The following is a 220,870-nucleotide window of genomic DNA, read 5'->3' as shown; positions in this document are numbered from 1 at the left end:
TATGCTCGTCCTTGATCTCCTGCTTCGTCATGCGCAGCTTGCCAAGCAGCTGCATGATCTGAACGGGGACGTCGAACAGGGCGATCGCGACCAGGCCCATCGCCATGGCGATCATGATCGCCTTGAACGTGCCACCCAGTTCGCCGAGTGCAACGCCGAGGTCGGACGAGGACAGGCCGAGCGTCGCGCGGCTCGATGTCCACAGCATGTAGCCGCCGATGCTGCCGAGCAGGATGACCTTGAGCAGCGACTTGCCGAGCTCGATCCAGCCCTGGCTACCGAACACGCGCTTCAGGCCCGAGGCGGGATTGACGCGGCTCGCCTTGGGCGCGAGCAATTTGCCGTTGAAGCGCAGCGAACCGAGACCGGCCGAACTGATCACCGTGGCGACGACACTGATCACGCCGAGCGCGCCGAGCGAGGGCAGCAGCTTCCACCCTGCCTCCGCCAGCGGCCGCCAGGGCGAGAAATCCTCGACATCGCCGCGATCGAACCGGAAGCTCGCCGCCATCACCGCTTTGCAGGCGGCGAGCAGCTGCGGGCCGAACAGGATAAGCCAGCCGACCCCGGCGAGTACGACCAGCGCGGTGGCGAAATCCTTGGAGCGCAGCAACTGGCCGTCGTCGGCCGCCTGTTGCTTGCGCTTCTGGGTTGGGGCCTCCGTCTTCTCGCCGAATTCCTCTGCCATCAGCCGGTCACCAAAGTCTGGGTGGCGGCAAGGCCTTCGCGGACGATGACCAGCATGTAATCACCCATCGCAGGGAAGGCGACGGCGAGCGCGATCACCCCGACCGCCAGGCTGGCGGGCAGGCCGACGGAGAACAGATTAAGCGAGGGCGCGGCGCGGCTGACCATGCCGACGACGAGATTGAGGCAGAGCAGCAGGAAACCGACCGGCAGCGCGAGCAGCAGCCCGGCGAGAAAGGCATAGCCGCCGAACAGGGCGATCTGCTTCAGCTGGTCGGGTGCCAGCCAGGTGCCGGGCGGCATCGTCTCATAGCTTTTGACGAGCAGCTCGACGAGCACGAGATGGCCGTTCACCGACAGGAACAGCAGCGTCAGCATCACCGAGAAGAACTGGCCGAGGGCGGGCGTGCTGTGGCCGTTCTGCGGGTCGATCGTGTTGGCGAAGCCCAGGCCCATCGACCCACCGATCAGCTCGGACGCGACCATCGGCGCCGAAAAGGCGATCTGCAGGATGAAGCCGATGGCGAGGCCGACCAGCGCCTCCGCCGCGACCGCCAGGAAGGTGGCGACCGCGAAGATCTGCGCCGGCGGGGTGACCGGATGGACGGCGAGCACGAAGATGCCGATCGCGCCGGACAGCGACACGCGCACCGGCAGCGGAATCGACACCGCCCCGAACACCGGCGCGACGACGAAGGCGGCGCCGATGCGGATCATCACGAACACCAGCGCCCATAGCTGGGGCTCGATGGCGAGGCCAAACCCTAGCATGGTGCAGCCTGCGAGAGCGCGCATGCTGCGCGCCACGCAGGCAAGCCCGCGTCGTCGATCCTCGGCCATGCCGAGGTCGGCCGCGTTTGCGCCCCGGCTGGCGCCGGCCGCGCGGGCGTGGCCGCGCTGGCGCTGCGCATCACTTCACCAGATCCGGGATGCGTTCGAACATCGCCACGGTGAAGTCGCTGAGCAGCCCTAGGATCAGGCTGCCGAAGATCACGATCGACAGGGCGACGACGAGCAGCTTGGGGACGAAGGTCAGCGTCTGTTCGTTGATCGACGTCGCCGCCTGGATCATGCCGAGGATCAGGCCGGCGAGCAGCGCCGGGATCAGGATCGGTGCGCTCGCCAGGGCGAGCACCCACATCGTCTGGTTGGCGAGCGTCAGGAAATAGTCCGCGTCCATGGCTCAGCTCGCGAAGGAATTGGCGAGGCTGCCCATCGTCAGCGCCCAGCCGTCGACCAGGACGAACAGCAGCAGCTTGAACGGCAGCGAGATGATCGTCGGCGACAGCATCGCCATGCCCAGCGCCATCAGCACGGTGGCGACGACCAGATCGATGACGATGAAGGGCAGGAAGACGAGGAAGCCGATCTGGAATGCGGTCTTCAGCTCGCTGGTGACGAAGGCCGGGAGCAGCACCGAGAAGGGGATGTCCTTGGGCGACGCATAAGGGCCGCTCTTCGCCATCTGGGCGAACAAGGTGACGTCCTTGATCCGCGTCTGCTTGGCCATGAAATCGTGCAACGGTGCGCCGGCGCGCTCGATCATCTGCGTGCCGGCGAGCTGGCCGGCAGCATAGGGCTGGATCGCCTGCGTGTTCATCTGGCTGATCGTCGGCGCCATCACGAACAGTGACAGGAAAAGGGCCAGGCCGATCAGCACCTGGTTGGGGGGCGTCTGCTGCAGGCCGAGCGCTTGGCGCAGCACCGCGAGCACGATGACGATCCGGGTGAAGCTGGTCATCATCAGCAGGATGCCCGGCAGGATCGTCAGCAGGCCCATGATGATCAGGACCTGGAGCGACAGCGACAGCGGCGCGGACTGGCTGCCACCGGCAGCGGCGCCGCCGCTTAGCTGGCCAAGCGCGCGGTCGACGGCGTCGCCCACGCCCGGTGCCGGGGCGGCGGGCGCGGCCTGCGCAAAGGCGGGGGCGGCGATCAGCAGCGCGACGATCAGTGCCAGCACGATCCACAGCCATTTGGCGCCGCCGGTGCGCGGCTTGCGCGCGGCGGCGGCGAATAGCGCGGGGCCGGTGCCGCGGCGGGTGACGGTGACGCTCACGCCAGCGGTCCTTCCGCCTTATCGACCAGGGTGACGCCGCCGCGACCGACCGAGACGAGCAGGCGCTTGCCCTCGAAATCGATCACCGCAAGGCGCAGGCCGGGCGAAATCATCATCGTCTCGCGCACCGCGATCGTCCGCGTCGCCGGCTTGCCCGGCATGCGCGATTCGAGCCGACGCCAGAGATACAGGCAGCCGACCATCAGGCCGCACACCAGGGGCAGCAGGATGACGAGCTTGAGGATGTAGGACCACAGCATCGGAAGACCGCCTCAGCCGCGCTTTTCGGGGGAGACGAGCTCGGTCATGCGCACGCCGAAGCGATCGCCGACCGTCACCACTTCGCCACGGCCGATCAACGTGCCGTTGACGAAGACGTCGAGCAGTTCGTTGGCCTGACGGTCGAGCTCGATGACGCTCGATTCGCCTAAAGCGAGCAGTTCGCGCAGGGTCAGCTGGGTGGAGCCGATCTCCACGGTCAGCTTGACATCGACGTCCTGCAGCAGCCGGAAATTGGCCGCCACCGCCGCGTCGACCGGGAAACCGCCGGTCATGTCGTTCATGGATTCTGTCCTTCGTCGAGGCCGACGCCCGCGGATGCGACGTCGAGATGCGCGATATGGGTGAGCCGGACGGCGGCATGGCCGTTGGCGGTGCCGACGGTGCCGCGGCCGAGCAGGTCGTTGCCGACCATGACCGGCACTTCCGGGCCGAAGCTGATCGGGATGATGTCGCCTTCCTTGAGGTTCATCAGCCGCGACAGCGACACGACGGGTTCGGCGAGGACCGAGCGGATCGGGAAGCGTACACCCATCGTCGCGCGGGTCAGCTGGGTCCGCCACGCCGGGTCGGCCTCCGCCTTGGCGAGCACCTTGCCGGTCAACGTCGCGCCGTGCGGCTTCAGCGTCGCCACCGGGTAGAGCAGATCGATGAAGACGGGCTTGTCGTCGCCCGCCGCCAGTCCGAAGCGGGTGACGATCATCGCGTCCTCGGTATCGACCGACAACATGGTCGGCGACACTTCGACCCGGCCGGGCGTGAAGTCGATCTTGGCGAGCGGCTCCCAGGCGGCGCGCAGCGGCACCGCAATCGAGGCGCCGAGCCGTGACACCATCGCCTCGCCGGCCGGCGAGAATTCGGTCGGGATGACCGGCGGCGCGACGCCGATGCCGCCGAAGAATAGGTCGAGCAATTCGAGCACGAAGACGCCGTCGAGCACGCACAGGGCATTGCCGCCCGGCGGGACCATCGCCATCGGTAGCCAAGCGGTCAGCGCCTCGGCGCGTTCCGCGCGATAGTCGCCGAACCGCTGCACGACGAGCGGTTCGGCCCAGGCGCGCACCTCGCGCCGCAGCATCGGCTCGAACAGGCCGCGGAAGCTGCGCGCGAGCCGGGCCGACAGATGCTGCAGGGTGTGCAGGTCGCCGAACGGATTGAGCTTGGCGGCGCCGAGCACCGACGCATGCGCGGCGGTCGCGCGGTCGCGCGTCCGTCGATCAGTCGTGGTTGTCTGGGCGTTAACCATGCCGTCACTGAACAACGAAACTGGTAAAGTAAACGTTACTGACCCCGCCGAATCCCTCCTTTTGCTCCAGGACCGCGTTGATCGCCTTGGCGAGGCGGACCTGCAGCTGCTGCTTGCCCTCGGAGGTGAAAATCTGCTCCTCCGGCGTGTCGCCCAGCGTCATCAGCACCGCCGAGCGGACGGCGATGTCGTTGGTCTTCAGGTTTTCGATGACGGTGTCGTCGTAGGGCGTGGAAATCGCCAGGCCGACCTGGGCGATATGCACCGAATCCTTCAGGTTCGAGGTGAAGGACGGGTCCATCGTGTAATAGTTGGACGCATAGCGGTCGCCGCCGCCGCCTGACGGAACGTGCTTGCCGCCGCTCGCGCTGCTCTCGCCGCCGCCATGGCCGCCCTCACCGCCCTCGCCGCCTGCTTTCGGGCGCTTCTGCTCGGCCTTCGGGACGAGCTTGGGGCCATTATCCTCTTCTTTAGCGGCACCGTGATGGCCAATCAGTCCGCTTGATCCGGCATAGACACCCGCGCCGACACCGCCGCCGAGCAGCACCAGCACGCCGAGGCCCATCACCAGTATCTTCTTCTTGCCCTTCTTCTTCTTCTGGGGCGTGTCGTCGTCGGGTTTGTCGCTCATGGTTCGTCCTTATCGGTGGGTCAGGCGAGGCGGCCGGTGTCGGCCGAGTCGCGCTCGTCGGTGGAAGGGTCGCGCGGCGCCGGCCGGGGCGGGGCGGGGCGCGTCGGTGTCTGGCGGGACTGCGGTTGCGGCTGCTGCGAACCCGCGCCGGTCTGGCCCGCGGGGGTGCCGCTGCCATTGCTATTGGTGCTGCCGCTTCCGGTGCCGGTGCCGCTGCCGTTGCCGGTCGAGCCGTTGCCGCCATGATCGACGCTGGTCTGGCCGAGCTTGACGCCACGCTCCTCCGCCGCCTGGGCGAGGCGGGGCTGGGCATCCTGCAGCAGGGTCCGCGTCGTCGCCTGTTCGGCGACGAAGTGGACGTGGACGGCGTCACCGTCGCGGCGCACCGCGACGTCGATCGCGCCGAGTGCGTCGGGCACGAGACGGATGCGCGTGTCACCGGCGTCGGCGGCATCGCGCAGCCGCTCGATATGGTCGATCATCGCATGCGGCCAACGCTCCTGGCGCAGGTCGAGCATCTGCCCGCCGGTGTCGGTGCTCGCCGCGATCGGGGCGGTGACGGCAGGCGCGGCGACGGCGATGCCGGGCGCGGCCGGCTCGGTCGACGCATCGTCGCGCGTCTGTGCAGCGTGGATCGCGGCGCCGAATACCTCTGCCGCCGAGGCGGTCACGCCCGCTGCGGGCAATGGGGCGGGCGCCAGCTGCGGCGCGAGCGCGACGGCCTGCGGCGGCGTGCCGGCGACTTCGCGGATAAAACTTGGGCGGCGTGGTTCGGCCGGTGCGGCGGTGTCGACAGGGCTGGCGTCGACACTGGGCAGGGCGGTTGCAGCCGGAAGCGACAGGGATGCCGTATCGCTCGGCGGGACCGGTGAGCCAGCCTTAGTGGCGGGCGGGGAAGATGCGGATGGCATAGGCGATCCGACCTGGGCCGGAGCCTCGGTGGCAAGACGCTCGGCACGGACCGGCGTGGTGGTGACGGGGTGCGGTGTCGTCGCGATCGCATCAGGCCGGGCCGTGACAGCCGGCGTTGATCGGGCGAGCGGCGCGCTGGTTGCGGCGGCCGTCGTCGTCGGAATGGCGGGCGCGGGCAGGGCGGCTGTCGATGTCACGGGCACTGCCGCACGTCGGCTGCGGGGATTCGTCGCGGACGCTGTCTGGGGCTGTGGCGTGGCGGCGGCGGCCGATACCTCCGGATCGCGCGTCGCTTGCGGCGCGACCGCCACGCGCACGGCCTTGGCAGCGGGTGGCTGGGTTGCCGGCTGCGACTCCGAAGGCGGGGCAGGGGGGGCGGACGCAGCCGCTGACGCGGCGGCCAGGGCCGCGGGGGTGATCGGCGTGGGAGGGGTGTGCGGCGACGCGGCGTTCGCGTCGATCGGAGCGCGATTGCCTATTGCCGGCGCCTCTGACGGAGCGGCGGTCGGAGCCTCGGCGATTGGGCGCGGCCCGACCGGGGCGGAGAGCGCGATAACGGGCCCCTCCTCGACGTGTGACGGCGCCGCCACGACGGCGGAGGTGTCCACAGATTGGACGGGATTCTGGATCGTCGCGGCGGGCGTCGATGCCACGCCATCGGGGTGGAAAGACGGCGCGTCCTTATCGCTTCCGTCGTCGGACGGCACGTCGGTGGACCCGCTGCCGTCGGTGTCGATCTTGACGGCCGCCTCCGCGACGATTGCCGGTCCATTCGGCGAAGGCGCGGAAGACACAGGCACATGGGTCCGTGCCTTCGGTTTCGCAGCGATCGGGGCGAAGTTCTCGACGCCGGTCTTGGCTTCGGTCGGCACGACGTTGACGGCGGGCGCAGCGGCGCTGGCGGTATCACCGGTGGGGGCGGCCACCCGCTCTGGAACCGAATCGGCAGCGGGTGCCATCGTCGCGACGGGCGGCAGCGTGGCGGTCAGCGCCGCTACCGACACCGTCGCACGGAAGGCGTCGAAGGGGGAACGGCGGTCGTTCGTTGACTGGCCCGTTACGACGCTGGACGTCACGGGGTGCGGCGTCACGGTGGCCGGCGTCACCGGGGCCGGCGTCACCGGGGCCGGCGTCACGGTGGCCGGCGCTAGGGGAGCCGGCGTTGCCGTCGATAACGGGGGCGCCACAGTATCGGGCGAGGTCGGCATGGCAGCGGCCGGATCAGGCTGATCCTGCAAAACCTGCGGCATGGCAGCGGGAGGAGTCGCAGGTCTTGGCGTTGGCGCTACCGCTACCGCTACCGATACCGCCACAGCGGTGACCGGCAGCATGGGTTTCGGCGGGGCCGACACCGGCAGAACCGGAACCGAGCTCGTCACTGTCGCAGCAATCCGGTCGTCCGCGTCTGCGGTCGCAGCGATATCGTCGCTCCGCATGCCAACAGGGTCCGCCACTACCGGTATTGATTTCGGCAGCGGTGTCGGCACCGGCAGATGTACCGCCGGCAACCAGGCGAGAGCAGGGTCAACCGTGTCGATCGCGGCATCGGCAGGCGGCGGTGTGGATGCGGCTGCATCCGCGATTGGCAGGACGGGCATCCCGCCGGTCACGGTCGCCGCCGTCTGCACAGCCGGAGCCGTCGGCACCGTCGGTACCGCCGCGGCCGGCAAGGTGATGCCGGGAACGGCAAGCGCTTGCCGGTCGGTATCCGGCGTCAGCGCCGCGTCGCCGCCAACCGCGAACAGCGACAGGGCGAAGGCCGCGCCGTCGCCCGCACTCGCCCCGGGCGCGGTGGCGCCGGTGGCGGTCGATCGAATGGCGGCGGCGGGGTTGATCATCGGGCTCTCTCGTCGCGGGTGGGCGCGGGCCGCCCACCATCGCTCAGAGCCTTAGCAAGGATCGTGCCGAATGCCCTGACGGCCGGTCGGCGGCGTCTCTTCGAGCGCCCTCACCTCACGGACCAAAGCCTCGCGGCGGGCACGTTCGAGCAGCTTTTCGACCGCGCTCTGGTCGCGCTTGGCGCTGCGCGTCGCCTCGGCGGCCTGGGCGGCGAACTGCTCCGCCATCGACACGCGCGCCTGCGCCGCCGCAGCGGATTGGTGCAGCCGCTCGCGGAAATGCGCCTGCGCCCCCAGCGAGGCGCCGCCGAACGTCGTGGCGGCGGCAGGCGCCACGGCATCGGCCAGCGCCTGGATACGACCGGCGAGCATCGTCTCGCTGGCGTGCTTTTCCTGCGCGCGCATCTCGTCGGCGCGGGTCAGATTGAGCTGGAGCGTGCGCACCCGATGGATGCGCGCGAGCTTCTTCGCGTCAGCCACCGAAGACGCCGGTCAGTTCGGCGATCGCATCGTCCAGCGACACGGTCTCGTCGGCGGCCTGCTTGATATATTCCATCACCACCGGGTGGCAGGCGATGGCGGCGTCGATCGCCGGGTCGGCGCCGTGGCGATAGGCGCCCATCAGCACCAGGTCACGGTTCTCCTCATAGGTCGCGAGATGCCGGCGCAGCACGCGCGCGGCGCGCAGATGATCGGCGCCGGCGATGTCGGTCATCACCCGGCTGACGGACGGGCCGATGTCGATCGCCGGATAGACGCCGCGTTCGGCGAGATGGCGGTTGAGCACGATATGGCCATCGAGGATCGAACGGGCCGAATCGACCACCGGGTCGTTCCCGTCGTCGCCATCGGCGAGCACGGTGTAGATCGCCGTGATCGAGCCGCCGCTGGCCACGTCGGTGCCGGCGCGTTCGATCAGATTGGGCAGCATCGCGATCGCCGAGGGGGGATAGCCACGGGCGCTGGCGGGCTCGCCCAAGGCGAGGCCGATCTCGCGTCCGGCGTGCGCGACGCGGGTGAGGCTGTCCATGATCAACAGCACCTTCTTGCCTTCGGCGCGGAACGCCTCGGCGATCGCCGTGGCGCGGAGCGCGCCGCGGATGCGCAGCACGGGCGAATGGTTGGCGGGCACCGCGACGACGACCGAACGGGCGCGGGCGGCACCGGCGACCTTGGTCTCCAGAAAGTCGGCGACCTCTCTGGAGCGCTCGCCGATCAGGCCGATGACGATCACGTCGGCCTTGGCCGCCTTGACCATCATGCCGAGCAACACCGACTTGCCGACGCCCGAGCCGGCCATGATGCCGACTCGCTGACCCTGTCCGATGGTCAACAGGCCGTTGATCGCGCGCACGCCGACGTCGAGCGGCTCGAGCACGCGGCCGCGATCGAGCGGCGACTGGATTTTGCCGGCGAGGGGCCAACTGCCGGCGCCGCGGATCGGCCCCAGCCCGTCGATCGGTCGGCCGGCACCGTCGACGACGCGGCCCAGCAGGGCCGCGCCGACCTCCGCTTCTCCGGGAGGGCCGATCGGGCGCACCGGCGCCTTGGGCAAGAGCGGCGCAGGACCGCCGAGATTCATGAGCAGGGTGCGACCGCCGCGGAAGCCGATCACCTCCGCCTCGACCTTGCTGTCGCCATGGCCGCCAATCTCGCACACCGTGCCGACCGGCAGCGACAGGCCGACCGCCTCCATCAGCAGGCCGTCATAGGAGGCGAGGCGGCCCGACACCTTGGGCTGGGCACGGAAGTCGGCGATCCCGAGCGTGTCGAGATAGTCGGCGGTGAAACGGTTGAGCATCACGCGGCGAGCGGCGGCACGGGGATGCGGTCGATCGCCTGGGCAAGCTGTTCGAGCCACAGATCGGGGCCGTCCTCGACGACCGTGGAGGCGCTTTCGAGCACGAAGCCGCCGCGCGGCACCGCGGCATCGCTTGCGGCGAAGATCGACTTGGGCAGCGAGCCTTCGACCAGCGCAACGTCGGCCGGGTTGAGTCGCAACAGCGCCGCCTCGGTCGCATCGGCGAGCAGTTCGGCCGCCGCGGCGATCCGCGCGTTGAGGATGTCCGGCGCGACGCCGGTTTCACCGACCAGGCGCGATACCAGCAGCAGCACGGTCTGACGCAGCTGGCGGGCGATCCGCTCGCGGTCGAGCTGGTGGCCGTTGGCGAGCGCCGCGGTCAGTTCGGTGAGCAGCGCACGATCGCGGTCGCCGCTTTCGCGCGCCGCCGCTGCCGCAGCGGCCAAGCCTTCGGCATAACCGGCGGCATGGGCGGTTTCGACCGGGTCGATGAAGCCGCTCGGTTCCGCTCCGCAATCGAGCGGATCCCAGCCTTCGGTCGGCTTGCTCGCCTGGCCGTCGGCGGGACTGAAATGCTTGGGCGCGACCGGCCCGTCGCTCGCCATCTCACGGGCGATCCGGTCCCACATGTCGCGCGGGGTGAAGCCGGTGCGGGGCGCGAGCGCCGCCGCCAGCATGTGCGCAGGCGTGTCGTGGCGGACCGCGAAACCGGCGACGAAGTCGGCCGATACCGCACCGCCGTTGGATGCAAAGGCATCAGACATAATCGTCGTCGCCCCCGCCCATCACGATCGTGCCGTCCTTGGCGAGATTGCGCGCGATGGTGATCATTGCCTTTTGCGCGTCGAGCACCTCGGCGAGCTTCATCGGCCCGCGCGCCTCCATCTCGTCGCGGATGCCATCGGCGGCGCGCGCCGACATGCAGCCGAGGAAACGGTTGCGGCCGTTCTCGTCGACCCCCTTCAGCGCCCGCGACAGGATGTCGCCGTCGACGTTGCGGATCAGCGTGCCCAGGCTCTTGTCGTCCATCTCCAGCAGATTGTCGAAGACGAACATCGCCTCTTCGATCGCACGGGCAACCTCCTTGTCGATCTTGAACAGCTTGGGCATGACACGCTGCTCGGTCGCCTTGCGCGCGCCCTGCAGGATCTTCGCCGCCTCGCGCGTGCCGCCCAGCACCACGCCCGCGGCGGAGGCGCCGCTGCGGCGGTTGGCGATCAGCGTTTTCAGCGTCTCGATCGCATCGGGATTGATCGGGCCGAGCTTGGCGATCCGGTGCAGGATGTCGGGCTGCACGCCCTCTGGCAGCAGCTCCAGCACCTTGCCGCCGACCGCGGGATCGAGGTTGGCGATCAGCACGGCGGCGATCTGCGGATGTTCCTTCTCGATCATCGCCGCGATCTCCGGCGCGTCGAGCCAGCCGAGCATGTCGAGTTCGACGGCGGCGTCGCCGGGATGGATGCGGGCGAGGATGCTTTCGGCCTTCTCGCTGCCGAGCGCCCGGGTCATCATCGCCTCGACCTTGCCACGGGGATCGAAGGTGATGCCGGTCCGCTCGCGCGCCTTGCCTGTGAAGTCGTCCAACACCGCCGCCATCTCGTCCTCGGAGACGTCGGCGACCGTGAACATCGCGGCGCCCAATTCGCGCACCTCGTCGGGATCGAGCTTCTGCAGCATCGCGGCGGCTTCTTCCTCGCCGACCAGCATCATCAGCACCGCGGCGCGCTCGACGCCGGTGAAGGTGCGGGGGGCGGCGACCTCGCTCACTTTTCGTCCGCCTTCATCATGTCACGCAGCGCCAGCGCGGCGCGTGCCGGATTGTCGCGGGTGAAGCCGCGCACCGCGTCGATGCGATTGTCGATGCCGCCCTGCTGTTCCAGCCGCTCCAGGCTGACCGGCTCATGGACGGTGATGCCGGTATTGCCGCCCAGCGCACCATCGGCCGCGCCGATCGGGAGCGCACCGGCGGTCGTCGCCTCCTCGCGCTTCTTCATCAGGCCCTTGGCGAGCGGACGAACGCCGAGCAGCAGCACCAGCAGCGCGATGACGATGGCGGTCGCGTTGCGGGCGAGCACCGGCAGCCAGGCATTGTCGTACCATTTCGGGCCGGCAGCAGCGTCGGTCGCATCGGCGAACTTGCGGCTGATCACCGTCACCTGATCGGTGCGCGCCTGGTCGTAGCCGACCGCGCTCTTCACCAGATCGGTCACCTGCTGGATCTCCGCCGCAGTCCGCTTGCCCGTCGCCGGGTCGCGCAGCAGCACGGCGACCGACAGGCGCTTGATCGAGCCGGGCGCGTTGCGCGTCACCGAGACTTCCTTGCCCAGGTCATAGGCGCGCTGGAAGCTGTCGGTCTGCTTGTTGGGATTGGGCGCCGGGCCGCCGGCGACCGGGGTCGGATCGGCGCTCGCCGGCTGGCCGCTGGCCCCGTTGGCGGGCTGCGGCGTCGACAACTGGCTGGCGGGCGGCGGCGTGTTGCTGAGCGCCCCCGGGATGCCGCCCGGCGTGGTCGGCGTGGTCGCCTGATTGCCGGTCCAATTGCCCGTCTCGGCGCGCAGCGCGCCCTGTTTGTCGAAGCTCTCGCGCGTCGCCTGCGTCTCGTCGAGGTTGATGTCGGCCTGCACCTCGGCGGTGAAATTACCGGCGCCGACCAGCGGGGTGAGCAGCTGGGTCAGCTGCTGGCGGACCTTGTCCTCGGTCTGGCGTTGCACCTGCAGCCGTTTGTCGCTGTCGCTACCCGCGCCGCCGCCGGCGCCGGGCTTGGAAAGCAGCGCGCCCATCTGGTCGACGATGGTGACGCTCTCGGGCTTCATCCCTGGCACCGACGAGGCGACGAGATTGACGATCGACTGGACCTGCGCGTCGCTGAGCGCGCGACCGCCCTGTAGCTTGATGACCACGGAGGCGGACGGGCTGGCATTGTCGCGGACGAACACCGATGCTTCCGGCATCGCAAGATGAACGCGCGCCTCGGCGACCGCGTCGATCTCCTCGATCGAGCGGGCGAGTTCGGTCTCGCGCGCCTGGCGCAAGCGTTCGCCCTCGACGGCACGGCTGACGCCCATCGGCAGCTGGTCGAGGATCGCATAGCCGCCCGGCGCCTGCTTGGGCAGGCCCTGGCCGGCGAGCAGCATCCGCGCCTTGCTGTATTTATCCTCGTCGACGGTCAGCGCACCCGTGCCGTCGTCGATATGGCTGGCGATCCCCGCCTGCGTCAGCGCGGAGGACACCGCCTGCTTGTCGGCGTCGGTCAGGCCGGTGAACAGCGTCTTCTGCGTCGGCGTGGAAAAGGTCATCCACGCCAGCGCCGCGGCGCCGATCAGCGACACGAGCAGCGCCATCGGCAGGCTGCGGCGGACCGCCGGCTGCGCGAGCACGCCCTTGATCTGGAGGAAGGGGTTGGCGAACTTCTCGGGAAGGGCCGCCGGGGTCGAATTGGTGGTGGCGAGGGCTGTGCTCATGGCGCGTTACACCGGCATGCTCATGATGTCCTTGTAAGCGGACAGCAGTTTGTTGCGGACTTGCAGCGTCGCCTCGAAGCCGACGGACGCCTGCTGGCGGGCGAGCATCACCTTGGCGATGTCGACGGTCTCGCCGCGCTCGTAGCTTTCGGACAGCGCACTGGCCTGGTTCTGGCCCTCGTTGACGCTCTTCAGCGCGTCCTGCAGCGTGTCGGCGAAGCTGGTCGGCTTGGCCGCACCTGTCGCCTCCGCGCCACCGGCCGGCGCGCCGGAGCGGGCGAGTGCCTGGTTGCGTTCGAGGATCTGCGCGCGCAGCGCCATCACCCGGTCGACGCTCATCGCGCCGCCGACGCCGGACACCCCGCTCATGCCGAGGCCGCCAGGCTAACCGGGCGCGCCAGGTCTTCGCCCTGTTCGCGCGCCTTGGCGAGCCGGTAGCGCAGTGTGCGCTCCGAGATGCCGAGGCGGCGTGCGGTCTCGATGCGGCTGCCGCCACAGGCGGCGAGCGTTTCGCGGATCGCCTGGAATTCGCTCATCTGCACGACGTTGCCCAACGTCGCGGGTTCCACCGGCGCGGCCGGGGCGACCGGCGCATGCAGCGGGATCACCGGCGCCGGCGCCGAACGCTGGAAGGTAAAGCTGATCGGCCGGTCGAAGACGATGTGGCTCGCCTCGATCGTGTCGCCGGCGGCGAACAGCAGTGCGCGCTGGATGACGTTCTCGAGTTCGCGGACGTTGCCCGGCCATTCGTGGCGCAGCAGCGTTTCGATCGCCTCCGCGGTCGGCCATGGCACGATCTGGCGGTGGCCGGCGTGACGCAGGATCATCGTCGCGGCGAGCGCGGGGATGTCCTGCGGCCGCTCGGCCAGCGGCTTGGTCGCCAGCGGGAAGACCGACAGGCGGTAGTAGAGGTCGGCGCGGAACCGGCCGGCCGCCACCTCGCCCTGCAGGTCGCGGTTGGCGCAGGCGATGACGCGCACGTCGACCGATTGCGGCGTGCTGGCGCCGATCGGCACGACTTCGCGCTCCTGCAGCACGCGCAGCAGCTTGGCCTGGAGCTGCAGCGGCATCTCGGCGATCTCGTCGAGCAGGATGGTGCCGCCGTCCGCAGCGCGGAAGAAGCCTTCGCCGCCCGACGAGGCGCCGGTGAACGCGCCCTTTTGGTGACCGAACAGCAGCGCCTCCAGCATCGTTTCGGGCAGGGCGGCGCAGTTGATCGCGACGAACGGGCCGTTGCGGCGGGGGGAATTGTTGTGGATGGCGCGCGCCAGCACTTCCTTGCCGGTGCCGGTCGGGCCGTTGATCAGCACGGTGATGTCGGCCTGGGCGACGCGCTCGGCCAGCGCGAGCAGCGCCAGGCTTTCGGGGTCCGCCGCGGTCGGCGTGTCGGGGCCGGCGAGCAGCGCGCGGGCGAAGCCGTTGCCGACCGCGGTGTCGTTGGGGCCGAAGGCGATACGTGCCGGATTGCCGTCGACCGACGGCACGACGTGGCGGCCGTCCTCACCCAGGATCACGGTGCGCGCCGGTGCCGGCGGCACCTCGCCGTCGGCGATCAGGAACATGTCGGCAGCAGTCGGCTGGACCGATTCGCACGAGCCGATGCCGAAGCCCTGCGCCCGCAGGCTCGACACGAGCGCGTAACGACGAGAGCAAACGGCGGCAGAAGGAAAAATCGAACGCATGGTTATCCCCCAAGGACAGGGGTTTATTGCGGCAAGGGTGGTAAACGCGCCGTTAAAGCGGCAGCCGCCCGGCAAAATATTTCCGGCCGCGCGCGTCCGAGCGCTCCCGCGCCGCTACGCGCGCGCACGTAGAGGGAGGATTCCGCGCGGCGATCCGGTCGCGAAAACGCGGCGGCGGCCGCCGCGCGATCTGCCGGAATGCCCTGACCGGATCGACCGCACGATTTTTCCCTAAAACCGTTCGCAGGCCGGCCGTTACCCCATTTGGCGGCTCGGCCCTCCGCTCTGGGGGCGGCGGGGATCGCCGCAGCAATTGGAGAAATCACATGAGTGTCATCGGAACCAACGTTGCCTCGCTGCGCGCAGCGAATGCGTCCACCTCCGCCAACCTGAGCCTGTCGACGGCGATGGAGCGCCTCTCGACCGGATCGCGCATCAATTCGGGCAAGGACGATGCCGCCGGCCTGGCGATCTCGACCACGATGACGGCGCAGATCCGCGGCATGAACCAGGGCATCCGCAACGCAAACGACGGCATCGCGATGGCCCAGACCGCCGACGGTGCTCTCGGCGAAGTGACCAACATGCTGCAGCGCATCCGCGAGCTGGCGGTCCAGTCGAAGTCGGGCACCTATCAGGACAGCGACCGCACCAACATGCAGACCGAAGTCAGCCAGCTGACCTCGCAGATCAGCGACATCCTGACCAATACCAAGTTCAACGGCACCGCGATGTTTAGCACCTCGGCGGACGTGTCGACCGTCATCCAGACCGGTGCCGACAGCGCCAACACGGTCACGCTGACCAGCAAGAAGATCACCGCGGCCAACATCGCCTCGTCGGCGCTCGACGTCAGCGACACGACCAAGGCCGGCACGACGATGGCGAACGTCGACCTCGCGCTGACCGACGTCAACACCGCCCGCGCCTCGCTCGGCGCCGGCCAGAGCCGCCTGCAGTCGGCGGTCAACAACCTGACCACCAACTCGACCAACCTGTCGGCCGCCAAGAGCCAGATCATGGACACCGACTTCTCGGCCGAGACGACCGCTCTCGCCAAGGCGCAGATCCTCAGCCAGGCGTCGACCGCGATGCTCGCCCAGGCGAACCAGTCGCAGCAGGGCGTGCTCAAGCTGCTCCAGTAATCCGGCAGCGGCGCCGGCACCGCCCCCCAAGGGTATCGGCGCCGACGGACGAGCTCTTCCCCCAAGGAGAGCGCGCGACGGGACCCCGGTTGGCCATGCGGCCACCCGGGGTCCTCCTGCGTCCAGCCGCGACGCGCTTGTGCATCGACCTGCGGATCGTATACCATCGTGCCGTGACGAGCGGGAGAGCGATGTGGAGACTAAGCACAGGGCCTGGCCGATCCGAATGATCCGCCCGGTGATCGCGCTGATGCTGCTGATGCTGGTGGCGCCGCCAGGCGCCTATGCCTCTGCGGCTGCGCCTGATCCGCTGCTCGGCAGCTGGGTGTTCGATGACCCGCCCTCCTATCCCGGCGTGACGATGATGCAGGTGGAGCGCATCGACGGGGCGATCCGCGGCACGCTGACCACCCGGTGGTATGGCGCGATTGCGATGCGCGACGCGACCAGCGACGGCCGCACGCTGAGCTTCACGATCCGCAACCTCAACGACCGCGGCCACCCGACGCGTCGCTGGACCGCCAGCGTCGACGGCGGGGTGCTGCATCTGACCGGCGACATCTGGTATGCGCATACGGCGCAGGCCGGCCGCCGCGGCAGCGCCGCCGAAGTGCGCGCGCGCACCTTCCACCCGGCCGGTCCGTTGCCAGCCCTGCGGGCCCCGGCCGACGACGGCCTCGCCCGCACGCCGCCGATGGGCTGGTCGAGCTGGAACAAGTTCGGCGAGCATATCGACGATGCGACGATCCGCGCCATGGCCGACGCGCTGGTGACAACCGGCCTGCGCGACGCCGGCTATATATATGTGAACATCGACGACGGCTGGCAGGGGGAGCGGGATGCCGCCGGCCGCCTGCAACCCAATGCACGCTTTCCCGACATGAAGGCGCTGGCCGATTACGTCCACGCCCGAGGACTGAAGCTCGGCCTATACACCTCGCCCGGCCCGCGCACCTGCGCCGGCTACGTCGGCAGCTACGGCCACGTCCACCAGGATGCGGCGACCTTCGCCGCATGGGGCGTCGACTATCTCAAATACGATCTATGCTCTGGCGAATGGTTCTACGACGATGCCGACAGCGTCCGGCGCGTCTACCAGGAGATGGGCGCGGCGCTGCGCGCCAGCGGCCGTCCGATCGTCTATTCGCTGTGCGAATATGGCCGTTTCGACGTCGCCGATTGGGGACGCGCCGTGGGCGGCCATCTGTGGCGGACGACCGGCGACATCACCGACGATTACAAGACGATGAGCGACATCGGCTTCGTCCGCAATCCGCGCTTCCCGCACGCGGGGCCCGGCGGCTGGAACGATCCCGACATGCTGGAGGTGGGCAATGGCGGGATGAGCGAGGACGAATATCGCACGCATCTCACCCTGTGGGCGATCCAGGCCGCGCCGCTGATGATGGGCCACGATCTGCGGCAGACGAGCCGGACGGCACTGGCGATGCTGGCCAATCGCGAGGTGGTAGCGGTGGATCAGGACGCGCTCGGCGCGCAGGGCGGGCCGCTGCTGCGGAGCGACGGCCTGGAGATATGGACCAAGCCGCTCAGCGGGGCCGGCCAGGCGGTGGCCCTGTTCAATCGCACCGACGCTGCCGCGACGATCAGCGTGCCGGAGTCGATCGCCGCCGGCCGCCTGCGCGATCTGTGGCGCGGCATCGACGTGCCGGCAACGACGCGGCACTTCGCGGTGCCGGCTCACGGCGCCGTGCTGCTGCGCACCGTCGCGGGCTAGCGGACGTCACACCTTGCGGGCGAGCGCCTTCTTCAACTTGGCGTGCGCGGCGGCCTTGATCTGGCAGACGCGCGCCGAGCCGACGCCGATCACCTGGCCGATCTCCTCGAGGTTGAGCTCCTCGACATAATAGAGCTGGATGACCAAGGCCTCGCGCTCGGGCAGCCGTTCGATGGCGGCGATCAGCGTGTCGCGCAGGTCGCTTTCGGCCAGCTGCTCGAAGGCATCGGGCGTATCGTCTGCAAACCAGGGCAGATCGTCCTGATAGACCTCGTCGATCGTCTCGAAACGGATCGCGTCCGCGGTCTGATAGTCGGCCCGCAGTTTCTCGATCGTGATGCCGAGATGCGCAGCGACCACGGCCTCGTCCGGCGCATGGCCGGTCGCCTGGGTCAGCGTCGCGATCGCGTCTTGGTAACGGCGGCGGCGGCGCATCGCGCCGCGCGTCGTCGTCGCCTGGCGGCGCAGCTCGTCGATCATCGCGCCGCGCAGCCGGGTCTGCAGATAGGCGCGGAACTGCGCGCCCTGCTCGGCGGCCTGGCCGACCGCCTCGACCAGCGCGACCAGACCGATCTGCACCAGATCCTCGACGTCGACGATCGTGCTCATCGATCCATGCACATGCCAGGCGATGCGTCGGACCAGCGGCAGATACTGGCGGACCAGCGCCTCCTTGTCCGCCTCCGGCCGGCGGCGCGGCGCATAGGTCAGCGGCTGCGCGCCGGCGAACGCCTGTTTCATCGGTTCGGCGCTCATGCCGCCAGCGCCTGATGCGGCTGGGGCGCGCCGATCACGGCGACGACTTCCACGGCTTTCTCCTCGGGCACTTCGAAGAACGACAGCACCGGCGTGTCGGGCAGGACGGTGCGCACCAGCTTGCGGATCGCCAGGCGGATCGCCGGCTGCACGACCAGCGCGAACGGCTTGGCCTCGGCGATCATCGGCTGCGCCGCCTGCTGCAGCGCATCGACGATGCGGCGGCCGAGATCGGGTTCGATGACGTGGCGACGCGACTGGTCGGCACGCGCCGCCTGGCCGAGCAGCCCTTCCAGTTGGCCCTCGAGCGTCATCACGCGCAGCGGCTCGCGCACGCCGCACAGTTTCTGGATGATCAGCGGGCCGAGCTCGGGGCGGATCAGCTCGATGATGTCCTCCGGATCGGCGGCGCGCGTCGCCGCGACCGAAATCGCCTGGGCGATGCGGCGGAACTCCTTGAGCGGGATGTTCTCCGCGAGCAGGCCCTTGAGCACCTGGGTCAGCGTGGTCAGCGGCAGCGGATTGGGGGTCAGCGACGCGACGAGCTGCGCGGCGCGGTCCTTCAGCCCGTCGAGCAGCGATTGCACCTCGTCCGGCCCCAGCAATTGTGCGGCATTCTGGCCAAGCAGATGATTGAGGTGGGTCGCCATCACCGTGCCGGCATCGACGACCAGATAGCCTGCACCGGTTGCGGCATCGGCGTCGCTGGTCGGGATCCAGGTCGCGTCGAGGCCGAAGGTCGGGTCCTTGGCCTTCTTGCCGGAGAGGTCGCCATAGGCCTGGCCGGTGTCAAGCGCGAGCATCTCGTCGGGCGACACCTGATCCTCGCCGACGACGACGCCGTTGATCAGGATGCGATAGGTGAAGGGGGCAAGGTTGATGTCGTCGCGGACGCGGCATTGCGGCACGACGAAGCCCAGCTCCTTCGACAGCTGGCGGCGCACGCCGGTGATGCGGCCCATCAGCGGGGCGCCGCGGCGCTCGTCGACCAGCGGCACCAGGCCATAGCCGACGTCGAGGTTGACCTGCATCGCGTCGGTGACTTCTTCCCAGCCGATCTTCGACGGATCGGCGGGGGCGGCGGCTTCCTCGACCGGCGCGGGCTTCGGCCGCGTTTCGATCTGGCGGAGCTTCCAGGCGGTGAAGCCGGCGATCATGGCGGCGGGCAGGATCACCAGATGCGGCATGCCGGGCAGGATGCCGAGCAATGCCAGGATCGCGGCGACCGGGGTCCAGGTGCGCGACGAGCCGAACTGGCTGCCGATCTGACCGGCGAGATCGTGTTCGGAATTGACGCGCGTCACGATCGCGGCGGCGGCGATCGACAGCATCAGGCTGGGCAGCTGCGCGACCAGCGCGTCGCCGATCGCCAGCAGGATATAGGTCTTGGCGGCGTCGGCTATGCCCATGCCGTGGCTGACCGGCCCCAGGATCAGGCCGCCGACGATGTTGGCGGCGAGGATCAGCATCGCGGCGACCGCGTCGCCCTTCACGAATTTGGACGAACCGTCCATCGAACCGTAGAAATCGGCCTCGGTCGCGACCTCGACGCGGCGCGCCTTCGCCTGGTCTGGGGTGATCAGGCCGGCATTGAGATCGGCGTCGATCGCCATCTGCTTGCCGGGCAAGGCGTCGAGGGTGAAGCGGGCGGACACTTCCGACACGCGGCCCGCACCCTTGGTGACGACGATCAGATTGATGATCATTAGGATCGCGAAGACGAAGATGCCGACGACATAGTCGCCGCCGATCAGGAAGGTGCCGAACGCCTCGATGACATGGCCCGCCGCGCTTTCGCCCTCATGCCCGTGGACCAGCACGATGCGGGTCGAGGCGACGTTGAGGCCGAGGCGGAACAGCGTGGCGAACAGCAGCACGGTCGGGAAAGCGCTGAAGTCGAGCGGCTTCTGCGCGTTAAGCGCGACCATCAGCACGGCGAGGCTGATCGCGATGTTGGCAACGAAGAAGACGTCGAGCAGTTGCTTGGGGATGGGGACGACCATCACCAGCACGAGCAGCAGGATGGCGAGCGGCAGGGCAGCGCCGCGGCCGCCGGCGAGAAGCTTGTTCATCGGCTCAGCCCCCCATGCTCGCCAGCATCATGTACGCGAGCCGCGCCGTGTCCGGCGTCGGTCGCAGCAGGCTGGCCCCCGCCGTGGTGCTGCCGGTTCCGAACCGCGCCATCGCCTGCTTCGCCCAATCGAGCGCGTCGGTCGCGCTCTGGCCGTTGCCGGTAACGACGGTGGCGTCGTCGCCCATGCCCAGCGCCTGCGAGGCGAAGGCGAGATTGGCGGCGCGCGTCTCGTTGGCGCTGTCGGTCGCGGCGCCGAGCTTGTCGGCGAACCGCTGGTAGATCGCCGACAGCGAGCGCGGCTGGCCGTTGGACGCATAGAAGATGCCGCGATTGCTCGCGGCGGCGGCGGGAAACAGCGCGGCGGCGGACGTGTCGGGATTGGCCGCCATCGTGGCGAGAAACTTCTTGGCGCCGCCGATGCCGAGGAAATGCGCCATGTAGAGGTCGGTGCCGTTCGCGGTGCGGCCGAGCGAGGCTTCGAGCTCGCCCTTGTTGTCGGAGGCATGTTCGGCCGCCATCAGCGAGGCGGCGGTGGGGTCGTTGCGTAGGCCGAGGATCGCCTGGCGGGTCGCGCCGTCGCCGACGGTGTAGCGGCCGCCCGCGCCCTGGCTGATGCTGTCCGCCGCCCAGCCGAGCCCATGCTCCGCGCCGTGCTTCTTGACCACGGCGAGCCAGCTTTGCTCGACGAATTGGTACAGGCCGCTGGCGGACGATGTGCCCGCGCGCGCGCTGGCGTTCAGCCCGCTTTCGATCTTGGCCTGGCCGAGCAGATAGTCGAAATCCACCCCCGTCTTGCTGCTCGCAAGCGCGATGGCGGACTGGACTCGTCCGGCAGTAATCGGATTGACGGTCATCGCGTCGAAACACACCCCTGTTGTCGGGACATGTCACAGCAAGGACCGTGCCAGATTGGGATACACCTCCCCCGCCGTCGGGCAGGGGGAACGGATGACGTCAGGCGTAGGCTTGGAACACGCGTTGCCGGCCACCGTTGCCGGCATCGCCGGACAGGATTTGCAGGCGCCGGCGAACATTTGCCGCCATCAGATTGACGTAGATCCGGCACGTTTCGTTGAGCCGGTTGGCCTCGTCGGCGAGCTCGCGGATCTCGGGGCCGGCGGGGCCGGTGCCGAGCGCGGCGATCTCGTCGATGCCGGCGAGCTTGTCGGCGGTGGCGCGTTCCAGCGCGACCACGTCATTGGCCTTGAGCGCGGCGATCTCCGCATGCAGCGCGTCGATCACGCGGATCAGGGCGTCACGCCTTTTCATAGCCGTCCCAGTTCAGCTTGAGCGCCAGGAGCCGGTCGGCGATCGTCGCCGGCAGGATGGGGAAGGAGCCATTCTGGATGGCCTTCTTGATCTCGGACACGCGATCCGCATCGACCGGCGGTTCGGCCGCCAGCGTCTTGGCCAGCCCGCTCAGCTGTGCCGCGGGCGCCGCAGTCTGCGCCTCGGAGCCGGACTGTTGCAGTGCGGGCTGTGGCGCCGGCGCGGCCGCTGGCGCGGTGACGCGGGTAACGCTTCCACTTCCTTGCAGCGGCGATGAGCCGATCGATTCCACCATGTCCGCACCTATCTGGATTGCCTGACATGGGCATAAACGGCCGCCGCGGAATCAAGTTTAGCAAAAAATCATTCGCCCCATCCGGGCAAGGTCGCGCGCCCGCCGGCGACCGCGATCGCCTGGACGGGGGTCTTGGCATCGTCGACCTTGACCATGAACCGGCCGCCGGGCGGCGCGTCGGCCATGGCGACGCCTTCGCGGCTGATCGAGAAGCCGTCGGAGCCGGCCTCGATCACCACTGGGTCGCCGCGCTTGATCACCGCTTCCGCCTTGACCGGCACGACCGCGGCAGCGGCGGTCGGCGGCGGCGCGGCGGCCGGGCGGATGACGGGAACGAAGATCCGCCAGTCGGGGCCGGCGCACGACACCACCACTGCGTCATGCGCCTCGGTCCGCCAGGACAGCGATACGGTGGAACAGGCGGCGAGGCGTAAGCGCGGGTCGATGCCGGTGCGCGCGCCGCCCTCCGCACCGATCGGACGGCTGGTGAAGGCGGCGACCGCGCGGTCGAGCCCGGCGACGTCCTGGAAGCTGGTGACGGTGCCGGCGGCGAGGAGGAGCGAAAGGATCATGGCTGTTTCCCAGGCTCGCCGGCAAAGGCGAGCGTGACGATGGCGGCGCGGCGTCCGGGCCGCGCGGCGGTGGTGACGGTGATGCGGGGCGAGACACGGGCGAGCGCGCCGGCCAGCGCCCGTGCCCGATCGGCGGCAAGGATCGCGCCACTGCCGGTGACAGGGTCGACATCGATCGTGCTGCCATCGACCGAGCCGGTGACGGTCAGCGCGACGCGCGGGTCGCGCACCGCCTCCTCGGCCCAGGCGATGACGGCGGCCGGGTCCTGCGGCAGCGTCGCGCTGCCCGTGGCGAAATCGGTGATCCCCGATGCCATCACCGGCGCCGCGACGGGCGTATCGTTGCCGCCGAAGCTGGCGCGGAGTGCGGCGGCGACCGCCCGCGGTTGCTGGCTCGCCTGCAGCAGGACGAAGAAGCCGACGAGCAGCAGCGCGAGATCGGCCAGCGTCACCAGCCACAGCGGCTTGGCGGGCGCCGGTTCCGGCCATTCGTCGGTCGCGCTCGGGGTCATGCGGCGCTCTGCATCTGGTGACGCGGCGTCTCGCGCAGCGCCAGCGCCACCAAGGGCGCTTCCAGCCGCGCCCGCTCGAACGCCTCGACCCGGCCGGCGGCGCGAAGCCGCTGGCACAAGGGCATGAACAGCAGATTGGCGAACAGCGCGCCATAAAGGGTAGCGAGCAGCGCGATCGCCATCGCGCCGCCGATCGCATGCGGGTCGGACAGGCGCGCGAACATGCCGGCCAGTCCGATCAGCGTGCCGACCATGCCCATCGCCGGGGCTGCCTCCGCTGCGGTCGACCAGACGTCGGCGGCGGCGACATGGCGGGCGATGCGGGCCTGGCGGCGGTGGCGGAGCAGCGCCTCGACCTCGCGCGGGATGGCACCGTCGACGATCGCGGCGACGGCGGCGGCGACATCGCGGTCGGCGATCACCGAGCGATCGAGCGCCATCACGCCGTGGCGGCGCGCGATCCGATCCTGGGCGGCGATCTGCTCGAGCAGCGGTTCCGCGTCGAAGTCGCGGCGGAGCAGCGTGCGCAACGCACCGACGGCACGGCCGATGTCGGCGAACGGCACGCGCAGCGCCGTCGCCACGACGGTGCCACCGCCGACGATGGCCAGCGCGACCGGGTCGAGGAATTGGGCGATCATCATGACGCGTCACATGATGCAAGGGGCGGGCCAATTAACCACGGGACCGGGTCAGACGGCACCGCAGGGCGGCACCGGCAAGCGATCGATCGATCGACCGGCAAGGCTTGCCGCCGACCGGCAAGGCTTTGCCGTCTGCCTTGCCGGTCGCCTGCCGGCCTGCCGTCCGCGCCGGTTCGGCTGCAAAAATTAAAGCGATTCCCGTGGTTCCTGCGAAATTGGCACGACGGTTGCTTAGTCACTGGCAGCGCAATGGTGCGCCGGAGATCAAGGGCCGATGGCCGCAGATACGCTGTTCGGAGTTCACGGGGCCGCGCTGGAGGTGCGTTCGCAGCGCATGGGCGTGCTCGCGTCGAACATCGCCAACGCGTCGACGCCCGGGTTCAAGGCGCGCGACATCGATTTCAAGGCGGCGCTCGCGTCGGCCGAGAGCGACAATGACGCGCAGGGCATCGGCGCCGCGACCAAATATCGCGTGCCGCTGCAGACCTCGATGGACGGCAACACCGTCGAACTGTCGCAGGAGCAGACCGCCTTCGCCGAGAACGCCGTCCAATATCAGACGACGCTGTCCTTCCTGAACGGGCGGATCGGCCAGATCACCCGCGCGCTGAAGGGGGAATAGGCCATGGCCGACAATCCGATGAGCGTGTTCCAGGTCGCCGGCCGCGCGATGAGCGCGCAGCTGCTGCGGATGAACACCACCGCGTCGAACCTCGCCAATGTCGGTGGCATCGCCGGCTCGGCGGACGCCGCCTACAAGACGATGAAGCCGGTGTTCCGCACCAGCTTCGACGCGGCCAACGGTCTTGCCACGGTCGACGTCGAGAAGATCGTCACCGCCGGCGAAACGCCGACCAAGCGCTACGACCCGGCCAATCCCTTGGCCGACAAGGACGGCAATATCTACGAGGCCGCCGTCGATGAGACCCGCGAGCTGGTCGACATGATGGAGACCGCGCGCTCGTACCAGAACAACGTCGAAGTGATGAACACTGCCAAGCAGCTCACGCTCGACACCCTCAAGCTAGGCCGCTGACCATGGTAGACTCCACCACCACCGACTATGCCTCGATGGGCATCGCCACCACCGCATCGCTGACCACCCCCAAGGTTTCGACCACGGGCAACAAGACGACGCTCGACCAGTCCGACTTCCTCGCGCTGATGACGGCGCAGCTGAAGAACCAGGATCCGTTCAATCCGGTCGACAACACGCAGATGGTTGCGCAGATGGCGCAATTCTCGTCGGTCGCCGGCATCAGCCAGATGAACACGACGTTGACCGGGCTGGCGACCAAGCTCGGCGGGTCCACCGCCGCCGACGCGATGAGCTACGTCGGCAAGACCGTGCTGGTCCAGGGCACCACCGCTTATGCGCGGTCCGACGGCTCGCTCGACGGTGCGGTCGAGCTCGACAAGGACGCGACGCAGGTCACCGTCTCGATCGCCGATGCCAATGGCGGCACCGTCCGCCAGCTGCAGCTCGGTGCGACCAAGGCAGGCAGCGCCAACTGGCAGTGGGACGGCAAGGACGAGGACGGCAATGCCGTCACCAACGGCCCGTTCACGATCAGCGTCGCCGCCGCCAACGCCAATACCGACATCGCCGCGAACAGCCTGGTCTGGGCGCCGGTCGAATCGGTGTCGCTGCCCTCCAGCGGCTCGCCCGTGCTCAAGGTCGTTGGGGTCGGCGACGTGAAGCCGGCCGACGTCCGCTCCGCCACCTGAACCACCCTCTCTCCCTGCCAGCCTTCTCTCAGGAGTAAACCCGATGTCCTTCTTCACCTCTTTGTCCGGCCTGCAGGCCTCGCAGACCGACATGGCCACCATCTCGCACAACCTCGCCAACGTCTCGACCACTGGCTTCAAGAAGAGCCGTACCGAATTCGCCGACATCATCGCGTCGAGCGTGTCGACCGACCCGCGCAAGATGGTCGGCTCGGGCGTCGTGGTGAAGGGCTCGGCGCAGCAGTTCAAGGAAGGCAACCTCACCACCACGTCGAACGCGCTCGACCTGGCGCTGGTCGGCGAGGGCTTCTTCACGCTGCGCACCACCGGCGTCAGCGACGCGCTCGCCTATACCCGCAACGGCAGCTTCTCGGTCGATTCGAACAACAACGTCGTCGATGCGCAGGGTTCGTACCTGCTCGTCTACCCGGTCGACAGCGACGGCAACGTCACCTCGACCAGCCAGTCGGGCCTGACCCAGCTGCAGATCCAGCAGACCAGCGGCACGCCCAAGGGCACGTCGAACGTGTCGACCGCGGTGCAGCTGTCGGCGACCTCGACGGTCAAGGCGCCGACCGCGGCCAAGCCGTTCGTCCGCACCGATCCGACCACCTACAACAACTCGGTCGCGACGCGCATCTATGACGCCAACGGCAATCCGCAGACGATGACCAGCTATTACGTCCGCACCGCCGACGCCGATGCGAACGCCAACCCGCCGACGCTCGGCACCTGGTCGGTGTACAGCTTCGTCGGCGACCAGCAGCTGTCGGTGAACAATCAGATGGACGCGAACGGCAAGCCCGCGCCGGTCACGCTGACCTTCGACAGCAAGGGGGCGCTCGCCTCGGTCAACGGCACCGCCGGCGCAAAGTCGATCGCCTACGATCAGTTCGTGCCGAATTCGGGCGCCGCGGCGCAGGGCGTGACGCTTAACCTCGCCAATTCGACGCAGCTGCCCTCGGCCTTCTCGGTCAATTCCAAGACGCAGGACGGCGTGCCGGTCGGCCAGCTGTCGGGCGTCACCGTCACCGACGCCGGCCTGATCCAGGCGAGCTTCTCGAACGGCGACATCGTCCCGCTCGGTAAGGTCGCGTTGTCGAGCTTCTCGACCCCGACCGGCCTGCGCCAGATCGGCAACAGCTATTGGGCGGCGACCGGCGTGTCCGGCGCGGCCAAGCTCGGTTCGGCTTCGGCCGACGGCTTCGGTTCGCTGATGTCGGGCACGATCGAGGGCTCGAACGTCGACATCACCGAAGAGCTGGTCAATCTGATCGCGGCGCAGCGCAACTTCCAGGCGAATGCCAAGGCGCTCGATACCGCCAGCCAGGTGTCGCAGACCATCTTCAACATCCGCAGCTGATCGATCGCGACGGCGCAGGGAGCAGGTAAGTGGACAAGCTGGTCTATACCGCGGCGACGGGCCTCAAGGCGCACATGGCGGCGCAGGCGGCCATCGCCAACAATATGGCGAACGCGTCCACCACCGGCTTCCGCGCCGATCGCGTCGTTTTCGACCGCATCCTGCTCAAGGGCGGCGGGTCGACGCTGGAGGCGCGCATGCCGACCAGCGAAGAGGTCACCGACGCGGATCGCACTCCGGGTGCGATCCAGTCGACCGGCCGCGCGCTCGACGTCGCGATATCGGGCAACAGCGACTGGCTGGCGGTGCAGGCCGCCGACGGCAGCGAAGCCTATACCCGCCGCGGTGATCTGGAGGTCGCGCCGACCGGCGTGCTGCAGACCGGCGGCGGTTATATCGTGCAAGGGCAGGGCGGGCCGATCACCATCCCGCCGCACGACAGCCTGACGATCGCCCCGGACGGCACGATCTCGATCGTGCCCCAGGGTGGCGATCCCAAGAATCCGCAGATCGTCGATCGGCTGAAACTCGCCAGTACCAAGGGCGCGGATACGGTCAAGGGGCTCGACAATCTGCTGCGCGTGCGCGGCGGCGGCACCCTGCCGGCCAATCTCGACGCCAAGGTGCAGGGCGGCGCGCTGGAAGGCTCCAACGTCAACATGACGCAGGCGCTGGTCGACATGATCGAGAATCAGCGCAGCTACGAGGTTCAGGCCAACCTCATGAAATCGGCCAAGGACATGGACGAGAGCAGCACCTCCGTGATGCGTCTGCCGAGCTAAGGGAAGAAGAGCATGTCATCCGCAGCCATGCATATCGCGCGTACCGGGCTCGACGCCCAGGACACGCGCATGCGCGTCATCTCGAACAACCTCGCCAACGTCTCGACGACGGGGTTCAAGAAGGACCGCGCCGCGTTCGAAACGCTCGCCTATCAGACGATCACCGCGCCCGGCGCGTCGTCGACCGCCGACACCAAATATGCCACCGGTCTCAACCTCGGCACCGGCGTGCGCATCCAGGGCACGGCGCGGATCGACACGCAGGGGTCGCTGCAGCAGACCGGCAACAGCTTCGACCTCGCGCTCGACGGCGACGGCTATTTCCAGATCCAACTGCCCGGCGGCAATCTCGGCTACACCCGCGCCGGCAATTTCGCGCGCAGCCCCGAAGGCCAGCTGATCACGTCCGAAGGCTATCAGGTGATGCCCGGCATCACGATTCCGGCCAATGCCACATCGGTGTCGATCGGCACCGACGGCACGGTCACCGCCCAGGTGCCGGGTCAGACCGATGCGACCAACCTCGGCCAGATCCAGATCGCCAGCTTCCCCAATCCCACCGGCCTGCAGTCGGTCGGCGACAATTACCTGCGCGAAACCGCCTCGTCCGGCGCGGCCAACATGGGGATCGCCGGCCAGGACGGCCGCGGCAACATCCGCCAAGGCAATCTTGAGGCGTCCAACGTCAACGTCGTCGAGGAACTCGTCGACATGATCGAGACGCAGCGCGCCTATGAGGTCAACTCGAAGATGATCTCGGCGACCGACGACATGCTCAAATACGTCAACCAGAACCTCTGATCGGTATCCGACCCATGGCTTCCCGCGCTCCCACCCCGTTCCGCCTCGGCGCCTATTGGGCCGAACTCGCGCTCGCCGCGGCGTCCGGGCTGCTCGTCCTTGCCGCGCTTGCCCCCGGTGACGCGCAGGCTGGCATCTTCGGCAAGAAGACGCCGCCGGAGGATTTCAGCGTCACCCGCGCGCCGGTGGCGCAGCCGGTCGCCGCACCCGCCAACGGCGCCATCTTCCAGGCCGGCGACGGCTATGCCGCCCTTTACGAGGGCTGGCGCGCGCGCAAGGTCGGCGACCCGCTGACCATCGTGCTGGTCGAGCGCACCGCCGCGTCGAAGTCGGCGAGTTCGAAGCTCGATTCGTCCGGCTCGGGCAGCGTCACGCCGCCCGCCACCGGTCCGCTCAGCCTGTTCAAGAACAGCGACGTGTCGGCCAGCGGAGCGCGCAGTTTCGACGGCAAGGGGGCCGCCGATCAGGCCAATTCGCTGTCGGGCGAGATTTCGGTGACGGTGGCGCAGGTCTATCCGAACGGCACGATGCTGGTGCAGGGGCAGAAGCGCGTCACGCTCAACCGCGGCGACGAATTCGTCCGCATCAAGGGCATCGTCCGCGCTGCCGACGTCGATGCGGAAAACCGCGTGCCCTCGACCCGCGTCGCCGATGCGCAGATCGCCTACACCGGCAAGGGCGATGTCGCCCGCGCCAGCCGGCAGGGCTGGCTGAGCCGCTTCTTCTCCGTGATCAGCCCGTTCTAACCCTCTCCGCGCCATGGTTAGCGGTTCGGTAACCATGGCGGTGGCAGGATCTTCGACATGACCTTGCGTGCGCTCTTCCTCGGCCTGCTGTCGCTGTTCGTCGCGACCGCGCCTGCCCATGCCGACCGGATCAAGGATCTCGGCGGCTTCCAGGGCATCCGTTCCAACCAGCTGACCGGCTATGGCGTGGTCGTCGGCCTGCCCGGCACGGGCGACGACAATCTCGAATATACCGTTCAGTCGCTGAAGGCGGTCGCCTCGCGCTTCGGGCTGCAGCTGCCGCCGGGCGCCAATCCGGGGATGAAGAACGCCGCGGTGGTGATGATCACCGCCGAACTGCCGCCGTTCGCCAAGCCCGGCCAGCGCCTCGACATCACCGTCGCCTCGATGGGCAAGGCCAAGTCGCTGCGCGGCGGCAGCCTGGTGCTCACCCCGCTGCTCGGCGCCGACAATCAGATCTATGCGATGGCGCAGGGTAATCTTGCCGTCGGCGGCCTCGGGGCGGAGGGGGCGGACGGATCGCGGATCGTCGTCAACGTGCCCTCGACCGGTCGTATTCCGGAGGGCGCCACCGTCGAACGCGCGGTGCAGACCGGCTTCGACACCGCGCCGACGCTGACCTTCAACCTCCAGCGCGCCGATTTCACCACCGCGCAGAACGTCGCCGCCGCGATCAACAAGACGCTCGGCTTCGGCACGGCCCAGGCGGTCGACGCGGTGTCGGTGGCGGTGCGCGCGCCGCAGGGGGCGGACGTGCGCGCGACATTGATGTCGACGATCGAGAACCTCGACGTCGTCTCCGCCGAGCCGCCCGCAAAAGTAATTGTAAATGCGCGCACCGGAACGGTCGTTATATCCTCTGCGGTCAGGGTGGGTCCGGCCGCGGTGACGCACGGCAAGCTGACCGTGCGCATCGACGAGAACCAACGGATCAGCCAGCCGGCGCCGTTCAGCCAGGGCCAGACCGCGGTGCAGCAACGCTCCAACGTCGCCGTCGAGGAGGAGAAGAAGCCGATGTTCCTTCTGAATCCCGGGCCCAAGCTGGCCGATGTCGTCAAGGCGGTGAACGCGATCGGCGCCTCGCCGGCGGACCTGGTCGCGATCCTCGAGGCGCTCAAGGAGGCGGGCAGCCTCAAGGCGGAGCTCGTCGTCCTGTGACGACGCCGCTCGCTGCAGCGCCGCAGGCGCTCCAGTCGACCGCCGGTGGCCTGTCGACCGACACGTCGCGGCTGAAGAACGCCGACAATCTCAAAAAGGCGGGCGAGAAGTTCGAGGCGGTGTTCACCGGCATGATGCTGAAGAGCATGCGCCAGACCCATCTCGCCGAACCGTTGTTCGATTCGAAAGCGATCGACACCTTTACCGACATGCAGGATCAGCGTCTGGCGCAGACGATGGCCGAGCATACGCCGATCGGTATCGGCAAGGCGATGACCTCTTTCCTCGCCAAGTCGCAATCGGATCTTAACGGTTCGGCGGCAGACCCGCCGACATCATGAGCGACCTGCTCGCCATCGGCGCCTCGGGCGTCCGCGCGTACCAGACCGCGCTAGCCACCGTCGGCGAGAATATCGCCAACGTGGGAACGACGGGCTATACCCGTCGCGCCGTGCAGGTTGCCGAGGTTCCGGGCGGCAGTGGCTCGGTCAATCAATATGGCGCGGGCAACGGCGTCACGCTGACCGGCATCGCGCGGTCCAGCGATACCTATTCCACCGCCGCACTGCGGGCCTCGACGTCCGATCTCAGCCGCACCACCAAGGGCGCGACCTGGCTCGACCGGATCGACGGCGCGTTGACCGGCAACGCGCTGACGTCGCGCATGACCTCCTTCTTCGCGGCATCGCAGTCGCTGGCCGCGGAACCCGATTCGAGCGCGCTACGCACCAGCATGTACAGCGCCGCCAACACGCTGGCGGTGTCGTTCAGCGCGACCGGCCAGGCCTTCGACCAGATCGATACCGATCTCGACACCGCGGGCCGCCAGGCCGCGACCGACCTGTCGTCGCTCGGTACCTCGCTGGCCGGGATCAACGACGGTCTTGGGCGCGCCGCGCCGGGCAGCACCGCCGCCGCGCAGCTGATGGATCAGCGCGACCAGATCCTGACCAAGATGAGCGAACAAGTCGACCTGTCGGTCAGCTTCGATTCCCTTGGCCGCTCCACCGTCACGCTGGCGCAATCGAGCGGCGCGCCGTTCGTGAAGGGCAATAGCTCCGGCATCGTCAGCTACGAACGCGACGACAATGGCCAGGCGACCTTCTCGCAGATCGTCGACGGCATTGCGACCCAGCTGACGCCGAACGGCGGCACGATCGCCGGCATCACCGACGGCGCGCAGCGCGTCGCCGCCAACCGCGACGCGCTCAACGGCCTGACCAGCAGCTTCGTCAAGACGGTCAACGACAATCAGGCCGCGGGCGAGGATCAGAACGGCGTCCAGGGCACCGCGATCTTCGCGGTCGGCAGCACGCCGACCGATATCACGCTCGCGGCGGGCTTCACCGATGGCAGCAAGATCGCGGCGGCGGCGCCCGGCGGCGGCAAGCGCGATTCGAGCAACCTCAGCATTCTGGAACAATCGCGTCAGGGCAAGGCGTTCGAATCGACGCTGTCCGGCATGATCACCGACAACGGCACGGCCTATAAGCAGAAATCCACGATCGCCGATGCGCAGACCGCGATCCGCGACGGGGCGGCGACCGCGCTGTCCACCTCGACCGGCGTCAACCTCGACTCGGAGGCGGTCGACCTGATGCGCTTCCAGCAGGCTTACGCCGCATCCAGCCGTGTGATCCAGGTCGCGCGCGAAACCATGCAGTCCATCCTCGACATCCGGTAGGCCGCGCCATGCAGATCTCCACCAGCATGTTCTACGACAATGCGGCGAGCCGCCTGTCGAAAATGAACGATCGCGCCGCGGTGCTGCAGACGCAGATCGCGACCGGCAAGAAGATTCAGCGTGCCTCGGACGACCCCAATGCGTCCGCACAGCTCGCCGAACTCGACCGCAAGGATGCGGATGCGACGGTCTACGGCAACAACATGACCATGGCGAGTTCGCTGCTCGACCAGGCGGACAGCGTGCTCAAGCAGATCAACGATCAGCTGACCCGCGCCACCGAACTTGCCACTCAGGCCGCCAATGGCACGCAGACCGATGCGACGCGCAAGATAATCGGCACCGAACTGCAATCGATCATCGGTGCGATCACCGGCCTCGCCAACAGCACCAACGTCCGTGGCCAGCCGCTATTCGGTACGCCGGAAGGGACGCCGGCGGTCAAGGACAACGGCGACGGCACCTTCACCTATGCCACGACCAACGTGTCGGAGGTGCCGATCGCCGATGGTCAGACGGTACAGGCGACGGAAAGTGCGTCCCGCATCTTCAATATCGGCAATGGCAAGGACGCGCTGACCGCGCTTAGTCAGCTTGCCACGGCGCTCAACGCCGGTGGCGACGTCTCGACGGCGGTCTCGCAAGGGCTCGACGACATCAAGGCGTCGATCGATCAGGTCGCCAACGTTCAGGCGTCGGTCGGCGCGCGCGGCGCCCGCATCGATCTGCAACAGCAACTGCAGACCACCGCCAACACCGATCGCGCCGATCTGCGCTCCAAGTTGCAGGACGTCGACGTCACCGACGCGATCGTCCAGCTGCAGCAGATGATGACGCAGCTGTCCGCGACGCAGGCGAGCTTCAGCAAGCTCTCCAGCCTGTCGCTGTTCGATTACATCAAGTAACGCACTGTAATCACGGCGTGCACGCTGCGGTTCGGCGGAGCGCGGCCGCTCTGCGCCGCCATCCGTGTCGCCGCGTACCGATCTCCGGCGGCCACTAAACGCCTTCGTGGTAACCGTTTGTCTAGGAAATCCGGTTAACCCGACATGACAGGTGCCGGAACGGACCGGCCATTGGGGGGTAGCCCGTGTTTCCTGCAATTGGTCTTGTTGTCCTTCTCGGCATGGTGTTTGGCGGCTTCGCCATCACCGGCGGTGCGCTCGGCCCGGTGTTCGAGGCGATTCCGCACGAAATGCTGATCATCGGCGGCGCCGCTGCCGGCGCGCTGATCATCGGCAACTCGGGTGCCGAACTGAAGGCGATGGGCGGCGGCCTCGGCAAGGTGTTCAAGGGGCCGAAGTACAAGAAGCAGGACTATCTCGACGTCATCTTCCTGGTCAGCAAGCTGATGAAGATGCTGCGCATGGATGGCCCGATCGCGCTCGAACCGCATGTCGAGGATCCGAAATCCTCGGCGGTTTTCGCCGAATACCCCCGCCTTCTCGCTGACCATACCTTGGTCAATCTGATCGCCGATACCTTGCGCCTCGTCGTCGTTTCCAGCGGCACGCTCGATGTGCATGCGGTCGAAGAGGTGATGGACCATGCGATCAAGACGCATCACCATGAGGTCGAGGGGCCGGAGCATACGCTGACCAGCCTTGCCGACTCGCTTCCCGCGCTCGGCATCGTCGCCGCGGTGCTCGGCATCGTGAAGACGATGGGTTCGATCGACAAGCCGCCGTCGGTGCTCGGCGGCATGATCGGCTCGGCGCTGGTCGGCACGTTCATGGGCGTGCTGCTCGCCTACGGCATCGTCAATCCGCTCGCCGGTCGGCTCAAGCAGGTGATTCATGCCGACGCCGCAATCTATCACGTCGTCAAGCAGATCATCATCGCCTCGCTGCACGGCCATCCGCAGCCGCTCGTCATCGAGGCGGCACGGAGCGGCATCGCGCACAAGAACCAGCCCGGCTTCGCCGAGGTGTTCGACGGCCTGCGCGGCAAGTAAGCGGGAAGGACGCATCCGATGGCCCGCGCTGCGCCGCACGGCAACAACCAGCCGCCCAAGATCATCATCGTCAAGAAGATCATCGGCGAAGGCGGCGGCGGCCATCACGGTGGCGCGTGGAAGGTCGCCTATGCCGACTTCGTGACGGCGATGATGGCCTTCTTCCTGCTGCTCTGGCTGCTCGGCGCGACCACCGAGAAGCAGCGCAAGGGTATCGCCGACTATTTCGCGCCGACGATCATCGACAAGAAGGTGCTGGGCCTCGGCGGCAGCGGCGTGCTCGGCGGCGAATCGATCGTCAGCAACAACAAGCTCGGACCGAAGGCGGCGGCGGCGCCGATCGCGTCGATCGGCATTCCCGTCTCCAATGCGGGCGGCGAGCGCAGCGGTACCGGCGAAAAGGGGTCGCTGCGCAATCCCAACGCGCGCGCCGAGGATCAAAAGGCGTTCGAGGCGATCAAGCGCCAGATTGAATCGGCGATCAAGAGTTCGGCGAGCCTCGCCAAGCTCGCCAGTCATATCCGGTTCGTACCGACGCAGGACGGTCTGCGCATCGACCTGGTCGACGACGCTGATTATTCCATGTTCGCGCTCGGCACGACGATGCTCGACGGCAAGGCGTCCGACCTGATCGGGATGATCGCCAAGACGATCGCCGGTACCCCCAACACGATCATGATCCGTGGCCACACCGACAGCGTACCCTACGGCGATCCGCGTGCGATGAACAACTGGATGCTGTCATCCGGCCGGGCCGAGGCGACGCGCCGCCGCTTGGCCTTGGGGGGAATCCCCGAACAGCGGTTCGAACGGATCGAGGGCGTCGCCGATCGCGAGCCGATCATTCCCAACGATCCTTATGACGCGCGCAACCGCCGCGTCGCTATCACCCTGCTGTATCGCAAGGGCGTATTCGGGCAATAAACGCAGGTTCCGCCCGGTATGTGCACCGATTTCGTGCGGCTAGAGTGTGCGAAGCGATCGACACCGCCCGATCTCGTTGCACCCGCCTAGCAACGAAACGCCCCAGCTTGCGCTGAGGCGGCACGGTGACATGGCACGGGCGGGAGGGGCCCGCAGGCCCCTTCCGGGTTACGCCTCGGCGTCGGCGGTCTTGCGACCACGGCGGGCGGCGTTTTCGCTCGGGCGCTCGCCGGGCTTGCGGCCCAGGCCGATCTTCTTCGCCATGGCGCGTCGGCTTTCGGAATAATTCTCCGACACCATCGGATAATCCGCCTTCAGGCCATAGCGCTCGCGATATTCATCGGGGCTGAGGCCATGCGTAGCGAGATGGCGACGCAAGGTCTTGTACGGCTTACCGTCGATCATCGAGATGATGTAGTCCTTCGACGCCAAGGATTTCCGCACCGACACCGCCGGGGTATACTCGGTCTGTGCCGGGGTTTCCGTAGCGGTATCGACCGCTCCAAGCAGACCGCGGACGGTGTCGTGCATCTTACCGAGGAACGCCGGCACCTCGTCGGCGCTGGTGCGAGTGTTGGGATTGCCGAGCCAAGCAATCGTCAACTCGGTTGCTAACTCAACAGCGTTCAGACCAGAAGTTTCATCAGTCATAGCTTGCTCCTTTGACTAAGGAGCAGCCGTACGGCCGCCTTTGGGGGCGTCAAGCCTATAAACGATCAGTTTGATCGCGATGAATGGAAAATGGTGCCCAGAAGAGGACTCGAACCTCCACGACCTTGCGATCGCCAGCACCTGAAGCTGGTGCGTCTACCAATTCCGCCATCTGGGCACGGGGTAGGCGGCGGCCTTTAGGGGTGGGTCATGTGCCTTGTCAACACGCCTTTCGCACGGCAAGGGCGGCACGGCGATTTAGCCAGGTGCGAGAAGGGCCGATCATGAGGGACAAACTGGTTACGGTGTTCGGCGGCGGCGGCTTCGTCGGCCGTTACGTGGTGCAGGCGCTGCTGCGCACGGGCGCGCGCGTTCGCGTCGCCGAGCGCGATCCCCGCCATGCCTGGTTCCTCAAGCCGCTTGGCGGCCTTGGCCAGATGCAGTTTGTCGCTGCCGACGTGACCCGGTCCGACACGGTGCATCGGGCGGTGGTCGGCTCCGACATGGTCGTCAACCTCGTCGGCGTGCTCGAGGGCAAGTTCGATGCGGTCCACGTGGTGGGCGCACGCAACGTCGCCGAGGCGGCGGCCGGCGCCGGGGTCGAGGCGATGGTGCATATGTCGGCGATCGGCGCCGATCCCGCCGCCGCCTCCGCCTACGGCAGCAGCAAGGGGCGTGGCGAGGAGGCGGTGCGTGCCGCCTTCCCGGGGGCGGTGATTATGCGTCCCTCGATCGTCTTCGGTCGCGAGGACCAGTTTCTCAATCGCTTTGCCGGCATGATCGAGAAGTTCCCGGTCGTCCCGGTGTTGCGGGCACCGGTCAAGTTCCAGCCGGTGTTCGCGGCAGATGTTGGCGACGCCTTCGCGGCTGCGCTGGCGGCGGACCATGCCGGCCGCACCTTCGAACTCGGCGGCCCCGACGTGATGACGATGGGCGAGATCATCCGCTGGCTTGCCGCGACGCTCGGCCGGTCGCCGTCGATCGTCGAATTGCCTGATGCCGCCGGCGCGCTGCTCGCCCGGCTGCCGCTGGCGCCGATCACCGTCGACCAGTGGCAGATGCTCCAGCGCGACAATGTCGTCGCACCGGGGGCCGATGGCCTCGCCGCATTGGGCGTGACCCCGACGCCGCTCGCCTCCGTCGCTCCCGAATGGCTGGTGCGCTTCCGCCGTCTCGGCCGCTTCGGCCGTCGCGCCGCCACCAAGCTTCACGTCTGAAGGATCGAGCATGGATCTCCTGACCGCCATCCTCCTCGGCATCGTCGAGGGGGTGACCGAATTCCTGCCCGTCTCGTCGACCGGCCATTTGATCCTCGCCGGCACGCTGCTCGGCGTGCAGGACAAGGGCACCGCGACCTTCGACATCGTCATCCAGCTCGGCGCCATCCTGGCGGTAATCGTCCTCTACTGGCGGCGCTTCTGGGGCGTCGCGATCGGCCTGTTCGCAGGCGAGCGGCGCGCAATCGCCTTCGTCCGCAATGTCGTGCTCGGCTTTCTGCCGGCGATGGCGATCGGCCTCGTCGTCTACAAGGCGGTGAAGGCGCTGCTGGAAAAGCCGACCGTGGTGGCGGTCGCCTTGATCGTCGGCGGCGTCGCGATCCTCGTCATCGAGCGGCTGGTACGCCGCGTCCGCATCGATTCGGTCGAGGCGATGCCCGCCACCACCGCACTCGGGATCGGCGTCCTTCAGTGTCTGGCGATGGTTCCCGGCGTCAGCCGGTCGGGCGCGACGATCATGGGGGCGCTGACCCTCGGCGTCGATCGCCAAGCGGCGGCCGAATTCTCCTTCTTCCTCGCCATTCCGACGATGCTGGCGGCAAGCGGCTACGACCTGCTCAAGTCGGGCGCGACGCTTGGCCAGGGCGACTGGCTCGCGATCGCGGTTGGCTTCGTCGTGTCCTTCATCGTCGCGCTCCTAGTGATCCGCTGGTTCATCACGGTGATCAGCCGGCACGGTTTTGCGCCCTTCGCCTGGTATCGCATCGTCGTCGGCGCGATTGCCCTGATCGCCCTGCAGATGAGGTAGGTCCGGTTACTTACCTATTAAATGAGCCGTTACTGTTCGCCGCCGCGTCCAACAGCCGGCCTACCGAAAACTAGGTAAGTATAGGTTCCATAACGCCTGATTTGTGCGTGACAAAGGCTTCGATCGTGCGTAGCGGCACGATCAGGAGGCCCCATGGCGCACGATTCCATGCTCAAGTTTGTTGGTCGTTCGCAGGCCTATCCGGCCAAGCGCACTGCCGATGATCGCGCGGACGATTTCCGGGAGATTGCGGCGCGCTACGCCCCACCCGCGGCGGAGGAGCAGGCGGGCCGCTGCTCGCAATGTGGCGTGCCCTATTGCTCGGTCCATTGTCCGTTGCACAATCATATCCCCGATTGGCTGCGCCTGACCGCGGAGGGGCGGCTGCGCGAAGCCTATGATCTGAGCAACGCCACCTCGACGATGCCAGAGATCTGCGGCCGTATCTGCCCGCAGGATCGGTTGTGCGAGGGCAATTGTGTCATCGAATTCAGCGGCCATGGCGCGGTGACGATCGGCTCGGTCGAGAAGTTCATCACCGATACCGCCTGGGAGGAAGGCTGGGTCGAGCCGCTGGTGCCCGGGCCGGCGCGCGGCCAGTCGGTGGCGGTGATCGGCGCCGGTCCGGCGGGCCTGTCGGCGGCGGAATATCTGCGCGGTCATGGCTATGACGTCCACGTCTACGACCGTCACGATCGCGCCGGCGGGCTGCTGACCTACGGCATCCCGGGCTTCAAGCTGGAAAAGCCGGTGGTGATGCGGCGCGTCGACCGGCTGCGCGACGGCGGCATCGTCTTCCACAGCGGCTTTTCGGTCGGCGAACAGGCCAGCCTCGACGAACTGCGGCAGCGTCATGATGCGGTGCTGATCGCGACCGGCGTCTATCGCGCCCGCAACCTTGATCTCGGCACGCCCGACAACCGCGTCGTCGCCGCGCTCGATTATCTGATCGCCTCCAATCGCAAGGGGTTCGGCGACGCCGTCCCCGCGTTCGACAGTGGCGCGCTCGACGCCGCCGGCAAGCATGTCGTGGTGATCGGCGGCGGCGACACGGCGATGGATTGCGTCCGCACCGCGATCCGCCAGGGCGCGGCGTCGGTGAAGTGTCTCTACCGCCGTGACCGCGCCAATATGCCCGGCAGCCAGCGCGAAGTCGCCAATGCCGAGGAAGAGGGGGCGGAGTTCGTGTGGCTGTCCGCCCCCGCGGCGTTCGACCCGGATGGCACCGTCCGCGCGCGGAAAATGCGGCTCGGTGCCCCCGATGCCAGCGGTCGACGCGCACCTGAGTCCGATCCGGCAGGCGACTTCACGCTGCAGGCCGATCTGGTGATCAAGGCACTTGGCTTCGATGCGGAGGATCTGCCCGGCCTGTTCGGCGCACCGGAACTCGGCGTGTCGCGCTGGGGCACGGTGCTGGTCGACGGCAAGACGCTGATGACCAGTCTCGACGGTGTCTTCGCGGCGGGCGACATCGTGCGCGGCGCGAGTCTGGTCGTCTGGGCGATCCGCGATGGCCGCGATGTCGCCGGGGCGATGCACAAATGGCTGAAGGCCAAGGCAAAGCGCGAGAGGGTGGCGGCATGATGCGGAACGGTCTTCTGTTGGCGGCGGCCTTGGTCAGCGCGCCGGTGGCGGCGCAGGGCACGGGGGCCGGTACGATCACGACTGCCCGGAGCATCGTCGCGGCGATGCATATCGAACAGACGCTCGATCCCGTCTTCGCGCAGATCATGCCGCTGGTGTCGACCAATGTAATCACCGCGATGCAGCGCGATCCTGCCATTCCCGCCACCCTGAAGGCGCGACTGTCGACCGCCGACGGACAGGCGCAGGTGTCGAAGATCGTCGCCGAGGAAATCGGCGCGGCCTATCGGGCGCGCTACGACAGTATCGCCGCCGCCCTGTCGGAGGAATACAGCCGCTCGTTCAGCGAGACGGAACTGCAGGCGATCCTGAGCTTCTATCGATCGCCGGCGGGGGCGAAGCTGATCCAGACCCAGCCCGCGATCCAGAAGGTGATGTCCGAACAGGGCCGGGCGATCGGCCGCGAGGCCGGTATGGACGCCTTCCCGAAGATCATCCAGCGCGTCAACGCGCTCGGCGCGCCTGCCGGAAAGTAGGATCACGACGATGACCGACCAGCGCCAGTATCTCGCCGAGCACGGCATGTACCGCCCGGACTATGAGGGCGACGCCTGCGGCGTCGGCCTCGTCGCCGCGACGGACGGGCGTGCGTCGCGCCGCGTCGTCCAGTCGGCAATCGACGCGCTGAAGGCGGTGTGGCACCGCGGTGCGGTTGATGCCGACGGCAAGACGGGCGACGGTGCCGGGTTGCACATCGACCTGCCGCACCGCTTCTTCGACGATGCGGTCGTCGCGTCTGGCCACAAGGTGCTGCCCAACCGGCTTGCGGTCGGCATGATCTTCCTGCCGCGTACCGATCTCGGCGCGCAGGAAAGCTGTCGCACGATCGTCGAGAGCGTGATCATCGAGGCGGGCTACACGATCTACGGCTGGCGGCAGGTGCCCGTCGACGTCTCCGTCATCGGCATGAAGGCGCAGGCGACCCGGCCCGAGATCGAGCAGATCATGATCGCCGGCCCGATGCCGGACGAGGTCAGCGCCGCAGAGTTCGAGAAGAACCTCTATCTGATCCGGCGGCGCATCGAGAAGCGGGTCATCGCCGCGCAGATTCAGGGCTTCTACATCTGCTCGCTGAGCTGCCGCTCGATCGTCTACAAGGGCCTGTTCCTCGCCGAGAGCCTGTCGGTCTTCTACCCCGACCTGCAGGACCAGCGGTTCGAAAGCCGCGTCGCGATCTTCCACCAGCGCTATTCCACCAACACCTTCCCGCAATGGTGGCTGGCGCAGCCGTTCCGCTGCCTCGCGCACAATGGCGAGATCAACACGATCCGCGGCAACAAGAACTGGATGCTCAGCCACGAGATCCGGATGGCGGCGACCGCGTTCGGCGACAATTCGGAGGACATCAAGCCGGTGATCCCGGCTGGCGCCAGCGACACCGCCGCGCTCGACGCGGTATTCGAGACGATCTGCCGGTCGGGGCGCGACGCGCCGACCGCCAAGATCATGCTGGTGCCGGAAGCGTGGCAGAAGGACCTCGACACGCCGGCGGATCACGCCGCCATGTACCAGTATCTCGCCTCGGTGATGGAGCCGTGGGACGGACCCGCCGCGCTGGCGATGACGGATGGACGTTGGGCGGTCGGCGGCGTCGACCGCAACGCGCTGCGCCCGCTGCGCTATACGCAGACCGCCGACGGGCTGCTGATCGTCGGCTCGGAAAGCGGCATGGTGGTGGTGCCCGAATCGACGATCGTCGCCAAGGGGCGGCTCGGGCCGGGCCAGATGATTGCCGTTGATCTCGACGAGGGCCGCGTGTTCAACGATCGCGAGGTCAAGGATCGGATCGCCGCCGAGCATGATTATGCCGCGATGATCGGCGAATTCCACGCGATGCGCGACCTGCCCGAGGTGGCGGACGCGACCGTGCGCTTCGATCGCGCCGAGTTGACCCGGCGCCAGGTCGCCGCTGGGCAGACGCTGGAGGATATGGAGCTGATTCTGTCGCCGATGGTCGATGGCGCGAAGGAAGCGGTCGGATCGATGGGCGACGACACGCCGCTCGCGGTGATCAGCGACAAGCCGCGGCTGATCAGCCAGTTCTTCCGCCAGAATTTCAGCCAGGTGACCAACCCGCCGATCGACAGTCTGCGCGAACGCTACGTCATGTCGCTCAAGACCCGGTTCGGCAATCTCGCCAACATCCTCGATACCGAGGACCGGCGCGAGCGCGTGCTGGTGCTCGATTCGCCGGTGCTGACGGGGCAGGACTGGGCGCGGCTGCGCACCCATTTCGGCAGTAGCGCGAGCGAGATCGACTGCACCTTCGACGCCGATGGCGGGCCGGAGAAATTGCGCGCGGCGATCCAGCGCATCCGCAACGAGGCCGAGCAGGCGGTGCGCCAGGGCAAGAGCGAACTGTTCCTGACCGACGAGCATGTTTCCGAGGATCGCGTCGCGATCGCCGGCGTCCTCGCCGCCGCCGCGGTACACACGCATCTCGTCCGCAAGGGGCTGCGCTCCTACGCCTCGATCAACGTGCGGTCGGCGGAATGCCTCGACACGCATTATTATGCGGTGCTGATCGGCGTCGGCGCGACGACGGTGAACGCCTATCTGGCCGAGGCGGCAATCGTCGACCGGCAGGCGCGCGGCCTGTTCGGCGACCTCAGCCTCGACGCCTGCCTCGCCCGTCATCGCGTCGCGATTGAGGAGGGTCTGCTCAAGATCATGAGCAAGATGGGGATCGCGGTGATCTCCTCCTATCGCGGCGGCTATAATTTCGAAGCGGTCGGCCTGTCACGCGCGCTGGTCAACGACCTGTTCCCCGGCATGCCGGCGAAGATTTCCGGCGAGGGCTATGCCTCGCTTCACCACAGCGCGATGATGCGGCATGAATTGGCGTGGGACGCGGGCGTCGCCAAATTGCCGATCGGCGGCTTCTACCGCCAGCGTCATACCGGGGAGACCCATGCCTATTCCGCGCAGCTGATGCACCTGCTGCAGACCGCGGTCGCGACCGACAGCTACACCAGCTACATGCAGTTCAGCCGCGGCGTCGCCGACCTGCCGCCGGTCTATCTGCGCGACCTGCTGCAATTCAACTTTCCAGCCGAGGGCGTGCCGGTCGACCAGGTCGAGGCGATCACCGAAATCCGCAAGCGTTTCGTCACCCCGGGCATGTCGCTCGGCGCGCTGTCGCCGGAGGCGCACGAGACGCTGGCGATCGCCATGAACCGCATCGGCGCCAAGGCGGTGTCGGGCGAGGGCGGCGAGGACAAGGCGCGCTACACGCCCTACGCCAATGGCGACAACGCCAATTCGACGATCAAGCAGGTGGCGTCCGGCCGGTTCGGCGTCACGGCGGAATATCTCAACGCCTGCGAGGAGATCGAGATCAAGGTCGCGCAGGGCGCCAAGCCCGGCGAGGGCGGCCAGCTGCCCGGCTTCAAGGTCACCGAATTCATCGCCAAGTTGCGCCACGCAACCCCGGGCGTGACGCTGATCAGCCCGCCGCCGCACCACGACATCTATTCGATCGAGGATCTGGCGCAGTTGATCTACGATCTGAAGCAGATCAACCCGCGCGCACGCGTCTGCGTCAAGCTGGTCAGCTCGGCGGGCATCGGCACGGTCGCGGCCGGCGTCGCGAAGGCGCATGCCGACGTCATCCTCGTCTCCGGCCATGTCGGCGGCACCGGCGCGTCGCCGCAGACGAGCATCAAATATGCCGGCACGCCGTGGGAAATGGGCCTGTCCGAGGTCAATCAGGTGCTGACCCTCAACGGTCTGCGCGGTCGGGTGCGGCTGCGCGCCGATGGCGGGCTGAAGACCGGCCGCGATATCGTCGTCGCCGCGATCCTCGGCGCAGAGGAATTCGGCATCGGCACGCTCAGCCTCGTCGCCATGGGCTGTATCATGGTCCGCCAGTGCCACTCGAACACCTGTCCGGTCGGCGTCTGCGTGCAGGACGAGCGGCTGCGCGCCAAATTCACCGGCACGCCGGAAAAGGTCATCAACCTGATGACCTTCATCGCCGAGGAGGTGCGCGACATCCTCGCCAGGCTCGGCTGCCGCAGCCTCGACGAGGTGATCGGGCGCACCGAATTGCTGCGCCAAGTGAGCCGCGGTGCCGAGCATCTCGACGACCTCGACCTCAACCCGATCCTCGCCAAGGTCGACGCGACCGACGCGGAGCGACGCTTCAGCCTGTCGACCTTCCGCAACGACGTGCCCGACAGCCTCGACGCGCAGATCATCAAGGATGCCGCCCCCGTCTTCGCGCGCGGCGAGAAGATGCAGCTGACCTATTCGGTGCGCAACACGCACCGCGCGGTCGGCACCCGCCTGTCGAGCGAGATCACCCGCCGCTTCGGCATGGCCAAGCTTGCCGACGGCCATGTCACCGTCCGGCTGCGCGGCAGCGCCGGCCAGTCGCTCGGCGCCTTCCTGTGCAAGGGCATCACGCTCGAGGTGTTCGGCGACGCCAACGATTATGTCGGCAAGGGCCTGTCGGGTGGCACGATCATCGTGCGGCCGGCGGTGTCGTCGCCGCTCGCCAGCCAGGACAATACGATCGTCGGCAACACCGTGCTCTACGGTGCGACCTCGGGCACGCTGCTCGCCGCGGGGCAGGCGGGCGAGCGGTTCGCGGTGCGCAATTCGGGCGCGTCGGTGGTGGTCGAGGGCTGCGGCGCCAACGGCTGCGAATATATGACCGGCGGCATCGCCGTCGTGCTCGGCCGCACCGGCGCCAATTTCGGTGCCGGCATGACCGGCGGCATGGCCTTCGTCTACGATGGCGACGACGCGTTCGAACGCCGCGCCAATCCGGAGAACATCGTCTGGCAGCGGATCGCCTCGGCGCATTGGGAGGGCGTGCTGCGCGACCTCGTCGAGCGGCATGCCGCGGCGACGGACAGCCGCTGGTCGAAGGGCCTGCTCGCCGACTGGGATCAGGCGCTCGGCCGGTTCTGGCAGGTGGTGCCAAAGGAAATGCTCTCGCGTCAGACGCACGCCCTCGACGACACGGTCGAGCTGGTCGCGGCGGAGTAACCGTTATTCCCCTCCCGCTTGCGGGAGGGGAGCCCGTTGCGCTTTGCCTGCAATGGCGCTCTATTCCTCCGGCACCGATCAGGGGGACTTATGACGCGCACGATGACCGGCCTTGCCACCGCGGCGATCGCGCTCTGCACTGCCGGGGCGGCGTCCGCGCAGCAGCGCCCCGACGAGCGCGCCTTCTTCGATCTCTATAAGCAGCTCGTCGAGACCAACACCGTGGTCGGCGTCGGCAGCTGCACCCAGGCATCGGCGCAGATCGCCGAGCGGTTGAAGGCGGCGGGGTTCACCGCTGGCGACGTCACGCTCTTCTCCACGCCCGATCATCCGCAGGACGGTGGCCTGGTCGCCGAGCTCAGGGGTTCCGATTCGCAGGCCAAGCCGATGCTGCTGCTCGGTCACCTCGACGTCGTTGCCGCCAAGCGCGAGGATTGGGTTCGCGATCCGTTCAAACTGACGGAGGAGGGTGGCTATTATTACGGCCGCGGCACCGTCGACGACAAGGCGATGAGCGCGATCTGGGCGGACACGATGATCCGCCTGAAACGTGCCGGTCAGCCGCCGCGGCGCACCATCAAGCTCGCGCTGACCTGCGGCGAGGAGACGACCTATGCTTTCAATGGCGCTCAATGGCTCGCCGCCAACAGGCCGGACCTGATCGCCGCGGAGTTCGCGCTGAACGAGGGTGGCGGCGGGCGGCTCACCGCAGACGGCAAGCGCGAGTTGCTCGCCGTGCAGGTCGGCGAGAAGGCGGCACAGAATTACACCTTCCTCGCCACCAACCCCGGCGGCCATAGTTCGCAGCCGGTGCCCGACAATGCGATCTACCGATTGGTCGACGCGGTGAAGGCCGTGCAGGGTTATGAATTCCCGATCCGCTTCACCGACACGACGCGCGCCTATTTCACCGCCACCGCGAAACAGGCGGGCGGCGCGATGGGACAGGCGATCACGCGGCTGCTCGCCAACCCCAACGACACCGCCGCCGACGCGATCGTCAGCCGCGACAAGGCGTTCCATTCGACGCTGCGCACCACCTGCGTCGCGACGCTGCTCAACGCCGGCCATGCCGAAAATGCGCTGCCGCAGCGCGCCACCGCCAACATCAACTGCCGCATCTTCCCCGGCGAGACGGTCGACGGCACACTCGCGACGCTGCAGCGGCTGGCCGGTGCCAAAGTCAAGGTCACTGCCAACCAGCCGGTCCGCCCGACCGCGATCCCGCCGACGCTCGATCCCAAGATCGTCGGTCCGGCGACCCGCGTCGCGGCACGGTACTTTCCCGGCACGCCTGTGGTGCCGCTGATGTCGACCGGCGCCACCGACGGCATCTTCTTCGAGGCGATCGGCATCCCGGTCTACGGCATGCCCGGCCTGTTCGTCGAGAAGGACGGCGGCGGCATCCACGGCCTCAACGAACGGATCAGGGTGAAGTCGCTCTACGAAGGGCGCGACTATCTGTACGATCTGGTGAAGGCCTACGCCGGCTGACGATCTTCCCCGCCGACGGGGAAGATCCTACACCGTGACCTGCTCGCCCAGTTCCAGCACCTTGCCCGGCGGGATGCGGAGGAATTCGGTCGGGTCGCTGGCGTTGCGCTGCAGGAACATAAACACGCGGTCCTGCCATAGCGGCATGCCCTGTTCCGCCTCCGGCTTCAGCGTGTTGCGGCCGATGAAGAAGCTCGTCTTCATCGCGTCCAGCCCCTGCACCTCGGTGCGCGCGCCGACGCCCAGATCGGCGGGCACGTCGGGGCTTTCCATGAAGCCGTAGGTCAGCACCACCGTTTCGAAATTGTCGTCCAGCCGTTCGATCTTGGCGCGCTTTTCGGCATCGATCACCGGTCGGTCGGCGGTGCGGATGCTGACCACCAGATTGCGCTCGTGCAGCACCTTGTTGTGCTTCAGATTGTGCAGCAGCGCGCCCGGCGCGGCTTCCGGATTGCCGGTCAGGAAGACGGCGGTGCCCGGCACCCGTTCGGGCGGTCGCTTGGCGAGCGCGGCGGCGAGGTCGGCGAGCGGAATGCTCTGCCGCGCCTCGAACGCGCGCACGATCGTCTTGCCGCGCACCCAGGTGTAGATGAGAAAGCCGATCGCCGCGGCAATCACCAGCGGCACCCACCCGCCTTCGATCACCCGCAGGATGTTGGCGCCGAAGAACACGCTGTCGAGCATCAGGAAGGGCAAAATCGCCGCCGCCGCGACCGGGCGCCGCCAGCCCCAGACGTGGCGCGCGACCAGATAGCCGAGCAGCGTCGTCACCACCATCGTGCCGGTCACCGCGATGCCATAGGCGGCGGCCATCGCCGACGAGGTCTTGAACTGGATGATCAGCACCAGCACGCCGGCCAGCAGCATCCAATTGATCGCCGGCAGGTAGATCTGGCCGGCGAAGCTGGCCGACGTCTGGCGCAGCCGCATCCGCGGCAACAGCCCGAGCTGCACCGCCTGCTGGGTGAGCGAGAAGGCGCCGGTGATCACCGCCTGGCTGGCGATCACCGTGGCCAGGCCGGCGAGCACGACCAACGGCCCGCGCACGCTTTCCGGCGCCATCAGATAGAACCAGTCCTGATTCTTGAATTCGGTCCCGGCCGCCTGCGCCGCTTCCAGCCTGGCCAGCGCGAATGCGCCCTGACCGAGATAGTTGAGCATCAGCGCCGGGAAGACAAGGAACAGCCAGGCGAGGCGGATCGGCCGCTTGCCGAAATGCCCCATGTCCGCGGTCAGCGCCTCCGCGCCCGTCACGGTCAGGAAGACGGCGCCGAGCACGAACAGCCCGACCGTGCCGTGCGTCGCGAGGAAATGGATGCCGTAGCTCGGCCACAACACGCGGAAGATCGAGGGTTCGTCGGCGATGTGCCATATGCCAAGCCCACCGATGACGACGAACCAGACGACGCAGATCGGGCCGAACAGCGTCGCGACCATCGCGGTGCCACGCGACTGGATGAAGAACAGCGCGATCAGGATCACGATGGTCAGCGCGCGGATCGTGCCTTCGTCGAAGAATTTCGCGGCGCTGGGAATGGTGTGCAGTCCTTCCATCGCCGACAGCACCGACAGCGACGGCGTGATGATCGCGTCGCCGTAGAACAGCGAGGCACCGATCGCGCCGAGCACGATCGCCAGGCGCGCGCGCACGCCGACCGCCTTGCGCGCCAGTGCGGCGAGCGCCAGCACGCCGCCCTCGCCGTGATTATCGGCGCGCATCAGGAACAGCACGTATTTGACGGTGACGATCAGCGTCAGCGTCCACAGCGCCAGGCTGAGCACGCCCAGTATCTCGGATGGATCGATGCCGTCAGCCGCCGACTGGCCGAGCGCCTCGCGGAAGGCGTAGAGCGGGCTGGTACCGATATCGCCGAACACGACGCCGATTGCGCCGAGCACCAGGCCGGGCAGGGCGGGATGTGCGGCGCCATGGGTGGACGCGGATGCGGACGAACTCTCGGTGGTCGACATGACGCGCAACGGCCCCTGTGAAGCGCCCCTGACGAAGGACGGCGCGCTTTACGCTTAATCCATGACAGCGCAAGCGCTATTCGGGCCCTCGGTTCCATCGCGGGACGTCGTCGGTCGACGAACGGCAGTTTCGGGCCCGCCGTGGTGGTGACGTCGCGTCACGGCAACACCCTCAACGGACGCCGCGTTCATGGCGGGCCTTCTGGGGCACTGGCCGCCACCCGCCACCGGCTGGTCGCGCGGCCCCGGTACAAATGCTTGATCGCCGTGCCTTTCCTCGGCATGGCGCGGCGATGGTTCCCTTTTCGTTCGGCGGTCACGATCTGGCGGCGCTGGCCGACGGCGCGCTCTGGTGGCCGGCGCGGCGGGCGCTGCTCGTCGCCGATCTGCATCTCGAGAAGGCGAGCTGGTTTGCCGGTCGAGGCCAGATGCTGCCGCCTTACGATTCGATCGCCACGCTCACCGAACTGACACGTCTGGTCGAGGCGACCGGGGCGGCGGAATTGTGGTGTTTGGGCGACAGCTTCCACGATGTCGGCGGATGCGATCGTCTGCCGGAGGCGGCACAGGCGGCGCTGCGCGCGCTGACCGGCCGGCTCGCCTGGACCTGGATCACCGGCAACCACGATCCGGTCATCACCGATCGCTGTGGCGGCGAGGCGGTCGCGGAGGCCCTCGTCGACGGGCTGATGCTGCGCCACGAGGCCGATCCGGACGAGCCGCGGCCCGAGCTGTCGGGGCATTTCCATCCCAAGCTGCGGCTGCGCGTGCGCGGCAAGCAGATCGCCCGCCGCTGTTTCGTCGCGACGCCGGCGAAGATCGTGCTACCGGCTTTCGGTTCACTGACCGGGGGACTCGACGTCGACCATCCGGCACTGACCCGCGCGGTCGGGCGCGGCGCCGAGGCGCTGGTGCCGGTCGAGGCGCGCCTGCTCCGGTTCCCGATCGCAGCCTGAACCGGCGCCCTGCGACCGCCTGCGCAGCCTAGCGCGCGACTTCGCCGGGTCGCAGCGTCAGCACTTCGACCCCGGTCGCGGTCACCGCGACGGTGTGCTCGAACTGCGCCGACAGCTTGCCGTCGGCGGTTTCCACCGTCCAGCCGTCGCCGCGGGTCACCACCTTGCGGCTGCCCTGATTGAGCATCGGCTCGATCGTGAAGGTCATGCCCTCGCGCAGCACCGGCCCGGTGCCGGGCCGGCCGAAGTGCAGCACCTCCGGCCCCTCGTGCATCTCGCGGCCGATGCCGTGGCCGCAGAAGTCGCGAACGACGCTGTAGCCGTTGATCTTGGCATGCCGCTCGATCGCCGCGCCGATGTCACCCAGCCGCGCGCCGGGACGGACCTGGCGGATGCCCTTCCACATCGCCTGTTCGGTGATCGCGACCAGCCGCCGTGCGGCGGGCGGCACCGCCCCGACCAGATAGGTCTTGCTGGAGTCGGCGATGAAGCCGTCCTTCTCCAGCGTGATGTCGAGGTTGATGATGTCGCCGTCGCGGATCGTCGTGTCGGCATCGGGCACGCCATGGCAGACGACCTGGTTGATCGAACAATTGAGCACATAGGCAAAGCCATATTGGCCCTTGCTCGCCGGACGCGCGGCCAGATCGTCGGTGATGAAGCGTTCGACCAGGTCGTTGACCGCCAGCGTCGTCATCCCGGCGAGCGGCTGCGCGTCGAGCATCGTGAACACCGACGCCAGCAAGCGACCGGCATTGCGCATCAACGCCAGTTCGTCCGCGGTCTTGATCGTGACAACGCTCACCGGATCGCGATCACCGGGCGAGCGAGGGGAAGCCGGCGCGGAAGGCCGCGACCTTGGGCTTGTCCCAGGCGACGATATAGGGGTGGTTCGGATTGCGATCGAAGAAATTCTGGTGGTACGCCTCCGCCGGATAGAAGGCACCGTTTTCGATCTTCGTCACGATCGGTTGACCGAAGCTCTTCGCCGCGTTCAGCTGCGCGATATAGGCGCGCGCGACCTGGGCCTGGCGGGCATCCTGCGGAAAGATCGCGGATCGATAGCTCGGACCGCTGTCCGGGCCTTGGCGGTTCAGCTCGGTCGGATCGTGCGCGATCGAGAAATAGACGCGCAGCAGCGTCGCATAACTGACCTGGCGCGGGTCGAAGACGATCCGCACCGCCTCGGCATGGCGCGTCGTTTCCGTCGACACCTGCGGATAGGTGGCGGTATCGCGGCTGCCGCCGGCATAGCCCGCGGTGACGCTCTTCACGCCCTTCACATGTTCGAACACCGCCTCCATGCCCCAGAAGCAGCCGCCGGCGAGCACCGCGGTCTGCGTCGCTCCGGTCGCGGGCACATCGGCGCGTGCCGCGGGAATCGGCACCGCGCGCTCGGCATGGGCGAGACCGGTGAAGGAGAGCGCCAGGACACCCAGCGCGGCAGCGGGAAGGAGGGCTTTCAGCATCATGCCAAGATGGGCGGTCGGTACCGCCCGGCAAGGGGCGTTACCGCACCGACTGCGTGACGGCGGCGGGGGCGACATGATGCTGCGCATGGGCGGGCTGCAGCGTCACCACGCCGACCGCACCGATCGCGAATCCACCCACGAACCGCAGGAAGAAGTGGGACGTCACCAGCTTGCGCATTGTCTTCGGCCTCATGTTGCACCGGCCGCGCGCCCATGGCGGCGTGGCCGGTTTTCGCGATGCGACATCGTCGCACCACGCGTTGATCTCAATCGTGTTTATGGAAACGCTGCGATGAACGCCGCGTGGGCGCGTCGTTCATCGGACAGCGATGTAGGTTAAGCGTTGCCCGTCAGCGAAGCGCCGCGCACGCCGCCTGGATGCGGCTGCACGCCTCGCGCAGCAGGTCGTCCGACGTCGCATAGCTGATCCGCATCGCCGGCGACAGGCCGAACGCCGCACCCTGCACCGCCGCCACCTTGGCGTCGTCGAGCAGATAGCCGACGAAATCCTCGTCATTCTCGATGCGGCGGCCGTTCGGGGTCGTCTTGCCGATCAGCGGCGCGAACGACGGATAGACGTAGAAGGCGCCTTCCGGCGTCGGACAGGTCATGCCGGGGATCGCGTTCAGCATGCCGACGACCAGGTCGCGGCGCGCCTGGAACGCCTTTGCCCGTTCCTGCAGGAAATCCTGCGGCCCGGTCAGCGCCGCCACGGCGGCGGCCTGCGCGATCGAACAGGGGTTGCTGGTCGATTGCGACTGCAGCTTGGCTATCGCCTTGATCAGCCACGGCGCGCCGGCGGCGAAACCGATCCGCCAGCCGGTCATCGCATAGGCCTTGGAACAGCCGTTGACGGTCAGCGTCCGCTCGTAGAGTTCCGGGCAGACCTCCGCGATCGTCGCGAAACGGAAGCCGTCATAGATGATATGCTCGTACATATCGTCGGCGAAGATCCAGACGTGCGGGTGCCGCGCCAGCACCGCGCCCAGCGCCTTGAGCTCGTCGACCGTATAGGCCGCGCCGGTCGGGTTCGACGGCGAATTCAGGATCACCCATTTGGTTCGTTCGGTGATCGCCGCGTCGAGCATCTCGGGCGACAGCTTGTAATCCTGTTCCGGTCCGGCCGCGACGAACACCGGCGTACCGCCGGCGAACTGCACAACGTCCGGGTAGCTGACCCAATAAGGAGCGGGCACCACCACCTCGTCGCCGGGGTTCACCGTCGCGACAATCGCGTTGAACAAAGTGTGCTTGCCGCCGACGTTCACCGTCACCTGGTCGATGCCGTAGGTCAGCTGATTGTCGCGCGCGAACTTGGCGACGATCGCTTCCTTCAACTCGATCGTGCCGTCGACGTTGGTATATTTGGTCTTGCCGTCGCGGATCGCCTGGATCGCCGCGTCCTTGACGAAATCGGGCGTGTCGAAGTCCGGCTCGCCTGCACCCAGGCCGATCACGTCGACGCCGGCGCGCTTCAGCTCGAGCACGCGGCTGGTGATGGCGAGCGTGGGCGAGGGGCTGATGCGGCCGAGCGCGGCGGAGGGCTTCATGGCTGGGGCTTTCGTGCTGGAAAGAGCGCGGCGCCGCCTATAGCCGCGGCGGACGGTTTTCCGCAACTGCGAGACGCGCCGGCAGCAGGCCGCGGACCGCATTGCCGACCAGGAAGCCGTCCGCCAGATCCGCTGGGGTCAATCGCGCCTCCACCGCCTGCCCGTTCTTCAGCAAGGTATCCCGCAAGACACCGGGCAACAGCCCCTGCGCCAGCGGTGGCGTCGCCAGCAGGCCGCCGCCACGCGGCACGAACAGCGAGGTGAAGCTTCCCTCGGTCAGCGCGCCGTCGGGGGTCACGAACACCACTTCGTCGGTCCCCGCCGCCCGCCGCGCCGCATCGTAGAAGCCGCGGTCGCTGGTCTTGTGACGCAGGCGATAGTCGTGCGTCGCCACCGGCAACGGCACCACCGCAACCGACAGGGGCGCGTCGCCGGCAACCGGCATCGGCTCGACCTCGATCGCCACCGCGCCGCCGGGGCTGAGCAGCAACCGTATCCGGCGCGCGTCCCGGAGCCGGAAGGTTGCCGCCTGCAGCTCGTTGCGCGTGTCATGCCGGTCGAACCGATAGCCGAGCGCCGCCGCACTGGCGGTCAGCCGCGCCAGATGCGCTTCGAGCAGCCGTATGCCGTCGTCGGGATCGAAGGCCATGGTCTCGATCAGATCGGGGGGGCGCCGCCCGGCGGTGACGAACGCGCCCTTGGCCAGGCACTCCGCCCATTCGCCATCGGCCTGGCTGTCCGCGACGATTCCCGATCCCAGGCCCAGTGTGGCGGTGGCGGCGCCGGACGGTATGTCGAGCGTGCGGATCGCCACGTTGAAGGCGGCATCGGCAGCGCCGGCGTCGATCCGGCCGATGCTGCCGGTGTAGATGCCGCGCGGTCCATCCTCCACCGCGGCGACCACCTCCATCGCGCGTAGCTTCGGCGCGCCGGTGATCGATCCGCAGGGGAACAGCGCGGCGAGAACGTCGATCGCATCGCGCCCCGCTGCCAGATCGGCGGTGACCGTGGAGGTCATCTGATGCACGGTCGGATAGGTTTCAACCGCGAACAGCGTCGGCACCGCGACGCTGCCCGGTCGGGCGACCTGGGTCAGATCGTTGCGCATCAGGTCGACAATCATCAGATTCTCCGCGCGCTGCTTGGCGTCGTGCGCCAGCGCTGCGGCCGCCGCCTCGTCCTCCGCCGCGGTGTCGCCGCGTGCCGCCGTGCCCTTCATCGGCCGGCAAGTCAGCCGGCCGCCCTCGAGCGCGAAGAACAGTTCCGGGGACAGCGACACGATCGTCCGCTCGCCCGTCGCCACCACGGCGCCATGGCCGGCCCGCGATCCGTCACGCAGCCGCGCATAGAGTGCCAGCGGATCGCCCGCGACCGGCACCGTCGCGCGAAAGGTCAGATTCGCCTGATAGATGTCGCCCGCCGCGATCCAGTCGAGCACCCGCGCCAGCGCGGCATCATAGTCGCCGCGGTCGATCACCGGCACCGGCCTGCCGGCCTGGGCGCCCGCCGGATCGGGCAACCACGCCGCCAGCGCCGCCGCATCAAGCGGCTGCCAATCGTTAAACAGTCCAAACCACAGCAGCGGTGCGCCGTCGTCGAACACGAACCCAGTCGGCACGCGCGGCATCAGCGCGGCACCCGCTTCATAGGCAAGATAGCCCGCCGCATGCAGGCCGTCGCGCGTCGCCGTGCGCAGCGCGTCCAGCGCCGGGTGCACCTCGTCCGGGCGGTGCGCGACGATCACCGCGACCGGATCGCGGTACAGCCGCGCCGGCGCTCCGCCCGGGCGGGCATCGTCGAGAAGGACGAACGGAGACGTCATCGCGACCAGATGCACCTGCCCGACGCGCCGGCGCAACCCGCGAGTCGCGCCAAATTGCCGAATTGCCACAGGCCGATGCCCCGCCTACCTCAGCCGGCATGACCCAGACCGAGCTTCCGCCGCTGCGCGCCGCCATCGTCCCCGTCACGCCGCTCCAGCAGAATTGCACGCTGATCTGGTGCACCGCGACGATGCGGGCGGCGGTGATCGATCCGGGCGGCGATCTGCCACGCATCAAGGCGGCGATCGCGCAGACCGGCGTGACGGTGGACAAGATCCTGCTGACCCATGGTCACATCGACCATGCCGGCGAGGCCAAGGCGCTGGCCGACGATCTGGGCGTGCCGATCGAAGGCCCGCACGAGGCGGACCGGTTCTGGCTGGCGCGGCTCGACGAGGATGGCCGCACCTACGGCATCCGCGGGCAGGTGTTCGAACCCGATCGCTGGCTGGTCGAAGGCGACACGGTCACGGTCGGCGACCTGACGCTCGACGTCTACGAAACGCCCGGCCACACCTTGGGCCATGTCATCTTCCATCACGCGCCGTCGAAGTTCGCGCAGGTCGGTGACGTGCTGTTCCAGGGCTCGGTCGGTCGCAGCGATCTGGCCGGCGGCAACCACAAGCAGCTGATCGAGACGATCGTCACCAAGCTGTGGCCGCTCGGCGACGACACCAGCTTCATTCCCGGTCACGGCAATCCCAGCACCTTCGCCCACGAACGCGCCCACAACATGTTCGTCAGCGACCGCGCGCTGGCGGCGGAATAACGGCGCTCAACCGGCGGGTGCGAGCCGTACCACCTGCCGCCGGCCGTCGTAGCGGATGTCGATGCCGCGGCCCTGCGACAGGCCCGCGCCATTGCCGGGGGTGACGGTGACGATGCGGAATTGCCGGTTCGCCGCCATGCCGGGATAGCGGCCGTCGCGCGGCCCCAGTGTCAGCGTTCCGGCCGCGTCGTCCAGCGTCAGCGCAATCGTCGCCCGCGCACCGCGACGCCAGCCCTGACCGTCGCCGGCATCGTCGTACAGCGTGAAGCGACCGTCGGCGCCACGATAGACCCGCAGTTCGACCGGCTGGCCCGGCGACTGGTCGGCATATTGCACCTCGGCACCGAGCGGCAGGATCGTCCCGGCCGCGACGTGCAGCGGCATGTGGTCGATCGGCGCCGCGACGGTGATCGTGCGATCCCCGTCGAACCGATCGCCGGTCCAGAAATCATACCAGACGCGCGCTGCCGGCAGCCGCACCGGCCGTGTCGTCACGCCCTTTTCCACCACGGGACTGACCAGCAGGTTGCGCCCAAACATATATTCGTCGCCGACCCGCCGCACCGCGGGATCGTCCGGGAATGCCATGCCGAGCGGATAGAGGAACGAGCCTCCTTGCGTGACGCGCCAGGACATGGCGTAGAGAAACGGCAGCAGCCGGTAGCGCAGCGCCACCGCGCCGAGCAGCGGCGCACGGGCGCCGCCGGGGAAGCTGTACACTTCCTTGCCGGCGCCGGTGCCGTGGATACGGAACATCGGCGTGAATACCGCGAACTGCAGCCAGCGCGTGAACAGTTCCTGATAGGCCGGATCGGTCGGCTTGCCGCCGAAAAAGCCGCCGATGTCCGCCGACCAATAGGGAATGCCGCTCATCGAGAAATTGACGCCCGCCGGCACCTGCCGCCGAAAGGCGTCCCAGCTGCCGCTGACGTCGCCCGACCAGGTGATCGCCGCATTGCGCTGCTGCCCGGCCCAGGCCGACCGGGTCAGGATGATCGGCCGCTTGTCGGAAAAGTCCGCGGCCATGCCGTCGTGCACGGCCGTGGTGTGGAGCAGGGGGTAGGCGTTGTAGACCGCCGCGCCAGGACCCGCGCCGGTGGTGACCTCGCGCATCTCACCCCAACGGCCGCCCAGTTCCGCCTCGCTGCCGTCGAGCCAATAGCCGTCGAAACCGACCGCCCCCAGCCGCTGCGAGATCGTCCGCCAATAGGTGCCGCGCGCCTTTGCCGAAAAGGCGTCGTACCAGTGGCCCTCGCCCGCCGGATAGACGTTGGGATAGGTGCGGGCATAGAGGCCGCCGACCGCCTCCAGCGCCTTGGTCGTGTCCAGGCCCAGATCGAAGCGCGGCCAGACCGAGACGATGCTGTGCACGTGCTGCTGGTGCAGCGTCGCCAGCATCGCCTTGGGGTCGGGGTAGCGCACCGGATCGAACCGGTGGCTGCCCCATTCGCCGGGACGCCAATATTGCCAGTCCTGCACGATTGCATCGAGCGGAATGCGGAGCGCGCGATAACGATCGGCGACGGCGAGCAGTTCGGCCTGCGAAGCGTAGCGTTCCTTCGATTGCCAGAGGCCCCAGGTCCACCGTGCCATCAGCGGCGCCGCGCCGCTGAGCTGGCGATAAGCGCCGATGATCGAGTCGACGTCATGCCCGGCGAACAGGAAATAGTCCACGCCCGTTCCGGCCTGCGAACGGAAGACGATCCGGCTGGTCGCCTGCGGCACATCGACCGCGACATCGGTGACCGCCGGGTTGTTCCAGAAGATGCCGTAACCCGCGGACGAGACCAGCATCGGGACGCCGACATCGGTGTTGGCCTGCTGCAGGCGAACGGTCGTGCCGCGATAGTCCATTACGCCGGCCTGATGCTGGCCCAGGCCGTAGATCGCCTGGTCACCGACCAGTTCGAAACGTTGTTGCACCGATCCGTCGGGATCGGGTGTCTGCCCCAGGCGCCGCGTTCCGGCATCCGCCTCGGCGACGATCGGCTTGCCGTCCCCACCGAGCATCGCGACGGTGCCGGTCGCCTTGTCGACCGCGATCCGCATCGCCGGCGTGGTCAGCAGATAGCGGCCGGAGTCCTCCGCCATGGTCCAGCCGGCGGCTTGCGGCGCGCCGACGACGGCGAAGCCGGGCGCGGGATGCGGCGCGGTGGTGCCGGGCAGCACGGTCACGCGCAGCGCGCGCTCGCCCCAGATGTCGATGCGCATCATGCCCTCTGGCACACGCAGGGTGACCCCCGCGTCGTCCTTCGAAACGAGCGATGCGCCGAGGGCGGTGACCGGCTGGCCGGCGATCTGCGCGCGGCTTGGCGTCACCGTTCCCAGCATCAACGCGGCCGTGGCGAGCAGAAGGGGCGAGGCGCGCATCATCGTTCTCCCGAACAGCTCTTGTCGGCCGTCGGGCCTGTCATGTCAGACAAGATCCGTACAAACAAGCCGCGGGAGCGACGTCTCCTTCGGTGGTAGAGCCATCCTGGGGCTCGCCGGTACCGGGGCCGGCGCCGCTGGTGCGACGGCGCTGTCCTACAAGATTGCGATCGTCTACGACCGACGGACTACGCTCTTTCTCATCGTCGGATCACCCGCCGCCTGGATCAGGCGAACGCCCGCCACCGCTGCGGAGGAAGCCGAGATAGCCCGTTCAGGCGTCAGTTCTGTCAAGACTCGCGGGGAATCGCGTCGCCGGCATCCCCCTCGATCGAAAAATCGCGCGTGCCGTCGGATAAGGATCGTGTGGCGCGAAGGAGCTCGGCGCCCGGGTCGCCGGCGCAAGCACCATCGCCCGGCCCGCGCGGATGGCGGTCCTCCTATCGCGGTGGCGCGACGATGCCGCCCGCCACAAAGCTTGCAACAATCGTCGAAATCGCTATAGGCCCGCGCTTCGCGATGCGCCCGGCTGTACGGTGGCGCCCAGCGGCTCGCCGATCCGGCGAACCGTGCGGGCGGCGCCGGCTGTGCGTTTCGGTTACTCTTTTGATCAAGAACAAGGTGCCGCAATGGCCGTCCCCAAGCGAAAGACCTCTCCCTCGAAGCGCGGCATGCGCCGTGGCCACGATTCGCTGTCGATCGAATCGTTCCAGGAATGCCCGAACTGTGGCGAGCTGAAGCGTCCGCACAATCTGTGCACCGCCTGCGGACACTATAACGGTCGCGAGATCGTCTCGGTCGAGGGCTAAGCCCTCTCCGATCCCACTGGATAAGCGCGCGAACATCATGCCCGACCATTCCTGGATCGCCGTCGATGCGATGGGCGGCGATGAAGGGCTGGCGGTCATGCTGGCCGGCGTCGCCCATGCGCGTCGCCGTCACGAGGGCATGCGCTTCCTGCTCGTCGGCGACGAGGCGGCGATTGCGGAGGGGCTGAAGAGCCACCCGAATCTCAGCCAGGCGAGCGAGATCGTTCACGCCGCCGACCAGATCGGCTCGAGCGAGAAGCCGAGTCAGGCGATCCGCCGCGCCAAGACGACGTCGATGGGCGTCGCGATCGACCTGGTGAAAAAGGGCCGGGCCGGCGCCGCCGTGTCCGCGGGCAACACCGGCGCGCTGATGGCGATGGCCAAGCTCGCGCTACGCACGCTGCCGGGCATCGATCGTCCCGCGCTTGCCGCGCCGCTGCCGACGCTCGGCGACAATGACGTCATCATGCTCGATCTCGGTGCCAATACCGAATGCGATGCGCGCAACCTCGTCCAGTTCGCGGTGATGGGCGCGGCCTATGCCCGCACCATCCTCGATCTCGACAGCCCGCGCGTCGCGCTGCTCAACATCGGCAGCGAGGATCAGAAGGGCACCGACGAGATCCGCGACGCCGCCGCGATCCTGCGTGGGGCCAAGCATCTGCCGCTGAGCTTCACCGGCTTCGTCGAGGGCGACCGGCTGGCGCGCGGTGACCACGACGTCGTCGTCTGCGACGGCTTTGCCGGCAACATCGCGCTCAAGACCGCCGAAGGGACGGCGCGGTTCGTCGCCGATTTGCTCAAGCGCGCGTTCCGCAGCTCGACCCGTTCGAAGATCGGCTTCCTGATCTCGCGCCCGGCGACGCAATTGCTGCGCGATCACCTTGATCCCAACAACCACAACGGCGCCGTTTTCCTCGGTCTCAACGGCATCGTCGTGAAGAGTCACGGCGGCGCCAACGAGGTCGGGGTCGCCACCGCGATCGGCAACGCCGCCAAGATGGTCCGCGCCGATCTCACCCGCCGCATCGCCGACGATCTCGGCAATTTCGAGAAGGCGGCGTAAGGACGCTCTATGATCCGTTCGGTCCTCCTCGGCACCGGCTCCGCGCTTCCCGCCCGCCGCGTCTCCAACCATGAACTGGCGGAGCAGCTCGACACCAGCGACGAATGGATCGTCGAGCGGACCGGCATTCGCTTCCGCCATATCGCCGCGCCGGGCGAAACCACCGCGACGCTCGCCGCCGATGCGGCGCGTGGCGCGCTCGCCGCGGCGGGGCTGACCGCGCAGGATATCGACCTGATCGTGCTCGCCACCGCGACGCCCGACCAGACCTTTCCGGCGACGGCCACCAAGGTGCAGGCGATGCTCGGCATCGACGACTGCGTTGCCTTCGACGTCGCCGCGGTCTGTTCCGGCTTCCTCTATGCGGTGCAGGTCGCCGATGCCATGCTGCGCTCGGGCGTTCAGCGGCGCGCGCTGGTGATCGGCGCGGAAACGTTCAGCCGCATCCTCGACTGGGAGGATCGCACCACGGCGGTGCTGTTCGGCGACGGTGCCGGCGCGATCGTGCTCGAGGCGCAGGACAGCGCCGTTGGCGACGGCCGCGGCATCCTGGCGACTCGCCTGCACGCCGACGGCCGCCACAACGAGCTACTTTATGTCGACGGCGGCCCGTCGACCACCGGTACCGTCGGCAAGCTGCGGATGAAGGGGCGCGAGGTATTCCGCCATGCCGTGGTCAATCTCGCGGCGGTCATGGCGGAATCGCTCGACATCGCCGGCCTGACGCCCGCGGATGTCGACTGGGTCGTGCCCCATCAGGCGAATGCCCGCATCCTCGATGCGACCAGTCGCAAGCTGGGCCTGCCGGCGGAAAAGGTGGTGGTGACGGTCGACCGCCATGCCAACACCTCTGCTGCCTCGGTGCCGCTGGCGCTGGACACGGCGGTGCGCGACGGCCGTATCGTGACCGGCCAGATCGTCGTGTTGGAAGCGATGGGCGGCGGTTTCACTTGGGGAGCGGCGGTCCTGCGCGTCTGAATTTAGGTCCATCCTGAGTTGATGTCGCTCAATAAAGTCACTTTCGGACGCGATCTTGATGGTGTAACCCGAGGTGGGGTCGGATAGTGCGGATAGAGTGGGGGCAGACGTGTTGATGAGCACCGCCGGAACGCTGACGCGGGCCGATCTGGCAGAAGCGTTGCATCGCCAGATTGGATTGTCACGAGCCGACTCGGCGAAAATCGTCGAGCAGATCCTAGCTGAAATGTGCGAAGCCTTGTCTCGTGGCGAGAACGTCAAGATCTCGGGCTTCGGCACCTTCGTGCTGCGTGACAAGGGCGCACGCGTTGGGCGCAATCCCAAGACCAAGGAAGAAGTGCCGATTGCGCCGCGGCGGGTCCTGACCTTCCGCGCCAGCCAGATGATGCGCGACCGCATCGTCAACGCCGGCTGAGGCGGGTGGCGTCCGGCGCCTCCAAGGATCTGGGAGCGTTCCGGACGATCGGCGAGGTGTCGCAGGACACCGGCGTCCCGCATCACATCTTGCGCTATTGGGAGGGGCGTTTCCCGCAACTCCGGCCGGTGACACGTGCGGGTAACCGCCGTTACTACCGGCCGGAGGATGTGGCGCTGATCCGGCGGATCGACCGGTTGCTGAACAGCGAGGGCTATACGGTTCGTGGCGTTCAGCAATTGTTCGCGGCGGACGGCGCGGCCGCTGGCGGAGACCGGCTGACGGCGTTGCGGTCGATTCGCGACGTCCTGGCACAGGCGCTCGCCGCCGACGCGCGCTAGCTCAGCGTCGCGCCAAGCCCCGCAACAGAATGGCAGCGGCGGCGGCGACCTCCTCGCTTGACCGATCCTCTCTCCAGACGCCGTAGCGCAGGCCCAGAAAGACGTTCATCCCCATGATCGCCCAGGCGTGGACGTCCGACACGTCGTCGCGCAATTCGCCCCGGGCGGCGGCGGCGCGGAGGCGCTGTTCGATACGTTCGGCAGTGGTGGCATAATGCCGGCGGAAGCTGTCCGGATCGACGAACTCCGACTCGTCAATGATGCGATAAATCTCCTTGTGCGCCCGGACGAAGCCGATGAACGCGATCAGGCCGTCTCGTTCGGCCGTCAGGCCATCTGGCGCTGTGCGCACCGCCGGGGCGACATGGCTGCGAACCTGATCCGACATGTCGCGGACGAGGGCGCGGAAGATCGCGTCCTTGGAGTCGAAGTAGGTGTAGAAACTGCCCAGCGCGACACCAGCGCGGCGAGTGATCGCGCTGATCGATGCATCATGGAATCCGCGCTCGCCGAATTCCGCCGCCGCCGCATCGAGCAGGCTGCGTAGCGTTCGACGACCACGTTCGGTCCGAGGTGTCTTGTCGCCAGCGGCGGGCGTTGCCGTGTCCGTCATCGTGATGCCTTGCGGCCCCTCTCCACCCGGCCGATCGGTGTTGCGACGATCAAGTTGAATCCCGGTTCAGGTTTCAGTATAGACGTTGGTTACGGCGTACAACCCGGATCAACCGGGTGCGGCAAGGGCCGCGGGCGTCGACAGGAGGGGTTGGTTATGAAGGCGCTGCGCACGTCGACGACACTCAAGCTGGGCGTGGCGTTTGCCGCGCTGTCAGCGGCACCGGCGATGGCACAGGTCGCGCCGACCGACTCCGCGACGACGAGCCAGGACGACGCCGCCGCAGCCCAGAGCGCGCCGGACACGACCAACGTCGCCGCGCAGGACACCGCCGACATCGTCGTCACCGCGCGCCGCCGTGCCGAGACGTTGCTGTCGGTGCCGATCGCCGTCACCGCCTTTACCGCCGACAAATTGGAAAAGTCGGGGGCGATCGACCTGACCGACATCCAGAACACCACGCCCAATACGACGTTGAAGACCGCGCGTGGTTCGAATTCGACGCTCGCCGCCTTTATCCGTGGCGTTGGCCAGCAGGATCCGGTGCCGGGGTTCGAGGCCGGGATCGGCATCTATCTCGACGACGTCTATCTCAACCGCCCGCAGGCGGCGGTGCTGGACATTTACGATGTGGACCGGATCGAAGTGCTGCGCGGACCGCAGGGGACGCTGTACGGGCGCAACACGATCGGCGGCGCGGTCAAATACGTCACCAAGCGATTGCCCGACACGCCCGAGGTGCGGGTCAAAGCAAGCTACGGCAGCTACAATCAGGCCGATGCGGTGGTCGCGCTGTCGACGCCGATCGGCGACATGCTCAAGGTCGGCGTCGCCGGCGCGCGGCTCAGCCGGGACGGGTTCGGGCGCAACACCAATCTCAACATCGACAATTACAACAAGGACATCTGGGCCGCGCGCGGCACCGTCGAGTTCGAGAGCTCGGACACGCGCTTGTTCGTCCGGATCACCGGTGATTACACCCACGACACCAGCAACCCGCGCAACGGCCACCGCCTGATCCCCGGCCTCGCCAGCGGCGCACCAGTGCTGGCCAACGTCTTCGACACGCAGGCCGGGCTGAATATTCCGCGTCAGAACATCGAGGCAGGCGGCCTGTCGATGACGGTCAACGCCAAGCTGACCGACGCGCTGACGCTGCGCAGCATCAGCGCCTATCGCGAGGACACGTCCTTCACCCCGATCGACTTCGACGCCTTGCCGGCGGTCGACGTCGACGTGCCGGCGGTCTACCGCAACAAGCAGACCAGCCAGGAATTCCAGCTGCTCTATAGCTCCGACAAGCTGAATGGCCTGATCGGCTATTATTATCTCGGCGCCAAGGCGACGACCGGCTTTGGCGTATTGCTGTCGACCACCGTGCCCGGCCTCGACGCCTATACCGCCGGCGACGTGCGGACGGAGACGTCGTCGGTCTATGGCGACTTCACCTTCGACTTCACCCCGCAGATCAGTCTGTCGCTGGGTGGCCGCTATACGTGGGACGAGCGCCAGTCGTACATCTTTAAGGCCAATTACATCGGCCTGACGCCGGAGTTCGGCGGCACGCCGGTGCCGTTCCTCGGCACGCCCCCTTCGACCAATTTCCGTGGTACGGCCAATTTCCGGCGCTTCACGCCGCGCGCCTCGCTGAGCTTCAAGCCGGGCGAGGACCATCTCCTCTATGCCTCCTATTCGGAAGGCTTCAAGGGTGGCGGTTTCGACCCGCGCGGGTCGGGCACGTCGGCGCCGATCAGCAATCCCGCGGCAGGCCGGAGCTATCAGGACATCTACAACTTCTTGCTGTTCCGGCCCGAAAGGGTGACCAGCTATGAGATCGGCTGGAAGGGCGCCGCGCTTGACAGGCGGCTGACCTGGGCGCTGGACGGTTTCTATTCCGACTATACCGACGTCCAGGTGCCCGGCTCGGTCGGCTGTTTAGTCGGCGGCGTGCAGACCTTCTGCGGCATCACCACCAACGCCGCGAAGGCGCGGATCAAGGGTATCGAGTTGGAGACCAATGCGATCCTCGCCCGCGATTTCGCCGGCGTCGGATCCTCGTTCAGCCTGGCCGGGACGATGGGCTATATCGACGCCAGATATCGCCGCTTCATCGGCCCGACCGGGGTCGACGTCGCCAATGTCCGGGTCTTCCAGAACACGCCGGACTGGACCGCATCGGGCACCGCGACCGCGGCGCTGCCGGTCGGGCCGGGGCTGGTCACCGCCAATACCACCGTCTCCTATCGCAGCCTGACCCACCAGTTCGAGACGGCGAGCCCGTTCCTCGACCAGCCGGGCTATACCTTGTGGGATGCCGGCCTCACCTATGCCTTTGGCGAGGGGCGGCGCTATTCGATTGGCGTCTACGGCCGCAATCTGACCGACAAGCGCTACAAGACCAGCGGCTATCAATATATCAAGACCGACATCGCGGGCACGCCGCTCAACGCCGCCAACCAGCCGATCACCAACGGCACCGGCTATGTGCCGACGCTCGGCAAGGAAGGCGTCGCCACCGCCTTCTACGGCGCCCCGCGGCAGGTGTTCGGCACGTTCACAGCGCGGTTTTGATTTGACGGGGGGCGACAAGTCCGGCTGACTTGTCGCCCTCACCCCGCCTGCATCGGATGGGCGGGGGAGGCAGGAGACCCGCGATGACCAGCACGACCCGACCCCGCTATCCGGCGCTGGTGCTGGCGATGTTATTGCTCGTCTACACGTTCAACTTCCTCGATCGGCAGATCCTCGGCATCCTCGCCCAGCCGATCAAGCAGGACCTGGGTCTGAGCGATGCGCAGTTCGGGGCGATCGGCGGGCTCGCCTTCGCGCTGCTCTACGCGGGATTGGGCGTGCCGCTCGCCTATCTCGCCGATCGCACCAGCCGCAGCCGCGTGATCGCCGGCGCGCTGACGGTGTGGAGCGTGTTCACCGCCCTGTGCGGGCTGGCGACGGGATACTGGCAGCTATTCCTGTGCCGATTGGGCGTCGGCGTCGGCGAGGCGGGGGGCGTGGCGCCGTCCTATGCGCTGATCGCGGACTATTATCCGCCCGAGCGGCGCGCACGGGCGCTCGCGATCTATTCGCTCGGCATTCCGGTCGGGCTGGCGGCGGGGACACTGCTCGGCGCCTATATCGCCGCGCTGGTCGAATGGCGCACGGCGTTCCTCGCCGTCGGCATCGCAGGCGTGATCCTTGCTCCCATCTTTCTGTGGATCGTACGCGATGCGCCGCGCGAAGCGGGCACCGCCGCCGCGCCGCAACCGGTGGGCGCGGTCTTCGCGATCCTGGCGGGGAAGCCGACCTTCTGGCTGCTCGCCTTCGCCGCGTCGTTCAGTTCGCTGTGCGGTTATGGCCTGGCGCTGTGGACGCCGTCGATCCTGATGCGCAGCTTCGACTTCGGCCTGATCCAGACCGGGCAGTTCATGGGATCGCTACTGTTGATCGGCGGCACGATCGGCGTGTTCGCGGGCGGCTGGCTGGCGGACCGGCTGGGGACGGGGAACCGCGGCTGGTACGCCAGGCTGCCGGCGATCGCCTGGCTGATCTCCGCGCCGACCTTCGCTGCGGGGTTCCTCAGCCCGTCGCCATGGGTGGCGTGGCCGCTGTTGCTGATCCCCAACGCGCTCAACATCCTGTGGCTGGGACCGATCACCACCGCGGTCCAGCATCTGGTTCCGCGGTCGATGCGCGCGACCGCGTCGGCGAGCTTCCTGCTGATCAACAACCTGATCGGCATGGGCGTCGGGCCATTGTTGATGGGCCGACTGTCCGATGCGCTGAAGGCGACGCACGGCGTCGACGCGCTGCGCTATGCGGCGACGCTGTGCCTCGGCTTCTACGTGCTCGCCGCGCTGCTGGGGCTGCTGGCGGTGCGCTTCCTGCGTCGCGACTGGGTGGATGAGGCGTAAGTCTCGACACACGTACCGTCGCGCCGAAGGATCGCACCGGGCAAGATGCTGACGTGTTGCGCGATTTCCGCGAGTCTTGACAGAATTGACGCCTGAACGGGCAAAGGCGCCTTCTGCCCCCGACACGGTGTTTTGCGAACAATGAGAAAGAGCGGGCGGACGCGCGATCCTACACCACCGCCGTCTTGTAGGACAGCGTCAGCGCTCGCGCGTCGCGAGGAAGCGGACCTTGGGGTAGCGGTCGGCGACATAGCCGACTTCCCAGGCGCTTTTCGCAAGGAACACCGGATTGCCGTCGCGATCCTTGGCCATCGCCGCACGGTTCAGGTCCATGAACGTCTTGAGATCGGCGGGATCGTCCGCCGCGATCCAGCGCGCCGTGTCATAGGGGGCGGGCTCCAGTCCGGCGGCGACCTTATACTCCGCATCGAGCCGCGACAGCAGCACGTCGAGCTGTAGCTGGCCGACGACGCCGATGATCCAGTTGCTGCCGATCTCCGGGTAGAAGACCTGGGTCACGCCCTCCTCGGCCATGTCGTCCAGTGCCTTGCGCAGCTGCTTGGTCTTGGTCGGGTCCTTGAGCGCGACACGGCGCAGGATCTCCGGCGCGAAATTGGGCAGGCCGGTGAAGCGGACATCGGCCTTCTCGCTCAGCGTGTCGCCGACGCGCAGCGTGCCGTGGTTGGGGATGCCGATGATGTCGCCCGGAAAGGCCTCGTCCGCCACCTCGCGGTTCTGCGCGAAGAACAGGATCGGGGAGTGGACGGCGATCGGCTTGCCGTGACCGGTGGGGGTCAGCTTCATGCCGCGCTTGAAGGTGCCCGAGCACAGTCGCATGAAGGCGATGCGGTCGCGGTGATTGGGGTCCATGTTGGCCTGGACCTTGAACACGAAGCCGGTGACCTCGCCATTGTCGGGGCTGACCGGCGCCGGCTCGGCAGGCTGGGCGCGCGGCGGCGGGGCGTGTTCGGCCAGCGCGGCGATCAGTTCGGCCGGGCCGAAATCCTTGAGCGCGGAGCCGAAGAAGACGGGCGTCAAATCGCCGTGGCGATAGGCGGCGGGATCGAAGGCGGCATAGCCGACCTGCGCCAGCTCGATCTCCTCGGCGACGTCGTCGGGCAGGGTCGGGTCCTGCTCCACCTTGCCCTGGAAGGTGCGGCTGTCGCCCTCCGGCCGGGTAATGCGGTTGGTGGTGAGGTCGAGGATGCCCTGGAACGTGCCGCCCATGCCGACCGGCCAGGTCATCGGGCAGACGTCGAGTGCGAGCATGTCGGCGATCTCGTCGAGCAGCTCGAACACCGGCCGGCCCTCGCGGTCGACCTTGTTGACGAAGGTGATGATCGGCACCGAGCGCAGGCGGCAGACCTCGAACAATTTGCGCGTCTGCGGTTCGATGCCCTTGGCGGCGTCGATCACCATGATCGCCGAATCGACCGCGGTCAGCGTGCGGTAGGTGTCTTCCGAGAAATCCTCGTGGCCCGGCGTGTCGAGCAAATTGAAGGTGATGCCGTCATGCTCGAACGTCATCACCGACGAGGTGACGGAGATGCCGCGCTGTTGCTCGATCTTCATCCAGTCCGACCGCGCTCGGCGGTTCGCCCCGCGCGCCTTGACCTCGCCGGCGAGATGGATCGCGCCACCGAAATAGAGCAGCTTTTCGGTCAGCGTCGTCTTGCCGGCGTCGGGGTGGGAAATGATCGCGAAGGTGCGGCGGGGGGAGGTCATTCGTGCGTCTTTCGTCATGCCGGACTGGTTCCGGCATCCACGGTGCCGCCATCGTCACTGGGGCGGCATATGCGGGACGGTGGATCCCGGAACAAGTCCGGGGTGACGGCCTGTGGCTAGGGCACCAACGTCACGCTCATCCGGATGTGCTTGGTGTCGCCGGGTGCGACCTCGAACACGCCGGGCTTGGCGCGGAACTCGCCGTCATAGCCTTCGGGATCGGCGATGCCGTGCCACGGCTCGACGCAGACATAGGCCGCGCCGGGCTTGGTCCAGATGCCGAGCTTGGGCGTATCGGGGAAGGCGATGTCGAGTACCGGGCCCTGCGCCGCGCCATAGGTGACGGCTTGCGAGCGGATATGATCCCAGACCAAAGCATCGTCGGTGAACAAATCGTCGCGCAACAACAGCTCGCGGCCATCGAGCGGCGACGGGCACGTCGTCGCGGCGATCAGGCCGTCGGGGGCGATTTCGCGCAGCGCGTCGGGCTCGTCGGCCTCGAAGGTGATGCGGTGCGCGGCGCGCTCCTCGCCATAGGGCAAAGGCCAGGCGAAGGCGGGGTGGAAGCCGAAGCTGGCGGGCAGGGCGACATCGCCGGTGTTGATCACGCGAGCCTCGACCGCCAGCGTCGCGCCCTCGACCGCGAAGGCGATCTCCAGCCGGAAGGCGAAGGGGTAGTTGGCGCGCGTTTGCTCGCTGTCGGTCAGCGCGAAGACGGCGCGATCCTCGCTCGCCTCGACGACGTCGAACAGCGAATGCCGGGCGAAGCCATGCTTGGGCATCGGATAGCTCTGGCCGTCGAGCCGGATCTGCAGGCCGTTGGTGACGCCGATCACCGGGAAGAGGATCGGCGCGCGGCCGGTCCAGAAGGCGGGGTCGGCGTTGGTCATCAGCTCGCGACCCTCGCTGTCCTCGAGGTGCGACAGCTCGGCGCCGAAGGGATTGATCGCCGCGGTGAGCGCGGCGGAGCGGATGCGGATCATCTGGCGGTCGGTCATGCGCTAATCCTGTCAGTTGCGACGGCCCTCACCCTTCCGGCGCTTCGCGCCTCCCTCCCTCTCCCGCTGGGAGAGGGAAGGGGCCCGCCCGGCGCAGCCGGGTGGGAAGGGTGAGGGCCGTCGTTCTCTTCGCTCAACCCCTGAGCACCGCACCCTGTTTCGCGGCCGCTGCCACCACCTTGTCGGCGATGCCCTTCAGCGCCTCGTCGGTGAAGCTCTTGTCGGTCGGCTGCAGCACCACCTCGACCGCAACCGACTTCATGCCCGGTTCGACCCCGGTGCCGGTGAAGACGTCGAACACGCGCGCCGCGGTGATCGCCGCCTTGTCGGCGCCGCGGACGCTGCGCACCAGGGCGTCGGCGCTGAGCGCCTCGGGAACCAGGAAGGCGAAGTCGCGGCGGACCGACTGGAGCGCCGGCGGGGCGAAGGCCGGCCGCATGAAGCCGGTAGCCCCGCGCCTGGCCGGCAGCGCGTCGAGGTACAGCTCGACCGCGGCGATGCCGCCGTCGAGGTCGAACGCCTTGAGCAGGCTGGGATGCAGCATGCCGAAGCGCGCCAGGATCTTCTTCGGCCCGAGGCGCAGCGTCCCCGACTGGCCGGGATGCCAGGCGTCGCCGGCCTCGCCCATGACTTGCAGATTGTCGACCGGCGCCCCGGCGGCGGCGAGCAGCGCCAGCGCCTCCGCCTTGGCGTCAAAGGCGTCGAAACCCGCCGCCTTGCCGGCCCGCCAGCCGCGATCGCGGGCGTTGCCGGCGAGGACGAGCCCGAGCGTCGGATGCTCGCCATCGGCGAGATAGCGGCGGCCGATCTCGAACAGGCGCACCGCGGTGGCGCCGCGGGCGAGGTTGCGGCGGGTGGCGGAGAGCAGGCCTGGCAGCAGCGACGGGCGCATGACCTTGAGGTCCTCGCTGATCGGATTGGCGAGGCTCCAGACGCCGCCGCCGAACGGTGCGGCTTCGGCATCGGAGACGAAGCTCCAGGTCACCGCCTCGTCGAGCCCGCGCGCGGCGGCGGCGCGACGGACGCGGCGCTCCAGCTTCTGCTGCGGTGTCGCGGTCGGCTTGGCGACGCCGGGGACGCGGGGCAGCGGCACGGGTGCGACCTTGTCGATCCCCTCGATGCGGATCACCTCCTCGACCAGATCGGCGGGGCCGTCGATGTCGCGCCGCCACGTCGGCGGCGTCACCTGCCAGTCGTCGGTGACCGTGAAGCCGAGCGATTCGAGGATCGCACGCTGCCGTTCCGGCGCGATGGCGAGGCCGCCCAGCGTCTCCGCACGGGCGGGGTCGTAGGCGTAGCTGCGCATCGCCAGCGGCGGCTGGCCGACGCGCGTGACAGTGCTGGCGCTGCCGCCGCAATATTCGAGCACGAGGAAGGTGGCGATGGCGAGACCATCGTCGAGGAAGGCGGGATCGACGCCGCGCTCGAACCGCTGGCGCGCGTCGCTGGTCAGGCTGAGCGCCTGACCGGTGCGCGCGATCGCATCGGGGGCGAAATAGGCGCATTCGATGACGACGTCGGTGGTCGCCTCCGATACGCCCGAATGCGCGCCGCCCATGATGCCGCCGATATCGTGCACGGCGACGTCGTCGGCGATGACGGTCATGCCCTCTGCCAGGGTATAGGTCTTGCCGTTGAGTGCCTCGACGCTCTCGCCCGCGCGCGCGTGGCGGGCGACGAGGCCGCCCGACAGCTTCGCCTTGTCATAGACATGGAGGGGGCGGCCGAGATCGACGGTGAGATAGTTGGTGATGTCGACCAGGGTCGAGATCGGCTTCTGGCCGATCGCGGCCAGGCGGCTGCGCATCCATTCGGGCGAGGTGCCGTTGCGGAGGCCGCGCACACCTTGCGCATAAAAGGCGGGGCAGCCCGCCGCATCCTCGATCCGCACGTCGGGGCCCGGGCCCTCGCCCGGCATCTCGGGCACGATCAGCGGCACCAACGTGCCGAGCCCGGCGGCGGCGAGGTCGCGGGCGATGCCGCGCACGCCCATGCAATCCTGACGATTGGGGGTGATGGCGACGTCGATGACGGGTTCGTCGAGCCCGGCATAGTCGGGATAGGGGGTGCCGACCGGGGCGTCGTCGGGCAGTTCGATGATGCCGTCATGGCCTTCGCCGACCTGCAGCTCGCGCGCCGAGCACATCATGCCGTTCGATTCGACGCCGCGGATCGCCGCGACCTTCAGCGTCACGTCGAGGCCGGGGACATAGGCACCGGGCGCGCCGAACACGCCGACCAGGCCGGCGCGGGCATTGGGGGCGCCGCACACCACCTGCATCGGCCCGTCGCCGGCGTCGACGGAGAGGACCTGCAGCTTGTCCGCCTGCGGATGGCGTGTCGCGGACAGGATGCGCGCGACGCGAAAGGCCTTCAGCGCCGCGCCGGGATTATCGACGCCCTCGACCTCCAGCCCGATGCGGGTCAGCGCGTCGAGGATCTCCTCGAGGCTCGCATCGGTGGTCAGGTGATCCTTGAGCCAGGAAAGGGTGAACTTCATTGGAACGTTCCGTTCTTGTCGTCATCCCGGCGAACGCCGGGACCCATGGATGCGACCGGCCCGGAGGCTGGCGATCCCGTGTCATCGTGCGCCGCGCCCTGTCCATGGGTCCCGGCTTGCTCCGGGATGACGGACGGGGCGTGGTGCAGGCTCAGGGGGCGACGCCGACGCCGCCCGACAGGGTCGGCACGTCGAGCGCGGCGAAGCCGTAATGCTTCAGCCAGCGGATATCGCCGTCGAAGAAGGGCCGGAGGTCGTCCATGCCGTATTTGAGCATGGCGAGCCGGTCGATGCCGCAGCCGAAGGCGAAGCCCTGCCATTCGTCGGGATCAAGGCCGCAGGCGGCGATCACCTTGGGGTGGACCATGCCGCTGCCGAGCACCTCCATCCAGCCTCCGCCAGAACCCCCGATCACCCGCTTGCCCTTCTCGACCGTATAGCCGACGTCGACCTCGGCCGAGGGTTCGGTGAAGGGGAAATAGCTCGGCCGCAGGCGCAGGACGATGTCGTCGCGCTCGAAGAACGCCTTGAGGAAGGTCTCCAGCGTCCATTTGAGGTGACCGAGCGTGATCCCCTTGTCGATCACCAGCCCCTCGACCTGATGGAACATCGGCGTGTGCGTCGCATCCGAGTCCGAGCGATAGGTGCGGCCCGGCGCGATGATGCGGATCGGCGGCTGCTGCTCCAGCATCGTGCGGATCTGCACCGGACTGGTGTGGGTGCGCAGCAGCGAGAAGGTGGCGCGCTCGTCGAACGTCCCCGCCGCCTTCGCCTGCTGGCCCTGCTGCAGGTAGAAGGTGTCGTGCATCGCACGCGCCGGATGGGTGTCCGGAATGTTGAGCGCGCTGAAATTGTGCCAGTCGGTCTCGATCTCCGGACCGGTGGCGACTGCGAAGCCGAGGTCGGCGAAGATCTCGGCGAGCTCGTCCATCACCTGGCTGACCGGGTGGACGGTGCCGGCGAGCGGCGCGTCGACCGGCAGCGTCATGTCGAGCGTCTCGGCGGCGAGGCGCGCGTCGAGCGCGGCGCGTTCCAGCGCGGCCTTACGGGACTGAATCGCCTCGGTGACGGATGCGCGCAAGGCGTGGATGCGCGGGCCTTCGGACTGGCGCTCCTCGGGACTCATCTTGCCGAGCGTCTTCAGCAATTGGGTGATGCTGCCCTGCTTGCCGAGCGCCTCGACGCGCAAGGATTCGAGGGCGTCGAGCGTCTCGCTCTGCCGGATGCGGTCGAGCAGTTGGTTCGGGTCGAGATCGGCCACGTCACACTCCGTCATTCCCGCGCAGGCGGGAATCCAGATGTCCTGCCGGTCGGGGCTTAAGCGTCCCGCTCGCCACGGGACTTGATCGTCAGCGGCTCAAAGCCGAGGCCGATGGCAAGGTCAACCCAATCGGGGTTGGAGCCCTCGATCAGCCGCGTCTTCCAGTCGCGGTTCCACTTCTTCAACTGCTTTTCGCGGCGGATGGCAGAGCCCATGCCGGATGCCATCTCGAACCAGACGAGGCGTTTAATGTCGTAGCGTTTGGTGAAGCCTTCGATCAGGCCTTCGCGATGTTGGTGGATCCGCGCGAGCAAATCCGAGGTAACACCGATGTAGAGCGTGCCGTGGCGTCCGCTGGCGAGCATGTAAACGCACGGTTGCTTTTCTTCCATGCCGCTCCCCCCCCGTCATTCCCGCGAAGGCGGGAATCCAGACTGGCTGGCCTTTGTGACTTCCACAAGAACCTGCGCGTCTGGATCCCCGCCTGCGCGGGGATGACGATTGGAGGGGTGAGGCGTTCGCCGGGATGACGAAGAGGGAAGCGGTGCCCCCAAACGAAAAGGGCGCCGGTGTTGCCACCAGCGCCCCTTCGTGTCGGGCGTAACCGCTACAGGCGCGCTCAGGCGGCCTGGGGCAGGGCCGCCTTCGCCTGGGCGATGATCGCGGTAAAGGCTTCACCCTCGTGCATCGCGATGTCGGCCAGCACCTTCCGGTCGAGTTCGATGCCGGCGAGCTTCAGCCCGTGCATGAACTGCGAATAGGTCAGACCCTCGGCGCGCACGCCGGCGTTGATGCGCTGGATCCACAGGCCGCGGAACGTGCGCTTCTTCACCTTGCGGTCGCGATAGGCGTACTGGCCGGCCTTCTCCACCGCCTGGCGGGCGATGCGGATCGTGTTCTTGCGACGGCCGTAATAGCCCTTCGCCTGATCCAAAATCCTCTTGTGCTTGGCCTTGGTCGTCGTGCCGCGCTTCACTCGTGCCATTGTTCAGCTCCTCAGTTCAGGCCGTACGGCGCCCAGGCCTTCACCGTCGCGGTGTCGGCCTTCGACAGCACCGTGGTGCCGCGGTTCTGGCGGATGTACTTGCCGTTGTGGCTGATCAGGCGGTGGCGCTTGCCGGCGACGCCGTGCTTCAGCTTGCCGGTGGCGGTGAGCTTGAAGCGCTTCTTGACGCCGCTCTTCGTCTTGAGCTTGGGCATTTTGGTCCTTTCGATGTGAGCGTCGCTTGAACAGCCGCGGCAGCCCTTGATGGCCGGGCCGTTCGTCCACGCGTCGCTCGGGAAGCTGCGCCCCTTAGCCATGTCGATCGGCAAAAGCAACCGATGCGGAACCGGAACGAGCCGCAGACGCTTGGATGCCTTGCGATGGATCAATCCGCCCCCACCGCCCCGTCGGCCGACATGGCCCCCGTCACGCCTGTCGTCACGCCGGTTGGCCCGGCGCCGCGTCGCGCGCGCGGGTGGCGGATCGCCCGCAATGTCGCGCTCGGCCTGTTCGCCGCCGTCTTCGCAGTCTGGCTGATCCTGTTCGTCACCAAGGGGCGCTTCCTCAAGCATACGTTCGAGTCGATCGTCGGCCGGCTAACCCACCGCGAGGTCAAGGTCGCGGGCGATTTCCAGCTCTATTTCGCGCCGCTGCAGATCAAGTTCGCCGCGCAGGGGCTGAGCATCAGCAACCTTGGCTGGGCCAGCCAGCCCTATCTGTTCCGCGCCGAGTCGCTCGATTCGCGGATCGCGCCGCTGTCGCTGCTGTTCGGCACGCGGCGCTTCTATTGGTTGACCCTGACCAACGGCGCGATCGACCTGGAATGGCTGCCCGATCACAGCGCCAACACCTGGACGTTCAGCGACAAGAAGGGCGGCAAGCCCTTCCCCTTCCCGCGCATCGACCGTGCCACCGTCACCGGGACGACGGTGCGCTATCGCGACCCGCGGTTGCGCCTGCTCGCCGACATGCGGATCGATCCGATCCGATCGACCGATGCGCGGATCGGCGATGCGGTCGGCGTGACCGGGCGTGGGCTGATCCGCGGCACCCCCTTTGCGATGGCCGCCAAGCTGCTGTCGCCCAACCAGACGGTGGCGCGCGGGCAGAACCAGCTGGTGCTGACCGCACGGACGAACGGCAATGTCGTCGACGTGACCGGCACCTTGCCCAGCCTCGCGGCTTTCGAGGGCGTGCCGTTGCAGACGCGCGCGCGCGGGCGCGACCTGTCGACGCTGCTCGCCGTCATCGGCGTCGTCATCCCGCGCACCCGCGATTACCATCTGAAGGCGCAGCTGGTGCAGCAGGGGCCGCAATATCGCTTCACGCACCTGTCCGGCACCTTTGGCGACAGCGACGTCGCCGGCGTGCTGACGATCACCAACGGGACGCGGCTGCATCTCGATTCGACGCTGACCACGCGGCGGCTCGACATCGTCGATGCGGCGCCGTTCATCGGCTACAATCCCGACATCGTCGCCACGCAGGGCGCGCAGGCGGCCGCCGCCGCCACCGGTGCGGCGCCGCAGCGGCTGCTGCCCGATGCAGCGCTGCCGGTGGCGACGATGCGGCGCTTCGACGCCGACCTGAAATGGCGGATCGCCGCCGTGCGGTCGCGCCGGGTGCCGATCAGCGACGTCGACCTGACGCTGGCGCTGAAGGAGGGGCGGCTGGCATTGTCGCCGATGTCCTTCGCGATGGCGCGTGGCAACGTCGCCGCCGACGTGGTGTTCGACACGCGCCAGCGACCGGCCGCCGACCGCTACGACATCCGCCTGGCGCCGACGCCGATGGGGCGGCTGCTCGCCGGCTGGGGCGTCGCGGAGGCGGGGACCACCGGCATCGTCAAGGGACGCATCCAGCTGAGCGGGCGCGGCGATTCCGTGCATGACTCGCTCGCCAGCACGCACGGCCGGATCGCCTTCGTGCTGCCGGCGGGATCGATGTGGACACGCAACGCGCAACTGTCCGAGCTCGACATTGGCGTCTTCGTGCAGAAGATGTTCGAAAAGGAATTGAAGGAGCCGGTCCAGATCAATTGCGGGCTGATCGGCTTCACCGTGCGGAGCGGCGTCGCGGCGGCGGACCCGATCCTGATCGATACCAGCAAGAACGTCATCACCGGTCGTGGCGGCTTCAGCTTCCGCAACGAGACGGTCGATCTGGCGGTGCGCGCCGACGGCAAGCAGTTCAGCCTGTTCTCCGGTCAGTCGCCGGTGGGGATCGGCGGCACCTTCGCGCATCCGTCGCTGGCGGTGATCAGCCCGCAGCTGCTGGCGCGCGCCGGCGCCGGCCTGGGCCTGGCGGTGGTGGCGACGCCGCTGGCGGGCATTCTCGCCTTCGTCGACGTCGGCGACGCCAAGGCGGCGGCGTGCGGTCCGGTGCTGGCGGGTGCGGACGCGCGGGCACAGCGCACCACCAAGGGCAAGCCGCGCACCGATGTCGGCAACGGCACCCCCGCCAAGAGCGGTGACGGCGGCGAGACCAAGGCGCAGCGCAAGAAGTTTCTGGGGATCTTTTGAGGCTGCCCCGTGAATTTGGGGAGGGGGTTTGGTTTTGGCGCGCCCATCCCCCCATGGCCGTCATCCCCGCGCAGGCGGGGATCCAGACGCGCAGATCCCCGATAGGGCCGCGGCGCCAGCGTGTCTGGATTCCCGCCTGCGCGGGAATGACGACTTGGGTGGGCGGCAGTGCCGCAGATTAGGCCGTGTCAGTGATCGTGCGCGGTGGCGCGCAGCGCCTCCAGCACGTCGTCGGTGCGCGCCGGATCGCCGATCGCCAGGACATGGCCGTCGCTGGCGGCGGTGAGCGGTTCGCCGTTCCAGTCGCACATCCGCCCGCCCGCGCCCTCGACCACCGGCACCAGCGCGGCGAAATCGTAGAGCTGCAGGCCGCTTTCCGCGACCACGTCGAGGTGGCCGCTCGCCAGCAGGCCGTAATTGTAGCAGTCGCCGCCATAGACCGGGCCCTGCCGCGCATGCCCGCCGGACGCGGCGGCGACCAGCGCCATGTAATGCGGCACGTCGCCGTCGGCGAACAAATGCGGGCTGGTGGTGGCGACGATCGCCCCCTCAAGGCCTGCGCAGGCGCGGGTGCGCGCGGGGCGGCCGTTGAAGCTGGTCGGTCGGCCGGCGACGCCGAGCCAGCGTTCACGCTGCACCGGCTGGTCGATGATGCCGAGCACCGGCCAGCCGTCCTCGACCAGCGCGATCAGCGTGCCGAAGATCGCGCGGCCGACGGTGAAGCTGCGCGTGCCGTCGATCGGGTCGAGCACCCATTGCCGGCCGGTGACGCCGTCCTTGTTGCCATATTCCTCGCCGATCACGCCGTCGCCGGGCGCCTCCGCATCGAGCAGGCGGCGCATCGCCGCCTCCGCCTCGCGATCGGCGCGGGTCACGGGGCTATGGTCGGCCTTGACCTCGCCGCCGAAATCGGACCGGAAATAGGGGCGGATGACGGCGCCGGCGGCATCGGCGAGACGCTGGGCGAGGGCGAGATCGGCGGGGGTGACCGGCATCCGACCATGCCTAGTGCGGCGCGTCGCATCGCGCTAGATTGCGCGACCGTATATCCGTGGAAGGATCGACCATGCGCCTGTTTCCCGCCGCCGCCGCGCTCGCGCTGATCGCCGCGCCCGCCTTTGCCGCACTGACCACCGGCGCCAAGGCGCCCGATTTCGAGACGCGCGGTGCGATCGCGGGCAAGGTGGTGCCGATCCACCTCGCCGAGGCGCTGAAGAAGGGGCCGGTGGTGCTGTACTTCTTCCCGGCGGCGTTCACCGGCGGCTGCAATGCCGAGGCGCATGCCTTCGCCGAGGCGATCCCCGCGTTCAAGAAGGCGGGCGCGACGGTGATCGGCATGTCGGCGGACGACGTGCCGACGCTGCAGCGCTTCTCGTCGGAGAAATGCGCCGGCCAGTTCGCGGTGGCGAGCGCGGGGCCCAAGGTCGTGCAGGGCTATGACGTCGCGATGCAGGGTGGCCCGGCCGGGCGCCAGCTGACGACGCGGACGAGCTATGTGATCGGCAAGGACGGTCGCGTTGCCTTCGTCCACGACGATCGCGATCCGGCCCAGCATGTCGCGCTGACGCTGGCCGCGGTGCAAAAAATGGTTCGCACGCGCTGACCTATCTCAACGCATTACTAACCTATGGCCGCTAGGCATCGGCGGCGAATATCGGGGGGGAACGGCATGCGCGGTCCGGCGGCGGCGAGGAAGGGCGGTGAGGGTGACGTGTTCACCCGCATCGGCGCTTTCCTGGCGCAGCACGGCCTGAGCCCCGAACCGGCGCATTACATGTTCGCCTATACGATCGTCACCGAACCCGACGGCGTCATCGCCCAGGCGGTGGCGCGGCTGACCGACGGCGGCTTCCGGTTGAGCCGGCGCGACATTGAGACGCTGGGCGGTACCGTCGTGGCCGGGGCGCCGATCGCGGCGGAACCCGTCGCTCCACCATCCACCGAGCCGAGCCACGCCGACCTGCTCGAGGACGCGGCGGTGCGACTCGTTGCCGAAACGCAGGCGCAGGTCGACGATTTCGCGACGATGATGCGTGCGATGCAGGACGAGACGCGCGGCTTTGGCCGCGACCTGGCACAGAGTGCGGCGACGCTGGAGCGGCCGCGCGGCAGCGTGGCGGATGGGCTGGGCGAGATCGCCCGGATCACCGGCACGATGCTGGCGCGCGTGCGCGAGGCGGAGGCGCGGCTGGCCAGCGCGACGCACGAGGCGGATGCGTTGCGCGCCAAATTGGCGGAAGCCAACGACACGGCGCGCCGCGATGCGCTGACCGGCCTGCCCAATCGGCGCGCCTTCGAAGAGGCGTTCGCGGTGCGCGACGAGCGCGACGCGCCCTATTGCCTGGCGGTGTGCGACATCGACCGGTTCAAGCGGATCAACGACGTCCATGGCCATCCGGTCGGCGATCGCGTGCTGAGCGCCGTCGGGCGGGCGCTGGCCGAGGAATGCCGCGGGCAATTGGTGGTGCGCCACGGCGGCGAGGAATTCGCCATCCTGCTGCACGGCATCACGCTGGCCGATGCGGCGAGCCACCTCGACTTCGTGCGTAGCGTCGTCGCCGGCAAGCGTTTCCGCGTGCGTGAGAGCGACTCCGCCATCGGCCAGGTGACGCTGTCGATCGGCATCACCGCGGTGCAGGCGGGCGAATCAAGCGCCGCGGCATTCGATCGGGCCGACCGGTTGCTCTATACCGCTAAGGCCGAGGGCCGCGACCGGGTGTGCGCCGCCTGATCCTGGCGTGAATTGCCGACATCGCTAGCGAAGAATCCCAACTGTCGGCGACTGTTTTTGAGAAAGCCGGCAAAAACAAGCATTTATAGAAGTTGGCACGGCTCATGCGATGACCTTTGCATCGGGCGCCGGATGGTCCGGCCGCGATACAAAAGGGATCACCGTCATGTTTCTCCGCTTCGAAACCGCTCAGCGCGCCGCCGTCTCGATGATCGTCGCGCTCGCCTTCGCCGCCGTCGCCGTCAGCGCCGCCGTCCCCGTCCTGCCGATCGCCTGATCGCCATGTTGATCCGGAGACTTGCCATGTACCGCAGCCTGTTTCTCGGCCTCGCGTCCTTCGCCACCACCGTCCTCGTCATCGCTAGTCAGGGTGGTCTCCACACCGTCTGAACCGGCCGACCGGCCCGGCGCCACCGCCGGGCCAGGGCCCCGCGCGATGCGCGATCAGGCGGTCGCCGCCGCCCCCGCCGGTCCGATCGGCGCTTCCTCCTCCCGACCATAGGTGCCGACCAGCACCCCCGCGGCGAGCACATGGCCCGCCATCGCCTTGACCACCGCGCCGCGCCCCGGCGTCGCGCCGGGATCGCCCGCGGCCGCGTCGAGCGCGAACAATTGGAAGGCATAGCGATGGCTGCCGTGCCCGGTCGGCGGATCGGGCGGCAACCAGCCTTCGGCGAAATAGCTGTTGCGGCCGACGTCGCGCGCGGCCGTGCCGTCGCCGTCGGCGACGATCGCGCCTTCCTCCAGCCGTCCGGCATCCGCGGGCAGGCCCCAGACGATGGCATGGACCAGCGGCTGCGGCGCCGGCGCGTCGGCGTCCTCGACGATCAGCACCAGCGACGCCGTGCCCTCCGGCGGCGTGCCCCAGGTCAGCGGCGGGGACACGCCCGCACCGTCCGCGGTGAAGCGCGGCGGCAACCGGCCGCCATCGGCAAAGGCGGGGCTGGTCAGTTCCAGCGCGCTGATGCCGTGGCCGATGTCCCGGCGCGCAATAACGAGTTTCTCACTGCCGGCACGTACCGCGGCGAGCGCCTTGCCAAGCCAGGCGGGGATATGTTCCAGCATCGCGTCAGGCCTGCGGACAGTCGCCGGGGCGACGCTTCGGCATCGATCCAGCATACCAGGCGCTGGCGGTGCCCATCGTCGCGGCATCGTGCCAGCATGCCTCGCCCTTCGACCCGTCGGCCGCCACCAGGAACGTCCAATTCTGGTCGGCGCAATCGTGCGGCGTGCAACCATGGGCGGCAAGGCGGCCGTCCGCCATGCGGACGATCGGCACCGACACCGCGTCGCGGCTGGTGATGCGGTGGCGCAATTGCTGGTCGGCGACCGCATCGACCAGCGCCTGGGCGACCTCCGTCCGGTCGTAGAAGGCGACGCCGGCGACCGCATCGTTCGGATATTTGCCGACATAGTTGGTCAGTGGCGCGACTTGCGCCTGACCGGGCAGCGGCTTCGCTTTCTGCATCGGCGGCGGGACGAAGGCGGCGGCCGCGGCATCGTTGTTCGCCACCGCGGCCTGGCGATGACCGCAGCCGGTGGCGAGAAGGGCCAGCGTCAGCAGGCCGGCGGCGCGCAGGGGAATCGGCATCATCGAGCGGGAACGCAGCAGCCCGCCGGACAGTTGCGCGGCCGTGATGACCGATCTGACCCGATTCGTGACGGCCCAGGCCAGCCTCTACGCCCAGGCGCTCGGCGAATTGCGACGCGGGCGCAAGACCAGCCACTGGATGTGGTTCGTCTTCCCGCAGATCGCCGGACTGGGGCGGAGCGAGACGGCACGCTTCTACGCGATCCGCTCGGCGGACGAGGCGCGCGCCTATCTGGCGCACCCCGTGCTCGGGGCGAGGCTGGTCGAAGCGACTGCGGCGGTCACGGCGGCACCGGGCAGCGCGGAGGCGGTGCTGGGCGCGATCGATGCGGTCAAGCTGCGCTCGTCGATGACGTTGTTCGCCGCGGTGGCGGACGATCCCGCGCCGTTCCGCGCGGCGTTGGATCGGTTCTTCGACGGTCGGGACGATCCCGCGACGCTCGCCCTGCTGGCGCAGGGCTGAGCGCGGTCGATCAGAACAGCCGGCCGCCGTTGGGCACGGGCAGGCTGGGGCCGATCAGCACGACCTTGCCATCGGCATCGGGGAAGCCGAGCGTCAGCACCTCCGACATGAACGGCCCGATCTGGCGCGGCGGGAAATTGACCACCGCGGCGACCTGTCGGCCGACCAGCGTCTCCGGCGCATAATGATCGGTGATCTGGGCGGAGGATTTCCTGATCCCGATCTCGTCGCCGAAATCGATGCGCAGCTTGATCGCCGGCTTGCGCGCCTCGGGAAACGGTTCGGCCGCGACGATCGTGCCGACGCGGATGTCGACCCGCTCGAAGTCGGCAAAGGCGATGGGATCAGAAGTCGACATTGTCGTAATGCGCCGGTGGACCGATCAACTCCATGCGCTCGGACAGCAGCGGGCGGAAACTCGGCCGGCTCTTCAGCCCACGATACCAGCGCGCGGTCTGCTCATGCCCCTTCCAGTCGATGCCGCCGAGATAATCGGCGACCGAAATCTGCGCCGCGGCGGCAAGATCAGCGAGGCTCATCGTCGCGCCGCCCAGCCAATTGCGATGGTCGAGCAGATAATCGGTGTAATCGAGGTGGCTGACCGCCGCCTTCATCGCCTCGCGCAGGCCCTTGGCATCGGGCGCGGCGCGGTGGGCGAGCCGCTTGACGACGCGCTCGTGCAGCAGCGGGCCGGTGACATCGCGATAGAAATGCGTGTCGAACCAGCTGACCAGCCGGCGGATCTCCGCCCGATTGGCGGCGGTGCCGTTGATCGTCGCCGCTTTGTCGACCGTTTCCTCGAAATATTCGCAGATCGCCATCGAATCGATCAGCGGCGCGCCGGGGCGACTGGCGTCGACCATCACCGGCGTCTCGCCGGCGGGGTTCATGTCCATGAACTCGTCGCGCCGGTCCCACGGCGATTCGCGCACCAGCTCATAGCCGACGCCCTTCTCGCCGAGCAGCAGCCGCACCTTGCGGCTGAACGGGCACAGGGGGAATTGGTAGAGCTGCCACATGACGGAGTCCCTTAAGCCATGCGGGCGGGGGAGGTGAAGGGTCTGTGTGCCCTCTGACATTCGTCATCCCCGCCTTCGCGGGAATGACAAAGAACGGTTTGGCCCCCTCTCAATCCAGCCGCATCGCCTCCGCGGCCAGCGCCTCGGCCTCGACCAGCAGGGCGTCGTCGGCGCTGTTGGTGGCGACCCGCTCGCGACCGATCAGGGTCAGCACCGGCACCGCCAGCGGCGTCACCCGGTCGCGATCGACGTGCAGCATCGTCTCGGCGGCGCGGTCGAGCAGATCGGCGAGCCGACCGACATCGGTCATCCGCGCCCGCGCATCGTCCCATGCCGCCTGCAGCAGCAGATGCGTCGGTTCGTATTTGCGCAGCACGTCGTAGATCAGGTCGGTGGAGAAGGTGACCTGGCGTCCCGTCTTGCGCTTGCCGGGATGCTGACGCTCGACCAGTCCGCCGATCACCGCCACCTCGCGAAAGGCGCGCTTGAGCAGGTGGCTGCGCTCGACCCAGTCGACGAATTCGTGCTCGAGGATGTCGGGGCTGAACAGCGCGGCGGGATCGGTGACCGGCTCCAGCCCGTAGGTCGCGATCGCATAGTCATTGGCGACGAACCCCAGTGGTTGGAGACCCTGCGCCTCCATCCGCCGTGTCACCAGCATGCCGAGCGACTGGTGCGCGTTCCAGCCTTCGAAACTGTAGGCGACCATGTAATGCCGCCCTTCGCGCGGGAAGGTCTCGATCAGCAGCTGGCCGGGACGGGGCAAGGCGGAGCGGCGCCCCTGCATCTCCAGCCATTCGCGGACATCGTCGGGGAAACGAACCCATTCGTCCGGCTCGGCGAGGAAACGGCGAACCCGATCCGCAAGATTGGTCGACAGCGGCATGCGTGCGCCGCCGTAGGTCGGAATGCGCGCCGGCTTGGACGAGGCGCGGACGATCAGATCCTCGGTGTCGATCCGTTCCACCTCGCAGCTGAGACCGGCGAAGAAGAAGGTGTCGCCGGGGGTCAGGGTCGCGGCGAAGCCCTCCTCGACCTTGCCGAGGCTACGGCCGTTCTTGAACCTAACCGTCAGCATCGTCGCCTCGACGATGATCCCGGCGTTGAGGCGATGCTGTTGCACGAAGCGCGGATGGCTGACCCGCCACAGGCCGTCCGCCTCTTCGGTCAGCCGCTTGAACCGGTCATAGGCCTTGAGCGAATAGCCGCCGTCGCGGATGAAGCCGAGCACGCGGTCGAACGTCTCGTCGGGCAGCGCCGAATAGGGGGTCGCGCTGCGGATCTCGTCGAGCAGGTCGTCGCGGCGGAAGGGCGCGGCGCAGGCGCAGGCCATGACGTGCTGGGCGAGCACGTCGAGTGCGCCGGCGCGGAACGGATCGGCGTCGAGCGCGCCTTCCTCCACCGCGTCGAGCGCGGCGCGCGCCTCGAGATATTCGAAGCGGTTGCCGGGGACGAGGATCGCTTCCGAGGATTCGTCGAGCCGGTGATTGGCGCGGCCGATCCGCTGCAGCAGACGGCTCGAGCCCTTGGGCGCCCCCATCTGGATGACGCAGTCGACGTCGCCCCAGTCGACGCCGAGGTCGAGGCTGGCGGTGGCGACCAATGCGCGCAGCCTTCCTGACGCCATGGCGCCTTCGACCTTGCGCCGCGCCTCCAGCGCGAGGCTGCCGTGGTGGACGCCGATCGGCAGGCTCATGCTGTTCGCCTTCCACAGATCCTGGAAGATCAGTTCGGCGAGACTGCGCGTGTTGCAGAAGACGATGGTGGTGCGATGCGTCTCGATCTCCGCCATCACCTGCTCGGCCGCATAGCGGCCCGAATGACCGCTCCACGGCACGCGGCCCTCGGGCAGCAGGATGGCGATGTCGGGATCGGCGCCGGGTTCGCCGTGCACCAGCGAGACCTGGTCGATGTCGCCATCCGGCGCCAGCCAGGCACGATAGGCGTCGGGATCGGCGACCGTCGCCGACAGCGCGACGCGGCGACAGGCGGGGGCAAGCCGCTGCAACCGCGCCATGCACAGCGACAGCAGGTCGCCGCGCTTGCCGGTGGCGAAGGCATGGACCTCGTCGACGACGATCGTCTTCAATCCGGCGAACATGGTGACGCTGTCGGGATAGCTGAGCAGCAGCGACAGCGATTCGGGCGTGGTCAGCAGGATCTGCGGCGGCTTGATGCGCTGGCGCGCCTTGCGATCGGAGGGGGTGTCGCCGGTGCGGGTTTCGACGCGGATGTCGAGCCCCATGTCGTCGATCGGGGTGACGAGGTTGCGCTGGATGTCGACCGCCAGCGCCTTGAGCGGCGAGACGTAGAGCGTGTGCAGGCCCTCGCCGGGACTTTCGATCAGCTCGGCCAGCGTCGGCAGGAATCCGGCTAGCGTCTTGCCCGCGCCGGTGGTGGCGACGAGCAGCGCATGCCGCCCTGCGCGCCCTTCGCGCAGCATGTCGAGCTGGTGCCGCCGCGGCTGCCAGCCGCGCGATGCGAACCAGCCGGCGAGCGGCGCGGGGAGGGCGGGATCGAGCATCACCGCATCATGTAGGAAGCCGGATCGTCGCCGTCATGCCACGCCGGCCCGAACGCCCCGTCAGGATCGGCGCCGTTCGGCCTCTTCCCGGGCATAGAGATCGGCCGTCGCGTCTTCCGTGCGCCGCTTGGCTTCCGGGCTGCTGCGGTTCCTCAGTTTGGCGAAGGCGATGGCGAGGCCCAGGATGATGAAGCCGCCGATGACGACGAAGGCCCAGAGCCCGTCCGAAAATGTGTCCGCCACGCGTGCTCTCCCACGATCTATCGTGCCTCAACGAGGCGATGCGGCGAATCGATCCGCTCGCGCGTAGAAGCGGGCATGGCACGGCTCGGAGACTGGCTCGAACCTCATCCGCACGGGATCTACGTCAGGCCGGCGGACGCCTGGATCGATCCGTCGGAAGCTAGCCCGCGCGCGCTGGTGACGCACGGCCATGCCGACCATGCGCGCGGCGGCCACGGCACCGTCTGGGCGACACCGGAGACGCTCGACATCATGGCGACCCGCTACGGACCGCAGTCCGGCGTGCCGGTCGCCTATGGCGAGACGATCCGGCTGGGTGAGGTCGATGTCGGTTTCGTGCCTGCAGGCCATGTGCTGGGATCGGCGCAGATCGTGCTCGACCATCGCGGCGAGCGCGTCGTCGTGTCGGGCGACTACAAGCGCCGGCCCGACCCGACCTGCATGCCGTTCGAGCCGGTGGCCTGCGACGTCTTCGTCACGGAGGCGACCTTCGCCCTACCGGTGTTCCGCCATCCCGACACCGGCGACGAGATCGACAAGCTGATCGCGCGGCTCCATGCCAATCCCGATCGCTGCATCCTGGTCGGGGCCTATGCGCTGGGCAAGGCGCAGCGGGTGATCGCCGAGCTGCGCGAGCGCGGACACGAAGCGCCGATCTACATCCACGGCGCGCTGCAGCGATTGTGCGACCTCTATGCGGAGCATGGCGTGCGCCTCGGCGAGCTGATCCCGGTCGCCGACACCAAGAAGGCGGACATGGCGGGCCATGTCGTGATGTGCCCGCCGGGCGCGCTCAACGACCGCTGGTCGCGCCGGCTGCCCGACCCGATCACCGCCATGGCAAGCGGCTGGATGCGGGTGCGCCAGCGCGCGCGGCAGAAGAACGTCGAGCTGCCGCTGATCCTGTCCGATCATGCCGATTGGGACGAGCTGACCGATACGCTGACCGAGATCGCGCCCAAGGAGGTGTGGGTGACGCATGGTCGCGAGGAAGCCTTGGTCCATTGGTGCATGACCCGCCAGATCAAGGCGCGCGCGCTCGCCCTGGTCGGTTTCGAGGATGAGGACGATTGAGCCTGAACCACGTGCGGGAATGGATCGGGCACGTCATCGCCTGGCTGATCGCTAGGCGGCGCTGACGGCGGCGGCGCCGGACGATCGGGACTGGACGATGCCGGTTGAAGCTCCGGCCAGGCATGTCGATCGAGAACGGACTTGTCAGCGCAGCGTCTAACCCACAAAGCGGCGGCAATGCGTCGCCGTACCCTAATCGCCATGGTGCGGCTGCCGAGTGCGATCGGCCTTGCCCTGCTGGCGGCGTTGCCGATCCTGTTGACCCGCATTCCGCCGCTCACCGACGTGCCGGGTCATATCGGGCGGCTGTCGGTGCAGACGGCCGCTGCGGGCGACCCGCTGTTGCGCTATTTCGGCTTTCATTGGGCGCTGACCCTGAACCTCGCGTCCGATCTGATCGTCCAGCTCGTCCATCCGGTGATTGGCGTGATCCCGACGATATGGCTGCTCAGCGCGGCTACTCCGGCGCTGACCGTGATCGGCATAGTAGCCATTGCGCGCGTCACCAATCGGAGCGGCGCCTGGGCTTTGCCCTGGTCGCTGCTGTTCGTGTTCAACCTGCCCTTCCTGTGGGGCTTCCTGAATTTCGCGCTGGCATTGTCCGTCGTGCTGATCGCCTTTGCCGGCTGGCTGGCGCTGGAGGATCGGCGCGGCTGGCGCGCATTGCTGTTTATGGCCATCGTGCCGCCGCTGTTCGTCGGCCACGGTGTCGCCGGGGCGGTGCTTCTGGTGCTGATCGTGGGATACCGGGTGGGCGAGGGGCTGGCATCGCCGGAGCGCGGCCGGGGACGTGAGACCCTCGCGGCGCTGCTGCCGCTCTGGCCACCGTTGTTGGCGGCGGCCGTCACGCTGCTCGTCTGGAAGGCGGTGGGAGCCGGCGGCGGCGGCGCGACCCTGTGGCTGGCCCAGCGGAAGACCGGCGCGATCGTCCATATGCTGCAGGACCAGTCGATGGCATTCGACATCGCCAGCGTGATCGCCTGTGTGCTGATCTGGGTGGCGGGGCATCGCGCCGGGGCGCGTCTGCGCGGCGGCGCCGCCGGAGCGGTGATCGCGCTGATCCTGCTGTTCATCGCGACCCCCAGCCAGATCAGCGGCAGCGACGAGATCGACCTGCGGCTGGCGCCGCTGATCCCCATGCTCGCCTTCGCGATGCAGGATTGGTCGGCAGTGCACGCATCGCGGCGGCGGCTGGTGTTGGCGCTCGGCCTGGCACTGCTGGGCGCGCGATATGTCGTCACCACGGTCAGCTTCGTGCGCTATGACCGGCGCTATGCCGAAGAACTTGCCGCCCTCGATCGGGTCAGGCCCGGCAGCCGCGTGTTCAATCTGGTCGGCAGCACCTGCGACCGGTGGCGTTCCGAACGACTCGACCATCTCGGCAACCTCGCGACGACATTGCGCGGTGCCTGGGTCAATGCGCATTGGAGCATCGGCGGTTTGCATCTGCTCGACGTCCGCTACCGTCCGTCGCCCCTCTTCTACGACGACCCGTCACAATTCATCTACCCGGCGGCCTGTGCGTGGCCGCGTCTCAAGCCTTATGCGCATTACCGCCGCAGGCTGACGCTCGGCGGGGCGATACGGGCCCTGCCGCTCACCGCCGCGGATTATCTCTGGCTGATCGATGCCAAGCTGCCGTCCGACTATCGTGATCGACGGCTGCGGCGTATCTGGGCAAACGAGGACAGCGAACTCTACGCGATCGTGCGCTAGCGTCTGATTAAGCAAAAGCTGGACCAGGGCCGGTGCCGCTTCCACGTCAGTGGGCAGACCCTGGCGGATCAGCCCGCGCCCTCCAGCGCCTTGGCGCGGCGGCGCTGGACCGAGCTGCCGATGCCCATCGACTCGCGGTATTTCGCCACCGTGCGGCGCGCGATATCGAAGCCCTTGGCCTGGAGCAGCTCGACCAACGTGTCGTCGGACAGGATCTTGGCGCCCTCGCCGGCGATCAGCTGGCGGATCGCGCTCTTCACGGCCTCCGCCGACACCGCATCGCCGCCGTCCGCCGCCTGGATCGCCGAGGTGAAGAAATATTTGAGCTCGAAGACGCCGCGCGCGCAGCTGAGATATTTGTTGCTCGTCACCCGGCTAACCGTCGATTCGTGCATCTCGATCGCCTCGGCGACCTTGGCCAGGGTCAGCGGCCTGAGGTGCGCGACGCCGTTCAGGAAGAACGCCTCCTGCTGCTTCACGATTTCGCTGGCGACCTTGATGATCGTGCGCTGGCGCTGGTCGAGCGCTTTCACCAGCCAGTTGGCGGATGCGAGGGCATCGGTCAGCCACGCCTTCGACGCCTTGTCCTGCGGGCCGTGGCTGAGCTCGTGATAATAGCGGCGGTTGACCAGCACCTTGGGCAGGGTCGCCGCATTGAGTTCGATTCCCCAGCCGCTCTTGGTGCGGGCGACGAACAGGTCGGGCGTCACCGCCGGCGCAGGCTCGCCGCCGTAGCGGCAGCCGGGCTTGGGGTCGTAACCGCGCAGCTCGCGGATCATGTCCGCCATATCCTCGTCGTCGACGCCGCACATCCGCTTCAGCCGCGGCAGCTCGCCCCGCGCGAGCAGGTCGAGATTGTCGATCAGCCGCGCCATGCACGGGTCGTAACGGTCCGCCTCCTTCGCCTGCAGCGCCAGGCATTCAGCGAGATTGCGCGCGCCGACGCCGGTCGGGTCGAGCGTCTGGATCTGCGTCAGCACCCGCTCGACGCGGGCGAGCGGCGTGCCCAGCCGGTTGGCGATGTCGAGCAGCGGCACGGTCAGATAGCCGGCTTCGTCGAGCTGATCGATCAGATGCTGGGCGATGAACCAGTCGGCGCCGTCGACCACCGCTCCCGCCTGGGCGAGGAGATGATCGGCGAGGCCGATGTCGGCGGCGGCGAAGCTGTCGAGGTCAGGCGCATCCTCGCCCGCGCCGCCGCCGCTGCCGGTCATCGACAGGGCACCGTCGAAGCCGCCGCCGCCGTCGGCGACGCTGTCCTGCTGGTGGCTTTCGGTCGCATAGTCGACGTCGAGCGGATCGGCCGCGGCGGCGCCGGTGACCAAAGCGTCGGCGCCGGCCGGTTCCTCCGCCTCGGCGCGTTCGGGGCGGACGATCTCGTCGGTCTGCGGCGCCTCAAGCAGCGGATTCTTCTCGATCTCCTCGGCGATGAACGCCTCGATCTCGAGGTTGGACAGCGCGAGCAGCTTGATCGCCTGCTGCAGTTGCGGCGTCATCACCAGCGATTGCGACTGGCGCAGGTCGAGGCGCGGCGCGAGACTCAAGATTCCCTCTCCCATTGGGAGAGGGAAGGAGCCGCCGCAGGCGGCGGGAGGGTGAGGGCAGTCGGCACGTCGGTTCCGCGTCTGCCCTCACCCCGCGCCGCTTCGCGGCTTGCCCCTCTCCCGGCGGGAGAGGGGAAAGGGGCGAGCCCTTCTCGCATCGTTACAACGAGAAGCCCTCGCCCAGATACAGGCGGCGGACGTTGGCGTCGGCGACGAGTTCCTCAGGGGATCCGGTGAACAGCACCCGACCGTCGTAAATGATGTAGGCGCGGTCGACGATGTCGAGCGTCTCGCGCACATTGTGGTCGGTGATCAGCACGCCGATGTCCCGGCGCTTCAGATCCTTCACCAGGTCGCGGATATCGGCGATCGAGATCGGGTCGATGCCGGCGAAGGGCTCGTCGAGCAGCATGATCGACGGTTCCGCCGCCAGCGCGCGCGCGATCTCCGCGCGGCGGCGCTCGCCGCCCGACAGCGCCATCGCGGGCGCGGCGCGCAGCCGGGTCAGGCCGAATTCCTCGAGCAGCCGGTCGAGCTTGCGCGTCCGTTCCGCCGGATCGGGCTCGGCCAGTTCGAGCACCGAGGAGATGTTCTTCTCGATCGACATGCCGCGGAAGATGCTCGTCTCCTGCGGCAGATAGCCGAGGCCGAGGATCGCGCGGCGGTACATCGGCAGGCGGGTGATATCCTCCCCATCGAGCATGATGCGGCCCGAATCGGGCTTCACCAGCCCCATCACCGAATAGAAGCAGGTGGTCTTGCCGGCGCCATTGGGGCCGAGCAGGCCGATCACCTCGCCGCGATCGACGCTGACCGACACGTCGGTGAGGACGGTGCGCTTGTCGTAGGATTTGGCGATCGACACCACTTGCAGACCGCGCGCGGCGGGCGCTTCGTGGATCGCTTCGGCGGTGTGCAGATCGGTTACAGCGTCCATGGCCCTCGTGCCCTTTTCATGCCGACCGCGGCCATCCCCGATGCACGCCCATCTGGCAAGGTTCGTGCATGCCGCCTGTCATGACCGGTTCGCGCGCCGGAGAAAAGCCCCCGAAGCGACGTGAACCGACGAAACGCATGCGCGTGCCGGTCAGTCGCGTTTGGGGACCGAGAAGACGCCGGTCACGCGGCCGCCGCTCTGCGTCACGTTGCCGGCGCCGCCGTTGCCGGTCGCGCCGCTGCTGCCGGCTACCGACGAACCGTCGATCACGGCGCGTCCGGTGTCGAGGTTGATCGTCAGCCGCCCGCCGTTGACGGTGTTGCCGCCTTGGGTCAGCGTCACCGCGCCGAGCATGGTGATGATGCGCCGCTTGAGATCGTAGATCGCATATTGGCTGCGCGCCGTCTGATCCGGCCGGCGCACGGTGACGCCGCCGGCGGCGTCCATCCGCGTGATCTGCGGGGCGCCGCCGATCACCTCGCCCGAATAGGCGACCGTCACGCGCGCGGCATTGATCGTCATCTCCGCCTGGCGGATGATGACGTTGCCGCTCAGCGAGCCGCGTCCCGACTTGTCCGCCAGCTGCGCGTGCGCCGCGTCGAACGAGATCGGCGCATTCGAATCGTGGCGCTGCTGCGCGGCGAGCGGCGTCGCGGCTGCAACGATCAGAACGGCAAGGGTAAAGGGCGCGCGCATGCCGGCTATCTCGCGCGTCGCGGGTCGAACCGCAAGTGCACATTGCCGTCGAGGTTGAGCACCCGGTCGTCCAGCGTCGCGCGCATCTTGTCGGCGCTGAACGTGCCGCCGCGCACCGTGCCCTTGACCCCGTCGCCGCTCTCCAGCGTCTTTGCCTTGAGGTCGACGGTCGCGTCGTTGGTGTCGAGGCTGTAGCCGTCGGGCGCGCGCACCTGGATCGGGCCTTCGGCTTTCAGCTTCTCGGTGTTGAGGTCGTAGGCGCCGCGATCGGCGCGCAGCGTCGCCGGGCCGTCGGTCAGCTGCAGGTCGGCGGCCATGCGATTGATCTGCACCACCGGCACCGCCGAGGATTGCTGGACCGCCGAGCCGGCGTTGAGCCGGAAGGCCTGACCCTTGTCATCCTGGCCGCGATAGGTCGCCGCCTGCAGCCGCATCCGCTCCTTCGACACCTCGACCTTGTTCTTGTCGAGCACGAACGACACCTCGCTGCCCGCGGTCAGCGGCGCCATCACCAGGAACGCCGCGAGCACGCCGATACCGATCGGCAGGCTGGTGCCGAGGATGCGGATCAGCCGGTCGTGGCGGCTGCCGGGGGCGGCCCAGCGCTGGCGGGCGGTGCGGGTGCGGATCGCGACGTCAGACATGCGGGCTATTACGCATGAGCGAAGATATCGATCTCCGGCCAGCCGGCGAGATCGAGCGCGGCGCGCGTCGGCAGGAAGTCGAAACAGGCCTGCGCGAGGTCCAGGCGGTTCTCGCGCACCAGCCGCCGCTCCAGCTCGTCCTTGAGCCGGTGGAGGAAGCGGACGTCGCTGGCGGCGTAATCCTTCTGTGCGTCGCTGAGTTCGGGCGAGCCCCAGTCGGATGACTGCTGCTGCTTGGACAATTCCTGGCCGAGCAGTTCGCGGACCAGTTCCTTGAGGCCGTGGCGGTCGGTGTAGGTGCGCACCAGCCGCGAGGCGATCTTGGTGTCCCACACCGGCGCGGCGACGATGCCGAGGTAATGCTGAAGCGCGGCGACGTCGAAGCGGCCATAGTGGAACAGCTTGAGCCGGGCCGGATCGGCAAGCACGCGCTTGAGATTGGGCGCGGCATAGTCGCTGCCGGCGTGGAAGCGGACGAGATGCTCGTCGGGGCCGCCATCGGACAGCTGCACGACGCACAGTCGGTCGCGCGGGGTGATCAAGCCCATGGTTTCGGTATCCACCGCGATCGCGGCGCCAGGGGCGAAGACGTCGGCGGGGAGGTCTTCCTCGTGAAAGTGAACGGTCATGCGACTCGCCCTACGCCGCGGCGGCAGGACGCTCAATGGCGATGGCACAGGAAAGCGGCAAAAGCGCGGCGGATTATCCTAAGCTGTGCCGTTATGGCCACGCGGACGAAAGTATTGATGCGAAATGGCCTTCCCGTGCGACGAATTCATTCGCAGGGCCTTGCGATGTGCGCTATGGCATCACCCAAGGCGCAAAAGGTTTCGCGCCCGAAGGCTCGCGTTCGTCGTCCGGCGCACGGGTTCTTCGACAGGATCGGATGCGGGCGAACCGGGAAGACGAACAGGTTTATGGGTTACGACAAAGGTGGCCGCGGCAATCGTGGCGGACGTGGTCGCGACAAGCGCGATGGCTTCGGTGGCGGTGACGACTTCGGCGGCGGCAGCAGCTTCGGTGGCGGCGGTTTCGGTGGTGGTGACCGTGGCTTCGGCGGCGGCGGCTTCGGTGGCGGCGACCGCGGCTTCGGTGGCGGCGACCGCGGCTTCGGTGGCGGCGGCTTCGGCGGCGGCGGTGGCGGTGGTTACCGCGGCGGCGGCGGCGGTGGTTTCGGCGGCGGTGGTGGCGGCGGCTTCGGCGGCGGCCGCGGCATGCCCCCGCAGGTCGTCGGCGAAGGCACCGGCGTGGTCAAGTTCTTCAACGCGCAGAAGGGCTTCGGCTTCGTGGTCCGCGACGATGGCGGCGAGGACGTGTTCGTCCACATCTCGGCCGTCGAGCAGGCCGGCCTGACCGGTCTGGCCGAGGGTCAGCCGCTCGGCTTCACCCTCGTCGACCGCGGTGGCCGTATCTCGGCGACCGAGCTGAAGATCGACGGTGAGCCGATGCCGGTGCAAGACCGCGCGCCGCGCGAGCCGCGCGAGGGTGGCTTCGGCGGCAACGACCGCGGCCCGCGCGCCGGCGGTGCGCCGCAGCGCCAGCTGACCGGCGAGAAGGCGACCGGTACGGTCAAGTTCTTCAACGCGATGAAGGGCTTTGGCTTCATTCAGCGCGACGACGGCCAGCCGGACGCCTTTGTCCACATTTCGGCCGTCGAGCGTGCCGGCATGCCGACGCTGAACGAGGGCGACCGCCTGCAGTTCGAGATCGAGGTCGATCGTCGCGGCAAATATGCCGCGGTGAACCTGTCCTCGGCGAGCTGATCGTTCCGATCCCGATGTGAGTGACGGCGGCCCGTCCGGAAGTTCCGGGCGGGCCGTTCGTTTGTGGAGCCCGTTGCGATGCGTCCCTTGCCCCTCCTGCTGCTCCTGCCCGCGCTGCTCGGCGCCGCTCCCGTCCAGGTCGTCGCCCCTGCCGCACCGACGGCCGCCACCGCCGCCGACGCGCGCCCGCAGCTGCTCGTGCCGCGCATCGTCGCGCGCTTTCCGCATGACCGTAGCGCCTTCACCGAGGGGCTGATCTTCACCGACAATGCCCTGTTCGAAAGCGTCGGGCGGGAAGGCGTGTCGGAAGTGCGGCGCGTCCGGCTGGAGGACGGCCGCATCATGGCGCGGGCCGCGATCCCGGCGGCGCAGTTCGGCGAGGGGCTGGCGCGCTGGGGCGATCAGCTGATCAGCCTGACCTGGCACGACGGCGTCGCGCACCGCTGGGCGCTGCCGAACCTGAAGAAGGCGGGCGAGGGACGGTTCCCGGGCGAGGGCTGGGGATTGGCGAGCGAGACGGGCGGCCTGATCGAATCGGACGGCAGCGCGACGCTCAAGCGATTCGACCCCAGGACGCTGCGCGTCACCGGCAAGCTGGCGGTGACGATCGACGGCCGGCCACTCGATCAGCTCAACGAGTTGGAAGTGGTCGACGGCCAGATCCTCGCCAACGTCTGGCGGACGCCATGGCTGGTACGGATCGACCCGGTGTCGGGCAAGGTGACGGCGGTGGTCGACCTGCGTGCGATCGTCGCGGAGGTGAATGCGACCGACCCGGAAGCGGTCGCCAACGGCATCGCCTGGGACGCCAAGGGGCGGCGGCTGTTCATCACCGGCAAGCTCTGGCCGACGGTGTTCGAGGTCAAGCTGGAGCCGGGCGCCTGACGGTGGCGGCGGTACGGAGAAGGGACCGTGCCTCCCGCTCCTAGCCGACCCGCAAGAGGTCTCCCCGGTTGTGGCCGGGGAGACGGTGGGATCAGACCCGCATCGGCATCAGCACGTACAGGGCCGGCGACTTGTCGTTTTCGCGGATCAGCGTCGGCGCCGCGGCATCGGCGAGGTGCACTTCGACCAGATCGCTGTCGATCTGGCCCAGGATGTCGAGCAGATAGCGGCTGTTGAAGCCGATCTCGAACGGCAGGGCGGTATAGTCGCCGGGCACTTCCTCGGCGGCCGTGCCGTTTTCCGGGCTGGTCACCGACAGCGTGATCCGGTCGCGGTCGAGCGCCATCTTGACGGCGCGCGTCTTCTCCGTGGCGATCGTCGAGACGCGGTCGACGCCTTCCATGAAGCTTTTCGGATCGAGCTTGAGGATCTTGTCGTTGGCGGTCGGGATGACCCGGCTGTAATCGGGGAAGGTGCCGTCGATCAGCTTCGAGGTCAGGATCGCCTGGCCAAGGTCGAAGCGGATCTTGGTCCCAGACAGCGACACGCCGACCGAGCCGTCGACCTCGTCGAGCAGCTTGCGCAGTTCGGCGACACACTTCCGCGGCACGATCACGTCGGGCATGCCGGCGGCGCCTTCCGGCCGCGGCAGCGTGACGCGGGCGAGGCGGTGGCCATCGGTCGCCGCGGCCTTGAGCACCGGCTCGCTGCCGTCGTCGGCGACGTGCAGGAAGATGCCGTTGAGATAATAGCGCGTCTCTTCGGTCGAGATGGCGAAGCGCGTCTTGTCGATGATCTGCTTCAGCGTGTCGGCGGGAATCTCGAACTGCGTCGGCAGCTCGCCCTCGGCGATCACCGGGAAATCGTCGCGCGGCAGCGTGCCGAGGCTGAAGCGCGCGCGGCCGGCGACGATCGTCATCCGCCCTTCCGCGGCGGTCAGCTGCACCTGGCTGCCTTCCGGCAGCTTGCGGGCGATGTCGAACAGCGTGTGCGCCGACACCGTGGTTGCGCCCGGCTGGTCGACCGCCGCCTGGACCGATTCGTTGATCTGCAGGTCGAGGTCGGTCGCCATCAGGCGCAGCGCACCCTCGGCCGTCGCCTCGAGCAGCACGTTGGACAGGATCGGAATGGTGTTGCGGCGCTCCACCACCGACTGGACATGGCTCAGCCCCTTGAGGAGCGTCGCACGTTCGATCGTCGCCTTCATGATCTCAAACCCCCGTCCCCCGAGTCCGGGGCGTGTTCATCCTTAGCTCTACCCACGAAAAAGGGGTCGGAGCAAGCGCTCCGACCCCTCGGCCGATTCCGGTTAACGCGGCGTTAGCGCGGGCGGCGGTCGCTGCCGCCCCGGCACCGTCCCGGCACGGATCAGAAGCGCATGCCGACGCCGGCGACCAGCTGGTGCCGGTCCGCGTCGATGTCATAGCGATCGGCGCGGCTGTAGTTCGAATAGCGATACTCGCCCTTGATATAGGTGTTGGCGCCGATCTGATGCTCCAGCCCCGCGCCGAGGCGGAAGCCGTCCATATCGAAATGGTCGCGCACCTCGGTCGAGCCGGTGGTGTAGCGGGTGTTGATCCGCGCATTGGTATAGCCGCCCTTGGCATAGGCCATCAGCGACGGCGTCACCAGGAAGCCGACGCGCGCCCCGGCGAAGATGTCGCGGCCGGCGTCGACGCGCAGCCGGTCGTTGGTGACGAGCAGCCCGTCGGTCCGCGTGTCGGTGGTCGATCCGGTCAGCTCGCCTTCGGCGCCGATGATCAGATTGTTGACCTGCAGGTCGTAACCGACCGCGCCGCCGTAGACGAAGCCGTCGCTGCTGCTCGCGGCCTGATCGTGGCCGTCCTTCAGCGCGTCATAGCCGGCGACGCCTTCGATGCGCAGGCCGGTGAAGGGCGCGGCGGCGGTCTGGGCCGCGGCGGGCAGGGCGGCGAAGGCGGTGCCGGCGACGGCGGCGGCGAGAATGAGCTGACGCATGAGTTACTCCATTGCGATACTTCCACCCTCCAAGCGGGTGGGCGGCTCCAATGGTCGATCGCGCCGGGCGTTGCATGAACCTCAGCTAAACACGGAAATCCGTTGCTTTTGCGCCACAGGGGCTTGAAACCGCCGCCATGACGCAAGCGCCGCCGCGACCGGGTCGCGACTTTCCTTCGGCACGACAGGGCCGCGACTATATCGCCCGCCATGGCGAAACCGTGTTCAACGCCGCGGCGCGGTTGCAGGGCGACCATCCGCACACGCCGCTGACCCGCGCCGGCTTCGCCCAGGCGGAGGAGATGGGGCGGGCGCTGCGCGAGGAACTGGGCGAGCGGCCGGCGCTGACGCTCTGGGCCTCGCCGACCGGGCGGGCGCTGCAGACGCTGGCGGTGATCGCCGAGCATCTCGGGCTCGACTGGCACGCGGCGCACACCGACGCGCGGCTCGGCGAGATCGGCATGGGCAGCTGGGGCGGGCGCTATTATGCGGAGGTGATCGGCACCGTCGGCCCGATCATCACCGCCGAAGGCCTGTTGCAGCCGGCGCCGGACGGCGAGGATTATCCCGCCATCGCGGCGCGGGTCGGCGGCTGGCTGGCCGATACCGCCGCCGATGCGGGCGATCGGCTGGTGATCATGCACGGCATCTCCAGCCGGGTGCTGCGCGGGGTGATGACCGGCGCGCCGCCGCATCCGGTGTTCGGCGCGCCGATCGTCGATGGCCTGCCGCAGGGATCGCTGACCTGCATCGCCAACGGTGTCGAGCGGATCGTCCACCGCGGCACGGGCCGCGCTCCGGCGTGATCTTGGCGCTTTCCCTGCTGCTGGCGGTCGCGGCGCCGGCCGGCGGGCGCGAGACGATCGGCGTCTACCAGGGCTGGGGCGCGTTCCGCGATGCCGCGCCGGCGCGCTGCTACGCCATCGCGCGACCGGTGCGCGCGGGCGGCCGCACCGGCGGCTGGGCGAGCGTCGCGACCTGGCCGGGGCGGCCGCTGCGCGCCTCGTTGCATGTCCGCCTGTCGCGTGCGCGCGACCGGTCGGCGCCGGTGACGCTGACCGTCGGCGAGCGGCGCTTCGCCCTGGTCGCGGGCACGACCGATGCCTGGGCGGCGGATTCGCCGAGTGATCACGCGATCGTCGCCGCGCTGCGTTCGGCGCGCAGCATGAGCGTCGAGGCGGTCGCGCCGGGTGGGCGGCCGTTCGCGGACGTCTATCTGCTCGCCGGCGCCGCCACCGCGATCGATGCCGCCGGCCTGGCCTGCGTCGGGCGCTAGCCGCAGCAATCCGGCCGGGAGTGGAAATCGCGGCCGTTTTCGCCTATGTGCGGGCGCATGCTGACAGTGTCGTCCCCGCCCATGCCCATTCCGGGCCATATCGATCCTGTGCCCGTGCCGCGCGCGCCGTCGCTGCGCGAGGACGGCCGCGTCGACCTGATCGGCCTGTCCAAGGAGCAATTGCGCGCCACGCTGGCGGAGGCAGGCATGGACGCGCGGCAGGCGAAGCTGCGCGGCAAGCAGATCTGGCACTGGCTGTACAATCGCGGCGCGACCGAATTCGCGCAGATGACCGATATCGCCAAGGCGCAGCATCCGTGGCTGACCGAACGGTTCGTGATCGGCCGGCCCGACGTCGTCGAGGCGCAGGTGTCGAACGACGGCACGCGCAAATGGCTGCTGCGCTCGCCCGACGGCCAGGATTACGAGATGGTGTTCATCCCGGACGCCGATCGCGGCACTTTGTGTGTGTCGAGCCAGGTGGGTTGCACGCTCAACTGCCGCTTTTGCCATACCGGTACGATGCGGCTGGTGCGCAACCTGACGCCGGGCGAGATCGTCGGCCAGGTCATGCTCGCCCGCGATGCCTTGGGCGAATGGCCGAGCCAGCCGGAAGGCCGCCTGCTGACCAACATCGTGATGATGGGTATGGGCGAGCCGTTGTATAATTTCGATGCGGTGCGCGATGCGCTTCGCCTCGTGATGGACGGCGACGGCCTGGCGCTGTCGAAGCGGCGGATCACGCTGTCGACCAGCGGCGTCGTGCCGATGATGGCGCGCGCCGGCGAGGAGATCGGCGTCAATCTCGCCGTGTCGCTGCACGCGGTGACCAAGGACGTGCGCGACGAGATCGTCCCGCTCAACAAGAAATACGGCATTGAGGAATTGCTGCAGGCTTGCGCCGACTATCCCGGCGCCAACAACGCCCGGCGCATCACGTTCGAATATGTGATGCTGAAGGACAAGAACGATTCGGACGCCGACGCGCACGAGCTGGTCCGGCTGCTGCGCCAGTACAAGCTGCCCGCCAAGGTCAATCTGATCCCGTTCAACCCGTGGCCGGGCGCTCCTTACGAATGCTCGACGCCGGAGCGGATCCGCGCTTTCTCGAACATCGTCTTCGAAGCGGGCATTTCCGCCCCCGTCCGCACCCCGCGCGGTCGCGACATCGACGCGGCCTGCGGCCAGCTGAAGACCGCGGCGGAGAAGAAGAGCCGCGCGCAGATGGATCGCGAGGCCGCCGAGAAGATGATCGCGCTTGGCTGATTGGCCGGGGCTGGCGCTGGCAGGCGGCGCCGGCGTGCTGGGCGGGGCGATGAACGCGCTCGCCGGCGGCGGGTCATTCGCGACCATGCCGACGCTGATCGCGCTCGGCCTGCCGTCGACCGTCGCCAATGCGACCAGCAACGTCGCGGTCCAGCCGGGGGCGATGGCGAGCGCCTGGGCCTATCGCGCCGGGCTGGCGCCGATCGGCGGGGTCGGCATCCGTCCCCTGGCGGCGGTCACCTTCGGTGGCGGCCTGATCGGCAGCCTGTTGCTGGTGTGGACGCCGGCCCGCGCCTTCGACGTGATCGTGCCGTGGCTGCTGCTCGCCGCGACGGTGGCGATCGCGTTGGGACGTCATGCCGCCGATTGGGTGGCGAGCCGCTTCCGCGCCGGACCGCGGGCGGTGGTGGCGGGACAGGCGCTGCTCGGCATCTACGGCGGCTATTTCGGCGGCGGTGTCGGCATGATGCTGACCGCGATGTGGGGCGTGCTGACCGGTGCGCATCCGGCGACGCTCGCCGCGCCGCGGACGTTGATGCTGGCGGTGGCGAACACCGCCGCCACCGCGATCTTCGTCCTGTCCGGCATCATCGCCTGGAGCCTGTGCCTGCCGATGATGATCGGATCGATCGCCGGGGGCTATTTCGGCGCCCGGCTCGGCCGCGTGCTGCCACCGGCGGTGATCCGCGGCTGGACGCTGCTGATCACCGCGACGACCACGGCGGTCTTCTTCTGGCGCGCCTATCACTGAACCCCGGCGTCCCGGCGTTCGCGGGGATCGGCTCGAAGATCCGCCTCAGCCGGGCCGGCGCATCCGGAACAGCGCGTCCTCGGTGATCGCGAAATAGTCGGCCGGCCCGCCGCCGCGCAGGATCGGCCGGGCGCGGGCGGTCTGATAGACGCCGTCCTCCAGCATGCTCGAGTCGATGTGGATGCCGACCGCCTCGCCGATCACCAGCCACTGGTCGAGTTCGCGCCCCTCCTGGGTCGTGAGCCGGATCAACTGGGTCAGCCGGCATTCGAACGACACCGGGCTGGCCGCGACACGGGGCGGTGCGATTAGCCGCGACGGCGCGGTGGCAAGCCCGGCGAGGGTGAATTCGTCCACCTCCGGCGGCACGCCCGCCGAACTGGCGTTCATCGCCTCGGCCAAGTCGCGGGTGGCGAGATTCCAGGTGAATTCGCGCGTCGCGTCGATATTGGCGACGCTGTCCTTCCATCCCTGCGAGGCGAAAGCGATCAGCGGCGGGGCGTAATTGACCAGATTGAAGAAGCTGTAGGGGGCCAGGTTGGCGACGCCGTCCGCCGACCGGCTGCCGATCCAGCCGATCGGCCGCGGCGCGACGATCGCGTTGAGGGGATCGTGCGCCAGGCCGTGGCCGTCGCGGGGCTGATAGAAATGCCATTCGGTCATGGGGCTTAAGCTGCTACACATGGATCATGGTTCCGCCACCCCCCGGCACGGTGATCCGCCGCCACACGCTCGCAACGCGGCTGTGGCATTGGCTCAACGCCGTCGCCTTCTTCATCCTGCTCGGCTCCGGCCTCGGCATCTCCAATGCGCATCCGCGCCTCTATTGGGGACGCTATGGCGCCAATTTCGATCATGCCTGGGCGCAGCTGCCGCATTTCCCCGCCTGGCTCACCATTCCGGCGAGCTACAATCTCGCCATCTCGCGCCGCTGGCATCTGCTGTTCGCCCTGGTGCTCGCCTTCGGCCTGCTCGGCTATATGATCGTCAGCCTCGTCGACCGCCATTTCCGCCGGCTGGCGCTGACCCGGCGCGACGTCAGTGCCGCGCATCTTGCCGCCGACGTGCGCGACCACTGGAACTTCCGCTTCCATGACCGCGACGATCCCGGGGCGTACAACAGCCTGCAGAAGTGGAGCTATATCCTCGTCCTGTTCGTCGCGCTGCCGGTGATGATCCTGACCGGGCTGGCGCTGTCGCCCGGCATGGACGCCGCCTGGCCGTGGCTGCTCGACCTGTTCGGCGGGCGCCAGTCGGCGCGGTCGATCCATTTCGTCGCGGCCAGCCTGCTCGGCGGTTTCGCGGTGATCCATCTGGTGCTCGTCATCCTGGCCGGGGCGGGCAACGAGCTGCGTTCGATGCTGACCGGCCGCTGGAAGGTGCCGGAATGATCGTTGCGCGGCGCAACTTGCTGGTCGGCGCGACCGGCCTGCTCCTCGCCGGCTGCGACAAGGTCGCGCAGGTGCCGGCCGCCCGCCGCATCCTGTTCGCGGGCGAGGACATGCACAAAGGGCTGCAGCGCGCGCTGCTCGACCGCGGCGCCCTGGCGCCGGAGTTCCGGCCGGACCAGATGTCGCCGATCTTCCGCGCCAACGGCACGCGCGATCCCGGCACGCCCGCCTATGCGGCGATGGCCGCGGACGGCTTCGCCAGCTATCGGCTGCGCATCGGCGGGCTGGTCGACCGGCCGTTGTCGCTCAGCCTCGCGCAGCTCGCGTCGATGCCGTCGCGTGAGCAAATCACCCGCCACGATTGCGTCGAGGGGTGGAGCGCGATCGGCCAATGGCAGGGGCCGATGCTCGGCACGGTACTGAAGGCGGCCGGGATGCGGCGATCGGCGCGCTATGTCGTCTTCACCTGCGCCGATCTCTACAACGGCCAGCCCTATTATGAGTCGATCGACACGGTCGACGCCTTCCATCCGCAGACGATCCTGGCGCTGAAGATGAACGGGCGACGGCTGGAGGTCGCGCACGGCGCACCGGTGCGGCTGCGCGTCGAGCGGCAGCTCGGCTACAAACATGCCAAATACGTCACCGGCATCGACGCGGTCGCCAGCCTCGATCGCATCGGCAAGGGGCGCGGCGGCTATTGGGAGGATAATGTCGACTACGACTGGTATGCGGGCATCTGATTATCCTCCCCGGCACGGGGAGGTGGCAGCGCGCCAGCGCTGACGGAGGGGGGGCTCGACGCCGTGCAGCGCTCGCGGCCATCCCCCTCCACCGCCTGCGGGGAGAAAAGATGAAATAGACGTAACCCTTACCGATGTTGGTTGCGCTGTGGCCCTGCGCATCGTTACGGACCCCGAATGGCGCTGATCGACGCATTCCTACGCAAGGCCGTGACCCGCGGCGAACTTACCCTCCACCGACCCGGCAGCCCGCCCGTCACCTTCGGCACCCCCGATGCGGAACTCGGCCATGTCGTGCTCCGCTTCCACGACGGCGGCGTCACCCGCCGCATCCTCGCCAATCCCTCGCTGGGCGCGGGCGAATTGTACATGGACGGCCGAATCAGCGTCGACGGCGACGACATCATGAGCCTCGTCCGGCTGATGACCGCCAACGACCCGTGGGAAGCGGGGCAGGACCATCTCGGCGCCTCCGCCCCGGCGCGCGCGGCGGCGGCGGTCAAGCACCGCATCGACCGCGTCAACATGGAGCGCCGCTCGAAGCGCAACGTCGCGCACCATTACGACCTGTCGGCGCGGCTCTACGACCTCTTCCTCGACCGCGACAAGCAGTACAGCTGCGCCTATTATACCGACCCGGCCAACAGCCTGGAACAGGCGCAGGAGGACAAGCTCGCGCATATCGCCGCCAAGCTGGCGCTGAAGCCGGGCATGAAGGTGCTCGACATCGGTTGCGGCTGGGGCGGCATGGCGCTCTATCTCAACCGCAAGTTCGGCGTCGAGGTGCTCGGCGTCACATTGTCGGAAGAGCAGATCAAGATCGCGCGCGAACGCGCCGCGGCGGCCGGCGTCGCCGACCAGGTGCGCTTCGAGCTGATCGATTACCGGCGCGTCGAAGGGCGATTCGACCGTATCGTCTCGGTCGGCATGTTCGAACATGTCGGGCCGCCGCAATATCGCACCTTCTTCAGCAAGTGCCGCGACCTGCTGACCGAGGACGGCGTGATGCTGCTCCACACGATCGGCCGGCTCGGCAAGCCGGGCGTCACCGACGACTGGACCGCGAAATACATCTTCCCCGGCGGCTACAATCCCGCGCTGTCGGAGATCATGACCGCGTTCGAGGGACTGCGCATGTTCCTCACCGACGTCGAGGTGCTGCGGCTCCATTATGCGTTCACGCTGCACGAATGGTATCGCCGCACCGTCGCGGCGCGCGACGCGATCGTCGCGCTGTACGACGAGCGCTTCTACCGCATGTGGACCTTCTATCTCGCCGGTGCCGCCATGGCGTTCGAAAATGGCGGCATGTGCAATTACCAGATCCAATTCTCGCGCAGCCGCACCGAATTGCCGCTGACCCGCGATTACATGATCGAGGGCGAGCGGGCGCTGCGGGGATGATATCCTCCCCGCTCGCGGGGAGGCGGCAGCGCGCAGCGCTGACGGAGGGGGGCCGCCACACAGCGCGTTGCTTGCGGAAAGCCCCCCACCCCTCTGCGGGTGGTCCCCTCCCCGCGCGCGGGGAGGAACTGGTGTTACCGGCCTTTCGGGCCCTGCTGCGGGCTGTCGCCGCCCAGGATCGCGGCGCGGGCGGCGGCGCGTTCGTCGAGGCTGACGACGCCGTCGTGGTTAGTGTCGTATCGCGAGGCGATCGCGCGGAAGAGGCCCTGCATCTCCGCCGGCGACACCTTGCCGTCGTGATTGGCGTCGGCGGTGTTGAACCAGGCATTGGCCATCGCCTTGGCCTTGGCCTCCGGCATCGGCGCCTTGCCGACGTTCATCCGCTCGACCCGCGCATCGATCTCGGCGCGGCTGAGGAAGCCGTCGTGGTTGGTGTCGGTGCGGTTGAACTCGCCGCGGATCTTGGGGTCGACCTTGTCGGCGGCGGGGGAGGTCGCGGCGACGAGCAGCAGCGGCAGGGTGGCGAGCGGAAGACGCGTCATGATCGGCTTTCGAAAGGGGAAGGGACGGATCGGCCTAACCGCTAGCCGCCGCCGGTTAAACCCGAACTGAACACGCGGACCGTTGCGCCCGCCCGTCCTTCGCCCTAGGGGCGCGGCCATCATCCGCAGTCGAAGGGTTTCGCCGTGACCGATCCGATCAACCGTGTCGTCCTCGCCTATTCGGGCGGCCTCGATACGAGCGTGATCCTGAAATGGCTGCAGCAGACGTATCAGTGCGAGGTCGTCACCTTCACCGCCGACCTCGGCCAGGGCGAGGAGCTGGAGCCGGCGCGCAAGAAGGCGGAGATGGCCGGGGTGAAGCCCGAACACATCTTCATCGACGATCTGCGCGAGGAATTCGTCCGCGACTACGTCTTCCCGATGATGCGCGGCAACGCGCTCTACGAGGGGCTGTACCTGCTCGGCACGTCGATCGCGCGGCCGCTGATCGCCAAGCGCCAGATCGAGATCGCCAAAATGGTCGGCGCCGATGCGGTCAGCCACGGCGCGACCGGCAAGGGCAACGATCAGGTCCGCTTCGAGCTCGGCTATTACGCGCTCAACCCCGACATCAAGGTGATCGCGCCGTGGCGCGAATGGGATCTGACCAGCCGCACCAAGCTGATCGAATTCGCCGAGGCGCATCAGATCCCGGTCGCCAAAGACAAGCGCGGCGAATCGCCCTTCTCGACCGACGCCAACCTTCTCCACACCTCGTCCGAGGGCAAGGTGCTCGAGGATCCGTGGCAGGAGGTGCCGGACTATGTCTACAGCCGCACCGTCAATCCGGAGGATGCGCCCGACGCGCCCGAGTACATCACCATCGACTTCGAACGCGGCGACGGCGTCGCGCTGAACGGCGAGGCGACCAGCCCCGCGGAACTGCTCACCAAGCTCAACGAACTCGGTCGCAAGCATGGCATCGGCCGGCTCGACCTGGTCGAGAACCGCTTCGTCGGCATGAAGAGCCGCGGCATGTACGAGACGCCGGGCGGCACCATCTATCATCTCGCCCATCGCGGCATCGAGCAGATCACGCTCGACCGCGGTGCCGCGCACCTCAAGGACGAGCTGGCGCCGCGCTATGCGGAACTGGTCTACAACGGCTTCTGGTTTTCGCCGGAGCGCGAGATGCTGCAGGCGGCGATCGACCACAGCCAGCTCAAGGTGTCGGGCACGGTGCGGCTCAAGCTGTACAAGGGCGGCGTCTATGTCGTCGGGCGCAGGTCGCCCAATTCGCTCTATTCCGAGAAGGTGGTGACCTTCGAGGACGATCAGGGCGCCTATGACCAGCGCGACGCGGCGGGCTTCATCAAGCTCAACGCGCTGCGCCTGCGCCTGCTCGGCCGGCGGGACCGCTGATCCGCGGCCCCTCCCGCCGGGGAGGGGTTTAGGGGCCCCTTAACCACATCGCCCTAGACCCGCCGGCATGGCCCGGCGGCTCCGTTCCGATGCGCTGATCGCGCTCGCCCTCGCCCTGTTGCTGGGCGTGGTGTGGACGATCCGCGCCTGGGGCGATCTGGCGCAGCTGCGCCTGCCCGATACCGACGATGTCATGCGGCTGGCGCAGGTGCGCGACTGGCTGGCGGGGCAGGCGTGGGACGACCTGCATCAATATCGGCTCGCCGGCGGCCTGGCGATGCACTGGACGCGGCTCGCCGACCTCGGGCCGGCGGCGCTGATCGTCGTGCTGCGGCCGGTGCTGGGCCTGCACGGTGCCGAGGTGGCGGCGGTGGCGGCCTGGCCGATCCTGCTGTTCGCCGCCGCTCTGTGTCTCGTCATCCGCATCGCCCGCCGGCTCGGCGGCGGCGCGATCGCGGCGACCGCCGGCGTGGTCGCGGCGCTCGCCTATCCGGCGACGACGATCTTCGTGCCCGGCCGCATCGACCATCATGGCCTGCAGATGGTGCTGCTGCTCGGCGCGGTTCTCGGCCTGCTCGACGGCCGCGCGCGCGGCGCGGCGGCGGCCGGGCTGTGCGCGGGCGCCGGCCTGGTCGTCGGGCTGGAGACGGCGCCGCTGATCGCGCTGCTGGGCCTGTGGCTGTTGATCCGCTGGACGAACGCGGCCGTGCAGGAGGCGGCCGGGCGCTGTCCTACAAGCGGCGGCGGTGATAGGATGCGGTCGTCGCCACACGCTCTTTCTCATCGTCGGTTCGTCTTAGCCGGGGAGGAAGGGGGAGATGGCCCGTCCAGGCGTCAATTGTGTCAAGACTCGTCGGAATTGCCCGGCATGACAGGGGCCTGCCAACAGGCTGACGATGCGATCGGCGCCTTCGCCGTCGGCGCCCTGGTCGCGCTGCTGGTCGGGCGGGCCGTCTTTGCCGGCGATGGCTTCGACTATGCCGCATGCGACGGCTTTACGCGGGTCGCGTGGCAGGCGGCGCTGACGATGCTCGCCGCGCCGATCCTGCTCGCGGGCCTCGGTCCTTCGCTGACCTCGACGCGCGCGCGCGCGTCCGCCGCGGTCGCAATCGGCACGGTGATGGCGGCGGCGGCGCTGTGGCGCTCGCCGTCGTGCCTCAACCCCTACGGCGCGGTCGACCCGCGCCTCGCCCGGCTGTGGCTGACCCAGGTCGGCGAGGCGCAGTCGATCGCGACGGCGCCCCTCGCCACCACGCTCGGCTATGCCGGCGTCGCGCTCGCCGGCCTTGTCGCGACGCTGTGGCAGTGGCGGCGCAGCCGCAGCGCCGGCTGGGGGCTGATCGCCGGCCTGCTCGCCATGGCGCTGGCCGTCACCGCGGTGCAGCTGCGGGGCGCCTATCCCGCCGCCCTGCTCGCCGCGCCGGCACTGGCGGCGGTGGTCGCCACGGCGCGGACGCGCGGCAGCCTCGCGCTGGTCGCCAGCTGGCTCGCCTCCGCCGGCCTGCTCTACCCGCTCGCCGCCGAGGCGCTGACCCGGCCGCCCGTGCCGGCGGGAGCGCCGGCTGGGCAGGGCGATTGCGCCAGCCCGGCGACGATCGCGACGCTCGCCCGCCTGCCCGCCGGGACGGTGATCGCACCGGTCGACGCGGGCGCGTGGATCGTCGGCGGGACGGCGCACCGGGTGCTCGCCGCCCCCTATCATCGCGACGGCCGGGGCATGCTGGCGACCTATGCCTTCTACGCCGCCCCCGCGTCGCAGGCGGCGGTCCGCGCGGACTGGCTCGGTGCCCGCTATCTGCTCGCCTGCGCCGGCCTGCCGGGCGCCGATCGGCCCGGCACCGTCGCCGCGGCGCTCGGCCATGGCGCGGCGGCGGGTTTCGTCCCGGTCGCGCAATCGCCCGACGGCGCCGTCATACTGGTGCGTAAGCGCTTGTCGGAGGGCGCCCCGCCCGCGTAAGGCGGTGCGATGCAGGGGCAACAGCTGCACTGGTGGCAGACGCGCGCGTTCGTGGTGGCGATGGTGATCGTGGCGACGATCCCCTTGCTTTGGCCGGATATTCCGCCGCTCGTCGACCTTCCCGGCCATATGGGCCGCTATGCCGTCCAGCTCGACGGCGGCCGACATCCCTGGCTGGCCGACTGGTATAATTTCCAATGGTCGCTGATCGGCAACCTCGGCATCGACCTCGCCATCATCCCGCTCGCGCCGATCTTCGGGCTGGAGCTGGCGGTTAAACTGATCGTCATCGCCATCCCCGCGCTGACCGTGTCCGGCCTGCTGTGGATCGCCCGCGAGGTGCACGGGCGCATCCCGGCAACCGCGCTGTTCGCGCTGCCGCTCGCCTACAGCTACCCCTTCCAGTTCGGCTTCGTGAATTTCGCGCTGTCGATGGCGCTGGCGCTCAACCTGTTCGCGCTGTGGCTGCGCATGGCCCGGCTCGGCCGCCTGTCGCTGCGCGCGATCGTCTTCGTGCCGCTGTCCTGCGCCCTGTGGGTCTGCCACACCTTCGGCTGGGGCGTGCTCGGCGTGCTCGCCTTTTCGGCGGAGATGATCCGCCAGCACGACCTGATGACCGATCGCGGCCCGCGCCACTGGCTGCGCGCCTGGGTGCGCGCGGGCCTGGGCTGTCTGCCGCTCGCCTTGCCCTTCTTGCTGATGGTCTTCTGGCGCTCGGGCGACCACGTCACCGGCAAGACGATGGACTGGTTCAACTGGCAGGCCAAGATGAATTGGGTGACGATGGTGCTGCGCGACCGCTGGATGGCGTTCGACATCGTCTCGGTGACGATCCTGTTCGCCATCCTGCTGAAGGGGGTGCGCGATTCGCGCGTCGAATATTCGCGCAACCTCGGCCTGTCGGCGCTGTTCCTGCTCGGCGTCTATCTGGTGCTGCCGCGCATCGTGTTCGGCTCGGCCTATGCCGACATGCGCCTCGCCCCCTTCGTCTTCGCCATCGCGGTGATTGCGCTGCGGCCGAAACGCGGCCTCTCGATGCGCAGCGCGGCGACGCTGGCGGCGCTCGGCCTCGGCTTCTTCGGCGTCCGCATCGCCGCGCAGACGGTCAGCTACGCAATCTACGACCGCGATTATGACCGCACGCTCGCCGCGCTCGACCATGTGCCGGAGGGCGCGCGGCTGGTGACGATGATCGGCCGGCATTGCTACGACGACTGGACCTATTCGCGCTTCGAGCACATCCCCGGCATCGCGCTGGTCCGCCGCCACGCCTTCGCCAACGACCAATGGTCGATGGCCGGCGCGCAATTGCTGACTGTCCGCTATGCCGCCGCCGGCCCCTTTGCGCACGATCCGTCGGAGATCGTCACCGACCGGCGTTGCCGTGGCGAATGGTGGCGGCCGCTCAAGCTGTCGCTGGCGATGCTGCCGCGCGATGCGTTCGATTACGTCTGGCTGATCAACCCGCCGGCCTATGGTCCGGAGTTCGTCGCCGGCCTGACCCCGATCTGGCGTAACGGTCGTTCGGTCCTTTACCGCATCGACGACCGGCGGACGCCGAACATCCGGCTCGACCCGGAACTGATCCCGCCGCGGGCGCGGGCGGCCTGGTTCAGCCGCCACCCCGCCTGAACGGCGTCAATTCCTCCAGCACCGCCTGCTCGCCCTCCACCGCGGCGCGTTCGCGGACGAGGAAGTCGGCGACGGCGCGGCGGAAGTTCGGGTCGGGCAGATAATGCGCAGACCAGGTCGGCACCGGCACATAGCCGCGCGCCAATTTGTGCTCGCCCTGCGCGCCCGCCTCGACCGTCTTCAGGCCACGCGCGATCGCCGCGTCGATCGCCTGGTAATAGCATAGCTCGAAATGAAGGAACGGCACGTCTTCCGTGCAGCCCCAATAGCGGCCGTAGAGCGTGTCGGCACCGATCAGGTTGAGCGCACCCGCAATCGGCGTGCCGTCGCGCTCGGCGAGGATCAGCAGCACCTTATCGCCCATCGCCTCGCCCAGCAGTGGAAAGAAGCGGCGGGTCAGATAGGGTCGCCCCCATTTGCGACTGCCGGTGTCCTGATAGAAGGTCCAGAAGGCGTCCCAATGCTGAGGCTGGATCTCCGCCCCAGTCAGATGGCGGATGGTCAGCCCCTCGACCGCGGCGGCGCGTTCCTTGCGGATCGCCTTGCGCTTGCGGCTGGCGAGATCGGCGAGAAAGTCGTCGAAGGCGGCATAGCCGCGATTGGCCCAGTGAAACTGCGTCCCCTCCCGCAACAGCCAGCCGGCATCGTCGAATGCGGCGACCTGATCGGGTGCGACGAAGGTGACATGGGCGGAGGACAAGTCGTTCTGATCGGTGACCGCCTCGATCGCCGCGATCAGCGCCGACGCGGCGGCGGGATCGCGCAGCAGCAGGCGCGGGCCGGGGACCGGGCTGAACGGCGCCGCGATCTGCAGCTTGGGATAATAAGCGCCGCCGGCGCGCTCCCAGGCATCGGCCCAGGCATGGTCGAAGACATATTCGCCCTGGCTGTGGGCCTTGGCATAAGCAGGGGCGATCGCCGCCGGCAGGCCGTCATCGCCGTCGACGACGATCGGCAGGGGTTGCCAGCCCGAGCGGCCACCGACGCTGCCCGATTCTTCGAGAGCGGATAGGAATGCATGGCTGACGAAGGGGTTGGCAGTGCCGGCGCAGGCATCCCAGGCATCGGCGGGGATGGACCGGACGCCGTCGGCAAGGCGCGCGACGAGGCTGGTCATGCGGCGATCGGGCTCGGCATCATCGCCGCCGATATAGGGGCGGCGGCGGCCGCTTCCAGCCGCGCCCGTCCGTCATTCCCTGGCAGGCGGGAATGACGGGGGGCTATACCGCTCAATCGACCTGGATGATCGCGTCGACCTCGACCGCCGCGCCGAGCGGCAGCACCGGCACGCCGACCGCGCTGCGGGCGTGGCGGCCGTCGTCGCCGAACAGCGCGACCATCAGTTCCGACGCGCCGTTGGCGACCTTCGGCTGATCGGTGAAATCGGCGTGGCTGTTGACGAACACGCCCAGCTTCACGACGCGCCGCACCCGCGACAGGTCGCCGCCGAGATATTTCTTGATCTGCGCGACGATCATCAGGCCGCAGGCGCGCGCCGCCGCCTGGCCGTCCTCGAGCGAGACGCCGTCGCCGAGCCGGCCGGTCACCAGCTGACCGTCGACAAAGGGCAATTGCCCCGACAGGTGGAGCAGGCCGCCGGCCTCGACCACAGGCACATAGGCCGCGACCGGCGCGGCGGCTTCGGGCAGGGTCAGGCCGAGTTCTTCGAGCTTGCGGTCGATACGGTCGGTCATGCAGAGTCCTTTCGTGTTGGCAGCCGCGGTAGCGGGCTCAGGCCTCGGCGGGCAAGGCCGACGCGGCAGGCCGGCCGGCGGCGAAGCGCGCGGCGATCCAGTCCGCCGCCTCGCGCCAGTCGTCGATCCGCGCATGCGCGAACGGCGCGGGGGCGACATTGGGTGCCAGCGTCGGCTCGGACACCATGTGCAGCCGGTGGACACCGGGGGCATGCCGCGCGACCGATTCGTGGTGGACCGGCAAATCGTCGACAAAGACGGTGACCGGATCGCCGTGTTCGGCGACCAGGCGCGCGACCGGATCGCCCTTGCCGCCCTGGTTGCACTCAACGCGATGCACGATTCCGAAGCGCGCAAGCTGTTCGATCCGCGCCGTCCGGCATGCGTCGGTCAGATTGGTGAGGATGACGATCTCCGCCATCTCGGCGAGCCGCGCCAGCGCCTCGGCGGCATGCGGCACCAGCGTCTGGCGATGCATCTCATCGGGGAAGAAGCCGCCGAGCAGCGCCCACATCTCGTCGCGGCTCGGCACGCTACCGTCGGCGCGGCGCATCGAATTGGCGAAATCGGCGCCGTCGGGGGTGAAGGCGATGTCGTGCGACTCGCGCAGCCACACGCCGAAATGCTTGACCATATGGAGCAGCACCTCGTCGCAATCGCAGATCAGCAGCGGCTTCACTCAATTCTCCAGTCGTTCACGGGCGCGGACCAACGCCTGGGGTGGCACGTCCAGCGCCGCGGCGCAGGCGACGAGATCGGGCTCGTGCGATTCGAGGAACATCAGGGTCGCGGCGAGCACCGCCGGATCGCCCGCCCGCGCGCGCAGATCGGCCGGATCGAGCCCGGTGACGCCAAGCAGTCGCGTGGCACGATCGCCGTCGCCCAGCGTCCAGACCAGCGCCTGCAGCGCGAGCGTGGCGCTATCCGAGGTATTTGAATCAGGCTCGCGCATTGCCTATCACGCTGTGGACGAAAGGGTGGTGCGGGGCGTGGCAAAAAGGATTCTCGTTGTCGAGGATAACGAGCTCAACCTGAAGCTGTTCTGCGACCTGTTGCGGGCGCATCAATTCGTCGCCGAACCAGTGCGCGACGGTCGCGAGGCCGTGGAGCGCGCGCGCGAGGTGAAGCCCGAGCTGATCATCATGGACATCCAGATGCCGCACGTCACCGGCTATGAGCTAATCCTGGCGCTGAAGGCGGACGAGGAGTTGCGCACGATCCCGGTGATGGCGGTCACCGCTTATGCCGGGCGCGAGGACGAGGAGCGGATCCGCACCGCCGGCGCCGCCGCCTATGTCTCCAAGCCGATCAGCCTGATGCGCTTCATGGACGCGGTCAACGCGCTCATCTGACCAGCATCCACACCGCCATCGCGACCATCATCAGGTTTTCGGTCAGCGACAACGCGCCGAGCGGCACGTTGCTGTCGCCGCCGACGCAGGCGCATTTCAGGTCACGCTTGTCGATATAGACCGCCTTGATCACGGACACCGCGCCGATACCGCCGATGACCAGCGCCACCGGCACCGACAGCCAGCGCGCGACGCCTGCGATCATCAGCACGCCGGCGCCGGCTTCCAGATAGGGATAGGCATAAGCGTAGGGGACCCAGCGGCGCGCCAGCAGGTCGTAGTTGAGGAACATGGTCGAGAAGCTCTCGACATCCTGCAGCTTCAGCATCGCCAGCACCGTCATGCTGAACGCGATGAACCACTCGCCGGCGCGCATCGTCCATGGCGTGCCATAAGCGGCCAGGCTGGCGGCGAGCGCCATCAGTGCGGTGATCGCGAATACCGCCAGCACCGGGCGGTAGCGGGTCGCCTTCGGATCGGCGACCGGCTTGCCGAAGAAGCGGCGCAAATCGTCGTAGCCGCCGACGCGTTCGTCGTCGATGAACGTCTGCGGTGTGGTGCGGACGTCATGCGCCGCCTTGAACGCATCCGTCTCCGCCCGCGTCGTCAGCCAGTGATCCTCGACCGCGAAACCCTGCCGCTGCAACAGGTCGCGCGCCTTGAGGCCGAAGGGGCAGATATGATCGGGCATCACCATCCGGTAGAGGACGGCGCGGCGCGAGGAGGATGGGGGCATCAGCAGGAACCTTCCGATGGCGCGATGCCGACGATATGGGCTGCGCGCGGATGATCCCAAGAGCGAAACCGGGAGCGGCGGCTTGCAACAAGCCACCGCCCCAGGCCCGTAGTGACGCGATTACACGGCGAGCGGAGGGCCCGTTCGCCGCAGCCCCCTTCGCGCCTGCAACATGAACCCAGCCTGTCTGATCGGGCGGCGGAGCGATGCGGCAGCCCCGGTTCAGGTCAGCGGAACGGGCGGTCGCGCGGGCACAACGAGAGCCGCCGGCGCGGCATCCCGCACCGGCGGCTCTGGTCGCACCGGATCGGCAAGCGGCGGGCGGAAAGCCGCCCCGGCCGGCTTACTTGATCTTGGCTTCCTTGAACTCGACGTGCTTGCGCACGACGGGATCGTACTTGTTGAAGCTCAGCTTCTCGGTCTTGGTGCGCGGGTTCTTCTTGGTGACGTAGAAGAAGCCGGTGTCGGCGGAGCTGACGAGCTTGATCTTGACGGTGGTCGGCTTGGCCATGAGCCCTGAATCCTGAAAAACGCATAAGAGCGGCGACACAGGCGCCGCCGCTCGATCAGCCGCGGCGCATGGCGCAGGCGGCGCGGAAAGTCAACCGAGTGCGGCGGATCGGCTGGGCGTGCCCACCGTCTTAACCACGCCGTTACTCTCGTCATGCGAGGGTGTGCGCCTAGAATAGACGATCGGGGGCGGATCGGAAGGGGGCGGATGATGGGGATGGAGACGGACCTGGGCGCGATCCGCGCGGAACTGACGGCGCGAATCGCCGCGATCGACGTGCGGGCGCCCTATACGCCCGCGAAGACGCTGGCGCGCGACATCGATGCGATCCGGCTGATCGCGCATCGCAACGGTCTCGCACCGGCGGTGACGGTGGCGCATTTCGTCGATTCGGCTCTGTCACGCGGCGAGCATGGCGCGCTGGTCCACGGCTGGCTGGCGATGCTGCGCGACGCGGTCGCCTGCGAGCGGCAGGATCTCGCCGCCTGCGACGCCTTCGCCGCGGCCTGTTCGGTGCGGCTGGCGCATTGAGCCGCTCGCGCGCGATGGATTCCTGATGGACGCGCTGATGGCGGCACTGCTCGCGGCGGCGCTGGGGCAGATCGGCGATCGGCCGGCGTGGTTGACGGCGATCCTGGCGGATCGCTTCGCCCGGCCGGTGACGGTGATCCTTGCCGCCGCCATCGCACTCGCGGCGGCGACGACGATCGCGGCGGTCGCCGGCGCCTGGATCGCGCCGCATCTGACGCCGGAGGCGCGGCAACTGTTCGTTGCCCTGGCGCTGGTGTTGCAGGGCGGCGGGATGCTGGTCGCCGCCAAGCCGCCGGAACGCCTCGCCGGCTGGCGGATCGGCGCATTTGCGACCAGCCTGCTCGGCCTGTTCATCCTCGCCTTCGGCGACGGCGTGCAATTCGTCGTGCTGGCATTGGCGGCGCGCGCCGGGCAGGCGGGGTTCGCCGCCGCCGGTGCCACGATCGGCGGGCTGGTGCCGCTCGCGGTCGCCGCCGTTTTGGGCGAGGCGGGATGGACTGCGCTGCCCCAGCCGACCTTGCGGCGGGCGGCGGGCACGGTGTTCCTGCTCGTCGGCCTGTGGTTGGGACTCGGGGCGCTGCGGCTGATCTGAGCCGTCGATCAGACAGACCGGCAATTCGGATTCTCCCGGTGGGAGCATTTCGGCTATCGGATCGTTGCCGCAACGATTTCACTGACCGCCACGGGAGACCATCGATGGCCGATACCAACCCGGCGCTGCGCACGCCTACCGATCTCGCCAACACGCGTTCGGTCGCCGACGCGCTCAATGCGGCGCTCGCCGATTGCTTCGCGCTCTATATCAAGACCAAGAATTTCCACTGGCACGTCTCGGGCCCGCATTTCCGCGACTATCACCTGCTGCTTGACGATCAGGCGGCGCAGATCCTCGGCGTTACCGATGCGATCGCGGAGCGGGTGCGCAAGATCGGCAACACGACGCTGCGGTCGATCGGCGACATCAGCCGCCGCCAGACGATCGCCGACAACGATCTGGAGTTCGTCGAGGCGGGTGCGATGCTCGCCGAACTGCGCGAGGACAATCTCAAATTGGTCGAGGCCTTCCGCGCGGTGAAGGACGCCGCCGAGGAGGCGAGGGACAATGCGACCAGCGGCATCGTCGACGAATGGACCGACCAGGCCGAGGAGCGCGCCTGGTTCCTGTTCGAGGCGAGCCGCAAGGGCTGAGGCCGCGGCGCCCGAGTTGCGGAACATGTCAGGCCTGCTGCCTGTTCTTCGCCGAGGTTCAGGAGGCCGTCATGCTCAAGCTCGCTTTCACCTTTCTCGTCATCGGGCTCGTACTCGCGCTGCTCGGCTTCGGCGGGGTCGGCGGTGCCTTTATCGGCATCGCCAAGATCCTCTTCTTCATCGCGATCGCGCTGTTCCTGATCTTCCTCGTGCTGGGCCTGATGGCGGGCAAGGCGGTCAAGGACGCGGTCGACTGAGCGGGCCGCCGACGGTGATCAGCCACCAATCGGGTGGCGCGTTCAGCCGGATCGGCGCGCTGCCGCCGCCGACGCCGGCGGTGACGATCACCGTGCGGCCGGGATCGTCGATCCGCCCGCATCGATAGCGCGGATTATACAGCGGGCGGTCGGACAACAGGCCCAGTTCGGTGACGCCACGCCCGTTCGGCAGGACGACCTGACCGCAATGGGTATGGCCGGCGAGCAGCAGCGGGGCCTCGCCGGGCGACAGCCAGGCGACGACATCGGGCGCATGGGTCAGCGCGATCAGCGGACCCGGAGCGGCCCCGGCAAAGGCGCGCGCGACGTCGTTATGGCCGCTATAGGCATCGTCGATCCCGACCAGCGTCAGCGGGCCGGCCCGGACGCTGCGGTTGGACAGGGTCGTTATGCCCGCGGCTTGCAGCGCGCGCACGACGCGGGCCGCGCCCGTCCAATGATCGTGATTGCCGAGCACGGCATAAAGGCCGCGCGGCGCCCGCAGGCGCGACAGGGGCGCGACCAGTTGCTCGGCGGCGCCGGCGCCGCTTGCCGCATCGTGTCCGATCACGAAGTCGCCGGCGAGCAGCACCAGGTCCGGCCGGTGCGCGTTGATGGCGCCGACGATGCGGTCGAGCCGCGCCGCATCCATCGCGCGATTGCCGATATGGATGTCGCTGACCAGCGCGACCGTCAGCGGCGGCGTTCGCACCGGCCAGCCGGGCAGGGCGACATAGGTGGTGCGGACGATCGGGTCGGCGACGATCTCGCGCAGTCCGACGACCAGCAGCACGGCAACCGCCAGCACCCCGGCGGCGAGCAGGATCAGGATCGAACGGACGGCGCGGGTCATCGCCGGCTGCGGTAGCGGGAGCGGTTCGGCCCCGCCAGACGTTGCATCGTCATGCACGCCTTCGCCGCGCTTCTCGACTCGCTGATCTACACCCGCGGCCGCAACGCCAAGCTGAAGCTGATCGTCGATTATCTGCTGGCGACCCCTGATCCGGATCGCGGCTGGGCGATGGCGGCGCTGACCGGCGATCTCGACATTCCCGGCATCAAACCCGCGGTGGTACGCGCGCTGATCGAGGCCCGCATCGATCCGGTGCTGTTCCGGATGAGCCGCGACTATGTCGGCGATACCGCGGAGACGGTGGCGCTGCTGTGGCCGGCGCCGGTGCCGGCCCCGGCCGGCGAGCCGCTGTCGGTCAGCGCCGTCGTCGACCGGCTGCTCCACCTGTCGCGCTCGGACGCGCCCGCCGCGCTGGCGGCGATGCTCGACCGGCTCGACGCCGAGGAACGCTTCGCCTTGCTCAAAATGGCAACCGGATCATTGCGTATCGGCGTATCGGCGCGGCTGGCCAAGACGGCGTTGGCGCAAGCCTTCGGGCTCGACGTCGATGTCGTCGAGGAGGTGTGGCACGGCCTGTCGCCGCCTTATGCATCGCTGTTCGCCTGGGCGGAGGGGCATGGTCCGCAGCCCACGGCGGCGGACGTGCCGGTGTTTCGGCCGTTCATGCTCGCCCATGGTCTGGAGGATGCGCAGGTCGACCTCGCCGATTACGCCGCCGAATGGAAATGGGACGGCATCCGCGTCCAGATCGTTCACACCGCCGGCCAGACGCGGCTCTACAGCCGCACCGGTGACGACGTCACCGGCAGCTTTCCCGATGTTGCCGCGGCCTTTGCCACCCCCGGTGCGGTCGACGGCGAATTGCTGGTCAAGGGCGAGGTGCAGGGCGGCACGCTGGAGGACGGCGGCGGCGCGGCGAGCTTCAACGCGCTGCAGCAGCGGCTCGGCCGCAAGCAGGTGTCCGCCAAGATGCTCGCCGACTATCCCGCCTTCGTCCGCCTCTACGACATCTTGATCGACGGCGACGAGGATCTGCGCAATCTGCCGTGGACGGAGCGGCGGGCGCGGCTGGAGGCCTTCGTCCCCCGGCTCGATCCGGAGCGGTTCGACATCAGTCAGGTGATCGCCGCGGACAGTTTCACCGAACTGGAGGCGATCCGCGCCGGCGCCCGTGATGCCGCGATCGAGGGCGTGATGCTGAAGCGGCGCGATTCCCCCTATGTCGGCGGCCGTCGCGCCGGTCTATGGTACAAATGGAAGCGCGATCCACTGACCGCCGATTGCGTGATGATGTACGCGCAGCGTGGCAACGGTCGCCGCTCGTCCTATTACAGCGACTATACCTTCGGCTGCTGGACCGAGGACGGCGAGCTGCTGCCGGTCGGCAAGGCCTATTCGGGGATCACCGACGAAGAGCTGAAGATGCTCGATCGGTTCGTGCGCGGCAATACGCTGAACCGCTTCGGCCCGGTGCGCGAGGTCGAAAAGTCGCTGGTGCTGGAGATCGCCTTCGACTCGATCCACGCTTCCAGCCGGCACAAGTCCGGCGTCGCGATGCGCTTTCCGCGGATCGCGCGGATCCGCACCGACAAGCCGGCGGCAGAGGCGGATCGCGTCGAGGCGCTGCGCCGGCTGGTGACCTGACGCCGCAGGTGTGACGGTCCGCCGCAGATCATCTTGCCCCTCCACCCTCGACGCGCTATACTGACATCATTGTAAGTATGGAGCCGATGACGATGGCCAAGCTTCCCCCCTTTCCAGGTACCACCGGCCGCCGAGACTGGCGCACCGCCTTCGCCGCGCTGCGCGCGTTGCTCGCCAATGGCGACGACACACCGCAGGTGTTCCGCATCATGCGCGCCCTCAACGTCGGCGACACGGCGCAGGCTTACGGGCGGCTGCTCGCGACGCGCGTGGGCGGGCGGATGGCGACGGCGCAGGTCGAGCTGGCGCAACGCTTCTCCGATCGCGATTGGGTGGCGGGCTTCAAGCCTGGCACGGTCGGCGCGGCCTATCGCGACTTCCTCGAATCGACCGGCTATTCCGCCGACGGCCTCGTCGAGGTCAGCCGCGCCGCACCCAGCGAGGTCGATGCCGAACATCCCTATGCCTGGATGGGCCGCCGCACCCGCGACGTTCACGACATCTGGCACGTGCTGACCGGCTACAAGGCCGACGAGACGATGGGCGAGGCCTGCCTCGTCGCCTTCTCCTATGCGCAGACCCGCGGCCTTGGCTGGGCGTTCATCGCCGCCGGCGCGGCGCTCAAGTCGGTCGCGGTGTCGAAGGGCCTGCTGTTCGCCAAAGCGGTGCGGGAGGGCTATCGCAACGGCAAGCGCGCGGTTTGGCTGCTCGGCGAGGATTACGAGGCGCTGATGGACGAGCCGCTCGACGCGGCGCGGACGCGGCTGCGGATCGCGGATCCCGTCGCCTATCGCCGGGCCCAGGCGGAACTCGGCGACGCGCTGTCCTCCTACGCCAGCGCGATGAAGGCACGGGCGGCGGGCGCGCTCGCCTAACCGCCTGAAATGCTGCTAGGCGGGCCGGCGATGCTGTCCCGCCTCGCCCTGACCGATTTCCGCAACCATGCGGAGCTGGTGCTGGCGCCCGGACCGGGCTTCGTCGTGCTGACCGGCGAGAATGGCGCCGGCAAGACCAATGTGCTGGAGGCGGTGTCGCTGCTCGCACCGGGACGCGGCCTGCGTCGCGCTGCTTTGTCCGACATGGCGCGGCAGGACGGGCCGGGCGGCTTCGGCATCGCCGCCAGGCTCGGCGACGAGGATGTCGAACTCGCCACCGGCACGCTGGCGAGCGCGCCGGAGCGGCGCCAGGTCCGCGTCCAGGGGGCGAGCGCGACTGCCAACACGCTCGCCGAATGGCTCACCGTGCTGTGGCTGACCCCGGCGATGGACCGGCTGTTCGTCGAGCCCGCGGGCGAGCGCCGGCGGTTCCTCGATCGGCTGACGCTGGCGCTGTTCGCCGGCCATGCGCAGGCGACGACGCGCTACGAGGCGGCAATGCGCGCGCGCAACCGGCTGCTCGCCGACGATGGGCCGCCCGATCCGTCCTGGCTCGCCGCGCTGGAGGCGCAGATGGCGGAGCATGGCGCGGCGGTCGATGTTGCGCGGCGCAACACCGTCGATCTGCTCGGGGCGGCGCTCGCCGCGCAGCCAGAGGGGGCGTTCGCGCGCGCCGGTCTGGCACTCGACGGCTGGCAGGGCGATGCCGACGGGTTGCTCGCCGAGCTGCGCAACGGCCGCCAGCGCGATGCCGCGGCAGGACGGACGCTGGTCGGCCCGCATCGCAGCGACCTGCTGGTCACGCATCTCGGCAAGTCCCAGCCGGCGGCGCTCGCCTCGACCGGCGAGCAGAAGGCGCTGCTGCTCGGCATCGTCCTCGCCCATGCCGAGCTCGTCTCGGCGCGGGTCGGGCGGCGGCCGGTGCTGTTGCTGGACGAGGTCGCCGCGCATCTCGACCCGCGCCGTCGCGAAGCGCTGTTCGACCGGCTCGCGGGGCGCGGCCAGGTGTGGATGACCGGAACGGAGCCGGCCTTGTTCACGGAGCTGCGCGGCGAGGCGACGCGGGTGACGCTGGGCTGAGGGCGCAGCGACCTCCACCCGACGCGGCGGTAAAAAATCGAACCGAACCGATCCTTAATTGCGGTTTTCAGTGCGGCTCATCGCGGGTTCAAGGCGTTCGGTCCAGATCCGCCGCCGCCAGAGCGGGGACAGACAGGAGACATCAGTATGCGCACCATGATCATCGCCGCCATCGCCGCCGCGACGCTCGCCGCCGGGCTTGCCGCGCCCGCCAGCGCGCAGGACCGTTGGGATTGGGGTCCCGGCGACCGCCCCTACCGTCTGGCCGGGCCCGGCGTCCGCGTCCTGTTCCCCGAGCTGCGCGACAATCCGCGCGGTCGCGCCTTCGTGATGCGCAACTTCGACTGGAATCACGACGGCATCCTGTCGCCGCGCGAGGCGGATGCCGCCAACCGCGCCTTCGCCCAGGCGGCGGGGCCGCGGCGCGATCGGTTCGACTGGGACGGGCGCGGTCGCGGCACGGTGGTCGAGGAGCGGACCACGGTGATCGAGCGCGGCGCGCCTGGCGGCAACTGGGATCGCCGCGCGATGCACGATTACGGCTTCCGCCAGACGCCGCGCGGCGCGACCCTGACCCTGTCGGAGGACGTGCTGTTCGCGACCGACAGCGACGTGCTCCGCCCCGGGGCGGTCGAGAAGCTGCGCCCGCTCGGCGCCTATCTGCGCGCCAATCCGGGGGTTCGCGTCGCGATCGACGGCTATACCGACAGCCGCGGCACCGATGCGCACAACCAGGACCTGTCCGAACGCCGCGCCGCCAGCGTCCGCGCCGCCTTCGACGCGATGGGCGTGACGCGCGCCCGCTTCAGCGTCGCCGGCCATGGCGAGCGCGATCCGGTCGCCAGCAACGCGACCGCCGCCGGCATGCGCCAGAACCGCCGCGTCGAGGTGACGCTGCTCGGCCGCCGCGCGACGGAATTCGCGCGCTATTGAGGGTAATCGGAAGCTCGGGCGCGGGACGGCATTTTCCTTCCGTTTCGCGCCCGAAATCCCTATATCCTCGCTATGGCAGAACCCCAGAATAGCGAATACGGCGCCTCGTCGATCAAGGTGCTGAAGGGCCTCGACGCGGTACGCAAGCGGCCGGGCATGTACATCGGCGACACCGACGACGGCTCGGGCCTCCACCATATGGTGTTCGAGGTCAGCGACAATGCGATCGACGAGGCGCTCGCCGGCCATTGCGACCGGATCGACATCCAGCTCAACGCCGACGGGTCGGTCAGCGTCACCGACAACGGCCGCGGCATCCCGACCGGCATCCACCCCGAAGAGGGCGTGTCGGCGGCCGAGGTCATCATGACCCAGCTGCACGCCGGCGGTAAGTTCGAAAACACCAGCGACGACAATGCCTATAAGGTGTCGGGCGGCCTGCACGGCGTCGGCGTCTCGGTGGTTAATGCGCTCAGCGAATGGCTCGACCTGACGATCTGGCGCGACGGCGAGGAGCATTACATGCGCTTTGCCCATGGCGACGCGGTCGATCCGCTGCGCGTCGTCGGCAAGGCGGACGGCAAGAAGGGGACGCGCGTCACCTTCCTGCCCAGCCCGGCGACGTTCAAGATCACCGAATTCGACTTCGACAAGCTGGAGCATCGCTACCGCGAGCTCGCCTTCCTCAATTCCGGCGTCCGCCTGTTCCTGACCGACGCGCGGCACGACGAGCCGAAGACGATCGAGCTCTATTACGAGGGCGGGATCGCCGCCTTCGTCAAATGGCTCGACCGGTCGAAGACCTCGCTGATGCCCGAACCGATCGCGATCACCGGCCAGCGCGATTCGATCGGCATGGACGTCGCGCTGGAGTGGAACGACAGCTATTATGAGAACGTCCTCGCCTTCACCAACAACATCCCGCAGCGCGACGGCGGCACGCATATCGCGGCGTTCCGCGCTGCGCTGACCCGCACGCTCAACAATTACGCCGAAAAGTCGGGGCTCCTCAAAAAGGAGAAGGTGACGCTGACCGGCGACGACATGCGCGAAGGGTTGACCGCGATCGTCTCGGTCAAGCTGCCCGACCCCAAGTTCAGCAGCCAGACCAAGGACAAGCTCGTCTCGTCTGAGGTGCGGGCGCCGCTGGAAAGCCTGATGGCCGACAAGCTGGCCGAATATCTCGAGGAAAATCCAGCCTATGCGCGCGCGATCATCGCCAAGGTGATCGATGCGGCGGCGGCGCGCGAGGCGGCGAAGAAGGCACGCGAACTGACCCGGCGTAAAGGCGTGATGGATATCGCCTCCCTGCCCGGCAAGCTGGCGGACTGTCAGGAGAAGGATCCGGCCAAGTCCGAGCTGTTCCTGGTCGAGGGTGACTCGGCCGGCGGCTCGGCCAAGCAGGGACGCGACCGCCATTTCCAGGCGATCCTGCCCTTGCGCGGCAAGATCCTCAACACCGAGCGCGCGCGCTTCGACCGGATGATCTCGTCCAAAGAGATCGGCACGCTGATCCAGGCAATGGGCACCGGCATCGGCCGCGACGACTTCAACGCCGACAAATTGCGCTACCACAAGATCGTTATCATGACCGACGCCGACGTCGACGGCGCGCACATCCGCACGCTGCTGCTGACCTTCTTCTACCGGCAGATGCCCGAGCTGATCGAGCGCGGCCACCTCTTCATCGCGCAGCCGCCGCTGTACAAGGCGACGCGCGGCCGGTCGGAAGTGTATCTGAAGGACGATGCCGCGCTCGACGATTATCTGGTCGAGGCGGGCGTCGGCTCGATGGTGTTCGAGACGGGAGGAGGCACGCGCTCGGGCAAGGACCTGAGGGCGCTGGTCGACCATGCCCGCCGCATGCGGACGCTGATGCGCTACGTGCCGCGGCGCTACGATCCGGTGATCATCGAGGCGCTGGCGCTCGGCGGCGCGCTCGACCCGACCTTCACCCGCGACCAGCGCGCCGCGACCGTCGCCGAGGTCACGCGCCGGCTCGATGCGGGCGACGACGAGGCGGCGTGGACCGCGCGGCTGACCGAGGACGGCGGCATCCATTTCGAGCGGCTGTGGCGCGGCGTCACCGACCATCACATCGTCGAGGCGACCTTCCTGGCCAGTGCCGAGGCGCGCAAGCTGCACGGCCTCGCGTCGGAAGAGGCGGACAGCTTCGTCCAGGCCGGCAAGCTGGTGCCGATGAAGGGGCAGGCGGACGTGTCCGACGACCCGACCGACGAGGATGCGCAGGTACCGACCGCGCTTGCCCGCGGTGAATCGCGCGTGGCGCGGCCGTCGCAGCTGCTCGACGCGATCCTGGCGTCGGGGCGCAAGGGCCTGTCGATCCAGCGCTACAAGGGGCTGGGTGAGATGAACGCGGAGCAATTGTGGGAGACCACGCTCGATCCCGCCAATCGCACCATGTTGCGCGTCACCAGCGACGACGTGTCGGCCGCCGACATGATCTTCACCCAGCTGATGGGCGAGGTGGTCGAGCCGCGGCGCGAGTTCATCCAGGACAATGCGCTGAACGTCGCCAACCTCGACGTGTGACCTCTTTCGTCATGCCGGGCTTGTTCCGGCATCCACCGTGCCGCACATGCACCGGCGGATGGACTTGCCCCCCGGTGGAAGCCGGAACAAGTTCGGCATGACGTGGAGGACACAGACATGAAGACCGCACTCGTCACCGGCGCCACGTCCGGCATCGGCGCCGCCACCGTTCGCGCGCTGGCCGGCATCGGCTGGCAGGTCGTCGCCACCGGGCGCCGCGCCGACCGGCTGGAAGCGCTGGCGGCGGAGTTCGGCGGCCGCGTCCACGCCGCCGCCTTCGACATCCGCGATGCCGACGCCATGGCGGCGGCGATCGATGCCCTGCCGGACGCGTTCCGGGGCATCGACCTGCTGGTCAACAATGCCGGCCTCGCGCTCGGCACCAAGCCGGCGCAGGATTCGGACCTCGACGACTGGCGGACGATGATCGACACCAACGTCACCGCCCTGGTCGCCATCACCCATCGGCTGCTGCCGACGCTGATCGAACGCAAGGGCGGCATCATCAATCTGTCGTCCGTCGCCGCGACCTATCCGTATACCGGCGGCAACGTCTATGGCGGGACCAAGGCGTTCGTGAAGCAGTTCACGCTCGGCCTGCGTTCCGACCTGCACGGCACCGGCGTGCGCGTCGCCTCGATCGAGCCGGGCATGGTCGAGACCGAGTTCACCCTGGTGCGCACCGGCGGCAATCAGCAGGCCTCGGACACGCTGTACGGCGGTGCCGACCCGATGACGGCGGAGGACATCGCCGCCACCGTGCTGTGGATCGCGACGCTGCCGCCGCACCTCAACATCAACAGACTGGAGCTGATGCCGGTCAGCCAGTCGTTCGCCGGCTTCCAGGTCGCCCGCAAGGGGTGACCGGCAAGTCCTCCCCGCTTGCGGGGGGGGGGCCGCCGCAGGCGGTGGAGGGGGCTCGCCACGCCGCGTGCCGCTTGGGGAGAGCCCCCTCCGTCAGCGCTGGCGCGCTGCCACCTCCCCGTGCCGGGGAGGAATTGCCCTGCCTTACTGCGCCCGCGCGCGCTTGGCCGATCCGTCGCGCAGCGCCCAGCGCAGCACGCTGCCGACTCCCGCCACCCCGGCGCGCACGGCGGGGCGGTGAATCGGCGACCGGTCGAGCCCGTGCATCGTCCGCGCCCAATCGGGCAGCAGCGCGATCCCGCCCTCCATCAGCAGCGCCTGCGCCGGCGCCATCGCCAAGCTGGCCGGCTGCTGGCGGAGCAGGGCGCGCGCCACCTTGCGGGTGCGGTGATCGACGCGCAGCTGCGGGCGGACGGCGCGCAGATAAGCGTCCACCTCGGCCCGACTCCGCGGCACGGCGACCGCGCCGAGCCGCTCGGCGATGGTCGCGACCTCGCCGAGATAGCGGTCCTGCTCGCTGCCGGGGAAATCGGCCTCGCGATAGCGGCGGTAGGCGGCGAGGAACATCGCCACCTCGGCGACGTGTACCCAGGTCAGCAGCGCCGGGTCGTTGGCGCTGTACGGCGTCCCGTCGGGCAAGGTACCGGCGACGCGGTCGTGGATCGAGCGCACCCGCGCGATCAGGCGCTCCGCGGTCTCGGTGGCGCCATAGGTCGTGCCGGAGATGAACTGCGCGGTGCGCTTCAGCCGTCCCTGCATGTCGCGGCGGAAGTTGGAATGGTCCCACACACCCGCCAGCGCGCCGGGATGCAGCATCTGCAGCAGCAGCGCCGCGACGCCGCCGGCCATCATCGCGGTGAAATCGCCGTGGACGCGCCAGGCCGCGGACTCGGGGCCGAACAGGCCGTGGTCGCCGGGCGGCCGGGTCAGGTCGACGCCGCCGTCGCCGAAGCCGACCAACCGGTGCACCTGTGCCTGGATCGTATCGCGGATGTCGCCCATCGCCTCCATTTAGTGTAGCACGCGGGCCAAACCAGCGATGGAGTCGGATGATGCGGTGGATCGGTGCGGTGGCGGTTGTGGCGCTCGCAGGGGCGGCGACAGCGCAGAGTTCGACACCGAAGGCTCCTGCGGCCAATGCGGTGGTGGCGCGGGCGCTCGCCGATCCGGCGCGTGCCGACCAGCAGGGCGACGACGAGCGGCGGCAGGCGGCGGCGGTGGTCGCCTTCTCCGGCGCCAAGCCCGGCGATACGGTGATCGATTACTTGCCGGGCAGCGGATACTGGACGCGCATCTTCAGCGGCGTCGTCGGGCCGAAGGGCAAGGTCCTGGCCTATTGGCCCGCCGCCGCGGCGGCACGTGCGGAAAAAAGCGTGACCGCGTTGAAGGCGCGCGGCCTTGCCAACGTCACCGTCGAGGTGCAGCCGACCAATCTGCCGACCGCGTCGCAGCCGGTCGACCTGTTCTGGACGGTGCAGAACTATCATGACATCCCCAACGCCGGCGCCGGCGAACCGGTACTGCGCGCGTTCGACACCGCGGTGTTCAAGCTGCTCAAGAAGGGTGGCACCTATGTGATCATCGATCACGCCGACGCGGCCGGCACCGGCCTGGCCGACACCCGCACCAAGCATCGCATCGAGCCGGCGCTGGTCCGCCGCCAGGTCGAATCGGTCGGCTTCCGCTTCGTCGGCGAGAGCAAGGTGCTGGCCAATCCGGCGGACGACCACAGCAAGCCGGTGTTCGACCCCAGCATCCGCGGCCACACCGACCAATTCGTCTACAAGTTCCGGAAGCCCTGAGCCGACTTCAGGAACTCGTCATCCCCGCGCAGGCGGGGATCCAGACGCGCAACGCCCCTAAGGAATCGCCACCTCGGCGTTTCTGGATTCCCGCCTGCGCGGGAATGACAACGATGGCGCAGGCATGGCCCCCTCCGGTCGATCGACCTAGCGCCGGTCGAACGCCGCCAGCTCGTACGCGATCGACGCCTCGACCAGCGTCTCCCACAGATCGCCGACCGCATCCTCGGGCACGCCGAGCCGCACCGCCTCGACGCGCGCGTTGGCGATCACCTGCGCCTTCCTCGCCTCGTCGCGGACATGGCCCCGCGCCGGCTTGATCCGCGCCGCCGCGTCCATATAGGCGAAGCGGCGCGCCAGCAGCGCGACCAGTTCGCGGTCGAGCGCGTCGACGCCGGCGCGGACCTCGGTCATGGTGGTGCAATCGGGGCCGGCGAGGATCGTCGTCATGCGCTGCGCTGTGCCGGGCCAGCCTGCGCCTGTCCAGCTTGACTTGCGCGCCCCCGCCCGCTAGGCGGCCGCCTTCGCAACCGCCCCCGCATCCCGGTGAAGCGGCGGGCCTGCCCTCTCCAGAGACCAGCAGAGCGATACCGGGACCACCCCCATGCCCGTGCGGCGTGGGATACGTCATTGTTGTTGCAAGGAATATCTATGTCGAAGCGTGCAAGCGCCAAGTACAAGCTCGACCGGCGCATGGGCGAGAACATCTGGGGCCGCCCGAAGAGCCCGGTCAACAAGCGCGAATACGGCCCCGGTCAGCATGGCCAGCGCCGCAAGGGCAAGGTGTCGGACTTCGGCATCCAGCTGCGCGCCAAGCAGAAGCTCAAGGGCTATTACGGCGACGTCACCGAGAAGCAGTTCAAGGCGTCGTACATCGAGGCCGCCCGCATGAAGGGCGACACCGGTCAGAACCTGATCGGCCTGCTCGAGCAGCGCCTCGACATGATCGTCTATCGCGCCAAGTTCGCGCCGACGATCTTCGCCGCGCGGCAGCTGGTCAGCCATGGCCACATCCGCGTCAACGGCGTGAAGTGCAACGTCGCGTCGCGCCGCTGCTACGTCGGCGACGAGATCACGCTGGGCAAGAAGGCGCAGGAAATGGCGCTGGTGCTCGAGGCGCAGGGCCTCGCCGAGCGTGACGTGCCCGATTACGTCGCCGCCGACGGCACGGCCAAGGTCACCTTCGTGCGTGTGCCGACGCTCGACGAAGTGCCCTATCCGGTGAAGATGGAGCCGAACCTGGTCGTCGAGTTCTACTCGCGCTAAGTCGAGCGGAGCGAGACCGGCCGGCGGGCTTTGCCCGTGCGACGTCGCGGCTTTGCCGTGACGCCAGCCGAACCGAACACAAGAGGGCGGTCCCGCGGGGCCGCCCTGTTTCGTTGCGACGCCGCCGCATCCACCCTGCACGGTGACGGCGCTCTCGCCACCGTGGACAAGCCGTCCTCCCCGCGCCAAAAGGCAGCGCATACTGCCCCAAACCGGAGCCCATGATGCGTCGCCTGCTTCTCGCCGCTCTTCTCTCTGCTGCGGCCGCGCCCGCCGTCGCGCAGACCGCCCCCCAGATCTCCGTCGATACGATGAAGGAGGTCACCAAGACCCTGTCGTCCGACGCCTTCGAAGGGCGCGCGCCGGGCAGCGCCGGCGAGACCAAGACGCTCGCCTATCTGCAGGAACAGTTCCAGAAGGCGGGGCTGAAGCCCGGCAACAAGGGCCGCTGGCTGCAGGACGTGCCGCTGGTCGAGATCACCGCCAAGAACGTCTCGGCCCTGACCTTCACCGGCGGCAAGACCCCGCTGAGCCTCGCTTATGGTCCCGACATGGTGGTCGGCACCTATCGCGTCACGCCGCATATCGACGTGAAGGACAGCGACGTCGTCTTCGCCGGCTATGGCATCGTCGCGCCCGAAAAGGGCTGGAACGATTATGCCGGCCTCGACGTGAAGGGGAAGACGGTGATCGTCCTGATCAACGATCCCGACTGGCAGACCAAGGATCTGAACGGTCCGTTCAACGGCCGCGCGATGACCTATTACGGGCGGTGGACCTACAAATATGAGGAAGCGGCGCGGCAGGGCGCGGCGGCGGTGATCATCGTCCACCAGACCGAACCCGCCGCCTATGGCTGGAACGTCGTCCGGTCGAGCAACACCGGCGCCGCGCACGTCGCCGATGCCACCGATGGCCATATGCACGACACGGCGGCGCACGGCTGGATGCAACTCGACAAGGCGCGCGCGCTGTTCGCCAGCGCCGGCAAGGATTTCGACCAGCTCGCCGCCGCCGCCAGGGTCAAGGGGTTCCGCCCGGTGCCGCTCGGCGTGAAGGCGTCGGTGTCGTTCGACAACACGATCAGCAAGCAGATCTCGCACAACGTCGTCGGCATCCTGCCGGGGCGCGAGGCGCCGAACGAATATGTGCTGCTGTCGGCGCATTGGGATCACCTCGGCCATTGCACGCCGGTTAACGGCGACGGCATCTGCAACGGCGCGGTCGATAATGCCGACGGCACTGCGGCGCTGGTCGCACTGGCGCAGGCCAACGCCAAGGCGGGCCCGGCGCGGCGATCGATGGTGTTCGTCGCGCTGACCGCGGAGGAATCGGGGCTGCTCGGCTCGGCCTATTATGGCGACAATCCGATCTACCCGCTCAGCCAGACGGTCGGCGGTGCCAATATGGATGCGCTCGGCATGTACGGCCCGGCCAAGGACGTGATCGTCGTCGGCGGCGGCAAGTCGGAATTGGACGGCTACCTCAACGCCGCGCTGAAGCGGCAGGGCCGCTATGCGACGCCGGAGCCGACGCCGGAAAAGGGCTTCTACTATCGCTCCGACCATTTCAGCCTGGCCAAGCACGGCGTGCCGATGGTCTATTTCGAGACCGGCCAGGACTTGGTCACCGGCGGCCGCGCCGCGGGCGAGGCGGCGGCCAAGGATTATGAGGAGCATCGCTACCACGCGCCGCAGGACGAATATGATCCCAAATGGGATTGGCGCGGGGTCGAGCAGGACGTGCAGCTCTATTACATGATCGCCCGCGATCTGGCGGACGGCACGGCTTGGCCGAACTGGGTGCCGGGTGACGAATTCCGCGCCATCCGCGACAAGAGCCGCGCCGGGGCCGCCCGATGAGCCTGCCGACCCCGCCCGCCGAATGGGCGCCGCACCGGGCGGTGTGGATCGGCTTCCCCTCGCACCCGGAACTGTGGGTCGAGGATCTGGAGCCGGCGCGTCGTGAGGTCGTCGCCTTCGCCCGCGCCGTCCATGCCGATGGCCGCGGCGAGCAGGTGATCCTGGTCGCCGCCGATGCCGAGGCCGGCGCGGCGGCGGAGGCGATGGCGTCCTTCGCCCAGGTCGTCGTCGAGCCGTTCGGCGACATCTGGCTGCGCGACACCGCGCCGATCCTGCTCGACAATGGCGAGGCGGCGGACTTCGACTTCAACGGCTGGGGCGGCAAATACGACCTGCCCGGCGACGACACGATCGGGCTGCGGCTCGGCCAGTCGATCGGCGCCAAGGTCGGCTATTGCAATTGGGTGCTCGAAGGCGGCGCGATCGACGGCGACGGCACCGGTACGGTGGTGACCACCGAGCAATGCCTGCTCAATGCCAACCGCAACCCGACGATGACCAAGGCCGATATCGAGGCGCGGCTGCGCGACGATCTGGGCTTCACCAAGGTGGTGTGGCTCGGCGACGGGCTGCTCGGCGACCATACCGACGGCCATGTCGACAATCTCGCCCGCTTCGTCGGCGAGAATCGCGTGGCGCTGCCGCGGGCGGCGGAGAACGACCCGAACTGGCAGGTCTATCAGCATGCCGAGCGCGACCTGCGCAACGCGGGGCTGGACGTCGTGCTGATCCCCTCGCCGGGCCGCATCCTGCGCGACGAGGAGGTCGTGCCGGCGAGCTACATGAACTTCTACATCGGCAATGCCGCGGTGGTCGTGCCGCTCTACGGCAGCGACAATGACCAGGCGGCGGTGCGGGCGATCCAGGCGATCTTCCCCGACCGCGAGGTGGTGGGCCTCCGCGCCGACCATATCCTGACCGGCGGCGGCAGCTTCCATTGCATCAGCCAGCAGATCCCGGCGTGATGGACCTGCATCCACATCGGCCATAACAATCGGGGAGCGTCAGGAGGACGGGCGATGGTGGCGACGACGGCGAGGCTCGGAGGGGACGATCGGCGTAGCCGGATAGCCGGCAGCGTGCTGCCGATTGCGGCGATCTTGGCGATGGCGCTGGCGGTGCGGACTGCACCGGCGCTCGCCTATCCACGGGTCGCGGCGTTGTTGTTCGTCTGGATCGCCTGCGATGCGCTGACGCTGGGGCTGCTGGCGCAGCGCCGGCGGCCCTTGCCGCGTCAGGTCGTCGCCACGCTCGCCGGCGGCGCCGTCGCGGCGTGGCTGCTCTCCCCCGCACCCTTGCGCGCTGCGGTCGTGGCGATGCCGTGGCTCGCCGCTGCGATGGTGCTGGTCGTGGTGCTGCATGCCGGCGTCCGCCTGGCGCGGGTGGGCGCGCAAGTGCCGCACGCCGATCTGCGCCGGGCGGCGGGCTGGCGCCTGCTGCTGGGCGAGGTCCTGCCGCCGCCGGTCGTTCGCCTGCTGGTGGCGGAGGTGGGGCTGTTGCACCTCGCGGTGTTCCGCTGGCGATCGCCCGCCGACGTGCCGCCGGACGCGCGCGGCTTTGCCTATCACCGACAGCTCGCGCCGATGATGATCGTGATGGCGACGCTGTCCGTGATCGAGATCGGCGTGACCCATCTGGTCGTGTCACATTTTAGCGCGCGGGCGGCGATGATCCTGGCGGTGATCGGCGGGCTGTCGTTGCTCTATCTTGTCGGCGTCATCAGATCGCTGCGCCTGCGCCCGGTGCTGCTGACACCAACCGGCATCCACCTGCGCGTCGGCACTTTGGCCGACCGCGTGATCGCGATCGAGGAGATTGCGGCGATCGAGGCGGAGCCCGCCGGCGACCGCGTCCGTGCGCGCGACACGCTCAACGTTGGCCTCCTCGCCTGGCCAAACCTGTTGCTGCGGCTGCGCGAGCCGGTGCCGCGCCGTGGCCTGTTCGGACCGAAGCCGCCGATCGCCGCCATCGCGTTTCGCCTCGACGATCCCGCGCCGTTCGTTCGCCTGATCCGCTGGCGGCTGAGCGCCGTGGGATGACACGGTCCCGCCCGATCCGGTGCTGGCGCTGATCGTCCGCGCCATGCTGTCCGGCGTGATCGTCGCGCTGGTCGCGTTGATCGCGCGGCGCAGCCCGGCGGCGGGGGCGCTGGTCGCCTCGCTGCCGCTGGTGTCGGTCCTCGGCATGATCTGGCTGTGGCACGACACGCGCGATCCGGTCCGCCTCGCCGATCATGCGCAGGCGACTGTGTGGTACGTGCTGCCGTCGCTGCCGATGTTTCTGCTGATTCCGGCGCTGCTGCGCCACGGTGTCGGCTTCTGGAGCGCGCTGGGCGCGGGTTGCGCCGTCACATTCCTGCTCTATCTCGCCACGGTTGCGATCGCCGCGCGATTCGGCGTCACTCTCTAGGATCGGCCATGACTGCAATCACCGTCGCCGCGCTGCAGCTCGGCTTCTCGAACGATATCGACGCGAACATCGCCAATGTGTCGCGCCTCGTCCGCGAGGCGCATGCGCAGGGCGCGCAGGTCATCCTGCCGCCGGAATTGTTCGAGGGCGAATATTTCTGCCGGGTCGAGGACGAGGGCCTGTTCGCCAATGCCGCCCCGACGCAAGAGCACAAGGCGGTGCTGGCGATGCAGGCGCTGGCCCAGGAACTCGGCGTCACCATCCCGACCAGCTTCTTCGAGGCGGACGGGCCGCATTATTACAACAGCCTGGCGATGATTGGCCCCGACGGCGGCGTGCAGGGCGTCTATCGCAAGAGCCACATCCCCGATGGTCCGGGCTATGAGGAGAAATTCTACTTCCGCCCCGGCAACACCGGCTTCAAGGTCTGGCCGGCGCCCCAGGATGCGCCGGGCTGGAAGCTGGGCGTCGGCGTCTGCTGGGACCAATGGTATCCGGAAACCGCGCGCGCGCTGATGCTGATGGGGGCCGAACTGCTGTTCTACCCGACCGCGATCGGCAGCGAGCCGCACGACACCAGCCTCGACACCGCGCGGCTATGGCGGCGGGCGATGATCGGCCATGCGGTCAGCAACGTCGTGCCGGTCGTCGCCGCCAATCGGGTCGGCACCGAACACGACCAGACTTTCTACGGCACCAGCTTTATCGTCGACGAACGCGGCGACGTTCTGGCCGAACTGGACCGGGAGGAGGAAGGTGTCATCGTCGCCACGCTTGATCTCGCTAGAATAAAGCGGCATCGTGCCGCCTTTGGTTTCTTTCGGGATCGGCGTCCTGAACTGTACGGGCGGCTGGTGGAGGATATATGATCGTTGCGGGACTAATATTCGCGCTGGCGATACAGGCGGTCCCGCAGCAGACGACATCGTCCCCCGCCACTTCAGCGACCCAGCAGAACGCTCCGAAATCCGACGACATCGTCGTTACGGGCTTGCCCGACCTCGACGATCCCAAGTCCGCGGTGACGCATCGTACGCTGAGCAGCGGTAAAATCGGCGGCGGCCCGCAACAGAGTGCCGCCGTCTTCGCGCTGGCCGAGCGCTTTACGAAATGCGCGATCACGCCCGGCATGCGCGACATGTCCGATCTCAGGGCCGCGATCGATGGCGTCATCAACAGCCCGCGCCAGTCGTTCGGCCAGACCCAATTCGTCAAAAAGCACTCGACCTGCGCGCAGGACGTGTTTGCGGCCCAACATTTCGGGAATGCGGCAGCTGCCGGCGGCTATGATTCGAGCTATTACGATCGTGGCGCGATGACCTTGCGTATTGTGCAATTGTTCAGCCCCGATCTGACACTGACCAAGGATCAGACCGCGGACGCCGATGTTCAGGCGCGCTTCAATCTGCGTGAAATCCCTCTAGCCAAGTTTCGCCTGCCAACCGACCGGCGCTTCTTTGAAATGGCGATCTGCCAGGTTCGGCAGGCCCCCGAACTGTCGGTGCGGTTGATCAAGGCCAACGGCTATGACGAGATCACCCGCACCGAGGCGGCGATCGTCAACGCGACGCCGGACTGCACCGGCCACGCGAAAAAGGTGTTCTTCGATTTCGCGCAATTCCGCTTCTACATCGCCGACGCGGTCTATCGATGGGCAGTGGCGGCCAAGGGGGTCGACACGCTGATCCCAACCGCTTGAGGGTGATCGACGATGCTGACCCTGACCCTGTTGATGCTCGCGCAGGCCGGCTCGCCCGCCACCTCGGCCGCGCAGGTCAAATCGCCGGGCGCCACGGCAAAGCCGTCGGACGATATCGTCGTGACCGGCGTGACCGACATCGACGATCCCAAATCCATGGTGACCCAACGAACGCTTGGTAGCATGCGGACGGGCAAGGGTGCGCCCAGCAGCGGTGCCGTCTTCGCTATTGCGGAGCGCTTCACGCACTGCGCGATGCGAGCGGGAAGGGACGATTACGGCGATCTGCGCGCCGCTCTGGACGGGGTCATCAACAGTACGCGCCAGTCCTTTGGCCAGAGCCAATACATCCAGAAGCACGCCACCTGCGCCCAGGACAGCTTCGGGGCACTGCATTTCGGTCGAGCATCCAACAGCTTTTTCTACGACACCAGCTATTATGATCGCGGCGCGATGTTTCTTCGGGCGATTGCGGTGTTCGCACCCGGTTTGACCCTCACCACAGCGCAAACCGCGGATGCGGATGTGCAGGCGCGTTTCAATCTCCGCGAAAACGAACTCGCTAAATTCCGGCTTCCAGCCGACCGCCGATATTTCGAGATGGCCGTGTGCCAGGTGCGCTTGCAGCCAGTCTTGGCACTGCAACTCATCCGGTCGGGAGCCTACAAGGAGATCAGGCGGCTGGAGGCGAATATCGTCAACGCCACGCCGATTTGTACGAGCAACGCCAAGCACGTCTATTTCGATGGTTTCCAGTTCCGCTTCTACATCGCCGACGCGGTCTATCGATGGGCGGTGGCGGCCAAGGGGGTCGATTCACTGATCCCTAAGTCCTAAGCCCTGAGCGCCAGCGCCCGCGCGAAGATCGCTTCGAACATCGCCGGCGTCAGCCGGCCGGTGTTCTGGTTGTAGCGCGAGCAATGATAGCTATCGATCACGATCCGTCCGTCGGGCAGGCGATGCTCGGCGCCATGGGCGAAACGGGCCTTGGGCAGCTTGCCGCCCAGCGCCTTGATCACCGATTGATGCGCGATCTGGCCGAGCGCCACCACCACCCGCACCGCGGGCAGGGCGGCGAGTTCCGCCTCCAGGAAGGGGCGGCAGGTGCGGATCTCGTCGGGCGTCGGCTTGTTCTCGGGCGGCAGGCATTTGACCGCGTTGAGGATGATCGCGCCGTTCAGCGCCAGCGCTTCGTCCGCCTTGCCGGTATAGCTGCCCTCCGCCAGGCCCGCCGCAATCAGCGTATCGTAGAGCAACGGGCCGGACCGGTCGCCGGTGAACGGGCGGCCGGTGCGGTTGGCCCCCTGCCGCCCCGGTGCGAGGCCGACGATCGCCAGCCAGGCGGCCGGGTCGCCGAAGGCGGGGACGGGCGCATTCCACCATTGCGGCAGTTCGGCACGCAGTTCCTCGCGGACCGCGACCAAGCGTGGGCAGAGCGGGCAGTCGCGCGGCGGCTCGATCGCGAGCAGGGGCGCGCCAGGCAGCGTCGGCGGCATGATTTCCAAAGACATGGCAACCGCGTTAGGGCGAGCGCGTGGCGACGACAATCTATGCGATCGGCCTCGGCTCCAATCGGCGCGGCCGGCACGGCGATCCGGCGGCGGAGGTGCGCGCGGCGCTGGCGGCGATCGGCGGCGTGGTCGCCGCCTCGCCGGTGATCGCGACGCCGCCGCTCGGCCCGTCGATCCGCCGCTTCGCCAATGCGGCCGCGCTGATCGCGAGCGCCGAGACACCGCCGCAATTGCTGGCGCGGCTGAAGCGGATCGAGGCGGCGTTCGGCCGCCGCCGCGGCCGGCGCTGGGGCGCGCGGGTGATCGACCTCGACATCCTGCTCTGGTCGGGCGGGCGCTGGCACGCCCGCGACCTGACGGTGCCGCACGCCGCGATGCGCGAGCGGGCCTTCGTGCTGCGCCCCCTGCTGCATATCGCGCCGTCTTGGCGCGATCCGGTCAGCGGCCGAACGCTGCGTCAACTTGCCGCGAGGATTGACCGGCGGCGTCCGCGCGCCTAGGCCGCCCACTCGCCGATGGCAGGGGTCCGTAGCTCAGTTGGTAGAGCAAGCGACTTTTAATCGAGAGGTCCCGGGTTCGAGTCCCGGCGGACCCACCATCGGTGCCGAACCGCCCGCGCCGCGGCGGCTGCCGTCCCTGCTCGCCGGCTTCGCGGCGATCGCCGCCGGTCTCGCCCTGATGCTCGCCGGCGCCTATGCCACCGGCCGCTGGCCTTTCGCCTTCGATCGCGCGATCCTGGTCGGCATGCGCGCCTGGCATGGCCCCGCCTGGCTGCCGAAGGTCGCGGGGGACGTCACCGCGCTCGGCGGCGGGGTGGTGCTGACCATCGTCGTCGTCGCCGTCACCGGCCTGCTGCTCGTGCAGCGGCTGTGGCTGACCGCTCTGGCGGTGGCGGCGGCCAGCCTGTCGGCAGGGGTAATGGTCGACCTGATCAAGGGCTTCGCGGTGCGGGCGCGCCCCGAGCTGGTGCCGCACTTGGTTGACGTCACCGGTTACAGCTTCCCGAGCGGCCATGCCGCGTCGAGCGCCTGCATCTACCTGACGCTCGCCGCGCTGGGCGGCCAGGTGACGCCGTCGCGCGCCACCCGCCGTTACCTGCTCATCGTCGCGGTCATCCTGGTCGGCGCGATCGGCACCAGCCGCGTCTATCTTGGCGTGCACTGGCCCAGCGACGTGATCGCCGGCTGGAGTTTCGGCACCCTATGGGCGCTGGGCTGGTGGCTCGCCACTGCCGGCGCGCGGCGCGCGATGCGCGACTAGCCGCGCTCCGCCAGCTTGCGCTCCCAGGCGAGCGCGTCCTGCACGATCGTGTCGAGATCATCACGCTGCGGTCGCCACGGCAGCGTCGCGAGGATCGCGGCATTGTCGGCGACCAGTTCCGCCGGATCGCCGGCGCGACGCCCCTCCAGCCGGCGCTCGATCGTGCGGTTGGTGACCCGGTCGATCGCGTCGAGCACCTCGAGCACCGAGAAACCGCGGCCATAGCCGCAGTTCAGCACATGGCTTTCGTCCGGCCGCTCGACCAGCAATTCCAGCGCCGCGACATGCGCGGCGGCTAGATCGCTGACGTGGATGTAATCGCGCACGCCGGTGCCGTCGCGGGTCGGAAAGTCGGTGCCGTAGACGCCGACATGGCCACGCTTGCCGGTCGCCGCCTCGACTGCGATCTTGATCAGATGCGTGGCGCCGACGGTCGACTGGCCGGTCCGGCCCTGCGGATCGGCGCCCGCGACGTTGAAATAGCGCAGCGCGCAATAGTTGATGGGATGGGCGGCGGCGACGTCGCGGAGCATGAACTCCGTCATCAGCTTCGACATGCCATAGGGATTGATCGGCGCCTTCGGATCGCCCTCTGCGACGGGGACCTTCTCGGGCGTACCATAGGTCGCGGCGGTCGAGGAGAAGATGAAGTGCGGCACGCCGCATGCCACCGCGCTCTCCAGCAAGTCGCGCGTCGCCGCGGTGTTGTTGCGATAATATTTGAGCGGGTCGCTGACCGATTCCGGCACCACCACCGAGCCGGCGAAATGCATGATCGCACGGACCCGGTGGTCGCGGATGACGTCGCGCAGCGCCGGGTCGGCGACGTTCATCGTCACCAGCGTGGCCCGCGGATCGACGGCCCAATCGAAGCCGGTGACCAGATTGTCGACCACGACCACGTCATAGCCTGCATCGCACAGCGCCAGCACGGCATGGCTGCCGATATAGCCGGCACCGCCCGTCACCATCACCTTGCCGTCGATCGCCATCTGGTCGGTCCCCTGTCGTACGTTGCGCCGCGGTAGCGGCATCCTATCTTGGACGCAAAGGAGACTATCATGACGGACTATGCGACGCTGGCCGGCGGCTGCTTCTGGTGCACCGAGGCGGTGTTCAGGGACGTGATCGGCGTCGAGAGCGTCGAGAGCGGCTACATCGGCGGTTCGGTGCCCAATCCGACCTATAAGCAGGTCTGCGGCGGTGATACCGGCCATGCGGAGGCGATCCGCGTCGGCTTCGATCCGGCGCAGATCAGCTATGCCGAACTGCTCGACATCTTCTTCGCGACGCACGATCCGACGCAGCTCAACCGCCAGGGCAATGACGTGGGCACGCAATATCGCTCGGCGATCTTCCCGGCCGACGAGGCCCAGGCGGCCGAAGCGCGCGCCGCGATCGAGCGGGCTGGCGAGACGACGGGGCGGATCGTCACCACCATCGAACCGATGGCGGAATGGTATCCCGCCGAAGGCTATCACCAGGATTATTGGGAAACCTCGGGGCGATCCAACCCCTATTGCATGGCGGTGATCCCGCCCAAGCTGCAGAAGCTCCGCAAGAGCTTCCAGGCGCGGTCCAAGGCGGCCACCGTCGGCGCGTGATGATCGAGAGGCCGTCCTTCGGGGCGGCCTTTTTCACGCGGAGGCGCGGAGATGTGGCGCTGGCGGCGCCACCGGCTCGCAACACCCCGCGCCTTCCGCGCCCTCCGCGTGAGACAATTCGCGCGAAGCCGCGAAGCCGCGAAGATGTGGTGGCCGCGGACGGGTGGCTCATCCTCGCGATGATCGAAGGCGGCTGTGCCGCGGGTGACATCTTCGCGGCTTCGCGTCTTCGCGTGAACCAAATCTACCGATGCGCGGCGCGCGTCAGCCGGTCGTTGATCGCCTCGCCCAGACCGTCCGCGGGGATCGGTGCCACTGCGATGCTGCGGGCGTCGCTGGCGTCCGCGCGATGCAGCGCGTCGAACAACCGCGCAGCGGCCTCCACCACGTCGCCGCGCGCCGACAGCGTTTCATCCCCCGGAATCGCGCCGAAGCCGATCAGCCACTCGTCGCCCTCCGGCGCGAGCGCGTTCAGGCGCAGTGGCTTGGCCGGGGCGTAATGCGTCTTGAGCTGGCCCGGCGCGATCACCGCGCCGTCTTCGGCCCGCCGCTCCACCGCGAAGGGCAGGTCGGCGATGGCGATCGGACCGGGGCGCAGCAGCGTACGACCCGCGATGATCGTCGATTCCAGCCCCGCCTCGGTCGGCCCGTCGTCGAGGATCAGGCCGATCCGGTCGCCCAGGCTGGCGGCGACATGCGCGGCGCGGGTCGGGCTGATGCCGTTGCTGGCATTGGCGGATGGCGCGGCCAGCGGCCGTCCGCTCGTCGCCAGCACCGCCTGCATCGCACGGTGGCGCGGCACGCGCAGCCCGATCGTCGGCAGTCCGGCGGTGACCAGCCCGGCGATCGCCGCGCCGTCGCGCAGCGGCAGCACCAGCGTCAGCGGCCCCGGCCAGAACATCGCCGCCAGCATCCGCGCGTCGGCGTCGAACACCGCCAGCGCCTCCGCCGCCGCCAGATCCGCAACATGGACGATCAGCGGGTTGAAGCTCGGCCGGCCCTTGGCGGCATAGATGCGCGCCACCGCCTGCGCATCGGTGGCATCGGCCGCGAGGCCATAGACCGTCTCGGTCGGCAGGGCGACCGGCTCGCCGGCGGTGATTCGCGCAGCTACCTCGGCGACCGCGGCCATGCCGTAGCGTAAGATGCGCGGTTTTGAATCGGCCATGTTCCAGGCCTATAAACGGCGGGTCCAAGGAGAGAAACATGACCTTCCGCCCCGCCGTCGCCGACCAGCGTTTCGTGCTGGAGCACGTCGTCCAGATCGATCAGCTCGCTGCGACCGAGCGGTTCGCCGCGGCGAGCCCCGACGTCGTCGATGCGGTGCTGGAGGGCGTCGGCCAGTTCGCCGCGGGCGAATGGGCGCCGCTCAACCGCGAAGGCGACACGGTCGGCGCGACCTGGACGCCCGACGGTGTCCACATGCCGGCGAGCTTCATCAAGGCGTACCACGATTATGTCGAGGGTGGCTGGGGCACGATCGGCGTGCCGGAGGAATGGGGCGGGCAGGGGCTGCCCTTCGCGATCCAGACCGCGGTGCTCGACACGCTGGGCTCCGCCAACATGGGCTTCGCCCTCTGCCCGACGCTGACCGTCGGCGCGATCGAGGCGCTGATCCATCACGGCACGCCGGAACAGCAGGCGACCTATCTGCCGCATCTCGCCACCGGCGCCTGGACGGGCACGATGAACCTGACGGAGCCACAGGCGGGCAGCGACGTCGGCGCGCTGCGCGCCACCGCAACGCCGCTGGGGGACGGCAAATGGTCGATCAAGGGTACGAAGATCTTCATCTCGTTCGGCGACCACGACATGGCTGACAATATCGTCCACCTCGTCCTCGCCCGTACACCGGATTCACCCGCCGGTACGCGCGGCATCAGCCTGTTCCTGGTCCCCAAGTTCCGGCTGAACGACGACGGCACGCCGGGCGCGTTCAACGACGTCCGCGTCGTGTCGATCGAGCACAAGATGGGCCTGCACGCCTCGCCGACCTGCGTGCTGTCGTTCGGCGACCATGACGAGTGCGTCGGCGAGCTGATCGGGCCGGAGCATGGCGGCATGCGGGCGATGTTCACGATGATGAACAACGCCCGCCTCAACGTCGGCCTGCAGGGCGTGCAGGTCGCCGAGGGCGCGACGCAGAAGGCGGTCGGCTATGCGCTGGAGCGCGTCCAGGGTGCACGCGCCGGCGCGCCGTCGCGGATCGCCGAACATCCCGACGTGCGCCGCATGCTGCTGCGCATGACCGCGCAGACCCAGGCGGCGCGCGCCCTGGTCTATTATGCCGCCGGTCAGGTCGACCGCGCCGCGCTCGGCGATGCGGCGGCCCGCAACCGGCTGGAGATCGTCACCCCCCTCGCCAAGGCGCACGGCACCGACATCGGCAACGAGGTCGCCAGCATCGGCGTACAGGTGCATGGCGGCATGGGCTTCGTCGAGGAGACCGGCGCCGCGCAATATTTCCGCGATGCGCGGATCACACCGATCTACGAGGGCACCAACGGCATCCAGGCCGCCGATCTCGTCGGACGCAAGCTCGCCCTAGACAACGGCGGCGCCTTCGCGGCGCTCGTCGCCGACATCCGGGCGGAGGCGCAGCACGACGATCTGATCGCGCTGGTCGATGCCTGCGAGCAGATCGGCCGCCGCCTCGCCACCGCCGACGCCGACGACAAACTGGCGGCGAGCTATCCCTTCCTCACCATGCTGTCGGTTGCGACCTGCGGCTGGCTGATGGAACGGCAGGGCCGGCTGGCGACGGGCGACGACCAGACGCAGGCGGTCAAGCGTGCCGCAGTGCGCTTCTACCTCGACCAGATCGTACCCGAAGCGCTGGGCCTGCGCGCCGCCGCGACGGCCAGCGCCGAGGTGCTCTACGCGGTGCCGGCCGAGGCGTTCGCGGCCTGACCGCGTCGACCCGGACGGGACTCCTCCTAGTCAACCGTCATCCCCCCGCAGGCGGGAATCCAGACCCGCGACGCTGCGGATGGAGCCGCGAGGCTCGCCAGTCTGGACCCCCGACCGCGTGGGGATGACGGTATGACGCGGATGCTCCCCGACCGCAGCAGGGCCCTCACCCTTGCCATCGACGGAAATCCCCTCGAATAGCCGGTCATGTTCGATCTCGACGCCTATCTCGCCCGCATCAACCTGCCCGCCCGCGTCACCCCCGATGCGGAGGGTCTCGGCCGCCTGCAGCGCGAGCATCGGCTCGCCATCCCGTTCGAGAATCTCGACGTCCGTCTCGGCCGCGGCATCGCGATCGACAGCGACGCGGTATTCGCCAAATTGGTGACCGGCAAGCGCGGCGGCTATTGCTTCGAACAGAACCGGCTGTTCCTCGACGCGCTGGCCGCGCTCGGCTTTGCGGCGCGGCCGTTGCTCGCCCGCGTCTGGCTGGGCATCGACGTGCAGCAGGGGCCGACGCCGCCGCGGACCCATACGCTCAGCCTGGTGTCGATCGACGGCCGCGACTGGATCGCCGACCCCGGCTTCGGCGGCAGCTATGCGCCGGTGATGCCGGTCGAGCCCGGCGCCGAAGTCGTCGCGCCCGACGGCGCCCGCTTCCGGCTCGATACCGATGAAGAACACGGTTGGATGCTGTACCGGGCCGGTGCGGCGGGGTCGACCGACGGGCGTGGCGCAGGGCCGGGCTGGCAGCCGCAATACAGCTTCACCACCGATTCGGTGGCGGCGGCCGATCTCGCTTTGTCGAACCACTGGACGTCGACCGCCCCGGACAGCCGCTTCACCCAGCTGACCATCGCCAGCATCGTGTTGCCGCACGGTCTCGCCGGCCTGACCGACCGCCGCTACCATCGCCGCGCCGGCGACGACGAGACCGCGGCGGAGATCACCGACCCGCGCGTCTATCGCATGCGGATGAGCCTGATGTTCGGCATCGACCTGACCAAGGATGAGGTGGAACGCCTCGGGCTGTTCTGAAGCCGGGCCATTCGTCCACCTGCGTCATTCCCGCGCAGGCGGGAATCCAGACGCGCAGTTCATCGCAAGGGCCGCAGTGTCAGCGTCTCTGGATCCCCGCCTTCGCGGGGATGACGGAACGGGGACCGAAGTGGGTTGGTGATGGCCTGGCGGAGGACGGAATACCGAACCGTCACAGACCGCAGCCGTCAACACAGCCGTCATTCCCGCGCAGGCGGGAATCCAGACGCGCAGGTCATCGCAAGGGCCGCAGCGTCAGCGTCTCTGGATCCCCGCCTACGCGGGGATGACGAAGGTGGAGGAGACGACGGCGCGGGGACGACGGCGTCAGGAAATCCGCACTGTCCGAGAAGAGCGTCCTCAGACCCGCTCGCGCTCCAGCAGGTCCTGCGCGTCGAGGCCGAGCAGATCGATATAGTCGCGGATGCGCGGCCATTGGTTGCGGACGAAATTGTCGCATTCCGCGCGCCGCAGCTTCTCCGCCGCGCCGGGCAGCACGAACATGCCGACGCCGCGCCGCACCTCGACATAGCCGTCGTCCTGGAAGCTCTGATAGGCCTTGGCGACGGTCAACGGATTGGCCCCATGTTCGGCGGCGAACGCCCGCACCGAGGGCAATTGGTCGCCGGTGCCATAGTCGCCGCGTAGGATTCCCGCCGCGATAGTGCCGCGTAGCCGGATATAGACCGGGCTGTCCTCGTTGCTGAGAGCTGTCATGCTGCTTTAATACAGCAAAAGCGGGAAAGGTCCAAGCTCAACCCGGCGATCAAATCACCCGTCCCAGCGTGAGACGATCTGCGCCAGCTCGGGGCGCGGCCGTTCGTCGAGCGGTCGCCGCGGCGTGCCGAGGAAAACGAAGCCGGCGATCTTTTCCGGCCCCGCGCCGAAGGCGTCGCGGACCCGCGGCGAGAAGGCCGCCCAGCCGGTCAGCCAGCCGCCCGCGAAGCCCATCGCATGGGCCGCGTGCAGCAGGTTCATCGTCGCCGCTCCGGCGGACAATTCCTGCTCCCATAGCGGGATCGGGCTGTCCGGCTTGGGCGAGGACAGGACGACGACCAGGGCGGGCGCCTGGCGCGCGAACTGATCGAGGCCGTCCAGCTCCTTCTGCGACGCCTCCGGCCGTTCGGCGCGGCAGGCATCGACCAGCAGCCGGGCGAACGCGTCACGCCGGTCGTCGCCGACGATGACGAAGCGCCAGGGCGCCAGCTTGCCATGGTCCGGCGTGCGCGCGGCGATGGCGAGGATGCGGTCGAGCTGCGCCGCATCCGGCCCGGGCGCGACGAGATCGCGTGGCTTGCCCGAACGGCGGGTGGCGAGGAGCGACAGCGGGGTGGAGGCGTCGTTGAACATGGGATTGCCATAGGACCGCTGCGTGCGGCAGACCACCCTCACCCTGTCGGTCGCTGCGCGACCTCTTCCCTCTCCCGTCGGGAGAGGGAGGGAGGCGCGTAGCGCCGGAAGGGTGAGGGTAAGCGCGGCACAGCCGTTTACACCTGCTCCCAAGCCGCTACGTTGCCGGCCCGAGAGGACGCCCGGACGGGCGCACACGGCACGGGAGCAGCTTCACCACATGGCAAGTACAGCAACGGCGGGAGGCGGCGTACCGGCCACCGCCAAGACCTTCCTGGGGCATCCGCGCGGGCTGTTCATGCTCTTCTTCGCAGAGCTGTGGGAGCGGTTTTCCTATTACGGGATGCGCGCCATCCTGGTCTTCTATCTGACCAAGCACTTCCTGTTCGGCGAACAACCGGCCTATGCGATCTATGGCGCCTATACGTCGCTGGTCTACATCACGCCGATCATCGGCGGCTATATCGCCGACAAGTACCTTGGACCGCGCAAGGCGGTGCTCGCCGGCGGCATCTTCATCACGCTCGGCCATCTGATGATCGCGCTGGTCGAGGGACCGGTGGGGCAGCAGGGCAGCGCGCTCAACGGCTTCTACCTCGCGCTGGCGCTGATCATCGTCGGCACCGGCTTCCTGAAGGCGAATATCTCGGTGCTGGTCGGCGCGCTCTACCGGCGTGACGACACGCGGCGCGACGGCGCCTTCTCGATCTTCTACATGGGCATCAACACCGGTGCCTTCGTCGGGCCGCTGCTCGTCGGCTATCTCGGCGAGCGGGTCGGCTGGTCGTGGGGCTTCGGCGCGGCGGGCATCGGCATGGCGCTGGGCCTGGTCGTCTTCGTGCTGTGCCGCGGCGCACTCTACGACGTCGGCGAGCCGCCGGTGCCGGCGGCGCTGAAGCAGCGTTCGCCGGTCGGCCTGTCGATCGAATGGGCGATCTATGCCGGCGCATTGGTGATGATCGCGCTGTGTTGGTGGCTGGTGCGCAGCCAGGGGGCGGTCGGCACGCTGCTGCTCGCCGCGGCGGCGCTGACCGTCGTCTACATCCTGCTGACCAGCTTCCGCCGCCTGCCGCCGGTCGAGCGGCACCGTATCTTCGCGGCGCTGTTCCTGATCGCGCTGTCGCCGCTGTTCTGGGCCCTGTTTGAACAGGCCGGCTCGTCGCTCAGCGTCTACACCGACCAGCAGGTCAACCGCACCGTCCTCGGCTTCGACATGCCAGCGTCGTGGTTCCAGTCGGTCAATTCCTTCTTCATCATCACGCTGGCGCCGCTGTTCGGCCTGTTGTGGACGGCGATGGGCAAGCGCGGCATCGAGCCCAGCGCGCCGTTCAAGTTCGGCGTCGGCCTGATCCTGGTCGGCGCGGGCTTCTTCGCGCTGATCCTCGGCGCGCCGGCGGCGGGGCTGACCCCGGCGATCTTCGTCATCCTGCTCTACATGCTGCACTCGATGGGCGAGCTGTGCTTCTCGCCGATCGGCCTGTCGTCGATGACGCGCCTGTCGGTGCCGAGCATGACCGGGCTGATGATGGGGACGTGGTTCCTCGCCACCGCGGCGGGCAATTTCATCGCCAGCCTGATCGCGCAGGCGACCGGCGGCGAGGGCGCCGGGCCGGACCGGGTGCTGGAGGTCTATGGCCGGATCGGCTGGTTCGCGATGGGCGTCGGCGTGGTGGTGCTGGTGCTCGCGCCGTTCGTGACCAAGCTGATGCACCTGGAACAGCTCGGCGAGCGGCCGGACCATGTCCTCGCCGGCGAGCCGCTCAACGCCGAGGCCGCCGCCTCGGGCATCGACACCCGCGGCGAACAGCGGGCGCATTGATCCTGCAATAGCCCCTCCCTTGAGGGGGAGGGGCTCCAAGTCTCGTTACAACCGCACCATCGCCATGGCGCGCTCACCGTAGCGCGGGCCCGCGGTGCCGCCGCGCGGCGCCGCCTCGTCCAATCGGCGAAGATCGTCCGCCGACAGCGTGACCTCGGCCGCCGCCATGCTGTCCTCCAGCGTCGCGCGGCGCTTCGATCCGGGGATCGGCACGATGTCGTCGCCCTGTGCCAGCAGCCACGCCAGCGCCACCTGCGCACCGCTGACGCCATGGTCCGCCGCGATCGCCTTGACCACCTCGACCATCTTCATGTTGGTGGCGAAATTCTCTTCCGAATAGCGCGGATCGTTGCGGCGATAGTCGCCCTCCGGCAGGTCGTCGCGGCTGGTGATCTGCCCGGTCAGGAAGCCACGGCCGAGCGGGCTGTACGGCACGAAGCCGATGCCGAGCTCGCGCGCCAGCGGCAGGATCTCGTCCTCCACCGTCCGCTCCCACAACGAATATTCCGATTGCAGCGCGGCGATCGGATGGACCTTGGCGGCGCGGCGCAGCGTCTCCGCCCCCGCCTCCGACAGGCCGAGGTGGCGGACCTTGCCCTCCTTCACCAGCTCGGCCATCGCGCCGACCGTCTCCTCGATCGGCACGTTGGAATCGACGCGATGCTGGTAGAACAGGTCGATCGTCTCGATGCCCAGCCGCTTGAGCGAGCCTTCGCAGGCGCGCCGCACGTTCGCCGGCGACGAATCCGTCCCCTCCATGCCATTGGCGCCGATCCGGAAGCCGAACTTAGTCGCGATCACCAGCGATTTGCGTTTGCCCGCGATCGCCCGGCCGAGCAGTTCCTCGTTGCGGTACGGGCCATAGACCTCGGCCGTGTCGAAGAAGGTCACGCCGAGGTCGATGGCGCGGTGGATCGTCGCGATGCTTTCGGCATCGTCGGCCTGGCCGTACATGCCGGCGCCGATCCCGGCCATCGGCATACAGCCGAGGCCCAGCGCCGACACCGTCAATCCGTCACCCAGCGTCCGTTGTTTCATGGGATATCTCCTTGTCCCGGCGCGCAACGCAACTGGTCACCGCGATATCCATGGTGACGTTGCCGACGGTGCGAAACAGGTCGGGTACGGTCTCCACTGCGACGAGCAGCCCCAGCGCCTCGATCGGCACGCCCATCGCGAAGGCGACGGGGGCGACGCTGGCGAAATAGCTGATCGTGCCGGGCAGCGAGACCGAGCCCATCGTCGTGATCGCCGCGGTGGCGATGCCGGCGGCGAGCTGGCCGGGGCCGATCGGCACGTCGAGCCAGCGGGCGACGTACAGCGCCACCGCCAGGTTCATCGCCGGGCTGGTCGCGCGGAAGATCGCCACCGCGATCGGCAGCACGATGCCCGCGGTGGCGGGGGCGACGCCGATCTCGCCGCTGCCCTTCAGCATCGCTGGCAGCGAGGCGAGCGAGGATTGGGTGCTGACCGCCACCGCCTGCGCCGGCGCGGCGGCGCGCGCGAACCGCCCGAACGGCACGCCGCCGCCGAGCCGGGCGAGCGGATAGCCGGCGAGCAGGACGAGCAATCCGATCGCCGAGACGCAGACGATGTAATGGATCAGCGCTCCGAATGCCGCGGCGCCGGTGCGCGCGCCGACGCCATAGGCGAGCGCGAACACGCCGATCGGGGCGAGCCGCAGCACCCAGCCGATGATCACCAGCATCGCGTCGGTGATCGCGCGGAAGAAGGACACGAGCAGCGCGCGCGGTTCCGGCTCCAGCCGGGTGATCGCGAAGGCGAAGGCGAGGGCGAAGACGGTGAGCGGCAGGAAGGCATCGGCCGCCGCCGCCGCGACGACGTTGGTCGGCACGATCGTGTCGAAGAAGTCGGCCAGTCCCGGCACCTTGCCGGGTGCGGCCGCGCCGGTCAGCGCCGCCCGCAGCGCTGCCGACCAGGCGTCGGGCAATGGCCAGGCGTCGAGGATCAGCGGCTCGATCACCGCCGCCATCAGCGTCGTCGACCACAGCACGACGACGAACAGCGCGACGCTGCGCCCCGCGATCCGCCCGGCGCGGGCGGCTTGCGCGGTGGCGGCGATGCCGGTGACGAGCAGCCCGACGATCAGCGGCACGATCACCATCTGCAGCGCGTGCAGCCATGCCGCGCCGAGCGGCTGCGTCACCTTGGTCGCGCTCAGCGCCGCGTCGCGATCGACGGCGACCGCGGCGATGCCGATCAGAATGCCCGCGAGCAGTGCCAGAAGGATACGGGTGGCTTGCGACATCTTTGTCCTTCGCGCAGACGGAGCGGCGTAAACGCCGCATAGCGAACGGGAAGGCTGCGCATGGCAAGGAAATATTTCGGCACCGACGGCATTCGCGGTGCGACCAACGCCGGTGCGATGACCGCGGCGATGGCGATGAAGGTGGGCATGGCGGCGGGCGCCTATTTCCAGCGTGGCGACCACAAGCATCGCGTGCTGATCGGCAAGGACACGCGCCTGTCGGGCTATATGCTCGAATCGGCGCTGGTCGCCGGCTTCACCAGCGTCGGCATGGACGTGGTGATGGTCGGCCCGCTGCCGACCCCGGCGGTGGCGCTGCTGACCCAGTCGATGCGCGCCGACATCGGCGTGATGATCTCCGCCAGCCACAATCCCTTCGCCGACAACGGCATCAAATTGTTCGGGCCGGACGGCTACAAATTGTCCGACGAGGCGGAGCTGACGATCGAAGGGTTGATCGACGGCGACGACATCCCGCTCGCCCCCTCGGCGCAGATCGGCCGCGCGCGGCGCATCGACGACGCGCAGGGCCGCTACATCCACTTCGCCAAATCGACCTTCCCGCGCGATCTCACGCTCGACGGCCTGCGCATCGTCATCGATTGCGCCAATGGTGCCGCCTACAAGGTCGCGCCGACGACGCTGTGGGAATTGGGGGCGGACATCGTCGCGATCGGCGTCACGCCCAACGGCACCAACATCAACGACGGCGTCGGCTCGACCGCGCCGCAGACGCTGTCCGAAACCGTGGTGGCGTCGGGCGCCGACATCGGCATCGCACTGGACGGCGATGCCGATCGACTGATCGTCGTCGACGAAAAGGGCCGGGTGGTCGACGGCGACCAGCTGATGGCGACGATCGCCGCCGGCTGGGCACGGGCGGGCCGCCTCGCCGGCGGCGGCCTCGTCGCGACGGTGATGTCGAACCTTGGCCTCGAACGGCATCTGAAAGCCCAGGGCCTGGGGCTGGTCCGCACCGCGGTCGGCGACCGCTACGTGCTCGAGAAGATGCGGAGCAGCGGCTACAATGTCGGCGGCGAGCAATCGGGCCACATCATCCTGTCCGACTATGCCACCACCGGTGACGGGTTGGTCGCCGCGCTGCAGGTACTGGCCGAGATCAAGCGCGCCGGCGCGCCGGCCAGCGAGGTGCTGCACCGCTTCGCGCCGCTGCCGCAATTGCTCAAGAACGTGCGGTTCGCCGGCGGCAAGCCGTTGGAGCATGACGACGTCAAGGCGGTGATCGCCGCGGCGGAGGCGGAACTCGCCGGCACCGGCCGCCTCGTCATCCGGCCGTCCGGCACCGAACCGGTGATCCGCGTCATGGCCGAGGGCGACGACGCGCGCCAGGTCGAGGCGGTGGTCGATCGCATCTGCGACGCGGTGCGCAAGGTGGCCGCCTGATGCTGGAGATGCGGCCCGACTGCGAACGCTGCGGCACCGACCTGCCGGCGGCGGCGCCCGGCGCGTTCATCTGTTCGATGGAATGCACCTTCTGCACCGAATGCGCCGATGCGATGGATGAGCTCTGCCCCAATTGCGGCGGCGAACTGCTCGATCGGCCGACGCGGACGGGCAAGACGCTGAAGGCCTATCCGGCCAGCACGGAGCGGCGTTTCGCGGGGTAAGGGCGGCATGGCCCTGGACTGTCATCCCCGCGTAGGCGGGGATCCAGACGCGCAGGCCTTACGGCTCTTTCACTAACGTCAGCGTCTCTGGATTCCCGCCTCCGCGGGAATGACGGGTGGGGGTGCCGCATACTTGTAACGCTGTCCTACACGCCCGCTTTCTGCCACTCTTGCCGCCATGCCCGATCGTTCCGTCCAGACCTTGCCGCCTCGTCGAGCCGCCAATCCTCCCCGGCACGGAGTATCGGGTCGGATCGTCCCCCGGACGATCCTTGAACATGCGGGGCATGTTCAACCCGATGCTGGGGACCAGCGAAGCTGGTGGAGGGGGCTTTCCGCAAGCGCTGTGCTGCGGGGCGGCCCCCCTCCGTCAGCGCGGGCGCGCTGCCACCTCCCCGCGAGCGGGGAGGATTTGCTCACCCACCCCGCACGAGTGCGACCTTTGCGACTTTCCGCGTCCCGGGCGGAGCGCGTAGAGGTGCGACCTTTGCGACCTTTGGGACCTTTCGCGGTATGATCCCCCGCGTTCTGATCATCGCCGGCTCCGATTCGGGCGGCGGCGCCGGCATCCAAGCCGACATCAAGACCGTCACGATGCTCGGCGGCCACGCCACCACCGCGATCACCGCGATCACCGCGCAGAACACCCTGGGGGTGCAGGCCGTGCAGGCCGTCCCGCCCGACATGGTGGTCGCGCAGATCGACAGCGTGCTGGCCGATCTCGGCACCGATGCGGTCAAGATCGGCATGATCGGCAGCGCCGAGACGGCCCATGCCGTCGCCGGCCGGCTCGAGCGGGTCGACGTGCCGATCGTCTTCGACCCGGTGATGATCGCCACCTCCGGCTCGGTGCTCGCCGACGCCGCAACGATCGCGGCCTTCGCCCGGCTGATGCGGATGGCGGCGGTCGTCACGCCCAATCTGCCCGAACTCGCCGCGCTGGGTGGCGAGGCGGCGGTCCGCGCACTCGGCCCGGCGCTGCTGGTGAAGGGCGGCCACGGCGACGGCGCGATCGTTGAGGACCGATTGGTCGACGCCGGCGGCGGCGAGACGGTCTGGACGCACCCACGCCGTGAGACGCGGCACAGCCACGGTACCGGCTGCACGCTGGCCAGCGGCATCGCCGCCGGGCTGGCCGCCGGCCTGGCACTCGCCGACGCGGTCGGGCGGGCCATCGCGTATACGCAGGCGGCGCTTGCCGCCGCGCCCGGCCTTGGGGCAGGGCACGGGCCGATGGGACATGCGCTGGGCGTCACGCCCTTTGCCCTGTGGGGAGCCGAATGCCGGGCCTGAAGCACGAGAAACTCTGCCTGCCGCCGGTGGCGGGGGTCGACGAGGCGGGGCGCGGGCCGCTCGCCGGACCGGTGGTCGCGGCCGCGGTGATCCTGCCGGCGCGCGGCGTGCCCCGCGGGCTCGACGATTCGAAGAAGCTGGCGCCAGCGGAGCGTGAGCGGCTCGCCGGGCTGATCCGCCAGCGTGCAGGCGTCGGCGTCGGCATCGTCGAGGCGGACGAGATCGACCGGCTCAACATCTATTGGGCGACGATGAAGGCGATGACGCTGGCGGTCGAGGCGCTCGGCTGCGAGCCCGGCCATGTGCTGGTCGACGGCAACCGCCTGCCGCGCTGGCGCTATGCGGCGACGGCGCTGGTCGGCGGCGACGCGCTGTCCGCCTCGATCGCCGCCGCCTCGATCGTCGCCAAGACGCTGCGCGATTCGATCATGTGCGACCATGCCGCCGCCCACCCGCATTATCATTGGCACAGCAACAAGGGCTATGGCTGCCCCAAGCATCTCGCCGCGCTGCGCGAACACGGCCCGTCGCCGCTCCACCGTCACAGTTTCGCGCCGGTCGCCCGCGCCGCGGACCTGTTTGCGCCGCGCGATGCGGCGTGAGGGGTGCGAAGTTGCGCCGCGCAACCGCATCGCTGGTGCGCTGAGTCTTTTGCGCCACACCCCATCCGATGGGGCATCGGATCGGCGCGGCGGCGCAAAATCTGGGACGCAAGAGGCTTTGTGGCAGGCCGTTAACGGCATCGCAGGAAATATCGTTAACCAATGATCACTTGACGGGAGTCGCCGGATTCGCGCTTCTGGAGCTTCGAGAAGGGGGCGTAGATGGGGGTAATCGAGAAGGTCCGGCAGCCGCGCGTCGCGGCGCGATCGCAGGTGGAGGTCGAACTTCCCCTCGATCAGATCGTCATGGGCGATTGCATCGCCGCGATGAAGGCGCTGCCCGACAAGTCGGTCGACATGGTCTTCGCCGACCCGCCCTACAATCTGCAGCTCGGCGGCGAGCTGTTCCGCCCCGACGGCAGCCATGTCGATGCGGTCACCGACGATTGGGACAAGTTCGACACCTTCGCCGCCTATGACGCCTTCACTCGCGCCTGGCTGGCGGAGGCGCACCGGATCCTCAAGGACGACGGCACGATCTGGGTGATCGGCAGCTATCACAACATCTTCCGGGTCGGCACCGCGGTGCAGGACCTGGGCTATTGGATTCTCAACGACATCGTCTGGCGCAAGGCCAATCCGATGCCGAACTTCCGCGGCACGCGCTTCACCAATGCGCACGAGACGCTGATCTGGGCGTCGAAGGGCGAGAAGGCGAAATACACCTTCAACTACCGCAGCATGAAGACCCTGAACGACGAGCTGCAGATGCGCTCCGACTGGGAATTCCCGATCTGCGGCGGGCAGGAGCGGCTGAAGAAGGGCGGTCACAAGGTCCACCCGACGCAGAAGCCCGAGGCGCTGCTCTATCGCGTCATGCTCGCCTGCACCAAGCCGGGTGACGTCGTGCTCGACCCGTTCTTCGGCACCGGCACCACCGGCGCGGTCGCCAAGCGGCTCGGCCGCCGCTGGATCGGCATCGAGCGCGAACTGTCCTATATCGACGCGGCGGCGGAGCGGATCGCGGCGGCGCTGCCGCTCGACGAATCGGCGCTGGCGACGATGCAGAGCCCGCGCGCCCAGCCCAAGGTGGCGTTCGGCGTGCTGGTCGAGAACGGCTATCTCGCCCCCGGCGCGATGCTGACCGACGCCAAGCGCCGTTTCCGGGCGATGGTCCGCGCCGACGGCAGCCTGGCGAGCGTGTGCGGCGCCAGCGGCTCGATCCACAAGCTCGGCGCCAGCCTGCAAGGTGCGCCGGCCTGCAACGGCTGGACCTTCTGGCACCACGAGAGCGACGGCACGCTCCAGCCGATCGACACGCTGCGCCAGACCTATCTGCTCGCGACCCAGCCGTGACGCGTTGAGCCTGGGCGGGCGGGATCGGCCCGCCCGCACCGAGGGGGATGGAGAGTCCGATGCACCTGCGCCCGGTCCAGTTCGTCGACACGCCGATCGGCCTGCCCGACGGGTCGGTCGCGCGGCTGGCCGGCGGGATGCAGTGGTTCGCCGCCTATGAGGTGATCGAGTCCGCCGGTCGCCGCATCGTCCCGGTCGCGGAGATCGCCGCGTTGGGCGAGGCGGCGGCGGCGATCCACGCGCGGGTCGTCGCGCCGCGTGCGCCGCTGGTGCTCGGCGCGCGCACCTTGCGCCTCGACCAGCCGCTGGTCGCCGGCATCCTCAACGTTACGCCCGACAGCTTCTCTGACGGCGGCGCCCATGCCGGCGATCCGGCCGCGGCGGCGGCGGCGGGGGTCGATATGGCGGCGGCGGGGGCGGCGCTGATCGACCTCGGTGGCGAGTCGACCCGGCCGGGGGCGGCGCAGGTCTGGGAGGGTGACGAGATCGGCCGGGTCGTGCCGGTCGCCGAACGGCTGGCGGCGAGTGGTACGCCGGTGTCGATCGACACGCGCAAGGCGGGGGTGATGGCGGCGGCGCTCGCCGTCGGGGCGGGCATCGTCAACGACGTCTCCGCGCTGCTGTGGGACGATCGCGCGCTGGACGTGGTGGTCGGCGCCGGCTGTCCGGTGATCCTGATGCATTCGCCCGATCCCAAGGATGGCGGCCACGGCCGCCCGACCTATCGCAACGTCGCGACCGAGGTGTTCGACTGGCTGGCGGCGCGAATCGCAGCGGTCGAGGCGGCGGGCGTGCCGCGCTCGCACATCCTGGTCGATCCCGGCATCGGTTTCGGCAAGTCGCTCGCCGACAATCTGGCGCTGATCAACAATCTCAGCCTGTTCCACGGTCTGGGCTGCGCGATCATGCTCGGCGCGAGCCGCAAGCGGATGATCGGCGCGCTCGACAATGAGGCGCCGGTCGAACGGCGGCTCGGCGGCAGCCTGGCACTGGCGATCAAGGGTGCGGATGCCGGCGTGCAGCTGATCCGCGTCCACGACGTCGCCGAAACGGTGCAGGCGCTCAAGGTCTGGCGCGGCCTGCGCGACCGGGCGCTCGCCGGCGGCTGAGCGGAACACGACCGGATCGGAAACATTTCGCAACGCAGCAATCGAGCATCGGATACGTTGGGCGGCTAATCGGACTGGCAAAGAGGACCCATGATCGTCAGTGCTACCCCCCGCCTCCGCCAGATCGTCAGCGAAGTCTGGCGCCCGCTCACCGTCCTGTTCGTCTGGGACGTCGCGGTCACCGTCACCTATTACGTGCTGCCGTTCCGCGCGCCGTCGCTGCCGCTGACGCTGTTCGGCTCGGTGCTCGCCCTGTTTCTCGGCTTTCGCAGCAACTCGGCCTACGAACGCTGGTGGGAGGGGCGCTCGCTGTGGGGGCTGATGATCAACGCCTCGCGCAATCTCAGCCGCGAGGCACGCAACTTCCTGCCGGCCGACGAGGCGCACGATCTGCGCCGGACGATCGTGCTGCGCCAGATCGCCTATGTGAACGCCCTGCGCTGCCAGTTGCGCCGCCAGCCGGTCGATGACGAGGTGCTGCGCTTCCTGTCGCACGGCGAGGCGACGCCGTCGCTGGCGCGCACCAACATCGCCAACGGCCTGCTCGACGGCACCGGCCGGCGCATCGACGACGCGCGCCGTGCGGGCTGGATCGATACGATCCAGCAGACGCAGATGGAATCGGTGCTGGTCAACATCGCCAATGCGCAGGGCGGCATGGAGCGGCTCAAGAACACGCCGCTGCCCAACCAATATCGCTTCTTCCCGACGCTGTTCGTGCAGCTGTTCTGCATCCTGCTGCCGATCGGGTTGGTCGAGACCCTGGGCTTCGCGACGCCGCTCGGCTCGACCGTTGCGGGGCTGATGTTCCTCGCGGTGCTGGCGATCGGCGACGATCTGGTCGATCCCTTCGCCAATACGGTGCACGACCTGCCGCTGTCGGCGATGTGCCGGACCATCGAGATCGACCTGCTGCAATCGATCGGCGACGAGGCGCCGGCGCCGTTACAGCCGGTCAACGGTGTCCTGTGGTAGGCCGGACGGCTCAGGCCGCGTTGTCGATGCCGAGCTCGCCGAGCTTGCGATACAGCGTCGACCGGCCGATACCCAGCCGCCGTGCCACCTCGGTCATGCGGCCACGGTAATGGCCGATGGCGAGCCGGATGACGTCCGCCTCGATGTCTTCCAGCGGCCGCAAATTGCCGTCGGGTCGGAACAGGGTGACGCCCGCGCCCGAAGCGGGGGCGGTATGAAGGTTGCGCCGTTGGCCGAGTGCCGCGATCTGCGGAAAGTCGCTGCGGGTCAGCGCGTCGCCTTCGCAGAGCACGGCGGCGCGGAACAGCGCGTTCTGCAACTGGCGGACGTTGCCCGGCCAGTCGTAGCCGACGAGCAAGGCCAGGGCTTCGTCGGTGATGCCGAGCGGGCGCAAGCCCGGTTGCTGGGCGATCCGCGCGAGCAGATGGCGGGCGAGCGAGGGAATGTCGCCCGATCGCTCGCGCAGCGGCGGTATCGTCACCTGTACGACGTTGAGGCGGTAGTAAAGGTCCTCGCGGAACCGGCCTGCCTCGACCTCCTCGATCAGCTTCTTGTTGGTCGCGGCGATGACGCGGACGTCGACTTGGCGGGCATGACGGGCGCCGATCGGCTGCACCTCGCCCGACTGCAATACGCGCAGCAGCTTGACCTGGGCGTCGAGCGGCATCTCGCCGATCTCGTCGAGCAGCAGGGTACCGCCATCGGCGTCGACGAACTTGCCGATCTTGCGTTCGAAGGCGCCGGTGAAGGCGCCCTTCTCGTGGCCGAACAGCTCCGATTCGACCAGGTTGGCCGGGATTGCGCCGCAATTGACCGTGACGATCGGCTTTTTCGCGCGCGGGCTGGCGGCATGGATCGCGTCAGCGACAACCTCCTTGCCGACCCCGCTCTCCCCCTCGACCAGTACCGGCACGCGGGCGCGGGCCGCCTTGGCCGCGATCGCCAGCGCGGCGCGGAATTCGGGGGCGGAGCCGACGATCTCGTCGAAGGCGAGCAGTGCCGGGATCTTCTCGGTCAGCGGCCGCAGCTCGCCCGCCGCGGTGCCGGCGACCGCCGCTTCGAGCGCGGCGAGCAAACGCTCCGGCGCGAGCGGCTTGACCAGGAAATCGGTGGCACCGGCGCGCATCGCCGCGACCGCATGCGCGACCGAGCCGTTGGCGGTCAGCATCAGGATCGGCAGCGCCGGCCGCTGGCCACGCAGATCGGCGATCAGTCGGGCGGTGTCGGCATCCGGCGCGCGATGATCGAGCAGGATCGCGTCGAGCTGCATGCCGTCCTGCGTGCCGAGCTGCGCCAGCGCCATTTCGCCGTCATTGGCGAAGATCGAGCGCCAGCCGGCTCGGGCGGCGAGGGCGGCGACCAGCCGACGCTGCGCCGGCTCGTCGTCGATCAGCAAAAGCAACCGCTGTCCATTGCGCGTCATGGTCTATCCCGTCCCGATTCGGGGCAGGATGTACACAAGCCACGGTAAAGGCCGGCTTAAGCGCCGCTGCCTTGACGCGGATGGAGATTTGCGGGCAGGTTTCAAGAAACAGCCGCTGGCATCGGCGGCCAGACAGGGATGACGAGGATGGCCGGCAACGGGAACATGCAGCCGCACGAGGCGACCTATGCCAGCGTGATCGGCATGCTGAAATGGGGCGCCGTCGGCTGCGCGATCGTCGCGGCGCTGGTGATCTGGCTGATCGCGTAAGGCGCGCGACGATGAAGATCGCCGTCGTGCGGGAACAGGCCGATGGCGAGCGGCGGGTCGCCGCGACCCCCGAAACCGTCCGCAAGTTCGTCGCGCTGGGCGCGACGGTCGCCGTCGAGGCGGGAGCCGGCGTCGCCGCGTCCTTCGCCGACGCCGCCTATACCGAGGCGGGAGCGGCGGTCGGCGATCGCGCCGCGACGCTGGCCGGGGCGGACATCGTTCTCGGCGTGCAGGGGCCGGATCCTGCCAGCCTCGGCGGGATCGCGCCGGGTGCCTGGCTGGTCGCGGGGCTCAATCCGTTCGGCGAACGGGCGCGGGTCGATGCCTATGCGGCGGCTGGGGTCGAGGCGCTGGCGATGGAGTTGATGCCGCGCATCACCCGCGCCCAGTCGATGGACATCCTATCGTCCCAATCGAACCTCAGCGGCTACAAGGCGGTGCTCGACGCGGCGGCGGAATATGGCCGCGCCTTTCCGATGATGATGACGGCGGCCGGCACGGTCAGTGCGGCCAAGGTGTTCGTGATGGGCGTCGGTGTCGCCGGGCTGCAGGCGATCGCCACCGCCCGGCGGCTAGGCGCTCAGGTGTCGGCGACCGATGTCCGTTCGGCGACGCGCGAACAGATCCTCAGCCTCGGCGCCAAGCCGATCTTTGTCGAAGGCGTCGTCGGTATCGAGGGCGAGGGCAGCGGCGGCTATGCGGGCGAGATGAGCCCGGAATATCAGGCGGCGCAGGCCGAGTTGGTGTCGAACCATCTCGCCAAGCAGGACATCGTCATCACGACCGCGCTGATCCCCGGCCGTCCGGCGCCACGGCTGATCAGCGATGCGCAGCTGCAGACGATGCGCCCGGGTAGCGTCGTCGTCGACCTTGCCGTCGAACAGGGCGGCAACGTCGAAGGAGCCATCGCCGGCGAGGTGGTGGAGCGCCATGGCGTTCGGATCGTCGGCCACCGCAACGTGCCGTCGCGGCTGGCCGCCGATGCGTCGGCGCTGTTCGCGCGTAACCTCTACAATTTCCTGTCGACCTTCTGGGACAAGCAGGCCGGGCGCCCCGTCCTCGACGAGGAGATCGGTGACGCGATCAGGCTGACGAAGGACGGCGAGGTGGTCAATCCAAGGTTGGTTGCGGGATGACCGTCGTCGATGCGTCAGAAGAGCGGGTGCGATGACACCGGCGGAACGCGGCGCGGATGTCCGGTCTCTGCTCCGGACCGGACGGTTCCGGGGGCGGTGGGTTCCCATCGCATCTGTCGCGTGGCGTATCCGATGCCGACGAGGCGCCCGAGCGCTAGGGACGGCCGATAACCCAGACCGGGCGGCCCGGCGCCTTGTGCGACCTTTGAGACTTTTGGAGGACTGACGTGGACTTCATCGCGATCCTGTCGATCTTCGTCCTGGCCTGTTTCGTCGGCTATTATGTCGTCTGGTCGGTGACGCCGGCGCTGCACACGCCGCTGATGGCGGTGACCAACGCGATCTCGTCGGTGATCATCGTCGGCGCGCTGATCGCCGGAGCGGCGGCGGGCAGCACGGCGTCGAAATGGCTGGGGCTGCTGGGCGTCGTGCTGGCCAGCATCAACATCTTCGGCGGCTTTGCCGTCACCCAGCGCATGCTGGCGATGTACAAGAAGAAGGACCGGCCAACGGCGGCCAACAAATAGAACGTCGCCCCGGCGACGGCCGGGGTCTACTCATCCACTTGCGCTGGTGGCGCGGTGGATCCCGGCCCTCGCCGGGATGACGACAGGGGGATAGGATGGAACACGCGACTGCCGGCAGTTCGTTCGCGGCACTGGCTTATCTGATCGCCGGCGTGTGCTTCATCCTCGCGCTGCGCGGGCTGTCGTCGCCGACCTCGAGCCAGCGCGGTAATCGCCTCGGCATGATCGGCATGGCGATTGCCGTCGTGACGACATTGGTCACGCATGTGCCGATCACCATCACGCAGGCGGCGCTTGCCGATCCGACAGGCCGCGTGCTGGCTGTCACCCATCCGTTGCCGCAACTCGACTGGATCACCGCGCTCGAAATCCTCGCCGCAATCGGCATCGGCGCGATCATCGGCATCACCACCGCGCGCCGCATCGCGATGACCGCGATGCCGCAGCTCGTCGCCGCCTTCCACAGCCTCGTCGGCCTCGCCGCGGTGCTGGTCGCCGCCGCCGCCTATCTCAACCCGGCGGCATTCGGCATCGCCGATCTCGTCGTCCCGCTGCTCGGCAAGCCGTTCGCCGTGATCCATCCGGTCAGCCGGATCGAGATGGGGTTGGGCGTCGCGATCGGCGCGATCACCTTCTCCGGGTCGGTCATCGCCTTCCTCAAGCTCAACGGCAACATGGGCGGCAAGCCGATCCTGCTGCCCGGTCGCCATGGGCTCAACCTCGGCGTCATCGCCGCCATCCTGCTGCTCGTCGCCTATTTCACCCAGGATCAGGGTCCCTGGGTGTTCTGGACGATCGCCATCCTGTCCTTCGCGATCGGTTTCCTGCTGATCATCCCGATCGGCGGCGCGGACATGCCGGTCGTCGTCTCGATGCTCAACAGCTATTCGGGCTGGGCGGCGGCGGCCATGGGCTTCACGTTGCACAACAGCGCGATGATCATCACCGGCGCGCTGGTCGGATCGTCGGGCGCGATCCTCAGCTACATCATGTGCCGCGCGATGAACCGCAGCTTCCTCAGCGTCATCGCCGGCGGCTTCGGCGCCGAGGCGAGCGCGGGCGGCGGTGCGGCGCAGGTCGATCGGCCGTGGAAGCGCGGTTCGGCCGAAGATGCCGCCTTTCTGATGAGCCAGGCGGAACAGGTGATCATCGTCCCGGGCTACGGCATGGCGGTGGCGCAGGCACAGCATGTCCTGCGGGAAATGGCCGACAAGCTGAAGGCACACGGCGTGCGCGTCAAATATGCGATCCATCCCGTCGCCGGACGCATGCCGGGTCATATGAACGTGCTGCTCGCAGAGGCGAACGTGCCCTATGACGAGGTGTTCGAGCTGGAGGACATCAACGGCGAATTCGCCCAGACCGACGTCGCATTCGTCATCGGTGCGAACGACGTGACCAATCCCGCGGCCAAAACCGACAAGAGCTCACCGATCTATGGCATGCCCGTACTTGATGTCGAAAAGGCGAAGACCGTCCTCTTCATCAAACGGTCGATGGGTGGTGTTGGCTATGCCGGCGTCGATAACGACGTCTTCTATCGCGACAACACGATGATGCTGCTCGCCGACGCCAAGAAGATGGTCGAGGAGATCGTCAAGTCCCTGGACTAGTAGGAACGCATCCAAAACGGATATAACCGTTCGCGTCGACGGGATTGTCGGCGCAGGCACGGTGCGGAACGGAGGCAATACGGCACCGGCCGGTCTGCCCATGCTCTATCGTGCGCCGATGGGGAGCATGATGACGATCGGGGCCGGCACAGGCTATGCGATGGAAGGCCAGCCGGTGGTGCTGGTCGCAGCGTCGGATGGCGGCGGCGATGCCGAACGTGCGGTCGCGGACCTGCGCTGCCGGATATTGCGCCGGCTCGACTGGATGCAACTGGCCGATCGCCTGGACGAGCGCATCGGTCGCGTCGTGATCGTAGCGGACGCCGGGGGCATATCGCCGGAGATGCTCGACCAGGGCCTGCCGCACCTCGACGATCTCGCCAGCGCGCGTGGTTTGCCGATCGTGATCAGCTTTGCGGCGCCGCAGCTCGATCAGGTCGCCGCGGCGCTCGGCGGCCCCCATGTCACGCTCCTCTGCGAACCGACCGCAATCGATTGGGCCATCGCGCTCACCATCGCGACGCAGATCGGCGTCCCGGTCCGCCTCAACGACAGCTGGCGGGAAAGCGCCGCCGCGCGGCTTCAGCGTCTGAACGGCGAAGTCGCGCGTATCGCCGACATCCTGGCGCGGCTTGCGCGATCCGAAGAGGCGAGCGGCGATGTCGCCGATCGCCGCAGCGGCTATGATCCGGGACCGATCGCGGTCACGCAGGAGCCGGTGACGGCGCAGGAGGTACGCCGCGCGATCCAGCTGCGCCGGTTGCGCGACAAACATTTCGAGATGTTCGGGGAGGGCCTGTTCGAGGACCCGGCTTGGGACATGCTGCTCGATCTTTACGCTGCCGAGCTGGAAGAGCAGCAGGTCAGCGTCTCCAGCCTGTGTATCGCCGCGGCCGTCGCGCCGACCACTGCCCTGCGCTGGATCGCCAAGATGACGCAGATCGGCCTGTTCGTCCGCCATCCCGATCCCTTGGATCGCCGTCGCGCCTTCATGGGCCTGTCGCGCCCGGCGGCGGAGGCGATGCGCAGCTATATGATCGCGGCGCGGCGCAACGAGGATCTCGGATGATCGATGCGAGGTCATCGCCGGGCTTGCGCGCCGCGCGCGGGTTTGGCATCGGCATCCCACCCCATGGGGGCGCTTAGCTCAGCTGGTAGAGCGGCTCGTTTACACCGAGTAGGTCGGCGGTTCGAACCCGTCAGCGCCCACCATCTACCGTTCGCCAGTCGGCCAGCGGTCGAACATCGGGCGCTGGATCGGGCAGTGTTTGCCGCGCCGTTCCCAGGCCTTTTGCTGACGCTCCTCGTCGTCGTTGCTACGGATCGCGACGGACACCGCCTGTTCGGGCGCTGCGACCGCGAGCAGCGCGACGATCTCCGCCCGCAGTGATCGCAACGCGGCGGCGCGGCGATTGGCGGGGCCGCGGCGCGTCGCGATCCGCCAAACCGCATCGAACGGAGCACGTCGGCCGTCGCCGGGTACGGCATCGTGGAGAACGGCCAGCAGGAGGCGCAGCTGCGCGGTCGGCGCGAGCACGGCGCCCGCGGCGACCGCGGCGGTGACGTCGTCGAGTGCGCGTAACGCTATCAGGACAAGCCGCTCCTCTCCGATTCGCATCGGCGATCTGGAACATAGGAAGAACGTTGTGGCAAGCCTCAGGCGGCGGGCGGGGCCTCGTCGCCGCGGTATTTCACTTCCAGATAACGGCCCCGCGTCGCCAGACTGTCGAGATCGTCCTGCGCCAGCCGCCGGGTCATGTCAGCGATCTCCTGCTCGATCAGCTTGAGACCGGAGACCAGCTCCGCATCGGGAGTGCGCCCGTTGCGCTCGACCTTGCGCAACGGCTCCGGCACCCGCGCATAATCATTGACGAAGGCGGGCAGCTGTTCGCCGATCAGGCGGCGCACCTCATAGGCTTCCTCGTCGCGCCCCTCCAGTCGGCCGAGCTGCGGCGACAGCGTTTCCAGTCGCAGGCCGATCTGATCGACGAGGGCGCGGGCGGGCGGTGGCAGCGCGGGACGCTGCGCATCGAGCCAGCGCTCGGTCTTGGCCGGCAGTGCCTTGATGTCGACCTCGCGCAGGCTCTTCTCGCTGGGCGCGCGGGCGGCGGGCGCCATGGCGATCAGCAGCGTCGCCGCGACCATCAGCAGCAGCACGCCGAGCGCGCCGAAGATGCCGAGCGGGAAGACCATGCCGGCCGCTCCCGCCGCGATCAGGATGATCGCGTTGACGATGGCGATGAAGGCGAGCCGCTGGCCGGCGCCGATCGCCTTGCGCTTCAACCGCTTGCCGTGGACCCGATATTGCTCACGGAGCTGGTCACGCGCCGGCCCGCCATAATCCTGGCTGATCCGCGCCATCGTGGCGCGGGCACGGGCGATCTGTTCGTCGACTTCGGTCATCGCGGTGTTACAACGATTCCAGGCGATATTGGTCGCTTGGTCCCTTCAACGCGCCCTGCGTCGCGCCCTCGGCGCGGGCGATATAGCCCTTCGACTTCTCCACCTCATTGCCGAGCGCGTTGACCGTGGTCTTCATCGAATCGAGCGCCTTGACCTTGAACGTGTCGATCGCGTCCATCGTGTCGTAGATGTTCTGGAAGGCGCGCTGCAGCGTTTCGAGCGGGATGGTCGAGGCCGCGGCCTGTTCGTGGATCGCCGCGGTGTTCGACCGCAACAACTTGCCGGTCGAATCGATGATGTTGGCGGTCGTTGTGTTGAGCTGCGTGATGCTTTCCAGCACCAGCTTCTGGTTGGTCAGCGCCTGCGCCACCGTCACCGCGGTGCGTAGCGCGGAAACCGTGGTGGTCGAGGCGCGGTCGACGCCCTTGATCAGCTCGACGTTGTTCTTCTTGACCAGGTCGAGCGCCAGATAGCCCTGCACCGTTACCGCCATCTGGGTCAGAAGGTCCTGCGTGCGTTGGCGCGTGTAGAACAAGGCGGTCTCACGGATCGCCTTGGCCTTGGCGGGATCGGTGTGGTCGAGGTCGTTGGCAGTCTCTTCCAACTTGGCGTCCATCGCCTTGGACAGATGGATCATCTGTTCCAGCCGGCCCATCGCGCCCCACAGATTGGCACGCTCGGTATCGATGGCGGCATTGTCCATCAGCAGCTCGTCCTTGCCCGACGCCAGGCTCTTCAGGATCGAACTGATATGCGTCTGCGACGATTTGTAGCTGTCGAAATAGTCGCGCATCTTGGAGCCGAAGGGGATCACGCCGAAGATCTTCTTCGGCCCGGACAGCGCGCCCTTCTTGCCTGGATCGAGATCCTCGATCACGCGACGCAACTGCGCCAGGTCGGCGCCGACGCCGGTGTCCTTGTCCATCGCGCGGATCGGGCGGTCGAGGAAGCGGTTGGACTGGCCCGCCGCCTCGCGAATTTCCTTGGCGCCCATGGCGGTAATCGCATCGACGCGCTTCCCGAATTCGGGACTGTTGACGTCTTCGGCGACGAGATCGCGGACGAAGGTGTCGACGCGTTGCTCGAGCTGCGTCTTCTTGGTGTCGTCGATCGGCACCAGCCCGGCGGCGCGCTCTGCCTGCACCGTCGGTACCGGATCGGGCGGCGTCAGCACCAAATCCTTCTCGGCGGTCAGCGTATCGGCGGTAGTGGCCATCGTCGTTCCTCGTAGAAGCGCGCCGCCAATGTGCCGGTGTTGGCGGCGGTGTTCAAGTGTATCATGTAAATAACACGCCTGCTGGTTCCAAGCGGAAATCCCGCCGCCCTTCCCGCGGCGCAACATTTCGGCTATGGGCGCGCGAACTTCCCTCTTCCCGATCAGGATTTCCCATGAGCCTCCGCAACGTGGCGATCATCGCGCACGTCGATCACGGCAAGACCACGCTCGTCGACCAGCTGTTCCGCCAGTCCGGCACCTTCCGCGACAACCAGCGCGTCGAGGAACGCGCGATGGATTCGAACGACCTCGAAAAAGAGCGCGGTATCACCATCCTCGCCAAGCCGACCTCGGTCGAATGGCAGGGCACGCGCATCAACATCGTCGACACGCCCGGCCACGCCGACTTCGGCGGCGAGGTGGAGCGCATCTTGTCGATGGTCGACGGCGTCATCCTGCTGGTCGACTCGTCGGAAGGCGCGATGCCGCAGACCAAGTTCGTCACCGGCAAGGCGCTGGCGCTGGGCCTGAAGCCGATCGTCGTCGTCAACAAGGTCGACCGTGCCGACGCCCGCATCCAGGAGGTGCTGGACGAGGTGTTCGACCTGTTCGTGTCGCTCGACGCCAATGACGAGCAGCTCGACTTCCCGGTGCTCTACGCCTCGGGCCGCAACGGCTATGCCTCGACCGACATGGACGCGCGCGAAGGCACGCTGACGCCGATGTTCGAACTGATCGTCAGCCACGTGCCGGCGCCGAAGGTCGATCTGGACGCGCCGTTCAGCTTCCTCGTCACCCTGCTCGACCGCGACAATTTCGTTGGCCGCATCCTGACCGGCCGCGTCAACACCGGTACGCTGAAGCTCAACCAGGCGATCCACGCGCTCGACGCCGACGGCAACGTCATCGAGACCGGCCGCGCGTCGAAGATCATGTCGTTCCGCGGCCTGGAGCGCGTGCCGGTCGAGGAAGCGCAGGCGGGCGACATCATCAGCCTCGCCGGCCTGACCGTCGCGACCGTCGCCAACACGATCGCCGACGTCAGCGTCTCGACCCCGATCAAGGCGCAGCCGATCGATCCGCCGACGCTGTCGATGCGCTTCGCCGTCAACGATTCGCCGATGGCGGGCCGCGAAGGCAGCAAGGTGACCAGCCGCATGATCCGCGACCGCCTGATGCGCGAGGCGGAATCGAACGTCGCGATCAAGGTGACCGAAAGCGACGACCGCGACAGCTTCGAAGTCGCGGGCCGCGGCGAGCTTCAGCTCGGTGTGCTGATCGAGACGATGCGTCGCGAGGGCTTCGAGCTCGGCATCAGCCGGCCGCGCGTGCTGTTCGGCGAAGACGAGAACGGCAAGAAGACCGAGCCGTACGAAACCGTCGTGATCGACGTCGACGAGGAGTTCTCCGGCACGGTCGTCGACAAGATGAACCAGCGCAAGGCCGAGATGACCGATATGCGGCCCAGCGGTGGCGGCAAGACGCGCATCACCTTCTCCGCGCCGAGCCGTGGCCTGATCGGCTATCACGGCGAGTTCCTGTCCGACACGCGCGGCACCGGCATCATGAACCGGCTGTTCGAGAAGTACGGCCCGCACAAGGGCAATATCGAGGGCCGCAAGAACGGCGTCCTCATTTCGAACGGTGCCGGTGAGGCGCAGGGCTATGCGCTCGGGCCGCTCGAAGAGCGTGGCATCCTGTTCGTCGGTCACGGCGAGGCGCTCTACGAGGGCATGATCATCGGCGAGAACGCCAAGACGGACGACCTTGAGGTCAATCCGATGAAGGCGAAGCAGCTGACGAACTTCCGTGCGAGCGGCGGCAAGGACGATGCGATCCGCCTGACCCCGCCGAAGAAGATGACGCTGGAGCAGGCGATCGCCTATATCGACGACGACGAGATGGTCGAAGTCACGCCCAAGTCGATCCGGCTGCGCAAGCGCCACCTCGACCCGCATGAGCGCAAGCGTGCCAGCCGGGCCAAGCAGGCGGCCTGAGCCGTCGTCTTCGGGTTAATGGAAAGGGCCGGTGGATTGCTCCACCGGCCCTTTTTCTTTGGGTCTCGGCTGCTCCTGCGGCAGCGGGAACCCAGAGCCGCCAGCCTTGTCGCTTCGGACCCTGGGCTCCTGCGTGCGTAGAAGCCTTGAGGATTACTTGAACCGGCCGCTGACCGAGACGCCGATGACGCGCGGCTCGTTGAACACGGCGGCCATATAGTTTTCGATCACGCCCTTGAGGTTCTTCTCGTTCGTGATGTTGCGGGCGAAGGCCGCCACCTCGTACTTGTCGTCGGCGCTGGTGACACCGAGGCGCAAACCGCCCTCAAAATTGCCCTTCGCGTAGAATTCGCGCGTCCGGTAGAGCACGAAATTGGTGTAGCCCTGCACGTTCCAGTCGGTCGCCGCGAACAGCTTGGCGCCGCTGGCGAGCGGCACGTCGTAGCGCGCGGTAGCGTTGACGTTCCACGTCGGCGCGTTGGGCAGCGGATTGCCGTCGATCTGCGCGAAGGTGTTGGCGCCGACCTTGATCGTCGGGTCGAGCACGGTGCAGACCACGACGCCGTTGAGCGCGCAGACCTGCGCATAGACGCGCTTGTCCTTGATCTCCGAATGCAGCGCGCTGGCGCCGAGCGTCAGCGTCAGGTTGCGCACCGGGCGCAGCTCGGCGTCAATCTCGACGCCATAAGCCTCCGCCTTGTCGGCGTTGAACAGCACGCCGTTGCCGTTGACGTCGTTGCCGTTCAGCTGGATGTCGTTGACCGTGTAATAGAAGAGCGACGAATTGAGGCGCAGGCGGCCGTCGAGGAGGATCCCCTTCGACCCGATCTCGTACGAGGTGATCGTCTCGCTGTTGGCGGTGGTGAAGTCCGAGTTGAACACCGCCGAACGGCCCTGGATCGTCGGCCCGCGGAAGCCGCGGGCGACGCGCGCATAGACGCTGTCGTTCGGGTCGATCTGGTAGAGCGCCGAGACATCCCAGCTGGGCGTCGTGTCCGATAGGCGGACATAGCGGCGACCGGTGTAGGTCGAGACGTTGGCGACGGTGTTCGCGGTCTTGAGCAGCGTCGTCTTCTTGGTGTCGTTGGTCTCGCGCGCGCCGGCGGTGATCGTGAAGTCCGGCGTCACCTTGAAGCTCGCCTGGCCGAAGGCCGCCCAGCTGGTGTTGACGTTGTGCAGACGCACCCAATTGTTGGGGTTGCGCGCGGCGGTGGTCAGGAAAAAGGCGCGCTGGTAGAAGTCGGTGGTGTCGTTCTGGTTGAAGTAGAAGCCGCCGACCTGCCAGGTGAAGCGCAGATCGCCGGGCGAGGCGAGGCGCACTTCCTGCGTATACTGGCCAAGCGCGCGGACGTTGCCCTGGCTCTGGCCGAAGCCGTTGGCGACGCCGTTCACCGGGAAGTTCGCCGCCGCGCCGCCGTCGGTATCGCCGCGGCTGAAGCCCGAGGTCGTCTCATAGGCGCTGATCGAGGTCAGCGTCGCGGCGCCGAAATCATAGGAGCCGTTCACCGACCAGCCGTAGGTGTCGTAATTCTGCGGATTGTTCTTGGCCTCGTCATAGGCGACGCGGTCGCGCGGCTCGGCGTCGACCGAGTTCGACCCCTTCTTCAGCGCGGCGCGGTGGAACAGCGTCGAGGTGCCTTCGTAGCCGCGCACATGGCCCGAGACGTTGACGGTGAACGCCTCGGTCGGCGTCAGCAGGATCTGGAGACGCGCGTCCTTTTCGGTGAAGCCGCCCATCGCGTTCTTCAGCGGCGTCGAGGTGCCGTCGGCGCTTGTGCCGGTGAAGGTATTGTCGACCCAGTCGTTGCGATGCTGGATCAGGCCCGACAGGCGAAAGGCGACCTTGTCGGTGACCAGCGGGCCGCCGACGCCGGCGTCATAGGTGAAGGTGCCGTATTCGCCCGCCGACGCGGCGACGCGGCCCTGCCATTCCTGGCTGGGGCGGATCGTGTCGAACTTGATGATGCCGGCAGTGGTGTTGCGGCCGAACAGCGAGCCCTGCGGACCGCGCAGCACCTCGACCTGGGCGACGTCGTAGACCGGGTTCGACTTCAGCACGACGTGTTCGAGGACGACATCGTCTTGAATGATCGACACCGGCTGCGATGCGCCGAGGTAGAAGTCGATGTTGCCGAGGCCGCGGATATAGTAGCGCGGGAAGATCCGGCCGGTGGTGGTTTCGGCATAGAGGCCGGGAACGCGCCCGGACAAGGCCAGCGTGTCCTCGCCACCCGCTTGAAAGGCGCGCAAATCGCCGCCGTTCACCACCGCTACCGACAGCGGCACGCGCTGCAGGTTTTCCGACCGGCGTTCGGCGGTGACGACGATGTCGCCGAGATCGCCGCTATCGGCGGTCTGCGTCTGCTCCACGGCATCGGCGCGGTCGGCGCCCGGCTGAGCCGTCTGGGCCAAAGCAGGTGCGGCGAAGGTCGCGGCGCTGACCAGCAGCGCGGTCTTCAACAGGTGGCGATGGTTCACGATCGTTTTCCCCTTGTACTGCACGCAAAGGGGCGCCCCGCTCGGTCCGCGCGTAACCGCGATCGCGGACGGATACCGGCTACTATGGTGTCCGCCCCCGCGGCTGCGGTCGGCGCTAGGCGCGGATTATGTCGGTATTATGAATGGAGATTAACGTTGCGATCGTCCGGGACGCGGCGCAGCCGGACCGACTAAACCGCTGCTTAACGACGCATTCCGGCTCTGTTCAGCGCGAATCGGCCACAGCATCGCAACACGCTCGCACCCTTGTGCGTTTTCCCACCAAGCGGACCGGGCGTTGGCGTATGAGGAGGTTCGAGAGATGAACGGATTGCTGAAGAAAGCGGGTCTTGGCTTCGCCCTGGCGGCGACCGCGCTGACCGCGGCGGCTCCCGCCGACGCGCAGCGTTGGGGGCGTTATGGTGGCTATGGCGGCTACCGTCATTACGATCGCGGCGGCAATGTCGCGGCGGGCGCGTTGCTCGGCGGCATCGTCGGCCTCGGCCTGGGTGCGGCGATCGCGGATTCCAACCGCGACCGCTATTACGATCGGCGCTACTATAATTATTACGACGCGCCGCCGCCCCCGCCGCGGGTCGTCTATCGCGAGCGCTACTATGCGCCGCCGCCGCCCCCGCCGGTGGTCTATCGCGACTATTACTACGGCTATTGAGCGCGTAGATTCGCAGTCACGCAAGGAGCGGCGCCGGTTTCCGGCGCCGCTTTTTTGTGTGGAGGGGCGCGGTGGGAGCCGCTAAGCGCACAGGCATCATGACCGATACGCCCCCTGACCGCCTGTCGACCGACCCGTCGAGCCCGTATTTCGATCAGCCCGTGCTGGAGCGCGGCATCGGTATCCGCTTCAAGGGGGCCGAGCGTCGCGACGTCGAGGAATATTCGATCTCCGAAGGCTGGATCCGCGTCGCGCTCGGCAAGAAGATGGATCGCCATGGCCGCCCGCTGACGATCAAGCTGAGCGGCCCCGTCGAGGCGTGGTTCGAACGTCCTGCGGCAGGCGAGACGACGAGCGAGGATGCGGCCGAGAGCTGACCTTAATCGGTGACCGTCGGACGGACCGCCGCCTGTACCGCGTCCCAGCGCCCCCCGATGGCGTCCAGATAGGCGCGGGCGCCATCCAAGGCCTCTGGGCGATAGATATAGTGCGTCTCGCGGCCGTGCCGCTCGACATGCAGCAGGCCAACGCGTTCGAGCACCTGCAGATGCTTGGTCACCGCCTGCCGGGTCATGGCCGTGGCGGCAGCCAGCCGCGCGATCGATCGCGTTCCGCCGCTGCGTAGCGCGACGATCAGCGACAGGCGGGTTGCGTCACCTAAAGCAGCAAAGATCAGGGCCGGCGCAGGGCGGTTCATGCAAGCAAGAAGTTGCATGAATTTGTCCGATCCGCAACCCGACGGGTGCTAATCGAACGTGCAACCTCCAAACTGCCTATTACCCTATTTTATGCAACCAATTGGTTGCCCGGTGGTGTCTTGATACCGGAAGGTCTCAAAAGTCTCACCCGTTTCTGGTCGATGGCGCGGCCGAACACAAGTGCGTCGACATGCCGGGTTGCACCGGCATAGGGAAGCTGGCCCTAGGCAGCTACATCATGGAAAATACATGCGTTTTCTAATCGGCGGCGAGAGCCGCGCATTGATGACCGCGCCTGTGTGGTCGCTCGTCTATTCACCATACGATGTCAAAGAGCAGGGCCCGCGGATAGCGCTCGGGTACGACGCACGTCGACCATTTCGCGATCGTCGCCATGCACCGGCATCGGGGACTTCGGCCTTGGGGCGTCGTGGACCCAGCGGCGACCGCCCCGGCTGTCGTGATTGCAACTTTCGTTGCCTCCCAAGGCCAGTCCCTGCGCCAAATCACCAATACCAACGGCCATGCTTGTAGGACAGCTCTGCAAGCACAGGTTCCAGCCGAAACGGGTATGATCAGCTGCGTCTGGCATCGACAGGCGGGTCTCGCGGCCGCTTCAGTGCCCGCGAGCACACTGGGCTATATCGCTGCGGGCACCGTCGCCGAGGACCAGATCGGCTGCGCTCGATTGGCATTGTTCGTCACCGACTGGCTACGAGCGGGAGACCAATAGATTGGGACACCAGTGCCATATCGCACGGGAGTCCCTTCCATCAGGCCGCCGGCATGCAGCCTCCCCGCAGACGGGGGATTTCGGCGCACGCCACCGGCATGATCGCCCCCGTCAGCATGTCGCGAGATGGCAAGGCAGCACAAAAGACGGGGATCGGCGGCCATGCGCCGTCCACCTTCCGTGCCGCATCGATCCCCCCGGCCGCCCGTTGTCAGGCGGCGAGTTCGAGGGCCTCGCTGGCCTCCAGCCACTTGGCCTCGGCCGCCTCGATCTGCGCTTGCAGATCGGCACGCCGCTTCATCAGCTCGGTCATGGTGAGTTTCGCGAGGGTCGGCGCCGCCGTCTTCGGATCGAACATCGCCGCGTCGACGGCATTGCGTTCGGCGGTGAGCCTCGCGGTCTCCGCCTCCGCATCGCGCAGCATCTTGCGGTGCTGCTTTTCCGCCTCGCGGTTGCGCGCGGCAGCCTTGGCTTCCTTCTTCGCCGCCTTGCCCTCGCCCGGCTTGGCGTCGCCGGCGAGGATGAAGGCGATGTAATCGTCGAGGCTGCCGTCGAATTCCTTGGCGGTGCCGGCGTCGACCAGGACCAGCCGGTCGGCGGTCATCTCGACCATATGCCGATCGTGGCTGACCAGGATCACGGCACCGGTATAGCCGTTGAGGGCTTGCACCAGCGCCTCGCGCGCGTCGACGTCGAGGTGGTTGGTCGGCTCGTCGAGGATCAGCAGATGCGGCGCGTCCCGGGTGATCAGCGCCAGCGCCAGCCGGGCCTTTTCGCCGCCCGACATCTTACCGACCTGGCCCGTCGCCCGATCGCCGGAGAAACCAAATCGGCCCAATTGCGCGCGGACGGCGGCCGGTGTCGCCCCCTTCATGACGCGGGTCATATGGGCGAGCGGTGTGTCGTCGCTGTCGAGTTCCTCGACCTGATATTGGGTGAAATAGCCGACCTTCATCTTGCCCGACGCCGCCATGCTGCCCTCCTGCGGCGCGAGCTGCGCGGCGAGCAGCCGGGCGAGCGTCGTCTTGCCGTTGCCGTTGCGGCCGAGCAGCGCGATCCGGTCGTCGGGATCGATACGCAGGTTGAGCCGCTTCAGGATCGGCACCTCGGAATAGCCGACGCTGGCGAGGTCGAGCGTGATCAGCGGCGGCCGCAACGCCTGCGGATCGGGGAAGTCGAAGCTGAGCGACGGATCGTTGGCGAGTTCCGCGATCGGCTGCATCTTCGCCAGCATCTTCTGCCGGCTCTGCGCCTGCTTGGCGGTGGAGGCGCGGGCGGAGTTGCGGGCGATGTACTCCTGCAGCTTGGCGCGCTGCGCATCCTGGTTCGCCTTGGCCGCGGCGAGCTGCGCCATGCGTTCGGCGCGTTGGCGTTCGAAGCTGTCGTAGCCGCCCGGATAGAGGGTGATCTTGCCGCCCTGGAGGTGGAGGATGTGGTCGACGATGTTGTTGAGGAAGTCGCGTTCGTGGCTGACCACGACGATCGTCGCCCGGTAGCTCTTAAGGAAATCCTCAAGCCACATCACCGCTTCGAGATCGAGGTGGTTGGACGGTTCGTCGAGCAGCAGCACGTCGGGCTGCGAGAAGAGCAGCGCGGCGAGCGCGACGCGCATCTTCCAGCCGCCGGAAAAGCTGTCGAGCGGCTGCTGCTGCATCCCCTCGTCGAAGCCGAGGCCGAGCAGGATCTGCGCGGCGCGCGACGGCGCGGTATAGGCGTCGATCGCGATCAGCCGCTCATAGACGTCGCCGAGCCGGTCGGGATCCTCGCACGTTTCCGATTCGATCATCAGCGCCGCGCGCTCGGTATCGGCGGCGAGCACGGTGTCGAACGGCGTGGCGGTGCCCGACGGCGCTTCCTGCGCGATATAGCCGAGGCGGCTGCCGCGCGGCATGTCGGCGGTACCGCTGTCGGGTTCGAGCAGGCCGGCGATGACGCGAACCAGCGTCGACTTGCCGGCGCCGTTGCGGCCGATCAGGCCGACGCGGCTGCCCGGCGGCAGCGCGGCGGACGCATTGTCGAGGATCGTGCGGCCGCCGAGGCGCACGGTGATGCCGTTGAGGTTGAGCATGGCCGGCCCTGTAGCGCATTCCGGACCAAATCTGAAGCAGGGTGCGGCGGGGCTGGACGATGGCGATCGGCGGGGCCGCCACCGGCCGGATCGGCGGCGCCCGGCCCCTCCGGCAGGGAACGGGCCGCTACAGCGCGCGCATCAGGCGGATGGGACGGGCGAGCCACGCCGGTTGCTCAACCGCGATCGGTTTCGCCCCCGGGGTTGGCGGCAGCAGATAGGCGGAGGCCGGTTCGACCCCAAGCAGGCGGCCGAAGGCGAAGCGGCCGGCGGGCAGCGGCGCCAGCACGTCGTGGAGCAGCGCGGTGGCGAAGCCGTCGGGGGCGAGCATCGCGCACCACAGGATGTCGCCGGCGCGATAGTCGCCGATGCTGCCGTCGACCTGGATCGCGACACCGCCGGGCGGGGCGGCGGGCAAGGCGATGGTTTCGGGATGACGCAGGGCTGACGCACCGTCCGGACCGAGCCGCGCGGCGACCGGCAGCGCCGGCCGTTCGGGCAGCGTCACCAACGCGGCGGGATCGACCTCCAGAGCGGCGGCGATGCGGTTGAGCCAAGCGACGGAGACCGTGCGGGTGCCCATCTCCAGCCGGCCGATCGTCTGCGCGGTGGTCGGCGGGACGCAGCGGCGCGCGACATCCTCCAGCGTCAGGCCCTTGGCACGGCGGACGTCGCGGATCGCGGTGATCATTCCCAGCTCCTAACCAGATCGGTTTTTCAACTGTCCTACAAACATGCGTGCGTGGCAAGAGACAAGCCGACTCGATGACGGAGGCAAGGGAATGGCGCAGGTTCTGGAGGAACGGACGATCGGGGTCGGGCGGCGGGTGACGGTGAACGTCGCCGAATCGCCGCTGGCGTGGCTGCGCGCGCGCGGCCTGGTCGATGCCCGGCAGTGCGAGGCGGGGGAACGGCTGCGCGCCGATTACGAGCGGGCGGCGCTCGGCCCGCAGGTGACGATGCGTTGGGACCGGGTGCGCGTCGACGGCGGCAACGGCGACGGCGGCGAGCCCGGCCTGGCCCATGTCGCGGCGAAACGGCGGCTCGATGCGGCGATCGCGCATCTCGGCAACGGGCTGGCGGACGTCGCTTGGCGGGTGATCTGCGCGGGCGAGTCGTTGCCGACGGCGGAAAAGGCGATGGCCTGGCCGGCGCGGAGCGGGCGGCTGGTGCTGACGCTGGCGCTCGACCGGCTCGCGGCCTATTACCGGCTGCCCTGAAAACGTATAGGGAACGGGGTGGGCGGACCAGGCGTTGTGTTCGTCCGGGGTGAGGGTGACGGCGACATGCGCCGTCGAGACGGGATGTGTGGCGTGCGGGTGGAATTCGTGAAGTGCCACGGGTCTGGCAACGACTTTCCGTTGATCGACGCACGCGACATGACTCTCGACGACGCCGCCTGGGGCGGGATCGCCCGCGCGCTGGCCGACCGGCGCGGACCGGTCGGCGGCGACGGCCTGCTGCTGTTCGGCGCGGCATCGAGCCCGGCCGATTTTGCGATGCGGATGTTCAATGCGGACGGCTCGGAGGCGGAAACCTGCCTGAACGGTCTGCGCTGCGTCGCGCGGATGGGGTTCGAGACGCTGGGGCTGACCCGGGCGACGGTGCAGTTGAAGACGTCGACCGCCCTGGTCGAGCGCGACGCGGATCTGGCCCAGGGCGTCTATACGGTGCGCGAGACCGCCGGCCCGGCGGGGCTGGCGATCGCCGACTGGCCGATCCGGAGCGTCGCGGACGCGCGGATCGTCGAGCAACCGGTGGCGCCGCTCGGCGACGGGCGCGCCTATACCGCGGTGGCCATGCCCAACCCGCATCTGGTCCATTTCACCGATCGTATCGACGAAGCGGCGCTGGTCGCGGTCGGCGAGACGTGCGAGGCGGCGCCGGACTGGCTGCCCAACCGCGCCAACGTCTCGTTCGTCGAGGTGCGCGGCGATGATCTGTTCGTGCGCACCTTCGAACGCGGCGTCGGCCTGACCGACAGTTGCGGCAGCGCCATGGCGGCGTCGAGCTTCGCCGCCTGCCTGACCGGGCGGCTGCCTTATGCGACGCCGTTCACCGTCTTCAATCGCGGCGGGCTGGTCCGCGCCGAGGCCGGCGAGGACGCGATGGTGCAGCTGTCGGGCAATGCCAGCTGGGAATGGCGCGGCGCGATCGTGGTCGACCCGGCGGCGGCGCGCGCCGGCGACCTGATCGTCCGCCAGCATTTCGACGACGAGATCGCCGCCTGGGCGCGGGTGGCCGACGCGGCGAGCCGGTAGCGCCGCCGGACCGGCAAGCGGGGCGCCGCGGCCCCCTTAACCTATTTCGTGGCACCGCCGCCGGCGACACGGCATGGCACTGCCAGAGTATTGAGACTGTACGACGATGCGTGACGATACGAGCTATTTCTACGACCGCGCCGAGACCGAACTGGAGCTGGCGCAGCGCGCCGTCCACCCGCTGGCGGTGCGGGCCCATTACATCATCGCCAACCATTATCTCGACCGCTGCTATAGCGGTGCGGCGGCGACGGCGCAGGACGAGGTGGAGCAGCCGGCCGGCTGAGCCCGACGTCCCGCCGGAAAGGTCCGGAACGGCGGTTTCGCCGGCGGTGAACTGTTGCCGATTCCGTACGTTGAGACACCTGGAGGCCTAGGGTGTCCATGGCGGAGCATTTCGACCCAGGTGAGGACGGACTGGCGGCGCGGCAGGATGCCAAGCTCTACCCGGTCGGCCGCGCGCTGCGGACGACCTTCGATGCCGACAATCACGATACGCTCAGCCGCGACGTCACCGCGTTGATGCTTGATCTGGCGCGCATTCCCTATGACGAGGCGGAACGAACCGGGCCCCCGGTACGGCGCCAGATCGCCCCGCCAACCGCCGGCGAGCAGCAGCCGGCCGAGCATGACGCGCAGGGCAGTGGCCTGTCCGCGTTGATCCGCGGCGTGGTGCGGCGGGTCATGCCGGCGTTCCCGACGACCCTAGGTCGGACGGATCGGAGCCGGTGACTCGAGCGCCGTCAACATCTGCAGCAGCCGATCGTCGCCATCGGCGGTAAGGCGTAACGACGTGTCGGGCGCGACCGGTGCGCCGCGCTCGGTCTCGATCACACCGCTTTCGAGCAGTGCGTGCAGCCAGCGCTGCGTCAGGCGCCAGCCGAGCTCCGTCGTCTCGGCAATCGCTGCCGCGGTCATGCTGCGCCCCTCCACCTCTGCCAGGTAGAGGATCAGCAGGATCTCCGCCGGCGGGCCGGAAAAGATGTCGGTTCCGAAGGTCACTCGGCCAGTGCGCAGACCGCCGAGGATCAGCGAGGCGATCTGCCATTGCGCCGCCACCGTTCCGATCGCCGCGATCGGGCGGGAGGCCAGTGCCAGCCGCGCGTCGGGGCCGCTGCCGAGCCGGGAGACGTAGGTGGCGGTACGCCGCGTGCTGCCGTCGGAATAGCGCCAGCGCGCCTCTATCGTCCGCGGGATGCCATCGGCCAGGACGGCGGACAGCAAGGCCGCGACTATCGGCCGTTCGGCCGGCTGCAGCAGGTCCGCAACGGGCAGGCCGATCAGATCGTCCCGTCCCGCCGCGACCAGCTGTCGCGACGCATTATCCATATGGACGATCGTCAGTTGGATATCGAGGAGCACCTGGGCAACAGGCGCGGGCCGGAGAAGCATGAGCCCGATGTCCCAGGAAATGGTCAGCAAGCTCGATAAGCTAGACAAATGGCGATCGAGATCAACCGGTAAATGACCAAAATGGCAAGTAATTGTTATCTTTACCGTCGACTGCGCGGCAATGGGCAACTAACGCGTTGTAATAGCGCCTATATGTTGCGCAATATGTCAATATAACCACTCTGGTTATTTCCTGTTGGCAGCGCGACGCTATTCTGGCACATACCAGGAACAATGAGGAAGTGCGGGCGAGGCCGGCGCGGCGGACGAACGATCCGGTCGCGGCGGCCTTTTTTCATGGGAGAGGACGCATGGCAGCGGACCCGGACGATGGGGCAGTGGGCGAAGCGGCGGCGGTGCCGGAGCGGCGACCGGAGGCGGGGCGGCGCTGGATTCGCTGGACGCGGACGATGGAGAACGATTTCTTCGATACGTTGGTGGCCACCGGCAGCATCAGCGCGGCGGCGCGGGCGGTGGGAATCCCGCCGCAGCAGGCGCATTACCGGCATCGCGTCAACGCGCGCTTCGCCGAACGGTGGAGCGAGGCGGTCGCCGCGGGACGGCGGATGATCGAGATGCGGATCGTCGGCCATGTGCTGGGCGGCGAGACCGATCGAATCGTGCTGGAGGATGCGCTGCGCGTGCTCAGCTATTTCGAGGCGCGGGCGGCGGGGACGGTGAAGCGGGGCGGGGTGAAACCGATGGTCGCCACCCGCGAGCAGACGGACGCGGCGATCCTGTCGCGACTGGCGGCCCTGGCCGCCCGCAAGGCGAAGGAGAGCGGCGCATGAGCCGGCGGGTCGACGTCATCGCGGCGCTGGCGGCGCTGCCCGCCGAGGAACGCGCCGCGCTGGTGCGCAGCCTGCCGATGCCGATCCGGCGCGAGCTCGCCGACCGCTGGCTGGATGGCTGGGCGCAGGCGGGGCAGGCGCCGCCGGCCGGCACGGCGTGGCGGATCTGGCTGATCCGCGCCGGCCGCGGCTTCGGCAAGACGCGGGCGGGGGCGGAATGGGTCACCGCGGTGTCGCGCGACGGCGATGCCCGGATCGCCCTGGTCGGCGCGACAGCGGAGGATGTGCGGCGGGTGATGATCGAGGGGCCGAGCGGACTGGTCGCGGTGGCCAAGACGAACCACATGCCGACCTATGTGATCGGCAAGGGCGAGGTGCGCTGGCCGAACGGCGCCCGCGCCTTCGTCTATTCGGCCGACGTGCCGGGTCAGTTGCGCGGGCCGGAACATGATGCGGCCTGGTGCGACGAACTGGCGAAATGGCGGCGCGGCGATGCCGCCTGGGACAATCTGATGATGGGGATGCGGCGGGGCGCGCAGCCGCGCGTGGTGGTGACGACGACGCCGCGGCCGACGCCGCTGATGCGGCGGGTGATGCGCGCCAAAGGATTGGTGGAGACGCGCGGGCGCACGCGCGACAATCCGTTCCTGCCCGATGCCTTCGTCGAGGCGGTGGAGGATGCCTATGGCGGCAGCGCGCTCGGCCGGCAGGAACTGGACGGCGAGATGGTCGACGACATCGCTGGCGCGCTGTGGACGCGGGCGATGCTGGCGGCGGCGGTGACAGAGGCGGCGCCGGAGCCGGTGCGGGTGGTGATCGGCGTCGATCCGCCGGCGGGCGAGGCGGCGGGCGGCGGCGACGCCTGCGGCATCGTCGCGGTGGCGCTGGACGGCGACGGCATCGGCCATGTGCTCGAGGATGCCAGCGTCGCCGGCGGCTCGCCCGAACGCTGGGCGCGCGCGGTCGCCGCCTGCGCGGCCCGGCATCGCGTCGACCGGGTGGTGGCGGAGGCGAACCAGGGCGGCGCGATGGTCCGGTCGGTGCTGCTCGCCGCCGACGTGACGCTGCCGGTGCGGCTGGTGCGGGCGAGCCGCGGCAAGGTGGCGCGCGCCGAACCGGTGGCTGCGCTCTACGAGCGCGGCCGGGTGCGGCATCGCGGCCGGTTTCCGGCGCTGGAGGACGAATTGTGCGGGCTGGTCGCCGGCGGCGGCTATCACGGACCGGGCCGGTCGCCCGACCGCGCCGATGCTCTGGTCTGGGCGCTGACCGAGCTGATGCTCGGCCGGCGCGGGCGGGCGGCGGTGCGGGCGGTGTAACGGGCGTCGTCGACTGACGCCGTCGCCCGAAGGGGCGGGGCTTCAAGCAGGAGAGACCATCATGCGGTTGTTCGGGAAGCGGGCGCGCGAGGAGGCGCGGCCGGCGCTGTCGCGTGCCGGCAGCATCGCCGAGGCGGGCCAGTGGCCGCGCTCCTACGAGGCGCAGGTGCGCGAGGGCTATGCCGCCAACCCGGTCGCGCAGCGCGCGGTGAAGCTGGTCGCGGAGGCGGTGGCCGGCGCGCCGCTGGCCGGCGACGCCGCGATGATCGCGCTGGTCGGCGCCGGCAGCGGCGGCGTGGCGGTGCTGGAGGCGGCGGCGGCGCAGCTGCTGCTGCACGGCAATGCCTTCATCCAGGTGCTGCGCGACGGCGAGGGCGGCGCGGCGGCGCTCTATCCGCTGCGCCCCGAACGCGTCGCGGTGGAGGTGGACGCAGCGGGCTGGCCGGCGGCCTATCGCTATCGCGTCGGCGACCGCGCCAGCCGGCTGGCGGCGGACGGGCCGCGGCCGGACGTCGTCCACGTCCGCAGCTTCAACCCGCTCGACGACCATTACGGCATGGGCTGTCTGGCGGCGGCGTCGCCGGGGATCGCGATCCACAATGCCGCGGCGCGCTGGAACAAGGCGCTGCTCGACAATGCGGCGCGGCCGTCGGGAGCGCTGGTCTACGAGCCGGGCGACGGCGGCGCGCTGGCGCCCGACCAGTTCGACCGGCTGAAGGCGGAGATGGACGCGGGCTTCGCCGGCGCCGCCAATGCCGGGCGGCCGATGCTGCTGGAGGGCGGGCTGCGCTGGCAGGCGCTGTCGCTGTCGCCGACCGACATGGATTTCGTCGCGCTGAAGGCGGCGGCGGCGCGCGACATCGCGCTCGCCTTCGGCGTGCCGCCGATGCTGCTCGGCCTGCCCGGCGATTCGACCCACGCCAATTACCGCGAGGCGAACCGGGCGGTGTGGCGGATGACGGTGCTGCCGCTCGCCGGCGCGCTGCTCGGCGGCATCGCGCGGGGGCTGGCGGGCTGGTTCCCGGACGGTGAGCTGCGTGTCGACCTCGACCGGGTGCCGGCGCTCGCCGAGGACCGGCAGAAACTGTGGGCGTCGGTGAAGGGCGCCGACTTCCTGTCCGCCGACGAGAAGCGCGCGTTGCTCGGCCTCGATCCGCAAGCGGGAGAATTGCCATGACCGACGTGCTGACCACGCTGATCGCGCAGGCGGCGCGCGAGGGAGCGGACCTCGCGACGCTGCGCGCGATCGTCGAGGAATCGGGCGAGCTGGGCGCGCTGCGGGCGCTGACCCGGCTGGGGCTGGCGGACGAGGCGGCGCGCGGCGACCTTGCCGAATTGCGCGAGCTGATCGGCGCGTGGCGCGACGCCAAGCGTTCGGCGTGGAAGGCGGCGGCGGGCTGGTGCGCGGCGCTGCTGCTGACCGGGCTGGCGGTGAAGCTGGGGTTCGGCGCGTGGGTGCGGTGAGTGGGCCGCTGCGCTTCGCCGGCTATGCCGCGCGGTTCGACCGCGCCGACCGGTCGGGCGACGTGTTCCGCGCCGGCGCCTTCGCCGGGGCGGCGCGGGTGCCGCTGCTGCGCGACCATCATGGCGAGCCGGTCGGGCGGATCGTCGCGCTGGACGAGGATGCGCACGGCCTGCGGATCGCGGGTGAGGTCGCCGACGCGGACGTGGCGCGGCTGATGCGGAGCGGTGCGCTGACGGGCCTGTCGGTCGGCTACCGGCCGCTGGTGGTGCGGCAGGGCGCACGGCGCGAGTTGCTGCGCGTCGCGCTCGCCGAGGTGAGCCTGGTGGCGGTGCCGATGCAGCCGCTGGCGCGGGTCGACCGGCTCGACTGACGACGGTTTCAACCAAGGAGGACGGCATGGACGTGGTCGAAAGGCCGGCGCTGGACGGCGCGCGGGCGGAACGGGGCGAGGCGTTCGCGGGGTTCGTCAGGACCGGTGCGACGCTGGAGATGAAGGCGTTCACGGGGGTCAGCGGCGATGCCGGCGGCTATGCGGTGCCGCACGAGATCGATGCGACAATCGCGTCGGTGCTGCGCGGCCTGTCGCCGATCCGCGCGATCGCCAATGTCGTGCAGGTCGGATCGGCGGGATATCGCAAGCTGATCACCAGCGGCGGCACGCCGTCGGGCTGGGCGGCGGAGACGGCGGCGCGGCCGGAGACGGCGACGCCGGTGTTCACCGAACTGGTGCCGCCGATGGGCGAGCTCTACGCCAATCCGTCGGCGAGCCAGGCGATGCTGGACGATGCGGTGTTCGACGTCGAGCAATGGCTGGCCGACGAGATCGCGCTGGAATTCGCCAAGGCGGAGGGTGCCGCCTTCGTCAACGGCAATGGCGTCAACCGGCCCAAGGGGTTCCTGCAGGCGCCGACCTCGGCGGCGAAGGACGGCGCGCGACCGCTCGGCACGCTGCAGTTCCTGGCGACGGGCACCGCCGGCGATTTCGGCAGCGGCGGAGACGAGCGGCTGATCGACCTGGTCCAGAGCCTGCGCGCGCCCTATCGCCAGGGCGCGTGCTTCGTGATGAACGCCGCGACGCTGGCGCGCATCCGCAAGTTCAAGGACGCGCAGGGCCAGCCGTTGTGGCAGCCGAGCCTGGCGGGCGGGCAGCCGGCGACCCTGCTCGGCTATCCGGTGGTCGAGGCGGAGGACATGCCCGACATCGCCGCCAACAGCCTGGCGATCGCCTTCGGCAACTTCCGCGCCGGCTATCTGATCGCCGAGCGGGCGGAGACCGCGATCCTACGCGATCCCTATACCAACAAGCCGTTCGTCAGCTTCTACGCGACGCGGCGGATCGGCGGCTGCGTCGCCGACAGCGAGGCGATCAAGCTGCTGAAGTTCGCGGCGTGATCGGTGGCGGGCGGTGCCGGACCGGCACCGCCCCCTGGCAATGGGGGAGGGGGCGATGGACAGCGAGGCGATGCCCGCCGACGCGGTCGCGGGCGCGGCGGCGGCGGTGGGGCAGTATCTGCGCGTCGAGCCGGATGCGGTGCTGACCGGCTGCGCCGCAACCGCGCTGGCGATCGCGGAGGCGTTCTGCGGCGCGGCATGGATTCGGCGCGGGCGGACGGCGACGATCGGCGCGGGCAGCGGCTGGCAACGGCTGCCGTTCGCGCCGGTCGCGGCGATCGAGACGGTGACCGGGCTGCCGGCGGAGGGGGCGGCCTTCGCGCTCGCCGCCGAGGCCTATGCGATCGATATCGATGGCGACGGCGTCGGCTGGGTGCGGGTGATCGCCCCCGGCGCGGCGGGGCGGGTGCGCGTCGCCTATACCGCCGGCGCGGGCGGTTGGGAGACGGTGCCGCCGCCGGTGGCGCAGGGCGTGGTGCTGCTCGCCACGCATCTGTTCGAGCATCGCGAGGGTGACGCCATGCCGCCGGCGGCGGTGGCGGCGCTGTGGCGGCCGTACCGACAGTTGCGGCTGTGAGCGGCGCGGCGACGGGCGCAGGCACCGCCCTGCGCGAGGCGCTGGTGCGGCGGCTGGCCGGCGTGCGCGTGTTCGACGCGCCGCCGGCGCGCGCGGCGCTGCCCTATGCGGTGATCGCCGAGCCGGTGCTGGAGGCGGCGGATGCCGCCGGCATCACCGGGCGGAGCGGCACCATCCTGATCGCCGGCGAGGACGAGGGCGAGCGGCCCGACCGGCTGCGGGCGCTGCTCGCCGACGTCGAGGCGGCGGTGGCGGCGATGCCCGATGCGCTGGGCGATGGCTGGCGGCTGGCGACGCTGCGGCTGGTGCGCAGCCGGATCGCGGCGGGGCGCGGGCTGCGCTGGACGGGATCGGTGGAGTTCGCGGTGCGGCTATACCGCGCGGATCATGAGGGAGACGGACGATGACGGTGGAACGGGGCAGCGCCTTCCTGCTCAAGGTCGGCGACGGCGGGGCCAATCCCGCCTTCGCGACGGTGGCGGGGCTGCGCACGACGCAATTGAGCATCAACGGCGAGCCGGTGGTGGTGACCACCAAGGATTCGGGCGGCTGGCGGCAATTGCTGTCGGGCGCCGGAGTGCGCAGCGTCAGCGTGTCGGGCGCGGGTGTCTTCACCGGATCGGCGGCGGAGGGGCGGATCAAGGCCAATGCGCTGGCCGGCACGGTCGACGATTATCGGCTGAGCTTCGAGGGCGGCGACAGCATGACCGGCCGCTTCCTGGTGACGCGGCTGGACTATGCCGGCGATTTCAATGGGGAACGCACCTATACCTTGAGCCTGGAGAGTGCCGGGCCGGTGGTGGCGGCATGAGCGCGCCGGTCGATCCCGCCGGCGGCGGCGCAGCCGCAAATCCTGCCCGCGGCGGTGGCGCCGCAAATCCGGAACGCGGCGAGGCGGCGCTGCGCGTCAACGGCACCGAGCTGGTGCTGCGGCCGAGCTTCCAGGCGCTGGTCGCGGCGGAGGGCGAATTGGGGCCGCTGTTCGAACTGGTCGAGCGGGCGGCGTCGGGCCGGCTGACGCTGCACGAGACGGCGACGCTGTTCTGGCATTGCCTGCGCGAGGTGCCGGAGACGGTGACGCGCGAGGCGCTGGGCGAGGCGCTGGCGGCGCTGGGCCTGTCGCGGCTGGCGCCAGTGCTGGCGGTGCTGCTGCGCCAGATCGTGGCGGGGCGGTGAGCCGCTTCGCAGTCGCGGCGACGCGGCTGGCGGGGATGGCGGGCGTGACCCTCGGCTGGCCGCCCGACGTCTTCTGGCAGGCGACGCCGGCGGAACTGGCGGCGGTGGTGCGCGCGGCGGCGGGGGCGGAATGCGGCGGCGAACCGCCCGACGCGGCGCTGATCGCGCGGTTGCGGAAGGAGCATCCCGATGGATGACGACTGGCGGTGTATCCAGGTGCCGATCGACACCGACGCCTTCAAGCGCGATGTCGCGGCGATGCGCGGCACGCTGGAAGGGGCGCTGGGCCAAGGCGCGGAGCGCGCCGGCCGATCGATCGAAATGGCGCTGCTGCGCGCGGCACAGCACGGCAAGCTGGGCTTCGAGGATCTGAAGGCGGTGGCGCTGAAAGCGCTGGGCGAGATCGCCAAGGCGGCGCTGGCGAACGGGCTGCACGCGCTGACCGGCGGCATTGGCGGGGGGCGTGGCGGCGATGGCGGTGCGAACGGCGGCGGCGGGCTGACCCTGGGCGGCGCATTGACGGCGCTGATTGGCCTCGCCGGTCGGGCGACGGGCGGGCCGGTGGCGCCAGGTCAGGCCTATGTCGTCGGCGAGCGCGGGCCGGAGCTGTTCGTGCCGACCGCGGCCGGACGGGTCGAGGTGCCGGCGGCGTCCGGCGCGCGCGACGTGCGGGTGGCGATCACCATCAACGCCGGCGCGGGCGAGGCGCCGGCGGCGATGCAGCGATCGGCGCGGCAGGTCGCACAGGCGGTGCGCGCCGCGCTGGCGGACTAGGGGGGCTGTTACCGTGAGGGCGGGTGGCGCGGACCTCGCGCGATGTGCTTGCGGGAAGGCCCCACCCCAATCCCTCCCCTGAAGGGGAGGGGATTTTCGGCAAAGGCGGCGCGTCCGCATGTAGGGGAAGCGGACATGGACCTGCATCCACCTCTAACATTGATCTAGCTGCGGGAAAGATTGCCGCCTCAAGTTGAGAGCAGGTGGCGCTCGTCGAGCGTCACGCGAACACGACATCCGGGATCTGCATTTTCCCGCTCGACCCTTCCGCCGAGTTGCTTCGCCAGCAGGCGCACCAGCTTGGAACCTAATCCAGGGTCAAATTCGGCCGGGCAGCCAACGCCGTCGTCGGCGACAGTCACCACCAGGTTGGCGCCTTCCGACGCAATATCGACGCTGATCACGCCGCCTCGTTCAGTGGGATAGGCATACTTAAGGCTGTTAGTGACCAGCTCATTGACGATAAGACCGACATGGACCGCGACCGAACTGGGAACGGAGATCGGGACGCAATTCACCCGTACAGCGATCGGCCGGACGTCCCTCAGAAGGTCGCCAAGCCCGTGACAAAGCGCTCCCACGTATGCTGACAGGCCGACCAGACCTCCACTGACGTCGCCTCTCAACCGTTCCTGAGCTTGCGCCACGACAAGCACACGAGCATTCGCGGCGCTAAGAGCCTCGCGTACTGCTGGGTCCCGGCTGGCGCTGCTTTGCAACGTTATTGCGGAACTGATGATGGCGAGATCATTCTTGGTGCGGTGAGCCAGCTCCTCGAGGAGCAAGGCTTTGGCTCTCTCACTCTCGTCAAGGCGGCGGATAGTCTCGCGTAAAGCCTCAGTCACCAATGACATCGTGAAGCCGATGACGATGAACAGGAATAAGGCAAAGAAATTCTGAAGGCCAATCGCGAAGCTGAAATATGGCTCGATGAAAAAATAGGCGGACATCGCCGCACTAAGTAACGTTGCGAAGAAGCCCGAGCCGCGATCGAAAAGCAAGGCGCAAAGAAACACGGCTGGTACAAAGAGCAGCAGTGGAAAATGTTGGAGAGGACCGTCAAGCGAATATCGAAGTAGGGCGGTGATCGCGATGATCAGGCAAGTCGCGGCGTACCGAAGCGCAACACCATACCTTCGTCGCGGCAAGAGGCGTACCAGCATGTTTTCCATGCGTGTTGAACATCGGCTTCTTTTTGCAGTTCCCGGTGCCTCAGTCAGTCTGGGTGGCGATATGCCTGATGGCGTCGCGGATTGAGCGAACGACTGAGGCCGGCCTGATTGCATCGCGCGGGGTATCACCCCTTGCCGCTCAGATAGCTCAACGAGCGTCTGTTCTTGAACAGTCTGGGTCGGCGCCGTGCGCTGTCGCAGAAATCATGCCGGGCATGATCGGCCCGCTGTCTTCATCGAACGAGCCAATTTTTCAGGGGAGATGCGGCATGGCGCATTGGTTGTGCCGGGCGCGGAACGGCCAGGTGGAGGGGGTGGTCACCCGCTTCGACCCGCGCTTCTGGACGGTCGACTTTCCGCGGCCGATGATGGCGGCGGTGACGACGCTGGCCGCCGACGGGCTGCGCGTCGATGCGACCTTCCGTACCCGCAAGGATCTGGCCGGGCTGATCTGGGAAGCGGAGGATCGCTGGGACCATCCGCTGCTGCGCTATGCGACGGCGCGGGATTTCCGCGACTGCCGGCTGCGGTTCCGCTGGCGGTCGCAGGGCGTGCGGCCGCTCGACGCGGTCAACGGACCGGTGCTGACGATCGAGGGGCGCGACGCCGCCGGCCGGCCGCGGGCCTGGTACGTGCGGCTGTGGAACTACGCGCGCGGGTCGGCGGACGATGCCGTGATCGCGCTCGACTTCGCCGATCTGGCGGGCGGGTTTCTGCTGCCCGCGGAGGCGGACCCGGTCTGGGCGGGGGACGTCGACCGGATGTTCGTCTCGCTGGTCGCGGCGGACTATGACGGCAGCGACGAGCCGCTCGCCCGGCCGCAGGAGGCCTGGGTCGAGTTGACCGAGATGGCCTGTGACGGCCCGGGATCGGTGCTGGCGATCGGCGATGCGGTGCTGCCCGAGCACGGGTTGCAAATCGCGAGCGGCTATGATGACAGCTATCACCTGACCCCGGCGCGGCTGCTGCGCAACGCGCTGCACCTCGGCTATCGCGGCGCGATCACCCATTATGTCGGGATGAGCCACTATTTCCGGCTCGAGCCGCTGGGCGGCGGCTTCTACGTCAGCCTGGCGGGCGGGGTGCTCGATGCCGCCTGCGCCGCCTGGCATCGCGATTTCGCCGGCCGGGCGCAGGCGCTGGGCTATGCGGTGATCTGGTCGCTCAGCTACGAGCTGTTCGACGCGCATTGCTGGAACGACTGGAAGCAGCGGGCGGCGGACGGACAGGCGGCGCAGACCGGCTGGACACCGCCGTCGACGCTGCTCAGCCCCGCGCATGACGGGGCGATGGCCTATCTGCGCCAGGTCGCGACGGCGTTTCTGCACATCGCGGTGGCGGCGGGGCTGGCGCCGCGCATCCAGGTCGGCGAGCCGTGGTGGTGGACGATGCCCGACGGGCGGCCGTGCCTCTACGATGCAGCGGCGGTGGCGGCCTTCGCGCCGGTCGCGATCGCCAGCGTGCGCGGTCCGCTGAGCGAGGCGCAGCTGGCGACGCTGGACCGCGCCGGGGCCTGTCTGGCGGCATCGACCGCGGCGCTGTGCGAGGCGGCGCGGGCGGCGGCGCCGGGATGCGTGACGCATCTGCTCACCTTTCTGCCGACGGTGCTCGATCCGGCGGCGCCGGCGCTGCAGCGGGCGAACCTGCCGCCCGGCTGGGCCTATCCCGCCTTCGACGTGCTGCAGGTCGAGGATTACGACTGGGTCACGGCGGGCGACAGCGCGGCGAGCCGGCGCGGCATCGCCGCGATCGAGGCGCGGCTGCGCTATCCGCGCGCGCATCAGCATTATCTGGCGGGCTTCGTGCCGGCCGCCGATCGGGCGGGGCAATGGTCGCTGATCGCCGCGGCGGCGGAGGCGGCACGCGCCCGCGGCGTCGCGGCGGTGGTGCTGTGGGCGCTGCCGCAGGTGATGCGCGACGGCTTCGTACATTTCGAGACGGAGGAGGATGGGATGCAGGCCTATGACGATGTCGCCTTTCCGATCGCTTTGGGGCGGGAGGCGCAGGTCGAGCCGGTCTTTTCGACCGCGATCCTGACCGCGGCGAGCGGCGCCGAACAGCGCAACGCCGCCTGGGCGGAACCGCGGACGCGCTACGACGTCGGGCCGGGGCTGCGCTCCGAGGCGGATGTCGCGACCCTGCTCGCCTTCTTCCGCGCGCGCATGGGGCCGGCGCGCGCCTTCCGCCTGCGCGATCCGTTCGACAGTATCGGGACCGACGAGCTGCTCGGCTATGGCGACGGCACCAGCCGGCATTTTCCGCTGGTGCGGCATTACGGCGATCGCGTGCGGCGGATCGTGCGGCCGGTGCCGGGCAGCATGCGCGTCGCGGTCGACGGCGTCGCCACCCAGGCGTTCGGGGTCGACAGCGACGGCGTGGTGACGCTGGACGCGGCGGCACCGGCGCTGGCCGCGGTGACCGCCAGTTTCGTGTTCGACGTGGTCGTGCGCTTCGCCGAGGATCACCTGACCGTGCATCGCGCCACCTTCCTGGCCGGCGAGGCGCCGTCGGTGCCGCTGATCGAGGTGCGGTCGTGAGCGGCGCCGACCGGCTGGCGACGATCGCGCTGTGCTGGCGGGTCGAGCGGCGCGACGGCGTCGCGATCGGGCTGACCGCGCACGACCGCGACCTGACCATCGACGGGCTGACGCATCGCGCCGCACCGGGGATGACGCCGTCGGCGGTGGTGCGCGCGGCGGGGCTGGAGGCGGACACGATGGATGTCAGCGGGCCGCTGACCAGCGCCGCGATCGGTGCGGCCGATCTGCTCGCGGGGCGCTGGGACGGGGCGCGGGTGCGCGTCTTCGCGGTCGACTGGAGCGACGGCACGACGGTGGCGGAGCTCGGCGAGGGGCGGATCGGCGCGGTCGAGCTCGCCGAGGGCGGCTTCACGGCGGAACTGGCCGGCGCGACCGCGGCGCTGGAGCGGCCGGTGGCGGAGACGACGACGCCGGAATGCCGCGCCGAGCTGGGCGACCAGCGTTGCCGGGTGATGCTGGCGGCGCGGCGGCGGTTCGCGCGGGTCGTCGCGGCGGAGGGCGCGACGCTGACGCTCGACCGGGCGGAGCCGGCCGGCAACGCCTATGGTGACGGGCTGCTGCGCTGGTTCGGCGGGAGCCTGGGCGGGCTGGAGGCGGCGATCGCCCGCTCCGACGGCGCGACGGTGACGTTGCGGACGCCGCCGGCGGTGGCGGTGGCGGCCGGCACGCTGGTCGAGCTGATCGAGGGCTGCGACAAGAGTTTCGCGACCTGCGCGCAGCGGTTCGGCAATGCCGCGAACTTCCGCGGCGAGCCGCATCTGCCGGGCGTCGACCTGCTGACCCGCTATCCGGGAAGCTGAGCGGTGTCGGGGCGGCGGGGCGCGGCGGCGGCGCTGGCCCTGGTTGGCGCGCCCTTTCGGCTGCACGGCCGCGACCCGTCGCATGGCGTCGACTGTGTCGGCGTCGCGGTGGCGGCGCTGCGGGCGGGCGGTTGGCGGGGCGATGTGCCGAGCGGCTATGCGCTGCGCGGCGGGGCGGCGGCGGCGATCGGCGCGCAACTCGATGCGGCGCTGACCCGCTGCGACGGCGCGGCGCCGGGCGACGTGCTGCTGTTCGACCTCGGCGCGGGGCAGCTGCACTTTGCGGTGCGGATGGCGGCGGGGATCGTCCACGCCGATGCCGCGCTGCGCCGGGTGGTCGAGCGGCCCGGGGCGGACGGCTGGCGACTGGTCGGCGCCTGGCGCTGGAGCGGGGAGGGGTGAGATGGCGACACTGATGCTGACCGCGATCGGCACGGCGATCGGCGGGCCGATCGGCGGCGCGGTCGGCGCGCTGATCGGCCAGGGGATCGACCAGCGCGTGTTCCGCGCCGCGGCCAAGGACGGGCCGCGGCTGACCGAGCTGGCGGTGCAGACGTCGAGCTACGGCACCGCCATTCCACGGCTGTTCGGCCGGATGCGGGTCAGCGGCACGGTGATCTGGGCGACCGACCTGATCGAACATCGCGAGCGCGTCGGCGGCGGCAAGGGATCGGCGGGCACCAATCGCTACAGCTACAGCGCGTCCTTCGCCGTGGCGCTGTCGGCGCGGCCGGTGCGCTCGGTCGGGCGGATCTGGGCGGAAGGCGTGCTGATCCGCGGTGCGGCGGGCGACTGGAAGGTGCGCACCGGTTTTCGCCTGCACCATGGTGGCGAAGACCAGCCGGTCGATCCGCTGATCGCCTCCGCGGAAGGGGCGACGCCGGCCTATCGCGGCCTGGCCTATGCCGTGTTCGAGGGATTGCAGCTGGAGACGTTCGGCAACCGCATCCCGTCGCTGACCTTCGAGGTGGTGGCGGACGACGCACCGGTTCCGACCGGGACGGTGGCGGCATCGCTGTGCGAGGAGGTGACGGCGGCTGGGGGGTTGCCGCTGGCGGGCTTCGCCGCGACCGGCAGCGCGCGCGGCGTGCTGGAGACGCTGGCGACGATCGACGGCGGCTGGTGGCGGCCCGAGGGGGCGCGGATCGTGCGCGGCGCGGCGGGCGACGCGGCGACGGCGTTCGACGACGACGGCTTTTCGGCGGGAGCGGGGGCGGGGCGGCGCGGCGAGCGGCGCACCGTCGCGCCGGTCGAGCGCGTGCCGCGCGCGGTCAGCGTCGCCTATCACGATCCCGCCCGCGATTATCAGGCCGGCGTGCAGCGGGTGCGGCGGCCGGGTGCGGGCCTGCGCGAGGACCGGATTGACCTGCCCGCGGTGCTCGGCGCCGATGTGGCGAAGGGCGTCGCCGCGGCGATCCTGGCGCGGGGCGAGGTGGAACGGACGCAGCGCATGATCGCGCCGGGGCTGACCGCCCTCGCAATCGCGCCGGGCATGCAGGTGCGACTGGACGGCGCGACCTGGCGAGTCAGCCAGGTGCAGGTCGAGGCGATGGCACCCGTACTGACGCTGGTGCCGCTGGCACCGCCGCCGGCGGTGGTCGCGGCGAGCAGTGGGCGCGTATCGGCGGCGGCAGACCTGACGATCGGGCGGACGGTGATGCATGCGGTCGAGCTGCCCGGCCTGGACGACGTCCCGGCCGCGGCACCGCGCGTCACCGTGTTCGCGGCCGGCGAGGGCGAGGGCTGGCGGACGGCGGCCTTGCTCTACAGCCTGGACGACGGCGCCAGTTGGATGGACGCGGCGGCAACCGCGGCCCCGGCGATCTTGGGCAGGGTCAGCCGGCCGCCGGACGCGGCGCAGGCCACGCTGGTCGACCATGCCAGCACATTGGAGGTAACGCTGGCCCATCCGGCCATGACGCTGGGCGATGCCGACGGTGCGGCGCGAGCACGTGGCGTCAATCTGGCGCTGGTCGGGGACGAGCTGATCCAATTCGGTCGGGCCGAGCCGCTCGGCCAAGGTCGCTGGCGGTTGCGCGACCTGTGGCGCGGGCTGCGCGGCAGCGAGACGGCGATCGGGACACAGCAGGCGGGCGACCGCTTCGTCCTGATCGAGGCGGCGACGACACGCACCATCACCCTGCCGCGCGAGGCGATCGGCACGACCCTGCGCGTGCTGGCGAGCGGGCTGGCGATGGCGACACGCCGGCGGAGGTGCGACTGACGCTATCCGGCCAGTCGGTGGCGCCGCCGTCGCCCGTGCACCTTGCCGTGGCACCGCTGGGCGACGGGACGTGGCGGCTGAGCTGGACCCGGCGCAGCCGCGCCGGCTGGAGCTGGAGCGACGGTCTCGACGCGCCGCTCGTCGAGGAGGCGGAGGCGTATCGCGTGACGCTGACCTCGCCCGACGGCAGCCAGCGGATCGCGGACACCGACGGGCCGTGGCTTGCGCTTGCGGCGCCACCGCCGCCGGGAACGCAGGTCGCGGTGGCGCAACGCGGAACGCTCGCGCTGTCACCGGCGGCGGTGATGGTGATTCGATGAGGGGAGGGTGCAATGGCCGATCCGGTAACCGCGCGACTCGCGTTGCCGCTGCTCGCGACGGGGCAGGCAGGAAAAGAATGGACGCATAACGAAGCGCTGGCGCTGGTCGATCTGGCGCTGCAGCCGGCGGTGCAGGCGATCGGTCTGAACGCACCGCCGGCGGCACCGGCGCCAGGCCAGAGCTGGATCGTCGGTCCCGCGCCGAGCGGCGATTGGCAGGGGCGTGCGGCGGCGCTGGCTGGCTGGACGGCATCCGGCTGGCGCTTCGTGACGCCGGGGGACGGTTTCGCGGTTTGGTGCCTTTCTTCAAAAAGAACAGCGGTTTACCGTGAGGGACTGTGGCTGGAAGGTGACGTTGCGGCCAGTCGGCTGGTCGTCGATGGGCTGCCCGTGGTGCAGGCGCGGGGCGCGGCGATCGCCGAACCGGCCGGCGGCACCGGCGTCGACCCCGAGGCGCGGCGGGCGATCGGCGACATATTGGCCGCGTTGCGCCGGCACGGATTGATCGCCGGCTAACATGTGGCAATCGCGCAACACCCCCGTTCTTTTGTGCGCTTGCGTGGAAACCAAGCTGCCGATAGTGAGTTTGCGCTGTCCGTAGTGACACTCAAGAAAGGGGATTTCTATGCGGAAGCTTGCTGCCGTTCTGGCATTGGCGTCGACCGCACTGGCCACTCCTGCCCTCGCCCGCGACAAGTCGTGGTACGTCGGCATCGAAGGCGGTGCGATGATCGTTGAAGACATCGACTATGACATCGGCGCGACGGCGAAGGCCGGTACCGTCAATCACGACTACGGTTATGACGTCGATGGCGTCGTCGGCTACGACTTCGGTGGGTTCCGGGTCGAGACCGAGGTCGGCTATCGTCGCGCGACGGTCGACAGCTATCGTTCGATCACCACCACCCCGGCTTATGGCCCGACTGGCCTGGGTTCGGCGGCTGCTGGCACCTACGACTATGCCGGCGGCTCCAGCTCGGCGCTCAGCTTCATGCTGAACGGCCTGCTCGACTTCGGTGAAGACGACGGCATCCAGGGCTTTATCGGCGGCGGTGTCGGTGTTGCGCGCGTCAAGGCGAAGTATGGCCTGAACACCCGCGGCAACTTCCTCGACGACTCGGACACCGTGTTCGCGTGGCAGGGCCTCGCCGGCGTGCGCGCTCCGCTGACCGACCATATCGACGCGACGCTGAAGTATCGCTTCTTCAACGCCGACAACGTCAAGCTGGTCGACGTCACCAACCGCACGTTCGACGGTCGCTATCGTTCTCACAGCATCCTGGGCGGCGTGACCTATAACTTCGGTTCGCCGACCCCGCCGCCGCCGCCGCCCGAGCCGGTCGCTCCGCCGCCGCCGCCGGTGACCGCACCGCCGCCGCAGCCGGAGCCGGTCGTCTGCTCGCCTGGTCCGTTCATCGTGTTCTTCGAATGGGACAAGTCGGACATCACGCCGGAAGCCGGTTCGATCCTCGACAACGCCGTGACGCAGTACCAGAGCTGCGGCAATGCGCAGGTCATGGTTGCGGGCTTCACCGACACCTCGGGCTCGGCCCAGTACAACGTCGGCCTGTCGCAGCGCCGTGCGGACGCGGTCAAGGCGTACCTCACCTCGCACGCCATCCCCGATGGCGTCGTCTCGACCCAGGCGTTCGGCGAAACCCGCCTGCGCGTTCAGACCGCGGACGGCGTCCGCGAGGTCCAGAACCGTCGCGTCGAGATCACCTACGGTCCGGGCGCGGGGCAATAAGCCTCACGTACCTGCCAAAGGTATCGGAAAATGGGGAGGTCGGCTTTGCCGGCCTCCCTTTTTCTTGTCCGGCGCCGGGCGGAGGGCGGGGCGCCTGTGCAGTTCCGTCGCAGGGATGCGCCGCCATTGCCCCTGCGTGGGGGCGACGTGAGCGAGGCGCGGTCCTCACAGCCCCACACGGCCCGCGACAGCGACGGATGAGCCATGCGTCTGGCGATAATCGGTTCGGGCGATCTCGATTATGCCTATGAGGCGGCGGCAGGCGATGGCCGCGCCGATGCTCGTCGACATGCGCGACATCTACCGCCGCGAGGAGGTCGAGACGCTGGGCTTCAGCTATACCGCGGTCGGGCGCTGATCCTCGGCCAGCGCCGCGGCGAGCCACGGCGGGACGATAACCGCGCCCAAGGATTCGACGCGGCGGTGCTCGACCATCAGGCCGAGCTCCGGATAGGTCGCGCGGGTGCGATCGCCCGGCTCGGCCAAGGGCGCGACGACGAGGCGGCGATTGACCTTGCTCCGGTGGTGCATCCGCGCAGTATTCTCCTGACCGATATAGCAGCCCTTGGAGAAACTGACGCCGTTCAGCTCGCGCGCATTGCATTCGAGCCAGAGCGTTTCGCCATTGCCCAGCTCCGCGACGCCCTCGGTGACGCCGAGGCGGAGGCGATGATCGAGCCAGCCCGTCGCCGGTTCGGCGGGAGTGCCGAGCCAGCGACGGCCGAGCGCGGGGAGGCGGGGATCGGGCGACCCGCTATCGCCATCGGGGGACCAGTGGACGGCAAGGTCGACGGGCTCGATCGTGATCGCCCGGCGCAACCGGTAGAGCGACAGGCGCCGGGCGAGGGCGTCGCGCTGCGCCGCCTCGCCGTCGATCAGCACCGCATCGCCATCCGCCCACAGGATGAAGTCAAACAGTGCCTTGCCTTGCGGAGTCAGTAGCCCGCCCCACACCGGCATGCCCTCGGCCAGCCGACTGGTGTCGCAGGTGACCAGTCCCTGCAGGAAGCCACGCACGTCCTCCCCGGACAGGCGCAGCAGGGAACGGTCGGCGAGCATCGTGGCGTCCATGCGTGACAATTAGGATGCCGCCACGGCTTTCCAAGCGGCGGAGCGACTGGCGGGCGGCGGCGGCGGCGGATAAAGGGACGGCGATGACCGATCGCCTGACCATCCGCCGCCCCGACGACTGGCACGTCCACCTGCGCGACGGCGCGATGCTGCAGGCGGTGGCGGGCGCGACGGCGCGCCAGTTCGCGCGTGCGATCATCATGCCGAACCTCACCCCACCGGTGACCGACGTCGCCATGGCAGAGGCCTATCGTGCGCGGATCCTGGCGGCGGTGGGCGGGGAGGCGGGCTTCACGCCGCTGATGACCTGCTATCTCACCGACCACAGCGATCCGGCGGAGGTCGCGCGCGGCCATGGCGCGGGCGTGTTCACCGCGTGCAAGCTCTATCCGGCGCATGCGACGACCAATTCCGCACATGGCGTCACCGACATCCTGGCTTTGGGCCCGGTGCTCGAGACGATGCAGCGAATCGGCATGCCGCTGCTCATCCATGGCGAGGTGACCGATCCGACGATCGACATCTTCGACCGCGAGCCCGTGTTCCTCGACCGCGTGCTGACGCCGCTGATCCGCGCCTATCCGGCGTTGAAGATCGTGTTGGAGCATATCACCACCGCCGAGGCGGCGGCCTTCGTCGCCGAGGCGGATCATCCGATCGCCGCGACGATCACGCCGCAGCATCTGATCATCAACCGCAACGCGATCTTCGACGGCGGCCTGCGCCCGCACGCCTACTGCCTGCCGGTCGCCAAGCGCGAGGCGCATCGGCTGGCGGTGCGGCGGGCGGCGGTGTCGGGCAGCCCGCGCTTCTTCCTCGGCACCGACAGCGCGCCACATGGCGTCGGCGCCAAGGAATCGGGCTGCGGCTGCGCCGGCATCTTCAACGCGCCCTTCGCGCTCGAGGCCTATCTGCAGGTGTTCGACGAGGAAGGGGCGATCGATCGGTTCGAGGGCTTCGCCGCCGAACATGGCGCGCGATTCTATGGCCTGCCGCTCAACGACGGACAGGTCACGCTCGTGCGCGAACCGGTGGAAGTGCCGGCGATGACCGGCACGGGCGAGACCGCGGTGGTGCCGTTCCTCGCCGGCAAGACCCTCGCCTGGCGGCTCGCCGACGCCGCGGCGTGATCAGAAGGGCAGCCACTTCGCCTTGTGGGTGATCTTCATATAGCCGACGTTGACGCCGGCGCGGTAGCCGACGCCGAGCCGGATCGGGATCAGCACGATGTTGCCGCGGCGCAGATAGGTCGCGGCGAACCCGCCGACCAGATACAGCCGCCCCTCGGCCGCCGGGAAGCGCTTGAACAGATCTTCGGTGTCGTAGAGGTTGTAGACCAGCACGAACACCTTGTTGGCGTCGCCGCCGACGTCGAAGCCGACCGACGGGCCGGTCCAATAGACCGGCATCTGGCCCTCGACCTTGTGCGTCATGATGCCGGAGCCGTAGCGCAGGCCGACGACGAACGCGCCCGCGGCCTCGCGCCCGGCGATATAGGCGTTGGGGCGGCCCTGGTCCTTGAGCACCCGCTCCAGGATGCCGGCGAGGCCGGCGGCGCCCTTGCCGAACACCCCCTCGCCCGCGGCGAGTAGGTCCTCGCGCGCATAGGTGGTGTCGGCCTGCTGCGCCGCCTCGGCGCGCGCTTGTTGCTGCGCATTGGCCGATTCGCCGGCATAGGCGGGCGGCGGCGTCGATTGCGCCTGGTCGAAGCCCGGCGCGGGCTGGGCCGGACTCGGCGCCGGCGTCGTCCGCTGCACCGTGCGCGGCTGGGCCGTGGCACGCGGCGCGGGGGTGGCAAGATCGCCGTCGATCGCCCGATTGGGATCGATCGTCGCGACCTGCGCGCTCGCCCCGGTGGTCAGCACCGCCGCCAGCGCCATGATTCCGATCGCCCGCATAACCCAACCCCCTCGCAACGCATTTACGCGCCCGGTTAACCACTCCTGCGCTTGCGCGGCAATGAACGATCGCGCGATGCGCCGCGATTTGCGGGCAGCGGGGCGCAACGGGGCCATTGATCCCCCCTCGCACCCTCGTTATAGCGCCACTCCTGCCGCCGGTCCGGAGACGTGGGTGAGTGGCTGAAACCAACGCTTTGCTAAAGCGTCATACGGGAAACCGTATCGAGGGTTCGAATCCCTCCGTCTCCGCCAAGATCCATTGTTTTCGCTTGGAAAAATCGAAAACGGGAGGGTTTTGCCCACTGCCTTGCCCACTTTCGGTTTGGCTTTCGACGCACGCCTGCGGATGTCGACGACCAATCTGATGCCGCGATCCGAGCGCTCATGATGGTTGGCGGGTATTTCATCGTCAGTATTCCGATGCCAGCATGATCGTGAGCACCCGGATGGTGACGCGGGGATCCGCTGGGTCAGGTGAGCCATAGCGTCGATTTCGGTCGTAGTAATCGATCTTCCAAAATATGCGCTCGCCCGCAGCCCGGAAGGCCCCGAAGTCATGTTCATCATACGGGTCGTTGTCGGGCGTGAATGCATCGAAGTCTCTCGTCGCGATGAGCGCTTCCGCGACGCCGCTTTCGCCCAGTGCCTGCACGCCTGCTGTGAGGCAGATGACACCGGAACGCGCGAAGCGCCGCAGACCGTCGTTAAGCTCCCTGATGCGCGTGCGCCTTTCCGCCTGATCGAATGTTTCACGGGCGCACGTCTTCCGTTCGCGTGCCGTCATGGTCGCGTCTCCTGTTTGGTGGTGATGAAAGGGTGGCGGGTCGCCGCTCAGACGAGGCGGATCAGCCGTCGCTGGGAATCGCGGTCGCCTTCGATGTACCGCTGCGTGGTGCTAAGATCGCGGTGTCCGGCGAGCTCCTGGATGTCCCGAAGCGAGCCACCGCTACGCGCGAGAAGGCGCGCCGAGCGGGTGATGAATGTACGTCGGCCGGAATGCGAAGAGCATCCGTCATAGCCGAGTTCGGCATAGGTACTGGCAAACCAATTGACGATGCTGCCTGCCGTCATGTGTGCGCCGCGCTCTGAGCGTATCACTGGGCCATCTCGTGGTCGGCCGTCGCGGGCGTGAAGCTGGCGCAGCGCGGCAGTGAGGTCGGGGTGAAGCGGGATGCGCCGCGCGGCTCCGTTTTTCGCGATCGTTCCGGCAACGTGGATGTGGTCGCCGAGCCGCCCGGTCGCCGTCAGCAGCATGGGCCATGCGAGGCCGGCAATTTCGCACGCTCGAAGCCCGGCCTTGAAGCTGAGAAGGATTATAGTCTGATTACGATGTCGATGCCGTTGGCCAGCGACATGGCGCAGCAATTGGCGCACGTCGGCAGCCCCCAACACCTTTGCAGGCTGAGGCATGGGACACTCCCAAGGTTTGAAAATTTTGGATCAGCCAGTCCGTGAGGCGGCCTGCACGGGCTAGCTGGGGGTTGGCGCCGCGGCTGAACGCTGGATCGTCTCAGCGCTTGCCTCTAAACGATCGGTGACTGCCGGCTCGGCTGTGATGCTGCCTTGAGTTCTTCGAGCTCGACAGCCGGACGCGGCAATGTTTGGCCGATCGAATGCCATAGCGCCCGGCCATGGCACCCAATCAGGTCAGTCAGCGGATTACATGCCGCTGAGCGCAGGCTTCATCGAAGCGCGGTCGAAGATGTCCGTCGGCTGATCGACCTGGACGTCCTCGCGGTCATCATCGATGTGAGAATAGCCCAGTGCTTCGGCATCGCTTGGGAAGCGACGATCGTCGGCATGGCAGGCGTTGGCGTAGATCGAGGCCGAACTTTCCAACACGCCAGGCACACCGTCGATGAAATCGAGCACATCGACTTGCCAACCGTCATCCACCTTCATCATCACAGCAGGAAGCGCGGTTGAGCAAAAGACATACACGGTGTGAGGACGATCATTCCAGGTGATACGCGATGCCTCATTGCGCGAGGAGCCGCCAAGCAGCGAAAGGGCAACGAGGCGGCCGCGCTGATCCTCTTGGGTCACGGTACTCGACAGCGTTTTCGACCAGCTGCAGGCTTCCATCCCGCAGCGCGCCGGTTGAGCGCCATCCGCGGAATTGGAGGGTGAAGCGCTTGCGCTTTGCGCGGGAGTGGCCGCTGCCAGCGCTGGCGAGGGTTCGGGCGCGTCGATGTGCATGTCAGCCACGCTGGTGTTCTCGATGGCTGGCTCAGGGGCGGGCGATCGAATGACGGCGTAGACGATCCCAGCTAGGAGTACGCAGGCCGCGATGAAGACTACACCGTAGAGGGTGTGCTTGGACGAGCCGTTCATCACCGCGCCTCCTGTGCCAAGGCGCCGTTCGCAAGCGCCGCCAGAGAAGAAGCCATCGAACCGGCATTGTCTGCGATCTCGACATGCCGGTCGTGGATCGAGATGAGGATCGCGACGCCGCCGATGTTGAGCACCAGCAGCCCAAGCGCAGCGACGGCGAACAGAACGATAGTCGTGGTCAGGCCAGTGCCAAGCGGGCCGGAATGGTCGATAGCCGCAAAGACGAGCAAGGCTACCGCAACAAGGACGATGGCGCACATCGCCAAGATGACGAAGCGGAATAGGTCTACAACGAAGCGCATGGATGTGTCCCCCGGTTGGGGCAGCGCTCGCCGTGGCGTGTTGCGCCGCCCGTATGTCCACTCGGGGCGACGGCCGAAGCCGGATGTTGGAAACCTGACCGTATGAGCAGGCGCATGCGCCTTTACCGGCGAGCCGGCTGGACATGCGCGCATGCCACCCGGCCCCGATTAAATCGCGACCGAGTTCATACGGAAGAGGTTTCCACGCCCCGCGCTGCGGCTTTCACGCAGCGCCCTTAAAGTGTACGGGCAATGGCCGCGGGGAGCAAGGACCGGGCCTGACGGGGCTGAAAAGCACCGTTTTTAGGTATTTTGTCCCCCCCCCAAGTCAGGCGGGACTGACCCACTTTCGGTCATAAAGCGGTGTGTTGACGCTTCCCGAAACCTGCCTTCCGTTCACCTACAGCGGTTGCCGGCCGCCCGTATCTCGGGCGGTCGGCTGACCAATTCAGATCTGGGTAATGCCGCCGTCGACAAACAGCTCAGCGCCGTTGACGAAGCTCGCATCGTCCGAAGCCAGGAAGAGCGCCGCCTTGGCGATCTCGTCGGGGCGGCCGACGCGGCCGACCGGGATCTGCGTGGCAAGATAATCCTTGATGCCCTGTGCCTGCTCGCCGCCGCCGAACACGTCGTTCAGCCCGTTCGTCTCGACCGGCCCGGGGCTGACCACGTTCACGCGGATGTGGCGATCCTTGAGGTCGAGGATCCAGGTGCGCGCCAAGTTGCGCACCGCCGCCTTGCTCGCACCGTAGACGCTGAACGCGGGCGTGCCCGACGAGCCGGCATTGGAGCTCAACAGGACGATCGACGCTCCATCCTTGAGGAGCGGTAGCGCCTTCTGCACGGTGAAGATCGTGCCCTTCACGTTCGTATCAAAAGTCTGCCGGTACTGCTCCTCGGTGATTGCGCCCAGCGGCAGCATCGTGCCGCCGCCCGCGTTCGCGACGATGACGTCGATTTGCGGATGGCGCTGCTGAACGGCGTCGTAGAGGCGATCGATGTCGCGGAGGTTCGACATGTCCGCGCGCACGCCGGTCACCTGGCCGCCGATCTCCTTCACCGCGGCGTCTAGTACGTCCCGACGCCGCCCGGTGATGAACACCGCCGCACCTTCCGCGACAAAAGCTTTTGCCGTCGCGAAACCGATACCGCTGGTGCCGCCGGTCACCACCACCACCTTGTTGTTGAACCGATCCGTCATTGCCTGTCTCCTGCTTGTCGGCGGCGGAGCGCCGCTGTGGATTCCAGATCCGCGTGATACGCTGTTGCGTGTAGTTCGTATTTTTGGCACCCAGCGTTCTACAACGGGAACGATGATGCGAACGGATCTGAACGATCTTGCCTACTTCGCGGAGGTGGTGAGCCATGGTGGCTTCGCTGCTGCGGGGCGAGCGCTGCGAGAACCCAAGTCGAAGCTCAGTCGGCGCGTTGCCGCGCTCGAGGAGCGACTGGGGCTGCGCTTGATCGAGCGATCGAGCCGCCGCTTCCGCGTGACAGAGACAGGCGAGGCTTTCTATGCCCGGTGCCGCGCCATGCTCGCCGAGGCGGAACAGGCCGAGGCGTTGGTGATGGCGGCGCAGGCCGAGCCGCACGGGCGCATCCGCTTCAGCTGTCCAAGCGGCATGATCGCGCCGATGGCGGAGCTCATCACGTCGTTCAGTGCGCGCTACCCCAAGGTCCGGCTTCAACTCATTGCGACCGACCGCCCAGTTGACCTTATCGCGGAGCGGGTCGACCTCGCGCTCCGCGTGCGAGCCGAACTCAGCAGCGATGCCGAATTGACGATCCGCTCGCTCGGCAGATCCGTCCGGATTCTGGTCGCCAGCCCGCAAGTCGCGAGTGGCATCGCCGGAGTGGAGCAGCTGGCGACCCTTCCAACCTTGTCGACGAACGACGAAGACGATGTCGTGGACTGGAACCTGGAGGCGGACGACGGTCGCAGGCAGACGATCCGGGTGCAGCCGCGCCTCGGCTGCACGCAGATGGATCAGCTGCTCGACGCCGCTGTGGCGGGATTGGGCGTAGCGCTGCTTCCCGATCGTGTCTGCCGCTCCGCGCTCGCTTCGGGGAAGCTGGTGCGCGTGCTGCCAGCCTGGCATGCGCAGGTCGGCATCGTCCACCTGGCGTTCACGACGCGGCGCGGCCTGCCACCCGCCGTCCGCGCCCTGATCGACCACCTTGCGCAAGGCTTCGCGCCAGCAGTCGCCGCCAAGCAGCTGCTGCACGATAGCCCTTGAACTGCGCCGCCCGAGCTGGCTTCCATGACCCAGGATCGGACGTTGAGGCGGGCCTGCAGCCTCTTCGAAACCGGACATCCATTCATCGCGGTCGACGACGGCAGCTAGGCGCCCTAATCCCAGTCATTCCGAATCCGCCAGATCGATCCTGAAAGCCGCCGTTCGATCATGCAGCAAACGAACGGCTTGGTTTGCGACATTGCGGTCGTTCTGGACATTCCCGTTAAAAGATCTTTGTGAAATGCTCACGCCCGACTGCGCCACTGCATCAACAACGATGCTGCGCAGGTCAGAGCTTGCTCGCCGACTGCCGACGCGATCCATCGATCACCTCGATCGGCGACACTTTCTGTCCAGCCAACAAGGCATCGTTGCGCGCCGCCATCAGCCGATCTTGCTTCTGGCCCATCTGACCGACGTCGAGCACGACATAATAACCGGCGGCAGTTTCCTCAGCGTCCAAGTATCGTTCGAGCTGCTTGGTGTAGCCCGCGACCAGCTTGGTGTTGGTCGAGAGTTTGATCTCGACGAGCACGCGTGAGGTAAAACCGGTCGAGAGTTTGAAATCAACCGGCCCATTGCCGGTATCGGCCTCGGGCGTGAGATCGATATTGTTCGCTTTGCAATAAGCGTAGGCGATCGCGAAGAAGAGGCGCTGGGCCGACTTCTCGGGGCGCGGCTTGCCCTGATAATAGAGTTCTTCCGACAAGCGGCGGTCCTCGATCAGGAAGCGAAATTGGGCGATGATGTCCTCTACGACCGCGCAGACGCCGGCGGCGTCCGGCGACCGCAGCGGGGTGATCGACCGCGGTTCGCTGGCGGCGATCTCCTCGGCGATCCTGCGCCAGACGAGCTCGCCGAACGGATCGCCCGCCATGTCATAGGGCTTCGGGTTTGCCCCGCGCAGCATCTCAAGAACGGTCTCGAATGCGCTGGTTCCCGACATCGCCCAGCGCTTGAGCTCCTCCTTGTCCTTGAGCGTCTTGGCCTGCCAAAGCGCGGCGACGTGATCGTTCACCCGTGAGCGCAGCTCGGCATTGTGCGAGGCGGCGGTGCTGATGTCGGCCCAGTCCTTGGCGATCGGCAGCGCACGTAGGACGTCCGCCGGCACCAAGATGACGGGGCCATTGCCGCGGATGAACGGGTTGGCGGGTAGCTTCGCGGAATAGCTTTTGCCATTCTTCAAACGTATCATGTGGACTTGGAGTGGCACGTCGAGCGTCGCAAGCACTCGCGCGTTGAACGCCAACAGATCCTCGAAGATGACATTGGTGGTCATGTCGCTGATGCGGTCGGGTCCGAAGCCTTCCTCGAACAGCGCCATGGCGGCGAAAAGGTCGGGATCGGTGATGCCGAGCGCGACGATGTCGCGGGCGGTTCCTATCAGGCTTGCGGTCGCCTGCGGACCCGATCCGCTCCCGGCGACCGAGGTGGTGCCATAGCCGAGGCAAGTACCGTTGATCTCGGGGAAGGACAGGAGGCGCTCGGCATTACGCCAGGCCACGTCGCCCTTCGCCTTGGCCGCGGTGAGCAATTTGATCGCCATGGAGAAATGCTTCTCATACGAGGCGCGGGCACCCTCGCGGATTTCGGCATGGCTGCTGTGCTCGAGCAGCATCGGGTCGATGAACAAGGCGGTGTCGACGTTAAGCGTCGGATCGAGCACGCAGGCCGCAGCAAGCCGCGCCCGATCGATACCGAAATGCCGGGAGAACCGGACTGCCGATGTAATCTTGCTCAGACCCGCCCCCATTGGCGTCGCTTCCCGCCGCGATGCCACAAATAGGAGATTGGTTTATCTTGCCCGATGACAAGTAGCGCTCGTGAATTGTCTTGCGATCGCCCCACCGCGATGATGAAACAACACCATGCGCCTACCGATCCGCCGTAACCGCGAAGCACCGCTGAACGTCTGTTGGCAATGTATCGACGAGAATATCGTCAGCGCCGAGATTCGGGCCGAGCAACCGCGCCGCACCTGCAGCTATTGCCGGACGCGCAGAGCGGCGATCCGAATCACCGATCTCGCCCGTAGGGTCGATCCGGTTTTCCAGAATATCGTTGGCGAAGCCGAGGCCGGGTTCGTGGTGCGCGACGGCAATCCCGACTGGGCGCCAAATGGCGAATACCCCAGCCAAATCATGACCGAGATCCTCGAGGCCGACACAGACGAGATCGGCCGCGACCTCGTCTCTGCCCTCGCCGAACGCCACCGCTTCAACGTCAACGATGGCGGGTTCGACTATTATGATGATACCTCGGACATCTACACGATCCTCGATGCAGAGGATGACTGGTTCGGACGCGGCTGGGAGAGCTTCTGCGACGAGCTGAAGCATCAGAGACGCTTCTTCCTCGACCAGAGCGCGCATGTGCTCGACGAAATCTTCGGGCCGATCCTGCGAGAAGAATGGCCGCCGGGCAGCGCGATCCGGACCATCGGCCCCGGCACCGACCACACGCACATCTTCCGGGCCCGCGACGCCAATGAGCGCGGCGAGCAGGAGAAGATCTACCGCCAGCGCCGCCGGCAGCTCGGCGCCCCACCACCCGGCGTTGCCGGGTCGGGGCGGATGAATGCTGCGGGGATCAGCGTATTCTACGGCTCATTTGACCGGGACACCTGCGTCGCCGAACTGCGCACCCCGGTCGGGGGGTTCGCGATCGTCGGCCGGTTCGAGATTTTGAGACCGTTGCGTGTGCTCGATCTGACCCGACTCGAAGCCGATCCCGAGCGGATGAGCTATTTCGACGAGCATTATGCCCAACGCATGGCCTATTCGGCATTCATGCGCGGCTTCCATGCCGAGATCAGGCGCGCCGTCATTCCCGGGCGTGAGACGCTCGACTATCTGCCGACCCAGGTTATCGCCGAATATCTTTGGTCGCGCGCCGAGCCGAGGATCGACGGCATCGTGTTCGGCTCTGCACAGATCACCGATTCCGCCAACAATGTCGTGCTGTTCCCGAACGCGGCTTCGGTCGAAGGCGCAGACGAGGAGACCGAGCGGAAGATCCGCTACTTCCATCATCGCCCAGCGCGTAATGATGAGGATGTCGACGAGGACGAGCAGCGCGACCGCGACGTGGTCACCTTCGAGGCTCCGGGCGCCGATGATGCGAACGCCCCAGCCCATGATCCGAATGATGAGGATAATTGGCTGGCCGGCCTATGGGAGCCAGTAAACGCCGTTCCCGATCCTGGCCCTGCCTTGCGCCTTGACGACAATGATGTGTGGCGAATGCGGGTCGATGGTATTCGCTACGTCACTCACCCAATCGAGGTCGAGTTCGACGAATGGGAAGATCACGGGATGTTTTGATCGATAGGCGTCTCTTGTGGCATTTTCGCGAGGATCTTCGGGTGTGACGTAATTGTCCACGAAGCTGAAGCACCCGCGGTACCGTTCGTCAAAGGGATGTCGGCATCCTCATCTGTTCGCCTAAAACCGGCTAGGCAGGAAGCGGCCCAGTAGCTGCCCTTGTAGCGTGGGGCACCGCGAACGGCTGAAGGTGGGCCGCAGCGGACAGGCGTCTGTCGGCAGCTGTATAGGCCAGAGCGGACGTTTTTTCGCAGTAATCGCGCGGCCGGATGGGCACTTTTCCGCCTGTCAGAGTTGCCGCTGGATGCCGCTATCGCCCTTGGTGCCGTTCGGGTGCCCGATAGGAATTGCTGCTTCTTCTTTGTCTAAGCCTCTCTCGTGCAATATACCGACGTCATAGAAGCGGGATCGCGGATTGTTCGAAAGACTCAGAAACTGGATCGCCGATAAGTTGCGCGTCGAGATACCGGCAACCGCGGCGCATGACGATGAAAGCCACCGCGAGCTGCACACGCTCGATCACTGGCGCGGCAAGCTGTCTGGACTGCCTCGCACGATTGAGTGCAGCGTGATCGAGCTTTTGAGCAGCGACAGCCACGAGCCCTATTTTACCGGCCCTGGGCGGATCGAGATCCGGTCCGAGACCGAGATTCGCTTCTTCATTTACGGGACGGCCGAGAATGGTCCGGCGGCGTTCCGCAAGCTAATCAAGGCCCGCGAGCATCCCTATGACCCGCTCGAGCAGTTTCAGGTTCACGCGACCGACTATCAAGGCGTCGAATGGGCCGGGGGTTGGAGCGCCGTCGACTATTTCGATGACGCCAAGGAGGGATGGCCGCTGACGGGCGAATTACAGGGGCTGACGACCCTTGCGACCGGACCGTGGGTGTCGAAGCGGAGCAGCGTCGAGCTGCTGCTGATTCCTTCGATCGACCTGCCGACGACCAAGACTCTGGTCACCATCTCGCGCATTGGCGACCGAAACGTCCGCTCAATCCGGGAAGCAGGTGAGCACAGCGTCTCGCTGCTGGGCACGACGATCCACTTCACCTATGAGCAGGGCGGCAAGGCGCTTTGGATCACGGCGGAGACGAGCCCGCAGCTGAAGCATCCTTTTGCCGAGAACTGGCTAACCGAGCCGCTGCGCATATTGCTCGGCGTCACGGTCTACCCGCGCATGGTAGCGCGGAACCTGGGTGACGGAACCGCGCATGTCTGGCTGAGGCCGGCACCGGCAATGCGGGAGCCGTCCGCGATCGGGCTGTTGCAGCCGTTTGCACTCGAGCGCGGCCGCCGCGAAGCCTTCTGGAAGCTTTACGCCGACATCCTGACTATGATCGCGAGGGCGGGTAGCTTCGAGGCCCATCCGCTTACGCATTCCTATGTCGAGCTGGCGCATGCGCAGCACGGCTCTCGCTGGGTGATCACCTTGACGCTGGCCAGCACGGTGGAGGCCTTGGCCGGGACGTTAATGACCGCCGAGGACCGCAAGTCGGAATTCTCCGATGCGTTGCTCCAATCGATGAAGACGCATTTGCGGGCGTGGAAGGACGACATCGGCCTGCGGGATCGCTTGCTCAACAATCTCGGCCTGGTCAGCAAGCGCAGCATCCTGGCCTTTATGCGCGGACTGGCGGCGCGGGGCGTCGTCAATCCGGACCATGTCCAAACCTGGTCGAAGATCCGAAACTCGGTCATGCATGGCGAGATGGTCGAGCCGTGGTCGAGCGAGGAAGGCGACGCCAAGATGAAGGAATTGCTACAGCTGGTGCATGCCCTGAGCCGCGCTCGCATCGCTAAGGGTTGAGCGGTTACCCTGCCGGCCAGGGCCCAACACGTAATCCCCCCGTTTCCAGTTGCACCAAGACGTGTGTTGCGTAATTCTCTCTTCCTGGGGGAAGGCATGGCAACTCGGCGAGAATGGAAGGGCAAGGAGTGGCAGGAATTTGCCCTACAGCTCGTTCAGCGCCGTCATGGTGCTGAGAATGTCCAGGTCGTCCCAGACAAGGTAAAGGGCGACGCCGGACTCGAGTTCTTCACGACCTGCGGTTGCCTTTATCAATGCTACGCGCCCGAAGAGGCGTCGAACGTCGCCAAGGCTGCCAGCGCCATGAAGGCCAAAGCCGGTCGCGACTTGCCGAAGCTTGAAAAAAATAAGGAAACGATCAAGAAACTGCTCGCGGGAACGATGGCCCGCCGATGGATCCTCCTCTGTCCTTTCCTGGACAATAAGGATGTGGTTGCATCCATCCGTGCGCGCGGCCTCGCGATTAAGGCAGCCGGCCTATCCTTTCTGACCACGGACTTTGAGGCCCTCTGCCACTCGCAAGAGGATTTTCAGGCTGAGCTAGAGCAGCTGAGGGCTATGTCGTTGGGCCCGCCGCTGAGTATCGAATCGCCGACCGACCAGCAGGTGAAAGATGCCGGCGATACTGAAATTGGCGCACGCATTGATGACAAGCTCGGGCGAGCATTTGGCTCGACAGCGTCTGCCCAGCAGGTTGCAATCCAGCGCGACCAATTTGTGAAGGCGCACCTCCATCGTGAGAATGCGCTTGAGCAGTTGCGTGAGAATCACGCTCTCCTCTGGGAACGCGCGTTCGAAACGATTGAGGCAGAAGAGGCTCGGCTTATAGCCTTCGGCGCGACCTCCACCCTGCCTGGCCGGCAACTTCAAGAGAGCATGAGCAGAATGGAAACCTCCCTTGCGGAGGCGCTGCCGACGCTCAATCCAGGGCTTCGCACTCGCATCGCGCATGGGACGATCAGCGACTGGCTGATTCGTTGTCCGCTGGATTTTCCGGAAGAGGGTGCGTCTTGAGCAGCTCCGAATTCTCGCACACCCGCTTTTCCTTCAAGCGGCGGCCGACGCCTGTGCCCGGAGACATGCGCATCACTTGGCGCGTATCGCTTATCCTATTGATGCTAGCGGGCTCGCGATCGGCTCGCGCCTCGGTGGCGAAACTTCACATCTTAAACGATGCGATCCGGTCAAATCAGATCAGCAAACTGCGAGATGCGATTGATGCCGATACCAAGATCCTGCCCTGGAACTTGCGGGTCGAACCCGCCTTCGCGCGCGCGATCGACTTCGTTGTCGGTGAGCGGCTTGCAGAATGGACCAAGGCTGGTGGGCGAGCCTCATTGCAGCTGACCCAGGCGGGACTGACCGCGGTCGGAGAGATCGAGAAAGTTGAGGACGCTCTGGAGCAGGAACGGGCGATCATCTCCGAGCATGCCAAAAAGCTGACAGAGTTTCGCGTTTCTGCACTCCTCGGGGAAAGGACCGCAGCGTGATCCGACTCCGCCACCTGCGCCTGCGCTCCTTCACTGCGGACCAGTCGTTCCAGGCAGACATTCCTTTTGATGCCGGCCTCAACATCATCCAGGCGCCAAATACCTCGGGCAAATCGACGTGCTTGCAGGCGGTGATCTACGTGCTGGGCCTTGAGCGGTCGCTAGGTCCTCAACTGGCTATTCCGCTGCCATATGCGATGCGCGAGCGCATTCATGCGGCTGAGAACACGCCATATAAAATGGTCCTGCAATCGTTTGTCGAACTGGAGTTAGAGAACGATCGCGGCGAAATCATTGTCCTCCATCGTGATGTCGTCGGCGGAAAGGACACGAAGCTAATCCAAGCCACATTCGGACCGTCATTGACTGAAGGCGCAGCGCGCACGCGGCAGCGCGATTTCTACGTGCTCGATGGCGGATCGGCGGTTCAGGAGGATGGGTTCCACTTCTTCCTCGCGTCGTTTCTGGGTTGGAACCTGCCAATCGTGGCGCGCTTCGACGGTGCTGAATGTCCACTATATCTCGAAGCCATCTTCCCGATGCTATTCGTCGAGCAGAAGCGAGGTTGGTCCACAATCCAAGGACCATTCCCGACCTTCTTCCGTATTCAGGATGTCGCGCGCAGAGTGATGGAGTTCCTCCTCAATCTGGACGTCGCGCAATTTCGGCGCCAGCGGTCCGAATTGAGGAACGCCATCGCGGAGCTCAACAATCGATGGACCCAAGAGCGTAGCAAGCTCGCTGAGGCTGCAGCTAGGATCGGCCGAATTAGAGGTCTGCCGCAGCAACCAAACGCGGAGTTCGCGCTCCAGCCGGAAATAGACCTGCAGATCTTCCATGAGGGGGAATGGGTCCGGCTTTCAACGCTTGTCGCCGAAATCGACGCGCGCATCGCAGAGCTGGAAGCGGCGCAGCTGGAAACGGTCGACAATGTCGCACCGCAGACAGAGGCCCGAATCGTGCTCCTGCGTGAGCAGATAGATACCGAGACAGCAGTTCTCGAAACCGTTCGCAGCGAACATGCATCCGAGGTTCAGGAGAGCCAAGCTCTCACCGCAAGAGTTCGAGGGCTTGAAGTTGACCTTCGCCGGAACCAGGACGCTCAAAAGCTACAGAGGCTCGGGTCGGAACTAGGCAAGGCGTCGTCCGAGCACATCTGCCCGACCTGTCATCAAGACGTCAGCAACGAGCTGCTTCCCACGGTCGATGCGGTGGGCATGGCGCTCGACGAGAATATCGCGTTCGTTAAGTCTCAGCTTGAGTTATACCGGTCCGGCCTTGGCGCCTCGTCCGAGCGGTTGCAGGAGATTGCTGGCCGATATCGCGGGGTCGAGCGGAATCTCAACGACAAGCAGCAGGAGCTACGGACTCTTCGTCAGGAACTGCTCCGTCCCGGGTCCTCACCGTCGCGCGCGGTCATCGAGGATCTCGTTCGGCAGCAGAATTTCCTGAGCCAGTTGCGCAGTATAGACGACGTTGCCATCTCACTGCTCGACGATCTTCAAGCGATTGCCGAGCGATGGGCAAAAGCCACCGACGCCTTGCGCAAGCTGCCCGACGACAATCTCACCGCGACTGATTTGAAGAAGGTCGATCTTCTCACAGCCAAGATTATCGAGCAGCTGACAGCCTACGGGTTTCGGTCCTTCCAGCCCGCGGAGATTGCGCTTTCGACAGATAATTTCCGCCCTTTGGTCCGGGAACGCGAAGGCACTGAGATCGTCGAAAAAGAGATCAATTTCGAGGTCTCGGCAAGCGACGCGATCCGCCTGAAATGGGCTTACCTGGTTGCCACGTTCGAGCTCCAGCGGACTCATCCGACAAATCATCCGGGGCTGCTGATATTTGACGAACCTGGGCAGCAAGAGATTGATTCAGGCAGTCTGTTTGCCTTCCTGAAGCGAGCTGCGGCCGCTGCGCAGGCCGGAGGCCAAGTCATCGTTTCAACTTCCGAGCCATTGCCGCTGGTGCAGCTGGAGATGACTCAGCGCGCCCACATCATCGATTTCCCGGGCTTCATTCTGCAGCCAGTGCCAAACGGACCCGGCGACGAATTTGAAGAGATATTGGGGTAGCATCGTCTCCATCAGTATCTGCGCCGGCCCACAGCAGAGACGATGCCGCGCCCGCGCAGTTCCGCCGATCGACCAAAACTGAAAGGCCGCTTTCGGGATCAAGCTTAAGGCCATTCGATGGCTGAGACGAGGGCGCAAAGCGGCCGATCTGCGACGTCTGAATGAACGGCTGCTTACGTCGCCCTGGTGCTTGAAAACGGTCAGGCTGCTTTCCACCATCCGAGGACAATTAGTGCCGCTACCCCGCTGAACGAACGAATGTCTGCTTTTTGCGACCGGCACCCGGAAGCGGACGAGCCGCTTCCGATCACGAGCGGTCATCGCCACTCATGTCATTATGCGGCAAATGTCATGAGTGGTGGGAGGCTGCTTTTGGTGGTAAGCGGCCTGTCCGCTTTCGGGCGAGCGCCGCGAGAAAGCGGACGTTCGTTCAGGCGATAGCGGAGGGGGCGTGACCGGGACGACCAGCGAACCGTGAGCGGACTTATGACGCGCCCTTTTGCCACTTCGAAACCAGCACTAACCTGTGCGTCAACGGCAGAATCACAACACTCCGGTTGCGACACCGTAGCCTTATCACGGGTGGAAAGTTGTCTGCCCTCCAACCGCGAGGCTCTGCGCCACCGCCGTTTCTGCAAAGCTCAGCTGCTCAAGAGCGACTTGATTTCCCCACGTCCAAGAAGGCGCGAGAAGCGCTTGTAATCGCCGTGCTCCCAGCGCCAGCGGCCCGCAATGATGGCGGGATGGACGCCCGCCTCGGTGGCGGCGGTAAAGAGCGCCTCCGTGGTTGGCTTGGGGCTATTGAAGTTCGCCCAGACGTTCGGAGGCACGAGCGCGTCGCGGGCGAAAGCGTCGGCCTCCGCCTCTATCCCGCCAGAGCTGTTTACGTCGAGATCGTCAAGGATCATCGAGGTGCCAGGCCCTAGGTGTAGGATGGCGTGCGCGAGTTCATGTAGAAGCGTGAACCAGAAGTTGTCGATGCGGTCGTGGCGTAGCGTGAGCGCGATCACGGGTGCGCCATCGCCGCGACAAATCGCGGCGCCGTCAAGGAAGGTGCCCGGCAGGTGCTCGAGGATGACGAGGACTATTCCGGCTTTAGCGAGCTCGGCGGCGACGCGCTTAGGTCCATCTGTGGCGGAACTGAGCATGGCGATCTCGCGACCGAAGGTGGCGTCCGCCTGACGCCTGCGCCTCGGTGGAAGCCGAACAGCTTCGGCTCGGACGAGCACGGCCGCGCACCAGGCCTCGAGCGCCGCAAGATCGGTCTTTGCGTTCGTCCGGTCGGTCCTGCTCTTGCGCAGCATGGCCAAGGCGGGCGCGCTCCGCAGCGCGCGTGCGAGAAACGCGTCTATATGCTCGCGCGCCTTCATCACGCCTACGTCGCGACCTGGGCGGGCTTCGTCTACGTCGCCTTCGTCATAGACACCTACGCCAGACGGATCGTGGGGTGGCGGGCGAGCAGAACGGCGCATGCCAGCTTCGTCCTCGATGCCCTGGAGCAGGCTCTCCATGATCGCCGGCCGGCCCACCGGGGCGGTCTCATCCATCACAGCGACCGGGGGTCGCAATACGTGTCCATCAAGTACACCGAGCGCCTCGCCGAAGCCGGGATAGAGCCATCGGTTGGCAGCGTCGGAGACAGCTACGACAACGCTTTGGCCGAGACGATCAACGGCCTCTACAAGGCCGAGGTGATCCACAGGCGTGGACCGTGGCGCAGCTTTGAAGCCGTCGAATACGCCACGCTCGAATGGGTCGACTGGTTCAACCATCGCCGGCTGCTGGAGCCCATCGGCAATATCCCGCCTGCCGAAGCCGAAGAGCAATATTATGCTGCCGCGGACATCATCGATATGGCAGCGTAACTCACAACCCATGGCCTCCGGCAAACCTGGGGCGGTTCACTATGCCCTGACAAACCGTTTTTATGCCGTCCGTTGTAAAACCGTCAGATCATGTGAAGCAAGCAACGCCATCGCCGCTACTCAGCGACTAAGTTATGATGGACGGCAATAGCTAGCGGCGCAGTAAGGTCGTTCGTCGCCCTCTGCGTGCAAAGTTATCCCGAGATTCGGATGGAGGCGATGCGGCCCACGCCGGTCAGGCCGAATATGAACTAGCTTCCGAAGTTGGGGAAGGGGCAAGGTGCTCTGGACGGCGGTCTTTGGCTTCTAGTGGTAGCAGGGCAGGGCGGCCGCTTTCGCGCGTGCCGACCCCTGCGGTCGCTAACTAGGTCTCCGAACAAGGTGGATGCTAAAATTTTGCTTTCCTGTGGCGCCCACGTTCGTAGGTGGTAGGGGTCGTGGGAGCGTCGCTAACTGAGCGTGGAGCTTGGATGTGAGTTACCGAGAAGACGAGCTCGCAAGGATGATCGATAGCGCCATAAGTCTTGCGGATGAGATGGAGCTTGGGCTCGTGAGCATCCACTTGGACGAGGCGCGCGCCGCATTGAGTTCAGCGACGAACGACATTCCATCGCGATCCCATCGGTCAGCGATTACGGCGTTGATCAATTTCTTGACATCAGGCGGCGGTGGCGAGGCCGAAATCGTCCAGTTGCGCAAGAAGGACAGCTTGGAACAATTGTTGTCGGAGCATGAGGCGCTTGACGCTCGGCGTGTCGCGCTACTTGAACTCACCCGCCAGGCGCCCAATGCGGCAGAAGCTGCACGCCAGTTGATGGAATTCAAGACGCTAATTCTACAACATCGACTGACGGAGCGCCGCTGCGTTTACGGGCCTCTCCAACGGAGACGGGAGGCTGCCGGAGTGCCTTTAGAAAAGCGCATCAATCAGTTGATAGAGGAAATGGATGGCGATTGGGGGCGATATCTTGACGGCTGGGATGAGGCCAGGATTGAAGAGAGGTGGGGGGAGTTCGTGTTCGCCACAACTGATGCGCTCCTTAGGGCCGGCGACCGAATGCGGCTTGAAGAGCGAGTGATCTATCCGCTCGCCTTCATGACTGGGTCTGTCGAATTGAGAACACCGGCGAGATAGAATGCGTCGATGCCGCCGAACTGGCATCATACGCTGCCGGCATTCTATGCTGAGACGGACACTCCGCGCGGTGGACCCTCCCCGCATCTAAACATTCCTGATTGCCTTGGCGAGCACACAACCTGCCTAATATGAGAGCGAATACGCTTTGTTAACCATGCGAGTGAACCAGCCCCTAAGTAGTTGGCATGCAGAAAAATTTCGGTTCGCGGTAGGGACGGCGAACTGAAAAGGGGATTGAATGCTGAAGCGCACGCTGGCGTTGCTTGCCGCCGGTTGCTCCACCATGGCATTGGCCGGAGAGCCGGGCTGGACGATCAGTGAGGCGAGCGGACCTGTCCGTATCGCCCATGCTGGCATCACCAAGGTGGCGACGCGCGGCACCGCCGTCGCTGCTGGCGATGTCGTCACTACCGGAACAGGCGCCCGCGCGGTGCTGGTGCGCGGTAGCGAGTTCATGATGGTTGCCCCCGCCTCGCAGCTGCGCCTGCCCGTTGAGGTGCAGGCAACAGGGCTGACCCAGGTGGTGCAGGACTTCGGCAACGTCGTCTTCATGATCAAGAAGAAGCTAACACCCCATTTCGAGGTGAAAACGCCCTACCTAGCCGCGGTCGTGAAGGGCACGACCTTCTCTGTCGGCGTCAACTCACAGGGATCATCGGTGCAGGTGCTCGAAGGCGCTGTCGACGTCGCGACCGGTGATGGCGGCGCACACGACCTGCTGCGCCCCGGTTCGGTGGCACAGGTCGGCTCGGCCAATGTCTTCCAGCTGCAAATCCAATCCGCCGGCGCCCGGCGAACGATCGAATCGCCGGCGAAGCCCGCGTTCGGCAGCACCGCCGGACCGGTAATTACTGCTCCTCCGGGAACTGAGGCATCGAGCGGTGAGCCGGGAGGCGCATCTGCCGCACCGGCGGTCGGGGCCGCAACGCCAGTCGTCGCAACCGTGGGAATTACCACCGCGATCTACGAAGCTCCGGTTTCGCTGAGCAAGACGACCGCGGGTCTAATTTCAGGCGAGCTTGGTCGATCCGCGGATATTGCTGAGGTCGCAACCGCAACCAAGATCGCCACGGAGGCTACTGTCGCGACGACAAAGGCTGTGGAAGTTGCCGAAGCAACGGCGGTTGCCGCTACAAAGCAACAGGAGGCCACTGCCGCAGCGGCGAAGCAGGCGGAAACTGCCGCCGCGGCAGCCGACGCAAAGCGAGCCGCCGAGCAATCCAATCTCGATGCCGCCGCCGCGGCCCAGCGAGCGGCTGACGCAGCAAACGAGGCCGCAGCAGACAAGGCTCGCAGCGACGCGGCAAAGGCCGCCGCAGCCGCACAGGCCAATGCGGCCGCTAAGGCTGCAGCTGACGCGGCAGCCGCCGCGGCAAAGGCCGAAGCTGACGCGGCTGCCAAAGCCGCCATTCAGGCCCAGGCTCAGGCAGAGGCTGCCCGCGCCGCCAAAGCAGCCGAGGACGCCGCAAAGGCATTAGCGCAGGCCGCCGCGGACAATGCCGCAAAAGCGGCTGCGGCCCAGGTCGCGCAAACCGAACGTGACGCTGCGGCCGCTGCCGCGCGCGCTGCCGCCGACGCCGCACAGGCTGCTGCGGACAAGGCCGCGAAGGACGCTGCCACCGCAGCCGCAGCTAGCGATAGCGACAAGGCTGCGAAGGACGCAGCAGCAGCGGCTGCAGCGGCCGCGCAAGCCCAGGCCGATGCCTTAGCTAAAAGTGCAGCCCAGGCCGCTGCCGACGCCGATGCGGCACGCGCCGCCAAAGCGGCTCAAGATGCAGCCAAGGCGGCAGCAGACGACGCCTCGAGGGCTGCGGCCGCGCAGGTTGCCAAAACCGCGCAGGATGCTGCCGCGGCCGCAAATCGCGCTGCTGACCAGGCTGCCCAAGCCGCAGCCGACAAAGCAGCCAAGGATGCAGCGAAGGCGGCATCAGACGCAGATGCCCAAAAGGCGGCAAGCGACGCTGCGAAGGCCGCTGACGAAGCGGACAAACTTGCAAAGGACAAGGCAGCCAAGGATGCTGAAAAGGCCGCCAAGGATGCTGCCAAAGACGCAGCCAAAGCCGCGGCGGACGCTGCAAAGCAGCAGGAAGATGCCGCCAAGGCGGCTCAGAAGGCAGCGGAAGATATAGCGAAAGCCGCCGCCGACGCCGCAGCGAAAGCAGCCAAGGACGCTACTAAGGCTTCCGATGACATCCTTAAAAAGCTGAAGCCGTAAGCCTGTGGTGCGTGGCGCCCCACCACCCGTAGGCAACGCTGCCGACGATCAACGTGAGGTGCGGCGGACCAAGGTCTTTAGTCCGGCGCAGTTGGTTGTTGATGGGGTATCCCTTCGCGCGCACGTGCTCAACGTGTCTGCCCGCGGCGCCCGGGTTCATACAGCGGAAGCGCAGCAGGTCGGTCGGCCAGCTGACCTATACCTTTCTGCCGAACCATACCGGGCGCGTGTGATTTGGGTGCAGGGTGTTCATGCCGGCCTCCGCTTCGAACCGGAGCTTACGGCGGATCAGGTCCGCCGGATCTCCGGGAGAGAAAGGTACTGAGGCGGGGCGCCTTTCGTCGGTCATGCGATGCTCAGATTGCGGAGGCCGTAGTACTCTTTCGAACATCTTTGCCCTCGTCCAATTCGCCCAAAGCGGAATATGCGGATCAACAAGGGGAAAGAAGGAATGGCAGTGCTAGAACTGCGAGCACCAATAAGAAGTCGGACGATGCACGCTACTCGACCCACGACGGCTTGCCTCTGTCGACCTGATAGCTGAAGACTTTGGCCAAAAACTGAGCGCGACCTCGAAGGGCCTTCCGGTTCGTCCCTCCTGAGAGGGTCAAGCTGACGCAGGCGAAGCTCGGGTCAAGACCCAGCGGTTCATCCTGGTCCGATTCGCAAGTCCGTCGTCCTCCATTTTCCGCGCTTCGTTGGCCTCGGGCGAGCACAAGCGGCCTGCGCTTCCTTGATGAACAAATGGCGGATGTTGAGAACAAGGTGGGCAGCCTCTAACGGCCGGTTGTGGGTCTCCTCCGTCGCCGAGCGTCCAGTGCAGTATGGTCGGCTTCGCCCACTTGCGGTGCGTACCGCAGCCCCGGAACGCGCCCGCCGGGGGAGGTCGCGTCTTTCCCTTTTCTCCGGCTTAAGACAGCCAAATTGGGAAAACATTGATCGGAAACAGGTTTTGGGAAGCTGACCCCGCGGGTGCCCCTCAGCACGATCGGTGGCCAGGCTTTCCCGTCGTGGGTTCGTTTTGTGAAACGTCGGGTTGCTGCTCTTACCGCCGAGCCCATTCACTTATCAATCAGCCGTATCTCAGCGCCGTGAATACGGTTAAGGCTGCCCGGGATCGGCAGTCCGGGGGGACGGCCAGACTATTGGAAGGGCGGGGTGTTGTCGCAAAGTCAGGCTGCGCGCCGTGCGGACGCGCTGAAGGAGTTGGCGGTACTCGACACGCCTGAAGAGCAGGCGTTCGACGACATCGTGTTCATCGCGTCGCGTACCTGCGACACGCCGATCGCACTCGTCAGCCTGCTCGATGACGATCGCCAGTGGTTCAAGGCGCGTGTGGGTCTCGACGTATGTCAGACGGAGATCGCCCAGTCGGTATGTCAGATCGACGTGGACGAAGCTGAAATTCTGGTCATTCCCGACCTGACGCGCGATCCCCGCACCGCGGCAAACCCGCTGGTCTCGGGCGAGCGGGCGTTCCGCTTCTATGCCGGCGCACCACTCTTCCTCCGCTCAGGGGTCGTTGTCGGCCGACTCTGCGTAATCGACACGAAGCCGCGGCCTGAAGGCCTTACCCAGGAACAGGCGACGCTGTTGCGCGCACTCGGCCGTCAGGTTTCCGATCAGCTCGAACTTCGGCGTGCCGCACAGGTCAGCGCGCGGCTGTTGGAGATGCAAACCGCGCTGATCGGAATTGGTGAGCGCATCCGCGCCAGTGAGGAGGCAGTCGAGATGACCTCCGCAGCGGCGGCCATCGTCGGTCGCGTCCTTGGCGTGCAGCGGGCGAGTTTCGGCCTGGTCGATCCCGACGTTGAGATCGTCGATGTGGAGGCCGACTGGACGGCGCCAGGCGTCGCCAGCATTGCCGGGCGGCACCGCTTCGAGGATTACGGCGCACTCCGCGCCGATCTGGTGGCTGGCGACCCGCTGGTGATCGACGACGTCGCGACGGACTACCGCACGTCGAACCATACCGCGGCAATGCACGCGCTCGACATCGGCGCGCTGGTCAACATGCCGGTGCGGGAACGCGGACGAACGGTTGCCATTTTCATCGTCAACGCATCGCGGCCCCGGACCTGGACACCCGACGAGCTGATGTTCCTGCGCAGTGTCGCGGATCGTCTGGAAGCAGGCGTCGCCCGCCTGCGGGCCGAACAGCAGCAAAGCGTCCTTAATGGCGAGATCAACCACCGGCTCAAGAACATGCTGTCGATGGTCCAGGCGATCGCCAGCCAGACGCTGCGAACCGTATCCGAGCGCGAGCCGGTGGAGAGTTTCGAACGCCGACTAGTCGCGCTGAGCGCGGCGCACGACGTCTTGCTTCAAAAGAGCTGGAAGGACGCGGACCTGCGGACTGTAGCCAAGGCCGTGGTCGAGACGGTCGGGTTCGGTGAGCGGATGACTCTGGATGGCCAATCGGTGCCGCTTGGCGCGCGGGCCGCGCTGTCCTTCTCGCTCGTCGTTCACGAGCTGATGACGAATGCGTGCAAATATGGCGCTCTCTGCGTGGAGGGTGGTCACGTCGAACTGACTTGGGCCATCGAGGGCAACGACCTGATCGTCCGTTGGCGCGAGCGCGGCGGACCGCCTGTTGTCGCGCCGAGCCGAAAAGGTTTCGGTTCCAGGCTGATACGGCTTGGTCTGGCCGGAACGGGGGGCACCGAGCTCCGTTATGAACCCGACGGTTTCGAGGCTGACCTGCGGGCCTCCGTCGAACACTTGGCCCAGGCGTAGCAGGAATCTATGACAATCGCTTCTCACGAACCCGTGCCGATCGTCCTCGTTGTCGAGGACGAGCCACTGCTGCGGCTGTTCGCGGTACAGGTGGTCGAGGACGCTGGCTTTGAACCGCTGGAAGCGGCGAACGCCGCTGAGGCCATCGCGATACTGGAGAGCAGGCCGGACATCAGGATCGTCTTCACCGACATCGACATGCCGGGCGGCCTGGACGGCATAAAGCTGGCCGCGTGCATCCGCGACCGCTGGCCACCCATCAAGATCATCATCACGTCGGGAAAGCCATTGCCACCGCGGACCGTCATGTCGGCGGAAACGGTGTTCTTTCCCAAGCCCTACCGGCAGGATCGCGTGATCGCTTCGCTCCATCAGATGGCTGCATGAGGCGTTCGCCGAAGGCCTTCCGAGACACCTGCCTTCGGTGACGGTTTTCGGAAAACCCATCCCATACGAGACAGCGCAGGCCGTCTCACTGGTTGTTCGATTCTGGGAATGTCCGTTTTAACGTGGTGGCGGGCTTTTTGAGGGCCTAAGGGTGCCTGCGGGCTATATGCCGGTGCGGGTTATATGCCGGTTAGGTTAGACCGTTAATCGCGATCGGCAGTCGATCAGGCTTTAGGAGAGTACGAGTGCTGTTTCACACCATGGTCGGATCGAACGACATTGAACGGTCCAAACGCTTCTACGACACGGTGCTCGGCACCTTGGGTGCAGCGGAAGGGACGCGGAACATCGCCGACAGCGGCCATACACGTCTGATTTACAACAATGGCAACGGGACTAACTTCATCGTCAGCCAGCCGATCAACGACGAACCGGCAAGCGTCGCCAACGGCAGCACCGTTGCATTTTCCTGCGACTCCCCCGAGCAGGTGAAGCAGCTTCACGACACCGCCGTCGCCGCTGGCGGAACCTCGATCGAAGCTCCGCCCGGACCGCGCGAAACTGCTTCCATGGGCACCATCGAACTGGCCTATTTTCGTGACCCCGACGGTAACAAACTGTGCGGAATTCATTTTCCTGCCTGATCCGTTCGGCACGGGTCTGCTTCTGACCTTAGCGGGCCTCGATCATGCGATCTCGCAAATGTCCGTTTCCGCCAGAAGCGGATTTTCCCATTATATCATCCAATTGGGACAGCTGACGACCGCTCGGCCCGCGCTCATGCGGCTGCACGACTCCTGCTACGTACATGAATGAATGTCTGAAGTTGAGAAGCGACGAAGATCGCGCGAATGACCATTTATGGGTCTCCCCAGCCGCGGAGTGGCTGACCGCCGCATGGCCATTTCGGCCAATATCAATGCCAGGCGCTTTTCCGAAACTTGCTGCTTCGGGAGGCTTGCGGCTTCCCATTTCCCGTCTCCATCTAGCTGTTTCGAGAAAGTGCATTCGGGAACGGGTTTTGGGAAGGCGGGTGCTCCACACGCCTGTGAGTACAACCGGCGCGGTCTTTTTCTCACGTCACCTTCCTTTATGGGAAGTCACATTACTGATCTGTGCGAAGGGCGGCGGCTAGCATTCGAGCAAGGCGCTCGACATGCTTCCGGTCTGATCGTCCGCCTAGAACCGCCAAGCGCCAGTAGAGCGGCGCTGCGATGAGATCGGCCGCCGTTTCGCGGTCAAGCACGGGCGATAACTCCCCTCGGTTGATTGCGCGGTCGATCAGCGCATCGATCCGCTCGCGCCGCGCCCGTTGGAACGGCCGTATCGCGTGTTCCAGCGCCGGGGTCCGTTGGATTTCCGCGTGAAGGTCCGTGAGGATGCGCCTAACCAGAGGATGGCGAAGCACCCTGCGAATGGCGAACAGCATCGCTCTCAGGTCAACCTCGAGCGATTCTTGCTCTCCTACGTCGGTGATCGTCAGGCCGATGCGGGACAGCAGGTCGCTGGCCATGACCGCTTTCTCGGGCCATCGCCGGTACAGGGCGGCCTTACCGACACCCGCCGATCGTGCGACGCGCTCCAGGCTGAGCCCCGAATAACCGGCACGCGCCCACTCATGAAAGAAGGCCCGCGTCAGCGCCTCAGTCACGTCGGCACGCATGATCGCGGCGCCGCTTAGCGATCGAACCGAGCCATCACTTTCGTCGGAACGGTTGCGTTCCATCGGAAAACCCCTATCTCTGGACGGAACGCAACCGTTCCGCCGAATAGGGATAGTTCATGACCGACAGTGTTGAAAGCTTCTCGACCATGCTGCGCAAGGCGCTGGGTGATCGCATTGATGCGAATGCCAGCACCTTCGTAGACATGGTAGCCGATGACGGGGTGATGGAGTTCCCCTTTTCGTCACCCGGCTCCCCCACCCGACTCGATGGTCGGGCCGCCGTTGCCCGACATTTGGAAGGGCTTAGCGACGTCATCGCCTTCGACCGCATGGGCGAGCCAACCGTTCACCCATCGACCGATCCCAATGTGGTCATAATCGAGTTCGAGGGCTTCGGGCGCAGCGTGGCGAGCGGCGAGCCTTATGACCAGAGGTATGTTTCGGTGATACGCACGGGAGGCGGGCGCATCGTCCACTATCGCGATTACTGGAACCCGCTCGTCGTGCTTCGGGCGACGAAAGGCGCAGCCCTCATCGATGCGCTCGTTGCCGGAGATGCCGGCCATGAGTGATCGGGTTCTGGTCACCGGCGGCACCGGCAAGACGGGCCGGCTGGTTGCGGAACAGCTTGCCGTTCGCGGGGTGGACGCGCGCACCGCAACGCGGCACCCGGCGTCGGCCGATCAGGTCCGGTTCGACTGGGACGATGCGACCACCCATGGGCTGGCTCTTGATGGCGTGACTTCAGTCTACCTCGTCGCGCCGACCGATCGGACGGAGCAGCTACCCGTCATGCGTCCGTTCCTGGATCAGGCAGTGGCGCGGGTGCCGGGACGGCTGGTGCTGTTGAGCGCTTCGTCGCTGGCTGAGGGTGGCCCAATGATGGGCGAAGTCCATGCCTGGCTCCACGCGCATGCTCCGCGCTGGACGGTGCTGCGTCCAAGCTGGTTCATGCAGAACTTCACGACCCAGCATCTGCCTTCGATCATCAACGAAGGATGCATATATTCCGCGACCCGAGACGGCCGAGTACCGTTCATCGACGCGGCCGACATTGCCGCCGTAGCGGTCGAGGCTCTGACCAATCCGACGCTTGCTTCCGACGATCATGTGCTGACCGGGCCGGAAGCATTGACCTATGACGAGGTGGCGAAAGCAATTACCGAGGCGAGCGGCCGCCCTGTGCGTCACTGCCGCCTCTCGGTGGAGGAACTGGCTGCCCGCTATGCCGGCTTCGGCATTCCGCACCATTACGCATCCCTGCTTGCCGGTATAGACGAGGCTATCGCAAATGGTGCGGAGGATCGGACCACTATGGAAGTCCGGCAGATTACCGGGCGAGCGGGAAATGACCTCGCGAACTTCCTTGCCTCGCAGCGCGCTAGTTTGGTCGGGGTTTAGGTCCGATGAACCAAGGGGGGGGGCGGTTAATGTGCCGCCATTGCCGCTCGTCTCCCCTGCCGCCGCTAGCTGCCAGCGTCGGTATACCGCTTTCCCGAAATCGCATCAATTTGGAGAAGGCCCGCACCATCTCGCTGGCTGTTCAGTTATGGGAACGTCAGATAGCGAAATGAGATTGCAGCCGCTTTCTCTGTAGCTTTGTAAAAAGAGGCATTGTTATCCTTTAACACGCCCGTGCGAAGAAGCGGTTCATGCCGGGCACATCCGACAGAAAGGTTTCCACTTCTGCTATACGCCCGTCGCGCAAGCGGCAGACGGTGGCGAGCTTTTCGTCCAGCTGAATGCCGTCGCGCTCAGCCGTATTGTGCAGGCCCAGCGCCATGTTGTCGCGGCTGAGCAGAATATTCTCCAGCTTGAACGATAGGCCGTAGCTCGCGATGAGTCGCGCCCGCTCCACAACCGCGTCGCCGCCCACCGCTGTACCCGAGATCGTATTGTCTCCTGGCAAGGTCCAAGTGGCGTCGTCGTGAAATAAGGCACGCATCGCCGGCCAGTCGCGGCTGACCAGCGATGCATGGAAGGCTTTGGCGATATCTTCGGGGGTCGGCATGGTCGAAGTCTCCGTTGGCAGTCCACGATAAATGGGCTGCAACACACCGATCAGCTATAGCGATCACGCGAATGCATGGTATTCGCTATCCGAATGAACGATGCTCTTCTGCCGCTGTTGCCATCCCTTGTCACGCTGATTGAGGAGGGCCGGGTCGGAGGCGCGGCGAAGCGGCTTGGCATCAGCCAGCCTCGCATGTCGGCACGCCTCGCGACCTTGCGCGCTCTCCTTGACGATCCCATCCTGGTGTCGGCAAGCGGAAGGCGAGGGCTGATCGCGACCGACCGGGCACGGCGGCTTGCGGAGGCCGCACGGCGAACCTTGGCGGATCTCGATACGGCTATCGTTAGCAATGGCTTTGACCCACGCAATGCCGTGCGGACCTTCGCGGTCATGGCCAACGATAATGCTGCGGTGATCATCGGCTTGCCGTTGGTCGATGCAGTGCGGTCGGCGGCCGGACCGTCCGTTCGTATTGCCTTCCATCAGTTCGACCCGGCCCGGCTCGGTGACCTGGAGAGCGGCCGCCTCGATCTGGCACTAGGTGCTCCCGCACAGTTCGAACGCATGCCTGGGCTGAAGACGCGCACTGTGGTGCGCGATCGGTTCGTCTCTGCGGTGCAAGGGGGTGAGCAATTTGTCGGTGATCTCGACAGCTATTGCGCGCGCGATCACGTCCTCGTTTCCGGCGATGGAGGTGGGTTCGATGGCTTGGTCGACCACGCCCTTGCTGTCCAAGGCCGCTCGCGGCGGGTGGCGTTATCCGTTCAAAACTACCTTCTCGCGATCGAGGCCGTCGCGACGAGCGACTTGGTCGCGACGTTGCCGCGGATCCTGCTGACGGCAAGCAGGCGCGACCTGACAATGTCAGATCCTCCTTTGGCCCTGCCGGCGTTCACGCTGGCATCGGCGTGGCATACGCGGGCGGATGCGGACCCGGCGCACCGCTGGCTGCGTGAGCAGTTAGATGTTGTGCGCCCACGCTGACGATTCCCATTTATCTATCGTTATCAGGAAAGATGGTACCACGGTATGTCGGCTATCGCCATCGGCGTTCCCGCAAGCCGCCGTTCCGCCCCCCCAGGTTCAGCAATTCGACCGGTGGATCTCGGTTCCCGTAAACGGACGTTCCTTAATCGGCAACGACGGACCGGAACGCTCGTCCTGAACGAGCGTCCGCTTCCGGGTCGCAGCCGAGACGATTCGGATGTCCTTAATTGGGTCATAAGCGCGCCTTTGGGCTAAATCCAATGGCGAGCCTTGTTGTGCGCGTGTCCGGCAACGTGACAGGAGGTGCATAGAGCTTGAAGATCGGCGTCGAGGTTAGAGCCGACTACCGCATGGTGGACCTCCTGAGACGGCATTGAGCATGTCTTCGATGCTTCACAGACGGGCCGGAGTGCCCTGATGCGCTTGCTGCGCCGCGATCTCGTGTTTGCCATCCGGTGATTATGGCTCGCCGAACTAAATAGATGATGAAGCTTTTCGCGACCTCCTCACTGGCGTCGACATCCAGATCTTTGACCTAAGCCGAACTTTGCTCGCTATGCGCTCTCTCACAATGATTGGGCGAGGGGTAGATGCCAAAGCTCATCGCGCCAGCGACATCAGCAAGTCGTCACGCTTTGCGAAGAGCGGCTTTTCATATTCGTCACCGGTGTCAAATGCGTGCAGCATGCTGCAAAACTCTTCAAGATCAAGGCACAGGATGAGCTTGCCCTGGTCGCGAAGTGCCCCGCGGATCGTCCGGCTTGCGTTTTCCGAATAGCCATTTCGCGCGATAACGATTGCCACCGAACGCAGTGCCGTGGCGTATAGATAACGTTCGGTGGCGTAGATTTGGTCTTGCCCGATCGGGTCGGTGTAGTTCTTGAACTCGAAGACGACATAGCGCGCGCGAAAATCGGCCGACAAAGTCGTCCAAAATGCGCTCCGCACAGGTTGCAGGCGCGCGATCAAATCGACCCGCTGATAGCCATTTTCCATTGCCGATTGGCGCCGCCAGCCGAGAAGTTCGGTTCCGAACAGGAGAATGAGCGCCTCCTCGCACAATTTTTCGAAACTTTGGGCGGCACCATCCTTGTTGCCTGGCTTGATTGCCTTAAGCGCACTGGCGATCCGCGCACCTTCACCTGGCGGTGGCAGCTCTTGGCCGGCGTCCTCGAGCATCGCGACCGTGGTGGCGTTGCTGGGTGCGCTTTCAGCGCCGATCTGAAGGGCACGCAGTAGGTCGGCAAACCGCCGGCTCAAGTTCGGGAAGCGTGTTACGTGCTGAACCAGCAGCTCCAAATCCCACAGTTCGATCCTGTCGCCGGACACGTCAGCGAAGGCGCGCCGGGCCTCTCTCGTGATCTGCTGTGGGATGATCAGAATTCCCCGCTCAGCATCGCGGGCTTTCATCATCGCGAGTAGATTTGACGTAGCGTTGTGGATGAGCGCACGCGAAGCTAGACCAGAGCGGATCAGCTTGAGTTCGACCAGCACGTGCGACCCGCGCTGCATGATCGACACGTCAGGCTCTCCGCGAGAGGCGGTGCTGACATCCCTAGCAAGCACTTCCCAGCCGTCCCGCGCGAACAGGTCGGCCAGGAACTCGATCCAAGTCTGTTCAAGGTTCATCAAATCGATGTGAAGGTCACTCGTTCGACTCACGCCCGCATTCCTTCACTGACCTGTTTACCCAGCGTTGCTGCTATCAACAATGAAGGTACAAACCAACAAACGTTCCCGGTGAGCAGGTCTGGGGCACTGAGCTGGTTGGCGCAAAGGCAGCAGCGCTTTTGGGACATTGAGGGTTGGAACGTCCGCGTCGCGCCGATAGATTCCGCGGGTCCGCACTCACAGAACCTATTTCCACCCCAAGGGCACCGCTGAGAGCAGACGCCGCGCGGAGATGAACGAGCGTCTGAAGCTGGGGCTCGGGAAGAAGGGTCTGAACGTCTGTTTGTGGGTCTTAGCAGTCACCTCACCTGAGGTCAGCGCACGCCTGTGAAGGAACTCAGGCTAACCGGTGCGGCGCGGGATCCCCGCCTTCCTCGACAAGCGATGCGTGAGCGGCGCCAGCGCACCGTGCATACTCAGCCCGCACCACCTCCACGGACACCCCTGCCAGTGCCGCCAAGTGTTCCGATGCCCCGTCTTCGCGGAGAGTGCAGACGAGCTCAGCAGCGACCGATGCATCAAAGCCAAAGTGCCGCGCCAGCGATCGCGTGGCGCGAGCGCGGCGTCTAAATTCGAAATCCATCAGGCGAGCGGACTCGAACTCCTCCTTCTTCCGCATTGCCTGGCCAAGGTCGAATGCCATGACAAACAGATAGGAGCGCTAAGCAGGCGCAGAAAGAGCGTCCGCTATCTACCACTCGGGGCCGTTCAGCTGCCATCTCTGCAACGGAGATTTCGGCGCCTGACGGTGATGAGTGAATGTTAGCTTCGGAGAGTCGACCAAGCGCGCTCGAACGACCGTGTGTGGACGCCCCGTCGGATACAAGGGGGTGTTCGGAAGATTTGATCGCGCGGGTTCAGGTGCTTCCGTGTGTCCGGCCTGTTGATGCAGCCATCATCACGGCTGCTGGCCCGTATGGGGA

The 220,870-nt window shown here is 67.7% G+C and carries 226 protein-coding genes, 4 tRNA genes and 1 pseudogene (1 of these 231 cut by a window edge); 134 read left to right on the top strand and 97 right to left on the bottom strand.

Features of this window, described 5'->3' with window-relative positions:
- From flhB to ACU5AX_RS16210, 9 genes are all read right to left on the bottom strand, one after another.
- Positions 1-688: the 5' portion of a flagellar type III secretion system protein FlhB gene (gene flhB / locus ACU5AX_RS16250; RefSeq protein ID WP_446691808.1), read on the bottom strand. 440 nt of this gene lie to the left of the window's left edge; the window shows 688 of its 1,128 coding nt (coding positions 1-688); it begins with the start codon at positions 686-688; the stop codon falls past the left edge of the window.
- Positions 688-1,458 (bottom strand): flagellar biosynthetic protein FliR, encoded by a 771-nt coding sequence (gene fliR / locus ACU5AX_RS16245; protein ID WP_198354474.1) that lies wholly within the window; start codon positions 1,456-1,458, stop codon positions 688-690. Before fliR ends, flhB begins: the two co-directional genes overlap by 1 nt.
- Positions 1,459-1,597: 139 nt before the next feature.
- Positions 1,598-1,867, bottom strand: coding sequence for a flagellar biosynthesis protein FliQ (fliQ, locus tag ACU5AX_RS16240; RefSeq protein WP_198354124.1), 270 nt, complete (start codon positions 1,865-1,867; stop codon positions 1,598-1,600).
- 3 nt (positions 1,868-1,870) lie between these two features.
- Positions 1,871-2,746 carry a flagellar type III secretion system pore protein FliP gene (gene fliP, locus ACU5AX_RS16235; protein WP_446691807.1) on the bottom strand — a complete coding sequence of 292 codons (876 nt, stop codon included), beginning with the start codon at positions 2,744-2,746 and terminating at the stop codon, positions 1,871-1,873.
- Positions 2,743-3,006 carry a flagellar biosynthetic protein FliO gene (locus ACU5AX_RS16230; protein ID WP_198354126.1) on the bottom strand — a complete coding sequence of 88 codons (264 nt, stop codon included), beginning with the start codon at positions 3,004-3,006 and terminating at the stop codon, positions 2,743-2,745. The genes fliP and ACU5AX_RS16230 overlap by 4 nt, the downstream gene beginning before the upstream one ends.
- Before the next feature lie 12 nt (positions 3,007-3,018).
- Complete coding sequence (gene fliN / locus ACU5AX_RS16225; protein WP_198354127.1) at positions 3,019-3,309, bottom strand: flagellar motor switch protein FliN; 291 nt, start codon at positions 3,307-3,309, stop codon at positions 3,019-3,021.
- A complete protein-coding gene (locus ACU5AX_RS16220) occupies positions 3,306-4,271 on the bottom strand; it encodes a flagellar motor switch protein FliM (RefSeq protein WP_198354128.1) in 966 nt (321 codons plus the stop codon). The genes fliN and ACU5AX_RS16220 overlap by 4 nt, the downstream gene beginning before the upstream one ends.
- A gap of 4 nt (positions 4,272-4,275) precedes the next feature.
- Entirely contained in the window at positions 4,276-4,902 is a 627-nt protein-coding gene (locus tag ACU5AX_RS16215) for a flagellar basal body-associated FliL family protein (protein ID WP_446691806.1), read from the bottom strand.
- Between the two features lie 20 nt (positions 4,903-4,922).
- A complete protein-coding gene (locus tag ACU5AX_RS16210; RefSeq protein ID WP_446691805.1) occupies positions 4,923-6,011 on the bottom strand; it encodes a flagellar hook-length control protein FliK in 1,089 nt (362 codons plus the stop codon).
- A gap of 403 nt (positions 6,012-6,414) precedes the next feature.
- Here ACU5AX_RS16210 and ACU5AX_RS16205 point away from each other — a divergent pair, with 403 nt between their 5' ends.
- Together ACU5AX_RS16205 and ACU5AX_RS16200 are read left to right on the top strand one after the other, a co-directional pair.
- Complete coding sequence (locus ACU5AX_RS16205; protein WP_446691804.1) at positions 6,415-7,044, top strand: hypothetical protein; 630 nt, start codon at positions 6,415-6,417, stop codon at positions 7,042-7,044.
- 87 nt (positions 7,045-7,131) lie between these two features.
- Complete coding sequence (locus ACU5AX_RS16200; protein ID WP_446691803.1) at positions 7,132-7,707, top strand: hypothetical protein; 576 nt, start codon at positions 7,132-7,134, stop codon at positions 7,705-7,707.
- Here ACU5AX_RS16200 and ACU5AX_RS16195 read toward each other — a convergent pair.
- Genes ACU5AX_RS16195 through ACU5AX_RS16165 form a run of 7 tightly spaced genes read right to left on the bottom strand, consistent with a single transcriptional unit; the run spans position 7,704 to position 14,596 of the window.
- Entirely contained in the window at positions 7,704-8,132 is a 429-nt protein-coding gene (locus ACU5AX_RS16195) for a hypothetical protein (RefSeq protein ID WP_446691802.1), read from the bottom strand. The two genes, ACU5AX_RS16200 and ACU5AX_RS16195, sit on opposite strands and share 4 nt — an antisense overlap.
- Positions 8,125-9,453, bottom strand: coding sequence for a FliI/YscN family ATPase (locus tag ACU5AX_RS16190; protein WP_446691922.1), 1,329 nt, complete (start codon positions 9,451-9,453; stop codon positions 8,125-8,127). The genes ACU5AX_RS16195 and ACU5AX_RS16190 overlap by 8 nt, the downstream gene beginning before the upstream one ends.
- Positions 9,453-10,217: a FliH/SctL family protein gene (locus ACU5AX_RS16185; protein WP_446691801.1), complete on the bottom strand. Its 765-nt coding sequence runs from the start codon at positions 10,215-10,217 to the stop codon at positions 9,453-9,455. Before ACU5AX_RS16185 ends, ACU5AX_RS16190 begins: the two co-directional genes overlap by 1 nt.
- Entirely contained in the window at positions 10,210-11,220 is a 1,011-nt protein-coding gene (gene fliG, locus ACU5AX_RS16180) for a flagellar motor switch protein FliG (RefSeq protein WP_446691800.1), read from the bottom strand. Before fliG ends, ACU5AX_RS16185 begins: the two co-directional genes overlap by 8 nt.
- A complete protein-coding gene (fliF, locus tag ACU5AX_RS16175; RefSeq protein WP_446691799.1) occupies positions 11,217-12,914 on the bottom strand; it encodes a flagellar basal-body MS-ring/collar protein FliF in 1,698 nt (565 codons plus the stop codon). The genes fliG and fliF overlap by 4 nt, the downstream gene beginning before the upstream one ends.
- Before the next feature lie 6 nt (positions 12,915-12,920).
- A complete protein-coding gene (fliE, locus tag ACU5AX_RS16170) occupies positions 12,921-13,283 on the bottom strand; it encodes a flagellar hook-basal body complex protein FliE (RefSeq protein WP_446691798.1) in 363 nt (120 codons plus the stop codon).
- Positions 13,280-14,596, bottom strand: a complete 1,317-nt coding sequence (locus ACU5AX_RS16165) for a sigma-54 interaction domain-containing protein (protein ID WP_198354136.1) — start codon at positions 14,594-14,596, stop codon at positions 13,280-13,282. The genes fliE and ACU5AX_RS16165 overlap by 4 nt, the downstream gene beginning before the upstream one ends.
- A gap of 326 nt (positions 14,597-14,922) precedes the next feature.
- On the opposite strand from ACU5AX_RS16165, the gene ACU5AX_RS16160 reads away from it, so the two are divergent.
- On the top strand, positions 14,923-15,741 hold the full coding sequence (locus tag ACU5AX_RS16160) for a flagellin N-terminal helical domain-containing protein (protein WP_446691797.1): 819 nt from the start codon (positions 14,923-14,925) through the stop codon (positions 15,739-15,741).
- A gap of 226 nt (positions 15,742-15,967) precedes the next feature.
- Entirely contained in the window at positions 15,968-17,479 is a 1,512-nt protein-coding gene (locus tag ACU5AX_RS16155) for a glycoside hydrolase family 27 protein (protein ID WP_446691796.1), read from the top strand.
- A 6-nt stretch (positions 17,480-17,485) separates the two neighbouring features.
- On the opposite strand, the gene fliA is transcribed toward ACU5AX_RS16155, so the two are convergent.
- The 8 genes from fliA to ACU5AX_RS16115 all read right to left on the bottom strand — a co-directional run bounded on the left by fliA (position 17,486) and on the right by ACU5AX_RS16115 (position 23,601).
- Positions 17,486-18,235 (bottom strand): RNA polymerase sigma factor FliA, encoded by a 750-nt coding sequence (fliA, locus tag ACU5AX_RS16150; protein ID WP_198354139.1) that lies wholly within the window; start codon positions 18,233-18,235, stop codon positions 17,486-17,488.
- Entirely contained in the window at positions 18,232-20,307 is a 2,076-nt protein-coding gene (gene flhA / locus ACU5AX_RS16145; protein WP_446691795.1) for a flagellar biosynthesis protein FlhA, read from the bottom strand. The genes fliA and flhA overlap by 4 nt, the downstream gene beginning before the upstream one ends.
- A gap of 4 nt (positions 20,308-20,311) precedes the next feature.
- Positions 20,312-21,163 carry a lytic transglycosylase domain-containing protein gene (locus ACU5AX_RS16140; protein ID WP_198354141.1) on the bottom strand — a complete coding sequence of 284 codons (852 nt, stop codon included), beginning with the start codon at positions 21,161-21,163 and terminating at the stop codon, positions 20,312-20,314.
- Positions 21,164-21,263: 100 nt separating this feature from the next.
- Positions 21,264-21,578: a flagellar protein FlgN gene (locus ACU5AX_RS16135; RefSeq protein ID WP_198354142.1), complete on the bottom strand. Its 315-nt coding sequence runs from the start codon at positions 21,576-21,578 to the stop codon at positions 21,264-21,266.
- Positions 21,565-21,873, bottom strand: coding sequence for a flagellar biosynthesis anti-sigma factor FlgM (gene flgM, locus ACU5AX_RS16130; RefSeq protein WP_198354143.1), 309 nt, complete (start codon positions 21,871-21,873; stop codon positions 21,565-21,567). Before flgM ends, ACU5AX_RS16135 begins: the two co-directional genes overlap by 14 nt.
- A 68-nt stretch (positions 21,874-21,941) precedes the next feature.
- Positions 21,942-22,445 (bottom strand): flagella basal body P-ring formation protein FlgA, encoded by a 504-nt coding sequence (locus ACU5AX_RS16125; protein WP_446691794.1) that lies wholly within the window; start codon positions 22,443-22,445, stop codon positions 21,942-21,944.
- Positions 22,442-22,957 (bottom strand): hypothetical protein, encoded by a 516-nt coding sequence (locus ACU5AX_RS16120; protein ID WP_446691793.1) that lies wholly within the window; start codon positions 22,955-22,957, stop codon positions 22,442-22,444. Before ACU5AX_RS16120 ends, ACU5AX_RS16125 begins: the two co-directional genes overlap by 4 nt.
- Positions 22,954-23,601 (bottom strand): motility protein A, encoded by a 648-nt coding sequence (locus tag ACU5AX_RS16115; protein WP_443024732.1) that lies wholly within the window; start codon positions 23,599-23,601, stop codon positions 22,954-22,956. Before ACU5AX_RS16115 ends, ACU5AX_RS16120 begins: the two co-directional genes overlap by 4 nt.
- A 274-nt stretch (positions 23,602-23,875) precedes the next feature.
- Here ACU5AX_RS16115 and flgB point away from each other — a divergent pair, with 274 nt between their 5' ends.
- From flgB to ACU5AX_RS16050, 13 genes are all read left to right on the top strand, one after another.
- A complete protein-coding gene (gene flgB, locus ACU5AX_RS16110; RefSeq protein ID WP_198354146.1) occupies positions 23,876-24,223 on the top strand; it encodes a flagellar basal body rod protein FlgB in 348 nt (115 codons plus the stop codon).
- Positions 24,224-24,226: 3 nt separating this feature from the next.
- The gene (gene flgC, locus ACU5AX_RS16105; RefSeq protein WP_198354147.1) at positions 24,227-24,637 is read left to right on the top strand and encodes a flagellar basal body rod protein FlgC; all 411 of its coding nucleotides are present in this window, start codon (positions 24,227-24,229) and stop codon (positions 24,635-24,637) included.
- A 2-nt stretch (positions 24,638-24,639) separates the two neighbouring features.
- Positions 24,640-25,329, top strand: a complete 690-nt coding sequence (locus ACU5AX_RS16100; RefSeq protein ID WP_446691792.1) for a flagellar hook assembly protein FlgD — start codon at positions 24,640-24,642, stop codon at positions 25,327-25,329.
- A 43-nt stretch (positions 25,330-25,372) separates the two neighbouring features.
- Positions 25,373-26,692, top strand: a complete 1,320-nt coding sequence (locus ACU5AX_RS16095) for a flagellar hook protein FlgE (protein WP_446691791.1) — start codon at positions 25,373-25,375, stop codon at positions 26,690-26,692.
- A gap of 29 nt (positions 26,693-26,721) precedes the next feature.
- Complete coding sequence (flgF, locus tag ACU5AX_RS16090; protein WP_446691790.1) at positions 26,722-27,474, top strand: flagellar basal-body rod protein FlgF; 753 nt, start codon at positions 26,722-26,724, stop codon at positions 27,472-27,474.
- Positions 27,475-27,486: 12 nt separating this feature from the next.
- Positions 27,487-28,275: a flagellar basal-body rod protein FlgG gene (gene flgG / locus ACU5AX_RS16085; RefSeq protein WP_198354151.1), complete on the top strand. Its 789-nt coding sequence runs from the start codon at positions 27,487-27,489 to the stop codon at positions 28,273-28,275.
- Between the two features lie 14 nt (positions 28,276-28,289).
- Positions 28,290-29,021, top strand: a complete 732-nt coding sequence (locus tag ACU5AX_RS16080; protein WP_198354152.1) for a flagellar basal body L-ring protein FlgH — start codon at positions 28,290-28,292, stop codon at positions 29,019-29,021.
- A 57-nt stretch (positions 29,022-29,078) separates the two neighbouring features.
- Positions 29,079-30,179 carry a flagellar basal body P-ring protein FlgI gene (locus ACU5AX_RS16075; protein ID WP_198354153.1) on the top strand — a complete coding sequence of 367 codons (1,101 nt, stop codon included), beginning with the start codon at positions 29,079-29,081 and terminating at the stop codon, positions 30,177-30,179.
- Complete coding sequence (locus ACU5AX_RS16070; protein ID WP_198354154.1) at positions 30,176-30,520, top strand: rod-binding protein; 345 nt, start codon at positions 30,176-30,178, stop codon at positions 30,518-30,520. Before ACU5AX_RS16075 ends, ACU5AX_RS16070 begins: the two co-directional genes overlap by 4 nt.
- Complete coding sequence (flgK, locus tag ACU5AX_RS16065) at positions 30,517-31,863, top strand: flagellar hook-associated protein FlgK (RefSeq protein WP_198354155.1); 1,347 nt, start codon at positions 30,517-30,519, stop codon at positions 31,861-31,863. Before ACU5AX_RS16070 ends, flgK begins: the two co-directional genes overlap by 4 nt.
- A gap of 8 nt (positions 31,864-31,871) precedes the next feature.
- Positions 31,872-32,768, top strand: a complete 897-nt coding sequence (gene flgL / locus ACU5AX_RS16060) for a flagellar hook-associated protein FlgL (RefSeq protein ID WP_198354156.1) — start codon at positions 31,872-31,874, stop codon at positions 32,766-32,768.
- Positions 32,769-32,953: 185 nt separating this feature from the next.
- On the top strand, positions 32,954-33,817 hold the full coding sequence (motA, locus tag ACU5AX_RS16055; RefSeq protein WP_198354157.1) for a flagellar motor stator protein MotA: 864 nt from the start codon (positions 32,954-32,956) through the stop codon (positions 33,815-33,817).
- Between the two features lie 18 nt (positions 33,818-33,835).
- On the top strand, positions 33,836-34,741 hold the full coding sequence (locus tag ACU5AX_RS16050) for a flagellar motor protein MotB (RefSeq protein ID WP_198354158.1): 906 nt from the start codon (positions 33,836-33,838) through the stop codon (positions 34,739-34,741).
- A gap of 168 nt (positions 34,742-34,909) precedes the next feature.
- On the opposite strand, the gene ACU5AX_RS16045 is transcribed toward ACU5AX_RS16050, so the two are convergent.
- Together ACU5AX_RS16045 and ACU5AX_RS16040 are read right to left on the bottom strand one after the other, a co-directional pair.
- Positions 34,910-35,392, bottom strand: coding sequence for a Ros/MucR family transcriptional regulator (locus ACU5AX_RS16045; RefSeq protein WP_446691789.1), 483 nt, complete (start codon positions 35,390-35,392; stop codon positions 34,910-34,912).
- A 91-nt stretch (positions 35,393-35,483) separates the two neighbouring features.
- Positions 35,484-35,570 (bottom strand) — tRNA-Leu (locus ACU5AX_RS16040).
- Between the two features lie 106 nt (positions 35,571-35,676).
- Here ACU5AX_RS16040 and ACU5AX_RS16035 point away from each other — a divergent pair.
- From ACU5AX_RS16035 to ACU5AX_RS16010, 6 genes are all read left to right on the top strand, one after another.
- Positions 35,677-36,609, top strand: a complete 933-nt coding sequence (locus ACU5AX_RS16035) for a complex I NDUFA9 subunit family protein (protein WP_446691788.1) — start codon at positions 35,677-35,679, stop codon at positions 36,607-36,609.
- A gap of 10 nt (positions 36,610-36,619) precedes the next feature.
- Positions 36,620-37,417 (top strand): undecaprenyl-diphosphate phosphatase, encoded by a 798-nt coding sequence (locus tag ACU5AX_RS16030; RefSeq protein ID WP_198354161.1) that lies wholly within the window; start codon positions 36,620-36,622, stop codon positions 37,415-37,417.
- Positions 37,418-37,570: 153 nt separating this feature from the next.
- Entirely contained in the window at positions 37,571-39,001 is a 1,431-nt protein-coding gene (locus ACU5AX_RS16025; protein ID WP_446691787.1) for an NAD(P)-dependent oxidoreductase, read from the top strand.
- Complete coding sequence (locus tag ACU5AX_RS16020; RefSeq protein ID WP_446691786.1) at positions 38,998-39,537, top strand: DUF2059 domain-containing protein; 540 nt, start codon at positions 38,998-39,000, stop codon at positions 39,535-39,537. Before ACU5AX_RS16025 ends, ACU5AX_RS16020 begins: the two co-directional genes overlap by 4 nt.
- Positions 39,538-39,547: 10 nt before the next feature.
- Positions 39,548-44,056 (top strand): glutamate synthase large subunit, encoded by a 4,509-nt coding sequence (gene gltB / locus ACU5AX_RS16015; protein ID WP_446691785.1) that lies wholly within the window; start codon positions 39,548-39,550, stop codon positions 44,054-44,056.
- A gap of 90 nt (positions 44,057-44,146) precedes the next feature.
- On the top strand, positions 44,147-45,550 hold the full coding sequence (locus tag ACU5AX_RS16010; RefSeq protein ID WP_446691784.1) for a M20/M25/M40 family metallo-hydrolase: 1,404 nt from the start codon (positions 44,147-44,149) through the stop codon (positions 45,548-45,550).
- A 27-nt stretch (positions 45,551-45,577) separates the two neighbouring features.
- On the opposite strand, the gene ACU5AX_RS16005 is transcribed toward ACU5AX_RS16010, so the two are convergent.
- Entirely contained in the window at positions 45,578-47,521 is a 1,944-nt protein-coding gene (locus ACU5AX_RS16005; protein ID WP_446691783.1) for a potassium transporter Kup, read from the bottom strand.
- A gap of 293 nt (positions 47,522-47,814) precedes the next feature.
- Here ACU5AX_RS16005 and pdeM point away from each other — a divergent pair, with 293 nt between their 5' ends.
- The gene (gene pdeM, locus ACU5AX_RS16000; RefSeq protein WP_446691782.1) at positions 47,815-48,477 is read left to right on the top strand and encodes a ligase-associated DNA damage response endonuclease PdeM; all 663 of its coding nucleotides are present in this window, start codon (positions 47,815-47,817) and stop codon (positions 48,475-48,477) included.
- A gap of 28 nt (positions 48,478-48,505) precedes the next feature.
- On the opposite strand, the gene map is transcribed toward pdeM, so the two are convergent.
- The 5 genes from map to pabB form a co-directional block, all read right to left on the bottom strand.
- A complete protein-coding gene (map, locus tag ACU5AX_RS15995) occupies positions 48,506-49,282 on the bottom strand; it encodes a type I methionyl aminopeptidase (RefSeq protein WP_446691781.1) in 777 nt (258 codons plus the stop codon).
- 10 nt (positions 49,283-49,292) lie between these two features.
- The gene (gene msrA / locus ACU5AX_RS15990; RefSeq protein ID WP_446691780.1) at positions 49,293-49,946 is read right to left on the bottom strand and encodes a peptide-methionine (S)-S-oxide reductase MsrA; all 654 of its coding nucleotides are present in this window, start codon (positions 49,944-49,946) and stop codon (positions 49,293-49,295) included.
- A gap of 40 nt (positions 49,947-49,986) precedes the next feature.
- On the bottom strand, positions 49,987-50,127 hold the full coding sequence (locus ACU5AX_RS15985) for a hypothetical protein (RefSeq protein WP_198354168.1): 141 nt from the start codon (positions 50,125-50,127) through the stop codon (positions 49,987-49,989).
- Between the two features lie 172 nt (positions 50,128-50,299).
- Complete coding sequence (locus ACU5AX_RS15980; RefSeq protein WP_446691779.1) at positions 50,300-51,499, bottom strand: pyridoxal phosphate-dependent aminotransferase; 1,200 nt, start codon at positions 51,497-51,499, stop codon at positions 50,300-50,302.
- Between the two features lie 37 nt (positions 51,500-51,536).
- Positions 51,537-53,321, bottom strand: coding sequence for an aminodeoxychorismate synthase component I (gene pabB, locus ACU5AX_RS15975; protein ID WP_446691778.1), 1,785 nt, complete (start codon positions 53,319-53,321; stop codon positions 51,537-51,539).
- Between the two features lie 98 nt (positions 53,322-53,419).
- Here pabB and ACU5AX_RS15970 point away from each other — a divergent pair, with 98 nt between their 5' ends.
- Positions 53,420-54,091 (top strand): MBL fold metallo-hydrolase, encoded by a 672-nt coding sequence (locus ACU5AX_RS15970; RefSeq protein WP_232474059.1) that lies wholly within the window; start codon positions 53,420-53,422, stop codon positions 54,089-54,091.
- Positions 54,092-54,097: 6 nt separating this feature from the next.
- Here ACU5AX_RS15970 and ACU5AX_RS15965 read toward each other — a convergent pair whose 3' ends face one another.
- Complete coding sequence (locus ACU5AX_RS15965; protein ID WP_446691777.1) at positions 54,098-56,464, bottom strand: glycoside hydrolase family 31 protein; 2,367 nt, start codon at positions 56,462-56,464, stop codon at positions 54,098-54,100.
- A 626-nt stretch (positions 56,465-57,090) separates the two neighbouring features.
- Between ACU5AX_RS15965 and rpmF the strand changes: the two genes are divergently transcribed.
- The 5 genes from rpmF (at position 57,091) to ACU5AX_RS15940 (ending at position 60,070) form a co-directional block, all read left to right on the top strand.
- Positions 57,091-57,270, top strand: a complete 180-nt coding sequence (rpmF, locus tag ACU5AX_RS15960; RefSeq protein ID WP_198354171.1) for a 50S ribosomal protein L32 — start codon at positions 57,091-57,093, stop codon at positions 57,268-57,270.
- Positions 57,271-57,307: 37 nt separating this feature from the next.
- Complete coding sequence (gene plsX / locus ACU5AX_RS15955; protein ID WP_446691776.1) at positions 57,308-58,336, top strand: phosphate acyltransferase PlsX; 1,029 nt, start codon at positions 57,308-57,310, stop codon at positions 58,334-58,336.
- 9 nt (positions 58,337-58,345) lie between these two features.
- A complete protein-coding gene (locus ACU5AX_RS15950) occupies positions 58,346-59,314 on the top strand; it encodes a beta-ketoacyl-ACP synthase III (RefSeq protein WP_446691775.1) in 969 nt (322 codons plus the stop codon).
- A 115-nt stretch (positions 59,315-59,429) separates the two neighbouring features.
- Positions 59,430-59,729: an integration host factor subunit alpha gene (locus tag ACU5AX_RS15945; protein WP_198354174.1), complete on the top strand. Its 300-nt coding sequence runs from the start codon at positions 59,430-59,432 to the stop codon at positions 59,727-59,729.
- Between the two features lie 5 nt (positions 59,730-59,734).
- A complete protein-coding gene (locus ACU5AX_RS15940) occupies positions 59,735-60,070 on the top strand; it encodes a MerR family transcriptional regulator (protein WP_198354175.1) in 336 nt (111 codons plus the stop codon).
- Between the two features lies 1 nt (position 60,071).
- Here the strand turns inward: ACU5AX_RS15940 and ACU5AX_RS15935 are convergent, their stop codons facing one another.
- A complete protein-coding gene (locus tag ACU5AX_RS15935) occupies positions 60,072-60,683 on the bottom strand; it encodes a TetR/AcrR family transcriptional regulator (RefSeq protein ID WP_446691774.1) in 612 nt (203 codons plus the stop codon).
- A gap of 156 nt (positions 60,684-60,839) precedes the next feature.
- On the opposite strand from ACU5AX_RS15935, the gene ACU5AX_RS15930 reads away from it, so the two are divergent.
- Positions 60,840-63,254, top strand: coding sequence for a TonB-dependent receptor (locus ACU5AX_RS15930; RefSeq protein WP_446691773.1), 2,415 nt, complete (start codon positions 60,840-60,842; stop codon positions 63,252-63,254).
- An 83-nt stretch (positions 63,255-63,337) separates the two neighbouring features.
- Complete coding sequence (locus ACU5AX_RS15925; RefSeq protein ID WP_446691772.1) at positions 63,338-64,591, top strand: spinster family MFS transporter; 1,254 nt, start codon at positions 63,338-63,340, stop codon at positions 64,589-64,591.
- 198 nt (positions 64,592-64,789) lie between these two features.
- Here the strand turns inward: ACU5AX_RS15925 and ACU5AX_RS15920 are convergent, their stop codons facing one another.
- From ACU5AX_RS15920 to rpmI, 7 genes are all read right to left on the bottom strand, one after another.
- Positions 64,790-66,316 carry a peptide chain release factor 3 gene (locus tag ACU5AX_RS15920; protein WP_446691771.1) on the bottom strand — a complete coding sequence of 509 codons (1,527 nt, stop codon included), beginning with the start codon at positions 66,314-66,316 and terminating at the stop codon, positions 64,790-64,792.
- A gap of 116 nt (positions 66,317-66,432) precedes the next feature.
- The gene (locus tag ACU5AX_RS15915) at positions 66,433-67,314 is read right to left on the bottom strand and encodes an aldose 1-epimerase family protein (RefSeq protein WP_446691770.1); all 882 of its coding nucleotides are present in this window, start codon (positions 67,312-67,314) and stop codon (positions 66,433-66,435) included.
- A 133-nt stretch (positions 67,315-67,447) separates the two neighbouring features.
- A complete protein-coding gene (pheT, locus tag ACU5AX_RS15910) occupies positions 67,448-69,814 on the bottom strand; it encodes a phenylalanine--tRNA ligase subunit beta (RefSeq protein WP_446691769.1) in 2,367 nt (788 codons plus the stop codon).
- Positions 69,815-69,965: 151 nt separating this feature from the next.
- On the bottom strand, positions 69,966-71,090 hold the full coding sequence (pheS, locus tag ACU5AX_RS15905; protein ID WP_446691768.1) for a phenylalanine--tRNA ligase subunit alpha: 1,125 nt from the start codon (positions 71,088-71,090) through the stop codon (positions 69,966-69,968).
- A gap of 41 nt (positions 71,091-71,131) precedes the next feature.
- Positions 71,132-71,467 (bottom strand): GIY-YIG nuclease family protein, encoded by a 336-nt coding sequence (locus tag ACU5AX_RS15900; RefSeq protein ID WP_446691767.1) that lies wholly within the window; start codon positions 71,465-71,467, stop codon positions 71,132-71,134.
- A 227-nt stretch (positions 71,468-71,694) separates the two neighbouring features.
- On the bottom strand, positions 71,695-72,060 hold the full coding sequence (gene rplT, locus ACU5AX_RS15895; protein WP_198354183.1) for a 50S ribosomal protein L20: 366 nt from the start codon (positions 72,058-72,060) through the stop codon (positions 71,695-71,697).
- Positions 72,061-72,071: 11 nt separating this feature from the next.
- The gene (gene rpmI, locus ACU5AX_RS15890) at positions 72,072-72,275 is read right to left on the bottom strand and encodes a 50S ribosomal protein L35 (protein ID WP_066489358.1); all 204 of its coding nucleotides are present in this window, start codon (positions 72,273-72,275) and stop codon (positions 72,072-72,074) included.
- A 201-nt stretch (positions 72,276-72,476) separates the two neighbouring features.
- Here rpmI and ACU5AX_RS15885 point away from each other — a divergent pair, with 201 nt between their 5' ends.
- Entirely contained in the window at positions 72,477-74,582 is a 2,106-nt protein-coding gene (locus tag ACU5AX_RS15885; RefSeq protein WP_446691921.1) for an AsmA family protein, read from the top strand.
- A gap of 188 nt (positions 74,583-74,770) precedes the next feature.
- On the opposite strand, the gene ACU5AX_RS15880 is transcribed toward ACU5AX_RS15885, so the two are convergent.
- On the bottom strand, positions 74,771-75,577 hold the full coding sequence (locus ACU5AX_RS15880; protein WP_446691766.1) for an inositol monophosphatase family protein: 807 nt from the start codon (positions 75,575-75,577) through the stop codon (positions 74,771-74,773).
- 71 nt (positions 75,578-75,648) lie between these two features.
- Here ACU5AX_RS15880 and ACU5AX_RS15875 point away from each other — a divergent pair, with 71 nt between their 5' ends.
- The gene (locus ACU5AX_RS15875; RefSeq protein WP_198354185.1) at positions 75,649-76,185 is read left to right on the top strand and encodes a peroxiredoxin; all 537 of its coding nucleotides are present in this window, start codon (positions 75,649-75,651) and stop codon (positions 76,183-76,185) included.
- 66 nt (positions 76,186-76,251) lie between these two features.
- Positions 76,252-77,313 (top strand): GGDEF domain-containing protein, encoded by a 1,062-nt coding sequence (locus tag ACU5AX_RS15870; RefSeq protein ID WP_446691765.1) that lies wholly within the window; start codon positions 76,252-76,254, stop codon positions 77,311-77,313.
- Positions 77,314-77,757: 444 nt separating this feature from the next.
- Here ACU5AX_RS15870 and ACU5AX_RS15865 read toward each other — a convergent pair whose 3' ends face one another.
- The gene (locus tag ACU5AX_RS15865; protein WP_198354187.1) at positions 77,758-78,378 is read right to left on the bottom strand and encodes a YbhB/YbcL family Raf kinase inhibitor-like protein; all 621 of its coding nucleotides are present in this window, start codon (positions 78,376-78,378) and stop codon (positions 77,758-77,760) included.
- A gap of 4 nt (positions 78,379-78,382) precedes the next feature.
- A complete protein-coding gene (locus tag ACU5AX_RS15860; RefSeq protein WP_446691764.1) occupies positions 78,383-78,907 on the bottom strand; it encodes an Ivy family c-type lysozyme inhibitor in 525 nt (174 codons plus the stop codon).
- A gap of 43 nt (positions 78,908-78,950) precedes the next feature.
- Between ACU5AX_RS15860 and ACU5AX_RS15855 the strand changes: the two genes are divergently transcribed.
- Complete coding sequence (locus ACU5AX_RS15855) at positions 78,951-79,367, top strand: DUF1810 domain-containing protein (protein ID WP_198354188.1); 417 nt, start codon at positions 78,951-78,953, stop codon at positions 79,365-79,367.
- A 10-nt stretch (positions 79,368-79,377) separates the two neighbouring features.
- Here the strand turns inward: ACU5AX_RS15855 and ACU5AX_RS15850 are convergent, their stop codons facing one another.
- The 4 genes from ACU5AX_RS15850 to ACU5AX_RS15835 form a co-directional block, all read right to left on the bottom strand.
- On the bottom strand, positions 79,378-79,725 hold the full coding sequence (locus ACU5AX_RS15850; RefSeq protein ID WP_446691763.1) for a tRNA-binding protein: 348 nt from the start codon (positions 79,723-79,725) through the stop codon (positions 79,378-79,380).
- Positions 79,712-80,386, bottom strand: a complete 675-nt coding sequence (locus tag ACU5AX_RS15845) for a glutathione S-transferase family protein (protein WP_198354190.1) — start codon at positions 80,384-80,386, stop codon at positions 79,712-79,714. The genes ACU5AX_RS15850 and ACU5AX_RS15845 overlap by 14 nt, the downstream gene beginning before the upstream one ends.
- A 109-nt stretch (positions 80,387-80,495) precedes the next feature.
- On the bottom strand, positions 80,496-82,910 hold the full coding sequence (locus tag ACU5AX_RS15840; RefSeq protein ID WP_446691762.1) for a ligase-associated DNA damage response DEXH box helicase: 2,415 nt from the start codon (positions 82,908-82,910) through the stop codon (positions 80,496-80,498).
- A gap of 60 nt (positions 82,911-82,970) precedes the next feature.
- Positions 82,971-83,153: a hypothetical protein gene (locus ACU5AX_RS15835; protein WP_446691761.1), complete on the bottom strand. Its 183-nt coding sequence runs from the start codon at positions 83,151-83,153 to the stop codon at positions 82,971-82,973.
- A 75-nt stretch (positions 83,154-83,228) separates the two neighbouring features.
- On the opposite strand from ACU5AX_RS15835, the gene ACU5AX_RS15830 reads away from it, so the two are divergent.
- Entirely contained in the window at positions 83,229-84,227 is a 999-nt protein-coding gene (locus ACU5AX_RS15830; RefSeq protein ID WP_446691760.1) for a ligase-associated DNA damage response exonuclease, read from the top strand.
- Between the two features lie 177 nt (positions 84,228-84,404).
- Complete coding sequence (locus ACU5AX_RS15825; protein ID WP_446691759.1) at positions 84,405-85,943, top strand: hypothetical protein; 1,539 nt, start codon at positions 84,405-84,407, stop codon at positions 85,941-85,943.
- Between the two features lie 68 nt (positions 85,944-86,011).
- Here ACU5AX_RS15825 and rpoN read toward each other — a convergent pair whose 3' ends face one another.
- From rpoN to ACU5AX_RS15800, 5 genes are all read right to left on the bottom strand, one after another.
- A complete protein-coding gene (rpoN, locus tag ACU5AX_RS15820; protein ID WP_446691758.1) occupies positions 86,012-87,487 on the bottom strand; it encodes an RNA polymerase factor sigma-54 in 1,476 nt (491 codons plus the stop codon).
- 160 nt (positions 87,488-87,647) lie between these two features.
- Positions 87,648-88,424, bottom strand: coding sequence for an LPS export ABC transporter ATP-binding protein (lptB, locus tag ACU5AX_RS15815; protein ID WP_198354196.1), 777 nt, complete (start codon positions 88,422-88,424; stop codon positions 87,648-87,650).
- Positions 88,425-88,574: 150 nt separating this feature from the next.
- Positions 88,575-89,120 carry an LptA/OstA family protein gene (locus ACU5AX_RS15810; protein WP_446691757.1) on the bottom strand — a complete coding sequence of 182 codons (546 nt, stop codon included), beginning with the start codon at positions 89,118-89,120 and terminating at the stop codon, positions 88,575-88,577.
- Between the two features lie 5 nt (positions 89,121-89,125).
- Positions 89,126-89,764: an LPS export ABC transporter periplasmic protein LptC gene (gene lptC / locus ACU5AX_RS15805; RefSeq protein WP_446691756.1), complete on the bottom strand. Its 639-nt coding sequence runs from the start codon at positions 89,762-89,764 to the stop codon at positions 89,126-89,128.
- Between the two features lie 8 nt (positions 89,765-89,772).
- On the bottom strand, positions 89,773-90,393 hold the full coding sequence (locus ACU5AX_RS15800; protein ID WP_198354199.1) for a ribonuclease D: 621 nt from the start codon (positions 90,391-90,393) through the stop codon (positions 89,773-89,775).
- 288 nt (positions 90,394-90,681) lie between these two features.
- Here ACU5AX_RS15800 and ACU5AX_RS15795 point away from each other — a divergent pair, with 288 nt between their 5' ends.
- Both ACU5AX_RS15795 and ACU5AX_RS15790 read left to right on the top strand, forming a co-directional pair.
- Entirely contained in the window at positions 90,682-91,527 is an 846-nt protein-coding gene (locus ACU5AX_RS15795; protein WP_446691755.1) for a cold-shock protein, read from the top strand.
- Positions 91,528-91,605: 78 nt separating this feature from the next.
- Entirely contained in the window at positions 91,606-92,412 is an 807-nt protein-coding gene (locus tag ACU5AX_RS15790; RefSeq protein ID WP_446691754.1) for a glutaminyl-peptide cyclotransferase, read from the top strand.
- A 91-nt stretch (positions 92,413-92,503) separates the two neighbouring features.
- Here ACU5AX_RS15790 and dnaN read toward each other — a convergent pair whose 3' ends face one another.
- Entirely contained in the window at positions 92,504-93,619 is a 1,116-nt protein-coding gene (gene dnaN / locus ACU5AX_RS15785) for a DNA polymerase III subunit beta (protein ID WP_198354202.1), read from the bottom strand.
- Between the two features lie 161 nt (positions 93,620-93,780).
- Positions 93,781-94,389 carry an outer membrane protein gene (locus tag ACU5AX_RS15780; RefSeq protein WP_446691753.1) on the bottom strand — a complete coding sequence of 203 codons (609 nt, stop codon included), beginning with the start codon at positions 94,387-94,389 and terminating at the stop codon, positions 93,781-93,783.
- Positions 94,390-94,526: 137 nt separating this feature from the next.
- Between ACU5AX_RS15780 and ACU5AX_RS15775 the strand changes: the two genes are divergently transcribed.
- From ACU5AX_RS15775 to ACU5AX_RS15760, 4 genes are read left to right on the top strand one after another with little or no spacing between them, the layout of a single operon-like run.
- Complete coding sequence (locus ACU5AX_RS15775) at positions 94,527-95,195, top strand: histidine phosphatase family protein (RefSeq protein WP_446691752.1); 669 nt, start codon at positions 94,527-94,529, stop codon at positions 95,193-95,195.
- Positions 95,195-95,665 (top strand): hypothetical protein, encoded by a 471-nt coding sequence (locus ACU5AX_RS15770; protein ID WP_446691920.1) that lies wholly within the window; start codon positions 95,195-95,197, stop codon positions 95,663-95,665. The genes ACU5AX_RS15775 and ACU5AX_RS15770 overlap by 1 nt, the downstream gene beginning before the upstream one ends.
- Before the next feature lie 57 nt (positions 95,666-95,722).
- A complete protein-coding gene (gene rlmN, locus ACU5AX_RS15765) occupies positions 95,723-96,931 on the top strand; it encodes a dual-specificity RNA methyltransferase RlmN (RefSeq protein WP_446691751.1) in 1,209 nt (402 codons plus the stop codon).
- Positions 96,924-97,682 carry a sulfite exporter TauE/SafE family protein gene (locus ACU5AX_RS15760; protein ID WP_446691750.1) on the top strand — a complete coding sequence of 253 codons (759 nt, stop codon included), beginning with the start codon at positions 96,924-96,926 and terminating at the stop codon, positions 97,680-97,682. Before rlmN ends, ACU5AX_RS15760 begins: the two co-directional genes overlap by 8 nt.
- A 45-nt stretch (positions 97,683-97,727) precedes the next feature.
- Here ACU5AX_RS15760 and ACU5AX_RS15755 read toward each other — a convergent pair whose 3' ends face one another.
- Complete coding sequence (locus ACU5AX_RS15755; RefSeq protein WP_446691749.1) at positions 97,728-98,345, bottom strand: flavin reductase family protein; 618 nt, start codon at positions 98,343-98,345, stop codon at positions 97,728-97,730.
- A gap of 26 nt (positions 98,346-98,371) precedes the next feature.
- Here ACU5AX_RS15755 and ACU5AX_RS15750 point away from each other — a divergent pair, with 26 nt between their 5' ends.
- The 3 genes from ACU5AX_RS15750 (at position 98,372) to ACU5AX_RS15740 (ending at position 101,220) form a co-directional block, all read left to right on the top strand.
- Positions 98,372-99,073: a cytochrome b/b6 domain-containing protein gene (locus ACU5AX_RS15750; protein ID WP_446691748.1), complete on the top strand. Its 702-nt coding sequence runs from the start codon at positions 98,372-98,374 to the stop codon at positions 99,071-99,073.
- On the top strand, positions 99,070-99,816 hold the full coding sequence (locus ACU5AX_RS15745) for a molybdopterin-dependent oxidoreductase (protein WP_446691747.1): 747 nt from the start codon (positions 99,070-99,072) through the stop codon (positions 99,814-99,816). Before ACU5AX_RS15750 ends, ACU5AX_RS15745 begins: the two co-directional genes overlap by 4 nt.
- A 177-nt stretch (positions 99,817-99,993) precedes the next feature.
- On the top strand, positions 99,994-101,220 hold the full coding sequence (locus tag ACU5AX_RS15740) for a class I SAM-dependent methyltransferase (RefSeq protein ID WP_446691746.1): 1,227 nt from the start codon (positions 99,994-99,996) through the stop codon (positions 101,218-101,220).
- Positions 101,221-101,354: 134 nt separating this feature from the next.
- On the opposite strand, the gene ACU5AX_RS15735 is transcribed toward ACU5AX_RS15740, so the two are convergent.
- Positions 101,355-101,762: an EF-hand domain-containing protein gene (locus tag ACU5AX_RS15735; protein ID WP_446691745.1), complete on the bottom strand. Its 408-nt coding sequence runs from the start codon at positions 101,760-101,762 to the stop codon at positions 101,355-101,357.
- Between the two features lie 144 nt (positions 101,763-101,906).
- Here ACU5AX_RS15735 and ACU5AX_RS15730 point away from each other — a divergent pair, with 144 nt between their 5' ends.
- The 3 genes from ACU5AX_RS15730 to ACU5AX_RS15720 all read left to right on the top strand — a co-directional run bounded on the left by ACU5AX_RS15730 (position 101,907) and on the right by ACU5AX_RS15720 (position 106,713).
- Positions 101,907-103,124 (top strand): argininosuccinate synthase, encoded by a 1,218-nt coding sequence (locus ACU5AX_RS15730; protein ID WP_446691744.1) that lies wholly within the window; start codon positions 101,907-101,909, stop codon positions 103,122-103,124.
- 67 nt (positions 103,125-103,191) lie between these two features.
- Positions 103,192-105,081, top strand: a complete 1,890-nt coding sequence (locus ACU5AX_RS15725; RefSeq protein ID WP_446691743.1) for a hypothetical protein — start codon at positions 103,192-103,194, stop codon at positions 105,079-105,081.
- Positions 105,082-105,090: 9 nt separating this feature from the next.
- The gene (locus ACU5AX_RS15720) at positions 105,091-106,713 is read left to right on the top strand and encodes a hypothetical protein (RefSeq protein ID WP_446691742.1); all 1,623 of its coding nucleotides are present in this window, start codon (positions 105,091-105,093) and stop codon (positions 106,711-106,713) included.
- On the opposite strand, the gene ACU5AX_RS15715 is transcribed toward ACU5AX_RS15720, so the two are convergent.
- The 4 genes from ACU5AX_RS15715 to ACU5AX_RS15700 form a co-directional block, all read right to left on the bottom strand.
- The gene (locus ACU5AX_RS15715) at positions 106,694-107,830 is read right to left on the bottom strand and encodes a GNAT family N-acetyltransferase (protein ID WP_446691741.1); all 1,137 of its coding nucleotides are present in this window, start codon (positions 107,828-107,830) and stop codon (positions 106,694-106,696) included. The genes ACU5AX_RS15720 and ACU5AX_RS15715 overlap by 20 nt on opposite strands.
- Positions 107,831-107,942: 112 nt before the next feature.
- Positions 107,943-108,407: a RidA family protein gene (locus ACU5AX_RS15710; protein ID WP_446691740.1), complete on the bottom strand. Its 465-nt coding sequence runs from the start codon at positions 108,405-108,407 to the stop codon at positions 107,943-107,945.
- A gap of 37 nt (positions 108,408-108,444) precedes the next feature.
- A complete protein-coding gene (locus ACU5AX_RS15705; RefSeq protein WP_446691739.1) occupies positions 108,445-109,086 on the bottom strand; it encodes an HAD family hydrolase in 642 nt (213 codons plus the stop codon).
- Positions 109,087-109,359 carry a DUF3572 domain-containing protein gene (locus tag ACU5AX_RS15700; RefSeq protein ID WP_446691738.1) on the bottom strand — a complete coding sequence of 91 codons (273 nt, stop codon included), beginning with the start codon at positions 109,357-109,359 and terminating at the stop codon, positions 109,087-109,089. It abuts the gene before it with no gap.
- Positions 109,360-109,396: 37 nt separating this feature from the next.
- Between ACU5AX_RS15700 and ACU5AX_RS15695 the strand changes: the two genes are divergently transcribed.
- Positions 109,397-109,759: a response regulator gene (locus tag ACU5AX_RS15695; protein ID WP_446691737.1), complete on the top strand. Its 363-nt coding sequence runs from the start codon at positions 109,397-109,399 to the stop codon at positions 109,757-109,759.
- Here ACU5AX_RS15695 and ACU5AX_RS15690 read toward each other — a convergent pair.
- Both ACU5AX_RS15690 and rpmG read right to left on the bottom strand, forming a co-directional pair.
- Positions 109,752-110,495: a MauE/DoxX family redox-associated membrane protein gene (locus ACU5AX_RS15690; protein WP_446691736.1), complete on the bottom strand. Its 744-nt coding sequence runs from the start codon at positions 110,493-110,495 to the stop codon at positions 109,752-109,754. The genes ACU5AX_RS15695 and ACU5AX_RS15690 overlap by 8 nt on opposite strands.
- Positions 110,496-110,838: 343 nt before the next feature.
- Entirely contained in the window at positions 110,839-111,006 is a 168-nt protein-coding gene (gene rpmG, locus ACU5AX_RS15685; protein ID WP_007407030.1) for a 50S ribosomal protein L33, read from the bottom strand.
- Between the two features lie 216 nt (positions 111,007-111,222).
- Between rpmG and ACU5AX_RS15680 the strand changes: the two genes are divergently transcribed.
- From ACU5AX_RS15680 to ACU5AX_RS15665, 4 genes are all read left to right on the top strand, one after another.
- Entirely contained in the window at positions 111,223-111,537 is a 315-nt protein-coding gene (locus ACU5AX_RS15680; RefSeq protein WP_232474063.1) for a hypothetical protein, read from the top strand.
- 25 nt (positions 111,538-111,562) lie between these two features.
- On the top strand, positions 111,563-112,129 hold the full coding sequence (locus tag ACU5AX_RS15675) for a TMEM165/GDT1 family protein (protein ID WP_446691735.1): 567 nt from the start codon (positions 111,563-111,565) through the stop codon (positions 112,127-112,129).
- 104 nt (positions 112,130-112,233) lie between these two features.
- The gene (locus tag ACU5AX_RS15670; RefSeq protein ID WP_198354223.1) at positions 112,234-112,725 is read left to right on the top strand and encodes a Dps family protein; all 492 of its coding nucleotides are present in this window, start codon (positions 112,234-112,236) and stop codon (positions 112,723-112,725) included.
- A 71-nt stretch (positions 112,726-112,796) separates the two neighbouring features.
- Entirely contained in the window at positions 112,797-112,982 is a 186-nt protein-coding gene (locus ACU5AX_RS15665; RefSeq protein WP_198354224.1) for a DUF1328 domain-containing protein, read from the top strand.
- On the opposite strand, the gene ACU5AX_RS15660 is transcribed toward ACU5AX_RS15665, so the two are convergent.
- Positions 112,963-113,835 carry a metallophosphoesterase gene (locus ACU5AX_RS15660; protein ID WP_446691734.1) on the bottom strand — a complete coding sequence of 291 codons (873 nt, stop codon included), beginning with the start codon at positions 113,833-113,835 and terminating at the stop codon, positions 112,963-112,965. The genes ACU5AX_RS15665 and ACU5AX_RS15660 overlap by 20 nt on opposite strands.
- A gap of 51 nt (positions 113,836-113,886) precedes the next feature.
- Here ACU5AX_RS15660 and ACU5AX_RS15655 point away from each other — a divergent pair, with 51 nt between their 5' ends.
- The 6 genes from ACU5AX_RS15655 to ACU5AX_RS15630 all read left to right on the top strand — a co-directional run bounded on the left by ACU5AX_RS15655 (position 113,887) and on the right by ACU5AX_RS15630 (position 121,784).
- Complete coding sequence (locus ACU5AX_RS15655) at positions 113,887-115,479, top strand: cisplatin damage response ATP-dependent DNA ligase (protein WP_446691733.1); 1,593 nt, start codon at positions 113,887-113,889, stop codon at positions 115,477-115,479.
- Between the two features lie 92 nt (positions 115,480-115,571).
- Positions 115,572-116,354 (top strand): Coq4 family protein, encoded by a 783-nt coding sequence (locus ACU5AX_RS15650; protein ID WP_446691732.1) that lies wholly within the window; start codon positions 115,572-115,574, stop codon positions 116,352-116,354.
- Positions 116,355-116,384: 30 nt separating this feature from the next.
- Positions 116,385-117,434 carry a DNA replication/repair protein RecF gene (recF, locus tag ACU5AX_RS15645; protein WP_446691919.1) on the top strand — a complete coding sequence of 350 codons (1,050 nt, stop codon included), beginning with the start codon at positions 116,385-116,387 and terminating at the stop codon, positions 117,432-117,434.
- A 147-nt stretch (positions 117,435-117,581) separates the two neighbouring features.
- The gene (locus ACU5AX_RS15640; protein WP_446691731.1) at positions 117,582-118,367 is read left to right on the top strand and encodes an OmpA family protein; all 786 of its coding nucleotides are present in this window, start codon (positions 117,582-117,584) and stop codon (positions 118,365-118,367) included.
- A 72-nt stretch (positions 118,368-118,439) separates the two neighbouring features.
- On the top strand, positions 118,440-120,920 hold the full coding sequence (gyrB, locus tag ACU5AX_RS15635; RefSeq protein ID WP_446691730.1) for a DNA topoisomerase (ATP-hydrolyzing) subunit B: 2,481 nt from the start codon (positions 118,440-118,442) through the stop codon (positions 120,918-120,920).
- A 117-nt stretch (positions 120,921-121,037) separates the two neighbouring features.
- Positions 121,038-121,784: an SDR family NAD(P)-dependent oxidoreductase gene (locus tag ACU5AX_RS15630; RefSeq protein WP_446691729.1), complete on the top strand. Its 747-nt coding sequence runs from the start codon at positions 121,038-121,040 to the stop codon at positions 121,782-121,784.
- Positions 121,785-121,928: 144 nt separating this feature from the next.
- Here the strand turns inward: ACU5AX_RS15630 and ACU5AX_RS15625 are convergent, their stop codons facing one another.
- Entirely contained in the window at positions 121,929-122,786 is an 858-nt protein-coding gene (locus tag ACU5AX_RS15625; RefSeq protein WP_446691728.1) for an oxygenase MpaB family protein, read from the bottom strand.
- A 47-nt stretch (positions 122,787-122,833) separates the two neighbouring features.
- On the opposite strand from ACU5AX_RS15625, the gene ACU5AX_RS15620 reads away from it, so the two are divergent.
- Complete coding sequence (locus ACU5AX_RS15620) at positions 122,834-123,586, top strand: class I SAM-dependent methyltransferase (RefSeq protein WP_446691727.1); 753 nt, start codon at positions 122,834-122,836, stop codon at positions 123,584-123,586.
- Between the two features lie 147 nt (positions 123,587-123,733).
- Here the strand turns inward: ACU5AX_RS15620 and ACU5AX_RS15615 are convergent, their stop codons facing one another.
- A complete protein-coding gene (locus ACU5AX_RS15615) occupies positions 123,734-124,036 on the bottom strand; it encodes a chorismate mutase (RefSeq protein WP_446691726.1) in 303 nt (100 codons plus the stop codon).
- Between the two features lie 201 nt (positions 124,037-124,237).
- Here ACU5AX_RS15615 and rpsD point away from each other — a divergent pair, with 201 nt between their 5' ends.
- From rpsD to ACU5AX_RS15575, 8 genes are all read left to right on the top strand, one after another.
- Positions 124,238-124,852 carry a 30S ribosomal protein S4 gene (gene rpsD / locus ACU5AX_RS15610; protein WP_198354233.1) on the top strand — a complete coding sequence of 205 codons (615 nt, stop codon included), beginning with the start codon at positions 124,238-124,240 and terminating at the stop codon, positions 124,850-124,852.
- A 224-nt stretch (positions 124,853-125,076) separates the two neighbouring features.
- On the top strand, positions 125,077-126,714 hold the full coding sequence (locus tag ACU5AX_RS15605; RefSeq protein ID WP_446691918.1) for a M28 family metallopeptidase: 1,638 nt from the start codon (positions 125,077-125,079) through the stop codon (positions 126,712-126,714).
- The gene (locus tag ACU5AX_RS15600; protein ID WP_446691725.1) at positions 126,711-127,679 is read left to right on the top strand and encodes an agmatine deiminase family protein; all 969 of its coding nucleotides are present in this window, start codon (positions 126,711-126,713) and stop codon (positions 127,677-127,679) included. Before ACU5AX_RS15605 ends, ACU5AX_RS15600 begins: the two co-directional genes overlap by 4 nt.
- Positions 127,680-127,793: 114 nt before the next feature.
- The gene (locus ACU5AX_RS15595) at positions 127,794-128,753 is read left to right on the top strand and encodes a hypothetical protein (RefSeq protein ID WP_446691724.1); all 960 of its coding nucleotides are present in this window, start codon (positions 127,794-127,796) and stop codon (positions 128,751-128,753) included.
- Positions 128,754-128,772: 19 nt separating this feature from the next.
- Entirely contained in the window at positions 128,773-129,123 is a 351-nt protein-coding gene (locus tag ACU5AX_RS15590) for a DUF3147 family protein (RefSeq protein WP_446691723.1), read from the top strand.
- 8 nt (positions 129,124-129,131) lie between these two features.
- Positions 129,132-129,992, top strand: coding sequence for an N-carbamoylputrescine amidase (aguB, locus tag ACU5AX_RS15585; RefSeq protein ID WP_446691722.1), 861 nt, complete (start codon positions 129,132-129,134; stop codon positions 129,990-129,992).
- On the top strand, positions 129,989-130,822 hold the full coding sequence (locus ACU5AX_RS15580; protein WP_446691721.1) for a hypothetical protein: 834 nt from the start codon (positions 129,989-129,991) through the stop codon (positions 130,820-130,822). The genes aguB and ACU5AX_RS15580 overlap by 4 nt, the downstream gene beginning before the upstream one ends.
- A gap of 12 nt (positions 130,823-130,834) precedes the next feature.
- The gene (locus ACU5AX_RS15575; RefSeq protein ID WP_446691720.1) at positions 130,835-131,659 is read left to right on the top strand and encodes a hypothetical protein; all 825 of its coding nucleotides are present in this window, start codon (positions 130,835-130,837) and stop codon (positions 131,657-131,659) included.
- On the opposite strand, the gene ACU5AX_RS15570 is transcribed toward ACU5AX_RS15575, so the two are convergent.
- On the bottom strand, positions 131,656-132,333 hold the full coding sequence (locus tag ACU5AX_RS15570) for a uracil-DNA glycosylase (RefSeq protein WP_446691719.1): 678 nt from the start codon (positions 132,331-132,333) through the stop codon (positions 131,656-131,658). The two genes, ACU5AX_RS15575 and ACU5AX_RS15570, sit on opposite strands and share 4 nt — an antisense overlap.
- A gap of 23 nt (positions 132,334-132,356) precedes the next feature.
- Between ACU5AX_RS15570 and folK the strand changes: the two genes are divergently transcribed.
- From folK to ACU5AX_RS15555, 3 genes are all read left to right on the top strand, one after another.
- Positions 132,357-132,833: a 2-amino-4-hydroxy-6-hydroxymethyldihydropteridine diphosphokinase gene (gene folK, locus ACU5AX_RS15565; RefSeq protein WP_446691718.1), complete on the top strand. Its 477-nt coding sequence runs from the start codon at positions 132,357-132,359 to the stop codon at positions 132,831-132,833.
- Positions 132,834-132,855: 22 nt separating this feature from the next.
- Positions 132,856-132,931, top strand: a tRNA-Lys gene (locus tag ACU5AX_RS15560).
- A gap of 80 nt (positions 132,932-133,011) precedes the next feature.
- Entirely contained in the window at positions 133,012-133,593 is a 582-nt protein-coding gene (locus ACU5AX_RS15555) for a phosphatase PAP2 family protein (protein ID WP_446691717.1), read from the top strand.
- Here the strand turns inward: ACU5AX_RS15555 and galE are convergent.
- Entirely contained in the window at positions 133,590-134,585 is a 996-nt protein-coding gene (gene galE / locus ACU5AX_RS15550; protein WP_446691716.1) for a UDP-glucose 4-epimerase GalE, read from the bottom strand. The genes ACU5AX_RS15555 and galE overlap by 4 nt on opposite strands.
- A gap of 69 nt (positions 134,586-134,654) precedes the next feature.
- Between galE and msrA (ACU5AX_RS15545) the strand changes: the two genes are divergently transcribed.
- Positions 134,655-135,197, top strand: a complete 543-nt coding sequence (msrA, locus tag ACU5AX_RS15545) for a peptide-methionine (S)-S-oxide reductase MsrA (protein WP_446691715.1) — start codon at positions 134,655-134,657, stop codon at positions 135,195-135,197.
- Positions 135,198-135,441: 244 nt separating this feature from the next.
- Here the strand turns inward: msrA (ACU5AX_RS15545) and ACU5AX_RS15540 are convergent, their stop codons facing one another.
- Positions 135,442-136,365, bottom strand: a complete 924-nt coding sequence (locus ACU5AX_RS15540; protein ID WP_446691714.1) for an L-threonylcarbamoyladenylate synthase — start codon at positions 136,363-136,365, stop codon at positions 135,442-135,444.
- Positions 136,366-136,403: 38 nt separating this feature from the next.
- On the opposite strand from ACU5AX_RS15540, the gene ACU5AX_RS15535 reads away from it, so the two are divergent.
- Together ACU5AX_RS15535 and ACU5AX_RS15530 are read left to right on the top strand one after the other, a co-directional pair.
- Positions 136,404-138,107, top strand: a complete 1,704-nt coding sequence (locus tag ACU5AX_RS15535) for an acyl-CoA dehydrogenase family protein (protein WP_446691713.1) — start codon at positions 136,404-136,406, stop codon at positions 138,105-138,107.
- Between the two features lie 207 nt (positions 138,108-138,314).
- Positions 138,315-139,145: an arylamine N-acetyltransferase family protein gene (locus ACU5AX_RS15530; RefSeq protein WP_446691712.1), complete on the top strand. Its 831-nt coding sequence runs from the start codon at positions 138,315-138,317 to the stop codon at positions 139,143-139,145.
- Positions 139,146-139,505: 360 nt separating this feature from the next.
- Here the strand turns inward: ACU5AX_RS15530 and ACU5AX_RS15525 are convergent, their stop codons facing one another.
- Complete coding sequence (locus ACU5AX_RS15525; RefSeq protein WP_446691711.1) at positions 139,506-139,862, bottom strand: GntR family transcriptional regulator; 357 nt, start codon at positions 139,860-139,862, stop codon at positions 139,506-139,508.
- Positions 139,863-139,916: 54 nt separating this feature from the next.
- Complete coding sequence (locus tag ACU5AX_RS15520) at positions 139,917-140,495, bottom strand: nitroreductase family protein (protein ID WP_446691710.1); 579 nt, start codon at positions 140,493-140,495, stop codon at positions 139,917-139,919.
- A gap of 220 nt (positions 140,496-140,715) precedes the next feature.
- On the opposite strand from ACU5AX_RS15520, the gene ACU5AX_RS15515 reads away from it, so the two are divergent.
- Positions 140,716-142,314, top strand: coding sequence for a peptide MFS transporter (locus tag ACU5AX_RS15515; protein ID WP_446691709.1), 1,599 nt, complete (start codon positions 140,716-140,718; stop codon positions 142,312-142,314).
- A gap of 45 nt (positions 142,315-142,359) precedes the next feature.
- Here the strand turns inward: ACU5AX_RS15515 and ACU5AX_RS15510 are convergent, their stop codons facing one another.
- Positions 142,360-143,352 carry an aldo/keto reductase gene (locus ACU5AX_RS15510; RefSeq protein WP_446691708.1) on the bottom strand — a complete coding sequence of 331 codons (993 nt, stop codon included), beginning with the start codon at positions 143,350-143,352 and terminating at the stop codon, positions 142,360-142,362.
- Positions 143,330-144,583, bottom strand: coding sequence for a dicarboxylate/amino acid:cation symporter (locus ACU5AX_RS15505; protein ID WP_446691707.1), 1,254 nt, complete (start codon positions 144,581-144,583; stop codon positions 143,330-143,332). The genes ACU5AX_RS15510 and ACU5AX_RS15505 overlap by 23 nt, the downstream gene beginning before the upstream one ends.
- Before the next feature lie 60 nt (positions 144,584-144,643).
- On the opposite strand from ACU5AX_RS15505, the gene glmM reads away from it, so the two are divergent.
- The 7 genes from glmM to ACU5AX_RS15470 all read left to right on the top strand — a co-directional run bounded on the left by glmM (position 144,644) and on the right by ACU5AX_RS15470 (position 151,546).
- Positions 144,644-145,987 carry a phosphoglucosamine mutase gene (gene glmM, locus ACU5AX_RS15500; RefSeq protein WP_446691706.1) on the top strand — a complete coding sequence of 448 codons (1,344 nt, stop codon included), beginning with the start codon at positions 144,644-144,646 and terminating at the stop codon, positions 145,985-145,987.
- Complete coding sequence (locus ACU5AX_RS15495) at positions 145,987-146,211, top strand: DUF1272 domain-containing protein (RefSeq protein WP_446691705.1); 225 nt, start codon at positions 145,987-145,989, stop codon at positions 146,209-146,211. The genes glmM and ACU5AX_RS15495 overlap by 1 nt, the downstream gene beginning before the upstream one ends.
- A gap of 513 nt (positions 146,212-146,724) precedes the next feature.
- The gene (thiD, locus tag ACU5AX_RS15490) at positions 146,725-147,504 is read left to right on the top strand and encodes a bifunctional hydroxymethylpyrimidine kinase/phosphomethylpyrimidine kinase (protein ID WP_446691704.1); all 780 of its coding nucleotides are present in this window, start codon (positions 146,725-146,727) and stop codon (positions 147,502-147,504) included.
- The gene (gene rnhB / locus ACU5AX_RS15485) at positions 147,492-148,106 is read left to right on the top strand and encodes a ribonuclease HII (protein ID WP_198354252.1); all 615 of its coding nucleotides are present in this window, start codon (positions 147,492-147,494) and stop codon (positions 148,104-148,106) included. The genes thiD and rnhB overlap by 13 nt, the downstream gene beginning before the upstream one ends.
- A gap of 222 nt (positions 148,107-148,328) precedes the next feature.
- Entirely contained in the window at positions 148,329-149,462 is a 1,134-nt protein-coding gene (locus ACU5AX_RS15480) for a site-specific DNA-methyltransferase (protein WP_446691703.1), read from the top strand.
- Between the two features lie 59 nt (positions 149,463-149,521).
- Positions 149,522-150,571, top strand: coding sequence for a dihydropteroate synthase (gene folP / locus ACU5AX_RS15475; protein ID WP_446691702.1), 1,050 nt, complete (start codon positions 149,522-149,524; stop codon positions 150,569-150,571).
- Between the two features lie 90 nt (positions 150,572-150,661).
- A complete protein-coding gene (locus tag ACU5AX_RS15470) occupies positions 150,662-151,546 on the top strand; it encodes a bestrophin family protein (RefSeq protein WP_198354255.1) in 885 nt (294 codons plus the stop codon).
- A 10-nt stretch (positions 151,547-151,556) separates the two neighbouring features.
- Here the strand turns inward: ACU5AX_RS15470 and ACU5AX_RS15465 are convergent, their stop codons facing one another.
- The gene (locus ACU5AX_RS15465) at positions 151,557-152,969 is read right to left on the bottom strand and encodes a sigma-54-dependent transcriptional regulator (protein WP_198354256.1); all 1,413 of its coding nucleotides are present in this window, start codon (positions 152,967-152,969) and stop codon (positions 151,557-151,559) included.
- A 147-nt stretch (positions 152,970-153,116) separates the two neighbouring features.
- Between ACU5AX_RS15465 and ACU5AX_RS15460 the strand changes: the two genes are divergently transcribed.
- The 6 genes from ACU5AX_RS15460 to ACU5AX_RS15435 all read left to right on the top strand — a co-directional run bounded on the left by ACU5AX_RS15460 (position 153,117) and on the right by ACU5AX_RS15435 (position 157,727).
- Complete coding sequence (locus ACU5AX_RS15460) at positions 153,117-153,239, top strand: aa3-type cytochrome c oxidase subunit IV (RefSeq protein ID WP_232474072.1); 123 nt, start codon at positions 153,117-153,119, stop codon at positions 153,237-153,239.
- Positions 153,240-153,250: 11 nt separating this feature from the next.
- Complete coding sequence (locus ACU5AX_RS15455; protein WP_446691701.1) at positions 153,251-154,375, top strand: NAD(P) transhydrogenase subunit alpha; 1,125 nt, start codon at positions 153,251-153,253, stop codon at positions 154,373-154,375.
- Between the two features lie 227 nt (positions 154,376-154,602).
- Positions 154,603-154,902 (top strand): NAD(P) transhydrogenase subunit alpha part 2, encoded by a 300-nt coding sequence (locus tag ACU5AX_RS15450; protein ID WP_446691700.1) that lies wholly within the window; start codon positions 154,603-154,605, stop codon positions 154,900-154,902.
- 95 nt (positions 154,903-154,997) lie between these two features.
- The gene (locus ACU5AX_RS15445; RefSeq protein WP_446691699.1) at positions 154,998-156,515 is read left to right on the top strand and encodes an NAD(P)(+) transhydrogenase (Re/Si-specific) subunit beta; all 1,518 of its coding nucleotides are present in this window, start codon (positions 154,998-155,000) and stop codon (positions 156,513-156,515) included.
- A 118-nt stretch (positions 156,516-156,633) separates the two neighbouring features.
- Complete coding sequence (locus ACU5AX_RS15440; RefSeq protein WP_446691698.1) at positions 156,634-157,584, top strand: hypothetical protein; 951 nt, start codon at positions 156,634-156,636, stop codon at positions 157,582-157,584.
- A gap of 67 nt (positions 157,585-157,651) precedes the next feature.
- A tRNA-Val gene (locus ACU5AX_RS15435) sits at positions 157,652-157,727 on the top strand.
- Between the two features lies 1 nt (position 157,728).
- On the opposite strand, the gene ACU5AX_RS15430 is transcribed toward ACU5AX_RS15435, so the two are convergent.
- The 3 genes from ACU5AX_RS15430 to ACU5AX_RS15420 are packed head-to-tail and all read right to left on the bottom strand — an operon-like array spanning position 157,729 to position 160,134.
- Entirely contained in the window at positions 157,729-158,133 is a 405-nt protein-coding gene (locus ACU5AX_RS15430) for a hypothetical protein (protein WP_446691697.1), read from the bottom strand.
- 38 nt (positions 158,134-158,171) lie between these two features.
- A complete protein-coding gene (locus ACU5AX_RS15425) occupies positions 158,172-158,918 on the bottom strand; it encodes a hypothetical protein (protein ID WP_198354262.1) in 747 nt (248 codons plus the stop codon).
- A 7-nt stretch (positions 158,919-158,925) separates the two neighbouring features.
- A complete protein-coding gene (locus ACU5AX_RS15420) occupies positions 158,926-160,134 on the bottom strand; it encodes a toxic anion resistance protein (RefSeq protein ID WP_446691696.1) in 1,209 nt (402 codons plus the stop codon).
- A 173-nt stretch (positions 160,135-160,307) separates the two neighbouring features.
- Here ACU5AX_RS15420 and typA point away from each other — a divergent pair, with 173 nt between their 5' ends.
- Entirely contained in the window at positions 160,308-162,131 is a 1,824-nt protein-coding gene (gene typA, locus ACU5AX_RS15415) for a translational GTPase TypA (protein ID WP_198354264.1), read from the top strand.
- Between the two features lie 153 nt (positions 162,132-162,284).
- Here typA and ACU5AX_RS15410 read toward each other — a convergent pair whose 3' ends face one another.
- Entirely contained in the window at positions 162,285-164,609 is a 2,325-nt protein-coding gene (locus ACU5AX_RS15410) for a TonB-dependent receptor (RefSeq protein WP_446691695.1), read from the bottom strand.
- 322 nt (positions 164,610-164,931) lie between these two features.
- Between ACU5AX_RS15410 and ACU5AX_RS15405 the strand changes: the two genes are divergently transcribed.
- Together ACU5AX_RS15405 and ACU5AX_RS15400 are read left to right on the top strand one after the other, a co-directional pair.
- On the top strand, positions 164,932-165,282 hold the full coding sequence (locus ACU5AX_RS15405) for a hypothetical protein (protein WP_198354265.1): 351 nt from the start codon (positions 164,932-164,934) through the stop codon (positions 165,280-165,282).
- Positions 165,283-165,380: 98 nt separating this feature from the next.
- A complete protein-coding gene (locus ACU5AX_RS15400; RefSeq protein WP_446691694.1) occupies positions 165,381-165,659 on the top strand; it encodes a DUF3297 family protein in 279 nt (92 codons plus the stop codon).
- A gap of 2 nt (positions 165,660-165,661) precedes the next feature.
- Here ACU5AX_RS15400 and ACU5AX_RS15395 read toward each other — a convergent pair whose 3' ends face one another.
- From ACU5AX_RS15395 to ACU5AX_RS15385, 3 genes are all read right to left on the bottom strand, one after another.
- Positions 165,662-165,979, bottom strand: coding sequence for an ArsR/SmtB family transcription factor (locus ACU5AX_RS15395; protein ID WP_446691693.1), 318 nt, complete (start codon positions 165,977-165,979; stop codon positions 165,662-165,664).
- Between the two features lie 945 nt (positions 165,980-166,924).
- A complete protein-coding gene (locus tag ACU5AX_RS15390; RefSeq protein ID WP_446691692.1) occupies positions 166,925-168,781 on the bottom strand; it encodes an ABC-F family ATP-binding cassette domain-containing protein in 1,857 nt (618 codons plus the stop codon).
- A gap of 127 nt (positions 168,782-168,908) precedes the next feature.
- A complete protein-coding gene (locus ACU5AX_RS15385) occupies positions 168,909-169,472 on the bottom strand; it encodes a helix-turn-helix domain-containing protein (protein WP_446691691.1) in 564 nt (187 codons plus the stop codon).
- A gap of 91 nt (positions 169,473-169,563) precedes the next feature.
- On the opposite strand from ACU5AX_RS15385, the gene ACU5AX_RS15380 reads away from it, so the two are divergent.
- The 4 genes from ACU5AX_RS15380 (at position 169,564) to ACU5AX_RS15365 (ending at position 171,774) form a co-directional block, all read left to right on the top strand.
- Positions 169,564-170,001, top strand: a complete 438-nt coding sequence (locus ACU5AX_RS15380) for a DUF6456 domain-containing protein (protein ID WP_446691690.1) — start codon at positions 169,564-169,566, stop codon at positions 169,999-170,001.
- Positions 170,002-170,094: 93 nt separating this feature from the next.
- Positions 170,095-171,042: a diaminopimelate epimerase gene (gene dapF / locus ACU5AX_RS15375; RefSeq protein WP_446691689.1), complete on the top strand. Its 948-nt coding sequence runs from the start codon at positions 170,095-170,097 to the stop codon at positions 171,040-171,042.
- Positions 171,043-171,148: 106 nt separating this feature from the next.
- The gene (locus tag ACU5AX_RS15370; protein WP_198354272.1) at positions 171,149-171,328 is read left to right on the top strand and encodes a hypothetical protein; all 180 of its coding nucleotides are present in this window, start codon (positions 171,149-171,151) and stop codon (positions 171,326-171,328) included.
- A 98-nt stretch (positions 171,329-171,426) separates the two neighbouring features.
- Positions 171,427-171,774, top strand: a complete 348-nt coding sequence (locus ACU5AX_RS15365; protein WP_446691917.1) for a hypothetical protein — start codon at positions 171,427-171,429, stop codon at positions 171,772-171,774.
- Here the strand turns inward: ACU5AX_RS15365 and ACU5AX_RS15360 are convergent.
- On the bottom strand, positions 171,748-172,563 hold the full coding sequence (locus ACU5AX_RS15360) for a PAS domain-containing protein (protein WP_446691688.1): 816 nt from the start codon (positions 172,561-172,563) through the stop codon (positions 171,748-171,750). The genes ACU5AX_RS15365 and ACU5AX_RS15360 overlap by 27 nt on opposite strands.
- A gap of 182 nt (positions 172,564-172,745) precedes the next feature.
- Here ACU5AX_RS15360 and ACU5AX_RS15355 point away from each other — a divergent pair, with 182 nt between their 5' ends.
- The 12 genes from ACU5AX_RS15355 (at position 172,746) to ACU5AX_RS15300 (ending at position 179,925) form a co-directional block, all read left to right on the top strand.
- A complete protein-coding gene (locus ACU5AX_RS15355) occupies positions 172,746-173,225 on the top strand; it encodes a hypothetical protein (protein WP_446691687.1) in 480 nt (159 codons plus the stop codon).
- Positions 173,222-174,541: a terminase large subunit domain-containing protein gene (locus ACU5AX_RS15350; protein WP_446691686.1), complete on the top strand. Its 1,320-nt coding sequence runs from the start codon at positions 173,222-173,224 to the stop codon at positions 174,539-174,541. The genes ACU5AX_RS15355 and ACU5AX_RS15350 overlap by 4 nt, the downstream gene beginning before the upstream one ends.
- Positions 174,542-174,602: 61 nt before the next feature.
- A complete protein-coding gene (locus tag ACU5AX_RS15345) occupies positions 174,603-175,718 on the top strand; it encodes a phage portal protein (protein WP_446691685.1) in 1,116 nt (371 codons plus the stop codon).
- The gene (locus tag ACU5AX_RS15340) at positions 175,715-176,005 is read left to right on the top strand and encodes a DUF6127 family protein (protein WP_198354278.1); all 291 of its coding nucleotides are present in this window, start codon (positions 175,715-175,717) and stop codon (positions 176,003-176,005) included. The genes ACU5AX_RS15345 and ACU5AX_RS15340 overlap by 4 nt, the downstream gene beginning before the upstream one ends.
- Positions 175,993-176,376, top strand: coding sequence for an HK97 family phage prohead protease (locus tag ACU5AX_RS15335; RefSeq protein WP_446691684.1), 384 nt, complete (start codon positions 175,993-175,995; stop codon positions 176,374-176,376). The genes ACU5AX_RS15340 and ACU5AX_RS15335 overlap by 13 nt, the downstream gene beginning before the upstream one ends.
- Positions 176,377-176,402: 26 nt before the next feature.
- The gene (locus ACU5AX_RS15330) at positions 176,403-177,398 is read left to right on the top strand and encodes a phage major capsid protein (protein WP_446691683.1); all 996 of its coding nucleotides are present in this window, start codon (positions 176,403-176,405) and stop codon (positions 177,396-177,398) included.
- Positions 177,399-177,453: 55 nt separating this feature from the next.
- On the top strand, positions 177,454-177,975 hold the full coding sequence (locus ACU5AX_RS15325; protein WP_446691682.1) for a head-tail connector protein: 522 nt from the start codon (positions 177,454-177,456) through the stop codon (positions 177,973-177,975).
- A complete protein-coding gene (gene gp17, locus ACU5AX_RS15320) occupies positions 177,972-178,382 on the top strand; it encodes a tail completion protein gp17 (protein ID WP_446691681.1) in 411 nt (136 codons plus the stop codon). The genes ACU5AX_RS15325 and gp17 overlap by 4 nt, the downstream gene beginning before the upstream one ends.
- Positions 178,379-178,786 carry a phage major tail protein, TP901-1 family gene (locus tag ACU5AX_RS15315; RefSeq protein WP_446691680.1) on the top strand — a complete coding sequence of 136 codons (408 nt, stop codon included), beginning with the start codon at positions 178,379-178,381 and terminating at the stop codon, positions 178,784-178,786. The genes gp17 and ACU5AX_RS15315 overlap by 4 nt, the downstream gene beginning before the upstream one ends.
- Positions 178,783-179,151: a gene transfer agent family protein gene (locus ACU5AX_RS15310; RefSeq protein ID WP_446691679.1), complete on the top strand. Its 369-nt coding sequence runs from the start codon at positions 178,783-178,785 to the stop codon at positions 179,149-179,151. The genes ACU5AX_RS15315 and ACU5AX_RS15310 overlap by 4 nt, the downstream gene beginning before the upstream one ends.
- Entirely contained in the window at positions 179,148-179,348 is a 201-nt protein-coding gene (locus tag ACU5AX_RS15305; RefSeq protein ID WP_446691678.1) for a phage tail assembly chaperone, read from the top strand. Before ACU5AX_RS15310 ends, ACU5AX_RS15305 begins: the two co-directional genes overlap by 4 nt.
- A complete protein-coding gene (locus ACU5AX_RS15300; protein WP_446691677.1) occupies positions 179,341-179,925 on the top strand; it encodes a tail tape measure protein in 585 nt (194 codons plus the stop codon). The genes ACU5AX_RS15305 and ACU5AX_RS15300 overlap by 8 nt, the downstream gene beginning before the upstream one ends.
- A 188-nt stretch (positions 179,926-180,113) precedes the next feature.
- Here the strand turns inward: ACU5AX_RS15300 and ACU5AX_RS15295 are convergent, their stop codons facing one another.
- Positions 180,114-181,097 carry a sensor histidine kinase gene (locus ACU5AX_RS15295; protein WP_446691676.1) on the bottom strand — a complete coding sequence of 328 codons (984 nt, stop codon included), beginning with the start codon at positions 181,095-181,097 and terminating at the stop codon, positions 180,114-180,116.
- Positions 181,098-181,366: 269 nt separating this feature from the next.
- Between ACU5AX_RS15295 and ACU5AX_RS15290 the strand changes: the two genes are divergently transcribed.
- The 7 genes from ACU5AX_RS15290 (at position 181,367) to ACU5AX_RS15260 (ending at position 188,728) form a co-directional block, all read left to right on the top strand.
- Entirely contained in the window at positions 181,367-183,634 is a 2,268-nt protein-coding gene (locus ACU5AX_RS15290; RefSeq protein ID WP_446691675.1) for a DUF2460 domain-containing protein, read from the top strand.
- Positions 183,631-184,437 (top strand): phage/gene transfer agent baseplate hub protein, encoded by an 807-nt coding sequence (locus ACU5AX_RS15285; protein WP_446691674.1) that lies wholly within the window; start codon positions 183,631-183,633, stop codon positions 184,435-184,437. The genes ACU5AX_RS15290 and ACU5AX_RS15285 overlap by 4 nt, the downstream gene beginning before the upstream one ends.
- A gap of 3 nt (positions 184,438-184,440) precedes the next feature.
- Positions 184,441-184,839 carry a peptidoglycan endopeptidase gene (locus ACU5AX_RS15280; protein WP_446691673.1) on the top strand — a complete coding sequence of 133 codons (399 nt, stop codon included), beginning with the start codon at positions 184,441-184,443 and terminating at the stop codon, positions 184,837-184,839.
- Between the two features lies 1 nt (position 184,840).
- Positions 184,841-186,661: a phage tail protein gene (locus ACU5AX_RS15275; RefSeq protein ID WP_446691672.1), complete on the top strand. Its 1,821-nt coding sequence runs from the start codon at positions 184,841-184,843 to the stop codon at positions 186,659-186,661.
- On the top strand, positions 186,652-186,981 hold the full coding sequence (locus ACU5AX_RS15270; protein WP_446691671.1) for a hypothetical protein: 330 nt from the start codon (positions 186,652-186,654) through the stop codon (positions 186,979-186,981). The genes ACU5AX_RS15275 and ACU5AX_RS15270 overlap by 10 nt, the downstream gene beginning before the upstream one ends.
- A 12-nt stretch (positions 186,982-186,993) precedes the next feature.
- A complete protein-coding gene (locus ACU5AX_RS15265) occupies positions 186,994-187,497 on the top strand; it encodes a DUF2793 domain-containing protein (protein WP_446691670.1) in 504 nt (167 codons plus the stop codon).
- 109 nt (positions 187,498-187,606) lie between these two features.
- Positions 187,607-188,728, top strand: coding sequence for an OmpA family protein (locus ACU5AX_RS15260; RefSeq protein ID WP_446691669.1), 1,122 nt, complete (start codon positions 187,607-187,609; stop codon positions 188,726-188,728).
- Positions 188,729-189,064: 336 nt separating this feature from the next.
- Here the strand turns inward: ACU5AX_RS15260 and ygfZ are convergent, their stop codons facing one another.
- Complete coding sequence (gene ygfZ, locus ACU5AX_RS15255) at positions 189,065-189,799, bottom strand: CAF17-like 4Fe-4S cluster assembly/insertion protein YgfZ (protein ID WP_446691668.1); 735 nt, start codon at positions 189,797-189,799, stop codon at positions 189,065-189,067.
- 83 nt (positions 189,800-189,882) lie between these two features.
- Between ygfZ and pyrC the strand changes: the two genes are divergently transcribed.
- Positions 189,883-190,929, top strand: a complete 1,047-nt coding sequence (gene pyrC / locus ACU5AX_RS15250) for a dihydroorotase (RefSeq protein WP_446691667.1) — start codon at positions 189,883-189,885, stop codon at positions 190,927-190,929.
- On the opposite strand, the gene ACU5AX_RS15245 is transcribed toward pyrC, so the two are convergent.
- Positions 190,930-191,697 (bottom strand): DUF1134 domain-containing protein, encoded by a 768-nt coding sequence (locus ACU5AX_RS15245; RefSeq protein WP_446691666.1) that lies wholly within the window; start codon positions 191,695-191,697, stop codon positions 190,930-190,932. It lies immediately after the preceding gene.
- Positions 191,698-191,862: 165 nt separating this feature from the next.
- On the opposite strand from ACU5AX_RS15245, the gene ACU5AX_RS15240 reads away from it, so the two are divergent.
- Positions 191,863-191,952, top strand: a tRNA-Ser gene (locus ACU5AX_RS15240).
- Positions 191,953-192,109: 157 nt separating this feature from the next.
- Here the strand turns inward: ACU5AX_RS15240 and ACU5AX_RS15235 are convergent.
- From ACU5AX_RS15235 to ACU5AX_RS15215, 5 genes are all read right to left on the bottom strand, one after another.
- Positions 192,110-192,484, bottom strand: coding sequence for a DUF3768 domain-containing protein (locus ACU5AX_RS15235; RefSeq protein ID WP_446691665.1), 375 nt, complete (start codon positions 192,482-192,484; stop codon positions 192,110-192,112).
- A gap of 47 nt (positions 192,485-192,531) precedes the next feature.
- A complete protein-coding gene (locus ACU5AX_RS15230; RefSeq protein ID WP_446691664.1) occupies positions 192,532-193,110 on the bottom strand; it encodes a tyrosine-type recombinase/integrase in 579 nt (192 codons plus the stop codon).
- Between the two features lie 249 nt (positions 193,111-193,359).
- Positions 193,360-194,034, bottom strand: a complete 675-nt coding sequence (locus tag ACU5AX_RS15225) for a hypothetical protein (protein ID WP_446691663.1) — start codon at positions 194,032-194,034, stop codon at positions 193,360-193,362.
- Positions 194,034-194,294 carry a hypothetical protein gene (locus tag ACU5AX_RS15220; protein ID WP_446691662.1) on the bottom strand — a complete coding sequence of 87 codons (261 nt, stop codon included), beginning with the start codon at positions 194,292-194,294 and terminating at the stop codon, positions 194,034-194,036. Before ACU5AX_RS15220 ends, ACU5AX_RS15225 begins: the two co-directional genes overlap by 1 nt.
- A gap of 490 nt (positions 194,295-194,784) precedes the next feature.
- Positions 194,785-195,537 carry an SDR family NAD(P)-dependent oxidoreductase gene (locus ACU5AX_RS15215; protein ID WP_446691661.1) on the bottom strand — a complete coding sequence of 251 codons (753 nt, stop codon included), beginning with the start codon at positions 195,535-195,537 and terminating at the stop codon, positions 194,785-194,787.
- Here ACU5AX_RS15215 and ACU5AX_RS15210 point away from each other — a divergent pair.
- Positions 195,491-196,573, top strand: a complete 1,083-nt coding sequence (locus ACU5AX_RS15210; RefSeq protein WP_446691660.1) for a LysR substrate-binding domain-containing protein — start codon at positions 195,491-195,493, stop codon at positions 196,571-196,573. The two genes, ACU5AX_RS15215 and ACU5AX_RS15210, sit on opposite strands and share 47 nt — an antisense overlap.
- Before the next feature lie 123 nt (positions 196,574-196,696).
- Here ACU5AX_RS15210 and ACU5AX_RS15205 read toward each other — a convergent pair whose 3' ends face one another.
- Entirely contained in the window at positions 196,697-196,897 is a 201-nt protein-coding gene (locus ACU5AX_RS15205) for a hypothetical protein (protein WP_446691659.1), read from the bottom strand.
- The gene (locus tag ACU5AX_RS15200; RefSeq protein WP_512701450.1) at positions 196,863-198,326 is read right to left on the bottom strand and encodes a DUF8370 family protein; all 1,464 of its coding nucleotides are present in this window, start codon (positions 198,324-198,326) and stop codon (positions 196,863-196,865) included. The genes ACU5AX_RS15205 and ACU5AX_RS15200 overlap by 35 nt, the downstream gene beginning before the upstream one ends.
- Before the next feature lie 115 nt (positions 198,327-198,441).
- Between ACU5AX_RS15200 and ACU5AX_RS15195 the strand changes: the two genes are divergently transcribed.
- The 5 genes from ACU5AX_RS15195 to ACU5AX_RS15175 all read left to right on the top strand — a co-directional run bounded on the left by ACU5AX_RS15195 (position 198,442) and on the right by ACU5AX_RS15175 (position 205,268).
- Positions 198,442-199,896, top strand: a complete 1,455-nt coding sequence (locus ACU5AX_RS15195; RefSeq protein ID WP_446691657.1) for an RES family NAD+ phosphorylase — start codon at positions 198,442-198,444, stop codon at positions 199,894-199,896.
- A gap of 415 nt (positions 199,897-200,311) precedes the next feature.
- The gene (locus tag ACU5AX_RS15190; RefSeq protein WP_446691656.1) at positions 200,312-201,703 is read left to right on the top strand and encodes a hypothetical protein; all 1,392 of its coding nucleotides are present in this window, start codon (positions 200,312-200,314) and stop codon (positions 201,701-201,703) included.
- 66 nt (positions 201,704-201,769) lie between these two features.
- Positions 201,770-202,717 carry a hypothetical protein gene (locus ACU5AX_RS15185; RefSeq protein ID WP_446691655.1) on the top strand — a complete coding sequence of 316 codons (948 nt, stop codon included), beginning with the start codon at positions 201,770-201,772 and terminating at the stop codon, positions 202,715-202,717.
- The gene (locus ACU5AX_RS15180; protein WP_446691654.1) at positions 202,714-203,193 is read left to right on the top strand and encodes a hypothetical protein; all 480 of its coding nucleotides are present in this window, start codon (positions 202,714-202,716) and stop codon (positions 203,191-203,193) included. The genes ACU5AX_RS15185 and ACU5AX_RS15180 overlap by 4 nt, the downstream gene beginning before the upstream one ends.
- On the top strand, positions 203,190-205,268 hold the full coding sequence (locus ACU5AX_RS15175; RefSeq protein ID WP_446691653.1) for an AAA family ATPase: 2,079 nt from the start codon (positions 203,190-203,192) through the stop codon (positions 205,266-205,268). Before ACU5AX_RS15180 ends, ACU5AX_RS15175 begins: the two co-directional genes overlap by 4 nt.
- 641 nt (positions 205,269-205,909) lie before the next feature.
- On the opposite strand, the gene ACU5AX_RS15170 is transcribed toward ACU5AX_RS15175, so the two are convergent.
- Complete coding sequence (locus ACU5AX_RS15170) at positions 205,910-206,638, bottom strand: ImmA/IrrE family metallo-endopeptidase (RefSeq protein WP_446691652.1); 729 nt, start codon at positions 206,636-206,638, stop codon at positions 205,910-205,912.
- Positions 206,639-206,644: 6 nt separating this feature from the next.
- On the opposite strand from ACU5AX_RS15170, the pseudogene ACU5AX_RS15165 reads away from it, so the two are divergent.
- From ACU5AX_RS15165 to ACU5AX_RS15135, 7 genes and pseudogenes are all read left to right on the top strand, one after another.
- Positions 206,645-207,133 (top strand): annotated as a pseudogene (locus tag ACU5AX_RS15165) (IS3 family transposase); the annotation flags it as partial.
- Between the two features lie 502 nt (positions 207,134-207,635).
- Positions 207,636-208,268 (top strand): hypothetical protein, encoded by a 633-nt coding sequence (locus tag ACU5AX_RS15160; protein ID WP_446691651.1) that lies wholly within the window; start codon positions 207,636-207,638, stop codon positions 208,266-208,268.
- A gap of 241 nt (positions 208,269-208,509) precedes the next feature.
- Positions 208,510-210,486, top strand: coding sequence for a FecR domain-containing protein (locus ACU5AX_RS15155; protein ID WP_446691650.1), 1,977 nt, complete (start codon positions 208,510-208,512; stop codon positions 210,484-210,486).
- A gap of 4 nt (positions 210,487-210,490) precedes the next feature.
- Positions 210,491-210,811: a PilZ domain-containing protein gene (locus ACU5AX_RS15150; RefSeq protein WP_446691649.1), complete on the top strand. Its 321-nt coding sequence runs from the start codon at positions 210,491-210,493 to the stop codon at positions 210,809-210,811.
- An 881-nt stretch (positions 210,812-211,692) separates the two neighbouring features.
- Positions 211,693-213,222, top strand: coding sequence for a sensor histidine kinase (locus ACU5AX_RS15145; protein WP_446691648.1), 1,530 nt, complete (start codon positions 211,693-211,695; stop codon positions 213,220-213,222).
- Between the two features lie 9 nt (positions 213,223-213,231).
- On the top strand, positions 213,232-213,609 hold the full coding sequence (locus ACU5AX_RS15140) for a response regulator (RefSeq protein ID WP_446691647.1): 378 nt from the start codon (positions 213,232-213,234) through the stop codon (positions 213,607-213,609).
- Between the two features lie 245 nt (positions 213,610-213,854).
- Entirely contained in the window at positions 213,855-214,253 is a 399-nt protein-coding gene (locus tag ACU5AX_RS15135) for a VOC family protein (RefSeq protein ID WP_446691646.1), read from the top strand.
- A gap of 461 nt (positions 214,254-214,714) precedes the next feature.
- Here the strand turns inward: ACU5AX_RS15135 and ACU5AX_RS15130 are convergent, their stop codons facing one another.
- Positions 214,715-215,335: a TetR/AcrR family transcriptional regulator gene (locus ACU5AX_RS15130; RefSeq protein ID WP_446691645.1), complete on the bottom strand. Its 621-nt coding sequence runs from the start codon at positions 215,333-215,335 to the stop codon at positions 214,715-214,717.
- A gap of 56 nt (positions 215,336-215,391) precedes the next feature.
- Here ACU5AX_RS15130 and ACU5AX_RS15125 point away from each other — a divergent pair, with 56 nt between their 5' ends.
- Together ACU5AX_RS15125 and ACU5AX_RS15120 are read left to right on the top strand one after the other, a co-directional pair.
- Complete coding sequence (locus tag ACU5AX_RS15125; protein ID WP_446691644.1) at positions 215,392-215,847, top strand: nuclear transport factor 2 family protein; 456 nt, start codon at positions 215,392-215,394, stop codon at positions 215,845-215,847.
- Positions 215,813-216,676, top strand: a complete 864-nt coding sequence (locus tag ACU5AX_RS15120; RefSeq protein ID WP_446691643.1) for an NmrA family NAD(P)-binding protein — start codon at positions 215,813-215,815, stop codon at positions 216,674-216,676. The genes ACU5AX_RS15125 and ACU5AX_RS15120 overlap by 35 nt, the downstream gene beginning before the upstream one ends.
- Before the next feature lie 223 nt (positions 216,677-216,899).
- Here the strand turns inward: ACU5AX_RS15120 and ACU5AX_RS15115 are convergent, their stop codons facing one another.
- The gene (locus ACU5AX_RS15115; protein ID WP_446691642.1) at positions 216,900-217,286 is read right to left on the bottom strand and encodes a nuclear transport factor 2 family protein; all 387 of its coding nucleotides are present in this window, start codon (positions 217,284-217,286) and stop codon (positions 216,900-216,902) included.
- Between the two features lie 75 nt (positions 217,287-217,361).
- On the opposite strand from ACU5AX_RS15115, the gene ACU5AX_RS15110 reads away from it, so the two are divergent.
- Positions 217,362-218,273 (top strand): LysR family transcriptional regulator, encoded by a 912-nt coding sequence (locus tag ACU5AX_RS15110; RefSeq protein WP_446691641.1) that lies wholly within the window; start codon positions 217,362-217,364, stop codon positions 218,271-218,273.
- Between the two features lie 603 nt (positions 218,274-218,876).
- Here the strand turns inward: ACU5AX_RS15110 and ACU5AX_RS15105 are convergent.
- Together ACU5AX_RS15105 and ACU5AX_RS15100 are read right to left on the bottom strand one after the other, a co-directional pair.
- On the bottom strand, positions 218,877-219,905 hold the full coding sequence (locus ACU5AX_RS15105) for a restriction endonuclease (protein ID WP_446691640.1): 1,029 nt from the start codon (positions 219,903-219,905) through the stop codon (positions 218,877-218,879).
- Between the two features lie 379 nt (positions 219,906-220,284).
- Entirely contained in the window at positions 220,285-220,590 is a 306-nt protein-coding gene (locus ACU5AX_RS15100; RefSeq protein WP_446691639.1) for a hypothetical protein, read from the bottom strand.
- Positions 220,591-220,870 lie beyond the last annotated feature (280 nt).

The organism is Sphingomonas benefaciens, from assembly GCF_052907485.1.
Note: the sequence above shows the minus strand (reverse complement) of the source record. Positions and strands in the feature narration are given on the sequence as shown.

Bases quoted from the DNA above. Each gene is read 5' to 3' on its own strand.
- fliR (WP_198354474.1), bottom strand. From the start codon at position 1,458: ATGCTAGGGTTTGGCCTCGCCATCGAGCCCCAGCTATGGGCGCTGGTG.
- fliQ (WP_198354124.1), bottom strand. From the start codon at position 1,867: ATGGACGCGGACTATTTCCTGACGCTCGCCAACCAGACGATGTGGGTG.
- ACU5AX_RS16230 (WP_198354126.1), bottom strand. From the start codon at position 3,006: ATGCTGTGGTCCTACATCCTCAAGCTCGTCATCCTGCTGCCCCTGGTG.
- fliN (WP_198354127.1), bottom strand. From the start codon at position 3,309: ATGAACGACATGACCGGCGGTTTCCCGGTCGACGCGGCGGTGGCGGCC.
- ACU5AX_RS16220 (WP_198354128.1), bottom strand. From the start codon at position 4,271: ATGGTTAACGCCCAGACAACCACGACTGATCGACGGACGCGCGACCGC.
- ACU5AX_RS16215 (WP_446691806.1), bottom strand. From the start codon at position 4,902: ATGAGCGACAAACCCGACGACGACACGCCCCAGAAGAAGAAGAAGGGC.
- ACU5AX_RS16190 (WP_446691922.1), bottom strand. From the start codon at position 9,453: ATGCTCAACCGTTTCACCGCCGACTATCTCGACACGCTCGGGATCGCC.
- ACU5AX_RS16185 (WP_446691801.1), bottom strand. From the start codon at position 10,217: ATGTCTGATGCCTTTGCATCCAACGGCGGTGCGGTATCGGCCGACTTC.
- fliF (WP_446691799.1), bottom strand. From the start codon at position 12,914: ATGAGCACAGCCCTCGCCACCACCAATTCGACCCCGGCGGCCCTTCCC.
- fliE (WP_446691798.1), bottom strand. From the start codon at position 13,283: ATGAGCGGGGTGTCCGGCGTCGGCGGCGCGATGAGCGTCGACCGGGTG.
- ACU5AX_RS16165 (WP_198354136.1), bottom strand. From the start codon at position 14,596: ATGCGTTCGATTTTTCCTTCTGCCGCCGTTTGCTCTCGTCGTTACGCG.
- ACU5AX_RS16160 (WP_446691797.1), top strand. From the start codon at position 14,923: ATGAGTGTCATCGGAACCAACGTTGCCTCGCTGCGCGCAGCGAATGCG.
- ACU5AX_RS16155 (WP_446691796.1), top strand. From the start codon at position 15,968: ATGATCCGCCCGGTGATCGCGCTGATGCTGCTGATGCTGGTGGCGCCG.
- fliA (WP_198354139.1), bottom strand. From the start codon at position 18,235: ATGAGCGCCGAACCGATGAAACAGGCGTTCGCCGGCGCGCAGCCGCTG.
- flhA (WP_446691795.1), bottom strand. From the start codon at position 20,307: ATGAACAAGCTTCTCGCCGGCGGCCGCGGCGCTGCCCTGCCGCTCGCC.
- ACU5AX_RS16140 (WP_198354141.1), bottom strand. From the start codon at position 21,163: ATGACCGTCAATCCGATTACTGCCGGACGAGTCCAGTCCGCCATCGCG.
- ACU5AX_RS16135 (WP_198354142.1), bottom strand. From the start codon at position 21,578: ATGAAAAGGCGTGACGCCCTGATCCGCGTGATCGACGCGCTGCATGCG.
- flgM (WP_198354143.1), bottom strand. From the start codon at position 21,873: ATGGTGGAATCGATCGGCTCATCGCCGCTGCAAGGAAGTGGAAGCGTT.
- ACU5AX_RS16125 (WP_446691794.1), bottom strand. From the start codon at position 22,445: ATGATCCTTTCGCTCCTCCTCGCCGCCGGCACCGTCACCAGCTTCCAG.
- ACU5AX_RS16120 (WP_446691793.1), bottom strand. From the start codon at position 22,957: ATGACCCCGAGCGCGACCGACGAATGGCCGGAACCGGCGCCCGCCAAG.
- ACU5AX_RS16115 (WP_443024732.1), bottom strand. From the start codon at position 23,601: ATGATGATCGCCCAATTCCTCGACCCGGTCGCGCTGGCCATCGTCGGC.
- flgB (WP_198354146.1), top strand. From the start codon at position 23,876: ATGGCCGCAGATACGCTGTTCGGAGTTCACGGGGCCGCGCTGGAGGTG.
- flgC (WP_198354147.1), top strand. From the start codon at position 24,227: ATGGCCGACAATCCGATGAGCGTGTTCCAGGTCGCCGGCCGCGCGATG.
- ACU5AX_RS16100 (WP_446691792.1), top strand. From the start codon at position 24,640: ATGGTAGACTCCACCACCACCGACTATGCCTCGATGGGCATCGCCACC.
- ACU5AX_RS16095 (WP_446691791.1), top strand. From the start codon at position 25,373: ATGTCCTTCTTCACCTCTTTGTCCGGCCTGCAGGCCTCGCAGACCGAC.
- flgG (WP_198354151.1), top strand. From the start codon at position 27,487: ATGTCATCCGCAGCCATGCATATCGCGCGTACCGGGCTCGACGCCCAG.
- ACU5AX_RS16080 (WP_198354152.1), top strand. From the start codon at position 28,290: ATGGCTTCCCGCGCTCCCACCCCGTTCCGCCTCGGCGCCTATTGGGCC.
- ACU5AX_RS16075 (WP_198354153.1), top strand. From the start codon at position 29,079: ATGACCTTGCGTGCGCTCTTCCTCGGCCTGCTGTCGCTGTTCGTCGCG.
- flgK (WP_198354155.1), top strand. From the start codon at position 30,517: ATGAGCGACCTGCTCGCCATCGGCGCCTCGGGCGTCCGCGCGTACCAG.
- flgL (WP_198354156.1), top strand. From the start codon at position 31,872: ATGCAGATCTCCACCAGCATGTTCTACGACAATGCGGCGAGCCGCCTG.
- ACU5AX_RS16050 (WP_198354158.1), top strand. From the start codon at position 33,836: ATGGCCCGCGCTGCGCCGCACGGCAACAACCAGCCGCCCAAGATCATC.
- ACU5AX_RS16045 (WP_446691789.1), bottom strand. From the start codon at position 35,392: ATGACTGATGAAACTTCTGGTCTGAACGCTGTTGAGTTAGCAACCGAG.
- ACU5AX_RS16035 (WP_446691788.1), top strand. From the start codon at position 35,677: ATGAGGGACAAACTGGTTACGGTGTTCGGCGGCGGCGGCTTCGTCGGC.
- ACU5AX_RS16030 (WP_198354161.1), top strand. From the start codon at position 36,620: ATGGATCTCCTGACCGCCATCCTCCTCGGCATCGTCGAGGGGGTGACC.
- ACU5AX_RS16025 (WP_446691787.1), top strand. From the start codon at position 37,571: ATGGCGCACGATTCCATGCTCAAGTTTGTTGGTCGTTCGCAGGCCTAT.
- ACU5AX_RS16020 (WP_446691786.1), top strand. From the start codon at position 38,998: ATGATGCGGAACGGTCTTCTGTTGGCGGCGGCCTTGGTCAGCGCGCCG.
- gltB (WP_446691785.1), top strand. From the start codon at position 39,548: ATGACCGACCAGCGCCAGTATCTCGCCGAGCACGGCATGTACCGCCCG.
- ACU5AX_RS16010 (WP_446691784.1), top strand. From the start codon at position 44,147: ATGACGCGCACGATGACCGGCCTTGCCACCGCGGCGATCGCGCTCTGC.
- ACU5AX_RS16005 (WP_446691783.1), bottom strand. From the start codon at position 47,521: ATGTCGACCACCGAGAGTTCGTCCGCATCCGCGTCCACCCATGGCGCC.
- pdeM (WP_446691782.1), top strand. From the start codon at position 47,815: ATGGTTCCCTTTTCGTTCGGCGGTCACGATCTGGCGGCGCTGGCCGAC.
- msrA (WP_446691780.1), bottom strand. From the start codon at position 49,946: ATGCTGAAAGCCCTCCTTCCCGCTGCCGCGCTGGGTGTCCTGGCGCTC.
- ACU5AX_RS15985 (WP_198354168.1), bottom strand. From the start codon at position 50,127: ATGCGCAAGCTGGTGACGTCCCACTTCTTCCTGCGGTTCGTGGGTGGA.
- ACU5AX_RS15980 (WP_446691779.1), bottom strand. From the start codon at position 51,499: ATGAAGCCCTCCGCCGCGCTCGGCCGCATCAGCCCCTCGCCCACGCTC.
- pabB (WP_446691778.1), bottom strand. From the start codon at position 53,321: ATGACGTCTCCGTTCGTCCTTCTCGACGATGCCCGCCCGGGCGGAGCG.
- ACU5AX_RS15970 (WP_232474059.1), top strand. From the start codon at position 53,420: ATGACCCAGACCGAGCTTCCGCCGCTGCGCGCCGCCATCGTCCCCGTC.
- ACU5AX_RS15965 (WP_446691777.1), bottom strand. From the start codon at position 56,464: ATGATGCGCGCCTCGCCCCTTCTGCTCGCCACGGCCGCGTTGATGCTG.
- rpmF (WP_198354171.1), top strand. From the start codon at position 57,091: ATGGCCGTCCCCAAGCGAAAGACCTCTCCCTCGAAGCGCGGCATGCGC.
- plsX (WP_446691776.1), top strand. From the start codon at position 57,308: ATGCCCGACCATTCCTGGATCGCCGTCGATGCGATGGGCGGCGATGAA.
- ACU5AX_RS15950 (WP_446691775.1), top strand. From the start codon at position 58,346: ATGATCCGTTCGGTCCTCCTCGGCACCGGCTCCGCGCTTCCCGCCCGC.
- ACU5AX_RS15945 (WP_198354174.1), top strand. From the start codon at position 59,430: ATGAGCACCGCCGGAACGCTGACGCGGGCCGATCTGGCAGAAGCGTTG.
- ACU5AX_RS15935 (WP_446691774.1), bottom strand. From the start codon at position 60,683: ATGACGGACACGGCAACGCCCGCCGCTGGCGACAAGACACCTCGGACC.
- ACU5AX_RS15930 (WP_446691773.1), top strand. From the start codon at position 60,840: ATGAAGGCGCTGCGCACGTCGACGACACTCAAGCTGGGCGTGGCGTTT.
- ACU5AX_RS15925 (WP_446691772.1), top strand. From the start codon at position 63,338: ATGACCAGCACGACCCGACCCCGCTATCCGGCGCTGGTGCTGGCGATG.
- ACU5AX_RS15920 (WP_446691771.1), bottom strand. From the start codon at position 66,316: ATGACCTCCCCCCGCCGCACCTTCGCGATCATTTCCCACCCCGACGCC.
- ACU5AX_RS15915 (WP_446691770.1), bottom strand. From the start codon at position 67,314: ATGACCGACCGCCAGATGATCCGCATCCGCTCCGCCGCGCTCACCGCG.
- pheT (WP_446691769.1), bottom strand. From the start codon at position 69,814: ATGAAGTTCACCCTTTCCTGGCTCAAGGATCACCTGACCACCGATGCG.
- pheS (WP_446691768.1), bottom strand. From the start codon at position 71,090: ATGACGGAGTGTGACGTGGCCGATCTCGACCCGAACCAACTGCTCGAC.
- ACU5AX_RS15900 (WP_446691767.1), bottom strand. From the start codon at position 71,467: ATGGAAGAAAAGCAACCGTGCGTTTACATGCTCGCCAGCGGACGCCAC.
- rplT (WP_198354183.1), bottom strand. From the start codon at position 72,060: ATGGCACGAGTGAAGCGCGGCACGACGACCAAGGCCAAGCACAAGAGG.
- rpmI (WP_066489358.1), bottom strand. From the start codon at position 72,275: ATGCCCAAGCTCAAGACGAAGAGCGGCGTCAAGAAGCGCTTCAAGCTC.
- ACU5AX_RS15885 (WP_446691921.1), top strand. From the start codon at position 72,477: ATGGCCCCCGTCACGCCTGTCGTCACGCCGGTTGGCCCGGCGCCGCGT.
- ACU5AX_RS15880 (WP_446691766.1), bottom strand. From the start codon at position 75,577: ATGCCGGTCACCCCCGCCGATCTCGCCCTCGCCCAGCGTCTCGCCGAT.
- ACU5AX_RS15875 (WP_198354185.1), top strand. From the start codon at position 75,649: ATGCGCCTGTTTCCCGCCGCCGCCGCGCTCGCGCTGATCGCCGCGCCC.
- ACU5AX_RS15870 (WP_446691765.1), top strand. From the start codon at position 76,252: ATGCGCGGTCCGGCGGCGGCGAGGAAGGGCGGTGAGGGTGACGTGTTC.
- ACU5AX_RS15865 (WP_198354187.1), bottom strand. From the start codon at position 78,378: ATGCTGGAACATATCCCCGCCTGGCTTGGCAAGGCGCTCGCCGCGGTA.
- ACU5AX_RS15860 (WP_446691764.1), bottom strand. From the start codon at position 78,907: ATGATGCCGATTCCCCTGCGCGCCGCCGGCCTGCTGACGCTGGCCCTT.
- ACU5AX_RS15855 (WP_198354188.1), top strand. From the start codon at position 78,951: ATGACCGATCTGACCCGATTCGTGACGGCCCAGGCCAGCCTCTACGCC.
- ACU5AX_RS15850 (WP_446691763.1), bottom strand. From the start codon at position 79,725: ATGTCGACTTCTGATCCCATCGCCTTTGCCGACTTCGAGCGGGTCGAC.
- ACU5AX_RS15845 (WP_198354190.1), bottom strand. From the start codon at position 80,386: ATGTGGCAGCTCTACCAATTCCCCCTGTGCCCGTTCAGCCGCAAGGTG.
- ACU5AX_RS15840 (WP_446691762.1), bottom strand. From the start codon at position 82,910: ATGCTCGATCCCGCCCTCCCCGCGCCGCTCGCCGGCTGGTTCGCATCG.
- ACU5AX_RS15830 (WP_446691760.1), top strand. From the start codon at position 83,229: ATGGCACGGCTCGGAGACTGGCTCGAACCTCATCCGCACGGGATCTAC.
- ACU5AX_RS15825 (WP_446691759.1), top strand. From the start codon at position 84,405: ATGCGTCGCCGTACCCTAATCGCCATGGTGCGGCTGCCGAGTGCGATC.
- lptB (WP_198354196.1), bottom strand. From the start codon at position 88,424: ATGGACGCTGTAACCGATCTGCACACCGCCGAAGCGATCCACGAAGCG.
- ACU5AX_RS15810 (WP_446691757.1), bottom strand. From the start codon at position 89,120: ATGCGCGCGCCCTTTACCCTTGCCGTTCTGATCGTTGCAGCCGCGACG.
- lptC (WP_446691756.1), bottom strand. From the start codon at position 89,764: ATGTCTGACGTCGCGATCCGCACCCGCACCGCCCGCCAGCGCTGGGCC.
- ACU5AX_RS15800 (WP_198354199.1), bottom strand. From the start codon at position 90,393: ATGACCGTTCACTTTCACGAGGAAGACCTCCCCGCCGACGTCTTCGCC.
- ACU5AX_RS15795 (WP_446691755.1), top strand. From the start codon at position 90,682: ATGGGTTACGACAAAGGTGGCCGCGGCAATCGTGGCGGACGTGGTCGC.
- ACU5AX_RS15790 (WP_446691754.1), top strand. From the start codon at position 91,606: ATGCGTCCCTTGCCCCTCCTGCTGCTCCTGCCCGCGCTGCTCGGCGCC.
- dnaN (WP_198354202.1), bottom strand. From the start codon at position 93,619: ATGAAGGCGACGATCGAACGTGCGACGCTCCTCAAGGGGCTGAGCCAT.
- ACU5AX_RS15780 (WP_446691753.1), bottom strand. From the start codon at position 94,389: ATGCGTCAGCTCATTCTCGCCGCCGCCGTCGCCGGCACCGCCTTCGCC.
- ACU5AX_RS15775 (WP_446691752.1), top strand. From the start codon at position 94,527: ATGACGCAAGCGCCGCCGCGACCGGGTCGCGACTTTCCTTCGGCACGA.
- rlmN (WP_446691751.1), top strand. From the start codon at position 95,723: ATGCTGACAGTGTCGTCCCCGCCCATGCCCATTCCGGGCCATATCGAT.
- ACU5AX_RS15755 (WP_446691749.1), bottom strand. From the start codon at position 98,345: ATGACCGAATGGCATTTCTATCAGCCCCGCGACGGCCACGGCCTGGCG.
- ACU5AX_RS15750 (WP_446691748.1), top strand. From the start codon at position 98,372: ATGGTTCCGCCACCCCCCGGCACGGTGATCCGCCGCCACACGCTCGCA.
- ACU5AX_RS15745 (WP_446691747.1), top strand. From the start codon at position 99,070: ATGATCGTTGCGCGGCGCAACTTGCTGGTCGGCGCGACCGGCCTGCTC.
- ACU5AX_RS15740 (WP_446691746.1), top strand. From the start codon at position 99,994: ATGGCGCTGATCGACGCATTCCTACGCAAGGCCGTGACCCGCGGCGAA.
- ACU5AX_RS15735 (WP_446691745.1), bottom strand. From the start codon at position 101,762: ATGACGCGTCTTCCGCTCGCCACCCTGCCGCTGCTGCTCGTCGCCGCG.
- ACU5AX_RS15725 (WP_446691743.1), top strand. From the start codon at position 103,192: ATGGCCCGGCGGCTCCGTTCCGATGCGCTGATCGCGCTCGCCCTCGCC.
- ACU5AX_RS15720 (WP_446691742.1), top strand. From the start codon at position 105,091: ATGCAGGGGCAACAGCTGCACTGGTGGCAGACGCGCGCGTTCGTGGTG.
- ACU5AX_RS15715 (WP_446691741.1), bottom strand. From the start codon at position 107,830: ATGACCAGCCTCGTCGCGCGCCTTGCCGACGGCGTCCGGTCCATCCCC.
- ACU5AX_RS15710 (WP_446691740.1), bottom strand. From the start codon at position 108,407: ATGACCGACCGTATCGACCGCAAGCTCGAAGAACTCGGCCTGACCCTG.
- ACU5AX_RS15700 (WP_446691738.1), bottom strand. From the start codon at position 109,359: ATGCGCGAGCCTGATTCAAATACCTCGGATAGCGCCACGCTCGCGCTG.
- ACU5AX_RS15690 (WP_446691736.1), bottom strand. From the start codon at position 110,495: ATGCCCCCATCCTCCTCGCGCCGCGCCGTCCTCTACCGGATGGTGATG.
- rpmG (WP_007407030.1), bottom strand. From the start codon at position 111,006: ATGGCCAAGCCGACCACCGTCAAGATCAAGCTCGTCAGCTCCGCCGAC.
- ACU5AX_RS15680 (WP_232474063.1), top strand. From the start codon at position 111,223: ATGGAGACGGACCTGGGCGCGATCCGCGCGGAACTGACGGCGCGAATC.
- ACU5AX_RS15675 (WP_446691735.1), top strand. From the start codon at position 111,563: ATGGACGCGCTGATGGCGGCACTGCTCGCGGCGGCGCTGGGGCAGATC.
- ACU5AX_RS15670 (WP_198354223.1), top strand. From the start codon at position 112,234: ATGGCCGATACCAACCCGGCGCTGCGCACGCCTACCGATCTCGCCAAC.
- ACU5AX_RS15665 (WP_198354224.1), top strand. From the start codon at position 112,797: ATGCTCAAGCTCGCTTTCACCTTTCTCGTCATCGGGCTCGTACTCGCG.
- ACU5AX_RS15660 (WP_446691734.1), bottom strand. From the start codon at position 113,835: ATGACCCGCGCCGTCCGTTCGATCCTGATCCTGCTCGCCGCCGGGGTG.
- ACU5AX_RS15655 (WP_446691733.1), top strand. From the start codon at position 113,887: ATGCACGCCTTCGCCGCGCTTCTCGACTCGCTGATCTACACCCGCGGC.
- ACU5AX_RS15650 (WP_446691732.1), top strand. From the start codon at position 115,572: ATGGCCAAGCTTCCCCCCTTTCCAGGTACCACCGGCCGCCGAGACTGG.
- recF (WP_446691919.1), top strand. From the start codon at position 116,385: ATGCTGTCCCGCCTCGCCCTGACCGATTTCCGCAACCATGCGGAGCTG.
- ACU5AX_RS15640 (WP_446691731.1), top strand. From the start codon at position 117,582: ATGCGCACCATGATCATCGCCGCCATCGCCGCCGCGACGCTCGCCGCC.
- gyrB (WP_446691730.1), top strand. From the start codon at position 118,440: ATGGCAGAACCCCAGAATAGCGAATACGGCGCCTCGTCGATCAAGGTG.
- ACU5AX_RS15630 (WP_446691729.1), top strand. From the start codon at position 121,038: ATGAAGACCGCACTCGTCACCGGCGCCACGTCCGGCATCGGCGCCGCC.
- ACU5AX_RS15625 (WP_446691728.1), bottom strand. From the start codon at position 122,786: ATGGGCGACATCCGCGATACGATCCAGGCACAGGTGCACCGGTTGGTC.
- ACU5AX_RS15620 (WP_446691727.1), top strand. From the start codon at position 122,834: ATGATGCGGTGGATCGGTGCGGTGGCGGTTGTGGCGCTCGCAGGGGCG.
- ACU5AX_RS15615 (WP_446691726.1), bottom strand. From the start codon at position 124,036: ATGACGACGATCCTCGCCGGCCCCGATTGCACCACCATGACCGAGGTC.
- rpsD (WP_198354233.1), top strand. From the start codon at position 124,238: ATGTCGAAGCGTGCAAGCGCCAAGTACAAGCTCGACCGGCGCATGGGC.
- ACU5AX_RS15605 (WP_446691918.1), top strand. From the start codon at position 125,077: ATGCGTCGCCTGCTTCTCGCCGCTCTTCTCTCTGCTGCGGCCGCGCCC.
- ACU5AX_RS15600 (WP_446691725.1), top strand. From the start codon at position 126,711: ATGAGCCTGCCGACCCCGCCCGCCGAATGGGCGCCGCACCGGGCGGTG.
- aguB (WP_446691722.1), top strand. From the start codon at position 129,132: ATGACTGCAATCACCGTCGCCGCGCTGCAGCTCGGCTTCTCGAACGAT.
- ACU5AX_RS15580 (WP_446691721.1), top strand. From the start codon at position 129,989: ATGATCGTTGCGGGACTAATATTCGCGCTGGCGATACAGGCGGTCCCG.
- ACU5AX_RS15575 (WP_446691720.1), top strand. From the start codon at position 130,835: ATGCTGACCCTGACCCTGTTGATGCTCGCGCAGGCCGGCTCGCCCGCC.
- ACU5AX_RS15570 (WP_446691719.1), bottom strand. From the start codon at position 132,333: ATGTCTTTGGAAATCATGCCGCCGACGCTGCCTGGCGCGCCCCTGCTC.
- ACU5AX_RS15555 (WP_446691717.1), top strand. From the start codon at position 133,012: ATGCTCGCCGGCGCCTATGCCACCGGCCGCTGGCCTTTCGCCTTCGAT.
- galE (WP_446691716.1), bottom strand. From the start codon at position 134,585: ATGGCGATCGACGGCAAGGTGATGGTGACGGGCGGTGCCGGCTATATC.
- msrA (WP_446691715.1), top strand. From the start codon at position 134,655: ATGACGGACTATGCGACGCTGGCCGGCGGCTGCTTCTGGTGCACCGAG.
- ACU5AX_RS15540 (WP_446691714.1), bottom strand. From the start codon at position 136,365: ATGGCCGATTCAAAACCGCGCATCTTACGCTACGGCATGGCCGCGGTC.
- ACU5AX_RS15535 (WP_446691713.1), top strand. From the start codon at position 136,404: ATGACCTTCCGCCCCGCCGTCGCCGACCAGCGTTTCGTGCTGGAGCAC.
- ACU5AX_RS15530 (WP_446691712.1), top strand. From the start codon at position 138,315: ATGTTCGATCTCGACGCCTATCTCGCCCGCATCAACCTGCCCGCCCGC.
- ACU5AX_RS15525 (WP_446691711.1), bottom strand. From the start codon at position 139,862: ATGACAGCTCTCAGCAACGAGGACAGCCCGGTCTATATCCGGCTACGC.
- ACU5AX_RS15520 (WP_446691710.1), bottom strand. From the start codon at position 140,495: ATGTTCAACGACGCCTCCACCCCGCTGTCGCTCCTCGCCACCCGCCGT.
- ACU5AX_RS15515 (WP_446691709.1), top strand. From the start codon at position 140,716: ATGGCAAGTACAGCAACGGCGGGAGGCGGCGTACCGGCCACCGCCAAG.
- ACU5AX_RS15510 (WP_446691708.1), bottom strand. From the start codon at position 143,352: ATGAAACAACGGACGCTGGGTGACGGATTGACGGTGTCGGCGCTGGGC.
- ACU5AX_RS15505 (WP_446691707.1), bottom strand. From the start codon at position 144,583: ATGTCGCAAGCCACCCGTATCCTTCTGGCACTGCTCGCGGGCATTCTG.
- glmM (WP_446691706.1), top strand. From the start codon at position 144,644: ATGGCAAGGAAATATTTCGGCACCGACGGCATTCGCGGTGCGACCAAC.
- ACU5AX_RS15495 (WP_446691705.1), top strand. From the start codon at position 145,987: ATGCTGGAGATGCGGCCCGACTGCGAACGCTGCGGCACCGACCTGCCG.
- thiD (WP_446691704.1), top strand. From the start codon at position 146,725: ATGATCCCCCGCGTTCTGATCATCGCCGGCTCCGATTCGGGCGGCGGC.
- rnhB (WP_198354252.1), top strand. From the start codon at position 147,492: ATGCCGGGCCTGAAGCACGAGAAACTCTGCCTGCCGCCGGTGGCGGGG.
- ACU5AX_RS15480 (WP_446691703.1), top strand. From the start codon at position 148,329: ATGGGGGTAATCGAGAAGGTCCGGCAGCCGCGCGTCGCGGCGCGATCG.
- folP (WP_446691702.1), top strand. From the start codon at position 149,522: ATGCACCTGCGCCCGGTCCAGTTCGTCGACACGCCGATCGGCCTGCCC.
- ACU5AX_RS15470 (WP_198354255.1), top strand. From the start codon at position 150,662: ATGATCGTCAGTGCTACCCCCCGCCTCCGCCAGATCGTCAGCGAAGTC.
- ACU5AX_RS15465 (WP_198354256.1), bottom strand. From the start codon at position 152,969: ATGACGCGCAATGGACAGCGGTTGCTTTTGCTGATCGACGACGAGCCG.
- ACU5AX_RS15460 (WP_232474072.1), top strand. From the start codon at position 153,117: ATGGCCGGCAACGGGAACATGCAGCCGCACGAGGCGACCTATGCCAGC.
- ACU5AX_RS15455 (WP_446691701.1), top strand. From the start codon at position 153,251: ATGAAGATCGCCGTCGTGCGGGAACAGGCCGATGGCGAGCGGCGGGTC.
- ACU5AX_RS15445 (WP_446691699.1), top strand. From the start codon at position 154,998: ATGGAACACGCGACTGCCGGCAGTTCGTTCGCGGCACTGGCTTATCTG.
- ACU5AX_RS15440 (WP_446691698.1), top strand. From the start codon at position 156,634: ATGGGGAGCATGATGACGATCGGGGCCGGCACAGGCTATGCGATGGAA.
- ACU5AX_RS15430 (WP_446691697.1), bottom strand. From the start codon at position 158,133: ATGCGAATCGGAGAGGAGCGGCTTGTCCTGATAGCGTTACGCGCACTC.
- ACU5AX_RS15425 (WP_198354262.1), bottom strand. From the start codon at position 158,918: ATGACCGAAGTCGACGAACAGATCGCCCGTGCCCGCGCCACGATGGCG.
- ACU5AX_RS15420 (WP_446691696.1), bottom strand. From the start codon at position 160,134: ATGGCCACTACCGCCGATACGCTGACCGCCGAGAAGGATTTGGTGCTG.
- typA (WP_198354264.1), top strand. From the start codon at position 160,308: ATGAGCCTCCGCAACGTGGCGATCATCGCGCACGTCGATCACGGCAAG.
- ACU5AX_RS15405 (WP_198354265.1), top strand. From the start codon at position 164,932: ATGAACGGATTGCTGAAGAAAGCGGGTCTTGGCTTCGCCCTGGCGGCG.
- ACU5AX_RS15400 (WP_446691694.1), top strand. From the start codon at position 165,381: ATGACCGATACGCCCCCTGACCGCCTGTCGACCGACCCGTCGAGCCCG.
- ACU5AX_RS15395 (WP_446691693.1), bottom strand. From the start codon at position 165,979: ATGAACCGCCCTGCGCCGGCCCTGATCTTTGCTGCTTTAGGTGACGCA.
- ACU5AX_RS15390 (WP_446691692.1), bottom strand. From the start codon at position 168,781: ATGCTCAACCTCAACGGCATCACCGTGCGCCTCGGCGGCCGCACGATC.
- ACU5AX_RS15385 (WP_446691691.1), bottom strand. From the start codon at position 169,472: ATGATCACCGCGATCCGCGACGTCCGCCGTGCCAAGGGCCTGACGCTG.
- ACU5AX_RS15380 (WP_446691690.1), top strand. From the start codon at position 169,564: ATGGCGCAGGTTCTGGAGGAACGGACGATCGGGGTCGGGCGGCGGGTG.
- ACU5AX_RS15370 (WP_198354272.1), top strand. From the start codon at position 171,149: ATGCGTGACGATACGAGCTATTTCTACGACCGCGCCGAGACCGAACTG.
- ACU5AX_RS15365 (WP_446691917.1), top strand. From the start codon at position 171,427: ATGGCGGAGCATTTCGACCCAGGTGAGGACGGACTGGCGGCGCGGCAG.
- ACU5AX_RS15355 (WP_446691687.1), top strand. From the start codon at position 172,746: ATGGCAGCGGACCCGGACGATGGGGCAGTGGGCGAAGCGGCGGCGGTG.
- ACU5AX_RS15350 (WP_446691686.1), top strand. From the start codon at position 173,222: ATGAGCCGGCGGGTCGACGTCATCGCGGCGCTGGCGGCGCTGCCCGCC.
- ACU5AX_RS15345 (WP_446691685.1), top strand. From the start codon at position 174,603: ATGCGGTTGTTCGGGAAGCGGGCGCGCGAGGAGGCGCGGCCGGCGCTG.
- ACU5AX_RS15340 (WP_198354278.1), top strand. From the start codon at position 175,715: ATGACCGACGTGCTGACCACGCTGATCGCGCAGGCGGCGCGCGAGGGA.
- ACU5AX_RS15330 (WP_446691683.1), top strand. From the start codon at position 176,403: ATGGACGTGGTCGAAAGGCCGGCGCTGGACGGCGCGCGGGCGGAACGG.
- ACU5AX_RS15325 (WP_446691682.1), top strand. From the start codon at position 177,454: ATGGACAGCGAGGCGATGCCCGCCGACGCGGTCGCGGGCGCGGCGGCG.
- ACU5AX_RS15315 (WP_446691680.1), top strand. From the start codon at position 178,379: ATGACGGTGGAACGGGGCAGCGCCTTCCTGCTCAAGGTCGGCGACGGC.
- ACU5AX_RS15310 (WP_446691679.1), top strand. From the start codon at position 178,783: ATGAGCGCGCCGGTCGATCCCGCCGGCGGCGGCGCAGCCGCAAATCCT.
- ACU5AX_RS15300 (WP_446691677.1), top strand. From the start codon at position 179,341: ATGGATGACGACTGGCGGTGTATCCAGGTGCCGATCGACACCGACGCC.
- ACU5AX_RS15295 (WP_446691676.1), bottom strand. From the start codon at position 181,097: ATGGAAAACATGCTGGTACGCCTCTTGCCGCGACGAAGGTATGGTGTT.
- ACU5AX_RS15290 (WP_446691675.1), top strand. From the start codon at position 181,367: ATGGCGCATTGGTTGTGCCGGGCGCGGAACGGCCAGGTGGAGGGGGTG.
- ACU5AX_RS15275 (WP_446691672.1), top strand. From the start codon at position 184,841: ATGGCGACACTGATGCTGACCGCGATCGGCACGGCGATCGGCGGGCCG.
- ACU5AX_RS15265 (WP_446691670.1), top strand. From the start codon at position 186,994: ATGGCCGATCCGGTAACCGCGCGACTCGCGTTGCCGCTGCTCGCGACG.
- ACU5AX_RS15260 (WP_446691669.1), top strand. From the start codon at position 187,607: ATGCGGAAGCTTGCTGCCGTTCTGGCATTGGCGTCGACCGCACTGGCC.
- ygfZ (WP_446691668.1), bottom strand. From the start codon at position 189,799: ATGGACGCCACGATGCTCGCCGACCGTTCCCTGCTGCGCCTGTCCGGG.
- pyrC (WP_446691667.1), top strand. From the start codon at position 189,883: ATGACCGATCGCCTGACCATCCGCCGCCCCGACGACTGGCACGTCCAC.
- ACU5AX_RS15245 (WP_446691666.1), bottom strand. From the start codon at position 191,697: ATGCGGGCGATCGGAATCATGGCGCTGGCGGCGGTGCTGACCACCGGG.
- ACU5AX_RS15235 (WP_446691665.1), bottom strand. From the start codon at position 192,484: ATGACGGCACGCGAACGGAAGACGTGCGCCCGTGAAACATTCGATCAG.
- ACU5AX_RS15230 (WP_446691664.1), bottom strand. From the start codon at position 193,110: ATGCCTCAGCCTGCAAAGGTGTTGGGGGCTGCCGACGTGCGCCAATTG.
- ACU5AX_RS15225 (WP_446691663.1), bottom strand. From the start codon at position 194,034: ATGAACGGCTCGTCCAAGCACACCCTCTACGGTGTAGTCTTCATCGCG.
- ACU5AX_RS15220 (WP_446691662.1), bottom strand. From the start codon at position 194,294: ATGTGCGCCATCGTCCTTGTTGCGGTAGCCTTGCTCGTCTTTGCGGCT.
- ACU5AX_RS15215 (WP_446691661.1), bottom strand. From the start codon at position 195,537: ATGACGGATCGGTTCAACAACAAGGTGGTGGTGGTGACCGGCGGCACC.
- ACU5AX_RS15205 (WP_446691659.1), bottom strand. From the start codon at position 196,897: ATGGATCGCGTCGGCAGTCGGCGAGCAAGCTCTGACCTGCGCAGCATC.
- ACU5AX_RS15200 (WP_512701450.1), bottom strand. From the start codon at position 198,326: ATGGGGGCGGGTCTGAGCAAGATTACATCGGCAGTCCGGTTCTCCCGG.
- ACU5AX_RS15195 (WP_446691657.1), top strand. From the start codon at position 198,442: ATGCGCCTACCGATCCGCCGTAACCGCGAAGCACCGCTGAACGTCTGT.
- ACU5AX_RS15170 (WP_446691652.1), bottom strand. From the start codon at position 206,638: ATGAAGGCGCGCGAGCATATAGACGCGTTTCTCGCACGCGCGCTGCGG.
- ACU5AX_RS15160 (WP_446691651.1), top strand. From the start codon at position 207,636: ATGATCGATAGCGCCATAAGTCTTGCGGATGAGATGGAGCTTGGGCTC.
- ACU5AX_RS15155 (WP_446691650.1), top strand. From the start codon at position 208,510: ATGCTGAAGCGCACGCTGGCGTTGCTTGCCGCCGGTTGCTCCACCATG.
- ACU5AX_RS15140 (WP_446691647.1), top strand. From the start codon at position 213,232: ATGACAATCGCTTCTCACGAACCCGTGCCGATCGTCCTCGTTGTCGAG.
- ACU5AX_RS15130 (WP_446691645.1), bottom strand. From the start codon at position 215,335: ATGGAACGCAACCGTTCCGACGAAAGTGATGGCTCGGTTCGATCGCTA.
- ACU5AX_RS15125 (WP_446691644.1), top strand. From the start codon at position 215,392: ATGACCGACAGTGTTGAAAGCTTCTCGACCATGCTGCGCAAGGCGCTG.
- ACU5AX_RS15120 (WP_446691643.1), top strand. From the start codon at position 215,813: ATGCGCTCGTTGCCGGAGATGCCGGCCATGAGTGATCGGGTTCTGGTC.
- ACU5AX_RS15115 (WP_446691642.1), bottom strand. From the start codon at position 217,286: ATGCCGACCCCCGAAGATATCGCCAAAGCCTTCCATGCATCGCTGGTC.
- ACU5AX_RS15110 (WP_446691641.1), top strand. From the start codon at position 217,362: ATGGTATTCGCTATCCGAATGAACGATGCTCTTCTGCCGCTGTTGCCA.
- ACU5AX_RS15105 (WP_446691640.1), bottom strand. From the start codon at position 219,905: ATGAACCTTGAACAGACTTGGATCGAGTTCCTGGCCGACCTGTTCGCG.
- ACU5AX_RS15100 (WP_446691639.1), bottom strand. From the start codon at position 220,590: ATGGCATTCGACCTTGGCCAGGCAATGCGGAAGAAGGAGGAGTTCGAG.